211 protein-coding genes, 6 tRNA genes and 8 pseudogenes (1 of these 225 running past the window's edge) are annotated in these 224558 nt (G+C 62.6%); 127 read left to right on the top strand and 98 right to left on the bottom strand.

Translation table 11 applies throughout. The annotated features are described in order from the left end of the window. The 3 genes from ACVILI_RS22425 to ACVILI_RS22415 all read right to left on the bottom strand — a co-directional run. Window positions 1-417, bottom strand: partial view of an alpha/beta hydrolase gene (locus tag ACVILI_RS22425; protein ID WP_038647390.1) — the 5' portion only. The gene continues 537 nt to the left of window position 1, outside the view; the window shows 417 of its 954 coding nt (coding positions 1-417); its start codon is at window positions 415-417; its stop codon lies off the left edge, out of view. Window positions 418-651: 234 nt separating this feature from the next. Next, window positions 652-837 (bottom strand): hypothetical protein, encoded by a 186-nt coding sequence (locus ACVILI_RS22420; protein WP_027046953.1) that lies wholly within the window; start codon window positions 835-837, stop codon window positions 652-654. Window positions 838-1026: 189 nt separating this feature from the next. Next, on the bottom strand, window positions 1027-3096 hold the full coding sequence (locus ACVILI_RS22415; protein WP_010910017.1) for an ASKHA domain-containing protein: 2070 nt from the start codon (window positions 3094-3096) through the stop codon (window positions 1027-1029). Window positions 3097-3185: 89 nt separating this feature from the next. Here ACVILI_RS22415 and ACVILI_RS22410 point away from each other — a divergent pair, with 89 nt between their 5' ends. Then, window positions 3186-3428 (top strand): hypothetical protein, encoded by a 243-nt coding sequence (locus tag ACVILI_RS22410; RefSeq protein WP_236952029.1) that lies wholly within the window; start codon window positions 3186-3188, stop codon window positions 3426-3428. A gap of 79 nt (window positions 3429-3507) precedes the next feature. On the opposite strand, the gene ACVILI_RS22405 is transcribed toward ACVILI_RS22410, so the two are convergent. From ACVILI_RS22405 to ACVILI_RS22380, 6 genes are all read right to left on the bottom strand, one after another. After that, window positions 3508-4482 carry a methyltetrahydrofolate cobalamin methyltransferase gene (locus tag ACVILI_RS22405; protein WP_019858705.1) on the bottom strand — a complete coding sequence of 325 codons (975 nt, stop codon included), beginning with the start codon at window positions 4480-4482 and terminating at the stop codon, window positions 3508-3510. 81 nt (window positions 4483-4563) lie between these two features. Continuing rightward, the gene (locus tag ACVILI_RS22400; RefSeq protein ID WP_010910014.1) at window positions 4564-5655 is read right to left on the bottom strand and encodes a methylenetetrahydrofolate reductase; all 1092 of its coding nucleotides are present in this window, start codon (window positions 5653-5655) and stop codon (window positions 4564-4566) included. Then, on the bottom strand, window positions 5652-6266 hold the full coding sequence (locus ACVILI_RS22395; RefSeq protein WP_038647388.1) for a methylenetetrahydrofolate reductase C-terminal domain-containing protein: 615 nt from the start codon (window positions 6264-6266) through the stop codon (window positions 5652-5654). The genes ACVILI_RS22400 and ACVILI_RS22395 overlap by 4 nt, the downstream gene beginning before the upstream one ends. Beyond that, a complete protein-coding gene (locus tag ACVILI_RS22390; RefSeq protein ID WP_038647387.1) occupies window positions 6259-6561 on the bottom strand; it encodes a virulence factor in 303 nt (100 codons plus the stop codon). Before ACVILI_RS22390 ends, ACVILI_RS22395 begins: the two co-directional genes overlap by 8 nt. A gap of 201 nt (window positions 6562-6762) precedes the next feature. Next, window positions 6763-7545 (bottom strand): formyl transferase, encoded by a 783-nt coding sequence (locus ACVILI_RS22385; RefSeq protein ID WP_027046952.1) that lies wholly within the window; start codon window positions 7543-7545, stop codon window positions 6763-6765. A gap of 86 nt (window positions 7546-7631) precedes the next feature. Further along, entirely contained in the window at window positions 7632-8207 is a 576-nt protein-coding gene (locus ACVILI_RS22380; RefSeq protein WP_019858700.1) for a DUF4893 domain-containing protein, read from the bottom strand. Window positions 8208-8360: 153 nt separating this feature from the next. On the opposite strand from ACVILI_RS22380, the gene ACVILI_RS22375 reads away from it, so the two are divergent. Further along, window positions 8361-9284 (top strand): NAD-dependent epimerase/dehydratase family protein, encoded by a 924-nt coding sequence (locus ACVILI_RS22375; RefSeq protein ID WP_051726921.1) that lies wholly within the window; start codon window positions 8361-8363, stop codon window positions 9282-9284. Between the two features lie 11 nt (window positions 9285-9295). Here the strand turns inward: ACVILI_RS22375 and ACVILI_RS22370 are convergent, their stop codons facing one another. Continuing rightward, window positions 9296-9925, bottom strand: a complete 630-nt coding sequence (locus ACVILI_RS22370) for a DUF1638 domain-containing protein (RefSeq protein WP_038647385.1) — start codon at window positions 9923-9925, stop codon at window positions 9296-9298. 53 nt (window positions 9926-9978) lie between these two features. Here ACVILI_RS22370 and ACVILI_RS22365 point away from each other — a divergent pair, with 53 nt between their 5' ends. Then, the gene (locus ACVILI_RS22365) at window positions 9979-10116 is read left to right on the top strand and encodes an entericidin A/B family lipoprotein (RefSeq protein ID WP_081296086.1); all 138 of its coding nucleotides are present in this window, start codon (window positions 9979-9981) and stop codon (window positions 10114-10116) included. A gap of 85 nt (window positions 10117-10201) precedes the next feature. Here the strand turns inward: ACVILI_RS22365 and ACVILI_RS22360 are convergent, their stop codons facing one another. Further along, window positions 10202-10900: a corrinoid protein gene (locus ACVILI_RS22360; protein WP_027046950.1), complete on the bottom strand. Its 699-nt coding sequence runs from the start codon at window positions 10898-10900 to the stop codon at window positions 10202-10204. A 289-nt stretch (window positions 10901-11189) separates the two neighbouring features. Here ACVILI_RS22360 and ACVILI_RS22355 point away from each other — a divergent pair, with 289 nt between their 5' ends. The 6 genes from ACVILI_RS22355 (at window position 11190) to ACVILI_RS22330 (ending at window position 17806) form a co-directional block, all read left to right on the top strand. Then, on the top strand, window positions 11190-12764 hold the full coding sequence (locus tag ACVILI_RS22355; protein ID WP_019858696.1) for a trimethylamine methyltransferase family protein: 1575 nt from the start codon (window positions 11190-11192) through the stop codon (window positions 12762-12764). Window positions 12765-12861: 97 nt separating this feature from the next. Next, window positions 12862-13542: a 4Fe-4S dicluster domain-containing protein gene (locus ACVILI_RS22350; protein ID WP_038647382.1), complete on the top strand. Its 681-nt coding sequence runs from the start codon at window positions 12862-12864 to the stop codon at window positions 13540-13542. Window positions 13543-13647: 105 nt separating this feature from the next. Further along, complete coding sequence (locus ACVILI_RS22345; protein WP_084791770.1) at window positions 13648-14385, top strand: dienelactone hydrolase family protein; 738 nt, start codon at window positions 13648-13650, stop codon at window positions 14383-14385. Between the two features lie 118 nt (window positions 14386-14503). Then, window positions 14504-15064: an RNA polymerase sigma factor gene (locus ACVILI_RS22340; RefSeq protein WP_027046948.1), complete on the top strand. Its 561-nt coding sequence runs from the start codon at window positions 14504-14506 to the stop codon at window positions 15062-15064. 2 nt (window positions 15065-15066) lie between these two features. Then, the gene (locus ACVILI_RS22335; protein WP_038647378.1) at window positions 15067-17172 is read left to right on the top strand and encodes a vWA domain-containing protein; all 2106 of its coding nucleotides are present in this window, start codon (window positions 15067-15069) and stop codon (window positions 17170-17172) included. 364 nt (window positions 17173-17536) lie between these two features. After that, window positions 17537-17806, top strand: a complete 270-nt coding sequence (locus ACVILI_RS22330; protein ID WP_027046947.1) for a hypothetical protein — start codon at window positions 17537-17539, stop codon at window positions 17804-17806. Window positions 17807-17815: 9 nt separating this feature from the next. Here the strand turns inward: ACVILI_RS22330 and bmt are convergent, their stop codons facing one another. Together bmt and ACVILI_RS22320 are read right to left on the bottom strand one after the other, a co-directional pair. Then, complete coding sequence (gene bmt / locus ACVILI_RS22325; RefSeq protein ID WP_019858688.1) at window positions 17816-18838, bottom strand: betaine--homocysteine S-methyltransferase; 1023 nt, start codon at window positions 18836-18838, stop codon at window positions 17816-17818. 148 nt (window positions 18839-18986) lie between these two features. Beyond that, on the bottom strand, window positions 18987-19844 hold the full coding sequence (locus ACVILI_RS22320) for a helix-turn-helix domain-containing protein (RefSeq protein ID WP_027046946.1): 858 nt from the start codon (window positions 19842-19844) through the stop codon (window positions 18987-18989). A gap of 230 nt (window positions 19845-20074) precedes the next feature. Between ACVILI_RS22320 and ACVILI_RS22315 the strand changes: the two genes are divergently transcribed. Together ACVILI_RS22315 and ACVILI_RS22310 are read left to right on the top strand one after the other, a co-directional pair. Then, window positions 20075-21085 (top strand): fatty acid desaturase, encoded by a 1011-nt coding sequence (locus ACVILI_RS22315; RefSeq protein WP_027046945.1) that lies wholly within the window; start codon window positions 20075-20077, stop codon window positions 21083-21085. An 86-nt stretch (window positions 21086-21171) separates the two neighbouring features. Then, window positions 21172-21999: a phosphate/phosphite/phosphonate ABC transporter substrate-binding protein gene (locus ACVILI_RS22310; RefSeq protein WP_038647376.1), complete on the top strand. Its 828-nt coding sequence runs from the start codon at window positions 21172-21174 to the stop codon at window positions 21997-21999. On the opposite strand, the gene ACVILI_RS22305 is transcribed toward ACVILI_RS22310, so the two are convergent. The 3 genes and pseudogenes from ACVILI_RS22305 to ACVILI_RS22295 all read right to left on the bottom strand — a co-directional run bounded on the left by ACVILI_RS22305 (window position 21964) and on the right by ACVILI_RS22295 (window position 27553). Beyond that, window positions 21964-23319, bottom strand: a complete 1356-nt coding sequence (locus tag ACVILI_RS22305; RefSeq protein ID WP_019858679.1) for a M24 family metallopeptidase — start codon at window positions 23317-23319, stop codon at window positions 21964-21966. The two genes, ACVILI_RS22310 and ACVILI_RS22305, sit on opposite strands and share 36 nt — an antisense overlap. 9 nt (window positions 23320-23328) lie before the next feature. Continuing rightward, window positions 23329-25899: a GcvT family protein gene (locus ACVILI_RS22300; protein WP_038647375.1), complete on the bottom strand. Its 2571-nt coding sequence runs from the start codon at window positions 25897-25899 to the stop codon at window positions 23329-23331. 75 nt (window positions 25900-25974) lie between these two features. Then, window positions 25975-27553 (bottom strand): annotated as a pseudogene (locus tag ACVILI_RS22295) (trimethylamine methyltransferase family protein). Window positions 27554-27809: 256 nt separating this feature from the next. On the opposite strand from ACVILI_RS22295, the gene ACVILI_RS22290 reads away from it, so the two are divergent. From ACVILI_RS22290 to ACVILI_RS22260, 7 genes are all read left to right on the top strand, one after another. Beyond that, window positions 27810-28985, top strand: a complete 1176-nt coding sequence (locus tag ACVILI_RS22290; protein WP_038647373.1) for an MFS transporter — start codon at window positions 27810-27812, stop codon at window positions 28983-28985. A gap of 92 nt (window positions 28986-29077) precedes the next feature. Then, entirely contained in the window at window positions 29078-30238 is a 1161-nt protein-coding gene (locus tag ACVILI_RS22285) for an MFS transporter (RefSeq protein WP_038647371.1), read from the top strand. A 78-nt stretch (window positions 30239-30316) separates the two neighbouring features. Next, a complete protein-coding gene (locus tag ACVILI_RS22280) occupies window positions 30317-32380 on the top strand; it encodes a prolyl oligopeptidase family serine peptidase (RefSeq protein ID WP_240564647.1) in 2064 nt (687 codons plus the stop codon). Window positions 32381-32532: 152 nt separating this feature from the next. Next, window positions 32533-32658, top strand: coding sequence for a capsid protein (locus ACVILI_RS22275; RefSeq protein ID WP_080643747.1), 126 nt, complete (start codon window positions 32533-32535; stop codon window positions 32656-32658). 50 nt (window positions 32659-32708) lie between these two features. After that, window positions 32709-34088, top strand: coding sequence for an aspartate aminotransferase family protein (locus ACVILI_RS22270; RefSeq protein WP_038647369.1), 1380 nt, complete (start codon window positions 32709-32711; stop codon window positions 34086-34088). Between the two features lie 138 nt (window positions 34089-34226). Next, window positions 34227-34592, top strand: a complete 366-nt coding sequence (locus ACVILI_RS22265) for a hypothetical protein (RefSeq protein WP_027046943.1) — start codon at window positions 34227-34229, stop codon at window positions 34590-34592. Window positions 34593-34676: 84 nt separating this feature from the next. Continuing rightward, on the top strand, window positions 34677-35321 hold the full coding sequence (locus ACVILI_RS22260; RefSeq protein ID WP_038652878.1) for a cytochrome c oxidase assembly factor Coa1 family protein: 645 nt from the start codon (window positions 34677-34679) through the stop codon (window positions 35319-35321). Between the two features lie 282 nt (window positions 35322-35603). On the opposite strand, the gene mmsB is transcribed toward ACVILI_RS22260, so the two are convergent. Together mmsB and ACVILI_RS22250 are read right to left on the bottom strand one after the other, a co-directional pair. Then, window positions 35604-36488, bottom strand: a complete 885-nt coding sequence (mmsB, locus tag ACVILI_RS22255) for a 3-hydroxyisobutyrate dehydrogenase (protein WP_038647367.1) — start codon at window positions 36486-36488, stop codon at window positions 35604-35606. A gap of 26 nt (window positions 36489-36514) precedes the next feature. After that, entirely contained in the window at window positions 36515-37681 is a 1167-nt protein-coding gene (locus ACVILI_RS22250; RefSeq protein WP_019858667.1) for an isobutyryl-CoA dehydrogenase, read from the bottom strand. A 142-nt stretch (window positions 37682-37823) separates the two neighbouring features. Here ACVILI_RS22250 and ACVILI_RS22245 point away from each other — a divergent pair, with 142 nt between their 5' ends. Beyond that, window positions 37824-38438 (top strand): dimethylsulfonioproprionate lyase family protein, encoded by a 615-nt coding sequence (locus ACVILI_RS22245; RefSeq protein WP_019858666.1) that lies wholly within the window; start codon window positions 37824-37826, stop codon window positions 38436-38438. Continuing rightward, on the top strand, window positions 38438-39913 hold the full coding sequence (locus ACVILI_RS22240; protein WP_038647365.1) for a cobyric acid synthase: 1476 nt from the start codon (window positions 38438-38440) through the stop codon (window positions 39911-39913). Before ACVILI_RS22245 ends, ACVILI_RS22240 begins: the two co-directional genes overlap by 1 nt. A gap of 150 nt (window positions 39914-40063) precedes the next feature. Here ACVILI_RS22240 and ACVILI_RS22235 read toward each other — a convergent pair whose 3' ends face one another. The 4 genes from ACVILI_RS22235 to ACVILI_RS22220 all read right to left on the bottom strand — a co-directional run bounded on the left by ACVILI_RS22235 (window position 40064) and on the right by ACVILI_RS22220 (window position 42495). After that, entirely contained in the window at window positions 40064-40483 is a 420-nt protein-coding gene (locus ACVILI_RS22235) for a VOC family protein (RefSeq protein WP_027046941.1), read from the bottom strand. A 72-nt stretch (window positions 40484-40555) separates the two neighbouring features. After that, entirely contained in the window at window positions 40556-41386 is an 831-nt protein-coding gene (locus ACVILI_RS22230; RefSeq protein WP_019858663.1) for a helix-turn-helix domain-containing protein, read from the bottom strand. A 101-nt stretch (window positions 41387-41487) separates the two neighbouring features. Then, window positions 41488-41658, bottom strand: coding sequence for a hypothetical protein (locus ACVILI_RS22225; RefSeq protein WP_457102616.1), 171 nt, complete (start codon window positions 41656-41658; stop codon window positions 41488-41490). Between the two features lie 51 nt (window positions 41659-41709). Continuing rightward, window positions 41710-42495: a TSUP family transporter gene (locus tag ACVILI_RS22220; protein WP_038647361.1), complete on the bottom strand. Its 786-nt coding sequence runs from the start codon at window positions 42493-42495 to the stop codon at window positions 41710-41712. A gap of 136 nt (window positions 42496-42631) precedes the next feature. Here ACVILI_RS22220 and ACVILI_RS22215 point away from each other — a divergent pair, with 136 nt between their 5' ends. Both ACVILI_RS22215 and ACVILI_RS22210 read left to right on the top strand, forming a co-directional pair. Continuing rightward, on the top strand, window positions 42632-43063 hold the full coding sequence (locus ACVILI_RS22215) for a TerB family tellurite resistance protein (protein WP_027046940.1): 432 nt from the start codon (window positions 42632-42634) through the stop codon (window positions 43061-43063). A 34-nt stretch (window positions 43064-43097) separates the two neighbouring features. Then, window positions 43098-43583, top strand: coding sequence for an NUDIX domain-containing protein (locus tag ACVILI_RS22210; protein WP_019858659.1), 486 nt, complete (start codon window positions 43098-43100; stop codon window positions 43581-43583). Window positions 43584-43587: 4 nt separating this feature from the next. Here the strand turns inward: ACVILI_RS22210 and ACVILI_RS22205 are convergent, their stop codons facing one another. The 5 genes from ACVILI_RS22205 to ACVILI_RS22185 form a co-directional block, all read right to left on the bottom strand. After that, window positions 43588-45210 carry an ABC transporter ATP-binding protein gene (locus ACVILI_RS22205; RefSeq protein WP_038647359.1) on the bottom strand — a complete coding sequence of 541 codons (1623 nt, stop codon included), beginning with the start codon at window positions 45208-45210 and terminating at the stop codon, window positions 43588-43590. Beyond that, window positions 45207-46076 (bottom strand): ABC transporter permease, encoded by an 870-nt coding sequence (locus ACVILI_RS22200; protein ID WP_202359783.1) that lies wholly within the window; start codon window positions 46074-46076, stop codon window positions 45207-45209. The genes ACVILI_RS22205 and ACVILI_RS22200 overlap by 4 nt, the downstream gene beginning before the upstream one ends. Next, window positions 46073-47020, bottom strand: coding sequence for an ABC transporter permease (locus ACVILI_RS22195; RefSeq protein ID WP_038647355.1), 948 nt, complete (start codon window positions 47018-47020; stop codon window positions 46073-46075). The genes ACVILI_RS22200 and ACVILI_RS22195 overlap by 4 nt, the downstream gene beginning before the upstream one ends. A gap of 252 nt (window positions 47021-47272) precedes the next feature. Further along, on the bottom strand, window positions 47273-48751 hold the full coding sequence (locus tag ACVILI_RS22190; RefSeq protein ID WP_027046939.1) for an ABC transporter substrate-binding protein: 1479 nt from the start codon (window positions 48749-48751) through the stop codon (window positions 47273-47275). A gap of 124 nt (window positions 48752-48875) precedes the next feature. Beyond that, window positions 48876-50153 carry an acetylornithine deacetylase/succinyl-diaminopimelate desuccinylase family protein gene (locus tag ACVILI_RS22185; protein WP_038647353.1) on the bottom strand — a complete coding sequence of 426 codons (1278 nt, stop codon included), beginning with the start codon at window positions 50151-50153 and terminating at the stop codon, window positions 48876-48878. Window positions 50154-50373: 220 nt separating this feature from the next. Between ACVILI_RS22185 and ACVILI_RS22180 the strand changes: the two genes are divergently transcribed. From ACVILI_RS22180 to ACVILI_RS22165, 4 genes are all read left to right on the top strand, one after another. Continuing rightward, a complete protein-coding gene (locus ACVILI_RS22180) occupies window positions 50374-50802 on the top strand; it encodes a L,D-transpeptidase (RefSeq protein ID WP_038647351.1) in 429 nt (142 codons plus the stop codon). Window positions 50803-51075: 273 nt separating this feature from the next. Further along, window positions 51076-52341 carry a carboxylate--amine ligase gene (locus ACVILI_RS22175; protein WP_240564648.1) on the top strand — a complete coding sequence of 422 codons (1266 nt, stop codon included), beginning with the start codon at window positions 51076-51078 and terminating at the stop codon, window positions 52339-52341. Window position 52342: 1 nt separating this feature from the next. Beyond that, complete coding sequence (locus ACVILI_RS22170; protein WP_457102615.1) at window positions 52343-53257, top strand: NAD(P)-binding domain-containing protein; 915 nt, start codon at window positions 52343-52345, stop codon at window positions 53255-53257. 97 nt (window positions 53258-53354) lie between these two features. Beyond that, window positions 53355-53561, top strand: a complete 207-nt coding sequence (locus ACVILI_RS22165; RefSeq protein WP_457102614.1) for a hypothetical protein — start codon at window positions 53355-53357, stop codon at window positions 53559-53561. On the opposite strand, the gene ACVILI_RS22160 is transcribed toward ACVILI_RS22165, so the two are convergent. The 11 genes from ACVILI_RS22160 to ACVILI_RS22110 form a co-directional block, all read right to left on the bottom strand. Further along, window positions 53546-54379 (bottom strand): class I SAM-dependent methyltransferase, encoded by an 834-nt coding sequence (locus tag ACVILI_RS22160; RefSeq protein ID WP_051726920.1) that lies wholly within the window; start codon window positions 54377-54379, stop codon window positions 53546-53548. The two genes, ACVILI_RS22165 and ACVILI_RS22160, sit on opposite strands and share 16 nt — an antisense overlap. Before the next feature lie 149 nt (window positions 54380-54528). After that, window positions 54529-55515 (bottom strand): lipid A biosynthesis lauroyl acyltransferase, encoded by a 987-nt coding sequence (locus tag ACVILI_RS22155; protein WP_032921115.1) that lies wholly within the window; start codon window positions 55513-55515, stop codon window positions 54529-54531. A gap of 13 nt (window positions 55516-55528) precedes the next feature. After that, complete coding sequence (locus ACVILI_RS22150) at window positions 55529-56557, bottom strand: zinc-binding dehydrogenase (RefSeq protein WP_038647345.1); 1029 nt, start codon at window positions 56555-56557, stop codon at window positions 55529-55531. 37 nt (window positions 56558-56594) lie between these two features. Further along, entirely contained in the window at window positions 56595-57866 is a 1272-nt protein-coding gene (locus ACVILI_RS22145) for a beta-ketoacyl-ACP synthase (RefSeq protein WP_038647343.1), read from the bottom strand. 47 nt (window positions 57867-57913) lie between these two features. Next, complete coding sequence (locus tag ACVILI_RS22140; protein ID WP_038647341.1) at window positions 57914-59104, bottom strand: beta-ketoacyl-ACP synthase; 1191 nt, start codon at window positions 59102-59104, stop codon at window positions 57914-57916. A 56-nt stretch (window positions 59105-59160) separates the two neighbouring features. Beyond that, on the bottom strand, window positions 59161-59442 hold the full coding sequence (locus ACVILI_RS22135) for an acyl carrier protein (protein ID WP_010909964.1): 282 nt from the start codon (window positions 59440-59442) through the stop codon (window positions 59161-59163). Between the two features lie 233 nt (window positions 59443-59675). Further along, window positions 59676-60818, bottom strand: a complete 1143-nt coding sequence (locus ACVILI_RS22130; RefSeq protein WP_038647339.1) for a slipin family protein — start codon at window positions 60816-60818, stop codon at window positions 59676-59678. Between the two features lie 361 nt (window positions 60819-61179). Beyond that, window positions 61180-61247: transfer RNA gene (locus ACVILI_RS22125), tRNA-Asn, on the bottom strand. A gap of 1 nt (window position 61248) precedes the next feature. Then, window positions 61249-61324: transfer RNA gene (locus ACVILI_RS22120), tRNA-OTHER, on the bottom strand. A 229-nt stretch (window positions 61325-61553) separates the two neighbouring features. After that, complete coding sequence (locus ACVILI_RS22115; protein WP_038647338.1) at window positions 61554-62102, bottom strand: histidine phosphatase family protein; 549 nt, start codon at window positions 62100-62102, stop codon at window positions 61554-61556. Window positions 62103-62200: 98 nt separating this feature from the next. Then, on the bottom strand, window positions 62201-65221 hold the full coding sequence (locus ACVILI_RS22110; protein ID WP_038647336.1) for a caspase family protein: 3021 nt from the start codon (window positions 65219-65221) through the stop codon (window positions 62201-62203). A 111-nt stretch (window positions 65222-65332) separates the two neighbouring features. Here ACVILI_RS22110 and ACVILI_RS22105 point away from each other — a divergent pair, with 111 nt between their 5' ends. The 3 genes from ACVILI_RS22105 to ACVILI_RS22095 all read left to right on the top strand — a co-directional run bounded on the left by ACVILI_RS22105 (window position 65333) and on the right by ACVILI_RS22095 (window position 69055). After that, a complete protein-coding gene (locus ACVILI_RS22105; RefSeq protein WP_240564650.1) occupies window positions 65333-66283 on the top strand; it encodes an AEC family transporter in 951 nt (316 codons plus the stop codon). A gap of 201 nt (window positions 66284-66484) precedes the next feature. Continuing rightward, entirely contained in the window at window positions 66485-67942 is a 1458-nt protein-coding gene (locus ACVILI_RS22100) for an NAD-dependent succinate-semialdehyde dehydrogenase (protein WP_038647332.1), read from the top strand. A gap of 90 nt (window positions 67943-68032) precedes the next feature. Then, window positions 68033-69055 carry an aldose epimerase family protein gene (locus ACVILI_RS22095; protein ID WP_019858637.1) on the top strand — a complete coding sequence of 341 codons (1023 nt, stop codon included), beginning with the start codon at window positions 68033-68035 and terminating at the stop codon, window positions 69053-69055. A 12-nt stretch (window positions 69056-69067) separates the two neighbouring features. Here ACVILI_RS22095 and ACVILI_RS22090 read toward each other — a convergent pair whose 3' ends face one another. Beyond that, on the bottom strand, window positions 69068-69988 hold the full coding sequence (locus ACVILI_RS22090) for a sugar kinase (RefSeq protein ID WP_038647330.1): 921 nt from the start codon (window positions 69986-69988) through the stop codon (window positions 69068-69070). A 151-nt stretch (window positions 69989-70139) separates the two neighbouring features. Here ACVILI_RS22090 and ACVILI_RS22085 point away from each other — a divergent pair, with 151 nt between their 5' ends. Beyond that, window positions 70140-70589 carry a FixH family protein gene (locus ACVILI_RS22085; RefSeq protein WP_027046936.1) on the top strand — a complete coding sequence of 150 codons (450 nt, stop codon included), beginning with the start codon at window positions 70140-70142 and terminating at the stop codon, window positions 70587-70589. 7 nt (window positions 70590-70596) lie between these two features. Beyond that, window positions 70597-71796 carry a cytochrome-c peroxidase gene (locus tag ACVILI_RS22080; RefSeq protein WP_038647328.1) on the top strand — a complete coding sequence of 400 codons (1200 nt, stop codon included), beginning with the start codon at window positions 70597-70599 and terminating at the stop codon, window positions 71794-71796. Between the two features lie 57 nt (window positions 71797-71853). Here ACVILI_RS22080 and ACVILI_RS22075 read toward each other — a convergent pair whose 3' ends face one another. Beyond that, a complete protein-coding gene (locus ACVILI_RS22075) occupies window positions 71854-72306 on the bottom strand; it encodes an Lrp/AsnC family transcriptional regulator (protein WP_027046935.1) in 453 nt (150 codons plus the stop codon). Window positions 72307-72469: 163 nt separating this feature from the next. Here ACVILI_RS22075 and putA point away from each other — a divergent pair, with 163 nt between their 5' ends. Beyond that, window positions 72470-76078 (top strand): bifunctional proline dehydrogenase/L-glutamate gamma-semialdehyde dehydrogenase PutA, encoded by a 3609-nt coding sequence (gene putA / locus ACVILI_RS22070; RefSeq protein ID WP_240564651.1) that lies wholly within the window; start codon window positions 72470-72472, stop codon window positions 76076-76078. A gap of 12 nt (window positions 76079-76090) precedes the next feature. On the opposite strand, the gene ACVILI_RS22065 is transcribed toward putA, so the two are convergent. The 4 genes and pseudogenes from ACVILI_RS22065 to ACVILI_RS22050 all read right to left on the bottom strand — a co-directional run bounded on the left by ACVILI_RS22065 (window position 76091) and on the right by ACVILI_RS22050 (window position 80232). Further along, window positions 76091-76405: an antibiotic biosynthesis monooxygenase family protein gene (locus tag ACVILI_RS22065; RefSeq protein WP_019858631.1), complete on the bottom strand. Its 315-nt coding sequence runs from the start codon at window positions 76403-76405 to the stop codon at window positions 76091-76093. Between the two features lie 57 nt (window positions 76406-76462). Further along, a complete protein-coding gene (locus ACVILI_RS22060; RefSeq protein WP_457102743.1) occupies window positions 76463-76906 on the bottom strand; it encodes an energy transducer TonB family protein in 444 nt (147 codons plus the stop codon). Window positions 76907-77592: 686 nt separating this feature from the next. After that, window positions 77593-78038, bottom strand: a pseudogene (locus tag ACVILI_RS22055) (hypothetical protein). Between the two features lie 4 nt (window positions 78039-78042). Beyond that, window positions 78043-80232, bottom strand: coding sequence for a TonB-dependent hemoglobin/transferrin/lactoferrin family receptor (locus ACVILI_RS22050; protein ID WP_084791564.1), 2190 nt, complete (start codon window positions 80230-80232; stop codon window positions 78043-78045). A gap of 200 nt (window positions 80233-80432) precedes the next feature. On the opposite strand from ACVILI_RS22050, the gene hemP reads away from it, so the two are divergent. Genes hemP through ACVILI_RS22025 form a run of 5 tightly spaced genes read left to right on the top strand, consistent with a single transcriptional unit; the run spans window position 80433 to window position 84567 of the window. Next, window positions 80433-80639 (top strand): hemin uptake protein HemP, encoded by a 207-nt coding sequence (gene hemP / locus ACVILI_RS22045; protein WP_038647321.1) that lies wholly within the window; start codon window positions 80433-80435, stop codon window positions 80637-80639. Window positions 80640-80661: 22 nt separating this feature from the next. Continuing rightward, the gene (locus ACVILI_RS22040; RefSeq protein ID WP_038647319.1) at window positions 80662-81723 is read left to right on the top strand and encodes a hemin-degrading factor; all 1062 of its coding nucleotides are present in this window, start codon (window positions 80662-80664) and stop codon (window positions 81721-81723) included. An 11-nt stretch (window positions 81724-81734) separates the two neighbouring features. Continuing rightward, window positions 81735-82637 carry a heme/hemin ABC transporter substrate-binding protein gene (locus ACVILI_RS22035; RefSeq protein ID WP_038647317.1) on the top strand — a complete coding sequence of 301 codons (903 nt, stop codon included), beginning with the start codon at window positions 81735-81737 and terminating at the stop codon, window positions 82635-82637. A gap of 11 nt (window positions 82638-82648) precedes the next feature. Then, window positions 82649-83752, top strand: coding sequence for a FecCD family ABC transporter permease (locus ACVILI_RS22030; protein WP_038647315.1), 1104 nt, complete (start codon window positions 82649-82651; stop codon window positions 83750-83752). Window positions 83753-83775: 23 nt separating this feature from the next. Beyond that, entirely contained in the window at window positions 83776-84567 is a 792-nt protein-coding gene (locus tag ACVILI_RS22025) for a heme ABC transporter ATP-binding protein (RefSeq protein WP_457102613.1), read from the top strand. Between the two features lie 154 nt (window positions 84568-84721). On the opposite strand, the gene rirA is transcribed toward ACVILI_RS22025, so the two are convergent. Continuing rightward, window positions 84722-85183 (bottom strand): iron-responsive transcriptional regulator RirA, encoded by a 462-nt coding sequence (gene rirA, locus ACVILI_RS22020; RefSeq protein WP_019858621.1) that lies wholly within the window; start codon window positions 85181-85183, stop codon window positions 84722-84724. Window positions 85184-85504: 321 nt separating this feature from the next. On the opposite strand from rirA, the gene ACVILI_RS22015 reads away from it, so the two are divergent. From ACVILI_RS22015 to ACVILI_RS22005, 3 genes are all read left to right on the top strand, one after another. Further along, window positions 85505-86800 carry a DUF445 domain-containing protein gene (locus ACVILI_RS22015; RefSeq protein WP_019858620.1) on the top strand — a complete coding sequence of 432 codons (1296 nt, stop codon included), beginning with the start codon at window positions 85505-85507 and terminating at the stop codon, window positions 86798-86800. 100 nt (window positions 86801-86900) lie between these two features. Then, a complete protein-coding gene (locus tag ACVILI_RS22010; protein ID WP_027046931.1) occupies window positions 86901-87329 on the top strand; it encodes a phasin family protein in 429 nt (142 codons plus the stop codon). A gap of 258 nt (window positions 87330-87587) precedes the next feature. Further along, complete coding sequence (locus ACVILI_RS22005; protein WP_019858617.1) at window positions 87588-88085, top strand: MaoC family dehydratase; 498 nt, start codon at window positions 87588-87590, stop codon at window positions 88083-88085. Window positions 88086-88277: 192 nt separating this feature from the next. Here the strand turns inward: ACVILI_RS22005 and ACVILI_RS22000 are convergent, their stop codons facing one another. Beyond that, entirely contained in the window at window positions 88278-89738 is a 1461-nt protein-coding gene (locus tag ACVILI_RS22000; protein ID WP_240564652.1) for an MFS transporter, read from the bottom strand. Between the two features lie 128 nt (window positions 89739-89866). On the opposite strand from ACVILI_RS22000, the gene ACVILI_RS21995 reads away from it, so the two are divergent. Continuing rightward, window positions 89867-90757, top strand: a complete 891-nt coding sequence (locus tag ACVILI_RS21995) for a LysR family transcriptional regulator (RefSeq protein WP_038647309.1) — start codon at window positions 89867-89869, stop codon at window positions 90755-90757. Between the two features lie 2 nt (window positions 90758-90759). Here the strand turns inward: ACVILI_RS21995 and ACVILI_RS21990 are convergent, their stop codons facing one another. Further along, window positions 90760-92178, bottom strand: a complete 1419-nt coding sequence (locus ACVILI_RS21990; RefSeq protein WP_069092342.1) for an aminotransferase-like domain-containing protein — start codon at window positions 92176-92178, stop codon at window positions 90760-90762. 106 nt (window positions 92179-92284) lie between these two features. Between ACVILI_RS21990 and ACVILI_RS21985 the strand changes: the two genes are divergently transcribed. After that, entirely contained in the window at window positions 92285-93148 is an 864-nt protein-coding gene (locus ACVILI_RS21985; RefSeq protein ID WP_038647307.1) for a DMT family transporter, read from the top strand. 21 nt (window positions 93149-93169) lie between these two features. Here the strand turns inward: ACVILI_RS21985 and ACVILI_RS21980 are convergent, their stop codons facing one another. Then, window positions 93170-94210: a zinc-dependent alcohol dehydrogenase family protein gene (locus ACVILI_RS21980; RefSeq protein ID WP_069092341.1), complete on the bottom strand. Its 1041-nt coding sequence runs from the start codon at window positions 94208-94210 to the stop codon at window positions 93170-93172. Between the two features lie 110 nt (window positions 94211-94320). After that, window positions 94321-94782 (bottom strand): winged helix-turn-helix transcriptional regulator, encoded by a 462-nt coding sequence (locus ACVILI_RS21975; protein WP_019858610.1) that lies wholly within the window; start codon window positions 94780-94782, stop codon window positions 94321-94323. 99 nt (window positions 94783-94881) lie between these two features. Here ACVILI_RS21975 and ACVILI_RS21970 point away from each other — a divergent pair, with 99 nt between their 5' ends. Further along, window positions 94882-96126: an MFS transporter gene (locus ACVILI_RS21970; protein ID WP_084791563.1), complete on the top strand. Its 1245-nt coding sequence runs from the start codon at window positions 94882-94884 to the stop codon at window positions 96124-96126. A 3-nt stretch (window positions 96127-96129) separates the two neighbouring features. Here ACVILI_RS21970 and maiA read toward each other — a convergent pair whose 3' ends face one another. Both maiA and ACVILI_RS21960 read right to left on the bottom strand, forming a co-directional pair. Then, window positions 96130-96780, bottom strand: coding sequence for a maleylacetoacetate isomerase (gene maiA / locus ACVILI_RS21965; protein WP_038652864.1), 651 nt, complete (start codon window positions 96778-96780; stop codon window positions 96130-96132). Between the two features lie 11 nt (window positions 96781-96791). Next, the gene (locus ACVILI_RS21960; protein WP_027046926.1) at window positions 96792-97490 is read right to left on the bottom strand and encodes a fumarylacetoacetate hydrolase family protein; all 699 of its coding nucleotides are present in this window, start codon (window positions 97488-97490) and stop codon (window positions 96792-96794) included. Window positions 97491-97716: 226 nt separating this feature from the next. Between ACVILI_RS21960 and ACVILI_RS21955 the strand changes: the two are divergent. Further along, window positions 97717-98402 (top strand): annotated as a pseudogene (locus ACVILI_RS21955) (response regulator). A 35-nt stretch (window positions 98403-98437) separates the two neighbouring features. Here ACVILI_RS21955 and ACVILI_RS21950 read toward each other — a convergent pair. Beyond that, on the bottom strand, window positions 98438-99778 hold the full coding sequence (locus ACVILI_RS21950) for a hybrid sensor histidine kinase/response regulator (protein WP_038647303.1): 1341 nt from the start codon (window positions 99776-99778) through the stop codon (window positions 98438-98440). Between the two features lie 18 nt (window positions 99779-99796). After that, window positions 99797-100934 (bottom strand): annotated as a pseudogene (locus ACVILI_RS21945) (FIST N-terminal domain-containing protein). 314 nt (window positions 100935-101248) lie between these two features. Between ACVILI_RS21945 and ACVILI_RS21940 the strand changes: the two are divergent. The 4 genes and pseudogenes from ACVILI_RS21940 to ACVILI_RS21925 all read left to right on the top strand — a co-directional run. Next, the gene (locus ACVILI_RS21940) at window positions 101249-101749 is read left to right on the top strand and encodes a (2Fe-2S)-binding protein (RefSeq protein WP_038647301.1); all 501 of its coding nucleotides are present in this window, start codon (window positions 101249-101251) and stop codon (window positions 101747-101749) included. Between the two features lie 113 nt (window positions 101750-101862). After that, window positions 101863-104212, top strand: a pseudogene (locus ACVILI_RS21935) (xanthine dehydrogenase family protein molybdopterin-binding subunit). A gap of 12 nt (window positions 104213-104224) precedes the next feature. After that, the gene (locus ACVILI_RS21930) at window positions 104225-105022 is read left to right on the top strand and encodes an FAD binding domain-containing protein (RefSeq protein ID WP_019858600.1); all 798 of its coding nucleotides are present in this window, start codon (window positions 104225-104227) and stop codon (window positions 105020-105022) included. A gap of 193 nt (window positions 105023-105215) precedes the next feature. Next, window positions 105216-106253 (top strand): annotated as a pseudogene (locus tag ACVILI_RS21925) (acyltransferase family protein); the annotation flags it as partial. A gap of 60 nt (window positions 106254-106313) precedes the next feature. Here the strand turns inward: ACVILI_RS21925 and ACVILI_RS21920 are convergent. From ACVILI_RS21920 to ACVILI_RS21910, 3 genes are all read right to left on the bottom strand, one after another. Next, entirely contained in the window at window positions 106314-106811 is a 498-nt protein-coding gene (locus tag ACVILI_RS21920; protein WP_038647299.1) for an SRPBCC family protein, read from the bottom strand. Between the two features lie 62 nt (window positions 106812-106873). Continuing rightward, on the bottom strand, window positions 106874-107362 hold the full coding sequence (locus ACVILI_RS21915; protein WP_038647297.1) for a GNAT family N-acetyltransferase: 489 nt from the start codon (window positions 107360-107362) through the stop codon (window positions 106874-106876). After that, window positions 107359-108117: a copper homeostasis protein CutC gene (locus tag ACVILI_RS21910; protein ID WP_038647295.1), complete on the bottom strand. Its 759-nt coding sequence runs from the start codon at window positions 108115-108117 to the stop codon at window positions 107359-107361. The genes ACVILI_RS21915 and ACVILI_RS21910 overlap by 4 nt, the downstream gene beginning before the upstream one ends. A gap of 273 nt (window positions 108118-108390) precedes the next feature. Between ACVILI_RS21910 and ACVILI_RS21905 the strand changes: the two genes are divergently transcribed. After that, window positions 108391-108846 carry a carboxymuconolactone decarboxylase family protein gene (locus ACVILI_RS21905; protein ID WP_019858596.1) on the top strand — a complete coding sequence of 152 codons (456 nt, stop codon included), beginning with the start codon at window positions 108391-108393 and terminating at the stop codon, window positions 108844-108846. A 98-nt stretch (window positions 108847-108944) separates the two neighbouring features. On the opposite strand, the pseudogene ACVILI_RS21900 reads toward ACVILI_RS21905, so the two are convergent. Then, window positions 108945-109377, bottom strand: a pseudogene (locus ACVILI_RS21900) (cupin domain-containing protein). Window positions 109378-109605: 228 nt separating this feature from the next. Between ACVILI_RS21900 and ACVILI_RS21895 the strand changes: the two are divergent. Continuing rightward, window positions 109606-109965, top strand: a complete 360-nt coding sequence (locus ACVILI_RS21895; RefSeq protein ID WP_147377452.1) for a hypothetical protein — start codon at window positions 109606-109608, stop codon at window positions 109963-109965. Between the two features lie 202 nt (window positions 109966-110167). Here the strand turns inward: ACVILI_RS21895 and ACVILI_RS21890 are convergent, their stop codons facing one another. From ACVILI_RS21890 to ACVILI_RS21875, 4 genes are all read right to left on the bottom strand, one after another. Further along, window positions 110168-110476, bottom strand: a complete 309-nt coding sequence (locus ACVILI_RS21890) for a hypothetical protein (RefSeq protein WP_171880381.1) — start codon at window positions 110474-110476, stop codon at window positions 110168-110170. Between the two features lie 1332 nt (window positions 110477-111808). Next, window positions 111809-112033: a hypothetical protein gene (locus ACVILI_RS21885; protein ID WP_038647287.1), complete on the bottom strand. Its 225-nt coding sequence runs from the start codon at window positions 112031-112033 to the stop codon at window positions 111809-111811. 283 nt (window positions 112034-112316) lie between these two features. Beyond that, on the bottom strand, window positions 112317-112514 hold the full coding sequence (locus ACVILI_RS21880; protein WP_148307390.1) for a hypothetical protein: 198 nt from the start codon (window positions 112512-112514) through the stop codon (window positions 112317-112319). A 173-nt stretch (window positions 112515-112687) separates the two neighbouring features. After that, window positions 112688-112762: transfer RNA gene (locus ACVILI_RS21875), tRNA-Asn, on the bottom strand. Window positions 112763-112984: 222 nt separating this feature from the next. On the opposite strand from ACVILI_RS21875, the gene ACVILI_RS21870 reads away from it, so the two are divergent. The 6 genes from ACVILI_RS21870 (at window position 112985) to ACVILI_RS21845 (ending at window position 117300) form a co-directional block, all read left to right on the top strand. Next, complete coding sequence (locus ACVILI_RS21870) at window positions 112985-113272, top strand: hypothetical protein (RefSeq protein ID WP_019858587.1); 288 nt, start codon at window positions 112985-112987, stop codon at window positions 113270-113272. After that, window positions 113241-113609, top strand: coding sequence for a hypothetical protein (locus ACVILI_RS21865; protein ID WP_148307384.1), 369 nt, complete (start codon window positions 113241-113243; stop codon window positions 113607-113609). The genes ACVILI_RS21870 and ACVILI_RS21865 overlap by 32 nt, the downstream gene beginning before the upstream one ends. Before the next feature lie 155 nt (window positions 113610-113764). Continuing rightward, window positions 113765-113838: transfer RNA gene (locus tag ACVILI_RS21860), tRNA-Cys, on the top strand. A gap of 91 nt (window positions 113839-113929) precedes the next feature. Further along, window positions 113930-114598 carry a protein-L-isoaspartate O-methyltransferase family protein gene (locus tag ACVILI_RS21855; RefSeq protein WP_038647265.1) on the top strand — a complete coding sequence of 223 codons (669 nt, stop codon included), beginning with the start codon at window positions 113930-113932 and terminating at the stop codon, window positions 114596-114598. A 179-nt stretch (window positions 114599-114777) separates the two neighbouring features. Beyond that, window positions 114778-116163 (top strand): TolC family outer membrane protein, encoded by a 1386-nt coding sequence (locus tag ACVILI_RS21850; protein WP_027046920.1) that lies wholly within the window; start codon window positions 114778-114780, stop codon window positions 116161-116163. A 303-nt stretch (window positions 116164-116466) separates the two neighbouring features. Continuing rightward, on the top strand, window positions 116467-117300 hold the full coding sequence (locus ACVILI_RS21845) for a PopZ family protein (protein ID WP_064984130.1): 834 nt from the start codon (window positions 116467-116469) through the stop codon (window positions 117298-117300). A gap of 59 nt (window positions 117301-117359) precedes the next feature. Here ACVILI_RS21845 and ACVILI_RS21840 read toward each other — a convergent pair whose 3' ends face one another. Continuing rightward, window positions 117360-117992 carry a bleomycin resistance protein gene (locus ACVILI_RS21840; RefSeq protein ID WP_069092312.1) on the bottom strand — a complete coding sequence of 211 codons (633 nt, stop codon included), beginning with the start codon at window positions 117990-117992 and terminating at the stop codon, window positions 117360-117362. Between the two features lie 265 nt (window positions 117993-118257). Between ACVILI_RS21840 and ACVILI_RS21835 the strand changes: the two genes are divergently transcribed. The 5 genes from ACVILI_RS21835 (at window position 118258) to ACVILI_RS21815 (ending at window position 127084) form a co-directional block, all read left to right on the top strand. Next, window positions 118258-121041: a valine--tRNA ligase gene (locus tag ACVILI_RS21835; RefSeq protein WP_038647259.1), complete on the top strand. Its 2784-nt coding sequence runs from the start codon at window positions 118258-118260 to the stop codon at window positions 121039-121041. A gap of 359 nt (window positions 121042-121400) precedes the next feature. Next, window positions 121401-122567, top strand: a complete 1167-nt coding sequence (locus ACVILI_RS21830) for an outer membrane protein transport protein (protein ID WP_019858578.1) — start codon at window positions 121401-121403, stop codon at window positions 122565-122567. Window positions 122568-122959: 392 nt separating this feature from the next. Beyond that, on the top strand, window positions 122960-124252 hold the full coding sequence (locus tag ACVILI_RS21825; RefSeq protein WP_069092311.1) for an OmpP1/FadL family transporter: 1293 nt from the start codon (window positions 122960-122962) through the stop codon (window positions 124250-124252). A gap of 290 nt (window positions 124253-124542) precedes the next feature. After that, on the top strand, window positions 124543-126267 hold the full coding sequence (gene ilvD, locus ACVILI_RS21820) for a dihydroxy-acid dehydratase (RefSeq protein ID WP_038647257.1): 1725 nt from the start codon (window positions 124543-124545) through the stop codon (window positions 126265-126267). Beyond that, on the top strand, window positions 126254-127084 hold the full coding sequence (locus ACVILI_RS21815; RefSeq protein WP_019858575.1) for a tetratricopeptide repeat protein: 831 nt from the start codon (window positions 126254-126256) through the stop codon (window positions 127082-127084). The genes ilvD and ACVILI_RS21815 overlap by 14 nt, the downstream gene beginning before the upstream one ends. A gap of 50 nt (window positions 127085-127134) precedes the next feature. Here ACVILI_RS21815 and ACVILI_RS21810 read toward each other — a convergent pair whose 3' ends face one another. From ACVILI_RS21810 to erpA, 4 genes are all read right to left on the bottom strand, one after another. Continuing rightward, window positions 127135-127452, bottom strand: a complete 318-nt coding sequence (locus ACVILI_RS21810; protein ID WP_038647255.1) for a hypothetical protein — start codon at window positions 127450-127452, stop codon at window positions 127135-127137. Window positions 127453-127524: 72 nt separating this feature from the next. After that, window positions 127525-128319: an exodeoxyribonuclease III gene (gene xth / locus ACVILI_RS21805; protein ID WP_019858572.1), complete on the bottom strand. Its 795-nt coding sequence runs from the start codon at window positions 128317-128319 to the stop codon at window positions 127525-127527. 7 nt (window positions 128320-128326) lie between these two features. Next, window positions 128327-128719 (bottom strand): VOC family protein, encoded by a 393-nt coding sequence (locus tag ACVILI_RS21800; RefSeq protein ID WP_019858571.1) that lies wholly within the window; start codon window positions 128717-128719, stop codon window positions 128327-128329. 4 nt (window positions 128720-128723) lie between these two features. Then, window positions 128724-129071 carry an iron-sulfur cluster insertion protein ErpA gene (gene erpA, locus ACVILI_RS21795; RefSeq protein WP_038647252.1) on the bottom strand — a complete coding sequence of 116 codons (348 nt, stop codon included), beginning with the start codon at window positions 129069-129071 and terminating at the stop codon, window positions 128724-128726. A gap of 76 nt (window positions 129072-129147) precedes the next feature. Here erpA and ACVILI_RS21790 point away from each other — a divergent pair, with 76 nt between their 5' ends. The 13 genes from ACVILI_RS21790 to ACVILI_RS21730 all read left to right on the top strand — a co-directional run bounded on the left by ACVILI_RS21790 (window position 129148) and on the right by ACVILI_RS21730 (window position 145219). Further along, window positions 129148-130362 (top strand): deoxyguanosinetriphosphate triphosphohydrolase, encoded by a 1215-nt coding sequence (locus tag ACVILI_RS21790; protein WP_019858568.1) that lies wholly within the window; start codon window positions 129148-129150, stop codon window positions 130360-130362. 61 nt (window positions 130363-130423) lie between these two features. Further along, window positions 130424-132181 (top strand): arginine--tRNA ligase, encoded by a 1758-nt coding sequence (gene argS / locus ACVILI_RS21785; RefSeq protein ID WP_038647249.1) that lies wholly within the window; start codon window positions 130424-130426, stop codon window positions 132179-132181. A gap of 103 nt (window positions 132182-132284) precedes the next feature. Continuing rightward, on the top strand, window positions 132285-135731 hold the full coding sequence (locus ACVILI_RS21780; protein ID WP_240565157.1) for an SPOR domain-containing protein: 3447 nt from the start codon (window positions 132285-132287) through the stop codon (window positions 135729-135731). 151 nt (window positions 135732-135882) lie between these two features. Further along, on the top strand, window positions 135883-136902 hold the full coding sequence (gene nagZ / locus ACVILI_RS21775; RefSeq protein WP_019858565.1) for a beta-N-acetylhexosaminidase: 1020 nt from the start codon (window positions 135883-135885) through the stop codon (window positions 136900-136902). Window positions 136903-136965: 63 nt separating this feature from the next. Continuing rightward, on the top strand, window positions 136966-137769 hold the full coding sequence (locus ACVILI_RS21770) for a segregation and condensation protein A (RefSeq protein ID WP_027046916.1): 804 nt from the start codon (window positions 136966-136968) through the stop codon (window positions 137767-137769). Next, complete coding sequence (scpB, locus tag ACVILI_RS21765; RefSeq protein WP_019858563.1) at window positions 137766-138530, top strand: SMC-Scp complex subunit ScpB; 765 nt, start codon at window positions 137766-137768, stop codon at window positions 138528-138530. The genes ACVILI_RS21770 and scpB overlap by 4 nt, the downstream gene beginning before the upstream one ends. A 180-nt stretch (window positions 138531-138710) precedes the next feature. Then, window positions 138711-138932, top strand: coding sequence for a twin-arginine translocase TatA/TatE family subunit (locus tag ACVILI_RS21760; RefSeq protein WP_015317533.1), 222 nt, complete (start codon window positions 138711-138713; stop codon window positions 138930-138932). Between the two features lie 30 nt (window positions 138933-138962). Beyond that, window positions 138963-139724, top strand: a complete 762-nt coding sequence (gene tatB / locus ACVILI_RS21755) for a Sec-independent protein translocase protein TatB (protein WP_038647244.1) — start codon at window positions 138963-138965, stop codon at window positions 139722-139724. Continuing rightward, on the top strand, window positions 139721-140596 hold the full coding sequence (gene tatC / locus ACVILI_RS21750) for a twin-arginine translocase subunit TatC (protein WP_019858559.1): 876 nt from the start codon (window positions 139721-139723) through the stop codon (window positions 140594-140596). The genes tatB and tatC overlap by 4 nt, the downstream gene beginning before the upstream one ends. A 104-nt stretch (window positions 140597-140700) precedes the next feature. Next, window positions 140701-142005 carry a serine--tRNA ligase gene (gene serS / locus ACVILI_RS21745; protein ID WP_038647242.1) on the top strand — a complete coding sequence of 435 codons (1305 nt, stop codon included), beginning with the start codon at window positions 140701-140703 and terminating at the stop codon, window positions 142003-142005. Then, window positions 142005-142763, top strand: coding sequence for a 5'/3'-nucleotidase SurE (gene surE, locus ACVILI_RS21740; protein WP_019858557.1), 759 nt, complete (start codon window positions 142005-142007; stop codon window positions 142761-142763). Before serS ends, surE begins: the two co-directional genes overlap by 1 nt. Further along, window positions 142760-143413, top strand: a complete 654-nt coding sequence (locus ACVILI_RS21735) for a protein-L-isoaspartate(D-aspartate) O-methyltransferase (RefSeq protein WP_019858556.1) — start codon at window positions 142760-142762, stop codon at window positions 143411-143413. The genes surE and ACVILI_RS21735 overlap by 4 nt, the downstream gene beginning before the upstream one ends. Before the next feature lie 258 nt (window positions 143414-143671). Beyond that, window positions 143672-145219 (top strand): peptidoglycan DD-metalloendopeptidase family protein, encoded by a 1548-nt coding sequence (locus tag ACVILI_RS21730; protein ID WP_019858555.1) that lies wholly within the window; start codon window positions 143672-143674, stop codon window positions 145217-145219. 128 nt (window positions 145220-145347) lie between these two features. Here the strand turns inward: ACVILI_RS21730 and ACVILI_RS21725 are convergent, their stop codons facing one another. After that, complete coding sequence (locus tag ACVILI_RS21725; protein ID WP_064984146.1) at window positions 145348-146238, bottom strand: NAD-dependent epimerase/dehydratase family protein; 891 nt, start codon at window positions 146236-146238, stop codon at window positions 145348-145350. A gap of 96 nt (window positions 146239-146334) precedes the next feature. Between ACVILI_RS21725 and ACVILI_RS21720 the strand changes: the two genes are divergently transcribed. Then, window positions 146335-147174, top strand: a complete 840-nt coding sequence (locus tag ACVILI_RS21720) for a helix-turn-helix domain-containing protein (RefSeq protein WP_019858553.1) — start codon at window positions 146335-146337, stop codon at window positions 147172-147174. On the opposite strand, the gene ACVILI_RS21715 is transcribed toward ACVILI_RS21720, so the two are convergent. Then, window positions 147164-148039, bottom strand: coding sequence for an ATP-binding protein (locus ACVILI_RS21715; RefSeq protein WP_240565028.1), 876 nt, complete (start codon window positions 148037-148039; stop codon window positions 147164-147166). The two genes, ACVILI_RS21720 and ACVILI_RS21715, sit on opposite strands and share 11 nt — an antisense overlap. Window positions 148040-148327: 288 nt before the next feature. Here ACVILI_RS21715 and yajC point away from each other — a divergent pair, with 288 nt between their 5' ends. The 4 genes from yajC to ACVILI_RS21695 are packed head-to-tail and all read left to right on the top strand — an operon-like array spanning window position 148328 to window position 152545. Further along, complete coding sequence (gene yajC, locus ACVILI_RS21710; protein ID WP_010909882.1) at window positions 148328-148669, top strand: preprotein translocase subunit YajC; 342 nt, start codon at window positions 148328-148330, stop codon at window positions 148667-148669. A 51-nt stretch (window positions 148670-148720) separates the two neighbouring features. Next, window positions 148721-151270, top strand: coding sequence for a protein translocase subunit SecDF (gene secDF, locus ACVILI_RS21705; RefSeq protein ID WP_038647236.1), 2550 nt, complete (start codon window positions 148721-148723; stop codon window positions 151268-151270). Between the two features lie 26 nt (window positions 151271-151296). Next, window positions 151297-151692, top strand: coding sequence for an Mth938-like domain-containing protein (locus ACVILI_RS21700; protein ID WP_019858550.1), 396 nt, complete (start codon window positions 151297-151299; stop codon window positions 151690-151692). A gap of 1 nt (window position 151693) precedes the next feature. Next, window positions 151694-152545: a phytoene/squalene synthase family protein gene (locus ACVILI_RS21695; protein WP_038647234.1), complete on the top strand. Its 852-nt coding sequence runs from the start codon at window positions 151694-151696 to the stop codon at window positions 152543-152545. A 498-nt stretch (window positions 152546-153043) separates the two neighbouring features. Here the strand turns inward: ACVILI_RS21695 and ACVILI_RS21690 are convergent, their stop codons facing one another. After that, complete coding sequence (locus ACVILI_RS21690; protein ID WP_038649879.1) at window positions 153044-154267, bottom strand: IS256 family transposase; 1224 nt, start codon at window positions 154265-154267, stop codon at window positions 153044-153046. Between the two features lie 115 nt (window positions 154268-154382). On the opposite strand from ACVILI_RS21690, the gene ACVILI_RS21685 reads away from it, so the two are divergent. Further along, complete coding sequence (locus tag ACVILI_RS21685) at window positions 154383-155333, top strand: sterol desaturase family protein (RefSeq protein ID WP_240565027.1); 951 nt, start codon at window positions 154383-154385, stop codon at window positions 155331-155333. Window positions 155334-155343: 10 nt separating this feature from the next. Here the strand turns inward: ACVILI_RS21685 and ACVILI_RS21680 are convergent, their stop codons facing one another. From ACVILI_RS21680 to ACVILI_RS21665, 4 genes are all read right to left on the bottom strand, one after another. Then, a complete protein-coding gene (locus tag ACVILI_RS21680) occupies window positions 155344-155826 on the bottom strand; it encodes a T6SS immunity protein Tdi1 domain-containing protein (protein ID WP_240565026.1) in 483 nt (160 codons plus the stop codon). A gap of 393 nt (window positions 155827-156219) precedes the next feature. Continuing rightward, window positions 156220-157629 (bottom strand): methylenetetrahydrofolate--tRNA-(uracil(54)-C(5))-methyltransferase (FADH(2)-oxidizing) TrmFO, encoded by a 1410-nt coding sequence (trmFO, locus tag ACVILI_RS21675; RefSeq protein ID WP_038647226.1) that lies wholly within the window; start codon window positions 157627-157629, stop codon window positions 156220-156222. A gap of 565 nt (window positions 157630-158194) precedes the next feature. Further along, a complete protein-coding gene (locus ACVILI_RS21670) occupies window positions 158195-158335 on the bottom strand; it encodes a DUF1127 domain-containing protein (RefSeq protein ID WP_019858543.1) in 141 nt (46 codons plus the stop codon). Between the two features lie 49 nt (window positions 158336-158384). Further along, the gene (locus ACVILI_RS21665; protein ID WP_013531315.1) at window positions 158385-158525 is read right to left on the bottom strand and encodes a DUF1127 domain-containing protein; all 141 of its coding nucleotides are present in this window, start codon (window positions 158523-158525) and stop codon (window positions 158385-158387) included. 235 nt (window positions 158526-158760) lie between these two features. Here ACVILI_RS21665 and ACVILI_RS21660 point away from each other — a divergent pair, with 235 nt between their 5' ends. Beyond that, complete coding sequence (locus tag ACVILI_RS21660; RefSeq protein WP_038652836.1) at window positions 158761-159879, top strand: DUF2157 domain-containing protein; 1119 nt, start codon at window positions 158761-158763, stop codon at window positions 159877-159879. Next, on the top strand, window positions 159876-160460 hold the full coding sequence (locus ACVILI_RS21655; RefSeq protein ID WP_020628892.1) for a GDYXXLXY domain-containing protein: 585 nt from the start codon (window positions 159876-159878) through the stop codon (window positions 160458-160460). The genes ACVILI_RS21660 and ACVILI_RS21655 overlap by 4 nt, the downstream gene beginning before the upstream one ends. A 198-nt stretch (window positions 160461-160658) precedes the next feature. Here ACVILI_RS21655 and ACVILI_RS21650 read toward each other — a convergent pair whose 3' ends face one another. Further along, window positions 160659-161582 (bottom strand): COG3904 family protein, encoded by a 924-nt coding sequence (locus tag ACVILI_RS21650; protein ID WP_019858539.1) that lies wholly within the window; start codon window positions 161580-161582, stop codon window positions 160659-160661. Between the two features lie 230 nt (window positions 161583-161812). Beyond that, window positions 161813-161897, bottom strand: a tRNA-Leu gene (locus tag ACVILI_RS21645). A gap of 357 nt (window positions 161898-162254) precedes the next feature. Between ACVILI_RS21645 and tig the strand changes: the two genes are divergently transcribed. The 5 genes from tig to ACVILI_RS21620 all read left to right on the top strand — a co-directional run bounded on the left by tig (window position 162255) and on the right by ACVILI_RS21620 (window position 167204). Beyond that, window positions 162255-163730, top strand: a complete 1476-nt coding sequence (gene tig / locus ACVILI_RS21640) for a trigger factor (protein WP_038647224.1) — start codon at window positions 162255-162257, stop codon at window positions 163728-163730. 164 nt (window positions 163731-163894) lie between these two features. Continuing rightward, window positions 163895-164419: a hypothetical protein gene (locus tag ACVILI_RS21635; protein WP_038647222.1), complete on the top strand. Its 525-nt coding sequence runs from the start codon at window positions 163895-163897 to the stop codon at window positions 164417-164419. A gap of 152 nt (window positions 164420-164571) precedes the next feature. Continuing rightward, window positions 164572-164952, top strand: coding sequence for a c-type cytochrome (locus ACVILI_RS21630; protein ID WP_038647221.1), 381 nt, complete (start codon window positions 164572-164574; stop codon window positions 164950-164952). Window positions 164953-164988: 36 nt separating this feature from the next. Beyond that, window positions 164989-165924, top strand: coding sequence for a heme o synthase (locus ACVILI_RS21625; RefSeq protein WP_038647219.1), 936 nt, complete (start codon window positions 164989-164991; stop codon window positions 165922-165924). Window positions 165925-166391: 467 nt separating this feature from the next. After that, entirely contained in the window at window positions 166392-167204 is an 813-nt protein-coding gene (locus ACVILI_RS21620) for a DUF2189 domain-containing protein (RefSeq protein WP_038647217.1), read from the top strand. Between the two features lie 181 nt (window positions 167205-167385). Here ACVILI_RS21620 and ACVILI_RS21615 read toward each other — a convergent pair whose 3' ends face one another. From ACVILI_RS21615 to ACVILI_RS21585, 7 genes are all read right to left on the bottom strand, one after another. Next, window positions 167386-167859: an aminoacyl-tRNA deacylase gene (locus ACVILI_RS21615; protein ID WP_038647215.1), complete on the bottom strand. Its 474-nt coding sequence runs from the start codon at window positions 167857-167859 to the stop codon at window positions 167386-167388. Between the two features lie 139 nt (window positions 167860-167998). Beyond that, window positions 167999-168400 carry a cytochrome C oxidase subunit IV family protein gene (locus ACVILI_RS21610; protein ID WP_019858531.1) on the bottom strand — a complete coding sequence of 134 codons (402 nt, stop codon included), beginning with the start codon at window positions 168398-168400 and terminating at the stop codon, window positions 167999-168001. A gap of 9 nt (window positions 168401-168409) precedes the next feature. Continuing rightward, a complete protein-coding gene (locus ACVILI_RS21605; protein ID WP_038647213.1) occupies window positions 168410-169129 on the bottom strand; it encodes a heme-copper oxidase subunit III family protein in 720 nt (239 codons plus the stop codon). A 13-nt stretch (window positions 169130-169142) separates the two neighbouring features. Beyond that, complete coding sequence (locus ACVILI_RS21600) at window positions 169143-169847, bottom strand: cytochrome c oxidase subunit 3 (RefSeq protein WP_064984166.1); 705 nt, start codon at window positions 169845-169847, stop codon at window positions 169143-169145. Beyond that, on the bottom strand, window positions 169844-171613 hold the full coding sequence (gene ctaD / locus ACVILI_RS21595) for a cytochrome c oxidase subunit I (protein WP_064984168.1): 1770 nt from the start codon (window positions 171611-171613) through the stop codon (window positions 169844-169846). Before ctaD ends, ACVILI_RS21600 begins: the two co-directional genes overlap by 4 nt. 21 nt (window positions 171614-171634) lie before the next feature. Beyond that, window positions 171635-172519 carry a cytochrome c oxidase subunit II gene (locus ACVILI_RS21590; protein WP_032921106.1) on the bottom strand — a complete coding sequence of 295 codons (885 nt, stop codon included), beginning with the start codon at window positions 172517-172519 and terminating at the stop codon, window positions 171635-171637. 134 nt (window positions 172520-172653) lie between these two features. Next, window positions 172654-173334, bottom strand: a complete 681-nt coding sequence (locus ACVILI_RS21585) for a GntR family transcriptional regulator (protein ID WP_019858525.1) — start codon at window positions 173332-173334, stop codon at window positions 172654-172656. A gap of 218 nt (window positions 173335-173552) precedes the next feature. On the opposite strand from ACVILI_RS21585, the gene ACVILI_RS21580 reads away from it, so the two are divergent. From ACVILI_RS21580 to ACVILI_RS21550, 7 genes are all read left to right on the top strand, one after another. Further along, the gene (locus tag ACVILI_RS21580; protein WP_038647209.1) at window positions 173553-174680 is read left to right on the top strand and encodes a sugar ABC transporter substrate-binding protein; all 1128 of its coding nucleotides are present in this window, start codon (window positions 173553-173555) and stop codon (window positions 174678-174680) included. A gap of 101 nt (window positions 174681-174781) precedes the next feature. Continuing rightward, the gene (locus ACVILI_RS21575; RefSeq protein WP_038647208.1) at window positions 174782-176314 is read left to right on the top strand and encodes a sugar ABC transporter ATP-binding protein; all 1533 of its coding nucleotides are present in this window, start codon (window positions 174782-174784) and stop codon (window positions 176312-176314) included. Then, the gene (locus ACVILI_RS21570) at window positions 176311-178392 is read left to right on the top strand and encodes an ABC transporter permease subunit (RefSeq protein ID WP_064984172.1); all 2082 of its coding nucleotides are present in this window, start codon (window positions 176311-176313) and stop codon (window positions 178390-178392) included. The genes ACVILI_RS21575 and ACVILI_RS21570 overlap by 4 nt, the downstream gene beginning before the upstream one ends. Window positions 178393-178405: 13 nt before the next feature. Then, window positions 178406-179212, top strand: coding sequence for an SDR family oxidoreductase (locus ACVILI_RS21565; RefSeq protein WP_019858521.1), 807 nt, complete (start codon window positions 178406-178408; stop codon window positions 179210-179212). A gap of 10 nt (window positions 179213-179222) precedes the next feature. Further along, window positions 179223-180170: a 3-hydroxyacyl-CoA dehydrogenase gene (locus ACVILI_RS21560; protein ID WP_038647204.1), complete on the top strand. Its 948-nt coding sequence runs from the start codon at window positions 179223-179225 to the stop codon at window positions 180168-180170. After that, window positions 180167-181129: a BKACE family enzyme gene (locus tag ACVILI_RS21555; RefSeq protein ID WP_019858519.1), complete on the top strand. Its 963-nt coding sequence runs from the start codon at window positions 180167-180169 to the stop codon at window positions 181127-181129. The genes ACVILI_RS21560 and ACVILI_RS21555 overlap by 4 nt, the downstream gene beginning before the upstream one ends. Before the next feature lie 39 nt (window positions 181130-181168). After that, window positions 181169-182047, top strand: coding sequence for an SMP-30/gluconolactonase/LRE family protein (locus ACVILI_RS21550; RefSeq protein ID WP_019858518.1), 879 nt, complete (start codon window positions 181169-181171; stop codon window positions 182045-182047). Between the two features lie 201 nt (window positions 182048-182248). Here ACVILI_RS21550 and ACVILI_RS21545 read toward each other — a convergent pair whose 3' ends face one another. The 3 genes from ACVILI_RS21545 to map form a co-directional block, all read right to left on the bottom strand. Then, the gene (locus ACVILI_RS21545; RefSeq protein ID WP_019858517.1) at window positions 182249-183025 is read right to left on the bottom strand and encodes a hypothetical protein; all 777 of its coding nucleotides are present in this window, start codon (window positions 183023-183025) and stop codon (window positions 182249-182251) included. A 362-nt stretch (window positions 183026-183387) separates the two neighbouring features. Then, on the bottom strand, window positions 183388-184149 hold the full coding sequence (radC, locus tag ACVILI_RS21540; protein ID WP_038647200.1) for a RadC family protein: 762 nt from the start codon (window positions 184147-184149) through the stop codon (window positions 183388-183390). A gap of 56 nt (window positions 184150-184205) precedes the next feature. Next, the gene (gene map, locus ACVILI_RS21535) at window positions 184206-185033 is read right to left on the bottom strand and encodes a type I methionyl aminopeptidase (protein ID WP_019858485.1); all 828 of its coding nucleotides are present in this window, start codon (window positions 185031-185033) and stop codon (window positions 184206-184208) included. A 285-nt stretch (window positions 185034-185318) separates the two neighbouring features. Between map and ACVILI_RS21530 the strand changes: the two genes are divergently transcribed. The 7 genes from ACVILI_RS21530 to ACVILI_RS21500 all read left to right on the top strand — a co-directional run bounded on the left by ACVILI_RS21530 (window position 185319) and on the right by ACVILI_RS21500 (window position 189739). Next, window positions 185319-185648, top strand: a complete 330-nt coding sequence (locus tag ACVILI_RS21530; protein ID WP_147377455.1) for a hypothetical protein — start codon at window positions 185319-185321, stop codon at window positions 185646-185648. Between the two features lie 74 nt (window positions 185649-185722). Beyond that, on the top strand, window positions 185723-185998 hold the full coding sequence (locus ACVILI_RS21525; protein ID WP_051726818.1) for a hypothetical protein: 276 nt from the start codon (window positions 185723-185725) through the stop codon (window positions 185996-185998). Window positions 185999-186182: 184 nt separating this feature from the next. Beyond that, window positions 186183-186479: a DUF982 domain-containing protein gene (locus ACVILI_RS21520; RefSeq protein ID WP_038647195.1), complete on the top strand. Its 297-nt coding sequence runs from the start codon at window positions 186183-186185 to the stop codon at window positions 186477-186479. 210 nt (window positions 186480-186689) lie between these two features. Next, window positions 186690-186953, top strand: coding sequence for a DUF6074 family protein (locus ACVILI_RS21515; protein ID WP_038647194.1), 264 nt, complete (start codon window positions 186690-186692; stop codon window positions 186951-186953). Window positions 186954-187545: 592 nt separating this feature from the next. After that, complete coding sequence (locus ACVILI_RS21510; protein ID WP_202359847.1) at window positions 187546-188772, top strand: pilus assembly protein TadG-related protein; 1227 nt, start codon at window positions 187546-187548, stop codon at window positions 188770-188772. Between the two features lie 6 nt (window positions 188773-188778). Continuing rightward, window positions 188779-189219 (top strand): TadE/TadG family type IV pilus assembly protein, encoded by a 441-nt coding sequence (locus ACVILI_RS21505; protein ID WP_038647190.1) that lies wholly within the window; start codon window positions 188779-188781, stop codon window positions 189217-189219. A gap of 166 nt (window positions 189220-189385) precedes the next feature. Then, a complete protein-coding gene (locus ACVILI_RS21500) occupies window positions 189386-189739 on the top strand; it encodes a TadE family protein (protein WP_223217723.1) in 354 nt (117 codons plus the stop codon). Window positions 189740-189770: 31 nt separating this feature from the next. Here the strand turns inward: ACVILI_RS21500 and ACVILI_RS21495 are convergent, their stop codons facing one another. After that, the gene (locus tag ACVILI_RS21495; protein ID WP_019858477.1) at window positions 189771-190307 is read right to left on the bottom strand and encodes a DnaJ domain-containing protein; all 537 of its coding nucleotides are present in this window, start codon (window positions 190305-190307) and stop codon (window positions 189771-189773) included. Between the two features lie 44 nt (window positions 190308-190351). Between ACVILI_RS21495 and ACVILI_RS21490 the strand changes: the two genes are divergently transcribed. The 9 genes from ACVILI_RS21490 (at window position 190352) to ACVILI_RS21450 (ending at window position 196080) form a co-directional block, all read left to right on the top strand. Beyond that, window positions 190352-190480, top strand: a complete 129-nt coding sequence (locus tag ACVILI_RS21490; protein WP_276315475.1) for a hypothetical protein — start codon at window positions 190352-190354, stop codon at window positions 190478-190480. Window positions 190481-191633: 1153 nt separating this feature from the next. Then, the gene (locus ACVILI_RS21485) at window positions 191634-191891 is read left to right on the top strand and encodes a YybH family protein (protein ID WP_240565024.1); all 258 of its coding nucleotides are present in this window, start codon (window positions 191634-191636) and stop codon (window positions 191889-191891) included. Window positions 191892-192620: 729 nt separating this feature from the next. Further along, window positions 192621-193820: a tyrosine-type recombinase/integrase gene (locus tag ACVILI_RS21480; protein ID WP_457102612.1), complete on the top strand. Its 1200-nt coding sequence runs from the start codon at window positions 192621-192623 to the stop codon at window positions 193818-193820. A 160-nt stretch (window positions 193821-193980) separates the two neighbouring features. Beyond that, entirely contained in the window at window positions 193981-194181 is a 201-nt protein-coding gene (locus ACVILI_RS21475; RefSeq protein ID WP_457102611.1) for a hypothetical protein, read from the top strand. Then, complete coding sequence (locus tag ACVILI_RS21470) at window positions 194178-194384, top strand: hypothetical protein (protein ID WP_457102610.1); 207 nt, start codon at window positions 194178-194180, stop codon at window positions 194382-194384. Before ACVILI_RS21475 ends, ACVILI_RS21470 begins: the two co-directional genes overlap by 4 nt. Then, window positions 194381-194596, top strand: coding sequence for a hypothetical protein (locus tag ACVILI_RS21465; RefSeq protein ID WP_457102609.1), 216 nt, complete (start codon window positions 194381-194383; stop codon window positions 194594-194596). The genes ACVILI_RS21470 and ACVILI_RS21465 overlap by 4 nt, the downstream gene beginning before the upstream one ends. Beyond that, the gene (locus tag ACVILI_RS21460; protein WP_457102608.1) at window positions 194593-195051 is read left to right on the top strand and encodes a hypothetical protein; all 459 of its coding nucleotides are present in this window, start codon (window positions 194593-194595) and stop codon (window positions 195049-195051) included. Before ACVILI_RS21465 ends, ACVILI_RS21460 begins: the two co-directional genes overlap by 4 nt. A gap of 110 nt (window positions 195052-195161) precedes the next feature. Further along, window positions 195162-195461 (top strand): DUF6074 family protein, encoded by a 300-nt coding sequence (locus tag ACVILI_RS21455; RefSeq protein ID WP_457102607.1) that lies wholly within the window; start codon window positions 195162-195164, stop codon window positions 195459-195461. Between the two features lie 301 nt (window positions 195462-195762). Continuing rightward, the gene (locus tag ACVILI_RS21450) at window positions 195763-196080 is read left to right on the top strand and encodes a spike base protein, RCAP_Rcc01079 family (RefSeq protein WP_457102606.1); all 318 of its coding nucleotides are present in this window, start codon (window positions 195763-195765) and stop codon (window positions 196078-196080) included. Between the two features lie 339 nt (window positions 196081-196419). Here the strand turns inward: ACVILI_RS21450 and ACVILI_RS21445 are convergent, their stop codons facing one another. After that, on the bottom strand, window positions 196420-197280 hold the full coding sequence (locus ACVILI_RS21445; RefSeq protein WP_457102605.1) for a DUF6602 domain-containing protein: 861 nt from the start codon (window positions 197278-197280) through the stop codon (window positions 196420-196422). A gap of 98 nt (window positions 197281-197378) precedes the next feature. Then, the gene (locus ACVILI_RS21440) at window positions 197379-197849 is read right to left on the bottom strand and encodes a hypothetical protein (protein ID WP_457102604.1); all 471 of its coding nucleotides are present in this window, start codon (window positions 197847-197849) and stop codon (window positions 197379-197381) included. 389 nt (window positions 197850-198238) lie between these two features. Here ACVILI_RS21440 and ACVILI_RS21435 point away from each other — a divergent pair, with 389 nt between their 5' ends. The 8 genes from ACVILI_RS21435 to dgt all read left to right on the top strand — a co-directional run bounded on the left by ACVILI_RS21435 (window position 198239) and on the right by dgt (window position 207313). Continuing rightward, window positions 198239-199897 carry a terminase large subunit gene (locus ACVILI_RS21435; RefSeq protein WP_457102603.1) on the top strand — a complete coding sequence of 553 codons (1659 nt, stop codon included), beginning with the start codon at window positions 198239-198241 and terminating at the stop codon, window positions 199895-199897. Further along, window positions 199898-201142: a phage portal protein gene (locus ACVILI_RS21430; protein ID WP_457102602.1), complete on the top strand. Its 1245-nt coding sequence runs from the start codon at window positions 199898-199900 to the stop codon at window positions 201140-201142. Then, the gene (locus tag ACVILI_RS21425) at window positions 201139-201810 is read left to right on the top strand and encodes an HK97 family phage prohead protease (protein ID WP_457102601.1); all 672 of its coding nucleotides are present in this window, start codon (window positions 201139-201141) and stop codon (window positions 201808-201810) included. Before ACVILI_RS21430 ends, ACVILI_RS21425 begins: the two co-directional genes overlap by 4 nt. A 10-nt stretch (window positions 201811-201820) precedes the next feature. After that, window positions 201821-203074 (top strand): phage major capsid protein, encoded by a 1254-nt coding sequence (locus ACVILI_RS21420; RefSeq protein WP_457102600.1) that lies wholly within the window; start codon window positions 201821-201823, stop codon window positions 203072-203074. Between the two features lie 65 nt (window positions 203075-203139). Then, the gene (locus ACVILI_RS21415) at window positions 203140-203733 is read left to right on the top strand and encodes a head-tail connector protein (RefSeq protein ID WP_457102599.1); all 594 of its coding nucleotides are present in this window, start codon (window positions 203140-203142) and stop codon (window positions 203731-203733) included. 3 nt (window positions 203734-203736) lie between these two features. Beyond that, window positions 203737-204060 (top strand): phage head closure protein, encoded by a 324-nt coding sequence (locus tag ACVILI_RS21410; RefSeq protein WP_457102598.1) that lies wholly within the window; start codon window positions 203737-203739, stop codon window positions 204058-204060. A 608-nt stretch (window positions 204061-204668) separates the two neighbouring features. Further along, window positions 204669-204896: a hypothetical protein gene (locus ACVILI_RS21405; RefSeq protein ID WP_457102597.1), complete on the top strand. Its 228-nt coding sequence runs from the start codon at window positions 204669-204671 to the stop codon at window positions 204894-204896. Between the two features lie 938 nt (window positions 204897-205834). Beyond that, on the top strand, window positions 205835-207313 hold the full coding sequence (gene dgt / locus ACVILI_RS21400) for a dGTP triphosphohydrolase (RefSeq protein WP_457102596.1): 1479 nt from the start codon (window positions 205835-205837) through the stop codon (window positions 207311-207313). A gap of 192 nt (window positions 207314-207505) precedes the next feature. Here dgt and ACVILI_RS21395 read toward each other — a convergent pair whose 3' ends face one another. The 6 genes from ACVILI_RS21395 to ACVILI_RS21370 all read right to left on the bottom strand — a co-directional run bounded on the left by ACVILI_RS21395 (window position 207506) and on the right by ACVILI_RS21370 (window position 213377). Then, entirely contained in the window at window positions 207506-207997 is a 492-nt protein-coding gene (locus tag ACVILI_RS21395; RefSeq protein WP_457102595.1) for a hypothetical protein, read from the bottom strand. 61 nt (window positions 207998-208058) lie between these two features. Beyond that, entirely contained in the window at window positions 208059-208649 is a 591-nt protein-coding gene (locus tag ACVILI_RS21390; protein WP_457102594.1) for a DUF4145 domain-containing protein, read from the bottom strand. Window positions 208650-209261: 612 nt separating this feature from the next. Continuing rightward, window positions 209262-209507, bottom strand: coding sequence for a hypothetical protein (locus ACVILI_RS21385; RefSeq protein ID WP_457102593.1), 246 nt, complete (start codon window positions 209505-209507; stop codon window positions 209262-209264). Window positions 209508-209670: 163 nt separating this feature from the next. Further along, window positions 209671-209745, bottom strand: a tRNA-Glu gene (locus tag ACVILI_RS21380). Window positions 209746-210068: 323 nt separating this feature from the next. Beyond that, window positions 210069-211325, bottom strand: coding sequence for a YcbK family protein (locus ACVILI_RS21375; RefSeq protein WP_038647186.1), 1257 nt, complete (start codon window positions 211323-211325; stop codon window positions 210069-210071). 216 nt (window positions 211326-211541) lie between these two features. Beyond that, window positions 211542-213377 carry a PHA/PHB synthase family protein gene (locus ACVILI_RS21370; RefSeq protein WP_038647185.1) on the bottom strand — a complete coding sequence of 612 codons (1836 nt, stop codon included), beginning with the start codon at window positions 213375-213377 and terminating at the stop codon, window positions 211542-211544. Here ACVILI_RS21370 and ACVILI_RS21365 point away from each other — a divergent pair. The 8 genes from ACVILI_RS21365 to recJ all read left to right on the top strand — a co-directional run bounded on the left by ACVILI_RS21365 (window position 213365) and on the right by recJ (window position 220665). After that, on the top strand, window positions 213365-213871 hold the full coding sequence (locus tag ACVILI_RS21365) for a hypothetical protein (protein ID WP_038652827.1): 507 nt from the start codon (window positions 213365-213367) through the stop codon (window positions 213869-213871). The genes ACVILI_RS21370 and ACVILI_RS21365 overlap by 13 nt on opposite strands. Window positions 213872-213917: 46 nt before the next feature. Continuing rightward, window positions 213918-215135: an LL-diaminopimelate aminotransferase gene (locus ACVILI_RS21360; protein ID WP_019858471.1), complete on the top strand. Its 1218-nt coding sequence runs from the start codon at window positions 213918-213920 to the stop codon at window positions 215133-215135. Between the two features lie 38 nt (window positions 215136-215173). Beyond that, window positions 215174-216487, top strand: coding sequence for a homoserine dehydrogenase (locus tag ACVILI_RS21355; RefSeq protein WP_038647182.1), 1314 nt, complete (start codon window positions 215174-215176; stop codon window positions 216485-216487). A 123-nt stretch (window positions 216488-216610) separates the two neighbouring features. Further along, window positions 216611-216970 carry a hypothetical protein gene (locus tag ACVILI_RS21350; RefSeq protein ID WP_038652824.1) on the top strand — a complete coding sequence of 120 codons (360 nt, stop codon included), beginning with the start codon at window positions 216611-216613 and terminating at the stop codon, window positions 216968-216970. Window positions 216971-217040: 70 nt separating this feature from the next. Next, entirely contained in the window at window positions 217041-217208 is a 168-nt protein-coding gene (locus tag ACVILI_RS21345) for a Thivi_2564 family membrane protein (RefSeq protein WP_080643948.1), read from the top strand. A 203-nt stretch (window positions 217209-217411) separates the two neighbouring features. After that, window positions 217412-218395, top strand: a complete 984-nt coding sequence (gene glpX, locus ACVILI_RS21340; RefSeq protein ID WP_019858467.1) for a class II fructose-bisphosphatase — start codon at window positions 217412-217414, stop codon at window positions 218393-218395. 73 nt (window positions 218396-218468) lie between these two features. Then, window positions 218469-218693: a DUF6434 domain-containing protein gene (locus ACVILI_RS21335; RefSeq protein WP_457102592.1), complete on the top strand. Its 225-nt coding sequence runs from the start codon at window positions 218469-218471 to the stop codon at window positions 218691-218693. Window positions 218694-218886: 193 nt separating this feature from the next. Next, window positions 218887-220665 (top strand): single-stranded-DNA-specific exonuclease RecJ, encoded by a 1779-nt coding sequence (gene recJ, locus ACVILI_RS21330; protein WP_276315474.1) that lies wholly within the window; start codon window positions 218887-218889, stop codon window positions 220663-220665. A gap of 171 nt (window positions 220666-220836) precedes the next feature. Here recJ and ACVILI_RS21325 read toward each other — a convergent pair. The 4 genes and pseudogenes from ACVILI_RS21325 to folE all read right to left on the bottom strand — a co-directional run. Next, window positions 220837-221226: pseudogene (locus ACVILI_RS21325) on the bottom strand (dihydrofolate reductase family protein); the annotation flags it as partial. Window positions 221227-221402: 176 nt separating this feature from the next. Next, a complete protein-coding gene (locus tag ACVILI_RS21320) occupies window positions 221403-222374 on the bottom strand; it encodes a patatin family protein (RefSeq protein ID WP_027046896.1) in 972 nt (323 codons plus the stop codon). A gap of 85 nt (window positions 222375-222459) precedes the next feature. Further along, window positions 222460-222918 carry a phosphoribosyl-AMP cyclohydrolase gene (gene hisI / locus ACVILI_RS21315; protein ID WP_038652821.1) on the bottom strand — a complete coding sequence of 153 codons (459 nt, stop codon included), beginning with the start codon at window positions 222916-222918 and terminating at the stop codon, window positions 222460-222462. A gap of 111 nt (window positions 222919-223029) precedes the next feature. Beyond that, window positions 223030-223665, bottom strand: a complete 636-nt coding sequence (gene folE / locus ACVILI_RS21310) for a GTP cyclohydrolase I FolE (RefSeq protein WP_019858459.1) — start codon at window positions 223663-223665, stop codon at window positions 223030-223032. 240 nt (window positions 223666-223905) lie between these two features. Here folE and ACVILI_RS21305 point away from each other — a divergent pair, with 240 nt between their 5' ends. Continuing rightward, window positions 223906-224352 carry an iron-sulfur cluster assembly scaffold protein gene (locus ACVILI_RS21305; protein ID WP_019858458.1) on the top strand — a complete coding sequence of 149 codons (447 nt, stop codon included), beginning with the start codon at window positions 223906-223908 and terminating at the stop codon, window positions 224350-224352. The last annotated feature ends 206 nt before the right edge of the window (window positions 224353-224558 follow it).

Raw genomic sequence — 224558 nt, 5'->3', positions numbered from 1 at the left:
CGCCTCGGCCTCGTCGAGCATCTGGCGATAGACGTCGCGGACCATGCCGAACATGGCGTGGAAATCGTGCTCCGGGGCGATGGGATAGATCGGCACCGTGATGCCGTAGCCCAGCCGGTCGGCCATTTCGGCAATCAGGTGCCAGTGATAGGGCGTGATTTCAAAGACATAGGCGCCGCCATGCAGGTAGAGAATCCGCTTTTGCTCGCCTGCTCTTGGTGCGACTTCGTAGACCGGAAATCCGTCGATGGTACGTGTCTGGATGTGAAAACGCTGATGCAGCGAGGCCGGCGGACGGTGATCCTCGGTCTTGCGCGCGGCCGCTATCCAGCGCTGCAGGTTTTCCGGGCTGGCAAACGCCTTCTTGCGGCTGTACCTGAGCACGAAGGACACGACGTGGCTTTTGAAACTTGGCATGCGGATACACGAACTTCGGCTGCAGCCGACTAAGAGAAACCTCCACTAGCTCCGAAGATCGTACGCTCACCCGAAATGTCAAGTTTTGCGCTCTGTCCACACGGCGGTGTGATCGGCGCCGCCGACGTCAGCGGCGCGGCAAAAAGGCCGCGCGCAGCCGGTTGCTGGTGGCAGCCAGGGATTTCCGAGATCCCCGGCGCCTGCCGAGCAATTTGCATTTGTCGGCAAAGGTCATCAGCGCGCCGTGCCCAGAAGCAGCGACGTGAGCGCGGCCTGCGGATCGCTGGGCGGCGATGCCGGCCAGCCAATGTCCTTCTGGACATGCGCCGGTAGGCTGTTCAGCGCGCGGATCGCCTTGTTCCTGGCGTGGTTCTGCCTGATGGTCACACCGAAGCGGCCGAGATTTTCGAACATCGACATTTTCATCTCCCTTGAAGAACGGCGGGGGTCGAGGATTGTCCTCGGCCGCCGTTCGATGCGGGGTAAATGCGCCTGCCATGTATCGGATGGATTTCGCGAAAACAGCGGTTTGGTTTCCAGATCGGTTCGATCCGGAAACATTTGCATGCAAATGAGTTTGAGGTTCGAGATGGCCTGTGAAGGTCGCGTCTATTCGCGGCTACGCCTTGCCGCGTGGCCTTCGCGCGAGCGTCGGCGCGGCGTGGCGTCGCCGGCGATGCCGTCCTCGCTCACCGTCTTGCGCGGCGGCAGTTTCACCGCCGCCGACAGTTTCGGGAACGGGTCGACCTTGTTGGGCAGCGCCATGGCGTAGACGAAATGCTCCTGGAATTTCGGTTCCAGTGCGGTCTCGATCTTCTCGATCTGGCTCACCGTCTCCTCGATCTCGCGGCGATAGCCACGGTTCAGGAGCGCCATGCGCGCACCAGCACCCGCGGCGTTGCCGACGGCGGAAACCTTGTCGAGGTCGCAATCGGGGATCAGGCCCAGCACCATGGCGTATTTCGGATCGATGAAGGAGCCGAAGGCGCCGGCGAAATGGATGCGGTCGACATGCTCGGTATTCTGCTTTTCCATCAAAAGCTTGGTGCCGGCATAGAGGGCTGCCTTGGCGAGCTGGATGGCGCGCACATCGGTCTGGGTGATGGTGATCTTCGGTTCGCCTTCCTTCAGCACATAGGAGAAGGTGCGACCATTGGCGGTGACGCGCGGAGAGCGCGCGGCAAGCGATCCGTCGACAACGCCATCCTCCGAGATGATGCCGGCGAGATACATCTCCGCCACGATCTCGATGATGCCGGAGCCGCAGATGCCGGTGACGCCGGTCGCCTGCACGCTGTCGAGGAAGCCGGGCTCATCGGACCACAGTTCCGAGCCGATGACGCGGTATTTTGGTTCCAGCGTGTCGGGATCGATGCGCACGCGCTCGATGGCGCCGGGCGCGGCACGCTGGCCGCCGGAGATTTCGGCGCCCTCGAAAGCCGGACCGGTCGGAGAGGAGGCCGCCACGACCCGCGCACGGTTGCCGAGCACGATCTCGGCATTGGTGCCGACGTCGACGATCAGCATCATCTCGTCCTGGCGATGCGGGCCTTCCGACAGCGTCACCGCCGCCGCGTCGGCGCCGACATGGCCGGCGATGCAGGGCAGCATATAGAGGCGCGCACCCTGGTTGAGCTTAAGGCCGATGTCGGAGGCCTTGATACGCACCGCACCCGAGACGGCGAGTGCGAAGGGGGCGCCGCCGAGTTCGGTCGGATCGATGCCGAGGAACAGATGGTGCATGATCGGATTGCCGACGAAGACGGAATCCAGAATGTCGTTGCGCTGGACATTGCCCTCCGCGCAGACCTTGTCGACGAGGCTGGAGATCGCCTCGCGCACGGCCACCGTCATGCCTTCGCGGCCGTCCGGGTTCATCATCACATAAGAGACACGGCTCATCAGATCCTCGCCGAAGCGGATCTGCGGGTTCGAGGTGCCGGACGAAGCCGCGACGCGGCCCGACAGCAGCGACACCAGATGCATGGCGATGGTGGTCGAGCCGATATCGCAAGCCAGGCCATAGGCCTCGTTCTTGAGGCCCGGCCACAGCGCGATGACGCGCGCTATATCGCTGTCGGCGTCCTTGTGGATGGCGGCGGTCGCGGTCCAGTTGCCCTTGCGCAATATGCCTTGCACCTGCGGCAGCAGGTAGAAGTCGAATTCGAGGTTTTTGAAGCCCCAATCCTTCATCAGCGCGATCTTCAGCCGGTCAAGGTCGCCGAGCGGCTTGTGCATGTCGGGCTCTTCGATCTCGACATAGCACATGCGGATCGCCGTATCGCGGGCGATCACCCTGGTGTCGGCATCCTTGCGGATGGTCTGCGCGTTGATGACCGTGTCCTGCGGCACGTCGATGACGAGGTCGCCGAGGATCTGCGCCGAGCAGGAGAGGCGACGCCGCTCAGGCAGGCCGCGCACGCGCTCGTAGCGCTCTTCCTTGGGTCCCTTGGGTGAGATGTGGTCGTTGGAGGAGACGATCTTGTGCTTGGCGAAATTGCCTTCCTGCACCTCGATCTGGCAGCGCCCGCACGTGGCGCGGCCGCCGCACACGCTCTCGACATAGACGCCAAGCTGACGCGCGGCATCGAGCACCGGCGTGCCGACGGGAAACCGCCCGCGCTTGCCCGACGGCATGAACAGCACGAGTGGATCGGTAATGTTGGCAGGCGAGTTCATGCGTACACGTGTCTCGGAAGGGATTGTCGATACCGTTTAACGGATCGTTTCACTATTGGGCGGACTGTCTGATGGTCCAGAGGCCAATCATGTCCGATCTCCTGCTGTCCAGCATATTCACCGCTTTTACCATGGTGCGGGTGCTGAAGGGGCCGTGGCTGCGCAATCCGCAATATCTGGCCACCGGAATTCTCGGTGCGATTGTCGCGGTGCTGCTGCTCAACGGGCTGTGGCCCGCCTATGACGATGACTTCGTCATAGGCGGCGTGACCGGCATATTCGGATCGTGGGCGGGAATGGCGTTGTTCGACGCCATATTGGGCGTCGCCTGACCGCAAAGCAGACGCGTCCGACCGCATCGATGATGCGATCGGTCCAGCGTGGTTTGCAGTCCGGTTCACGATTGCGCGCTTACCCCCGACCCATGCGGGCTTCACGGCCGCCGCGGCGGCGACCGCCATTGCCGCCGCCTTCGCCGGGGGCGTTGACTGCCGTTGGCGCCGCGACCGCATGGCCGCCTTCGGCCGGCTTGTAGTCCTTGTAGGTCCTGATCCAGTTGGTGCAGTTCTCGTCGGTGCCGTTGAGCACATTGGCGCCGCGCACGGCTTCCATTTCCTGCGGACGCACCGGGTTCATGATGGCGCTGGTCATGCCGGCGCCGATCACCATCGGGATGAAGGCGGCGTTGATGCCATGACGATGCGGCAAGCCGAAGGAGATGTTGGACAGGCCGCAGGTGGTGTTGACCTTGAGCTCTTCGCGCAGGCGGCGCAGCAGAGCGAACACCTGGCGGCCAGCGTCACCCAGCGCGCCGATCGGCATGACCAGAGGGTCGACGACGACGTCGTGCGCGGGAATGCCGAAATCGGCGCAGCGCTGCACGATCTTCTTGGCGACGGCGAAGCGCACGTCCGGATCCATCGAAATGCCGGTCTCGTCATTGGAGATGGCGACGACCGGGACGTTGTATTTCTTGATCAGCGGCAGGATGGCTTCGAGCTTTTCTTCCTCGCCGGTGACGGAATTGACCAGCGGGCGGCCCTTGGCGACCTTGAGTGCCGCCTCGATCGCGGCGGTGACCGAACTGTCGATCGACAGCGGCAGGTCGACGAGGCCCTGGACGATCTCCAGTGTCTGCACCAGCAGCGCCGGCTCCGTGGCGTTGGGGTCGACCGCGGTGACGCCGGCATTGACGTCGAGCATGGTGGCGCCGCAGGCGGCCTGTTCCAGCGCGTCCTTGATGACGGTCTCGAAATTGCCGGCGACCATCTCGGCGGCGAGCTTTTTGCGGCCGGTCGGGTTGATGCGCTCGCCAATCACGCAGAAGGGCTGGTCGAAGCCGATGATGATTTCTCGTGTCGCCGAGGCAACGATGGTCCGGGTCATGAAATCTCTCCGTCGTGATATAAAGAGTTCTTTATATCGTTATCTCTTTTCGATCAAGCGAATGGTGATCCTCCGCGCGGATCAATGCGCGGTTTTCACCATATCCACCTGGGTTTCGGTAATCTCGTCGTGCAGGATGTGGTCGAGCCGGTCGGCAACCATCTGGTCGTCGCGACGGATTTCGCGCTTCCAAGGCTGGCGGCCCTTCAGCACGCCCGATTCATCGACGATCTCGGCGACATATTCCTCCTGGCGGTAGGCCATCACATGGACGCCCGAGATCCCAGGGATTTCCTTCACCTCGTTGATGATGTCGATGCAGAGCTGCTTGCCTTCCTTCTTCTGATCCTGCGCGCCTTCCAGCCGCTTGATGACGGCATCCGGGATGTGGATACCAGGCACGTTGGAGCGGATCCACTTGGCGGTCTTGGCCGAGGCAAGGGGACCGACGCCGCACAGGACGAACACTTTTTCGGTATGGCCGAGATCGCGCGCCTTCTGCATGAAGGTCCTAAACATCGGCACGTCGAAACAATACTGCGTCTGCACGAACTGCGCGCCGGCGGCGATCTTCTTGCCGAGATGGATCGGGCGGAAGTCGAAGGGCGGCGCGAACGGGTTGACGGCAGCGCCTAGGAAGACCTGTGGCGGCGTCGTCAGCTTGCGGCCGGACAGGAACTTGCCGTTGTCGCGCATGATGCGGATGGTCTCGAGCAGCGACATGGAATCGAGGTCGAACACCGGCTTGGCGCCGGGCTGGTCGCCGGCCTGCACGCCATCGCCGGTCAGGCACAGCATGTTGGCGACACCCATGGCGGCACCGCCCAGCACGTCGCCCTGGATGGCGATCCGGTTCTTGTCGCGGCAGGCGATCTGCATGATCGGGGCATAGCCCATGCGGGTCAAAAGCGCGCAGATACCGACCGAGGACATGTGGCAATTGGCGCCGGAGGCATCGACGGCGTTGATGGCGTCGACCCAGCCGTCGAAGATCTTGGCCCGGTTGTAGACGTCCTCGGGATCGGCGCTGTCGGGTGGATTGAGTTCGGTCGTCACGGCGAATTCACCGCGCCGCAGCACACGCTCCAGCCGGCCGCGGGACGAATGGCCGGGCAGGGGATCGAGCGGCAGGTGAATGCCGGCCGGGTTCTCGTCGCGCTGACGGGCGCTCATGCGGCGGCTCCGGTCTTTGGTGCGGCGGCGGCTTCACGGGCGGCAGCCGCCTGCGCGGTGACCCGCAGCCAGGCGGAGGTTTCACGCAACGACTGGTCGACCGGCTTCTGCACGGCCAGGATCTTGTCGGAGTTGACCATGTTCTGCGAGCCTTCCCAGGCCTTGACCCAGACGCAGGGCATATCGGGCTCGACCTCGCAATTGCCATTGGCACGCACGCCACCGCAGGGGCCGTTGCGCAGCTGCTTGGGGCAATTCATCGGGCACGACATGCCGGTCGACGACAGGATGCACTGGCCGCACATGCGGCAGTCGAACATGAACCCCTTGACGCGCTTCTCGACGAATTTGATCGGAGCCTCGACGCGGCCGTAGCCGATGCCTCTCCACAGAGGATGGAGGAGCAGAAACATGTCGGCGAAGCGGGAATAAAACCATTCGAGCAGACGCGAATGCCGGATCGACCATAATCTCACCGCGAAGGAGCGCTGCACGCGCCGCTGCGGCGACACGTCGGCCGGCTTGTAGTCGGATTTCGGCGCAGCCTTCTTGACCAGGGTGGCCTGGGTAACCGTCGGCCCATCGTTTTTGACAGGAGTGGTCTCAGACATTTTCTTTGCCGCCCGCCTTGACCAGAGCGACCAATCTTTCACGGTCATATTTCGTGTCGAGGTCCTGGAAAGCCTTTTCGACCTCGACTTCGAGATCGTCGCCGACCGGAACCGGATCGGCCTTGCGCCATTCGGCCAGATAGTCGTCGGTACCGCCGGCGCCGGTGCGCATGGCGCACATGTCGATGGCTTCGGTGAAGCGCAGCGGCAGCTCGCGCTTGGCATTTTGCCGGCCCTTCTTGACGATGACCTGGGCAGGGATGTCGCGCCAGTAGACGACGATAAGATCGGCCATGAATTCTCGCTCCTCGATCTCAGAGCATTGCCGGATGCGCAATGGACCCGCTTGTTATGGGACGACGCGCGCGCATTCAAAAGCGACGCATTTCAATGTCGTAAAATGAAAGGCGTGTTTATTCGTTCGCGGAGCGCACCGGCGGCAGGGTCGGCGTGCCGAAAAGCCGTCTGGCCCTGTGCGGCTCCGGGCTGATGAGACCTACCAGATTCCGGTTCTGAGGCCGGTCCAGAGGTAGAACCAGATCGTCGGATGATACCATTGTTTGGAAGGCAGGCCGGGATCGATCGTTGTGAGTTTTCCGGCCAGTGCATCGCTGACGGCCTCGATGCAGATATCGCGCGAGAACGCCGCCTGGCGGAGCGCGTGACTGGAGATGGTGTCGCCTTTTTCCGGTCTGCCGCGTGCCTGCTTCAGCACGCCGCCAGTGTCGACGCCAGCGTCGACGAGGTGGATGGTCGTGCCGAAATTCTGCGCGTCACCGGATGCCAGGGCCCAATAGCCGCCATTCATGCCGCGATATTTCGGCGTGATGCCCGCATGGTAGTTGAGCACCGGGCAGGGCATTTTGCGCAGCATCTCGGCCGAGATCAGTCGGCAACCGTTGAGCAGCACGACGCCTGGCTGGATCTTCTGGATCGCCTGCAGGCACTCAGGCCCATTGGCCGAGGCTACGTGGATAATCTCCTGGCCTGGTCGTGGCTCAACCTCCAGTCTCTCCTCGGCAATCAATCGCGCGCTATGGCCGGCCCGCAGCCGCTTGCCCAACCTGCTCAGCACCATCGTGCCGAGCTGGCCCATGGCCGAGACCCAGCCTTGGCGGCGAGCCCGACCACGCAGCAATTGCTTTTTGGATTCAGGGGTTTCGAGGATGACGCTGACAGGACCAACGCGATCGGCGATCGCGTTGATCATGGCCCAGACATGCTGGCCGCCGCCGGTCACGACGACGATCGACGCGCTGGTTGCTACCGGTGAAGACATGGCCCGCTTTCCTGCCTTGCACGCGGCCAGCTGCCGCATGCTGGCCGGATTTGTGCCGGAACGGGGTTAAATCTTGATGACCACGCTCAGCGCTTGAACTCGATGATGTCGAGCTTCGATTCGTAGTAGGGCGCGGGAAGTTCGACGCGCCATTCGCTGGCACCGGTGCGGAAGGCATAGCCGACCTGGTCGGTTTGCGGACCGCTGCCATAAGGTTTTGCCCGATCGTTGTTGACGGAGCCGGAGCCGAGATAGATGGCGCGCTTCTCGCCATCGTCGAAAAAGCGGCCCTGGGTTCGCTGCGAACCGCTGATCTTTTCCAGCCGCCAGCCGGAACCGTCGTCGGTCACCTTGCACTTGAACCAGCCATAGATGACGAGTGGGCTCAAACCGCCTGCCTTGATGGTGCGGCACTTCCAGTTGCCGGTCAGGTCCTTGTCGGAGAACGACACCAGCGGCTTGGCCAGCAAGGCATCAAGTTGTTTGACCTCGGCCGGGCTGCCCGCTTTCGCCTCGGCGAGCGCCGCCTTGCGCGTCTCGCCATATTTGTCGAGGCGGACCTTGTCGGCAGGCGTGATCAGCTTCTGTACCTGGCCGTCGGCAAGGGCGGGCAGGGTGCAGCAGAGCAGGCCGATGGCGGCAAAAAGGGGACGAAGGATCATCTGGAACTCCCTGAGTCTCTAAAATGGCAGTCTAAAAAATGGCAGTTGATGTCTGGAGCGGCGCCGTTGCCGGCCGATGACTGACCATATCGGGTCGCTCGCGCCTGTCATCCGTGCTTAACAGCGTAGCCGTCAAAAATCATGGTGCGACGCATGCGAATCTTGCTCACGGGATCGTCGGGTTGGCTGGGCAGCGCGCTGGCGCCGCGCCTGCGCGCGCTTAGTCATGAGGTGATTGGCCTCGATCCTGTTCCTTCGGTGGAAACGCAGGTGATCGGCTCGATCGCCGATCGCGATCTGGTCATGCGGGCGGTCGGGGATAATCGAATCGAAGCCATCATTCACAGCGGCGCGCTGCACAAGCCCAATATAGAGAGCCGCGCCAACAGCGATTTCGTCGCCACCAACGTGCAGGGCACGCTGAACCTTCTCGACGCCGCGGTGGCGAGCGGCGCGCAGCGCTTCGTCTTCACCTCGACCACCTCGCTGATGATCTCGCAGGCGATACGCGACGGCTTCAAGGGCGGTGCGCGCAAGGCCGCCTGGCTGACCGAGGCGATGTCGCCCGAGCCGCGCAACATCTATGGCGTGACCAAGCTTTCAGCCGAACATCTCTGCCGCCTCTATCATCTGCAGCATGGCCTGCCGGTGGTCGTGCTGCGCACGGCCCGCTTCTTTCCCGAAGCCGACGATATGGCGCATGCGATTGAACAATCAGATGCCAACACCAAGGCGAACGAATTGCTGTTCCGCCGGCTGACAGTGGAAGACGCGGCGGAAGCCCATGTCGCGGCATTGGAGAAAGCGCCGAAGCTTGGCTTCGACATTTCTATCGTCTGTGCGCCGACACCGTTCCGGCCTGATGATTGCGCCGAACTGATCGCCGATGCGCCGTCGGTGGTCGCGCGCTATTTCCCGGACTTTCCGGCGCTCTACGCGCAAAAAGGCTGGACGATGTTTGCCTCCATCGACCGCGTCTATGATGCCTCGCGGTTGCGGGAGAGGCTCGGCTTTGTCTGTAAGACGAGCTTTGCCGATGTGCTGGTGGCGCTAAGGGCGGAGAATGGGCCAGGCTAGCGCAATCGCGATCAGGCGACCTTCGCTGCCTGCGCCATTTCGACCGTCAGGTCGCCATAGCCGGTCGCGCGCCGCTCATAGGCAAGGCCGAGCAGGGCGGCGGCCTTTTCCGCGACCTTGTCGAGTTCCGGGTCGTCGGTCTGGGCCAGATAGACCAGCTTTTCGTAATTGCCGAAATAGTCCTTGATCAGTTCCGGGTGCTTGTCGAGGCCGAGCGGCTTCATGAAGAATGCATCGAACTGGCGGCACAGGAAATCCGTCATGTAGAAGGACATCATGTCGTCGTCGGCGATCTTCGCGTAGGCTTCCATGCCTTGATAGAAGGCGAAGCAGTGCGGGCCGGCCATGCGCTCGACGCCATGCTTCTCGATGACGCGGTCGAGCAGGCCACCGGTGCCGCAATCGGCATAGCCGACGAAGATGTGCTCGTAACCCTCCGTCTTGGCCTTCTCGATCGCTCTGTCCATGGCGGGCGCGATGCGGTCGGGATAGAAATGAAACTCGGCCGGCAGGCAGGTCAGTTCCAGGTGATCCAGCCCGAGCTGTTCCTTGACGGCTAATACCTCACGCGCAATCATCCCACAGGCGATGACAAGCAACCTGTCTGTTTGATTCGGTTTCGTTTTTTGCGTCTTGACCAAGTCGAGCGGCTTTCGCTGCGGGGCTAATTTACCTGTCGAGGGAGACACCACCCATGAAACTGCTACGTATCGCGCCGATGGCTATCCTTGCCTGCGCACTTGCACTCACCGCCTGCGCCAACACCATTCGGGGTGTCGGCAAGGATGTCAAATCGACGGCAAGGGCGGTCAAAGACACTGTCGCCAACTGATCGGCAGCCTCTCCCATCATCTGGGAACAGAAAAGCCGCGCTGCAAGGCGCGGCTTTTTCTTGTCGGTCATCCTGATGCCTTGGGTCAGGCCGAAGCGCGGACATTGTGCTTGCGCTTCATGAAGTCCTTGGCGGTCTCGACCGCCACCGCGGCATCGCGGCAATAGGCGTCGGCGCCGACGGCCTTGCCGAATTCCTCGTTGAGCGGCGCGCCGCCGACCAGCACGACGTAGTCGTCGCGGATGCCCTTTTCCTTCATCGTGTCGATGACGACCTTCATGTAGGGCATGGTGGTGGTCAAAAGCGCCGACATGCCGATGATGTCGGGCTGATGCTGCTCGATCGCATCGAGATATTTCTCGACCGCATTGTTGATGCCGAGGTCGATGACGTCGAAGCCTGCGCCTTCCATCATCATGCCGACGAGGTTCTTGCCGATGTCATGGATGTCGCCCTTGACGGTGCCGATCACCATCTTGCCCTGCTTCGGCGCTCCGGTGGCGGCGAGCAGCGGGCGCAGGATGAACATGCCGGCCTTCATGGCGTTGGCGGACAACAGCACTTCGGGAACGAACAGGATGCCGTCGCGAAAATCCTCGCCGACAATACGCATGCCTTCGACCAGCGCCTCGGTGAGCACCTTGTAGGGTACCCAGCCACGCTCCAGCAGGATGCGCGTGCCTTCCTCGATCTCTTCCTTCAACCCGTCATAGAGATCGTCGTGCATCTGCTGCACCAACTCGTCGTCGGAAAGTTCAGAAAGGATGATCTCGTCGTCGGACATTTTTATCCAGCTCCTCACGGCATCGCGACTGTGTCGCAAGGCACAAAATATTAGCGTTCATACCTAACCCGCAACGGGCGGCTATCCATAGCTGATTTGCGACTTCCCGCAAAAGGAAAGCGACTGGAAAATCTATTGGTTTTCTTGTCGATTTTGCGACAGGCGTTGGCGCGGACGGGCCGTTTCGAATAGGGTGCATGGCTACGATCCGGCGAAAGCCGCGCCATGCGGCCACAACGGCTACGGACCAGCCATCGTCAGGCCAGGCCATATTCAGGGAAGAGCGATCATGAGCGAACACGCGGCAGTCGACCAGGAAGCGTCAAACGCGCGGCGTGGGCGAGGCGCGAGCGGCGGAGCGGCGGCAAGGCGCGCCGCGCGTTCCGGCGGCGGACCCGGTACCCAACTCACCTACATCAAGCGCAAGATCAACATCTATGAGGTGCTCGACGAGGAAGGCCTCGCCCTGATCGAGAAAAACACTGACACGGTGCTCGAAGAGATCGGCATCATTTTTCGCGACGACGCCGAAGCGCTGCAGCTTTGGAAAGAGGCCGGCGCCGACGTCAAGGGCGAGCGCGTGCATTTCCCGAAGGGTCTTTGCCGTTCGCTGCTGAAGACCGCGCCGTCCGTCTATACCCAGCATGCCCGCAATTCCGAGCGCTCGGTGCAGATCGGCGGCAATGCTACTGTCTTTGCGCCGGTCTATGGCCCGCCCTTCGTGCGCGACCTTAACGGTGTCAGGCGCTACGCGACGATCGAGGATTTCCAGAATTTCGTGAAGCTCGCCTATATGGCACCGTCGATCCACCATTCGGGCGGCACGGTGTGCGAGCCGGTCGACGTGCCGGTCAACAAGCGCCACCTCGACATGATCTATTCGCACATAAAATACTCGGACAAGCCGTTCATGGGCTCCGTGACCGCGCCGGAACGCGCCGAAGACACCGTTGCCATGGCCAAGCTCGTGTTCGGCGACGATTTCGTCGAGAACAACACGGTGCTGACCAGCCTGATCAACGCCAACTCGCCGATGGTGTTCGACGAAACCATGCTGGGCGCGCTGAAGGTTTATTCGCGCCACAACCAGGCCTGTATCGTCACGCCGTTCATCCTTGCCGGCGCGATGAGCCCGGTGACGGTCGCCGGCACGCTGACGCAGGTTCTGGCCGAAGTGCTGGCCGGCGCATCGTTCACGCAGCTCATCCGGCCTGGCGCGCCGGTGCTGTTCGGCACCTTTGCCTCGTCGATCTCGATGCAGTCGGGCGCGCCGACCTTCGGCACGCCGGAGCCGTCGCTGGTGTCTTATGGCGCTGCCCAGCTCGCACGCCGCCTCGGACTGCCGTTCCGCACCGGCGGTTCGCTCTGCGCGTCCAAGGTTCCGGATGCGCAGGCGGCCTATGAAAGCGCCAACACGCTGAACTCGACGATCCTCGCCGGCACCAACTTCGTCCTCCACTCGGCCGGCTGGCTCGAGGGCGGGCTGGCGTCCTGCTACGAAAAATTCATGATGGACATCGACCAGCTCGGCATGCAGCAGAAATTCTCCGAAGGCGTCGACCTGTCGGAGAACGGCCAGGCGATGGACGCGATCCGCCAGGTCGGCCCGGGCAGCCACTATCTCGGCTGCGACCACACCCAGGCCAATTTCCAGACGGCCTTCTACCGCTCCAGCATCGCCGACAACAATTCCTACGAACAGTGGCTGGCCGAAGGCGAGAAGACCGCGCCGCAGCGTGCCAATGAGCTCGCCCGCCGCTGGCTGGAAAGCTACGAGGCGCCGCATCTCGATGCGAGCATCGACGAAGCCCTGAAGGAATTCATCGCCAAGAAGAAGGGGTCGATGCCCGACGCCTTCACTTGAAAGGAGCCCGAGTCAGGCGGGGCTAAAGTCGCCAACATCATCCACAAGGAAGTCTGGCGGAGCGCCTTCTCCGACCCGGACAAGAAGGGATGATTCTGTGCGCGGCATGATCGAAGAGATCACGGCCGCGCTCGGCGCCAATGGCCTCATCCTGCGTGGCGGCTTTGTTTTCTCTGACGGCGAGGACGCCCCTCACGGCGCCTCGGGCGCGCCGGCGAAATCCGTGCTGCTGGTGGGGCAGGCGGGTGCTACACCCTGGCCGCATTTCCTGCGCTGGCGCGAACAGCAGCCGTCGACAATCGCCAATCCGCTCGACAGCTGGTCGCGGCAGGTCATTGGCGATGTGGCGGAGGCATTTGGCGCGCGCTCTGTTTCTCCCTCCGACAAGCCCTATCTGCCGTTCCAGCAATGGGCTGTTCGGGCAGAGGGGCTAAAACCGTCGCCGCTCGGCATCCTCATGCATCCGCAATACGGGCTTTGGCATGCCTATCGCGGCGCGTTGCTTTTCGAGGACGAGATAGCGCTTCCGGAGCAGGGCGAGGCAACTCATCTTTGCGACGCCTGTGTCGCGAAACCCTGTCTGAAATCCTGTCCGGTCGATGCCTATTCCACGGAAGGCTTCGCCTACCGGGCCTGCCTGGCGCATGTGCGGGGAGGGAATGGCGAACCGTGCCGGAGCGGCGGCTGCCTCGACCGCAACGCTTGTCCCTATGGCACGGAATATCGCTATCCGTCTGATATCCAGGCCTTCCATATGGCGGCATTCGCCGGCCTGTGATCGTCACGCGATGCTGCACGAAATGTTGACGGATACTTCTAGGGAATGCCTTGCCGTGGAAGGTCGCGTGGATATGTATCGCGCATCTGACAAATGGAGCAGGCAATGACGAAGCATGACCTCAGGATCAAGACCCGTGACGGGGTGGCGAAGGCGGGCCTGTTCCGCTCGGCCAAGACGTCCCCTGCCAAGGCCGGCGTCATTCTCTACCAGGATGCCTTCGGCCCGCGTCCGGCGCTCGACGGCATGGCCGAGCGGCTGGCGGGCGAAGGCTATGCGGTGCTGGTGCCGGACCTGTTCCATCGCAATGCGCCCTATGGTCCGTTCGACGCCAAGACCGCCTTCACCGAGGAAGACAGCAAGGCAGCGCTGATGGCGCTGGTCGCTGGCACGACACAGCAGATGACCATCAGCGACGGCGACGCCTTTCTCGATGCGCTCGCCGGCGAAGGCATCACGGGTCCGATCGGGACCGTCGGTTATTGCATGGGCGGCGCACGGGCGCTCAACGCGGCCGCGGCCTACCCGGACAGGATCAGGGCCGCCGCCAGTTTCCATGGCGGCAATCTCGCCAGCGATGCCGCCGACAGCCCGCACCGCAAGGCGGCATCCATCAAGGCGAGGGTCTATGTCGGCATGGCCGGCGTCGACCGGAGTTTCCCACCGGAGCAGTCGACACGGCTGGAGGAGGCGCTGCGCAATGCCGAAGTCGACCACGCCATCGAGAACTATGTCGGCATGGCGCATGGCTGGTGCGTGCCCGACCACAGCGTCTACAACGAAGCCGGCGCCGAACGGCATTGGCGAAGGCTGATCACGCTGTTTGCCGAAACACTCGGGTGAAGCTTCCGCCTGCCTGGCACCTTTTCCCGGTAGAACGGGGAGGAGGAAGAGGCGGTGCGTAAAAAATCTTTGCATCACCCCAAGGATTAGCCATTAGCCTTCGTCCAACAGGCAAATGATGGCGATGATGCTGGATGAGAGCGAAGCCTCCGACGCCGAACTGATCGGGCGGGCGAAGGGCGGAGACAGGGGTGCCTTCGGCAAATTGCTGGAGCGCCACTACGACTTCGTCTATCGCGCCGCCTATCGCTGGTGCGGCAAGAAGGCGGATGCCGAAGACATCGCCCAGGAAGTCTGCGTCCGGCTCGGCAAGGCGATCCGCGACTATCGCGGCGGCGGCGCCTTCACGACATGGCTCTATTCCGTGACGATGAATGCGGCGCGCGACATGATGCGCAAGACCGCGCGCGAGACCGTGAAGACCGAGGCCTATGGCGTCCATGCGCTGATTTCGGGCGAGGCCCCGGCCGAGAGCGAGGATCCGGCCGAGGCGCTGTGGACCGCGGTGCGGCAGCTTCCGGACAAGCAGCGCGACGCCGTACTGCTGGTCTATGGCGAGGGCTTGAGCCATGCGGCCGCCGCCGAGGCGATGGCGATCTCGGAGACGACGGTTTCCTGGCACATCCATGAAGCGAAGAAACGGCTGAAGGCGCTGATGCGTTCAGCCGGGGAAGTGTGACCATGGTCGACGACAACGAACTCAACAGACTGCGCGATATCGCGGCACCGGCGCCGGGTGAGAGCGCGAAGGCGCGCGCCTTCGAAGCCGCCCTGCGTGCCTATGATGAGGAAAATATTTCTGCCGTCACCCAAGGATCGGTCGGCGGCCTTCGTCTCACAGAGCGAGCACAAAAGCTCTGGAGCGAGATCATGCAAAAGAAACTCATCGCCACGCCGGCTCTTGCCGGGCTCGTCGCCCTGCCGATCGCCGGATACGCCACCTTCCATCTGCTGAGGGAACAGCCGGCCAAATTCGGCGGCGACGAAAAGATCACCGAGACGCTGGCCGACAAGCCGGCGACGTTGAAGCCGGCCGAGCCGAAGCAGGCTCCAACCGAACTGGCGAAGGACAAGAAGGCCGACGCGGATGTCGAAAGCCGCGACGCGACCGGCGTGCTTGTGGCGCCGGCGTCGCCGCCGAAATCCGAAGCCGCCCAGGCCGGCGGCACAGCTCAGCAGACTGCCAATGAACGCGCGGTGTTGGCCGAGCCGGCACCACCGGCGCCAACGGGTGAATTCGCGCTGAATAGCGCCGCGCCGAGCACGTCGCGGCTCGCCCGCGCGCCGGCTGCCGAGTCCAAGCTGATGGCGCCGCAGCCGACCATCGCGCCGGCGGATCAGATCGCGCCGCAGGAGGAAAACCGCAACCGCGTCCAGGATTTCAAGACCAATCCGGTGCATGCGGCGCTGGAAGATCCGGTCTCGACTTTCTCGATCGATGTCGACACGGCCTCCTATTCCTTCGTGCGCCGCTCGCTGAAGGAAGGTGCGGTGCCGCAGGCCGACACGGTCCGTGTCGAGGAGATGATCAACTACTTCCCCTATGACTGGAAGGGACCGGATTCGGCGTCGACGCCGTTCAACTCGACCGTCAGCGTCATGCCGACGCCGTGGAACGGGCACACCAAGCTGATGCATGTCGCCATCAAGGGCTTCGACATCAAGCCGACCGAGCAGCCCAAGGCCAATCTGGTCTTCCTGATCGACGTTTCGGGCTCGATGGACGAGCCGGACAAGCTGCCGCTGCTCAAGTCGGCATTCCGGCTGCTGGTCAGCAAGCTCAGGGCCGACGACACGATCTCGATCGTCACCTATGCCGGTGAAGCCGGCACCGTGCTGATGCCGACCAGGGCTGCCGAGAAGGACAAGATCCTCAATGCCATCGACAATCTGCAGCCGGGCGGTTCGACGGCCGGTGAGGCCGGCATCAAAGAAGCCTACAAGCTTGCCCAGCAATCCTTCGTCAAGGACGGCGTCAACCGGGTGATGCTGGCCACCGATGGCGACTTCAATGTCGGACAGAGCGACGATGATGATCTCAAGCGCCTGATCGAGCAGGAGCGCAAGAGCGGTGTCTTCCTGTCGGTGTTCGGCTTCGGACACGACAATCTGAACGACCAGATGATGCAGACCATAGCCCAGAACGGCAACGGCACCGCCGCCTATATCGACACGCTGGCCGAGGCGGAAAAGGTGCTGGTCGAGGATGCCTCTTCGACGCTGTTCCCGATCGCCAAGGACGTGAAGATCCAGGTCGAGTTCAACCCCAACAAGGTCTCGGAATACCGCCTGATCGGCTACGAGACCCGGGCGCTCAACCGCGAGGACTTCAACAATGACCGCGTCGATGCCGGCGATATCGGCTCGGGTCATTCGGTCACCGCGATCTACGAGATCACGCCGAAGGGCAGCGGCGGCGAGCAGATCGATCCGCTGCGCTATGGCCAGGCCACGGTCAACAATGGCGGCGTCGCCAATGCGGACGAATATGCCTTCGTCAAGATCCGCTACAAGCTGCCGAACGAGGATGTCTCGAAGCTGATCACCACGCCGGTGACCTCGGCCAACGAGGTGGCGTCCTTCGACCAGGCCAGCACCGACCAGCGTTTCTCCGTCGCGGTGGCTGCCTTCGGCCAGAAGCTGCGCGACGAGGATGCGACCGCGAAGTTCGGCTACGACAAGATCATGGAGATTGCCACTGCCGCCCGAGGAGCCGACCCGTTTGGATACAGGTCCGAGTTCCTCTCGCTTGTGCGCCTTGCCTCGGCGCTGGGTGGTAACCGGTAGTGGCGATGACGGCCGGTTTCCTTCGGATGGGATCGTTCTGACAGGGGAAACCGGCCCACGGGCGGGTGAGGCAGGCCGGCGAGGGGTCATTCCCTTGCCGGCCTTTTTTTGGATCCGTCGATATTCAGGTGAGGCCGGCCTGCAAACGATGGTTTCCTGCGCTTCCGGTGCTCACGTACCCAAAAGTACGCTCCGCTCCGGTTCTCGGAACCCATCGTTTTCGACTCGACCTGACCTGAATCTCAACGGATCCCTGGCGCAGCGTTAACCGGCATGATCGTTAAATTGCGCGAGATTTCCGGTACCGGATCGCAATTTCCTGTTGCTACACCGGACTTGTTTACAGGGCTTGAGGGAGCCGGAATTGCAGATCAGGACTATCGCCAACTCGCCGCCGCCGGTGCGGGACGCTTCGACGGTTTCATCAGCCCCATCGGCCGAATCCAGACGCATCAGCGACGATGTCGCGCAGGCGCGTCACACTGCAATGTCGGCGCTGACCAACGACCGCTTCCGCGCCATGCTGGAACAGATCACCGATCCAGCTTCTTCCGGCGCGCTGATGACGATGCGCGGCGACAATGTCGTCGATTTCAGGTCGGCGCAATCGAGCTACGCCGACAACAGCGAATAATCGAAATCCTCAGGCCCGGCTGCGGCGGCGCTCGCGGCGGGCCTCGCTGGTCTCGGCGGTGTTTTCCGTCGCCACCTTGTTGCGCATCGGACCGATGCGCTCGACGATCGTCTCGACCGTCGGACGACCCGCCTTGGTGTGGGCGTCGAGTGCCTTGCGCATGGCGGCAAGGTGCTGGAACGAAGTGCCGCAGCAACCACCGACAATCTTGGCGCCGGCATCGACGGCGAGGCGAACATAGTCGGCCATCAGTTCCGGCGTGCCGGAATAATGGATCTCAGTACCGCGGAATTCCGGAATGCCGCAATTGCCCTTGACGATCACCGTCGCCTGCGGCTTCGCCTCGGTCATGTCGAGCAGCGAGGCCAGGATGTCTGAAGCGCCGACGCCGCAATTGGCGCCAACGCCGAGCGGTGCTTCGGACAGCCCGTCAACGACGCCATGGATGTCTTTCGGCAGCAGGCCCATCATGGTGCGGCCGGCTGTGTCGAAGGAGCCGGTATAGGTGTACGGGAGGCCGACGCGGATGGCGGCTTCGGCGGCGGCGCGAATCTCGTCGGGCGCCGACATGGTCTCGATCCAGGCGACTTCGGCGCCGCCTTGCTTGAGGCCCTCGATCTGCTCGGCAAAGGCGTCGACAGCTTCGTCATAGGTCATGGCGCCAAGCGGCACCAGCAATTCGCCGGTCGGGCCGACGGAGCCGGCAACGATCACCTTGCGGCCGGCCTTGTCGGCGACGGCGCGGGCAATCTCGGCGGCGCGCTTGTTGAGCGCTTGCACGCGATCCTGCGCATGGTGGAGTTTCAGCCGGTGGCGGGTGCCGCCGAAGGAATTGGTCAGGATGATGTCGGCGCCGGCATCGACGAAATTCTGGTGCAGGCTGGTGATGGTGTCGGGCGCCGTCTCGTTCAGCAATTCCGGCGCCTCGCCGGCCTCCAGGCCCATCGCGAACAGATTGGTGCCGGTGGCGCCATCGGCCAGCAGCACGCCCTTTTCAGCCAGCAGGGCATCGATCGGATTGGTGGTGGTCATCGGATTGGCTTTCGTGTTTCAAATTCGAATAAGGATATAAAGAAGTCTTTATGTCTAGTCAATGATTTGTGGCGGCCTCGGCAATGCGAATGGCGTGGCCCTCAACCATGTCGGGGTCCAGCAATCGAATGACCATGATTGCCGTCGATCAGACATAGCCTGACGGGAACGACATGCCGGCCAGATTGCGGGCGAAGGCGGCGGCCTCGTGCGGATTGACGTCGGCGGCGCGGATCAGATTGTCGAAATGCTGGGTCAGCGCCTGGACCGGCTGGGTGGCGTTCAGCACGACATACATGTCGCCGACATAGATGGCGGCGCGATAGGGGCCGAAGATGGTGAGCGGGATCGAATAGCGCATGCGGCCGTCATAGAGAAACAGCCGGAAGGTCGGGTAGAGATCTTCGAGCAATGTCGCCATATGGGCGAGCTGCTGCCGGCGGTCGGCCTCGGGAAAACGATCCCACACACCGAGGCCGCGCGCGAAAATCTCCAGCGTGTGGCGCGGCATGCAGACTTCCATGTCGGTTTCCGGGCGTCGGTTGTATTCGATGCGGTATTGCGTCTCGCTGGCCTGTGCCAGGCGGCTCCTGTTGGTGATGTTGGCCTCGTAGTCGACCAGCGCGCGGGTCCGCAGCAGATCGGGAATGCCTGCGGGCACGTAGCGGATCTTGGTGCCGGCTGCCTCGGCGAACCATTTGGCGAGCAGCGTGCGGTCGAAACCGTCGGGCGCCTCCTCGATCTCCAGGCTTTCGCGAATTTCGCCGGTGACGCCTTCGTCCTGGCTGAGGCCGAGCAGCCAGTCCAGCGACACTTTGAATTCGGCGGCGATGTTGAGCAGCGTTTCGGCGCGCGGCAAGCGCGTCGAGGCGCCCGACATCAGCTGCGACAACGCCGAGCGGTCGATGCCGACTGCTGACGCGAAGGCCGACTGATTGAGGTCGGATCGTGTCAGGAGCAGCTTCAGACGCTCCCGGAAAATTGCTGACAGATCGCGTTTGTCCATCGTCCGCTTCTCCGAATCTTGAGGAAAAATTTGCACCGAAACCGTCCACGGAGGTGCCTCAGGCGTAAATGAATCCCTAAGCATGTTTACAATGTGTAACATGTGCAGTCAAAAATGCGCAATCGCAACAGTTTGTATACTTTGTCGCGTTGAGTGGAATCGCTTCTCCTGACACTATGCTGTCAGGAACCAGTTGGGGTTCCGACGACTGAGGGGCAGTGGTCGATAGCATGACAGGCAAGAGCATCAAGCGACGCAACACACCGGCCATCGAGTGGCCGACCGCGGTTCTCGCTTTCTTCTGTTACGGAACGTGGCTTGCCACCGGTTTCCTGCTCTGGCCTTCCCATCCCATCGTGGCCCTCGCTCTCCTTGGCTTCATTCTCGCACTGCAGTCGTCGATCATGCACGAAGTGCTGCATGGCCATCCGACGCGCAGCGCGCTGATCAACGAGGCCTTCGTCTTCCTGCCGATCGGCCTGGTCTGGCCGTACCGCCGCTTCAAGACGCTGCACCTGCGCCACCATGCCGACGAGCGGCTGACCGATCCGCTCGACGATCCCGAAAGCTACTATCAGGCGCTGTGGCAGCACGACGATTTGCCGCCGACGATGAAGTTCCTGCTCAAGATCAACAACACCATGGCCGGCCGTTTCTTCCTTGGCCCGTGGCTGTCTTGCATCGGCTTCTTCATTGACGATTTCAAGCAGATGATGGCCGGCGACAAGGCGATCCGCAAGGCTTGGCTGCTGCATGCGATCGGCCTCGCCATCGTGGCGCCGATCGTGCAGTTCGGCTTCGGCATTCCGCTGTGGCTCTACATTCTGGCGCCGGTCTGGCTCGGCCAGTCGCTGATCGCGATCCGCACCTTTGCCGAGCATCAGTGGTCCGAGCATCCGGAAGGCCGCACGGTGATCATCGAGCGCTCGCCGCTGTCGTTCCTGTTCCTCAACAACAATCTTCACTTCGTCCATCACAAGACGCCTACGGTGGCCTGGTACAAGCTGCCGAGACTGTTTCGCGAGCGTCGTGACGAGTGGCTGCGGATGAACAATGGCTATGCCTATCCGAACTATTTCGCGCTGATCAAAGCCTATGCCTTCAAGGCTAAGGAGCCGATCGTGCATCCGGTGCTGCGGCGTGCGCCTGAGCACGGCCGGGCGTTCAAGCCGCGCATCCGGGCACGCAACATCAATGGGCTCGGCACGGCGCCGGTGCCCGCCGAGCCGCCCAAGGAATAATTCGCGGCATCCCTCGTGTCGGCCAATTCTGATTGGACGCCGCGTTTTTGTGGTCCTTTTTACAGACGTGATGATTTGATATCGGCATGAGCGAACTGGTTGCGGCATTGCCCATGTATGACTGGCCCGAAGTGCGCGGCGAGGTCGACGCGCAATGGGGGCAATTGCGCGATGCCTTCCGGCAAAAGGGCATCGACGCGCCGCAAGCCATCGCGCGCAGCAATGGCGATCTGCCGCCGGTGCCGGGCGGCATCCATGATGCCCAAGGGGCGCTGATCGCGCCGGATCCTTCGACATTGCCGCCGGGCGAACTCGATTATCACAAGCTCTGGCTGCATCCGGCGCTGCTGTTCGCGCAGACCTGCTGGGGGCCGATGGAACTCGGTCTGTCCAGCCATGTGCAAGTGATCGGCCAGCCAAGCTATGACGCCTATGAGGGCGGGCAGGGCGAACTCTATTCCAGCGCGCTGGTGATGCGGACGGGCGAGGGGCCGGAAGCTCGCTCGCCCGCGGACGGCAAGGCCTTGCTGCCGCTCGACCTGTTCCGTGGCAAGCGCTTCACCTTCAACAGCCTGGATTCCATGTCGGGCATGATCGGGCTGACGCGTGATCTGCAGGCGGCCGGCGAAAGCCTCGATATCTTTTCCTCGCGCAGCGAAAGCGGCGGTCATCGCGCTTCGATCGTTACTGTTGCCGAGGGCAGGGCAGATGTCGCAGCAATCGACTGCGAAAGCTGGGCGCTGGCGCAGCGTTTCGAACCGGCGGCACGCAAAGTCGTGATCGTCGGCTGGACGGCGCGGCGCAAGGGCTTACCCTTCATCACCGCCAGGACGACGCCGGAAAAGACAGTCCGGGCAATGCGCGAAGCCCTTGCCAGCCTAAGCGAGCAGCCTCGCATCCAACGGGTAGGTTGAAAGCTGCTCATTGCCGGTCTCGGTGATCAGGATCTGCTCCTCGATCTTGACGCCTTCGCGCCCGCCAAGCCTGCCGATATAGCTTTCCACGCACAGCACCATGCCGGGTTCGATCACGCCGTCCGGCGTATCCGGCGTCCAGTCGCTGGCATGCGGCAGCGTGGGGTATTCGTCAGCCAGGCCGACGCCGTGGTAGAGCACGCCGTAGCGGGTCGAGAAGCAGTCTCCCGGCGGCACCGCCGAGCGCTCGACAAGGTCGCGAAACGAGATGCCCGGCTGCATCAACTGCGTGTTGTGCTCGATCTGGTCGGCGGCGATGCGGAACAGGTCGCGCTGCTCATTGCTCGGCTTGGCATCGCCGCACAGCCAGGTGCGCGACAGGTCTGCGCAGAAGCCGTATGGGCCGATCAGGTCGGTGTCAAAGGCAACGAGGTCGCCGGCCTCGATGATGCGCGACGAGCACTCCTGGAACCACGGATTGGTGCGCGGGCCGGACGTCAGTAGCCGCGTTTCGATCCATTCGCCGCCGCGCGCAATGTTGCCGCGGTGCAGCTCGGCCCACAGTTCGTTCTCGGAAATGCCGGGCTGCAGAGCCTGTTCCATCTCGCCCATCGCCGCCTCGCAGGCGACAATGGTGCGGCGCATGGCGAGGATTTCGTCCGGTGATTTGATCAGCCGGGCATTCTCCATCACCGCTTCGCCATTGCCGATGGAGATGCCGAGACGGGCGAGTTCCTCGACGCCTTCTGGATTGATGTGATCGACCGCGATGCGGCTGTTGCCGCCGCCATGTTCCCTCACCAGATCGGCAATGCCGGCGGCCCAGCGGCGGACCTTTTGCTCCGTGAGTTCGCCGCTGTAGAGATACATCCACGAGACAGCCGGGCGCACTTCGTCGACGACGCCGGAATGGTCAGACAGATGCTCGCAGGAGAAATAGTCGAACAGCACCACAGGGCCTTCGGTGGCGACGAAGCAATGCCGCGTCGGATTGTGCGCCACCCACAGCTGCATGTTGGTCGAGTCGGTGGCGTAACGGATGTTGACGGGGTCGTAGAGCAGGGCGCCGGCATAGCCGCGCCGCTTCAGCTCGGCGCGGATGCGCTCCAGCCGGTATTTGCGCATCGCCGGAAGATCGGGGGCGGCAATGCCTGCCGCCGCCCATTCTGCTTCAGCCTGCGCGCCATAGCCCAGCACATGCTGGTTGAGCGACGCCGCCTTCTGGCGGGAGCCTTCACGCAATTCCTCGATCGAGCCAGGCTCGAACGGCATGATCTTGCGATGGCGGCCGAAGCCGCCTTTTGGCGCCGCGCCGTCCATGGCTGAACCTCAGGTCCGCATCTTCTCGCCGCTCGGGTCGAAAGGCGCCTCGACATTGATGCGCGCCGGGCGACGGTGTCCGAGGATCTCGATCTCGAACAGGCCGGCACTTTCGTCCTCAGCGAGTGCCGCAGGAACGTAGCCCTGCGCCATCGACTTCTGGACATAGTGGGCATAGCCGCCCGACGTCACCCAGCCGACCACGCGCCAGTCGCCATCGACGATGCCGCGCACGGCAGAAGCGCCTTCGGCAGCCTTGGAGCCACGCACTTCCTCGCCCTTGTCGTCGAAGCGCGGCGCGCCATAGCCATGCGGCTTTTCCACCGTGCCAAAATCCTTGCTGACCTTGGCCCAGATCGGCTCGTCGCCCATGACGTCGGCATCGGCGGCGTCGACGATGAAGGAGACGCGGCGCAGTTTCGGGCCTTCCGCCTGTTCCTTGGCAGCGGCTTCGCGGCCGATGAAATCGTTCTTCTCGAGCTTGATGAAGCGGTCCATCGAGCCTTCGAATGGTCCGTAGATCGGCCGCAGCTCGCGGAACCAGGTCGGGAAGTTCTTTTCCAGGCGCATTGAGAGCAGGGCGCGCATGCCGAAATCGACCAGGCCGAATTCCTCGCCGGCATCCTTGATCGCCTTATAGACCAGGCGCTGGTAGGCCGGCGCCATCCAGATCTCGTAGCCGAGATCGCCGGTGTAGGTGATGCGGTTGACCATGCAGGGGGCGCCGCCGACTGCCATCTCGCGGAAATCCATGAAGCGGAAGGCTTTGGTCGAGATGTCCGTATCCACGAGCTTTTGCAGCAGATCACGTGACTTTGGTCCGGCGATCGACAGGCCGACCAGCGTCTGGTCGAAGCGATGGATGCGCACCGAACCGTCTTTCGGCAGGTGCTTCTCGAACCAGCGCATGTGGTATTTCTGCGCGGCCGAAGAGCCCCAGATCATGAAGCGGTCTTCGCCGGCCTTGGCGATGGTGAAGTCGCCGATCAGCTTGCCGAATTCGTTGATCATCGGGGTTAGCACGATGCGGCCGGTCTTCGGCATGCGGTTGGTCATCAGCCGGTTGAGGAACTCTTCCGCGCCCGGCCCCGACACTTCGTATTTGGCGAAGTTGGCGATTTCGGTGACGCCGACGCGCTCGCGCGTGGCGCGCACTTCCTCGCCGATCGGGCCGAAATCGTTGGAGCGGTGGAACGAGACGATATCCCTGGGCTCCTTGCCCTTCGGCGCGAACCAGAGCGGGGTTTCAAGGCCCCACGAGTCGCCCATGACGGCGTTGTTGGCGAGCATGGTGTCGTAGAGTGGGGTCGTCTGCGCCGGGCGTGCGGCCGGCAGTTCCTCATTGGGGAAGCGGATCGAGAAGCGGCGCGAATAGTTTTCGCGCACCTTGGCGTTGGTGTAGCGCAGACCGGCCCATTCGCCGAAGCGGGCGACATCCATGCCCCAGACGTCGAAGCCGGGATCGCCATGCACCATCCAGTTCGACAGAGCGAGGCCGACGCCGCCGCCCTGGCTGAAGCCGGCCATGACGGCGCAGGCGCACCAGAAATTGGTCAGGCCCTGCACCGGACCGACCAGGGGGTTGCCGTCGAGCGCGAAGGTGAAGGGGCCGTTGATGATCTGCTTGATGCCGGCCTTCTCGATGCCGGGGAAGTGCTTGAAGCCGATTTCCAGCGACGGCGCGATGCGGTCGAGATCGGGCGGCAGCAGTTCATGGCCGAAATCCCAGGGTGTGTTGACCGGCGACCATGGCTTGCAGGCTTTCTCATAGGTGCCGAGCAGGATGCCGTTGCGCTCCTGGCGGGTGTAGATCTCACCCTTGAAGTCGAGCACGCCGATCATCTCGCGGCCGGTCGACTTGTTGAACTCCTCGACCTCCGGCATCGGCTCGGTCAGGAGATACATGTGCTCCATGGCCAGCACAGGCAGTTCGACGCCGACCATGCGGCCGATCTCACGCGCCCACAGGCCGCCGCAATTGACGACATGCTCGGCGTGGACCGTGCCCTGTTCGGTGACGACGTTCCAGGTGCCGTCGGGCTGCTGCGTGAGATCGACGACGCGGTTGCGCAGCACGATCTCGGCACCGAGTTTCTTCGCCGCCTTGGAATAGGCGATGGTGGTGCCGGACGGGTCGAGATGGCCTTCGACTGGATCCCACATGGCGCCGACGAAGTTCTTCTCATCCATCAGCGGGAACATCGCCTTGGCTTCGGACGGTGTGATCAGCTCGGTGTCCATGCCGAGATAGCGGCCCTTGGCGTGGGCCAGCCGCAGGAAGTCCATGCGCTCCGGCGTATCGGCCATCATCACGCCGCCGGTCAGGTGCAGCGAGCAGGACTGGCCCGAGATTTCCTCGATCTCCTTGTAGAGCTGCACGGTGTAGGCCTGCAGCTTGGCGACGTTGGGGTCGCCGTTCAGCGTGTGGAAACCGCCGGCCGCGTGCCAGGACGAGCCGGAGGTCAGCTCCGAACGCTCGATCAGCATGATGTCGGTCCAGCCGGCCTTGGCCAGGTGATAGAGCACCGAGCAGCCGACGACACCGCCGCCGATGACAACCGCTTTTACATGGGATTTCATGAAGATAGGTCCGTTTTTGCGTAAATTGAATCAGAGGTTTCGGTCGCTGGCGGTCACGACGCCCGCCATGCACGATCAAAAATCGGTCGGCGCGCCGCCTTCGGCCGTGCGCTTCTGGACGAAGTCGTTGAGTTCCTCGCGGATCGCCGGATCCATGTAGGGCTCTTCATAGGATGCCAGCCGTTCCTTCCAGACCTTGTTGGCCTTCTCCATCGCCGTTGGCGAGCCAGCTTCCGCCCAGGTCTCGAAATTGCGCCAATCGGAAATGATCGGCGAATAGAAGGCGGTCTTGTAGCGGTCCTGCGTATGCTGGGTGCCGAAGAAATGGCCGCCGGGGCCAACCGACTGGATGGCGTCGAAGCCGAGCGCCTCCTCTGACAGGTCGAGCGGGGTGAGGAATTCGGCCACCATCTGCAACAGGTCGATGTCGAGAATGGTTTTCTCGTAGGAGCAGCGCAGGCCGCCCTCGAGCCAGCCGGCGGCATGCATCATCAGATTGCCGCCGCCCTGGATGGCGCCCCACAGCGAGAACACGCTCTCATAGGCCGCCTGCGCGTCGACCGTGTTGGCGGCGCAGGTGTTGGAGGTGCGGTAGGGGATGTTATAGCGGCGGGCAAGCTGGCCGCCGACAAGCTGCGCCTTCATATATTCGGGCGTGCCGAAGGCCGGTGAGCCGGACTTCATGTCGACATTGGAAGTGAAGCCGCCATAGCCGACAGGCGCGCCCCTGCGCACCATCTGGGCAAAGGCGATGCCGGACAGCGCCTCGGCATTCTGCTGCACCAGCGCGCCAGCGATGGTGACCGGCGCCATGGCGCCCGACAGGGTGAAGGGCGTGACGACAACGACCTGGCCCTTGCTCGACATCTGGATGATACCTTCCATCATCGGCACGTCGAGCTTGAGCGGCGAATTGGTGTTGATGATGGTGAAGACGGACGGCTCCTCGAGCAGTTGCTCGTGGCTGATGCCGCGCGCGATCCTGGCGATCTCGATGCCGTCGACATTGCGCTCCTTGCCGAGCGAATAGATGTGAAACACCTTGTCGGTCAGCGTGGCGAGGTCGCGGATGCATTCGAGGTGGCGCACCGACGGATGGATATCGGTCGGCTCGACCGGATAGCCGCCGGTGCAGTTCAGGATGTTGTGCATCTGCGCCAGGCGCAGGAAATTGCGGTAGTCGGCCTGGTTGCCGGGTCGGCGGCCTCGATCGATGTCGGAGCAGTTCGGCGCCGACGCCATCATCGAGATGATCAGATTGTCGCCGCCAAAGCGCACATTATGCGCAGGGTTGCGGGCATGGATGGTGAATTTCCGACGGGCAGTGCGAGATGAGTTCGAGGATCATGTCGCTGTCGAAGCGTACGCGCTCCGAGCCTTCGCGCACATCGGCGCCATGCGCCTTCATGATGCGGCGGGCTTCGTCGTGCAGGACGTCGACGCCGATTTCCCTGAGCACGCGCAAGGAGGCGAGGTGGATCGATTCCAGCTCGTCTTCCGACACCAGCCTGGTCGGCGCCAGCGGGTTTTTCAGCTGGCGGAAAGCCGGTTGCTCGAACGCGGCCGAGCCTCCGGCGCGCTTTCCGGCGCGGCCGCCACGGCGGGCACGGTCGGGTGCCAGGGCCGGTTCTAAGGGGTTTACGGCGGCGGTCATGATGGTCCTCGTAGGATGCGAATAGCGGGCGGCATAATGGACCGGCGGCCCGCCGGCCATTGCGGAGGCGGCGACCACTAGGGCGAGGGAAGCGACATGCCGGAACGGCAGCTGTGTGGCCGCGGCATCGCCTGATCACCGCGCTGTTGGCGCAAGCGGATTTAGCTTACCGGCCCTTTCTTTCCCCGAATTGAACCCGTAGCTGGTGGGCCTTGCCGGCAGGGAGGTCAGCCGGCACCTCACATGGAATGATGGAATGGTCGCAACCAGCTCGAGCGAAGGCGAAGCGGGGACGCAGTGGGCAGCGCTCGCCGGCGTCACCGCGGCACTTGCCATGTTCGGCGCCGCGCAAGGGCTGAGCTCACCGCTGTTCACGCTTTTGATGCAGAAGCAAGGCATGTCGCCCGGGCTGATCGGCCTGTCGGCGGCGATGATGCCGCTCGGCCTGATCCTGTCGGCCTCGTTCGTGCCAGCGGCGGTGCGGCTGGTCGGTGCGCGCAACCTGGCGGTCGGCTGCTCGCTGATCGGCGTGCTGTGTTTCCTCGGCATCGGCTATCTGCAGAACTGGATGGCCTGGTACATCATCCGCTTCATCATCGGGGTCGTCATCAATCCGCTCTATATCCTCGGCGAGGTCTGGGCGCTGTCGCTAGCGCCGCCTTCGCGGCGCGGCCGGGTGATGGGCGTGTTCAACACGCTGATGGGCGCCGGTTATGCGGCGGGGCCCTTCACCCTGACCTTCGTCGGCACGTCGGGCTGGGCACCCTTCAGCGTCGGCATCGGTGGCTTCGTGCTTTGCGCGGTCATCCTGCGCCTTGTCTCCTCGAAGCTTACCGGGTTCGAGGATGACGGGCAGCCAGCCGGCAGCTTTGTCGGCTTCGCCCGGCTGGCGCCGGCGCTGCTGCTGGCCGTGCTGGTCTCGGCCGCCGTCCAGCAGAGCACCTATGCGCTGGTCCCGGTCTTCGGCACCGGCTATGGCCTGCCGGAAGCCGTGCTCGCCGCGCTGGTGATGGCACTGTCGCTCGGCAACATCCTGCTGCAGATCCCGCTCGGCCTGCTGGCGGAACGGTTCGGTGGCCGCCCGATGATCGTAGCCTGCGCGGTGGCGACGGCAATCTGCGCGGCGCTGCTGCCGCTGCTGATCACCACGCCGCTGATCTGGGGCGTGCTGCTGGTGATGGGCGCGGTGGGCTACGGCGTCTATACGATGGCATTGGTCGAACTCGGCAGCCGCTTCAAGGGCACGCTGCTCGTCACCGGCAATGCGGCCTTCGCCCTGCTGTGGGGCGTTGGCGGCATTGTCGGCCCGCCGGGCGCCGGCCTGCTGATGCAAGGCATCGGCCCGCTGGGCCTGCCCGTGGTGATCTTCGGTCTCGATGCGGCTCTGGTCGCCTTCGCCTTGTTCCGCTCCTCGCAACGCCGAGCCACCTGACATGGATCTGGCTGGAGCAAGCGCTTTCCGCCGGCGGGGCTTACCGCTGTTTGGCCGAGCCGGTAATCCTGCCGGGCACCAACGGTAGGACCATGGCCGCGGCGGATTCGAAAACTGGCGAAGGAATGCAATGGGCGGCGATCACCGGCGTGATCGCGACCGTCTCGGTGTTCGCCATCGCGCAGGGGCTGTCCTATCCGCTGCTGAGCTTCATCCTGCAGCGCCAGGGCGTCTCGCCGGCGATGATCGGCCTGTCGGCGGCCATGACGCCGATCGGCTTCATCGTCTCGTCGCTGGTGATCCCGGGGCTGGCGCGGCGGTTCGGGGCGGGGCGCACGGCGCTTACTTGCGCCGCGCTCTCGGCCGTCGTGCTGGCGCTGATCGGCTGGACGCAGAATGTCTATCTGTGGCTTCCGCTGCGCTTCCTGATCGGCGTGGTGACCAACCCGCTATATGTCTTGAGCGAGATCTGGGTGATTGCCCTTGCGCCGCCGGCCAGGCGCGGGCGCATCATGGGCGTCTATTCGACGATCATTTCGGCCGGCTTCGCGGCCGGCCCGCTCTGCCTGCTCGCCGTCGGTACGCAGGGATGGCCGCCCTTCCTCGTCGGTATTTGTGCCTTCGTGCTATGCGGCATGTGCCTGGCGTCGGTGCTGCCGCGCCTGCCGAAGGTGGACGAGGCCGGGCATCGGGTTTCCGTTCTGGGCTTCGTACCGATGGCGTGGCTGCTTCTGTTGGCGGTCATCGTGGCCGCGGGTTTCGAACAGGGGGCGCTGGCCTTGCTGCCGGTCTATGGCAACCACTATGGTATCGCGGAAGCCCGCATGTCGGCGCTGCTGTCGATGATGATCGCCGGCAACATTGCCATGCAGGTGCCGCTCGGCCTGCTGGCGGAGAGGCTGACCGCACGCCTGGTGCGGCTCGCCTGTGTTTCCTTGACCGTGCTCGGATGCGTGTTGCTGCCGCTTCTCATCGAAACGCCGCTGATCTGGCCGATGATCTTCGTCTGGGGAGCGGTCTCCTACGGCATCTACACGATGTCGATCATCGAGCTGGGCGAGCGTTTCACCGGCTCGACCCTGGTCGCCGGCAACGCCGCCTTCTCGCTGATGTGGGGCGTCGGCGGCATAGCCGTGCCGCCGCTGGCCGGCAGCGCCATGGATATACTGGGTGCGAGAGGCCTGCCGATCACGCTTTGCCTCATGTGCCTGGCCCTGACGGTCGCGAGCCTCGCTGGTCGCGCGAAGGCCTAAATCCTTGGCTGCAACTCTTGAATATCGGACGCGGCATGTCGATGTTGCATGCCCAAGCATTGCCTATTTGGAGATTCCATGACCAAGCCCATCGCCAAGCCAGAAGCCGATACCGCGGACCCCTTCCTCTGGCTGGAGGACAGGACCAGCAAACAGTCGCTCGACTGGGTGCATGGCCAGAACGAGATCGCGGTTGGCGAATTGCAGGGCGATCCTTCGTATCAGGCGTCGTTCCAGACGGCACTCGACCTGATGACGGCCGAGGACAACATCGCCGTCGGCGCGGCTGTAGCCGGCCACGTCTATAATTTCTGGCAGGACAAGACCAATGCGCTCGGCCTGTGGCGCCGCACGACGGTCGCTTCCTACAAGACCGAGCAGCCGGTCTGGGAAACGATCATCGACTTCGACGAGCTTGCGGCGAAGGAGGGGATAAAATGGGTGTTCAGCGGTGCCAGCCGGCTCTATCCGGACTTCAGCCGCTGCCTGCTGTCGATGTCGCCGGACGGCGGCGACGCCAGCGAGATGCGCGAATTCGACATCGAAACCAGATTGTTCATCGAGGGCGGGTTCCGTGCGCCGGCTTCCAAGTCGGGTTTCGGCTGGCTGGACAAGGACACGGTCATCGTCTCGGCGGCGTTCGAGGAATCCGACAAGACCGAGTCCGGCTACCCGCGTGTGATCAAGCTCTGGAAACGCGGCACGGCGCTGGAAGAGGCGACGCCGATCTTCGAGGCGCAGAAAGACGATCTCGCCGCAGGAGCCGGCGTCGAGTTCGACGGCGAGAAGCGTCACGTGTTCCTGGCGCGGGCTATCAATTTCTTCGCGTCGCACAGTTTCCTGCATCTCCCATCTGGCGAAAACAGGCGCATTCCGCTGCCCGACGACGCCACCGACACATCGCTTTTCAAGGACCAGCTGGTGTTCGGGGTGCGCACGCCATGGATGGCACCGGATGGCACGGTGTGCAAACCGGACGGGCTCTATTCGCTCGATTTCGCGCACTGGATCGAAAGCGGCGGTTTCGGCGCCATCGAAACCTTGCTGGCGCCGGCGCATCGCGTGTCCATCGCCGGGCTCGCCAGAACGCAGGACCGGCTGTTCGTCAGCCTGATGGACAACGTGCGCGGCAAGGTTCTCGTCTGCGAGCGCAAGAATGGCGCCTGGTCGCTGAAGCCGGTCGCGTTGCCTGAGAACGGCACTGTCGGCATCAGCCATGCCGAGCGCTTCGGCTCCAGCGTGTCCTTCTCCTTCACGGATTTCCTGACGCCGAGCTCGATCATCTGGTCGGATGACGACGGCGAGACGCTTGCCACGGTGAAGTCGCAGCCGGCGCGCTTCGATGCCGCGCCGCTGATCTCGGAACAGTTCGAGGCGCGCTCGAAGGACGGCACGATGATCCCATACTTCGTCGTCCGGCGCCGTGACCAGAAAGGGCCGGTGCCTACGCTGCTCTACGGTTATGGCGGCTTCGAAGTGCCGCTCTTGCCGGGCTATGCCGGCGTGCGCGGCAGGCTGTGGCTGGAGAAGGGCAATGCCTATGTGCAGGCCTGCATTCGCGGTGGCGGCGAGTTCGGGCCCGCCTGGCACCAGGCGGCGCTGAAAGGCAATCGCCAGAACGGTTTTGACGATTTCGCCGCGGTGGCCGAGGACGTCGTCAGGCGCGGCATCGCGACGGCTGCCTCGCTCGGTATCCAGGGCGGCTCGAATGGCGGCCTGCTGACCGGCGTTTCGCTGACGCAGCGCCCGGAACTCTTCGGCGCCGTCATCATCGAGGTGCCGCTGCTCGACATGCTGCGCTACACCGAATTGCCGCCCGGCGCCTCATGGATCGCCGAGTATGGCGATCCGTCGAAGCCGGAAGACGCCAGGTGGCTGTCCGCTTATTCGCCCTACCAGCATGTCAGGGCGGGTGCCGCCTATCCGCCGGTGCTGCTGACGACCTCGACCGCCGATGACCGCGTCCATCCCGGCCATGCGCGCAAGATGGCGGCTCGCCTGCAGGAGGCCGGCCACGCCAGGACACTGTTCTTCGAGGAGACCGAAGGCGGCCACGGCGGACGGGGCGACCGCCGGCCGCAGGCGGCGCAGACGGCGATGAAATATGTGTTCCTACAGCGGGCACTGAGAGCCAAGGTATAAGGCGCGTCGCGACGCGCTTTATGCCTTTGTTTTCGTGCATGTCGTTCTCCTAAGACCGGGACCACCTTTGGGCGACATGCATAGAAGTATTCCGTCATGGGCCAAGCAAAGGGTGGTTCACCTCGGCCAGCCTTTGCTCTAAGGTGCCGGGCATGGCTCCTGCTATGATCTTTGTCTGCACGTTCGGGGTCGCGGTGACACCGTCGCCGCGCACGCTGCGCGCGGAGCTTTTGCGACTGTGCGCCCGCATCGGTTATTCGCCGCCCGCCAGCCTCTGATGCATTCGCCCCGGCGCCAGCCGGACTGAATCCAGAGGAAAGAATCAGACATGACCTATCAGAATTATTCGCTGAAGCAGCTTCAGCAGATCGACGCCGCGCACCATCTCCATCCCTTCACCGACCACAAGGAATTGCGTGAAGCGGGTTCGCGCATCATCACCCACGCCAATGGCCCGTTCATCTACGATTCCGAAGGGTTGGAATTGCTCGACGGCATGGCCGGCCTGTGGTGCGTCAACATCGGCTATGGCCGCGACGAACTCGCCGAGGCCGCCTACGCCCAGATGAAGGAACTGCCTTACTACAATTCCTTCTTCAAATGCTCGACGCCGACGCCGGTGCTGTTGTCCAAGAAGCTGGCCGAGATCGCGCCGAAGAACGTCAACCAGGTGTTCTACGGCTCCTCCGGCTCGGAAGCCAACGACACCGCCTTGCGTCTTGTACGCCACTACTGGGTGATCGAGGGCAAGCCGGAGAAGAACCGCATCATCTCGCGCAAAATGGCCTATCACGGCTCGACCATCGCCGCCACGTCGCTCGGCGGCATGGATGCCATGCACAAGCAGCTCAACGGGCCTGTGCCCAACATCGTGCATGTGATGATGCCCTATGCCTATGAGCTGGCGCTGCCGGGCGAGAGCGATCATGATTTCGGCCTGCGCGCGGCCAAATCGGTCGAGGACGCTATCCTCGAGGCCGGCGCCGACAAGGTCGCGGCCTTTATCGGCGAGCCGGTGATGGGCGCGGGCGGCGTCAAGATCCCGCCGGCGAGCTACTGGCCCGAAGTGCAGCGCATCTGCCGCAAATATGATGTGCTTTTGATGCTGGACGAGGTCATCACCGGCTATGGTCGCACCGGCGAGTGGTTCGCGGCCCAGACCTTCGGCATCGAACCGGACACCATCACCACGGCCAAGGCGCTGACCTCGGGCTATCAGCCGCTGTCGGCGCTGCTGGTCGGCGACCGCATCACCTCGACGCTGGTCGAGAAGGGCGGCGAGTTCAACCACGGCTACACCTATTCCGGGCATCCGGTGGCCTGCGCCGTGGCCTTGAAAAACCTCGAGATCATCGAGCAGGAAGGCCTGGTCGAGCGCGTCAGGAACGACACCGGGCCTTATTTCGCCAAGGCCTTGCAGGAGCGCATCGCCGGGCATGACCTTGTCGGCGAGGTGCGTTCGATCGGCCTGATGGGCGCGATCGAGATCGTCAAGGACAAGGCGACCAAGGAGCGGTTCCTGCCGTCGGGAAGTGCCGCGGTGACGGTGCGTGACCATGCCATCGCCAATGGCATGATGCTGCGCGCCACTGGCGACACCATGATCCTGTCGCCGCCGCTGATCTGGACCCGCGACACGATCGACATGGCCTGCGAGCGGATCGGCAAGGCGCTGGATCTGGCGCAGGCCGATCTGCGCAAGCGGTAAGGCGAACCTCGACCGGGCGTTTCTTCAGGGGAACGCCCACCCTCGAGAAACATACTGCCTCCATGGGGAACAAACTTCACCCTCCGCGCGTAGTGTGTGGGGCGGCAGCCATCCGGCTGTAGCAAGGGGTTCATTTCCATGAGAAAAACCGGCAAGAGCCGACGCGCGCAAGAAGCGGCCAGCATCGGCGCTGACCTGATGTTGGCGCCGATGGTGGCGATGATGCGCCTGCCGTTGATGGCGATGGACGCCGGCAGCAGCCAGCCCTGGGGCACCGAAAGCGCGCGTGCGGTGAACGAGAAGACCGCGGCAATCGCCGAGGGCGCGTTCGCGGCGCAAATGTCCTTCCTGCAGTCGGCATCGCGATTCTGGCCGGAACTCCTTTCCGGTCGCACGCCGTCGCTGTTCAACGGCGTCGCGGCCGAACTGTCGATCAGCGCCGCGCTCAAGCCCGCCAGCCGCGCGGTGAAGGCGAATTTTCGCCGGCTGTCGTCAAAGGCTTGAAATAGACCCTGCCGAACTTTGATTTTGCGCATTGTCGAAATCATGGTCTAGAACCAATCGGCATACGCACCGATGGGGGACATCATGGCCGGACAACCGCTCAACCAGCCGGCTGAAATCCCGGCCGAGCTCGACCGTTGGAACTGGGGTGCCTTCTTCCTCAACTGGATCTGGGGCATCGGCAACAGCACTTTCATCGCGCTGCTGGCACTGATCCCGGTCGTCAATCTCGTCATGATCTTCGTGCTCGGCGCACGCGGCAGCCGCTGGGCCTGGCAGAACCGGGCCTGGCGCGACGCGGAGCAGTTCCGCAAGACGCAGCGCAACTGGGCAATCGCCGGCCTTGCTATCTGGGTGCTCAGTATCGGGGGCTGTGCGACGGCGGTCGGCAGCATCCCCTTCATGTTCAAAGGCAGTGACGCCTACCACATGACCATGGACGCCGTGCGTGCCGATACCCGGGTCAAGGCGGCCATTGGCGACGACGTAACCGACAATTTCTGGGTCGGCGGCCATCTCAACGTCAGTGCGAATGGAACGGGCGACGCCCAGTTCAGCATTCCCGTCCACGGCGCCAAGGGCAAAGCCACCGTGTTTTCCCATATGGTCCGCAATGCCGGCACGTGGAGCATCCGCCTGCTCGTGGTCAGGGTTGATGGAGTGGACGCGCCGATCGTGCTGACCAACGAAGATCATGTGCCAATCCCGAATGCGGCGATTGGAATATAGACATGAGCCTTGAGTGAGCGCGGCAGAAATGCAAAAACCGCGCTCCATCGGGAACGCGGCTTTGCCAGATACGCATGGCGTTTCGCTACGCAAACACTTGGCGAAACTTACGGGCTCCGGTACGCGAGACCTGATCCGGAGCGCCGGGCGGATGCGATATGTCCGCCTCGCAGTCCGTTTTATAGCGACATCGTTACCGCAGAGTTATCGAGAGCTTAAGCAAATCTAAATTTGCGGTTCTTCTGGCGGGATGATCCGGAAAAAACCCATCAAATCCGTTGGTTACGCTGGGTTACCCCTGAGAAAATTAATTATGCCGGAGAAATCGGCGCCGCCATGCCCCTGGGCGTTGAACAGGGCGTAGAGCTGTGCCGCTTCGGCGCCAAGCGGGGTCACCGCGCCCGCGCTCTGTGCGGCTTCCTGCGACAATTTCAGGTCTTTCAGCATAAGGGCAGCGGCAAAGCCCGGTCTGTAATCCCTGTTGGCGGGCGAGGTCGGCACCGGGCCGGGCACCGGACAATAGGTGGTCAAGGACCAGCATTGGCCCGAAGAGGTCGAGGCGACCTCGAACAGCGCCTGATGCGACAGGCCGAGCTTTTCAGCCAGCACGAAGGCCTCGGCGACGCCGATCATCGAAATGCCGAGGATCATGTTGTTGCAGATCTTCGCCGCCTGGCCGGCGCCGTCGCCGCCGCAATGAACGATGCGCCCGGCCATCGGCTTCAGGGCCGGCTCGGCGGCGGCGAAGGCGTCTTGCGAGCCGCCGGCCATGAAAGTCAGCGCGCCGGCCGCCGCCCCGCCGGTGCCGCCCGAAACGGGCGCGTCGATGGAGAGCAGGCCGTGTCTGGCGGCAATCGCATGCGCCTTGCGCGCCGACTCGACGTCGATCGTCGAGGAATCGATGAACAGCGCACCTTTTTTGGCCCCCGGCGCGATGTCCTCGTAGACCGACAGCACGTGCTTGCCGGCAGGGAGCATGGTGATGACCACATCAGCGTCCTTCACCGCCGCCAAGGCATTGGCCATGATCGTCACGCCATGTTCTTTTGCCACTGTCAGGTTTTCCGGCACTAGGTCGAAACCGTTTACCGCATGCCCAGCCTTGACAAGGTTGGCGGCCATCGGGTTGCCCATGTTGCCAAGACCGATGAAGGCGATCGTCGTCATTGTCTCACTCCCGGAGTTTGCTGGCTTCAGCGACCAATCAAGGCACGCGCGATGATGACGCGCATGATCTCGTTGGTGCCTTCGAGGATCTGGTGCACCCTGAGGTCGCGCACCAGCTTCTCGATGCCGTAGTCGTGCAGATAGCCGTAGCCGCCGAGCAGCTGCAGTGCATTGTTGGCGACGTTGAAGCCGGTGTCGGTGACGAAGCGCTTGGCCATGGCCGACCATTTACCGGCATCCGGCGCCTTGCGGTCGAGCTTGGAGGCGGCGGCATAGAGGAAGATGCGCGCTGCCTGCAGCTCGGTCTCCATGTCCGCCAGCCTGAACTGCAGCGCCTGGAATTGATTGATCTTCGAGCCGAATGCCTTGCGCTCGGCGGTGTAGGACAGCGCCTTGTCGAGCGCAGACTGGGCGCCGCCCAGCGAACAGGCGGCGATGTTCAGCCGGCCGCCATCGAGCCCGGCCATGGCGATGCCGAATCCCGCGCCTTCACCCGACAGGAGGTTTTCCGCCGGCACCTTGCAGTCCTCGAAGATGACCTGGCGGGTCGACTGCATGTGCCAGCCCATCTTGTGCTCGTTGGCGCCGAAGGAGAGGCCGGGCGCATCTTTCGGCACCACGATGGTGGAAATGCCTTTCGGCCCGTCGGCGCCGGTGCGCACCATGACGGCATAGACGTCGCTGTCGCCAGCGCCCGAGATGAATTGTTTGGCGCCGTTGAGGACATAGTCGCCGCCGCTCTTCGCCGCGCGTGTCTTCAGCGCCGCGGCGTCCGATCCGGAGCCCGGCTCGGTCAGGCAGTAGCTGGCCAGCCATTCCATCGAGGTGAGCTTCGGCAGGAAGCGCTGGCGCTGCTCGTCGTTGCCGAAGCGGTCGATCATCGAGGCCACCATATTGTGGATCGAGATGAAGGACGAAAAGCCCGGATCGGCATGCGACAGCGCCTCGAAGATCAGCACAGCGTCGAGGCGGCCGAGCGCCGAGCCGCCGACATCGTCCCTGACATAGATGCCACCGAGGCCGAGCGGCCCGGTCTCGCGGATCACATCGGCCGGGAAATGCTTCCTGCGATCCCAGTCGAGCGCATTCGGCGCGACGCGGTCGGCGGCGAAGGCCTGCGCCATCTCCTGGATGGCGCGCTGTTCCTCGTTGAGTTCGAACTGGCTGGTGCTCGCATCGACCGCGGCGTCCATGGCGTTCTCTCCCTATATGCCAGCTAGCCCGCTGGCCTGTCGTTTTTGGCTTTGCGCGCGCATCAATCTAGACCAATGATGCCGCCGCGCAACCCGACCCGCTGCGGAGCGGCTGTGCACCAATGCATGCCCGGAGCGAGATGTGACGACAAAATTCGATGAGCTGCTTCGGCAATTCCACGCCTATCTCGCTTGCGTGGACAATGCCCTGGTGCGCGACGCCGTGGCCAGCATCGGCTGGGATATGCCGGCCAGCGCGCTGGAGCCGCATAGGATCAGCTGCGTGCGCCATCTCGACCGTGCCGCCGAGCTGGCGCCACCTGCTGCGAAAGCGTTGGTGCAATGGCTGGTGGAGCATCGCAACGGATTGCACTGGGGGCAGACGTACACCGAGACGGATTTCGGCAAGGCCTTCATCGACAATTATGGCTGGCTGGAAGTGTTCGGCACGCGCGGCCATTTTGCCAATGACGAAGTGGCCGCCGGCCTGCTGATCCTTGGGCCGGAGATCGTCTACCCCGACCATCATCACGTCGCCGAGGAGATCTACATTCCGCTGACGGGCGGTACGGAATGGCGCATGGGCGAGGGCGGTTTTCGCGTGCGGGAGGCGGGCGAGGTCGTCCACCACGCCTCGAATGTCAACCACGCGATGCGAACCGGCAAAGAGCCGCTTCTGGCGCTCTACATCTGGCGCGGCGGGCCGCTGGCGCAGAAATCCACGATCACCGGAACCGCCACGCAGGGCCGAAGCTGATGGCCAGGGCGATCATGCTGCAAGGCACGGGTTCGGATGTCGGCAAGACGGTGCTGGTCGCCGGCCTGTGCCGCGCCGCGAAGAAGCGCGGGCTCAAGGTGCGGCCGTTCAAGCCGCAGAACATGTCGAACAACGCCGCGGTCGCCGACATTCCCGGCGACAACAGCAAAAGCGGCGGCGAGATCGGCCGCGCGCAGTGGCTGCAGGCGATCGCTTGCGGCGTTGCGCCATCGGTGCACATGAATCCGGTTCTGCTCAAGCCGCAGACCGATATCGGCGCGCAGGTCATCGTGCAAGGCAAGGTGTTCGGCGAGGCGCGCGCGCGCGATTACCAGGCGCTGAAGGCCCGATTGATGGACGCCGTGCTGGACTCCTGGGGCAAGGTCGGCGAGGGCGCCGATCTGGTCATCGTCGAGGGCGCCGGTTCGCCGGCCGAAATCAACCTCAGAAGCCGCGACATCGCCAATATGGGCTTTGCCACGCGTGCCGATGTGCCGGTTGTGCTGGTCGGCGACATCGATCGCGGCGGCGTCATCGCCTCGGTCGCGGGCACGCATCTGATCCTGCCGGAAGAAGACCGCCGCATGATCGTCGGCTACCTCATCAACAAGTTCCGCGGCGATGTCTCGCTGTTCGATGACGGCCTCAAGGCGATCGAGAGATTCACCGGCTGGCGCTGCTTTGGCGTCGTGCCGTGGCTCAAGGCGGCGGCGCGGCTGCCTTCGGAGGATTCGGTGGTGCTGGAGCGGCTGGCATCCGGCGAGGCGCGGGCGCTGAAGGTGGCGGTGCCGATGCTTGGCCGCATCGCCAATTTCGACGATCTCGATCCGCTCAAGGCCGAACCGCAGGTCGAGGTGGTGTTCGTGCCGCCGGGAAAGCCGCTGCCGGCCGACGCCGGGCTGGTGGTCATTCCCGGCTCCAAATCGACGATCGGCGATCTCATAAGATTCCGCGAGAATGGCTGGGACCGGGATCTTGCCGCGCATCGCAAGCGCGGCGGCCATGTCGTCGGCATTTGCGGCGGCTTTCAGATGCTTGGTCGCAGGGTGCGCGATCCCGACGGCATCGAAGGCAGTGTCACCGAGGCCGAAGGGCTTGGCCTGCTCGATATCGAAACGGTGATGGAGCCGGAGAAGACGGTGCGCAATGTCAGCGCCCGCTCGGTCCAATTCGACCTGCCGCTCGAAGGCTACGAAATCCATCTCGGCCGCACCTCCGGCCCGGACACGATGCGGCCGTCGGCGATCATCAACGGCGTTGCAGACGGTGCGATCTCCGCTGATGGCAAGGTGTCAGGCACCTATATGCACGGCCTGTTCGGCGCCGACGCTTTTCGCGGAAAATTCCTCGAAAGCCTCGGCATAAAGGGCGCCGGCATCGACTACCGCGCTGACGTCGAACGGGCGCTAGACGACGTCGCGGCCGAGCTGGAGAGCCACCTCGACTGCGACGCGATCTTCGGCCTGGCTCGGTGAGGCGTGCCGATACTCAGGTGAGGCCGGCCTGCAAATGCCGGTTTCCTGTGCTTCCGGTGCTCACCTACTTGAGTACGCTCCGCTCCGGTTCTCGGTATCAGTCATTTTTCGGCTCGGCCTGACCTGAATCTCGGCACGCCTCAGGCCAGCTCACGCCTTCTCCCCCGCCTTCGGCCAGTAGGTGCCGAACGACCAGACGCTGCCTTCCGGATCGCGGCAGATGAACTCGCGGCTGCCATAGTCGCGGTCGGTCAGTTCCTGGACGATCGTGGCGCCGGCGTTCCTGGCCTTGGCATAGGCGGCATCGGCGTCGTCGACGGCGACATAGATCGACTTGCCGCCGCCGGTGCCGGGTTCGCCGACCATCTTGCCGTAATCGTCGTCGCGTGCGCTGCCCAGCATGATCATCGAGGCACCAAAGACCAGTTCGGCATGGTGCACGACATCGCCTTCGCCATAGCGGGCACGGACGCTGAAGCCGAAGGCCTCGCAGAGCCAGTCAATCATTTTTGCCGCGTTTTTGTAGCGCAGGGCAGGGTAAAGGCGCGGGGCTTCGGTGGTGATGGGCATGGGAACCTCCTTGATCTGGGTCGGTCGATAACCCACTCTGTTCGAAGGCCGCTCCAGCGTCTTGAAGAAATGTTACCTGACCGAGAGCGCCGTCGGCGTCTCGCCGGCAAGGTCGCGGAACTCGCGCACCAGATGCGCCTGGTCGGCATAGCCGCAATCGGCGGCGATATCGGCCCAATCGGCGGTCTGCTGCCGTGACAGGCCAAGCGCCCGGTTGAAGCGGACGATGCGCGACAATGTCTTCGGGCCGATGCCGATCGCATTGGAAAAGCTGCCGGCGAGATGCTTTCGGCTCCAGCCCAGTTTTTCGGCGATGGCGGAAATGCGGGCCCGGCCGCCGGAGGCGATGATGCGGTCATAGGCCCAGGCGATTTCCAGTGGCGTTTCGGCGGCGCGCTCAAGCCGGGCGGTGACGAATGCTTCCGCAAGGTCGAAACGCGACGCCCAGTCCGGCGCATTGCCGAGCTGTTCACGCAGCGCCATGCCCTCGGCGCCCAGCACGTCGTCGAGGACGACCATGCTGTCGGTCAGTTCGCTCATCGGCAAGCGGAAGAAACGGCGCGCCCCAAGCGGCGTAAAGTTGACCTGTATGCAGCAGGCGGTGCCGAAGGATTCGATCATCACCGGTCCGGCAAAAAGCCCGGCTGCGAAACTGGCGAAGCGGTCATTGTCGTCGGGCGCCTTGCCGAGGCCGATGGCAAAGGGCTCGGCGAAACTGAACACCAAAGGCACGGTGAGCGAAGCGTATTCGACGTTGCGGAAGTGGCCTGCCGCTGTTTCGCGATAGCCACAAATATCTGACACAATGCCGTCAAGTGCAGGATCAGGAAGGCGCCGGCGCATCTCGAAGCGCCCCGCGATGGAGCAATCCTGTTCCTTCCGTTGCTGCATCTCGATCGGCATCGGCCATCCTTCCGCCGGACAAATCTATCAGCCGTTGGTCAGAATCAAAAGCGCCCGGCTTTTGGCCGGGCGCTCTCTGTCCCCACTTCAAGGGAAACTTGTCAGGCGCCGCGTATCAGGCAGCCGGCGGCGAGCACGATGTAGGCAATGAGAACGATCCACACCGATGCGAGCGGGATAAATGCAAGAACGCCAAGGGCGGCAAGAATGCCGATGATGGCGATGACCAGGGAAATTATGAAAACGATCTGGGTAGGCGCGCTGAGATTCATGTGTGGCTCCTCCAACATGATTCGAACAGCGCCATAGTAACAGGCGCGTGATCACACACCAATCATGACACGCAGCGGGTTGGCCGGATCGGCCAGCAGCTTTACGGCCAGCGCCAGGCAGACGACCACCAGCAGCGGCTTGATCAGTCTGGCGCCGATGCGCATGGCGAGGCTTGCACCGAAGCGGGCACCGAGGAACTGGGCAACGCCCATCATCAGGCCGATTTTCCAGGAGATGACACCGACAGCGGCGAAGACGATGAAGCCGCCGATGTTGGAGGCGAAGTTGAGCAGCTTGGTGTGCGCCGTCGCCTTAAGCACGCCGTAGCCGGCAAGGGCGACGAAGGCCAGCATATAGAAGGAGCCGGCGCCGGGGCCGAACAAGCCGTCATAGAAGCCGATTGCCGGAACCAGGGTCAGCCCGAACAGGAAGGGCGACAGGCGCTCGGCCCGGTCGACATCGTTCATGTTGGGCTTGAGGGCGAAATAGAGCGCAATGGCGATCAGCACCAGCGGCAGCAGGGCGCGCAGAAGATCGCCCGGAACGATGGTGGCCAGCAAGGCGCCAATGACACCGCCTGCAGCCGCCAGCAGCGCCGACGGCAACTGCCGACGCAGGTCGACATGGCCCTTGGAGGCATAGTGGATGGTGGCCGAGCCGGAGCCGAACATGCCTTGCAGCTTGTTGGTTCCAAGCGCTTCGACCGGCGAGAAGCCGGCAAGCAAAAGTGCCGGAATGGTGATCAGCCCACCGCCGCCGGCAATCGAATCGACAAAGCCCGCCGCGAAGGCGGCGAAGGCGAGCATGATGATTGTCTGGGTGGTGAGGTCGATCATCTGATGTACGGAGACGTCCAGTCGGCGGGATAACGGCGTTCGACCACGACAGCCCTGTTTGCGCAAGGCCGATTCCGCGCTACCTCTATCCAAGCGCAATGCGCTTGGATTTGGTTAACCCGGAAAGAGGCCCCTGATGGCATTCGCATTGCTGGACCAGATACGCTCCATCTTCGACGGCGACCCGGGCGTGCGCAAGGTCGCCGACGATCCTGTCCTGTCGGCCGAACTGCTGATGCTGTTCCGCATGATCCTGGCCGACGGGACGGTCAGCGAGAGCGAGATGGTTGCCTTCCGGCGCATCTGCAAGGACGCCTTCGGCATTCAGGAAACCAGTATCGACGCCGTCATCGAATATCTCAACGAGTTCGGCTACGAGACCAACGGCTCGCAGGCGATCGCGCTGTTTCGCGATCTCGACGTGGAACGGCGCAAGCAATTGGCCCAGCATATGGCAGAGATCGCCAAGGCGGATTCGCAGCTGGCCGAGAGCGAGGTGCGCCTCTTGCGCCGCACGCTCGACCTGCTCGACATCAGCCCTGTCGATGTGGTGAAGCCGGAAGAGTAGGGCGCAGTTCGCTGGCGTCGAGGAGCGCATTTGAATGGCCTTTGCCGACAGCTATCTGGGACAGTTGCGAGAGTTGATCGGGAATCGCCTGGTGCTGATGCCGGGCGCGCGCGTCGTCATCGAGCGCGACGACGGCCGAATCCTGTTGCAGAAACGGACTGATTTCGGCTTGTGGGGCTTGCCTGGCGGTAATGCCGAGGAAGGCGAGGGTCTGGAAGCGGTGGCGGCCAGGGAGGTGGTCGAGGAAACTGGCCTGATCGTCAGGGGCATCGAGCCGTTCGGGTTCGGCTGCGACCCGCAGTATGAAACCTTCCAGTTTCCGAATGGCGACCGCACCCAGTTCTTCGCGCTGATGTTCTATGCGCGCTCCTTTGAAGGCGAGCCGGCCGTCATGGACGACGAGAGTAGTGCCGTTGGCTGGTTCTCTGTCGATAAACTGCCTGAAATGCTGCCCAATATGGTGCGCAGCATCGAAGCCTACCTTCGATTCAGGGCTACCGGAAAATTCCAGATGATCTGAGAGTTCAACCCTGTTCTTGCATCCGCCGAGCAATTGCCCGGTGCAGGTCTGGCGCGGCCGCGACCAGCGCCCTTGCGGCCTCGGATTGCGGATGATCGAGCACTTCGCTCGTCTTGCCGCGCTCGACGATCCTGCCGTCATGCATGACCAGCACCTCGTCCGTGATGGCCCGCGCAACGGTCAGGTCATGGGTGATGAAGAGGTAGGCGATGCCGAGCTTCTGGTTGAGTTCGGCGAACAGGTCGAGAATCTGGGCGCGAATCGAAACGTCGAGCGCCGAGACCGGCTCGTCGGCGACGACCAGCTTGGGGCGGGTGATGATGGCGCGGGCGATCGACAGGCGCTGCCGCTGGCCGCCCGAAAATTCGTGCGGGTATTTGTCCATGTCGCGCTGATCGAGGCCGACCTCGTGCAGTGCGTGCGCCACCATCTCGCGGCGCTCGGCCCGCGTCGGCTTCTTGTCCAGCACATGCAAGGGCTCCGCGACCAGTTTCTCGACCTTCTGGCGCGGATCGAAGGAGCCGTACGGGTCCTGGAAGACAACCTGCATGTCGCGCCGGGCGGGTTTCAACTCGGCCTCGCTCTTGCCGGTGACGGCCTCGCCGCGAAACCGGATCGTGCCCGAACTAGGCTTGTCCAGTGCCAGGATCATGCGGGCGAGCGTTGACTTACCGCAGCCGGAGCGGCCGACCAGTGCCACCGACTGGCCCGGCTGCATCGACAGGGAGACATTGTCGACGGCGCGAATAGAGGCAGCCCGTTTGAACAGGGAGGTGCGCCGCCCGCGATAATCGCGGGTCACGCTTTCGACCTGGAGCAGAGGCTTGCTTTGGCTTGCGTCATGCGTTCTGGCGCGTGCTGGCACATGCATCGAGGCCTGCGCCAGCTGGCGCGTGTAGGGATGGAGCTGTTCGGACAGCGTGCGGGCGGTGTCGCCGGCTTCCATCACCTCGCCGCGGCGTAGGATGGTGATGCGGTCGGCCATCTCGGTCACCACCGCGAGATCGTGCGAGATCAGGAGCAGTCCCATGCGGCTCTCGGCGACGAGGTCGCGCAGGAGGTCGAGGATCTGCGCCTGCAGCACCACGTCGAGCGCCGTTGTCGGCTCGTCGGCGATCAAGAGCTTCGGCTTTAGCGCGCAGGCGATGGCGATGACGACGCGCTGGCGCTGGCCGCCCGACAGTTCGTGCGGGTAGCGCGACATCGGGAATTTTGCTTGCGGCAGGCCAACGCGGTCGAGCATTTTTCGCGCCCGCTCTTCAGCCGCGGCGCGTGTGGCCTTGGTGTGCCAGCGTATGCCTTCGGCGACCTGCTCGCCGATGGTCTTGACGGGGTTGAGCGCCGTCATCGGCTCCTGGAACACCATGCCGATGTCGTCACCGCGCAGCGCGCACATCTGATCCTCGGTTGCTGCGAGGATGTCGATGCCGTCGAATGTCAGGCGCCCGGTGGCGCGCGCGGCATGGGGCAAAAGCCGCATCACCGTCAGCGCCGTCATCGATTTGCCGGAGCCGGATTCGCCGACCAGCCCCATCACTTCACCGGGGGCGACGGAAAGCTCCATGTCTTTCAGGATTTGCGTGTCGCCGATGGTGAGCGACAGGTTGTCGATTTCCAGCAGGCTCATCGCTGCCGCCGCGATCTCGGGTCGAGAATGTCGGCGATGCCGTCGCCCAGGAGATTGAGCCCGAGCACGGTGATGACGATCGCCATGCCGGGAAAGATCGCCATCCATGGCGCCACCACCATGCGGGTCTGGGCGTCGAACAGCATGCGGCCCCAACTCGGCATTGGCGGCTGCGCGCCGAGGCCGAGATAGGAAAGCCCGGCTTCGGCGAGGATGCCCAGCGCGAACTGGATGGTGCCTTGCACCAGGAGCAGCGTGGCGATGTTGGGCAGCACATGTTCGATCGATATCTGCGTGCTGCTTTTTCCTGCGGCGCGCGCGGCCAGGATGAATTCGCGCGGCCAGATGGCCAGCGCTCCGGCGCGGGCGACGCGGGCAAAGACCGGGATGTTGAAGATGCCGATGGCGATGATGGCGTTGACGGCGCCCGGCCCGAAGATGGCGGTAATCATGATGGCCGACAGCAGCGCGGGGAAAGCAAAGACGAGGTCGTTGACGCGCATCAGCGCCTCGTCGACGAGGCCGCCGCGCGCGGCCGCAAAAGCGCCGAGCGGCACGCCGACGCCCATGCCGATGCCGACCGCGACCAGCGCCACGGCGATCGAATTGCGGGCGCCGACCATGATCATCGACAGGATGTCGCGGCCGAAGTGGTCGGTGCCGAACCAATGTGCCAGCGAGGGGCCTTGCGTCTTATCGGCTATGACCAACTTCGTCACATCGTAGGGCGTCCAGACATAGGAGATGACAGCCATCGCCAGGATCAGCACGGTGATGACGAAGCCGGTGACGAAAGCCGTGTTCCGGAACGCCTTGGCCAGAATGCCACTGAGTGTCTCTTCAGGGATGTCGATGTGCAGGGTCATTGCCGGCCTCTCAGGCGGGGATCGACCACCGCATAGGAAAGGTCGACGACGAGGTTGACGGCTATGACGGCGGCGACCAGCAGCATGACGACGCTTTCGACGACGATCAGGTCGCGTTGGGTGATGGCCTGGAACACCAGTCGGCCGAGGCCGGGGAGATAAAAAACATTCTCGATGATGATGGTGCCGGCGAGCAGGAAGGCGAATTGGAGGCCAAGAATGGTCAGGACCGGGATCATGGCGTTGCGCAGCGCGTGCCGCCAGAGAACGGCGCGGTAGGGCAGGCCCTTGGCGCGTGCGGTGCGGATATAGTCCTCGTTCAGCACCTCGATCAGTGCCGAGCGGGTGACGCGCGCCAGGATGGCCGCCTGCGGCAAGGCAAGCGCCACCGCCGGCAGCAGCAGCGATTTCAGCGCCGGCCATATGCCGGCGCTCCAGCCGGGAAAGCCGCCGGCCGGCACCAGCCGCAGCCAGACGGCGAAGACATAGATCAGCATCAGCGCGAACCAGAAATTGGGCACGGCGACGCCAAGCTGGGCCGCGCCCATGGAAATCGTATCGCCGGCCCGGCCGCGCCGGCTGGCGGAAAACAGGCCGACCGGAATGGCGATGATCGTGGAGAGCGCAAGCGCGATCAGCGCCAGCGGCAGCGAGACGGCAAGCCGTTCACGCACGAGATCGATGACCGGCACCGAATAAGTATAAGAGCGGCCGAAATCGAGGCTGAGCAGGCCGCCGGCCCAGTGCAGGTAACGCAACAGGAGAGGCGCATCCAGGCCCATCTGGTTGCGCAAGAGTTCGACCTGGTCGGCGCTGGCGTTCATGCCGAGCATCAGCCGCGCCGGGTCGCCCGGCAGGATTTCCAGCACGGCGAACACCACGATGGAGGCCAGCACCAGCGTGGCAAGGGAGATGGCGAGGCGCTTGAGGAGGTAGGCGGTCATGGACACGGGACGACAGAGGTGTCGTCATCCTGGAGCGAAGCAGGAGCGAAGCTCCGTCGCGTAGACCCCAGGATCCATTTGGTGACAGAGGTCGAAGAGCGCGACGGTCCAGAACCAGCCTCGCGCCTCCCTGTTTCCACTGCCACGTCTCCCAGATTCTGCACCGCGGGGGTGCTCGTAAGTCACGGAATGGATCCTAGGGTCTGCGCAGTCGCTGCGCGCCTGCTTCGCCCTAGGATGACGAAACGAACCTCACTCGCTCCACTTCACCTTGGTCAGGTCGTTGGCGGGGATCGGTGCGCTTTCCCACAACCCTTGCAGCTTGGCGTCCCAGACTCCGACCTTGGGCAGTTCGTAGAGGAAACCGACCACGGCATCGTCGGCCAGGATCTTCTGCGCCTGGGCATACAGTTCCTTGCGTTTGGCCTCGTCGGACGTCAGTTCCAGATCAGCGATCACCTTGTTGAAGGCAGGGTTGGCGTAATTGAAGTAGTAGTCCTTGCGCGAATAGATATCGATGTCATTCGGCTCGGTATGGGACACGATGGTCAGGTCGTAGTCCTTCTTGGTGAACACCTGGTCCAGCCACTGCGCCCACTCGACGGGGATGATCTCGAGGTTGATGCCGACATCGCGGAGCTGCGAGGCGATGATCTCGCCGCCGAGCCGCGCATAGGTCGTCGGCGGCAGCTTCAACGTGGCCTTGAAGCCGTTCTCCAGTCCCGCTTCCTTCAGCAGTTCCTTGGCCTTGGCCACGTCGTGCGGATAGCGGCCGGTGAGGTCGACATAGTATTTGTTGGCCGGCGACATATGCGAGCCGATCGGCAGGCCGAGCCCGGCCGATGCGCCGTCGATGATCGCCTTGCGGTCGAGCGCATAGGAAATCGCCTGCCTGACCTGCAATTTGTCGAAGGGCGGCTTCTTGTTGTTGATCGACAGGATAGTCTCGCCTTCGGTCGCGCCGACCACCACCTTGAAGCGCGGATCATCCTTGACCTGGGAGACGCTGTCGGGATCGAAGAAGGGGAAGGCCTGGATGTCGCCGGAAAGCAGGGCCGGCACTGCCGCCGCGGCATCGGGAACGATGCGGAACTCGACCTTTTCGAGGAAGACAGGGGCGCCCCAGTAGTGATCCGATTTGAGCAGGGTGATCGATGAACCCTTGGCCCAGTTGCCGAACTTGAAGGGGCCGGTGCCAACAGGTTTTTCCTTGTTGGTGTCGGCGGATTTCGGCGACACGATCACCGCGTCGCCCCAGCCCATATTGTAGAGGAACGAGCCTTGCGGGTGGGTCAGCGTCACCTTCACGGTGGCGGGGTCGACCACGTCGACCTTGTCGATGGCGGCAAAGAGCTGCTTTTGCGCGTTGACGGAGTTTTCCGCGCGGGCACGGTCGAGCGAGAACTTCACGTCTTCGGCGCTGAAATCGGCGCCGTCGTGGAATTTCACGCCGCTGTGCAGCTTGAAGGTATAAACCTTGCCGTCATCGGAAATGGTCCAGCTTTCGGCGAGATCCGGCAAGACTTCGCCATTGGGGCCGATCCGGGTCAGGCCCTCGAACACGTTGGCGTAGGTAACCTCCCTGATTGCCGCGGCCGCTCCCGCCGTCGGGTCGAGATGCGGGGGTTCAAGCGGAATGCCGATGACGAGATCGGTTCGGGCGGCAAACGCCGAAGTGGCGGTTGCGACCGCCAGCACGGCAGCGGCCAGAAGGGTCTTCCAAAGTTTCATCGCTGAACTCCCCATGTGCTCAAATGCTCAAGCCCGGGGATAGAAGCGTGATTTCGCGCGGGAGTAAATTGCGTTTCGTGCTGTCGCGCCGCGCCAGGAGAAATGTTTTTGCGCCGCGGGCCGGTCATCCGGTCGTGCCGCGCAGCAGCACGTTGAGGCCGATCGCCATCACCTTGGCCGATTCCACCATGTCCTCTATGCCGACCCACTCGTCCGGCCGGTGGGCGAGATCGAGAATGCCGGGCCCATAGGCGATGCAGTCGTAGATATGGCCGATGCGGGCAATGTGCTTCTGGTCGTAGGTGCCGGGCGAAATGACGTAGTCGGGCTCGCGGTCGAAGATCGCATGAATGCCTTGCGCCACCGCCTGTACCACCGGCGCGTCGCGCTCGGTCATCAGCGGCAGCACTTCCATCAGGTCGCGGATCTCGTAGTCGAACTTTTTGCGCTCGCGCTTCAGCCGCTCGAGAATACCGGTCACTTCGCCTTTGACCGTGGCGAGGTCTTCCTCGAGCAGGAAGCGGCGGTCGATGGTCAGCCGGCAGGAATCGGGCACGTTGGGCGAGGGCAGGCCAGGCCGGAAATCCTCGGTCTGGCCGCCATGGATGGAATTGATGTTCATGGTCGAGCGCCTGGCGCCTTCGGGCACCACCGGCATGCGCGTCATCTTGCGGTCGAGCGCCGGGAACAGTTCGTCCTCGAAAGCTTGCAGCACAGCGCCCATATGGCGCACCGCATTGTCGCCGAGAAACGGCATCGAGCCATGCGCGATCTCGCCCTTGGTCTCGATCTCGGCCCACCAGACGCCGCGATGGCCAAGGCAGATGCGGTCCTTGTTCAGCGGCTCGGGGATGATGACGTGGTCGACCCTGGGTTTGGAGAAATAGCCGAGCCTGGCCAGATGCGCGACACCGCCAAAGCCGCCGGACTCCTCGTCGACCGTGCCGGATACCTCGATGGCGCCGGGAAAGTCGGGATAGACCTCCATGAAGGCTTCGGCGGCGATGATCGACGCGGCCAGGCCGCCCTTCATGTCGCAGGCGCCGCGTCCATAGACCCTGCCGTCCCTGACGACGCCGGCAAAGGGATCGACTGTCCAGCCGTCGCCGGCCTCCACGACGTCGATATGCGAGTTGAAGTGGACGCAGGCGCCGGGTGACCGGCCATCGAAGCGGGCCACGACATTGACGCGTGGGTAGCGATCGGTGTCGCCGGGCGTGCCTTCGGCGCGGATGAATTCGGTTTCAAAACCACGCTTCTTCAGCCGCGTGCCGATAAATTCCGCACATGGCCGGTAGGCTTCGCCGGGCGGATTGATGGTCGGAAACCGGATCAGGTCAGCGGTCAGCGCGACGACATCGTCGCGCCTGTCGTCGATTGCTTGAAGGAGTCGCTCGTTCATCAGGAGAGTTGAGCAACGAACGACGTTGCATTGCAAGCCCGCCGGCAATCAAGCCGGGGCGGCGTGTCGTGGTGGCAACTATCGCGGGAAATCGTTCAAATTCGCTGCTTTGGATTGGCAAATTGATCAAGGAGTGTGTGCTATCCGTTCACCGCCATTAAAAAGGTGAAAAACAACGTGATGGCAAGACGGCAAGGGGCAATCAAAGGGGTTTGATCGCATGAAGAAGTTCTTTCTCGTAGCAGCGGCGATGTTGGCAACCGCGCTTGGTACGCCGTCCGCAAGTTACGCGGCGATGTTGGAAGCAAATATCGACGTGTCGTCACAGACGATGACGGTGCGGTATGGGTCGGAGGTTTATCGCTGGGTCGTATCGACTGCCCGTCCGGGCTATTTCACGCCGCGTGGCACCTATCGGCCGCAGCGGACCGCACGCATGTGGTATTCGCGCAAATACGAGATGTCGCCGATGCCTTATTCGGTGTTCTTCCATGGCGGCTATGCCATCCATGGGACAGGCGCCGTCAGGCAACTCGGCCGTCCGGCCTCGCATGGCTGCGTGCGGCTGCATACGGCCAATGCCGCGACCTTCTATTCCATGGTGCGGGAAGTGGGCTTCGGCAACACGCGCATCGTCGTGACGAACTAACCGCACGCCCAAATCTTGTTGCCGGGCGGAGCCCGGCGCGAGACTTTTTACTGACGGCATCAACAATCGGCCAAGGTTTACCCAAGGACGGCTATTGCCGAGGGATAAGGGGTGTGCTTTCCATGCCAATGTCTGGCTGAGGACAATCGGCAGTATCGGGCGGTTTGAATTATTATGGGTAGCTTAAATATTGCCGGCTGATCAATCGGTTCGCCGGGAAAGCTGCCATTGCGTGCCGTTTGCTGGAATTGACAGATGCATCCCCAGTCACAGATGGACGATCGTCTTCCCAGCCGGCCCGCCGGGGCGCTCATTCTTGGCGGGGCGCACGGGACGCTGGCGCTGGCCAGAAGCTTCGGCGCTCAAAAAGTGCCTGTCTGGCTGGTGAGCAACGACACGCCGTTGCCCAGCTTTTCGCGATATGCCCAGCGGACAATGACGTGGCCCGGCCCCGACGACGGTGGTGCCGTTGCCTTCCTGCTCGATCTGGCCAAGGTTCATGGGCTGGGCGGTTTTCTGCTGATCGCCGGCGGCGATCCAGAAGTTCGCTTCGTATCGCAGTCGATCGACCAGTTGTCCGCCTCGTTCGACGTTGTGCTGCCGCCTTGGCAGCAATTGAAATGGGTCTGCGAAAAGCCGCTGCTGTATCGCCGGGCGGGCGAACTGGGGCTTGCCGTTCCGCTGACCTATGAGATCAATTCGCTCGATCAGGCAGAGGCAGCCGAACTTCGCTTTCCCGTGATCCTGAAGCCGAACATGGGCGGGCGCAGCCGTTTTGCGCGTGCCAAGGCCGTTCTCGCCAATGACAAAGCAGCGTTTTTGACAGCCTATATCTGGGCTGCCGACGAGATCGGCAGCGAGAACGTCGTCATTCAGGAAATGATACCGGGCGGAGGCGAGGGCCAGTTCTCTTACGCAGCGCTCTGGAACGAGGGCGCGCCGGTGGCGGAATTCACCGCCCGCCGCACGCGGCAATATCCGGTCGATTTCGGCTACACCAGCACCTTCGTGGAGGTAGTCGACGAACCGCAATTGATCGACGCCGCGCGCCGGCTGCTTGGATCGATCGCGCATCACGGACTGGTGGAGGTCGAATTCAAGCGCGATGCGCGCGATGGCTCGATGAAGGTGCTCGACGTCAATCCACGGCCGTGGACATGGTTTGGGCTGGGCGCCGCCGCCGGCGTCGACCTCGGCGCCATGCTTTGGGCGATCAAATCGGGCCAGACGGTAAAGACAGCTTCAGCGCGGCCCGCCACGTCGTGGATGTATCTGGTTCGGGATATTGTGGCGGCCGGCAAGCTGATCTCGAGCGGCCGGTTGGCAAAACGCGCCTATTTCAGCTCATTCACAGAAGTACGGGCATGGGCGACATTCCAGGAGAATGACCCGATGCCGGGCCTGATCGACGTGCCGTTGACTGGCTGGAGAGTGATGACGCGACGGATACTTTCCGCAATCTTAACCGGGAAATGTTTAGGACGGCGGCGTGACGGAGTGAGTTCCACGGCTGCAGAACCAGACAGGCGAGACCGCTGACATGACCGTTTTTACGCCCAGGACGGACTGCGAGGTGGCCGTGATCGGTGCCGGCCCATTCGGGCTGGCCGTCGCTTCCGCCCTCAAGGGAGCAGGTGTCGATACGCTCACGCTTGGCGGCGCGATGTCCTTCTGGCGCGACCATATGCCGAGAGGCATGAGGCTGCGCTCGCCCTGGCACGCGACCTATATCGGCCACACCAAAGGTCCGCTCTCGCTCGATTCATATGCAAAGGTCCTCGGAATCTCGCCCCGCGAACCGCTGCTGCTCGAAAACTTCGTCGACTATGGATTGTGGATCCAGGCCCAGACGGTTCCGGATCTGGATACCCGCAGAGTAAGTCGCGTCGAAACGACGACCGGAGGATTTCGTCTGGCGCTAGCCGAGGGCACTGCCGTCAAGGCGCGCCGCGTCGTCGTTGCCACCGGCCTGATGAACCAGCAACTGATCCCCGCTGTCTTCAACGGCATCCCAAAAGAACTGGTCAGCCATGCCAGTGAACATACTGGTTATGAGGCCTTCCGCGGCAAGCGCGTTGCCGTCATCGGACGTGGGCAAAGCGCCTGCGAATCCGCCGTTCTGCTCAAACGAAACGGGGCCGATGTCGAACTCATCTGCCATGGCGACGTCCATTGGCTGGGCTATCGGGCGCTGTCGGGAAAGCAGAACTGGAGCCTGCGCGACTTCCTGTCGGAGCGGCTCGCATCGCCGTCCAGGGTCGGCCCGTTCCCGATTTCCTGGCTGGTCGAGGTCCCAGGTTTCGTGCATCGGTTCCCGGAGCCAGCCCGTGCCGGGCTCAACAGGCGCAGCCTCGGCGCCGGCGCGACGGGCTGGCTGAAGCCGGATTTCGACCGGATAGAGATCAGGGCCTGGCAGCAGGATCATCAGTGCGTCCGCCAAGGACAATGGCATTGAACTGCGTTTCGAGAAGGATGCCGCCACCTTCGATCACGTCCTGCTCGGCACGGGTTACCGGATCGATATTGCCAAGCTCCGTCTGTTCGCGCCCGCCATGCTTGCCGCGATTGCCCGCCGGGACGGGTTGCCGCTGCTTTCCGCCGGGTTCGAATCCAGCATCCCAGGCCTGCATTTCGTCGGCGCGAGCGCGGTCGGCAGTTTCGGCCCGCTGATGCGGTTCACCGCCGGCACGCCGTTTGCCGCGCGCACCGTCGCGCGGTTCATTCAGAGAACCAAAGACAGACGTTACGCTGCTGCCTGAACCTGGAAGACCGCATAGTCGATGGTGCGGACCGCATCGAGGAAGCTGGGCATGGCCGGCACGGACAATTCCCGGAAATTACCGGTTTCGCGGATGGTGGGCCTTGCCCAGTCGATCGCGCGATGGCTCGAGCTGCCATAGACGATGAAGCAATCTCGCGGGTGGCGTTCGAGCGACGACACGAGATTCTTCAGGACGATATCGAGGACGTCCTTCGAGAAGGGATTGTAGAAATAGACCACCAGGGGCACTTCCGGAAAATCGTAGGTCGCCGCATCCGCCTCGACGACGCTGAGCGCCCGGCATTTCTGCGTCGGGTCGCTTAAGCGCTCGATGTTACTGCGGGCGATCTCCACCAGTTCGCGTGCGAACTCCACGCCGATGATCTCGGCGAACGGATATCGCGAGGCCAGCAGCAGGGTTCGCGACTTTCCGGAGCCGATGTCGATGAACGTATGGTTGTGGAGATCGCGGGGCAGCGACTTCATGATGAAGTCGAAGGTTCTGGGCGATGTGCAGACGGCTTCATTGCCCATGGCGCGGTGCGGGCCGACGATATTGAGGGCGCGGAGCTGGATCGAGCCGGCCGTATCGACGCCGTGCCGGCGATCCCATTTCCGGGCGAGACGGTCGGCGAGCATATGCCTGATGTTGCGCTGGACAAAGCCAAGGCTTGTGCCGAGCCCATGCCGGCGGATGAGCCTTATCGGCTCCAGCAGGCCATGCCGACGGAGATGGGACCACGCCCGGCCAAGACGGCCGAAGGAGCGATCCTCGAGGCCATCCCGATCCAGGCGCGGCATTTCGATATTCGTCATGCCACGGGTTCCATCCCAGTCGATGAACATCTCCTGGGGTATGTGCGCCCTGGTCGTTTAAGATTCCCTGACCAGTAACGTTACGAATGTCTGGATCGCAGGCCCAAGAGTGCCGGAAATGGAAGCGGCAAACACTGCAGCGGAAGAGATCAACTGTTCGCGGCCGGGGCCTTTGCCTGCGGCTGCTTTTTACGCCGCGAGTTGCTGATCTCCCACCTTTTGTGGAACCACATCCATTGGCCGGGATCCTCGCGCACCCAGCGCTCGACCACGTCGTTCAGCATCTGGGTGGTGGCGTGGACGTCGACGCTGCCATCGGCGGTGCGCGGCAAGACCAGTCTGTCCTCGATCTCGAGGCGGAAGCGGTTGCCGGGCAATCTGATGCAACGCGCCGGGTAGACGTCGCAGTCATAGTGACGGGCAAGCGTGCCCAGCACACGGTTGCTCTGGCAGGGGCGGCCGAAGAATGTCGTGTCCAGGCCGTTGGAGAATTTCTGGTCGACGAGGACGCCGATATTGCCGCCGTTTTCCAGCACTCCGGCCAATGCGAATGAGGCGCCGGCCATCGACGGCAGCAGCGCCCCCATGGTCGAGCGCCGCGTCGAAAGGATGTAGTCGGCAAGGTAGGGGTTATTCGGCGGACGAAACAGCGCCGTGATGTTCATGCCGAAGGTCGCCGCCGCCACCGGCAGCAGCTCGAAATTGCCGAGATGGCCGGTGAAGACGATGTGCGGCTGCTTCTCCGCGGCGATCTCGACGAAGTGCTCTATTCCCTTGACCTCGACGCGGCCGGGCTTGCTGGCGGCCGGGTCGTAGTCGAACAGGGCGTCGAGGAAGATGTATTCGGCGGCAAGGCGGGCCATGTTGCCCCACATATCGGAGGCGATGGCCTGGATTTCGTCCTCGCTCTTTTCAGGATAGGCCTTGCGCAGATTGTCGATGGCGACCTGGTGGCGTCCGACCCTGGGACCAATGAACCGCGCGACGCGGTCGGCGAAATTCAGCGCGCTGTCGACCGGCAGCAGGCGCAGCACCGAAATGATGATCATCGCCGCGCGGGCAACCAGCCAGTAGTTCAGCTGGCGCAGCTGCCTGCCATAGCGAAATCTGAGATCGCGGCGAAACTTCTTGAGCACCGAAGTCAACGCCTCAGGCGACGCGCAGGATGATCTTGCCGAAAACATCGCGGCCTTCCATGCGCTTCAGCGCTGCGTCGATATCGTCGAAGCCGACTTCGGTGTCGATGACCGGCGCGACCTGTCCCGCCGCCATTTTCTGCATGGCGTTGGCCATGTTCTCCATGCGGCAGCCGAAGGAGCCGAGCAGCTTCAATTGCTGCTGGAAGAGCTGCATCAGGTTGATCTGCGTCGACACGCCCGAGGTCGAGCCGCAGGTCACCAGGCGGCCGCCGCGCTTCAGGCACAGCATCGAGCCGGCAAAAGTGTCGGCGCCGACATGTTCGAAGACGACATCGACGCCCTTCTTCTTGGTCAGCTTGCGCACGACGCCTTCGAAGCGGTCTTCGCGGTAGTTAATGACGTGGTCGGCGCCGAGCGCCTTGGCCTTGTCGATCTTGTCGTTGGAACCGACCGTGGTGATGATGGTGCAGCCCATCCGCTTCGCCAGCTGGATGGCCGCCGAACCAATGCCGGAGCCGCCGGCATGGACGAGGATGGTTTCGCCGGGCTGCAGTCTCGCATTGTCGAACAGCATGTGCTCGACCGTGCCGAAGGTGACGGGGGCCACCGCGGCGCCGATGTCGCTCACGCCGGGCGGGGCGGGGACCAGCAGGCGCGCCGGCAGGTTGATCTTCTCCTGGGCAAAACCGTCGAGATGGAAGCCGTGGACGCCGGAAACATGTTCACAGAGATTGTCGCGGCCTTCGCGGCAGGCGCGGCAAAGGCCGCAGGTGCGCGCGCCGTAGATCGACACCAATTGTCCGGGCAGCAGGCTGGACACGCCGGGACCGACCGCCTCGACCTCGCCGGAGGCTTCGGCGCCGATGACCAACGGCAGCTTGCGCTTGGCGAAGGCCATGCCGCGCCAGCCCCAGACGTCGATATGGTTCAGCGCCACCGCCTTGATGCGCAGCGTGACTTCGCCGAGTGCGGGTGGCGGGGGAGGCGGCAGGTCCACCGTCTCAAGACGGCGGTCCTCGATAAGTTGCAGTGCGCGCATAAGGCCTGTCGGTTCTGTTCGAGCGGAAGTGGCTCGCTTAGACCGGTTCCCGCGCCATGACAAGGCAAGTGTTCTGGCCGCCGAAGCCGAAGGAGTTCGACAGAACGCTGCGAACCTCGGCGTTGCGCTTCTTGTTCGGCACCACGTCGAGCACGATCGCTGGGTCGGGATTGTCGTAGTTGATGGTCGGCGGAATGACGCTTTCGCGCATCGTCATCAGCGAGAACGCCGCCTCGACGGCGCCCGCCGCGGACAGCGTGTGGCCGATCATCGACTTGTTCGACGAGACCGGCATCGAGCCGATGCGCTCGCCGAACACGGTCGACAGCGACAGATGCTCCATCTTGTCGTTTTCCGGCGTCGAGGTGCCATGGGCGTTGACGTAGTCGATCTCGTCCTTGCTCAGGCCCGCATCCGCAAGGGCGGCGCGAACCGCCGCGATTGCCGGCGAACCGTCAGGCTTGGAGCGGGTGCGGTGGAAATCGTCGGCCTTTTCGCCGCAGCCGCGCAGGATGCCAAGAACGGTGGCGCCACGGGCAAGGGCTGCCTCCAGTGATTCCAGCACCAGCGCGCCCGAACCTTCGGCGAGGACAAAACCATCGCGGTCCTTGGAAAACGGTTTTGACGCCTTTTCCGGGATGTCGTTGTGGGTCGACAGCGCCGACAGCAGCGAGAAGCGGATCAGCGCCTCCGCGGTCGCCGAGCCGTCGGCGCCGATCGACAGCGCCCGGTCACATTCGCCGCGGCGGATCGCCTCGACGCCGAGCTGGATGGCGGTGGCGCCCGAGGCGCAGGCGGTCGACAGCGTGATCGGCAGACCACGCGTGCCGAACCGGTCGGCGAGCCTGTCGGCGATCGAGCCGAACTGGGTGGTCTCGAAGATGTCGAGTTCCTTCAATCCGCGCGCCACCCGCAGCAGCCTTTCGGCGCCGGCGTCCTGTTTGTCGGAATTGTAGAGCGAGAAGCGTTCGTGCCAGTCGAGCTCGACGGGCGGCGAGGCGAGGAAGAGGGGACCGCCGAAATCACTGGAATCGAGGCCGGATTCGGCCACGGCTTCATGCGCGGCGGTTTCGGCCAGCTCGTAGGTGAGGGGGCTGGCGCCCTTCGCGCTTGAGTCCAGGAAGTCGACCATACCGGAAATGCGGGTGTTGAGGTGGTCGACCGGAAAGCGGGTGATCGGGTGGATGCCCGACTTGCCCGAGGTCAGCGCCGCCCAATTGTCAGCCTTGCCGACGCCAAGCGAAGTCACCACGCCGATGCCGGTGACGGCGACGATGGGTCTGCCCATGTGATCTCTGAAATTGGTCATCGGGAAGCCCTCGAGCGGTTCATCTCTGCAACATGGCTGGCGCCGCCTTACGCCGACTTGACCAGCGCCATGCCCTCGAATTGGTGATAGCCGATCGCCGTTGCAAGGACGCTTGCGGGAATGCCTTCGAACGGCTTCTCGGCTGCGGCGTCAAAGACGGGGTAGGCGGCCTTGCGGTCGACGGCGAGTGCGGCAAGCGCCACGGCGAACGGAAACTGCGCTTCCTTCATGTGTCCGGTCAGCGTCGAGAAGCCGCGTGCGGCAATTGTCCCGTCGGCATCGAGCGCTGTTTTCTCGGCTGATGTTGCCGCATGCGCGCCCGAGGCACCCGAAAGCGCCAGCAGCTTGCCGTTCGGCAGCGCCGCCTGGCTCAGCAAGCCGGCGATTTCGGCGTCGAGTTCTCCACGCGACCGCCTGGCCCGGCCGGAGACGACCGGTCCGAGCTCGGCATAGATTTTGCGCCCACGGCTTTCCGCGTGTTCACGCTGTTCCAGCACCAGGAAGGCGCCGCCGGAGCCGGAGACCACGCCGCCACCCTCGGCACCCTGCCTTTGCCAGACAGGCTTCCAGGGGCCGCGATGCAGATAGCCGGCAAGCTCGTAGCCGAGCAGCATGTCGGAATGTTCGGTCTGGAACGCGCCGCCGACCAGGACATGTGTGGACTGGCCCGAGCGGATGCGGGCAGCGGCCGTCTCGACGGCGGAAACACCTGCGCCTTCCTCGCCCATGAAGGTGCGCGAGGAGCCCGTCACCTTATGGACGATGGAGATGTTGCCGGCGAGCAGGTTGGAAAGCTGCGCCAGGAACAAGGTCGGCCGCAATTCGGTGGTCAGCTTCTCGTTGAGCAACACGTCGCGGTCGTTGCGGCTTTCCGAAGCGGCAAGGATGGCGGCATCGACCGCCTCGTCGCGCTCGCCGCCACCGGCGGCCACCACCATGTCCATGGTCGCGCAGAGCTCGTCATTGCCCTTGATACCGGCGTCATCGAGCGCAAGGCCGGCGGCATAGGTGCCGAGCCGTTGCCATGTCTCCATCTGCCGCTGGTCGCCGCGCTTGGCGATCTGCAGGTTCCAGTCGATCTCCGGCAGCGGATGAACGGTATAGGGCGCGAAGCGCGCGGCTTCGAGCACCGGCTGCAGGCCCGGTTGCGCGAGCTTCTGCCAGTGGGCGTCAGGGCCTTCTCCCAGCGAGGAGACAAGGCCGATACCAGTGATGACGACGTCGCGGGGGCTACTCATGGGCGGCTTTGTGGGTCAGGCGGCAAAGCGCGTCAAGGTTGCGCGCTCAACTGATGTCAGGCGGTCTTGGCGGCGACCAGCGCGTCGATCTTGGCGCACAGGTTCTTCATGACGAAGTAGTCGTCCGTCGAAGCCTTGCCGTCATTGACTTCCTGGGTCCACTTTTCCAACGGCACCTTGATGCCGAATTCCTTGTCGATGGCAAAGACGATGTCGAGGAAATCGAGGCTGTCGATGCCGAGATCGTCGATCGTGTGGCTCTCGGGCGTGATGGTGTCGATATCGATCTCGCTGGTGTCGGCAATGATCTTGGCGACTTTGTCGAACGTGGTGGACAAGGGCTTTTCCTTCTTTGCGGGCGGAATCTGTCCGCATCCTGTTTGGGCGCTGTCTAATCGGTTTTTCCCGGCAGGAAAAGGCCTGATAGTCCGGGCGCAGATGGGAAGCGTGCCCAAGAAACCCAAGAAGGGCCGCCGGTCAACCCGGCGGCCCTTCCCATTACGTCAGGTTAGTCTCGGTTTCGATGCATGTCGTTTTCCCAAAACCGGAAACCACTTTTGGGCGACATGCATCAGCTGTCACGGAGCTTGACCAGGTCGTTCAGCAGCCCGCCCGTTCCGTTGTGGACGGTCAGCCGCTCGACCTTGCCGGCGATGGTTTCCAGAGCCTCGAGCTCCTTCAGCCGCAGCATCACCGGGTTCTCCGCCATCACCCTGGCCGTGTTGAGGAGGGAACGCGTGGCGTTCGTCTCCTCGCGGCGGCGGATAACGTTGGCCTCGGCCTGCTTCTCGGCCGAAACCACCTGGTTGAGGATCTCGCGCATCTCGCCCGGCAGGATCACATCCTTGAGCGCGATATCGCTGACCTCGACGCCGATCTCGGCCATGTCGGCACGGACCTTGGCCGCGGCTTCCTCGTCGACCGTCACCTTCTTTTCAAGGATCTGGTCGAGCGTCAGCGCGCCCAGCGTCTTGCGGAAGGCGTATTGCAGGGCGCGATAAAGGGCCTCGGAGAAGTCCTTCACGGCGCTCACCGCCTTGACCGGGTCAACGACCCGGTATTCGGCGGCGATGTTGACGCGGATCGTCACGCGATCCTTGGTCAGCACTTCCTGCCCGGCGACATCGAGCGACTGGCGCTTGAGGTCGACGACCTTCACCTGCACCATGCGTCCGACGTTCCAGAAGCCATGCACGCCTGCGGCAAGCGTCCGCACCAGGACACCGTCGACGAACAGCAGCCCCGCCTGGCCATCGACGACCGGATGGACCGACATCAACTCCGCCTTCCGGGCCTGGCCGAGCCGGCGCATGACCGCCGGATCGATGGCGAGATCGGCCGACGCGTCGATCACGGCCACCGTCCACGGCCCGGCATCCGTCCACAGCACCAGCTTGCGGTCCGGCGCCAGCACGGCATGCAGATTGCCGTCACGCTCGATGATGGCGACATCCGTGCGCCCGGTGCGAACGACGGTGAAATGACGCGCGGCCACATCCGGGAGCTTGTCGAACAACGCCTTCTCGTATGCCGAAACGAATTCCGGGTTCTTCAGATCGTGCCTTGACACTTCCAGGCTCCCGCGCCGGTTGGCGAGCCAGTGCTCGCCCGGCATCAGGACGGCCTTGATCTCACCCTTGTGGAGGGTGAGGGCACGTTCGTTTTCCCTTACGAGGACGCGCTCGCGTCCAAGAACCTTGTCGAGAACAGTCATTGTATTACTCCTGTCGGGCATGGCCCCATGCGAGGCGTCAACTCATGCGTCGATCTTCCCTTCGTTTCTCGTTTCACATCGTCTTCCGGCACGAATGATCCGGGGACCGGTGGCATCGATCCGTGGCGGGCCCTCGGGAGCGGATCGCGGGGCAGCGAAGCGGGCGCCGGAGGCCGAAGCCTCCCTTGCCGGCGACGATGCGCCTTGACCATCACCGCGGACCTGGCCGCGAGCCGATGGCGTCGGACCTTTCGAAACGGCCTTGGCCCGAAGGCTTCGGCCGTCCGTCAGGTCTTCAGCATTCCGGTCCCCGGACCGTTTTCTGGATAACACCACCCAAAGGTGTCGGCTTATCAGGCCGTTGGAGAAGGAATCGAACCTTCGACAGTCAGATTAACAATCTGATGCTCTAACCAAACTGAGCTATCCGTGGTGCAGACAGCAGGATTCGAACCTGCGACCTCCGGATCCAAATCCGGCGCTCTCCCAGACTGAGCTACATCCGCGATCCCAATCCCCAAAGCGGCGCCGTATACAGGGCGGCAATGCCGCCTGCACGGGCGGAGACGAAAGCTCCAACCGTTGTGCTCACTTCGGTTCACGTGACCGGGAGCGCGGCTATAGAGCCTGCGACGGGTTGTCGCAAGCGGCATTGTCGCGGCCAATTCGTGGCTTCGTTCAGCAGTGGTATTTCGGCAACACTCGCATCCAACGTTGGAGGCGCGGATCGGTTCGTTAGAAGGTGACGCGGCCGAGCACGCGCAGACCGTCGCCTTGCGGCTCGACCACCACGGCTTCGCCTTCGCGCGGGGAAACACCGGTCAGCGCCACGATGTCTTCCAGATGGGTGACCATGACCAGATTGTCGGAGCCGGAATAGGCGCGGATTTCCTTCATGATGGCGGCGATCTGTGCTGCCTTCTGCGCATCGTCGCCCTTCAGGAGATCGAGCGGGGCGAACAGTTCCGGTTCGGCCTCGAAGGCGATACGCGCGGTGTCGAGGCAGCGGCAGTAGCGGCTGGACAGCACGCGTTCGATCGGCGCGGCGCGGGCGGCAAACAAGGCGCCGATCTTGCTCGCCTGCTGCTTGCCGCGCGCCGACAGATTGATCTGGGCGGCGCAGCTGTCGATGTCGAAATTGGCGGGGTCGGAGGTGCCGGTGACCATGGCATGACGCAGCAGCACGACATGGCCGCCATCGCGCAGCAGCGCCCAGCCGGCATCCGTGGCATGGGCCGCGACGGGAACGACGAACAGCAACAGGGCCAGGGCAAATCGGATCATCGCAGTCCTTCAGGAGCCCGTCATCGGGTTCCGGTCATTCGCATATAGGGATCGGAACCCCGGCACAAAGACAAGCGGGCGTTGCAGACGTCCCAGCCTCACTTTTTGGCGATCTGCTTTTTCACCAGATCGATCTTCTGGTCGGTAAGCGGGATGGGGACGGTGTAGCCGGCTTCGGTAAAGCCCTGCTTGGCATTCTCGAAGAACGCGATAGCCCTGAGATACTCGGCCTTGCCGCCGCCATAGCTGGCGCGGTTCCAGTGGATGTCGCCGAGATTGTTCTGCTCGAAGGCCCACTGCAGGGGCTGGCTTTCCCTGGTGAAGACCTTCAGCGTTGCCGTGAAAGCCGCCTCGGCCTCGTCGAGATATTTTCCGGTCCGTTCGATATTGCCGAGATTGAGCAGGCTCATGCCGATGCCGTTCTGGGCGTTGGCCCAGTCGACGGGTGCGGTCTCGATGGTCAGCACTTCGAGTGCTGCCCGCCGCGCGGCGATCGAATCCCGCAGGATTTTGGGATCGGCATTGCTCATGCTGAGCCAGTGCAGCGTCGAGCCGAGGCCGGCCTGGGCCAGCGCCCATTGCCGCGGGTTTGTCTCGCGCTTGTACTCGCGCAACGCATTGCTGTAGGCGTCGACTGCCTCCCTGTAGTGCTCGGGCTTGTCCGTCACGCCGCCAAGCAATTGCAGCGTGTTGCCGAGATTGTAGTAGCTCATGGCCCAATCCTGCGGGAATTTCCGCCTGACATAGACCTGCCGCGCCGCCTGGAATGCTGCCACCGACTGTTCGAGCCTGGCCGCGTCGCGGGTCCGCTGGCCAAGCGTCTGGTAGATCGAGCCGAGATTGTTCTGCGCCGACGCCCAGTCCATCGGGAAGCGCTGCCGGGTAAACACCGTCAACGCATCGTCATAGGCCGCGGCGGCATCTTCGAGCGTGTCGGCGCCCATGTCGAAGCGGGCGACGCCGCTCAGCGCGTTGCCGAGGTTGAGCCGGCTGGTCGCCCAGGAGACCGGGAAGGTCTCACGGGTTCGCACCTTCAGCGCGGCGCGGAAGGCATCGGCCGCCTCGTTGATCTTGGCCTTGTCGTTGAGCTGGATGCCAAGCGTCACCAGCGTGTTGCCGAGATTGTTCTCGACCATCGCCCATTCCACGGGGGCTTTCTCGCGCGTGTACTCTTCAAGCGCCAGCCGGTAGGCGGCTTCGGCGTCCTTCAGATGCTCGCCGGCGGGTTCGCGCTGGGAGAGCGCATAGAGCGCGAGGCCGAGATTGTTCTGCGAAGCGGCCCAGTCGAGCGGCAGCTTGTCGCGCGGGCGCTTTTCCAACGTGGCGCGCATCGCCGCCACTGCCTCATTGAGCCGCTTCGGGTCGCTCTCGCGTTCGCCGATCTTCAAGAGGACATTGGCGAGGTTGTTTTGCGCCGCCGCCCAGTTGGGGTCGTCCTTCTCGTGCTCGAAGACGACGAGCGAATCGCGGAAGATCTGCGCGGCTTCTTCCAAATGCTCGGTCTCGGTCTCGCGCTCGCCGATGGTCTGCAGCACCACCGCCATGTTGTTGCGGGTGATGGCCCAATCCTTGTTCTGCTCGCCATTGGGAATGAAGTTCAGGATAACGTGATAGGCTTCGATCGCGTGCTGCAGTGCATCGAGATCGCCGGTGGCGGAACCGTGGGCGTTGAGTGCCTCGGCTTCCTGATTCTTGTAGTTCCAGCGCAGCTTGTCGTCCCATTTCTCGACCAGCGAGAAGGCCTTGGCATAGTCGTTGGCGGCGGATTTGTAGTCGAAGACCAGCGCTGCGGCGTCGGCGCGCTTGGCATAGATGGCGGCGTCGGCGATGCGCTTCTGCCTGACCAGTTCCTCGGCCTCGTCGACCGCACCGCTGTTCTGCTCGACCCTGCCGACCGCATCGTCGAGGAATTTGCGCGCCGTCACCATCGCTCCCTGGCCGATGGCCTTATCGGCCGAGGCAACCAGCCGCTTGATCTCGGGATCGTCGGTGCGCAGTGCCGCGCGCTCGGACATCATCTTCTTCAGGCGCTCGGCCTGGGCGTCGAGCACCTTCTGCAGGTCGGTCGGATCCTCGGGGATCTTGTCCGTACCCAGCGCCCTCAGTACGCCATAGAGCGCGTCGAGCGGCACGCCGTCCTGCAGCGAGGCCAGTTCCACCTGCGCCCGCTTCGGGTCGGGCAGGTCGGAGATGGTCAAGAGTAGCTGCCGCCTTTCGCCGGTGATCAGCCCGTCGTCACCGGTCGGCTCCGGCGGCGCGATGCCGAAATAAAGCAGCCGGCGCAGGCTTTCGTTGACCCAGGGGCGCTGCTTGGCCTTGGTGTCGAGATAGACTTCCTCGGTCACCATGCGCATGACGGAGCCGAACTCCGTGCCTTTCATCGCCGCGAGGTGGCGCAGCAGGGCGGCGGCATAGGGGCTGGTTTCGCCGGCCGCTCCGTCCAGCGCCGGGCGACCCGGTTCGGCGGCAAAGCCGACCACCGTGCCCAGGCTCGCATCCTGCGCCGACGCATTGGCAAGCGCCTTGGCGCCGCGCACCGGTTCCAGCCCGCCAGCGCCGATCGGCTCGGCGGAAGCGGTCGGCGCCCGGCGCACCAAAGCGTCCGCCGGAAACGGATTGGTGCGGCAGGCATCGAGCAGCATGATCGTCACCGGCACGGTCTTTTTCAACTCGTCCATGACGGCGGAAATCGGCACCAGCGCGTTATCGGCATCCTTCAGCGACGAGATGTCGGCATCGACCGGAACCAGATAATTCTCGCCGCCGGCCTCGATGCCGTGGCCGGAGTAATAGATGAAGGCGACGTCGGCTCCCTCGGCATCCTCGACGAAACGTTCGAGGTCGCGCTTCAGCTTGGCGGCATCGCGATCGGTGACGTTGCGGGCGTCGAAGCCGAGGTCGGTCAGCATCTTGGCCATGTCGCGGGCGTCATTGGCCGGGTTGGGCAGGGCGGCGATGTGCAGGTAATTCGACTGGCCGACGATCAGCGCCACGCCCTTGAGGCTTTTCGTCTCGGCCAATGCAAACGCCGTCGCGGCAACACAAAATAGCGCGGCGACGAAAGCCGTCAGCCACACACGCGCAAGAAGGTTGCGTCCTGAGGTTTCGACAAAGGTCATTTGTCGTTCGTGCCCGCCCTGATACTCCAAACCCTCTATAACGCTGCCAGCCTACCATGATCAAATTCGGGCGCGATTGCGCCGCGCGCGTGGCTCGCCTATCCCTGCAAAATGTCTCCGCTTACAGAAACCGTGCTTTTCGTCTTCAGCCTGGTCGCGCTCGGCTATCTCGCCGGGTTGACCGGCTATCTCAGACCGGCGAGCGGCGAGGGGATATCGGATTTCGCGGTCTCGGTGGCGATGCCGCTGCTTCTGTTCCAGACCATGGTGAAGGCCGATTTCCACGGCGTCGCGCCGTGGCCGTTGTGGGGCGCTTATTTCACGGCGGCGGCCATCACCTGGGCCGCCGGCCATCTCGTCACCACGCGGATATTCGGGCGCGACGCGCGCGCCGGTGTCGTCGGCGGCGTGTCGTCGGCCTATTCCAATGTCGTGCTGCTGGGCGCTCCGTTCATCCTTGGCATATTCGGCCCGAGCGGCTTCGAAGTGCTGTCGCTGCTGGTCTCGGTGCACCTGCCGGTCATGATGATGGCCTCGATCGTGCTGTTCGAGATCTTCGGCCGGGGCGGTGGCGAACATGTGCATCCGCAGCGGGTGCTGCGCAGCTTCTTGCGGCGGATGTTCATCAATCCGCTGATCATCGGTATCCTGCTCGGCCTGGCATGGCGGCTGAGCGGCGTGCCGATGCCTAGCCTCGTCATGCGGCTGGTCGATGCGCTGGCCAACACGGCAGGGCCGGTGGCGCTGTTTGCCATGGGGCTCAGCCTGCGCCGCTTCGGCATCTCCGGTAATGTCCGGCCGGCGCTGGCGCTTTCGGCGCTGAAATTGTTCCTGATGCCGGCGCTGGTTCTCGCCTTCGTCTGGCTGCTCGGCCTGCCGCCCCTGACCGCCAAGGTGGCGGTCGTGGTGGCGGCGCTGCCGTCGGGCATCAACTCCTATCTCATCGCGGTACAGTTCAACACGGGCCAGGCGCTGGCATCGAACCAGATGACCATCGCCACCGCCTCTGCTGCCGTCACCACGGCTTTCTGGCTGACGATTGTCCTGCATGTCTTCGGCTAGACCATGCGCAAATCGAGGCGAGGCGGCAAAGCTTGCTCTCGTCCCGGGCTGGCCCAACCCCTATATGCCATCTTGCGATTGCTTGCGGGCCTTGCCCTAGGTAAAGAGCAGTGGCTCCGGCGTGCCGGCTTCAATTCATGGCGCACGCTCACCGAAGATTTCACAGACCGGCCCGTCAGTGCGCCGAACGGAGGATAGACCATGCTTCAGAAAACCAGCCATTTCATGCGGCAGGCCAATCTCATCAACGGCGAATGGGTGCAGGCCGACAGCGGCCAGACGGTCGACGTCAACAACCCCGCCACCGGCCTCAAGATCGGCACCGTGCCGAAGTCGGGCAAGGCCGAGACCCGCCGCGCCATCGAGGCCGCGGACGCCGCCTTCAAGACCTGGCGCAAGACGACCGCGCTCGAGCGTTCGAAGCTCTTGCGCAAGCTGCACGACGCGATGATGGACAATCAGGACGTGCTCGCCGAGCTCTTGACCATCGAGCAGGGCAAGTCACTGTTCGAATCGAAGGGCGAGATCGGTTCGGCCGCGGCCTACATTCTGTGGTTCGCCGAGGAAGGCCGCCGCACCTATGGCGACGTCGTGCCCTCGCCATGGGCGGACCGCCGCATCCTGGTGACCAAGGAACCGGTCGGCGTCATCGCCGCCATCACGCCGTGGAATTTCCCGTCCTCGATGCTGGCCCGCAAGCTCGGTCCCGCGCTCGCCGCCGGCTGCACCGCCGTGGTGAAGCCCGCCTCGCAGACACCTTACTCGGGCCTCGCCTGGGGCGCGCTTGCCGAGGAAGTCGGCTTCCCCAAGGGCGTCGTCAACATCCTGACCGGTTCGGCCAGCGAGATCGGCGACGAGATCTGCGCCAATCCGCTGGTGTCGAAGATCACTTTCACCGGGTCGACCGAAGTCGGCAAGCTTCTCATCCAGAAGTCGTCGGTCACCGTGAAGAAGGTGTCGATGGAGCTTGGCGGCAACGCGCCGTTCATCGTCTTCGACGACGCCGATATCGACCGTGCCGTCGCCGGCGCCATCACCGCCAAGTACCGCAATTCGGGCCAGACCTGCGTCTGCACCAACCGCTTCCTCGTCCAGGCCGGCGTCTATGACAGGTTCGTCGAGAAGCTGGCTGCGGCCAGCAACGGGCTGAAGGTCGGTTCCGGCCTCGAGGAAGGCGTGCAGCAGGGACCGCTGATCGACGAGAAGGCGGTCGAGAAGGTGGAAGAGCTGATCGCCGACGCCACTGCCAAGGGCGGCAAGATCGTCGCCGGCGGCAAGCGTCATGCGCTCGGCGGTTCGTTCTTCCAGCCGACGGTGATCGCCAATGCGACGCCCAAGATGCGCTTCATGAAGGAAGAGATCTTTGGCCCGGTCGCCCCGGTGTTCAAGTTCGAGACCGAAGCGGAAGCCATCGCGCTCGCCAACGACACCGAATTCGGCCTTGCCTGCTATTTCTACACCGGCGATCTCGGCCGCGCCTTCCGCGTCATGGAGGGGCTGAAATACGGCATGGTCGGTGTCAATGAAGGCCTGATCACCACGCCGGAGGCGCCGTTCGGCGGCGTCAAGGAATCGGGCCTCGGCAAAGAAGGCGGACATCAGGGCATCGAGGATTACCTCGATACCAAATATGTCTGTATCGGCGGCCTCGGCCTCTGATACCTTATCCCCGAGGTCGACGGGCCTAGCCCGCCGACCTTGGGTTGAGAAACCTGCCGAAATCCTTTGGATCAACTGACGTTTGCGGGCATGGCAATGAAGGACGGCGAGGTTTTCGGCACGACGCAGGCAGGCGAGCCGGTGCGCCGCTTCACCATCAGGGGCGGTGGCCTCACCGCCAACATCATCGGGCTCGGCGCCATCATCCAGGATTTGCGCCTGACCGGCCATGATGCGCCGCTAGTGCTCGGCTACGACACGCTGGAAGCCTACGAGGCCGACAACGCCTTCTTCGGCGCGGTGGTCGGCCGCTATGCCAACCGCATCCGCGACGGCCGCTTCACCATTAACGGCACCCGCTACCAGACCGAGCAAAATTTCCTCGGCAAGCATACGCTCCATGGCGGCTCGCAGGGCTATTCGCACCGGCCGTGGGCGGTTTCGCTGCATGGCCGGGACTTCGTTACGCTGACGCTACACGATCCCGACGGCGCGATGGGCTTTCCCGGCGCCCTCGACGTCACCTGCACCTACCGGCTGAAAATCCCCGGCACGCTGAGCGTCGAGTTGACGGCGACCTGCGAGGAGCCGACGCCGTGCAATCTCACCCAACATTCCTATTTCAACCTGGATGATGGCGGCGCCGGCGACATTCTCGACCACAGGATGATGCTGAACGCCGGCGCCTATCTGCCGGTCGACAGCGACATGATCCCGACCGGCGTGGTCAAGCCGGTTGACGGTACGCCCTTCGATTTCCGCCAGGCGCGGCCGCTGCGCATGGAAACCGAGGGCGAGCAACTGCCTTACGACCAGAACTTCTGCCTCGCCGCGGCGCGCGGGCCGCTGCGGCAAGCGGCATGGACGCAAGGGGCGAGTTCCGGCGTCGAGATGGAGGTCTGGACCACGGAGCCTGGCGTTCAGCTCTATACCGGCCAGTATGTGACGCCGCGCAAGGGGCTCGAAGGCCGCGACTACAAGGCTTTTTCCGCCTTCTGCCTGGAACCGCAAATATGGCCGGATGCGCCGAACCGGCCGTATTTCCCGCAGGCGACGCTATGGCCGGGCGCGATCTATCACCATGTGACGGAATATCGTTTCCGCCTTCCATAGGTCTCCAGGCGGCTAGTTTTCGAACGCCGCCCGCAGCGTCTCGAATGGCGCCAGGGCGCCGCGGACCTGCACCACGGCAGCGGCAACGCGATGTGCCCGACTTGCCGCTTCGCGCGGGCCATGGCCGGCAAGTCGCGCCGCGAGATAGCCGCCATTGAAGGAATCGCCGGCGCCGGTGGTGTCGACGGCGGCCGCGACATGGATCGCCGGCACGTCGTGAAGAGTACCGTTTTCAGTAATGAGCGCCGGCTGTTCGCCATTCTTGATGACGACTTCACCGACCCGTTGCCGGAGCCGCTCGGCGGTCGCTTGCGGCGTCGCATCCTCAAACAACATCTGCTCGTCGGGGAAGGTTGGCAGCGCGATGTCGGTGACGCCGAGCGCTTCGACGATAGCCGCCTGCGCGTCCTCGCGAGTTCGCCAGAGCCGTGGCCGGTAATTGGGGTCGAAGGCGATCAGCGAGCCAGCGGCACGCGCCTTGGCCACGGCGGCCAGCAGTGTTTTGCGCGCGGCATCGTCCAGAATTGCCAAAGTGATTCCGGAAAAATACACAAGCGCCTGATTTTCAAGGTTTTTCGACAGTGCTGCGGGATCCGAGGCAAGCTGCCGGGCGGCGGCGTCGCCGCGCCAGTAGGTGAAGGAGCGCTCGGCACCGGTCAAGGTGATCGCATAGAGGCCGGGCCGCGCACCCAGTATCACCGGGCTGGAGCCGATGCCGATGCCGTTTTCGGCGAAGAAGCCGATCTGGCCTTGCGAAAAGGGGTCGTCGCCGAAGGCCGAGACATAGGTCGCCGGCCGGTCTGCGCTCAGCGCATGCAGCGCCCACAGCGTGTTGAACGTGTCGCCGGCAAAACCCATGCGCCAGTTCGGGCCGGTCTGGCCCGACAGTTCGAGCATGCATTCGCCGATCGAGGCGACGCCGTTTCCCGCCATCTGCAATCCTCCAGTGATTTCGGTGCTGTAGCTTTTTGCCGGCGGCAGCGCCATGCTTGGCAAGCAGGCTTTTTTGCGCCACAGCGTTTTCCCACAGGCTGGCGGGACGCGATCCACCCGGCCGAGCGTTATCCGCAGAAGAGGAACCGGTTTGGCATCGATATGGCGTTATCTCTTGGCGGGTCTTGGTCTGGCTGCTCTGCTGGTCGGCGTTCTTGCGGTCGTCTATCTGACCGCGCCGCAATCGGCGCAGATGGTCGGCCCGGATGTCTCGCGGACGAAGAAAACCGACAACGGGCTGTACATGGCGAGCTTCGTACCGGAACGGGGCGTGGTGCGGCAGGGCGAACTGGAATCCTGGCTGCTGACGCTGAAAACAAAGACGGGGGCTTCGGTGGAGCGCGCCGCGATCGCCATCTCCGGCGGCATGCCGCAACACAATCACGGCCTGCCGACCAGCCCGCAGGTGACCGACTATCTCGGCGATGGCCGCTACCGCATCGAGGGGCTGAAATTCACGATGAGCGGCTGGTGGCAACTTCGGTTCGCCATCTCGTCGGGCGCCGGCTCCGATACGGTGCTGTTCAACGTGGTGCTGTGAGCGATCGATGAAGCGCCTTTTCAGCTTTCTGGCGCTGATGGTCGCCGTCATCCTCGTCGGCTGCGGCAAGCCGGATTTTTCCGACTCGGAGAAGAAGACCATAGCCTCGCTGGCGTTGAACACGCTGCCGTCGCTGAAGCCCGACACCACCAATCGCTTCGCCGACGTGCCGGCCGCCGCCGCCCTTGGCTCGACGCTGTTCTTCGATCTTGGGATGAGCCGCGACGGCACGGTGTCGTGCTCGACCTGCCACAAGATAGACCGCCAGTTCCAGGACGACCTGCCGCAAGCGGTCGGCGTCGGCCATACCAACCGGCGCACCATGCCACTGGCCGGCGTGGCGCGCGATCCGTGGTTCTTCTGGGACGGCCGCCGCGACAGCCTGTGGGCACAAGCGCTGACGCCGCTGGAAAACCCGCTGGAGCAGGCAGGAAACCGTACTGCCTACGCGCACTACATCAAGGCACGCTTCGGCGAGCGCTATGAGCGCATTTTCGGGCCGCTGCCCGATTTTGCCGGCATTCCGCTGAAAGCCAGCCCGCTTGGCGACGATGCCGAAAGGGCTGCCTGGAACGCGATGAGCGATGCGCAGCGCGACGCCATAAACCGCGTTTACGCCAATATCGGCAAGGCGATCGCGGCCTTCGAACGCTCGATCGAGCCGGCGCAGACGCGCTTCGATCGCTTTGCCCTGGACCTTGCCACCGGCGCCGAGCCGAAGAGCGATGCCGTCTTCACGCGGGAAGAAATCCTCGGGCTGAAACTGTTCATCGGCAAAGCCAATTGCGTGACCTGCCACAATGGCCCGCGCTTCACCGACAACGGTTTTCACAACACTGGCGTGCCACCCGTCACGGACCTGCCGCCGGACCGGGGGCGCGTCGATGCGGTGGCTCAGGTCGAAGCCGATCCGTTCAACTGTTTTGGCGCCTATCGCGACGGCGACGTCAGCGCCTGCGGGGAACTGCGCTTCATGGTCAAGGATGGGCCGCAGCTGATCCGGGCTTACAAGACACCGTCGCTGCGCGGCGTGGCCACGCGGCCGCCCTATATGCATGCAGGGCAGTTTTCGTCGCTCGACGAGGTGGTGGCGCACTACGCCAAGGCGGCGCCGAGCGTGGAGGGGACAACCGAGATCCACCCGCTGCAGCTGTCGGACCGCGAACGCGCAGCGCTGGTGGCGTTTTTGAAGACGCTGTCGGAGTAGGCTCTTGTTTGACCATGATCTTGTCCGAAAACCGGCATCCACTTTTCGGGATCACGGTCAGCGATCCTTCACGGTCTCCATCGCCACAAAGGTCGAGGTCTGGGCGACATGGGGGAGCGCCGAGATGCGCTCGCCGAGCACGCGGCGGTAGGCAGCGATGTCGCGGGTGCGGACCTTGAGCAGGTAGTCGAAGCTCGACGCCATCATGTGACATTGCTCGATCTCCGGCACGGCCTGCACCGATCGGTTGAAAGCGTCGAGCGCGGCGGAACGGGTGTCGGACAGTTTCACCTGGACGAAGGCGACATGGCCTTCGCCCATGCGCTCACGGTCGATGATCGCCTGATAGCCCCTGATGTATCCGTCCTTCTCCAGCCGCTTGACCCGCGCCTGCACCGGCGTCTTCGAAAGACCGACCTTGGCGGCGAGTTCCGACATGGAAAGCCGGCCATTGCCCGCCAGCGCCGACAGGATGTTTCGGTCGATGCGGTCCAATTGGTCTTCTGTCATCAAAATCACAGTACAATCTCTGAGGAACTGGCACAATGATAGATCGATCGGACTATCTCGTCGATTTCTTTGGACCGACTGAAATCCGCGCCTGTGCTAGCTTGCGCCATTCGGTCCGGTGACCGCCGGCCCGCTCCCTGATGCTCGTTCCACGGGACCCGCCATGCCGCTCGACACCATCCGCCAGCAGATCCGCGCCAACTATCTTCCCGACGAAGACGAGGCCGTGAAGCGGCTGGCCGAGGCGACAGGGCTTTCGGCTGGGGATCGCGATGCGATCTCAGCGCGAGCCGCCGATCTGGTGCGGGCGGTGCGCGGCTCGTCCGATCCCCGGCTGATGGAGGTTTTCCTCTCGGCCTACGGCCTCTCCACCAAGGAGGGCGTGGCGCTGATGTGCCTGGCCGAGGCGTTGCTGCGCGTGCCCGACACCGAGACGATGGACGATCTGATCGCCGACAAGATCGCGCCGCATGACTGGTCGGCGCATTCCGGCGGATCGAGCTCGATCTTCGTCAACGCCTCGACCTGGGCGCTGATGCTGACCGGCCGTGTCCTTGACGAGGGCGAGGGCGGTATCGAAGGCACGCTGCGCTCCATGGTGCGCAGGCTGGGCGAGCCGGTCATCCGCAAGGCGGTGGCCGCCGCCATGCGCGAGATGGGCGAACAGTTCGTGCTCGGCCGCACCATCGCGGAAGCCGTCAAGCGCGGCCGGCCGATGACGCAGAAGGGCTACCTCTATTCCTTCGACATGCTGGGCGAGGCGGCCCGCACCGAGGCCGACGCGCTGCGCTACCACAAGGCCTATGCCGACGCGATTTCCTCGCTCGATGCCGGCTCCAACGGTCCCGACATCAGGCAGAACCACGGCATCTCGGTGAAGCTCTCGGCGCTGCATCCGCGCTACGAGGTGGCGCAGAAGGAAGAGATGCTGCCGGTCATGGCCGAGCGGCTGTTGTCGCTGGCACTCGCAGCCAGGCATTCGCGCATGGGTCTCAACATCGACGCAGAAGAGGCCGACCGCCTCGATTTGTCGCTGGATGTCATCGAGCGCGTGCTGGCCGAGCCGGAACTCGCTGGCTGGAACGGCTTTGGTGTGGTGGTGCAAGCGTACGGGCCACGCGCGGCCTTCGTCATCGACTGGCTCTACGCGCTGGCGAAGAAATACGACCGCACAATCATGGTGCGGCTGGTTAAGGGCGCCTACTGGGACACCGAGATCAAGCGAGCGCAGACGCTCGGACTTTCCGGCTATCCCGTCTTCACCCGCAAGGCCAACACCGACGTTTCCTACATGGCTTGCGCGAAGAAACTGCTTGGCATGACCGACCGCATCTACCCGCAATTCGCCACCCACAACGCCCACACCGTCGCCGCCATCCTGTCGATGGCCACGAACCGCGATTCCTTCGAATTCCAGCGCCTGCATGGCATGGGCGAGGCGCTGCACGAGACCGTGCGCCAGGCCGAAGGCACGCGCTGCCGCATCTATGCACCGGTCGGCGCGCATTCCGATCTTCTGGCCTATCTGGTGCGCCGCCTGCTGGAAAATGGCGCCAACTCCTCCTTCGTGCACCAGCTGACTGACGAGGATGTCGAGCCGGAAGACATCGCGCGCGATCCGCTCGAGACGGTGGAAAGCCAGGGTCCTGCTGCCAATCCGGCGATTGCCCGGCCTTCTCAGATTTTTGGCGTCGGTCGCCGCAATTCGAAAGGTTTTGACATCACCGACACGGTGACGCTGGCGGCCATCGACAAGGCCAGGGCGGCGTTCGCCGGGCCGGACCGCTGGCACGCCAAGCCGATCACCCGGGCTGCCGGCTATGGCAAGCCACGCCCGGTCGTCAATCCGGCCAAGCCCGATGAAGTGGTCGGAACGGTTCACGAGGCCGCCGCCAAGCAGGTTACGATTGCCGTGCGCATCGCTGTGGAAGCGCAACCGGCCTGGGCAAAGCGTCCCGTTGCCGAACGCGCCGCCATCCTCAACCGCGCAGCCGATCTCTACGAAGCCAATGCGGTCGAGTTCTTCGCGCTCGCCACCCGCGAGGCCGGCAAATCGCTGGCCGACGGGGTGGCGGAAGTGCGCGAGGCGGTCGACTTCCTGCGCTACTACGCCGCCGAGGCGGCCAATGCCGAGACCGGCACGCAGGCGCGCGGCGCGATCGTCTGCATTTCGCCGTGGAATTTTCCGCTCGCCATCTTCACCGGCCAGATCGCGGCAGCACTCGTTACCGGCAATTCGGTCATCGCCAAGCCGGCCGAACAGACACCGCTGATCGCCTTCCGCGCCGTCGAATTGCTGCGCGAGGCCGGCGTGCCGGAAGACATCATCCAGCTGCTGCCCGGCGATGGCCTGTCGGTGGGCGCTCCGCTGACCGCCGACCCACGCATTGCCGGCGTCTGCTTCACCGGCTCGACCGAGGTCGCCAAGCTGATCGAGAAGCAGCTGGCCGAGACCGCGGCACCCGACGCCATGCTGATCGCCGAGACCGGCGGTTTGAACGCCATGATCGTCGATTCCACCGCGCTGCCCGAGCAGGCGGTGCGCGACATCCTCGCCTCTGCCTTCCAGAGTGCCGGCCAGCGCTGTTCGGCGCTGCGTGTGCTCTACGTGCAGAAGGACGTCGAGAAGAAGATGCTGGAGATGCTGAAAGGCGCCATGGAAGCGCTCAACATCGGTGATCCCTGGCGGATTTCGACCGATGTCGGTCCGGTCATCGACGATGACGCGCAGTCCTCTATCCGTGACTATTGCACCAAGAAGGGTCTCGAGGGCCGGCTGATCGCCAAGCTCGAGGCGCCGAAGGACGGGCGCTTCGTCGCGCCGCATGTCTTCCGAGTCAAAGGCATAGAGGAGATGGAGCGCGAAGTCTTCGGGCCGGTACTGCATGTCGCCAGCTTCGACGCCGATGAGATCGACGCGGTGATCGCCGCCATCAACCGCAAGGGCTATGGCCTGACGTTCGGCCTGCATACCCGCATCGAAGGCCGCGTCCAGCATTTCGTCGACGGCATCCATGCCGGCAACATCTACGTCAACCGCAACCAGATCGGCGCCGTCGTCGGCTCGCAGCCCTTTGGCGGCGAGGGGCTGTCCGGCACCGGGCCGAAGGCCGGCGGCCCGCACTATCTGCGCCGTTTCCGCAAGGGGCCGGAAGCCGGTACGGAAGTTGGCGATGGCCACAAGGTGACGGCGACCGAACTGGGCGACAATCTGCCCGATCCGGCCCTCGGCGGCTGGTCGACGCGCCCGGACCGGATCGCCATCCTGAGGAAGCATTTGCGCGGCAAGGGCGCGGCTGCCATTGGCGCCGCTGCTGGCATCGATTTCGGTCAGGTCGACCTGCCCGGGCCAACCGGCGAGGCCAACACGCTCTCGCTGTCGCCGCGCGGCCGCGTGTTGTGCCTGGGGCCGGATGCCGAGACGCTGCTTGCCCAGACGATCCAGGCGCTCGCCGCCGGCAATGCGGTGCTGGCGGTTGCCCCAGGGGCGCCGGCCGCATTGTCGGCGCTGACCGGCAAGGGCTTGCCGCTAGCCGCTATCGATGGGCGTCCCGATCCGGTCGAGGCGCGCTCGCTGCGCGTCGATGTCGTCGCCTTTTCGGGCACGCCGGAGGCCGCGCGCATCGTGCGCAAGGTCATCGCCGACAGGACTGGCCCGATCGTGCCGCTGGTCAGCGAGGTGCTCAACCCGGCCGCCTATGCGCATGAGCGCGCGGTCTGCGTCGACACCACGGCCGCGGGCGGCAATGCCAGCCTGCTTGCCGCGGCCTAGTTCAGCCTATTCTCAGGCGCCCTCGACGACCGAAAAGCCCTCGAATTGCGGGTGGCCGAGATAGTGCACCTTCGTCGTGCCGACATTCCTGTGCGCGGCGCGGAAATTCTCCGACTTGGTCCAGGCGACGAAATCGTCCTGGCTCGCCCACACCGTGTGCGAGGCAAACAGTGTGTAGCCTTCGGTCTCGTTGACCGGGCCGCGCAGCAGATGGAATTCCCGAAAACCCTTCATCTCGGCAAGGCTGGAATCGCGGTTCTTCCACACGGCCTCGAAATCGGCTTCCGAGCCGTTCTGCACCTTGAAGCGGTTCATGGCGATGTACATGGGGTTCCTTTCTGAATTGGTGGACTGCTGCGATTGAAGGATGCGGGTTAGCCGCTCTCAGAACGGACCGATCGCACCGGTGAATTCCAGACTGTTGCCGACCTTTGGCGGGATCGGAGGGAAAGGGGCCGCCTTGCGAACGAAACCAAGCACGATCTGGTCGAAAGTTGCCGAGCCCGAGCTTTCGACGACACGCAGCTCATCGATGTTGCCCTGCCGGCCGATGACGAAGGTGACAACGGTGTTGCTGCGCGCCGTCGCTTGCAACGAAGGCGGCACTGCTCGATAGACGCGGCCAAGTTTGCTGATGACGTCGCTTCGGTAGCTGGACTCAGTCGCGGCCCCCGCCTCGTTCTGCCTTCTGCCCTTGCTGGCTGCCTGCGCCAGCCGATCCTGCCCATCTGCCGTGCCGCGCTTCTCGTCCGCTGCTTTTGCAGGGGCGGCGGCCGGAGTTGGCCTAGCGTTGGGGATCGGCGGTTGGTCCGGAACGGCGACAGGCATCTCAGCGGTCTCGGCCTGGACGCTCGGCTGTGCCGGTGTTTCGGCCCTGGCAGCCACACTCTGGTCATCAGGGTGCGGGGTCGCCGCCACCAGTATGTCCGGTGTTGCCGCAGGCTGTTTGACAGCTTCCGGCAAAGGTTTGGGCGGCGGCTTGGCTGCTTCCGGGATGGGTTGGGGAGTTTGCTTTGCAGCTTCCCGCTCGGGCTGCGAGGGTTTTGTCGGCGGCACCGGTCTGGCCGCCGGCTCCGGTTTGGTCGGCTGCGGTTTTGGCTCCAGCGTGACATTGATCGCTGCTGGATCCTTGTCCAAAGCGGTGCCGGCCACCTTGTCGCCTGCGCGATCGCTGCCTTCCGGTTGCTCCGCATTCCTGGAATCGAATGTGCCGGCGGGCGAGATCAGAAAGAATGCCGCCATGGCGGCGTGAAGCAGGCCGGAGACGACGAAGGCAATCGGCCATCGGGCCGCCGGCCGCGCGGCTGCAAGCGGCTCGGCCGGCGCTATCGCCAGCTCGCTGCCAGCGTCGGGGAGGGGACTGATTTCCTGCATGTCGCGGGCCGGAAATTGCAGCGGCCAGCGGGCAAAAGTCAAATCAAGATCGTTTGCCCCTGGCGTCAGCGATCCGTGGCCGGCCAGCGGCCAGGCAACGGTATTTGCTGAGAATGCGGGGTGCAGTCCCAAAGCCGTTCTCAGACGCCGAAGGCGATGCCGGTCTTGGTGTCCGTCTTCAGCCTGCGCATGCAGGCGGCCGGTTCGACGCCGGCGCCTGCGCATTCGGTCGCGCTGTTGATCAGCACGCGGCTGACCCTTGGTGCAATCGGTGCCGGCGAGATCAAAGCGGGTCACCTTGGTCTTGCCTGCCGTCAGGTCCTTGAAATCGAGCACGATCAGCCGGTCGACAACGCCAGCCTGGTTGAACAGGGCGATCTCGAAAGCCGCCTTGGAGAGGTCGGCACCGAGATTGTTGTTGACCAGGAAGGTCAGCCGGCAGCCCTTGTCGGAGGGTTGCGCGGCATTGAGCTCCAGGGTCAGCGCGGGGGCCGGCGCGGACCCCTTCAGCCCACGCCGGAACCATCGCAAGCGACATCGCCAACGTCGAGGGCAGCAGACGAAGGGATGTCGTCAAGCTCGCCATGCCATCAGCCTCCAAATCGCATTGTTGCCGCCAGTTTCAGCGTTATGCCCGGCTCATAGACCGCGACTGTCGTGCTGCCGTTCAGCGGGTTGGCGTATTTGACGTCGAACAGATTGTCGGCGCGGAAATCGACCTTCAGATTGTCTGTCGCCTGGTAGCTGGCGAAGGCATTGACCAGCGTGTAGTCCTCGGCCACCGCATTGCCCTTTGGTTTGCCATTGTACTGCACCTCACCACCAACGGTCAGCTTGTCCTCGAGGAAGCGCAGCCCGAGCTGGGCGGTGACCTGGGAGGAAGGGATGGTGGCGAGATCGGCTTCCACACCCTTGTAGGAAATGGTGTGGCCATTGGTGATCGAGGCCGAAAGCCCGGCATAGCCCCATCCGGCGTCGTAGACGCCTTCCAGCTCAAAGCCGTCGATCTTGGCCTGGGCGAAATTCTGATACTGGAAGCAGATCGGAATGCCGGGTCCGAACGGGCAGCCGCTGCCTGGAGCGAACGGCGACAGGGTCACGCCATCGATATAGTCATCGACATTGTTGTGGAAGTAGGCCGCCTTGACGCGAAGCGCGTCGCCGGGTTCGAAGATGTCGTTCTGGCTGTAGTTGATGCCGAATTCCGTCGTCTTGCCGGTCTCAGGCCGCAGATTGGGATTGGGCAGGAACGGGAAGGTGACGCCCGCCGGGTGGTTGCCGCTGATCAGCGTTTCCGTCAGCGACGGCGACCGATAGCCTTCGGCGTAGGTGCCGTAGAATTGCAGGCCGGCAAGGCCGGCGCTTTCGAACGGCGAGACGCCGACGGTGATGCGCGGCGACAGCCGGTCGCCCGAGGTCTCACGCGTGCTGTCCTTCAGGCTGTAATTGTCGTAGCGCAGTCCGGCGATGACTTCGAGCCAGTCCCAGGTGAGCTTGTCCTGGACATAGGCGCCGGACACGTTGCGCTTGCCCGAAGGCGTGTAGAAACTGTCGCCGCCGGCCGTACCGCCCGTCTTCACATCGTCGCCGACCCAGTCGCCGCCATAGGTCAATTCGTGGGCGATGCCACCTGTTTCGAAGCGCGATGTGTTCCAGATGTCGATACCCGTGGTGCCGACGTCGAAAGTCGATTGCGACCCCGCCGGCAGGACAGTGGGAAGACCCGTTATGGGGTCAAACCGTTTTTGCGGGACAAGGCTGGTCAGGTCGAGATTGGTCTTGTTGTACGAGGTGTTGATGTGGAGATCGAGCCAGCTCTTGTCCTCGTCCGTGATGTTGTAACGGGCGGTGAACGTGTTCGACTTCAGGTCGACGTCGTTGACCGGCACGCCGCCGCTGGTTTCGTCCCAGCCGTCGCTTGAGCCGACCCAGCCCAGCTTCAACTCGCTGTTTTCGGTCGGCCGGATGCTGGTCTTGAGCAGGCCGCTCAGCACGTCGAAGCCGGTGCCGTTGACGGTGTCGCCGCCGCCATCCTTGTAGTTGTCGTAGTTGCGGTAGACGATGTTGCCGAGTGTGTCCCAGTTCTCGTTGAAACGGTAGGCGCCGGTGGCGCTGGTGGTCCAGCCCTTGCCGTTGCTCTCATAGCGTCCGGTTACCGAAGCCCCCCATGTTTCCTCCGGCTTGAGGAAGTCCGCGGCGTCCTTGGTGTCGAAGAAGATGACGCCGCCGATGGCGCCCGAACCATAGGTGTTGGCGACCGGACCACGGATCACATCGACGGATTTGACGAGTTCGGGGTCGATGTAGAAGGTCGACTGGGTGCCATGGTCCGAACGCTGGAAATCCTGGCGTGCGCCATCGACGATGACCGCGACGCGGCCGAAATCCTGGAGGCCGCGAATGTTGATACTGGTGCTGACGCGTCTGGCGTCGGCCTGTGTCGCGACACCGGGCACACCCAGCAGCATCTCGTTCGGCGTCGTCGCCATGCGGCGGGCGAGTTGCTCCTGGTCGACATGGCTGGCCGAGGCCAGTGATTCGATCGCCGTTTCGCCGGTGCGGCTGATAACCAAAATCTTGTCGAGCAGCGTTGCGCCCGCAGGGGCAGCTTTTTCCTGGTCAGCCTGCTGCGACTGATCCGTCTGCTTGCCCGCCGGCTGCGTTGCCTGTTGTGCATGCGCCGATGGTGCCGATAGGGCGATCGCCGCCACGCTCGCCAACAAGGCCGCCACACCGTTCGCCGCCGACCGGCCGCGCAGTTCCCAGTTCAAAAACCCCATGCCCCAACTCCAGATTCCAGGTTTCGTGCTGGCTGGCCTGGGGCTCGCTGGCATTTTTCATCGTGTCCGGCGTCTTAAATGTTGACTCGTTTACTCCGGTATTGCACTGACTAGTAAACATGATTATTCAAGTCAAGAAATGAATCGGCAATTTCGCAACGCCTAGCCAGGTGCCCGGCACAGGAAAGGGATCGACCCAGATGAACACGCACAATCCCAACGATTTTCGCTATCGCGTCCGCCGTTCCGATGATGCCTCCAGCCGCTTCGATCGGATCCCGCTGGCGGTGCGAACGCTCTCCAGCAACACGCTGTTCCAGGGCGAGCACGAGATCGGCATCGAGCATCATGGCGCACTCTACCGGCTGAAGATCACCCGGCAGGGCAAGCTCATTCTCAACAAGTAAGGCAAGGCAGTAGGGGTAAGACATGGACCAGCGCGTAAAACCCGCCCCGCATGAAATCCGGCGGGCACGGACAGAAGATCCGAAATCGCGGGAGCGTGACCTGGCCGCCCAACTCGGCATTTCGGAAGCCGAGTTGGTCGCCGCGCATTGCGGCGACGGCGTCGTTCGCATCGAACCGCGCGTCAACGACCTCTTGACCGGGCTCGAGGCGGTCGGCGAGGTGATGGCGCTGACCCGCAACGAAAGCGCCGTTCACGAAAAGATTGGCGTCTACGACAAGGTCGTTGCCGGCAACCACAATGCCATGGTGCTTGGCGAGAATATCGACCTGCGCATCTTCCCGAAGGTCTGGGCGCATGGCTTTGCCGTGGAGAAGCGCGACGGCGACGAGATCCGCCGCAGCCTGCAGTTCTTCGACGGGACGGGCGAGGCGGTGCACAAGGTGCATCTGCGGCCGGCCTCCAGCCTCTATGCCTACCAGAAGCTGGTCGCTTCGCTGGAATCGTCCAACCAGGAACCGACGATCGCCATCTCCGGGCATGCCCCCGATAATGAGGGCGAGGCCACGGCGACGACCGCCAACCTTGACGATCTGCGCGACCGCTGGAGCCGGCTGACCGACGTGCACCAGTTCTTCGGCATGCTGAAAACGCTCAAGCTCAGCCGCCGTCAGGCGGTGCGCATGATCGGAACGGACTATGCCTGGCTGCTCGACAATGACGCGGTCCGCGCCATGTTTCATCACGCCGCCGAAGGCGAGCTGCCGATCATGTGCTTCGTCGGCAACCGCGGCTGCATCCAGATCCATTCCGGACCGGTCAAGTCGATCAAGCCGATGGGGCCGTGGATCAATGTGCTGGATGAAACCTTCCACCTGCATTTGCGCACCGACCACATCCATGAAGTCTGGGCGGTGCGCAAGCCGACCAAGGATGGCCATGTCACATCGCTCGAGGTCTTTGGCGCCGAAGGCGAGATGATCATCCAGTTCTTCGGCAAGCGCCATGAAGGCGAAAGCGAGCGCGACGATTGGCGGTTCCTGGCCGAGAACCTGCCGCGTATTCCGAGCCCGACGGCAGCGTGAGGAACAGTGTGATGCGGTTTTTCCCGACCCTGCTGGTGATGCGCCTATCGATGCTTGCGCCGATCGTCGGCCTTTCCGTTGCCGCGCTGCAGCCGGCCGGCGCCGTCGAGGGCGTCTCGGTCTTCTCCGATCCGTCGAAGATCGCCGCCATAGGCGGTTCGATCACCGAAATCGTCTATGCGCTTGGCGAGGAGAAACATCTGGTGGCGCGCGATTCCACCAGCAATTATCCGAAAGCGGCGCTCGCCTTGCCCGATGTCGGCTATATGCGCGCGCTGTCGCCGGAAGGCGTGCTGTCGGTCAATCCGACCGGCATCCTGGCGCTGCACGGCAGTGGCCCCAAGGAAGCCGTCGACGTGCTGAAGAAGGCCAGCATCCCCTTCATCGAGGTGCCTGAACATTATAGCCACGACGGCATCCTCGAGAAGGTCCGCATCGTCGGCAAGGCGCTTGGCGTCGATGCCAAGGCCGAGGTGCTGGCCAAGGAACTCGATGCCAAGCTGATATCAGCCGAAAAGCAGACGGCGTCGATCAAGGAGCGCAAGCGCATTCTGTTCGTGCTGTCGGTACAGGGCGGCAAGATCCTGGCGGCCGGCAGCGAAACCGCGGCCGACGGCATGGTCAAGCTGGCGGGCGGAGTCAACGCCGTCGACGGTTTCTCCGGCTACAAGCAGATGTCCGACGAGGCAATCATCACCGCCAGGCCCGACGTGATCCTGATGATGAGCAATGCCGGGCCGCCAGTGTCGGACGACGAATTGTTCGGCAACCCGTCTGTTGCCTCGACGCCGGCAGGGGTCGCGCGCAAGCTGATCCGCATCGATGGCGGCTATCTGCTCGGCTTCGGGCCGCGCACCGCCGACGCCATTCACGACCTCGCCGTCTCGCTCTATGGCGCTGAAGTCACGGACTGAGCGGGCGGATCATGGTCGATCAATCGATCGCCGGCCCGGTGAAGGTGATGGCGAATGCATCCGAAGGCGACCGCTCGGGCCGCGCCCGCATCGTCATCCTGTTGCTGTGCCTCGGGCTCGCGGCCGCCATATCTTTGTCGCTCACGTCGGGGGCATCAGATGCTTCGGCCGTCAGCGTCCTCGGGGACTGGCTGCTTGGGGCCATTCCGAGCGATGCGGCGCTGAGCACCCGTGACAGCCTGATCATCTACGGCATCCGTTTGCCGCGCATCATCCTCGGCATGCTGGTCGGTGCGGCGCTCGCGGTCTCGGGCGCCGTCATGCAGGGGCTGTTTCGCAATCCGCTGGCCGATCCCGGCCTGATCGGCGTTTCCGCCGGCTCCAGCCTCGGCGCGGTGGCCATCATCGTGCTCGGCATCACGGTGCCGGCGCCGGTGACGGCCTTGCTCGGCACGCTTGCGCTGCCGCTGGCGGCCTTCTTCGGTGGCCTTGCCTCGACTCTGGTGCTTTATCAGGTCGCGACGCGACGTGGCCAAACCTCGGTCGCCACCATGCTGCTCGCCGGCATCGCGCTGGCAGCCCTTGCCATGGCGTTGACGGGCATCCTCATCTTCATGGCCGACGATCGCCAGCTGCGCGACCTGACATTCTGGTCACTCGGATCGCTGGGCGGCGCGACATGGGCGAAGATCGGTTCAGTCGGGCCGATCATTATACTGGCGCTAGGGGCGATGCCTTTCCTGGCGCGCGGCCTCAATGCGCTGGCGCTGGGCGAGGCGACCGCCGGCCATCTCGGCATACCGGTGCAGCGGCTGAAATACACGGCGATCATCGGTGTCTCGGCGGCGGTCGGCGCCTCCGTCGCGGTCAGCGGCGGCATCGGCTTCGTCGGCATCGTCGTGCCGCATCTGCTGCGCCTGCTGATCGGTCCGGACAATCGCTATCTCTTGCCGGCTTCCGCGCTGTTCGGCGCGACGCTGCTGCTGCTCGCCGATGCCGTGGCACGCATCGTCGTGGCGCCGGCCGAATTGCCGATCGGCATCGTCACCGCGATCGTGGGTGCGCCGTTCTTCCTGTGGATACTGCTGCGCAAGCGCGTCGTGGTCGATCTCTAAGACCTGGAACCTGTGAGGCTTTGATGATCGAGGCAAGGGACGTTTCCGTCGATATCGCCGGCAAGCGCATCGTCGGTGGTGTCGATTTCGATGCGCGGCCTGGCGAAATAGCGGCCATCGTCGGTCCCAACGGTTCGGGCAAGACGACCTTCCTGAAGGCGTTGTCGGGCGAGCTCGCCTCTACCGGGCGCGTCGCGCTCAACGGCCGAAGTCTTTCGTCGATGAAACCGGCCGAGATGGCGGTGCATCGCGCGGTGCTGCCGCAGGCGACGACGCTTTCCTTCCCGTTCACGGTGCGCGAGGTGGTCAGGCTCGGCCTTGTCGGCGGGCGCTCGGGCACCTTGCCGGGCGAGGATGCTCGGCTGCCGGTACGGGCGCTGGCGCGCGTTGACCTCGACGGTTTTGCCGGACGTTTCTACCAGGAGCTTTCGGGCGGCGAGCAGCAGCGCGTCCAGCTTGCGCGCGTGCTGTGCCAGGTCTGGGCGCCGGTGCTCGACGGCAAGCCGCGCTACCTGTTCCTCGACGAGCCGGTTTCCAGCCTCGACATCAAGCATCAGCTGATCATCATGAACATCGCCCGTGATTTTGCCAAAAGGGGCGGGGGCGTGGTCGCCATCCTGCACGACCTCAATCTGACGGCCATGTATGCCGACCGGATCTTCGTCATGCATCGCGGCCGGCTCGTGGCCACCGGTTCACCACAGGACGTGCTGAGCGATGAGCTGATCGAAAAAGTGTTCGATTGCCGGCTCAGGGTCGGCGTGCTGCCGGTCGGCAACATGCCGTTCGTGTTGCCTCAATCAGCGGTCTATTGATATTCAGGTGAGGCCGGCCTGCGAATGGCGGTTTCGTGCACTTCCGGTACTCACGTCCCCAAAAGTAAGCTCCGTTACGGTTCTCGGAACCCGCCGTTCTCGACTCGGCCTGACATGAATCTCAACAGACCTACCCAGACGCGGGGAGACTTGCTCACGCGGCCGGGGCGCGGCGCTCCAGCATGTCGATGCCTAGCAGGTTGCGCACGTTCGGCCTTGCCGCCACCATGTCGGCGATCGTGTAGCGGGCGAGCACGGCGAAGAAGGCGTTGAGGGCCTCGCGCAGCGCCGAATTCAGCGCGCAGCTGTCGACCAGCGGGCATTCGGCGGCATCGTTCTCGAAGCATTCGGCCATGGCGAAGCTTTCCTCGGTAACGCGCACGACGTCGAAGAGGCTGATCGCCTCAGCCGCGCGGCCAAGCCTGACGCCGCCATTCCGGCCGCGCACCGTCTCGACCAGCCCATTCTCGACCAGCGGCTGCAGGATCTTGAACAGGAACAGTTCCGACACCGAATAGGCGGCCGCGATTTCGGGAATGCGGCTTAACCGGTCATTGTTGGCGGCACAGTACATCAGGATGCGCATGGCATAATTGGTCTGGCGTGTAAGCCGCATTTCGTCCTCACTACGCGCCGGCGCGGTGCAACCACGCCGGATTCCTGAACTTCGCCGCCGCGGCTCTGATCCCGGAGTTTCGGATTCGCCGCGCTGGCCCCGATCCGAATATGGCCTATACCTTGGAACAATTCCAGACTAGCCGGGCATCATAGATGAATATTCTCGTCAACTTTATGTGCGCAGCCCGGCAAAACGCTGGGAAAACCGGCCACAACGGGCATTCCGGCTGATGAAACCCTAGATAGGCCCAGGGTCGACCTGAGGTCGACCTGAGATCGACGAGAGGTCGACCAGAGATCGACGAGGAGCAGTTCATCCATGTCACAATCGGCTCCGTCCCTGGCGCCTGTCCGTTTCGATGCTGACGCGGCCGTCAAGCTCTCGGCGTTGCGCCGCACCAAATTCATCGCCACGGCGGCGCTGGGGCTTTGCGTGCTGGTGTTCGCCTTGGCCAAGTCGTTCCAAAGCACCTATCCGTGGCTGGGGTTCGTCGCCGCCTTCGCCGAGGCGGCGACCATTGGCGGTCTTGCCGACTGGTACGCGGTGGTGGCGTTGTTCAGGCGCCCGCTCGGGCTGCCGATCCCGCATACCGCCATCATCCCGGAAAACCAGAATCGTATCGCCGACAATCTCGGCCGCTTCATCGAGGCCAATTTCCTGGCGCCTGAGCCGGTGCGGGAAAAGCTTGCCGAGGTCGATTTTGCGGCACTCGTCGCCGATTGGCTGACCGATGCCGAACGCGCCGCCGGCCTGTCGCGCTTCGTCGTTCGGCTGGTGCCGCAGACACTTGCCGCGGTCGAGCAGTCCGGCCTGCGCGGCTTCGTCACCAGCCGCATGCTCGAGCAGATCGAAAAGGTGCCGCTGGCGCCGCTGGCGGCGGAACTGCTGTCGGCGCTTACCGATGACCGCCGTCATCAAAAACTGTTCGACGAGTTCATCAAGGTGGTCGGCCGCTTCCTCAACGACGAACAGGCGCTGGCGACGATGCGCGAGAAGATCCGCGAGGAGCTGCCGTCGCTGTTCAACCTGTTCAGGGCCGATGCCTATCTCCTGAAGAAGATCGTCGCCTCGGCGGGTTCCTTGCTCGACGAGGTGCGCGCCGATCCCGACCACCCGATGCGCGCCGAGTTCGATCGTTTTGCGCAAGGCTTCGTCGAGCGACTGCGGACGTCCAGGCAATATGCAAAGCGTGCCGAGAAGATGAAGCATGATTTCCTCGCCCGACCTGAAGTCAGGGCGCTGGCCGGCGACATGTGGCAGAGCCTCAGCCTGTTCATCGAGCAGGATGCCAAGGCGCCGAATTCGGTGATCCGGGCGCATCTCGCCAACATGTTCGTCGAGGTCGGCCGCCATCTCGCCGGCGATGCGCAGATCCGGGCCGACATGAACCAGGGGTTCGTCGTGGCGCTGGCCTCCTTCGTCGAAAGCCAGAAGAGCGGTGTGTCGAAATTCATCGCCGATCAGGTCAAACGCTGGGACCTGGCGCAACTGACGCGGCTGATCGAGATGAACATCGGCCGGGACCTGCAATATATCCGCTTCAACGGCATGATCATCGGCGGGCTGGCGGGTATCGTCCTCTACACGATCGAGCTGCTGCTCCCGGTCAATTGATGCGCATTGATCGTCAGGCCCGTCTTCGAAATGGACACACGGCAGCCGAGTGCTATGCTCTCGGCGAGGGTATCCGCATTTGCGGCTAAGGGGAGACATCATGGCAAAACAACCGGAATCCGATTCCTTCATGGACATGTTCGGCAGGTTCGGCCGCGACCTGAAGGTGCCCAATGTCGATGTCGAGGCGATCCTTGCCCATCACCGCAAGAACCTCGAAGCGTTGGAGAAATCGGCGCGAGCCGGCGCCGCCGGCGCGACCTCGCTGTTGTCGAGGCAGCGTGAACTGCTGCAGGACACACTGCGCGAAATCGCCGACATGGCGCAGAGCTACCGCGCGCCGGGCAATCCGCAGGAACTGATGACCAAGCAGACGGAGTTTGCCCGGAAATCGTTCGAGGCGGCGCTTAAGAATGCCGGTGAAGTGGCTGAACTGGCTCGCAAATCCGGAACCGAATCGATCGAAATCCTGCGTGCACGCATCAAGGAGGCGATGGAGGAAATCCGCGCCGGCTACGGGCAGAAATAGGCTTCCGCGGCCTGTCGTTTCGTCTTCGGCGGGACATGCCGGTTTGCAGTTTCGCAACCCTGCGCATAGTTGCATTCGCGCCACGTTATAAGCGTCGGCGCCCCTGGAAGGTGCGAAAATCCGAATTCGGCCTGCCATTGCGCGGCAAGGCATGGCACGGTTCAGCCGGAGTTCGACGGAACCGATTCACAAGGGGTGAATTGACAGGGGCCATCCGTTCGTGGTCCGGAGGCACGGCAAGCGATCGGGAAAGCAGGAATGAACGAAATACGGCCTAAAACGCCGCCGACCTATGAGCAGTTGAGAACGATGTCCGGGCAGGAGCTCGGCGTCTCGGAATGGACCACGGTCGATCAGGACCGTATCAACCAGTTCGCCGAATGCACCGGCGACCACCAATGGATCCATGTCGACCCTGAACGCGCGCGGCGACAAAGCCCGTTCCGCACCACGATCGCGCATGGCTATCTGACGCTGTCGATCATCGGCGCGCTGGCGCTCGGCATGGGCATCGTGCCGGAAAACACCCAGGCCGCCTTCAACTATGGCTTCGACAAGGTGCGTTTCCTGGCGCCCGTGAGGGTCGGCGCCCGCATCAGGCTGCGTACGGTCCTGCTTTCCATGGAAGACAGGGGGCCCGGCCAATATCTGATGAAGGCAGCCAATACCGTCGAAATCGAAGGCGAGGAAAAGCCGGCGCTGACGGCGGAAACGCTGGTCATGCTCTATGAGCGCCGCAAACGGGCAGGGGCCTGAGAGCCTGCTTGGAAATTCTACTCTGGCGGCCATCTGATGGCGTTTTCTGCGCTTCCGGTGCTCACGGACCAAAAGTCCGCTGCGCTCCGGTTCTCGAAACCACCACCATATGACTCGCCAGAGCGAATTTCGAAACAGTCTCTGCGCGGCATCTGACGGACATTACGCTTCCATCGCCAAGCAGATCGTGCCTCATGAAACTACGGACTCCACGCGACCTGCGACACGGGCCGAGAGCAGCGCGAGCAGCAATGCCACCAGCGCCAGCGCCGTTGCCGTCTCGAAGGTGACCTGCATGCCACGGGCGGCTGCGGCGGAACTCAGAACATCCTGTCCTGTTCCTTGTCGGGCACCGGCCGATGCAACCGCGAATATGGCGCCCATCACCGATGCGCCGGTGACGAGGCCGAGATTGCGCGACAAATTGAGCAGGCCTGATATGACGCCGCGTTCGCCGGCGCCGATACCGCTCATGACGGCCGCATTGTTGGAAGTCTGGAACAGGGCGTAACCGAAACAGGTGACGGTGATGGGAACGGCATAGCTGGCAATGCCGAGTCCGGTCAGCGCAAGCGACAGGAGGAATGTGCCCGTGGCGAGGCTGAGCAAGCCTGCGACCATCATCCTGTGGGCTCCAAAGCGATCGGAGAGCCGCCCGGCCAGCAGCGCCGACAGGGCCGAGACAAGCGGCCCGGTCGAAAGCACCAAGCCGACCATCGCGGCATCGAGTTCCAACCCACGCGATAGATAGAACGGAGCGACCACCAGGGTCGCCATCATCACCGTGGCGACGATCAGGCTCATGACCAGGCTGGCGCTGAGCCGCTGATCCCGGAAGCTGGCGAGTTGGACCAATGGGTTCTTCACCCGTTTCTGGGCGACGGCGAACAGACCGATGCCGAGAGCGGTAGCGGCCAGCAGGCCGATGTTGAGCGCACCGAAATGGCCCCGGCCAAGCGTCATGGCCAATGCATAGGCGGCCAGCGTCAGCGCCAACAGGACAGTGCCCATCGCATCGAACTTGCCTTGAGCGGCCTGCGCGTTCTTGTTACCGGCTGGCAAGGCACGCCAGGCGAGGGCGAAGGTCAGCAGGCCCAGCGGGACATTGACCAGGAAAATCGCGCGCCAGCCGAGGCCGGCGATCAGCAGGCCGCCGAGCGAAGGGCCGAGCGTCGTGCCGATCGCCGACATGGCGCCGAGCAGACCCATGGCGCTGCCGGTCCGTTCTTTGCTCACCGTCTCCGCGACAAAGGCCAGCGTCAGCGCCATCATCAGCGCCGCGCCCAGCCCCTGCACGGCCCGTGCAGCGATCAGCAGCCAAAGCGTCGGCGCCAGGCCGCAGAGCACCGATGCCGATGTGAACAGCGCGATGCCGCCGAGCAGCAACGGCCGGCGCCCGAACATGTCAGCCAGCCGCCCGGCGCTGACGATCAACGTGGTGATGGCGAGGAGATAGGCCAGAACCACCCATTGCACGGCCTGGAACGACGCTCCGAACGTCTGCATCAGCGAGGGCAGCCCGACGCTGGCAATGCTGGTTCCCAGCGACGACAGCAGCGTGGCGAGCGACAGGCTTGCCAGCGCCCAGGCGGTCGATTGATTCTGTTGCGGAGCGGACACCAGTCCAACCTGATTTTGCGCGGCGACTGCCATGCGATCTCCTTTCCGTTCGCTCCGAAAGCGGAGCCAATGGTGATCTAGTCTCGCAGCTGATATGGCGGAAGGCGCAGCATTTGCATCATATCAGTGCATAAGACGCCATATCACGCTAGGATCCGCAAATGACGACGCCCGATCTCAATCTGCTCTTTGCTCTCGACGTGCTGCTGGCGGAAGGCAGCGTGGCCCGCGCAGCACGCCGTCTGCGGCTCAGCCCCTCGGCGATGAGCCGGACGCTGGCGCGGCTGCGCCAGGCAACGGGCGATCCTCTGCTGGTGCGAGCCGGGCGCGGCCTGGTGGCGACGCCGCGCGCGGAGGAGTTGCGCCGCCAAGTCGGTCCTGTCGTCCAGGACGCGGAGGCGCTGCTGCGCCCAGCCGAATTGCTTGATCTTTCAAGCCTGGACAGGGTGTTCACGCTGCGCACCAACGACGGGTTCGTCGAGGAGTTCGGGCCTCGCCTTGTCGCCCGCATCGGGGCCGAAGCGCCAGAGGTGCGGCTGCGTTTCGCGCCGAAGTCCGACAAGGATGTGATGTCGCTGCGCGAGGCGGCGATCGACCTGGAAATCGGCGTCGCCGGCGAAACCGGACCCGAAGTGCGCATCCAGGCGCTGTTTCGCGACCGCTTCATCGGCGCTGTCCGATCAGGCCATCCGCTGATTGAGGGCATTGTGACGCCCGAGCGCTATGCGGCGGGCCGGCACATCAGTGTTTCGCGGCGCGGCCGCGAGAAGGGACCGATCGACGAGGCGCTGGGCGGGCTTGGCCTGCAGCGGACGGTGGTGTGCATGGTCTCGGGTTTCTCGGCCGCGCTCGCCATGGCGCGCGCTTCGGAACTGATCGCCAGCGTGCCCGAGCGGCACACGGCCGGCGCGCGCGCCGGCATGCACAGTTTTCCGCTGCCGGTCACTACGGTGGAAGTCACCATTTCGATGCTCTGGCATCCGCGCCTCGATGCCGACCCGGCGCAACGTTGGTTGCGTGACTGCGTGCGGGAGGTCTGTGCAAGTCGCTGAGATCAGCGCGCCATTGCCGCCTCGAGCACCTTGAAGATCCGCTGATCTTCGCACTGGGCGACGTTGAAGCGCAGGAAACGGCTGGCCGTCCGCGACAGGCTGAACGCGTTGCCGGGCGCCAGCACGACATTGTCGCTGAGCGCCCGGCGTGCGACTTCGGCCGCGTCAACGCCGTCGGGCAGGCCGCACCACAGGAACAGACCGGCCGGCTGGTCGATCCACGGCGTGATGCCGATCGCCCTCAGCCGGGCGACGGTCTCGGCCATGGCGCGCGCGAGCCTGGCGCGCAGCAGATCCATGTGCTTGCGGTAGCTGCCATCCTTCAGCAGCATCAGGACCAGTTCGGCGGCCAGCCGTCCGCCGCCGAAGGTCGTGGCGATTTTGAGGTCGGTCAGGCCCTCGATCCAGTCGCGGGGCGCTGCGATGAAGCCGCAGCGCACCGACGCCGACAGCGTCTTGGTAAAACTGCCGATCTGGACGACGCGGTTCAGGCCATCGAAGGCCGCCAGCCTCGGGGCAGGGGCATGTTCGAAATCGGCGAAGATGTCGTCCTCGACAATGGTCAGGTCCGACTGGTCGGCGAGCTTCAGCAAGCGGTGCGCGGTGACCGGCGACAGGATCGCCCCGGTCGGGTTGTGGATCGCGGCGTTGGTGATGTAGAGGCGCGGCCGATGCTCGGCGAGCGCATGCGCGAACAGTTCGATATCTGGCCCAGACGGTGTGTAGGGAACGCTGACCACCTTGGCGCGGTGGGCGCGCAGCAAAGCGTGGAAATTGAAATAGCAGGGGTCGTCGACCAGCACCGTGTCGCCGGGCTCGATCAGGAGCCGGCACAACAGGTCGATGGCCTGCGTGCCCGAGTCCGTCAGCATGATCTGTTCAGGCGAGACTTCGATGCCATGCCCGGCCATGCGCCGCGCCAAGAGTTGCCGCAGCGGCGGCAGGCCAAGCGGCGTGCCGTAATCGGCAAGCGCGGCATCGTCGGCGCGCGCTGCCGTGCGCAGTGCCCGCCGCAGCGCGGCCTGCGGCATCCAGGAGGCCGGCAGCCAGCCGCAGCCGGGTTTCAACACCTCGTCGCCGGCATCCAGCGACTGGCGCGATACCCAGAGCGGATCGACGGCACGGTCGAGCCGGGGACCGATCTCGGCCAGCGACAGCGGCGCCAGCGAGCCGGCGGCATAGAAACCCGAGCCCCGCCGGGAGCGGATCGTGCCCTCGGCGACGAGCCGCTCATAGGCTTCGACCACGGTGGATTTGGACACCTGCATGGATTGGGCGAAGGCGCGGATCGACGGCAACCGGGCTCCCGGTGTCAGGCTGCGCGCGGCAATCCGCTGGCGAATGGTCGCCATGACGCTTTCGACCAGAGTGGGGGTACCCAGGGTTCGCGCGCCATCAGTTTCCAAGGCGAGGCCAGTCATCTGTACTGCTCAATATGCCATTACAGTTTCGTGAAATTGTACCGCATTGTCTCTAGCCGCGCCATGGGCATCCGCCCGATAGAGGGCGAAAGCAATGGAGCGTGCAATGGACAAGACCGCGAGCGGCTGGGTGAACGGATTTATCGGCGTGCTGATCTTCTCGGGCTCGCTGCCGGCGACGCGTGTGGCGGTCATGGATTTCGATCCGACCTTCGTGACATCAGCCCGGGCCGCGATTGCCGGAATGCTTGGGCTGGCGATGCTGCTGCTGTTTCGGGAGAAACGTCCGCAGCGCGGCGATCTCGTGTCGCTGGTGATCGTGGCGCTAGGCGTGGTCGTCGGCTTTCCCTTGTTGACCGCCTTGGCGCTCAAGCACATCACCTCGGCCCATTCCATCATCTTCATCGGCCTGCTGCCGCTGGCGACCGCGATCTTCGGCGTCCTGCGTGGCGGCGATCGCCCCCGTCCGGCGTTCTGGCTGTTTTCGTGCATCGGCAGCGCGCTGGTCGCGGGCTTCGCGCTGACGCAGGGCGTGACCGCCTCGCCGGTCGGCGACGGCCTGATGCTCGCCGCCGTCGTCGTTTGCGGCCTGGGCTATGCCGAGGGCGCCGCGCTGTCGCGAAGGCTCGGCGGCTGGCAAGTGATCTGCTGGGCGCTGACGTTGTCGCTGCCGATCATGCTGGTGCTGAGTTTCGCGACCCTGCCGCAATCCTTTGCCGCCGTCGGCTCCCACGCCTGGATCGGGCTCGCCTATGTCTCGCTGTTCAGCATGCTGATCGGCTTCGTCTTTTGGTACCGCGGCCTGGCGCAAGGCGGCATCGCGGCGGTCGGCCAGTTGCAGTTGTTGCAGCCCTTCTTCGGCCTGGCGCTTGCGGCGAGCCTGCTGCACGAGCAGGTCAGCCCGCTGATGGTGGTCGTCACACTCGGCGTGGTAGCCTGCGTGTTCGGGGCGAAGAAGTTCGCGCGTTAGTTCGGGAAGCGAGCCCCGCGCCTAGAACTTCGTCACCACCCCGATGCCAATGCCCTCGAAGCCACCCATCGCCATCAGCGCTGCGGGCGCCTCGTCGAGGCTGATCTTCTTGCCGACCAGCAGTTCGGGCTTGAGCTTGCCGTTGCGGATCATCTCCATCATCGCCTGGTAGCGGTAGGCCTGCATGCCGTGGCTGCCGAGGATTTCGAGCTCGAAGGCGATGATCTTGTCCATCGGCACTTGCGGGCGGGCGTGCTCGCCCAGCATCAGGCCGACCTGCACATGGCGGCCGCGCCGGCGCAGATTGGCGATCGAGTTGAACGAGGTGGTGGGGTGGCCGAGCGCGTCCATCGACATATGCGCGCCGCCATTGGTGATTTGCTTGACCGCCTTGACCACATTCGGCGTCGTCGACGCATTGATCGTCGCTACGGCGCCGATCTTTTTGGCGAACTCCAGCTTCTCGTCGGTGAGGTCGATGGCGATCACATTGGCGCCCATCGAACTGGCGATCATGATTGCCGACAGGCCGACGCCGCCACAACCATGCACCGCCACCCATTCGCCGGGCTTGACCCGCCCCTGGTCGACGGTGGCGCGAAACGAGGTGACGAAGCGGCAGCCGAGGCTGGCGGCGGTGGCGTATTCCATCTCCTCGGGCAGGCGCACGAGGTTGGTGTCGGCATGTTCGATGCCGACATATTCGGCGAACGAGCCCCAGCCCGTGAAGCCGGGCTGCGTCTGGTGCTCGCAGACCTGATGATTGCCCGACGTGCATTCGAAACAGCGGCCGCAGCCGACGGCGAACGGCACCGTCACGCGGTCGCCGGCCTTCCAGCGGCTGACCTGCTTGCCGGCGGCGACGACGACGCCCGCCAGTTCATGTCCAGGCACATGCGGCAAGGTGATGCCGTCATCATGGCCCATCCAGCCATGCCAGTCGCTGCGGCACAGCCCCGTCGCCTCGACCTTGATGACGACGCCATCGGCAGCCGGCTTCGGATCGGGGACGGTCTGGATCGTCGGCGCTTCGCCGAATTTCTCGAAGACGACGGCTTTCATCGGTCACTCCACCCTGTGCATTGTCCGGGGAAACGATAGCCGATTCCCCAGCCGGTCAAGCGGAAATCGATTCCGCCAGCTTGGCCAGTCCGCCGAACCGGCCAGGGCGCTCAGCTGTTTTCCCGGTTGCGGAAATCGGCGAGCCTCGTGTCGCCGGGGACCAGCCGCCGCCCGTCCTCGGCGTGCACCTCCAGGCGCCTGATCGGCCGACCGCTCTGCGTATCGACCATGAAAGTGTAGGGCTCGCCCGGTCCGGAGAAATAGGTCTCGCCCCATTGCCGCAAGGCGACCAGGACATAGAACAGGCCGCGCCCTTTTTGCGTCAGCACATATTCGTGGTGCGCGCTGCCGTCGGGCGCGGGAACCGTTTCCAGTATGTCGTGTGCGACCAGATTGCGCAGCCGCGCCGACAGGATGTTCTTGGCGACGCCGAGGCTCTTCTGGAACTCGCCGAAGCGGCGCAAGCCGTCAAAGGCATCGCGCACGATGAGCAGCGACCACCAGTCGCCGATCGCGTCCAGCGGCCGCGCGATCAGGCAATCCGCTTCGCGGTGGCTCGTTCGTTTCACCATGGCAATCGTTGGTCCAGATAGATCATTCTGGTTGCAAGATAAAACTGTTCTGCCTATCCAGCAAGTGGTTTCAAGTTGAAACCTATTGTGGAGAGCGACATGAATCAGCAGGTGGTGAACGGCGTGGCAGCAGGAGCGGAGCGGTCCGACAGGCTGCTGCAGGCAACACCAGCGTCACCACTGGGACTGTCCGGCATGACGGCGCTGGTCTTCGCCATTGCCTGTGGCCTGAGTGTTGCCAACGTCTATTTCGCTCATCCGCTGCTCGATGCCATCGCCCATGATTTCGCCACCGCGCCCGCCTCGGTCGGCATCGTGGTGACGGTCACGCAGATCGGCTATGCGCTCGGCCTGTTCTTCATCGTGCCGCTGGGCGACCTGTTCGATCGTCGCAAGCTGATCGCCGTTCAGGCAGTCCTGTCCGCCGTCGCGCTGAGTGCTGTCGGGATTGCACCGAGCGCTGCAATGCTGCTGACAGGCCTTGCTGTCGTCGGACTGCTTGCCGTTGTGGTTCAGGTGCTGGTGGCCTACGCCGCCGACCTCGCCGTGCCGTCCGAGCGGGGGCGGGCGGTCGGCACCGTCACCAGCGGCGTCATCCTTGGCATCCTGCTTGCCCGCTTCGTTGCCGGCGTCGTCGCCGACTTCGCTGGCTGGCGCTGGGTCTATCTGGTCTCGGCGGCGCTGACGCTCATCATGGCGCTGGTACTCTACCTCATCCTGCCGCGCCACGAGGCGGAGCGGCCACGCACGCCCTATCCGCGCCTGCTCGGCTCGGTGGTACTGCTGTTTGTGCAGGAGCCGCTGCTGCGTGTGCGCGCGGTGCTCGCCATGCTGATCTTCGCCAGCTTCAACGTGCTGTGGGCGCCACTGGTGCTGCCGCTGAGTGCCGCGCCATTTTCACTCTCGCATACCGAGATCGGGCTGTTCGGCCTTGCCGGGGTCGCCGGCGCTCTCGGTGCTCGCTGGACAGGCGGCCTCGTCGATCGCGGGCGCGGCCAGCTAGTCACCGGTCTCAGCCTGCTTTTGATGATGGGGGCCTGGCTGCCGATCGCCTTCATGGGCGTGTCGCTGTGGCTGCTTGTCGCCGGCATCGTCATGCTGGATCTGGCGATCCAGGCCGTCCACGTCACCAATCAGAGCCTGATTTTTTCGCGCCGGCCTCATGCACGCAGCCGCCTGGTGGGCGGCTACATGATCTTTTATTCGCTCGGCAGCGCGCTCGGCTCCATCGCCTCGACCATGACCTATGGCGCCATGGGCTGGAGCGGCGTCTGTGTGCTGGGCGCCAGCATCGGCCTGCTGGCGTTGCTGGTCTGGGCACTGACGCTGCGCGTTGGCCAGTAGGCCTTACTCCGCATCGATCTGGTTCTGCGGCGCGGCCTTCTGGAAGGCCGGCAGCGCCATGCAGGCGGCGTTGATGCGGGTGATCGTCGGGTAGGGCGTCAGGTCGACGCCGAAACGGGCGTTGCTGGTGATCTGTGCCGCCAGGCAGATATCGGCGAGCCCCGGCGCCTCGCCGTGGCAGAATGTTCCGGTCTGAGGTGAGGACGCTAGGTTCTTTTCAAGCGGCTGAAAGCCTTCGTTCACCCAGTGGCGGAACCAGTTGGTGATGTCCTGGTCGCCGGCGCCGAACAAGGTGCGCAGCGAGGTCAGCACCCGCAGATTGTTCACCGGGTGGATGTCGCAGGCGATCATCTGCGCCAGCATTCTCACGCGCGCCCGGCCAAGCGAGTCCTTCGGCAGCAGCGGCGGCGTGGGCTGGACCTCGTCGAGATATTCGATGATCGCCAGCGACTGCGTCAAAAGCGTGCCGTCGTCGAGCACCAATGCCGGCACCAGCCCCTGCGGGTTGACCGCGAGATAGGCCGGTTCCAGATGCTCGCCATGGCGCAGATGGTGCGGGACGTAGTCATAGCTCAGCCCCTTCATCTCCAGCGCGATCCGCACTCTGTAGGAGGTGGAGGAACGGTAATAATTGTGCAGGACGATGTCGCTCATGGCTTTGTCGTTCACGACCGTGGTTGGCCGATCGTCACTTCGATCGTGCCGATGCCGTCGACGCCGCCGGTCATCGTCTCACCGGGCTTGACCGCGCCGACGCCGGCTGGCGTGCCGGTGAAGATCAGGTCGCCGGCCTGCAATTCTACGCCCTCGCTGCAGATCGAGACAATGTCGGCGATTGGCCAGATCAGCTCGGCGAGATCGGCGTCCTGCCGCACCTTGCCGTCGACAGCAAGCCAGATACGCCCCTTCGTCGGGTGCCCCGATTTCTGCGCAGGCACCAGTGGGCCGCATGGGGCGGAACGATCGAACGCCTTAGACCAGTCCCAGGGCCGCGCCGCCTTCTTGGCCTCATCCTGGAGGTCGCGGCGGGTGAGGTCGATGCCGACGCCATAACCCCAGACGTGGTCCAGCGCCCGCTCACGCGCAATGCGGAAGCCTGTTTTTCCGATCGCGGCCACCAGCTCGATTTCGTGGTGCAGATTGGCCGTCAGCGGCGGGTAGGGGAACACGGTGCCGGAATCGACCACGGCGTCGGATGGCTTGGTGAAGAAGAAGGGCGGATCGCGCTCGTCATTGCCGAACTCGCGCGCATGCGCCGCATAGTTGCGGCCGACGCAGAAAATCCGCCGCACGGCAAAGCGCTCGGCCGACCCGCTGATGGCGACTGAAGGCGTTGGCGGCACGGGAAGGACAAAGGCGGTCATGGGGGTCTCTGCGTTGGCTATCGGGATGATGGCGGCACCTTCGGCCGATTTCGGGAACCGGGCAAGGCGTCGCTCTTCATAAAGCATTGGCTTTGTCGGGGCCGTATAAGTAATTCAGGGTTCCCATCACCTTTGCAGCGGCCTATCAACCGGCGATAGACTATTTGCTAATAATCCGACCAAGGTCGCGGGGCTATGGTGTGGCAGGTAAACCGGAACGAGCCACATGACAGTACCCAACGATCGCGCCCGGTTCCTGATCATCGACGACCATCCGCTGTTTCGCGAGGCGCTGCACAGCGCCGTGCAGATGGCCTATCCGGAGGTCGACACGGTCGAGGCGCGCTCGATCGCCGAGGCGCTCGATCTGCTGGCCGACGCTAAGCCTTTCGACCTTGCGCTGCTGGACCTCAGCATGCCCGACGTGCACGGCTTCGACGGGCTGCTGCAACTCAGGACCCGCTATCCGCGCCTGCCGGTGGTGATCGTGTCGGGATATGAGGAGCCGCGGATCATTTCCGAGGCGCTGTCCTATGGCGCCGCCGGCTTCATCCCGAAATCGGCGCGCAAGAGCGATCTGGCCGCCGCCATCCGCTCGGTGATGGACGGCGCGATCTATGTGCCGGAAACCTATGAAGGCCAGCCGGCCGACGCCGACAGCATCGACCGCGCCGACATGGTCCAGCGTCTGTCCAAACTGACGCCGCAGCAGTTGCGGGTGTGCTGCAGATGCTGCGCCAAGGCCTGCTCAACAAGCAGATCGCCTATGAACTGCAGGTGGGCGAGACCACGGTCAAGGCGCATGTCTCGGAGATATTGCGCAAGCTCAATGTCTACAGCCGCACGCAAGCGGTGATCGAGGTCTCGAAGCTGGACAATGCGGAGCTTTTCAGGGATCAGGCGGGGTTTTGAGCTTTTACCCTCCCCCTCGTGGGGAGGGTATGGAGCTAAGCCAGCAAATGCGCCAGCAGCGCGCGCAGTTGCGCCGGCTTCAGTGGTTTGCGCATCAGTTCGATGCCGTCGGCGCGCGCTGCCTTGGCGACGGCTTCGGAATTGTCGGCGGTGACGATCAGCGCTGGCACTGCGCGGCCGAGATAGTCGCGGACCTCCGATATGGTGGCGGTGCCGAGGTCGCCGCCGTCGAGATGCTGGTCGGCAATGATGATGTCGGGCACCCAGTCGGTGTCGCCGAGCAGGTCAAGCGCGTCGTCGGTCGAGGTCGCGGCCCGCACCAGGCACTGCCAGCGCTCGAGCAGGAAGGTCATCGCCTCCAGCACCTCCGCGTCGTTTTCGACCAGCAGCACCTTGGTGCCGAACAGGCCGTAGCCGCGTGACCGCTCCAGGGCGGTGGCGCTGGCGATCGCGTCGGCGGGGGCACCGATGCCGACGGGGACATCGATATGGAAGATCGTGCCGCGCCCCACCTTCGACGAGAAGGTCACGGGGTGGCCGAGCGCGCCGGCCATGCGGCGCACGATGGCAAGCCCGAGCCCAAGGCCGCCGCTGTCGAGCCCGGCATTGGCGGGCAAGGTGCCGCGATGGAATTCCTCGAACACCGCCTCGCGCTGGTCCTCGGGGATGCCGCAGCCGGTATCGGCGACATCGATGCGGATCGTATCGCCGCGATGCCTGGTGCCGACGAGCACGCCGCCCGAGCGTGTATAGCCCAGCGCGTTGGAGAGGATGTTCTGCAGGATGCGGCGCAGCAGGGTGCGGTCGGAGCGGACCACGGCGTTGACCGGTCGGAACTTCAGCGACAGGCGTTTCATTTCCGCGACCGGCTGGAAATCCGAGCGCAGCGACGAGAACAGCGCCTCCAGGCTGACGTCGCCGATGTCGGGGTGCACCACGCCGGCATCGAGCTTGGAAATGTCGAGCAGGGTGCGCAGCAGGTCCTCCATCGTCTCCAGCGAGCGCTCGACCTGCCGCACCAGTTTCCTGCCTTCGTCGCTGGTCTGCACCTCGGCGAGCGCCGAGACGGACAGGTGAGCCGCGTTCAGTGGCTGCAGCACGTCATGGCTGGCGGCGGCAAGGAACCTCGTCTTGGACAGGTTCGCGAACTCGGCGTTTTCCTTGGCGGCGCTGAGGTCGATGTTGGACTGTTCCAGCCGCCGCAAGGTCGAGTGCAACTCCTCGGTGCGCATGCGCACCCGGTTCTCGAGCGAGATGGCGGTCTGGAAAAGCGAGAAGGCGTTGCCTTGCTGGTCCATCGAGCGCTCGACGCGGCTGACCAGGGCGGCGTTGATCTTCTTCAGCTTTTCGAGGTCGTTTATATCCTTGAGCGGCATCTTGTTACTCTGCGGCCCCTATTCCGCCGCTTGCCGTTCGCCAAAGGCAATGCCGGTGAAGGTCTGGTTCAAATGCATCGACCGGTACTGTTCGCCATACGTGCCGAAGCCGACGACATTGTTGACCCGGTAGAGTTCCGAAATGTCACGAAAAACTTGCCGGTTGCGCGCATCGAGCCGGCGTAGCACGCAGTCGAAGCCGAGGATCAGGTCGATGCCGCCAAGCCTCTCCTCGACCTCGCGCAAGGCCGCGCGTGTCGATTCCACCATGTCCTTGGGCTGGGCGATCGACAATACGACGCCGTCGTCTATGGCGCAGAAGAACGACAGCGAGCCGTCGGCGTGCATCCTCTGGATCGAGCGGCAGTAATATTCACCGCCCACCTTCACCACCACCGGGTGCGAGGCGAAGCTCAGCGGCGTTAGGGTGTGCGGGGACGATACCGACGGAAGCGGCATATTCTTCCGCCGCATTGGTGGCGTTAAACTCGCGTACGATGCGGTGATCGGCATCGGACGCCGTGACCACCAGTTTTTCGTCGGTCGGAACGAAATTATCGGTCTTGAAGACGTGGAACGGAATTTCCGTGGCGATCAGCACGATGATGGCGCTGTCCGAGGTGACCCTGCCATTCGAGATCAGGCGCGTCGTCTCGAATTTCAGGTCGTCGCCGGCCGAACCGCCGAGCAGCGGAATGTCGTCAAGACCCCAGTGGATGGCCGAGCTGACCGCTTCCTCGGCATAGGACAGCCCATCGATGAAGCAGAGCGCGAAGGTGTTGCTAGTCTGCTCGCCGCCCATCCGGACGCGCAGGGCGCGCCGCAAGGCCTCGACCTCGCCGGTGATCCTGTCCATGCCCGACGAGGATAGATTGTCGACCATGGCGCTGACCGCGGTGAACGCCGCCGAGGGAAGCAGCATCGCCAGCATGTGGCCTTCCTCGAGCCCCTGCGGCGTGATCTCGCCGGCGGTGGAGCAGCCGGCATGGTGGAGCCCCGGCGCGTGCGCCGAGAGCGCCCGCGACAGGGCGCCGGCCTCGACGAGGCTCTGGGAGAAGAACACGAGGGCAAAGCCGGCGTCGATTGCCGCGGCCTCGCTGGCCACCGCGCGAGCGAAAGCATCCAGGTCGGGCTCGTCCGTGGTCAGCGCCGACAAGCCGCAGGCGTAGCGCGTCCGTGAACTGGTCAGCGGCGTTCTCCCGCATTTCCTCCGACGCTGTTTTTATACGCGGCTGTTTTTACAGGCTTCTGGCGCGCGGGCGTCGAAGGATATTGTTGCTTCCAATCGGCGTTTTGGCAATGGGGCGAGGGGACTGCGCCTTCGGCCTTGGCCATGACCGAAAGTACAATGATCCGCCTTTTCCGTCGCGCTGTTTTTTGTGCGTTGTGCAGTGTACGAATAACGCATGGCCGAAGTGCCAGCGGCGCGTCGGCAGCGTGATGACCAAGGTTGATACCCAGGGAGGATTCATGTCGGACGTTTCGTTGATGGTGAACGGCAGGCGGGTCAGCGGGGCCGCCGAGGACCGAACGCTGCTGGTTCACTTCCTGCGCGAGAATCTCGGCCTGACCGGAACGCATGTCGGCTGCGACACCTCGCAATGCGGGGCCTGCGTCGTCCATGTCGACGGCAAGGCGGTGAAGTCCTGCACCATGCTCGCGGTACAGGCGTCCGGCTCGAGCATTGTAACGATCGAAGGTCTCGCCAATGGCGCCGACCTGCATCCCGTGCAGGCCGCCTTCAAGGAACATCACGGCCTGCAATGCGGTTTCTGCACGCCTGGCATGATCATGGCGGCAACCGACATGATCAACCGTCATCCCGAAGGCCTCGACGAGGCGACGGTGCGAGCCGAACTGGAAGGCAATATTTGCCGCTGCACCGGCTACCACAACATCGTCAAGGCGATCCTCGCCGCATCGAAGACGATGGCAAAAGGGGCCAAGGCCAAGGCGAAACAAGCTGCGTGAACGAGGCGGTAGGGCAGTAAGGCAGTAAGGTAGTAGGGAACTGGAATCAGTTTTTTCGTACTGCCGTACTGCCCTACTCACCTACTCCCCTGCAATCTCGGGAGGAATTTCTGATGGGCATTGAAGGTGTCGGCGCTCGGGTCGCGCGCAAGGAAGACAAAAGATTCATCACCGGCGCCGGCCGCTATGTCGACGACATGGTGGTTCCCGGCATGAAGCATGCCGCCTTCGTGCGCAGCCCGCACGCGCATGCGCAGATCAAGAAGATCGACGTCAAGCGAGCGCAAGCCATGCCCGGCGTCATCGGCGTGCTGACCGGCAAGGAGCTCAAGGCCGATGGCATCGGCAACCTCATCTGCGGCTGGATGATCCATTCCAAGGACGGTTCGCCGATGAAGATGGGCGCCTGGTCGCCGTTGGCCGTCGACAAGGTGCGCTATGTCGGTGACGCCGTCGTCGTCGTCGTGGCCGAGACCAAGGGGCAGGCCCGTGATGCGGCAGAGGCGGTCGAGATCACCTACAAGGAATTGAAGGCCGTCGTCGAAGCCACCAAGGCGCTCGAAAAGGGCGCGCCGCAGATCCATGCCGAGGCCGAGAACAATCTGATATTCGACTGGGAGATCGGCGATGCCAAGGCGACCGACGCGGCGATCAAGGCAGCGGCGCATGTCACCCGCATGAAGATCGTCAACAACCGGCTGGTGCCGAATGCCATGGAGCCACGCGCGGCTCTCGGCCACTACGACAAGGCCGAGGACCATTACACCTGCTGGACGACCTCGCAGAACCCGCATGTCGCGCGGCTGGTGATGAGCGCCTTCTACAATGTCGCGCCGGAAAACAAGCTGCGCGTCATCGCGCCGGATGTCGGCGGCGGCTTCGGCTCCAAGATCTACATCTATCCCGAAGAGATCGTCTGCCTGTGGGCTTCCAAGAAAACCGGCGTGCCGGTCAAATGGGTCGCGCGACCGCACCGAGAGTTTTCTCTCCGACGCGCATGGCCGCGACCATGTCTCGACGGTGGAAATGGCTTTCGACAAGAACAACAGGATCACCGGGCTGAAGGTCGACACGATCGCCAATCTCGGCGCCTATATGTCGCTGTTCTCGTCCTGCGTGCCGACCTATCTCTACGCGACGCTGCTTTCGGGCCAGTACGACATTCCGGCCATCCACGCCAATGTGCGCACGGTCTATACCAACACGGCGCCTGTCGATGCCTATCGCGGGGCAGGGCGGCCGGAAGCCACCTATCTCCTGGAACGCACGATGGAAGCGGCCGCGCGCGAGCTTGGCGTGTCGCCTGCCGAATTGCGGCGCAAGAACTTCATCACCTCCTTCCCGCACCAGACACCGGTGATCATGAACTATGACGCCGGCGACTACGGCGCCTCGCTCGACGCGGCCATGAAAGCTTCGGACTATGCCGGCTTTGCCAAACGCAAGGCGGCGGCCGCCAAGAAGGGCCTGCTGCGCGGCATCGGCATGAGCTGTTACATCGAGGCCTGCGGCATCGCGCCGTCGGCGGCGGTCGGCTCGCTCGGCGCCGGTGTCGGCCTTTGGGAATCGGCCGAAGTGCGCGTCAACGCCGTCGGCACGATCGAGGTGCTGACCGGCTCGCACAGCCATGGCCAGGGCCACGAGACGACCTTCGCGCAACTGGTCAACCAGCGTTTCGGCGTGCCGATTGATTCGGTTTCGATCGTCCATGGCGACACCGACAAGGTGCAGATGGGCATGGGCACTTACGGTTCGCGCTCGGGCGCGGTCGGCATGTCGGCGATATCAAAGGCACTCGACAAGGTCGAGGCCAAGGCCAAGAAGATCGCCGCCCACTTGCTCGAAGCCGACGAGGGCGACATCGTCATCGAGAACGGTGCGCTGAAGGTTGCCGGTACCGACAAGAACGTGCCGTGGTTCCAGGTGGCGCTGGCCGCCTATACCGCCCACAATCTGCCGGCAGGGATGGAGCCCGGATTGAAGGAAACGGCCTTCTACGATCCGTCGAACTTCACCTTCCCGGCGGGCTGCTACATCTGCGAGGTCGAGATCGAACCGGAGACCGGAACGACAGAGATCGTCCAGTTCGTGGCCGCCGATGATTTCGGCAACATCATCAATCCGATGATCGTCGAGGGCCAGGTGCATGGCGGCATCGCGCAAGGGATTGGCCAGGCGCTGCTGGAAGGCGCCCATTACGATGCCAGCGGACAGCTGCTGACCGCGAGCTATATGGATTACACCATGCCGCGCGCGGGCGACCTGCCGTCGTTCAAGGTCTCGACCTCGAACACGCCATGCCCGGGCAATCCGCTCGGCATCAAGGGTTGCGGCGAGGCCGGCGCCATCGGCTCGCCGCCGGCGGTAATCAACGCCATCACCGATGCCATCGGCATCGCCGATATCGCCATGCCCGCCTCGCCGCCCACCGTGTGGGCCGCGATCCGCGCCGCGAAGCACTGAGGAGGAACAGCCATGTATTCGGTCAACTACCATCGCGCCGCCTCGGTCGCGGATGCCGCCAAGCTGGTGAAGAGCGGCGACGCCAAACTGCTGTCCGGCGGCATGACGCTGATACCTGCCATGAAGACGCGGCTGGCGGCTCCTTCCGATCTCGTCGATCTGTCGCGCATCAAGGAGATGCAGGGCGTCAAGGTGTCGGGAAAGACGGTCACCATCGGCGCGGCCACCACGCATTTCGACGTCTCCAACGACGAGAAGCTTAAGAAGGCCTGCCCGGCAATTGCCCATCTGGCGTCGCTGATCGGTGACCCGGCGGTGCGCTACAAGGGCACGATCGGCGGTTCGATCGCCAACAACGATCCGGCGGCCGACTATCCGGCGGCCCTTCTGGCATTGGGCGCCACCATCGTCACCAACAAGCGCGAGATATCGGCCGACAAGTTCTTCAAAGGGCTGTTCGAAACGGCCTTGAAGGATGGCGAGATCATCACGGCGGTCTCCTTCACCGCGCCGGCCAAGGCGGCTTATGAAAAGTTCCGCAACCCGGCTTCTCGCTATGCAATCGTCGGCGTGTTCGTGGCCAAGGGCAAGGACGGCGTCAGCGTTGCGGTGACCGGCGCCGGTGACGACGGCGTGTTCCGCTCGAAGGAGATCGAGGCAGCCCTTGCGAAGAACTTCGACGCCGCGTCTCTCGCCGGCGTGAAAGTGCCGGCGAAGAACCTGATGAGCGACATCCACGCTTCCGCCGACTACCGCGCCAATTTGATCGCGGTCATGGCCAAGCGCGCGGTGGCGGCAGCCAACGCCTGACAGCATCGGTTGCCGACATCAAAGGGGCCATCTTGGCCCCTTTTTCGTACGCGATGGTGTGTAGCCGTGCGGCTCGTGAAGGAATTTCGCCACGCTACTGGTCTTTTGCTCGAAGCATTTCCGGCAGTTTGCTGCCCAAGGAACCGCATCGCCGCCAATCTCGCACTTGCACAAACTTATATTGCACTGCAGTATGGGTCGGGGCGGGAATGCGAGCCGGGTTCGGATGTGTACCGCCGTGCCCTTTCGCATGCCAATGCGAAGGATCGGCATGTCCGAAATTACCGCCACCCAGATGGTTCCGTCCCGATCCGCCGTCGACCGATCGGCTAGGACTAGACTGGCCTATCTCGACGGCTGGCGCGGCCTGTCGATCGCCCTGGTGCTGATCGGCCATTTTTTCCCGGTGCCCGGAATCAATCTGGGCGTGCTTGGCGTCGAATTCTTCTTCGTGCTCAGCGGCCGGCTGATGGCCGAGATCCTGTTCATCGAGCGCTACCCGCTGAAGAAGTTCTTCAAGCGCCGCTTCTCGCGCATCTACCCGGCGCTTCTGGTCTTCGTCATCATCGCCATGATCGCGCTCTCCGGCACGTTCATCGCCTTCAAATGGAAGGCCGCGCTGACGGCGCTGACATTCACCTACAATTACGCCGGAATTCTCGTCACCCGCGCCGGAGCGCTCGACCATATCTGGTCGCTTTGTGTCGAGGAGCATGCCTACATCATCCTGGCGTTGATCAGCGCGCTCGTCTCCAGCCGCAATCGCGTCATTCCTTTGCTGGTGACGCTCGCCTTGCTCGCAATGGCCAATGGCGCGGTGTCGTACTGGGTGTTCAGGCTGGACTACGAGGCCACTTACTGGCGCACCGATGTGCACATCGCTTCGATCCTGCTTTCGGCTTCGATCTGCCTGCTTAAGGCCGAAGGCCGCCTGCCGGCGGTGCTGAAGGGGCCTTATGTCGCCCTGGCAGCGGCGGCGGTCGCGGTTTTGCTATTCATGGACCCGGTGCCGACGCCGATCCACTATCTCCTTGCGGTGCCGCTGCTGGCGCTGGCTGTCAATGCGCTCGATTTCAGCACGCCAATCTTTTCCAAATTGCTCTCGTCCTGGCCCATGGCGACGTTGGGCCTGTGGTCATACTCACTCTATCTGTGGCAGCAGCCCTTCTACAAATTCGTCTATGAACAAGGCATCAGCCCGTGGCCGATGCTGGCCGGGGTCTTTGCCTGCGCGCTCTGCAGCTATTACCTCATCGAGCGGCCGGCGCGTGAATGGTTGAACCGCAATTGGTCAGGTGTCATCGCGCCGAGGCACTGTTGTTGCGAGCCTGAGATAGCGCCGCAGGCCGGCTTCGCCACGCGGCGTTGTCCAGCGATGGTTCCAGGCGAAGGCCGGCCGCAGCAGGGGTGCCAGGAATTTGAGGATCGGCCTCTCGACCGTGACCTGCCAGGTCAGTTGGATATGGGTGCCGCTGCCCGACGGCCACAGTTCGGCCCGCCATAGCCCGTCGAAGTCGCCAAAGGTTTTCACGACGACCAGCCTGCCAGGCTCGAGTTCGGCGGCCTCGATGATGAAGTTCAGCTCATAGGGCAGGGCGCCGCGCGCCCGTGCCCTTGCCCGCGAGCCGACTGATGCCTTGCCCTTGCGGTCGAGCGGAACCACTTCCTTGTAGACCTCGCCCCACCAGAGCGGGAGCAATTCGGCGTCGGAGAGCACGTCCCACACTTGCTGCGGCGTGCCTTCGGGAATGTCCCAGCTTTCGTCGAAGCGGAAGACGTTGCTAGGCATCGCGGTTCCTCCATTTTGGCGGAACGCTTATATTAGGAGAATCTTCTTTATTCGGCCAGCAATCAGGTGACGATCTGCTTGACGTAATAACGCACCGCTTTCTTGCCACCGTGGATCACCGCTTCGCCGACCTCGGTAAAGCCCAGCGCGGCGTGGAAGGCATCCGAGACGGGGTTGGGCGGATCGGCGTTGACCTCGCAGGTGACCAGCGTGTGGCCGGCGCGTTCGGCATGTTCGAACAGGTCCTCATAGAGCCGGCGCGCATGGCCGCGGCCCCTTGCATGCGCCGCCACGACGACGCGGTCGACATAGATGAAGCGTTCGTAGCGTTCGCGGAACCAGATGAAGTTCGGGCTGTCGTAGTTGGCTTCCTGGTCGAAGGTCATGATGAAGGCTTCGAGATCGCCGATGCGCCGTGCGTAGAACGCCTCGCCGAGCAGGAACGACAGCCGCTCGGCTTCGAGCCAGGACAGTTCGGCGGCATGCTCGTTGTTGAGCGCCAGTACGTCCGCTTCGTCGCCTTGCGCTATGCGGGCTATCGGGGCGGTCATGCCTTGGCCGCCGCGATCGTCGCCGCCACCTGCGGTGTGTCGGTCACTGTGTTGCGGTATTCGCGATCGAGATCGGAGCCGCCCATGCCAACCTTGGGATTGCGGTAGTGCATCGCGCTTGGCACGTCCTTCAGCGCTGCAAAGTGCATTTCGGCCAGTCCGGTCCTTTGGCGCACCTCGGCGATGTTGCCGAGATCGAGCCCCCCGCAACCGAGGATGATGATGCGGTCGCCGGCCTGCCGCACGAGATCCGCCAGTAACGACAAGCCTTCTATCGCGGTGTCGCGTTGGCCGCTGGTCAGCACGCGGCCGACCTTGCAGCGGATCAGCGCTTCCAGCGCCTCGGCCGGATCGCGTGTCATGTCGAAGGCACGATGGCAGGTGACGTTCAGGGAGCCGGCGGCCTCGGTCAATTCGCTCATGCGCTCTTCGTCGATGGTGCCGTCGGCGTTCAGGCAGCCGAACACCACGCCCGGCACGCCGAGATCGCGCAGCGCCGCGACATCGGCGAGCATCGAGCGGTATTCGGTCTCGCTGTAGAGAAAATCGCCGCCGCGCGGCCGCACCATGACGTGAAACGGCACGGTCGCCTGGTCGAGAGCCGCGCGCACCGTGCCGAGGCTTGGCGTGATGCCGCCCTCGACCAGGCTGGCGCACAGTTCGACCCGGTCGGCGCCGGCGGCCTGCGCGGCGAGCAGGCCATCGATGCCTTCGACACATATTTCGATCAGCGGTGGGTGTGTTTCCGTGGTCAAGGGGCGATCCAGTCCATGATGTTGCGCAAAGCCCTAGCACCCGGGCGGCTGGCGCGAAAGCGTGAACGGCGCACCGCCATTTGGACCAGCCGCACATTTCCCCGCTTGACAGTCTTATAACTGTGTAGTTATGAATAACCCATAGCTATACAGTTATGGATTGACCGTTGGCCGTGCGGCGGCAGCCGAAATTCCATCTGCTGAAATCCCGGATGCGCTGTTTCCGGGCTCGGCAAAACACGTCCTGACGAAACGCCTAAAAAGGAGAAGACCATGCAAGCCAGACTCAAGAATCCCGTGATGCTCATCCCAGGCGCCCTGCAGGCGCTGCTGGCGTTGGACAAGTCGACCGAGGCGGCCGACATACCCTATGTGACGCGCAAGCTCATTCATCTGCGCGCCAGCCAGATCAATGCCTGCAGCCTCTGCGTCGACATGCACGCGCGCGAACTGAAGAAGGCCGGCGAGAAGGACGAGCGCATTTTTGCGCTGGCGGCATGGCGCGAGACGCCCTACTTCACCGACGCCGAACGGGCGGCCCTGGCGCTGGCCGAGGCCGGCACGAGGCTCGCCGACCGGCCCGACGCCGTGCCGGACGATGTCTGGGACGAAGCCGCCCGCCACTATGATGAAAAGGCGCTTGCCGCGCTGGTTGTCCAGATCGCCCTGATCAACGCCTTCAACCGGCTGAATGCGACGACACGACAGATGGTCGGCAGCTGGGGCTGAGCACTGGTCCTGCGCTGGGGGCAGGATGGTTATCCGATACGGAGCGAGGCGGGCGGCGTGTTGCCTCTCGCCTTTCGGCACATGAGCATGACGCTTGGCTACTGCCGCAATTCCGTGTTCTTGGCGCCTTGCTCGACCTGGTCGATCACCAGGAGCTTGACCGGGCCATCGCCGATGTTCGTGGCCTGATGCCACTGGCCGATCATCTCGATGATGAAATCGCCTGTTTTGTAGGTGTTGCTGTTGCCGGACTCGACATTGGTGACCTTCAGCGTTCCGGCCTCGACATAGGCATAGCGCGGGAAGGGGTGCCGGTGCACCGGCAAGGTCGCGCCCGGCGCGATGTCATAGGTCGACACCAGCACCTGCCACGTTCTTCTGCGGCAGCGTGATCGGCTGGCCGGAAGCGGTGGTCGTGCGTGATGCGAGCGGGGTGACGACGACAGGCGTGCTGCTGCTGTCCAGTGCCAGAGCGCAATTCGCGTAAAGCGCAACCGCGGCCAGCAGAACCGAAACCAGGATTTTGCGCATGATGCCTCCCTGAACCGAGGCATCTATCGCGCGGCGGACAACCGCGCGCAAGCGGGAGCGGGGCGACATTGCGATGAATTGGCTCCTTCAACCCACCAGCCGAAGTCCTCCCTCAAGCTCTGCGGAGGCAATGCCGGTTTTCGACGTTGCCGAAATTTGACGCAGAACAATGTGCCACCGGATCGCCGGCCCTACAGAATTGCGTTCAGTCGTAGGAGTTCGGGCTTGATGTTTGATGCAATGACAAGACGCACGGTGGTAGGCACGATGGTCTCCTTTCCGCGTATAGGGGCCGCTGCACCGGAAGAGATTTTTGCCGCAAACTCGAACGAAAGTCCCATCCTGGCGGGTTTTCGGCGCTGGGAGGCAATGATGAATTCGATCTCCCTGGACATTTCCGACCGCGATCTGAAACGCGTCTATCAAGACATATCGGAGATTGCGAAGGCCATGCTCGCCAAACCGGCCACAAATACGCGCGAGTTCGCGGCGCAGTTCCTGGTTGTTTGCAGCGGCGACGCGATCGAATACCGGCGGGCTGCCCAACATCTCCATGCCCATGCGCAGAGCATTGTCGGTATGGCGTGAGGGGGCACCGTGGGATGGCTCCGCAGGCTTCGACAACTTCAACGCAAAGATTGACCTCGCTGTTAGGCCCCCACGTGATCCATCGCAAGCTCCTTAGGAAGCAATGGTGAAACATCGATTTTTATAGCGCTCGCCCCGGGCTGCCCTCTCGTCTCCGCCGGCTTTGATCTACCTTTAGCGCGCGATCGAAGACGGGTCCGCTTCATTTGATTGATGGATGAAGGCTAATATGAGCAAGTGCTAATAGACGCTCACGTCCTATGTTTTGCAGAGGCTCGCTGGTGGGTGGCCCAATATGACCAAGACGACACTCATTGCTATCGCTGTCCTTGCCATCAGCATCGGCTATGCGGATGCCAAGGACAAGGACCGGCCGGCTTGCACCGCGTCGAGCCCACTCTTCAAAGTTCTCGGTAACAAATGTTTTCTCGTCAAGGGTTCGATGATCTATGGCGACATTGCCGAGCTTTCCCAGATAGTTCGCTTGGGCTGGTAGCCAGGCCAGCGGCATGTTTCGCCATCCTCTTTGCCCTTAAGGTCGAGCATCGTTCGACCACAAACTCAACCTTGCTCACTTTCGGAAGTGGTTGACGATTTGAGATGATGGCGCCGGCGAACTCGCCTTGTTGGAAACGTCTGATTGCCAGTTTGATCTGACGCGGCCTCTTTGCGCGTCATTCGCAGGAGCTTGTCAAAGCGAGCATGGTTTTCCACCGTTAACTCTTTGGATCGAGTTTTCTTGCTGGCGCTTCGGTGACTCGTTTATTAGAGACTCCTTATGGAGAGACGGCACGCAATCCGAAGAATCAGCGATGGGCTCTGGGAGGTCTACGACATAGACAACAACAAGGTTGTACGCGTGGGTGGAGTGCCCTTGACAAACTTGTTGGATGAAGACGCGCTCGACGCGTTGGACCTGATAAGGGATGGCTTCCTGAACCCGGGCCAGTCCAGGAGGACAAAGGCCTAAGCAAGGTGCCAGTTCAGGGCGACTAGTCAGGCGGCGGAAGTTGCAATCCCAAATGCAAACGCTGATTCACAGCGAAAGCGACGGCATCGGACTCACGTTCGAAGGCTCTGGAATAGGTGTTGCCGTCCGTTGTTACGATCCTAACAACCCACTCGCCTAGGGATTGGCTGATTTCCACAGTTGGGGGCGACGGTTTGGTGTCGGCCATGCTCCTGCTTCAAAAACTGATGGTTTCGGAATGTCTCACGAAGTCGGTCGCCCCTCATATTAGCGTTAATAAATACAATGCCATAGATGGCTGGGATTCTCCAAATCGTGCGCAAGCCGGCTTCCATCGTCACCGAGATCAGAAACATGATCCTCCGGTTGCCGCGCCCCCCAAGGGAGATCGCCGTGCCTCTCGAGACTCTCGCCCATACACTTGCCGCACGCGAAAGCGTCTACGTCGACTGCAGCCATTCCATGTGCTGCCGATCGGCCAAACTCGATATACAAGCGCTCACAGGCCGCCTTGAACCCGGCCACCGCTCAATGCATCAGGATCTTGTCGGGCTGTTCGTCTGCTCGCACTGCAAGGCCGCGGGCCGCGATCGGCGCCCGGTGTTCTTGCATTCCTGACTACGAGGGACAGCAACGGGAGCGGAGCCGCGACTGGAAACCGACTTTCGAGCGACGATGAAAGGGGGCCGACGCCTCGTTGGGCGGGGGGCGTTGGGGTAAAAGGCGCCGGCCAGGCGGAAACATGTCCGCCACAAGGACATGCTAATATGCGGTTGCCGCCGGCGCCTATGGTGCGATCGCGGAACGCGCAGGCCGGCAACAAACAGCACCAACGGGGCCTTCTGCGATTGCGGGTTTCCAATCAAGAAGACCTCATGGCTTCCTGATCCTCACCCCAGCGCCGCCGCCATTTTCGGTGGTGAACTCGACGCCGGCCGATTCGAGGGCGCCCTGAGCAGCTTTGATCACGGCCTTGCGGCTGTTACCGTGTTTTAGGATCAACTCCCAGACCAGGTCCGCAGTCAAACCGTTCTCTGAAGCGAAACTTTCGACCTGATGGTCGTGAATAATATCATGCCAGGCCTTATAGCCGCCCATTTGGGTCTCCGCTCTAGGCGCCGCATGGCAAGTATATGCCGCAATGCTAATATAGGAGAAACATGCGAACGAAGGACGTAATCAGGCCCATGGCGCGTTCTAGGAGGCTGTTCAGACGCTTCTCGACTGACTGGCGCCATCGGGCGGGTTCATCCGCGCCGCCATACCGAAAGGTCCCAACGTTCTGACGTGAGCGGTCATTGGGCGATCTCCCGCTTTGCTTGGTCTATGACGCGGTCCCCTGCGGCGCCTAGAACGTTCGCGATCCGGAGCAGTCGAACGGCTAGGCGAATTTTCGGCCTGGCAGGGAAGTGTCCTTGTTTTCTCCTGCCAAAATCGAAAGCTCGACTTTGACCATCTCGATGTCGAGCTCTCGGTTTTTGTCGAGGTATCCGAAAGCACCGGTGGTGACGGTCCCGCCAATCCCGACGACGCCCCCAACTGCCGCAGACGCAACAGCGTTCCAAACCTTGGACGGCATCGCGCTAGCCCCTTTCATTGAAAGTTGGATAGTCGCGCAGGAACGCGTGCGAAAGCAACATCACGACCGGAAGGGATGGGGAAATTGGCGATTGTAGCCCAGACGTAGCCCCATAAGGCAAAAGCGCAATTTCGCGCTCAGGCAGGCATCATTCCTAAGTGTTTGAAAATGTTTGGCTCCCCGGGCCGGATTCGAACCAGCGACCAACCGGTTAACAGCCGGTTGCTCTACCACTGAGCTACCGGGGAACGGATGCTCTTCAGCAAGTGGCGCAGCCTATAGCAAACACCTTTCGCCTTTGCAAAGAAGCATTTCGCTTTTTTCCGAGACTTTTTCGCGCGGCGGGTTTCTCGCAATCGGCCGCGTCCGCCCTCATATTAGCCGTCTTGGCGATGGGCGCGGAACCGAAACGGCGGTCGCGGCTTTCGTAAACAGGCTTTTTCGAGCGACCAGATGGACAGCCATTGGCGATGACCGCAGCAGACGAAAACCGGATACCGGCACGAAAGATCTCGATTTTCGGCCGCGAATTCACCATGCCGCAATCGCGCGGCCTCAGAATCACGATCGGCATTCTCTTGACCATCGGCGGCATTCTTGGCTTTCTGCCGATCCTTGGCTTCTGGATGGTTCCGATCGGATTGCTGGTGCTTTCCTATGAATTCGCCATGGTGCGGCGCCACCGGCGTCGCTTCGTCGTCTGGTGGGAGCGGCGGCGTCGGCCGGATGGAACGACGGGCACCAAACCGGGCGTTTGACCATGCCGTTCTTCCGCTGCGTTATGCCCTTGTTCGGGTTTCGGATTTTGGCGAATCCGCTTTTCGGTTCGCACCTCTTCCCAAATCCTCGCGGATTTCCCTGAGAACGGCGGCAGCCGAGGCCAGGCGCGCGCGGTCCCGCGGCGAAAGCCTGGCGGTGCCATCTATCGCCAGGCAGTCGATGGCATGGCGCAGCAACGCCTCGCATGCTGATCGCGACAAGCCGTCCCAGGCGTTCGTTCCGGTGTTGGGCGTTGCCGGCCGCATGGCGAAGTCCTCCTCGTTTCTCAACGGTGGCGGGGGCGTGGAGTTTCTCGTGATCTCCTGGTATACTTAATGATCGTCTAATATGCGTCGTGACCCATTGTGACCACGGCGATCGATGTGGAGGGTCGGATTCTTGCAGAGGAAACCGCGCCGAATGCGTGGTGGCCGCTTGACGCCATTTTCGCCGCAACCTATTGGAACCGGGTGGAACGCCGGGAGCAACGAGGCCTCGTGGCGGAGTGGTTACGCAGAGGACTGCAAATCCTTGCACCCCGGTTCGATTCCGGGCGAGGCCTCCAATACCCGGGCTCCCGCGCGCTCAGCGCCGGAGCCTGACGTTCTCATCGAAATGAACCGCGGTTCTGGCGCGGCAAGCGGATTGGTTGGAACATGAGCGCTGATTTCTCCGAGCTTCGCGTCAAGATGGTCGACGGTCAGGTTCGCACCACCGACGTGACCAGCGCCCCGCTGCTGGAGGCCATGCTTACCGTGCCGCGCGAGGTCTTCGTCGCCGACCGCCAGCGCGATCTCGCCTATATCGACGAGGACATCCGCATTGCCGACGGCGCCGATGGTGCGCGCTATCTGATGGAAGCATCGCCGCTGGCCAAGCTGATGCAGCTGGCCGAGATCAATGCGACCGATTCGGCGCTCGACGTCGGCTGTGGCACCGGATACGCCTCAGCCATCCTGTCGCGGCTGGCGAGGTCGGTCGTGGCGCTCGAAAGCGATTCGACGCTGGCGCAAACCGCGGCATCGACGCTTTCCGGCCTTGGCTGCGGCAATGTGACCGTGGTCCAGGGCGCGCTGGCGCAGGGTCATGCGGCCAAGGCACCCTATGACGTCATCTTCATCGGCGGCAGCGTCGAGAAAGTGCCGGCGCCGTTGCTCGATCAGCTCGCCGAAGGCGGCCGACTCGTCGCGGTCGAAGGGCGGGGCAATTCCGGCGTTGCGCGACTTTTTTTCAAGGCCGGGGGGGTTGTAACCGGGAGAAGGGCATTTAATGCGGCAATTAAGCCACTACCTGGATTCGAACGTGAGCATGCTTTTGAATTCTGAATGATTTTGCCTTGCAGCAGAGGCTTTGTCATGGTCGCTTGCATTTGAACAATCGTTGCGATCCCAGACTGGGGGCACTTTGGGACCGAGCGACAGGGAATGAAACACGCCACTCCGGCTGCTCTAACGAGAAGCTGGAGCGGCGTAGTTCCCATGGGAAACGAATGAGGGATATACCCGTGCCGTCTGTATCCAAGAGCTTTTTTGCCGCCGTCCTCGTCTCCGCGACCGCGCTGTCCCCACTAACCGCTTCGGCGGAAACCATCACAGGCGCGCTCGCCAAGGCTTATCAATACAATTCCACGCTGAATTCATCCCGCGCCGGTGTACGCGTCACCGACGAAGGCGTGGCGATTGCCAAATCAGGCTGGCGCCCAACGATTACTGGATCGGCTTCCATCGACTATACAAACACGCGCCAGGCAAATGGCGGCGGTAATTCGAAGCTGACGAGTGGCGGTTACGGCATTCAGATCAACCAGTCGCTGTTTGACGGCTTTCAGACGAAAAACAACGTGGCGGCGGCTGAAGCCCAGGTAAAGGCATCGGTCGAGAGCCTGCGCAATACCGAAGAGAACACGCTGTTCAGCGCAGCCACGGCCTATATGGACGTGATCCGGGATCGGCAGATCGCGGTGCTGACGGAGCAGAACCTGCAGTTCCTGACCGAGCAGGCGCGTGCCGCGCGCTCGCGTTTCGAGGTTGGTGAGGGCACGCGCACCGATGTCGCGCAGGCCGATGCGTCGCGTGCCTCGGCGGTGGCCTCGCTGAGTGCCGCCCGCGCGCAGGCGCTGGCCAGTGCCGCGACCTACCACCAGGTCGTCGGCGACGAGCCGGGCAAGCTCAAGCCCGCTTCGCCTTTGGGCAGGCTGCTGCCGTCGAGCCTCGATGCGGCGATTGCGATCGGGGCTAATGAACACCCGGCCATTCTCGCTACGCAGCATCTGGTCGACGCGGCGGCGTTCTCGGTGAAGTCAGCGGAGGGCGCGCTGTTGCCACAGCTGTCCGCGTCGGCCGGCATTTCGGAAAACTACCGCAACGCCATCCCCGACCTTTCCGGTTCCAACGGCAATTCGACCTCGGCCAATATCGGTGCGACGCTGACCATTCCGATCTATTCGGGCGGTCGGACCTCGGCGGTCGTGCGGCAGAACAAGGAATCGCTTGGCCAGGCCCGCATCCAGGTCGACGTCAGCCGCGACCAGGTTCGCCAGGCCGTTGCCACCGCATGGTCGCAATACACCGCCGCGCAGCAGAGCGTCTCGGCCAACAAGCAAGTGATCGACGCCGCGCAACTGGCGCTGAACGGCGTCATCGAAGAGCGCAATGTCGGCCAGAGGACCACGCTCGACGTCCTCAACGCGCAGGCCGCCGTCATCACCGCCAAGATCAACCAGGCCAATTCCGAACACGATGTGGTGGTGGCGAGCTATGCCATCCTGTCGGCGATGGGTCGCCTGTCGGTCGACCGGCTTGCCTTGCAGGTTACCAAGTACAAGCCCGAAGAGCACTACAACGCTGTCAAGGACAAGTGGATCGGCGTGCGTACGCCGGACGGCCGCTAAACGCCTGAGGCTCGACTTGTGTCGGGCCCGTCTGAGCGGAACCTGGCTTGAAACCGGTTCCGCTCTGGTTTCCTGCTCTATTCCTTTGCATTGACGCAATTCCCGAGGGAAAGCGCTATGCGCTTTCCCGGGAAAGCCGTTTTCACACTTTTCCCGGAATTGCTTCTAATCTGTTGAAATCCCACATGTCCCCAGATTGGGGATTCTCGTGCAGCGATCCGTCGGCTACGCTGTCGCCATGATTCGAATCCGGCTTCTGCCGGAGCGGAAGACTAACAGGTCACAAGGGCGGCGGATGTGACGATGGCAACGGCAAGCAGCGCACAGCGCGAACCTTCCATGGAAGAGATACTGGCTTCCATCAGGAGGATCATCGAGGACAGCGACAACGGTCGCAAGCAGCCGGGCGAGACCGAAGAGCTGCGGCAGGATCTTGAGCCGTCGCCGGGCGAGGCTCCCGCCGCCGATGTCGATGCTTTTCGCGCCGAGTTGCATGCTGCCCCCGAAACCAGGAAGCCGGTCGCGCTCGCGGAAGTCCAGGCGCCGTCGCCCGAGCCGGTGATTGCGCGCATGGAATCGCAGACGCGCGCCGATCCCGTGCCGCTCAAGCCGTCGATGACGCTTGCCGAGGTCAGCGCCAGGATCGCCGCGGAGCCGGCGCCCGTCACAGCGACCGAAGCGCCGGCCGCCCCGCAGGCCAGCGCGACAAGCGATGCCATCGTTGCCGATTGGCGGCGCGAGATCGCGGCGGTCGGAGAGCAGGCGAAAGCGATACCGGGCATCCGCAAGCCGGTCGCCCAGCCCGAAGCGCCGGCGAGTGAACCGGTGGTGGAGGCTGCGTTCGAACGGCCGTCTTCAAACGAGGCTCCGGCAGACGACGCCCAGGCGCGCGCGGGGGCAAATGAGGCGCCCGCGGCGCGCCCGGCAATCCTCTCCGAACACACGGGCCGGCAGGTCGCGGCGGCCTTCGGCGAGTTGTCCGATGCCTTTGCCAGCCGCAGCAAGAAGACATTCGACGAGATGGCCGAGGAGATGCTGCGGCCGATGCTGCAGGACTGGTTGGACAACAATCTGCCGACGCTGGTTGAGCGCCTGGTGCGCGAGGAGATCGAGCGCGTGGCGCGCGGCGCGCAGTAATCTCCTCCAACGATCACTCCCGAAACGCCGCCCGTGAGGCGGCGTTTTTGTCGATGAGGTCAGCCCGCGCTGGTCGCGAAGCAGATGAGGTTGCTGTCGAGGTCCTTGACGATGAACGTGCGAGCGCCCCAGGGTTCGGTCCGCAATGTCTGGTGAAACGGGGCCGTGGCCGCCTGACACTCCAGAAACAGGGCCTTGATGTTGTCGACGACGATCGTCGCCGCCAGTAGGTCATCGGTCGAATTGGCGGCGAGTGGAGGCTTGTCGACATGGCGCAGGTTGAGCCGTGCGCCATCGCGGATGATTTGGGCGTAGAAGGGCGGCTCGCCATAGGTGAAGCGCGTCTCGAAGCCGAGCTTTTGCCGATAGAAATTACAGGCCGCTACGATGTCGCTGACAAAGAGCTGTGGCTCGGCAAAGGCGAGATGCGGTTTCGCGGCGTCTGTTGCTGCATGATCGGTCACGGTTTGAAGGCCTTCCTTCAGCGCCTGCCAGCTCTCGAAACCTGACTTTCTGGCGACGAGTTCCTGGGCATCGGCAAGCTTGAAGCCGTGATCGAGGATTTGGCTGTCGCTGAGATCGTGAAAACGCGGCAAGAGCCATCCAATCACAGCGGCGACGGGATAGTACCGCTCGCGGTGCCATTTGAGATAGAGCTTGGCCTGTTTCTTGTGGTGTTCGAGGGTCGGCATGGGCGCATTGCGGGGTTGAGGTGGCGTAGGCGGGCAATGCCCCTCCGGCCGGAAGCCGATGCGCCCTACTGCAGCGTCCGCACGGTATGGCTACGACGCCCGGCGGTCAAGCTGCGAGTGCCGAGCGCCACGACCCTCCGTTGAAATGTGGGCGGGAGCGACTATTTGCTTCTGGTGAACCGAGGCGGCCCTTGCGGTTGACTTGGCCAAGACCTTCCGATTTACACCGAACCAGCAAAATCCCGACAGCGCGGACCGTTTCCCCATGCTTGAAAAGACCTACGACGCAAAGACCGTCGAGCCGAAGATCGCCAAAGTGTGGGAAGAGGCGGACGCCTTCCGCGCCGGCGCCGGGGCGGAAGAGGGGGCCGAAGCCTTCACCATCGTCATTCCGCCGCCCAACGTCACCGGCTCGCTGCATATGGGCCATGCGCTCAACAACACGCTGCAGGACATTCTGGTGCGCTTCGAGCGCATGCGCGGCAAGAACGTGTTGTGGCAGCCGGGCATGGACCATGCCGGCATCGCCACGCAGATGGTGGTCGAGCGGCAGCTGATGGAGAAGCAGATTCACCGCCGCGACCTGACGCGCGAGCAGTTCATCGAGAAAGTGTGGGAGTGGAAGGCCGAATCCGGCGGCACCATCTTCAACCAGCTGAAGCGGCTCGGCGCCTCGGCCGACTGGTCGCGCGAGCGCTTCACCATGGATGAAGGCCTGTCCAAGGCCGTGCTCGAAGTCTTCGTCACCCTCTACAAGGAAGGGCTGATCTACAAGGACAAGCGCCTTGTGAACTGGGACCCGAGACTTTTGACCGCGATCTCCGACCTCGAGGTCGAGCAGCACGAGGTCAACGGCAATCTCTGGCACTTCCGCTATCCCTTGGAGGGCGAGACCTTCGATCCGGAAAATCCGAAAACCTTCATCACGGTCGCGACCACGCGCCCGGAAACGATGCTGGGCGATACGGCGGTGGCGGTGCATCCGGATGACGAGCGGTACCGGCATCTGGTCGGCAAGAACGTCGTGCTGCCGATCGTCGGCAGAAAAATCCCAGTGGTCGCGGACGAGTATTCCGACCCCGAAAAGGGCTCGGGCGCGGTCAAGATCACGCCGGCGCATGATTTCAACGACTTCGAGGTCGGCAAGCGCCACAAGCTCCCGGCGATCAACATCCTGACCATCGAAGCCGCCATCAAGTTGAAGGACAATGAAGACTTCCTCGCCGGTCTCGATGCGACGCCGGAGCGCCAGGCCGTCTGGGACGAGCTTGACGGGCTCGACCGTTTCGTCGCGCGCAAGAAGATCGTTGATCTGATGGAAGAAGGCGGCTTCCTGGAAAAGGTCGAGCCACATCGCCATGCCGTGCCGCATGGCGACCGCGGCGGCGTGCCGATCGAGCCGTTCCTGACCGAGCAGTGGTACGCCAACGCGGCGGAACTGGCCAAGCCGGCGATCGCCTCCGTGCGCGAAGGCCGCACCAACTTCGTGCCGAAGAATTGGGAAAAGACCTATTTCGACTGGATGGAGAACATCCAGCCCTGGTGCATCTCGCGCCAGCTGTGGTGGGGCCATCAGATTCCGGCCTGGTACGGGCCGGATGGGCGCGTCTTCGTCGAGAAGACCGAGGAAGAGGCGCTGAGCGCGGCGATCGAATATTACCTGGCGCTCGAAGGCCCGTGGAAGGCCTGGGTCGAGGACAAGCTGGAAAACTTCCAGCCGGGCGAGATCCTGAACCGCGACGAGGATGTGCTCGACACCTGGTTCTCCTCGGCGCTGTGGCCATTCTCGACTTTGGGCTGGCCGGACCAGACGCCGGAGCTGAAGACCTATTACCAGACCGACGTGCTGGTGACCGGCTTCGACATCATCTTCTTCTGGGTTGCCCGCATGATGATGATGGGCTTGCATTTCATGGACGAGGAGCCGTTCCACACCGTCTATGTTCACGCGTTGGTGCGCGACAAGAACGGTGCCAAGATGTCGAAGTCGAAAGGCAACGTCATCGATCCGCTCGACCTCATCGATGAATATGGCGCCGATGCGTTGCGCTTCACCTTGACCGTGATGGCGGCACAAGGGCGCGACGTGAAGCTCGACCCGGCGCGCATCGCCGGCTACCGCAATTTCGGCACCAAGCTGTGGAACGCGACGCGCTTCGCCGAGATGAACGAAGTCGCGCGCAACGACGATTTCTGGCTGAATGATGCCAAGCTTGCGGTCAACCGCTGGATCCTGACCGAGTTGACGCGGGCCGCGCGCGAGATCACCGACGGCATCACTTCATACCGCTTCAACGAAGCGGCAGGATCTGCCTACCGCTTCGTCTGGAACCTGTTCTGCGACTGGTATCTGGAACTCTTGAAGCCGGTGTTCATGGGCACGGACGAGGCGGCCAAGGCCGAGAGCCGCGCCTGCGTCGCCTTCGTGCTCGACGAAATCTACAAGCTCCTGCATCCGATGATGCCGTTCATGACGGAAGAGCTGTGGGCGCAGACGGCGGGCGAGGGCAAGGAGCGCGATTCGCTGTTGTGTCACGCCGCCTGGCCGTCGCCCGACTTCGAGGACGCGGATGCCGCCGCCGACATCAACTGGCTGGTCGACCTGGTCTCCGGCATCCGCTCGGTGCGTTCCGAGATGAACGTGCCGCCGGCGGCGATCGCGCCGCTGGTCGTGGTCGGCGCCAATGATGTGACGCGCGAGCGGCTGGTTCGCGAGGACTCGGCGATCAAGCGGCTGGCCCGTGTCGGCGACATCTCGTTGGCCGACACGGCTCCCAAGGGCGCGGCGCAGATCGTCCTCAACGAGGCGACAATCTGCCTGCCGCTCGGCAGCCTGATCGATCTCTCCGCCGAGGCTGCCCGGCTGCAGAAGGAACTGGCCAAGGTGACCGAGGAGATCGCGCGCCTGCACAAGAAGCTGTCGAATGAAAGATTCGTCGCCAGCGCCCCGGCCGAGATCGTCGACGCCGAGCGCGAAAAGCTCGCCGAATATCGCGACGCGCAGGACAAGCTCTCGGTGGCGTTGACCAGGGTTCGCGATGCCGGTTGAGGATAGATTCGCTGGACCTTAGTCATCTCTAAAATGACAATCCTTTTGCCTCGAAAGTAGGCATTCCGTTGCGTTAATTTTGACGTAAACGGAAGTTTTAGCCCCATTGTTGCCATAATGTAACAATGGGGCCGAAAGCCCCTGAAAATGGCTATTTTTGAGCCTTTTGAAACGAATCTTCCTCATTTTTCGGTCGGATAAGCACGCGCAGGACCGTTTTTCGGCCTTGCGATACCTAACTGCATTTTGTCGAAAATGCCTTTGGCGAGCATGTACATGTACGCCCCGCGAATTCGTTATTGCACCGTTAACCTGAATTGGCTCTAGCTTGACGCACTAGTTATTCGGGGAGGACATCCATGAACAATTTGCGTCTGAAAGCACTGCTGGGGGCAGGGTGCTTTTCGCTGACTTTGATGGGCTCGGCGCACGCTGGCGGTTTTTCGCGCGGCACCGCCGATACCGATATTCTTTTTGAAGACGGCAATTTCAATATGCGCACCAGCGTGACCTATGTCGCGCCGACCCGGAAATATTCGGTGAACCCGATGAATCCCTATCTGGTCGGGGAGAACTACGCGGACAGTTACGCCATTCCATCGGCCGCCGTTAAGTTCAAGCTGTCAGACAGTCTCTCCTGTGCCGGCACTCTCACGCAATCATATGGCGGTAACGCGACGTGGTCGCGTTCGAGCGGCACGCTCGGCAAGCTGAATGAAGACTTCACCATGTATGAATATGGTGCGACTTGCGGGTTGAAGTTCGATCTCAGCAAAGGCCGTATCTGGCTTATTGGTGGCGTCTACAACGAAGTCACCGACTACCGGCTCGTTGCCGGTGCTCCTTTGGGGACAAGCATACCCGTCCTTGGCGTCAGCCTGCATGACAGCAATATCGGTTGGCGTGCCGGCATTGCTTATGAAATTCCGGAAATCGCGCTCCGCACCCAATTGATGTACCGCTCTGGCGTCGACATCAATGCCTCCGGTACGGCAAGCTTTCTGGGAGGGGCTCTTCCCGGCGGAGCAACGGGGGAAGCCAACTTTCCCCAATCAGTCGAATTCAAGGCGCAAACTGGTATCGCTCCGGGCTGGCTCGCCTACGGTAGCGTGAAGTGGACGGATTGGTCTGTTACGGAAACGCTGATGCTGAACGTGCCGGCGTTGGCGTTGAACAGCGGCAATCTGTATTTCTGGCGTGACGGTTGGACGGTCACCGGCGGCATCGGTCATAAGTTCAACGATCAGATCTCAGGGACTGTTTTTGCATCCTATGACCGCGGCGTTAGCACTGGTTGGGACCTGACTGGCGACAGCTATACGATCGGCACGGGTGTTTCGATGAAGGACAAGTTGGGTGGCGAATTGCGCCTGGGTGTAGCGGCAGTCTATCTGGCCTCCGTTTCCGAGACCCAATACAACAACAGTTATGTTCCTGGCAGCCCCGACCCGCGAAATGGCTTCAACCGTTCCGTGGACGGTGATTGGGGCTATGCACTCTCGGCTGGTTACAGCATCAAGTGGTAACGCCTTTGATCTGTTGAGCAAAAGGCCGGGCATTGCCCGGCCTTTTCTTTTCGGCCTCCGACTCCCATGGATGCGCCGTCGCTCCAAAAGCAGTTGCTTAACTAAGGTGATCTTGACGTAAACGGAAGCTTTTTTGGCACGATGTTGCCATAATGCTACAGCGCCCAAATTGGCCTTCAGGACACCTTTTTGCGCGGTTTTGGCTGAGTTTCTCCGGATTTTTATGGGGATGCACTCGAAAATCGGCAATTTTACTTGGTTCATGCCGCCCGACACCGCGACGCAGAACGCAATCGCTGAATACGTACGTGTACGCCTCTTGAAATCGTTGTTGTGTTAGCCGTGCAAGTGGTTTTGCTTGAGGTCGTGCTCGAATTCGGGGGAGGCGATTCATGTACAATCTGCATCTGAAAGCACTGCTGGGGGCGGGGTGCTTTTCGCTTGCTTTGATCGGCACGACGATAAACGGGGCGCATGCCGGCGGCATTGAACGAGGTGGCTACGACATCGATCTGCTGTTCGATCCGGCGCCGTTTACCGTGAACACTGACGCGACCTATGTTTCACCACACCGCAAACTAAAGAACGCGGTCGACACGTCGGGAAACCCGGCCCCGCTTAGCGGCAATAGCTCGACGCGCAACACGGGCGACTATTGGGTGCCTTACTTTGGCGTAAAGGCGTCACTCGGCCACGGCGTGGACTGCCTGCTTGATTACTCGCAGCCATGGGGGGCGAGTTCGAGCCCGGGTATTTGGAACGGCTCGTATTCCAACATCGAAACCAACATCAAGAGCAACAATTACGCTGGCACCTGCTCTTACAAGATGGATGTCGGCAAGGGCCAGCTTCGCTTCATCGGCGGCGCGTTCTATCAAGAAGTCTACGGCTTCAAGACAAGCTATATTGGCGGTGTTCCTGACCTGTCAGGCGTCTTCCCTGTCCCCGCCAATTTCGTCGGTCGTGTCGATCTGAAGGCAGACGGCTGGGGATGGCGAGCCGGTATCGCCTACGAAATTCCCGACATCGCTTTGCGTGCCAGTCTCGTTTACAATTCGCAGGTCAAACTCGACAACATTTCGGGCACGCTCGATACCACATCCTTGGCTCCGATCGCGGCTTTCCTGCCTCCTGGTTCTTCGGCTGTGACAGACATTTACGGTTCGGCGAAGATGCCGGATTCCGTGGAATTAAAGCTTCAATCAGGCATCGCTCCTGGCTGGCTCGCTTTCGGTTCGATCAAGTGGGTCAATTGGAGCGTGCTGCAAAGTATTCCGATCTGCTCAACGGCAAGCAAAGGTATCGCACCCTGTACGTCAGTTTCCCCCAGCCCTGTCAGGCTAACCTCGCTCGACTTGATGTACCGTGATGGCTGGACGGTCACCGGCGGCATTGGTCATCAGTTCAATGAGCAATGGAGCGGCGCCGTGCAGATTTCATGGGACCGGGGTACGTCGCATGGTTACGGTGATCAGAGCGATACCTGGACGTTGGGCGGCGGGGTGGCCTACACGCCGCGACCGAACATCGAACTTCGCCTGGCAGGCGCGATAGGTGTGCTGACCAGCGGCCATTCCGGGGTGCTCACGGATGAGAACGGTTATCCGGCCGGCACCGACGTCAGCTATGACTTCGGCAACGATCTGGTCACGGCGATTTCCGGGGGTCTCAAGATCAAGTTCTAAGATATTGAAAATCCTTTTAAAAGGCCGGGCATTGCCCGGCCTTTTTCGTCTGGGCCGGCATCGTCGGTGATTCCGGTATCCAAGCTGCGTTGCATATAAGCCGCACCGGGACCGCCTCGTGCGATTGTGACGTTTTGGCAACACTTTCTGAACAACCCCTGCGCTAGAAGTCAGGCCGGGGAGATTGCCTATTTCCCGCCATAAACCCGGCGCACCTCGAACTTGTCTCGGGACACGCGCCAAAAGGCTCGGCGATGGGGCAGGCCGCACCGCCCGCGGCAAGGATGAGAATGGACGCCAAGGTCATTTCAAAGGCTAAGCTCCCTAGCCGCTATGTGACTGTCGGTCCGGCGCGTGCGCCGCACCGGTCCTATCTCTATGCCATGGGGCTTTCCGCCGCCGAGATCGCGCAGCCGCTGGTCGGCGTTGCCTCCTGCTGGAACGAAGCCGCCCCCTGCAACATCTCGTTGATGCGCCAGGCGCAAGTGGTCAAGAAGGGCGTCGCCGCCGCCAATGGAACGCCGCGCGAATTCTGCACCATCACCGTCACCGACGGCATTGCCATGGGCCACCAGGGCATGAAGTCGTCGCTGGTGTCGCGCGAGGTCATCGCCGATTCGGTCGAACTCACCATGCGCGGCCATTGCTACGATGCGCTGGTCGGCCTCGCCGGCTGCGACAAGTCGCTGCCCGGCATGATGATGGCCATGGTGCGGCTCAACGTGCCGTCGATCTTCATCTATGGCGGTTCGATCCTGCCCGGCAGCTATCGCGGCCGCCAGATCACCGTGCAGGATGTGTTCGAGGCGGTCGGCCAGCATTCGGTCGGCACGATCGGCGATGCCGAACTGCTCGAGATCGAGCAGGCCGCCTGTCCGTCGGCCGGTTCCTGCGGCGCCCAGTTCACCGCCAACACCATGGCGACCGTCGCCGAGGCGATCGGCCTGGCGCTGCCATATTCCTGCGGCGCGCCGGCGCCTTACGAAATGCGCGACCGCTTCAATTTCGCCTCCGGCGAAAAGATCATGGAGCTGATTGCCAAAAACATCCGGCCGCGCGACATCGTCACGCTGAAGGCGCTGGAGAACGCGGCGACCGTGGTTTCCGCCACCGGCGGCTCGACCAATGCTGCCCTGCATCTGCCGGCGATCGCACATGAGGCAGGCATCAAATTCGATCTCTTCGATGTCGCGAAGATTTTCGAGAAGACGCCCTACATTGCCGACCTCAAGCCTGGCGGCAAATATGTCGCCAAGGACATGTTCGAGGCCGGCGGCATTCCGCTGTTGATGAAGACGTTGCTCGACCACGGCTATCTGCACGGCGATTGCCTGACGGTCACTGGCCGCACTTTGGCCGAAAACATGGAGCACGTTGCCTGGAATGAACACCAGGATGTGGTCCGCCCGGCCAACAGACCAATTACCCAAACCGGCGGCGTCGTTGGCTTGAAGGGAAACCTTGCCCCCGAAGGCGCGATCGTGAAGGTCGCGGGCATGGCGGAGTTGAAATTCTCCGGCCCGGCGCGCTGCTTCGATTCGGAAGAGGAATGTTTCGAGGCGGTGACGCATCGCAACTACAGGGAAGGCGAGGTTCTGGTCATTCGCTACGAAGGGCCGCGCGGCGGTCCCGGCATGCGCGAGATGCTGTCGACGACGGCAGCGCTCTACGGCCAGGGCATGGGCGGCAAGGTGGCGCTGATCACCGACGGCCGCTTCTCGGGCGCGACGCGCGGCTTCTGCATCGGTCATGTCGGACCGGAAGCGGCGGTGGGCGGCCCGATCGGCCTGATCCGGGATGGTGACGTGATTTCGATCGACGCCGTGAACGGCACGATCGAAGTGGCGCTGTCGGATAGCGAACTGGCGGCGCGGGCCAAGACATGGAAGGCACGCACGACTGACTACCAGTCGGGCGCGATATGGAAATACGCACAGACGGTCGGGTCGGCCAGAGATGGCGCGGTCACCCATCCGGGCGGTGCGAAAGAAACACACTGCTATGCGGATATCTGAGTTGTTGAGGTCATCTGTCCTTCCGGCACTGGTCGCTGCGGCGATCTTTGGCGCCGTGGGCCAGGCTGTGGCCTTTGACGACAAGGTGTTCGACGACAAGACCGGCGTGAAGCCGCAGTCCAGCCCCTGGGCGGTGTTCCAGTTCGGCTTCTCCGCCTACAAGAACGGCCACAAGGAACAGGCCGCCGAAGCCTATAAATACGCCGCCGAAAACGGCCAGATCGGCGCCACCTGGAAACTTGCCCGCATGTATGCAGAGGGCGACGGCGTGGCGCGCGACGACTATGAGGCGTTCAAGTTCTTCTCCGAGATCGTCGACCAGGATGTCGAGCCCGGTTCGCCGGAAGAGAGCTACGTCTCCGACGCGCTGGTGGCGCTCGGCGATTATCTGCGCAAGGGCATTCCGGGCAGCCCGGTCACCGAGAACGAGGTGGCGGCACAGGAATATTACATGCGCGCCGCCGCCAACTACCGCAACCCGAACGCCCAGTTCGAGATGGGGCAGATGTTCCTGAAGGGCGAGGGCGGCGTGAAGGCCAGCGTCAAGCAGGCCGGGCGCTGGTTCCAGCTCGCCGCCGAAAAGGGCCATGCCGGCGCGCAGGCGACGCTTGGCCATCTCTTGTTCCAGAGCGGCAAGATCGTTCGCGGCCTGGCGATGATGACCGCCGCACTCGAGCGCGCGTCCCCTGCCGATCAGCCCTGGATCCGTGGCATGCAGGAAGAGGCTTTTGCTGCCGCCGGCGAGGCCGACCGGCGCACGGCGATTTCGCTGGCCGATGACATCCTGACCAAGGGCACCACCAACGCAGACCAATAAGGTCGTCTGCCGTTCTCCTCCAACAGGGGGGAGATCAGTCCGTCAGAAAATCAATTCTCGGTTGGCTCCGTCGGCACCATGCTGGGCGCGGGCGTCGAGATCGGCGTTACGTGCAGGTGCGGCGCCATCGTGTTTCCGGGGCAGCTGTCGCCGATCTTCGTCCAGGATGTGTTGTTGAGCACCATCTCGCAGCGCGCCAGATGGCTCTGGTCGGCAACCGTCAGGCAGGCGACCTGGCCGACCGGATAGGACTTTCCATTGGCAAGACATTCCGGGGCGGCGAAAGCAGGCACCATGGCGGCCGTGGCAAATGCCAAGCCGATCGGACAAGCAACAAATCGAATGGTCATGGGAACCCCAGCCGCCATGATGATTGTCCATCATGCGCCAGATTTGTGGCGATACAACGTCCAGACAAATCGACGGCAGAAGGACCCCGGTCAGGCCGGCTGCAGGGCGAGATCGATCGCCACCGGCACGTGATCGGACGGTTTTTCCCAGGCGCGCACATGCTTTTCGATCGAGGCCGACGAGAAGCGGTTGGCGGCTTCCGGCGACAGCAGCAGATGGTCGATGCGGATGCCGTTGTTCTTCTGCCAGGCGCCGGCCTGATAGTCCCAGAAGGTGTAGGTGTCGGGTGCATCGGTGACCGCGCGCACCGCTTCGGTGAAACCGAGATTGAGCAGCCGGCGGAAGGCCTGCCGCGTCTGCGGCTGGAACAGCGCGTCGCCCAGCCAGTTTTCCGGAAAGCGCGCGTCGATCGGCTCGGGAATGACGTTGTAGTCGCCGGCCAGCACAAGCGCCTCTTCCAGCCTCAGCCGCTCTTCGGCCCAGCGCTCCAGCCGCTCCATCCAGTTCAGCTTGTAGGGGAATTTTTTGTCGTCATCGATCGGATTGCCGTTCGGCAGATAGAGCGAGGCGACGCGCAACGCGCCCTTGTCGGTCGAGAACACACCTTCGATGAAGCGCGCCTGTTCGTCGGCCTCGTCGCCCGGCAGGCCTCTGGTGACCTCGTCAAAGCGCAGTTTCGATAGCAGCGCCACGCCGTTGAAACCTTTCTGGCCATGGGTTTCGACGTTGTAGCCAAGCGCCTCGATCTCGGCGCGCGGGAACTGCTCGTCGACCGTCTTGATCTCCTGCAAGCAGACGATGTCGGGCGCGCTCTCGGTCAGCCAATGAGTGAGATTGCCGATGCGGGCGCGAACGCCGTTGATGTTCCAGGTGACGATTTTCATGGCGGCCTTATTCTTCCTGCGACGGGTGGCGTTCGACCAGGCCGATCGTATTGCCTGCCGGGTCCTTTAGGAAGGCCATCCACTCGCTTTCCCCCGGCGGTCCGAAGGTGCCTTCGGTATCGCGATGCACGAGCGCCGGTGGCGCGGTGAAGGGGACGCCCGCGGCTTTCGCCTTGGCGTGGAAGGCTTCGAGGCCCCTAATGTCGAGATAGACTATGCCGGCCGGAACGCCGTCGGTGAACAGCAGCCTCACATTGCCGGCCATGATGAAGGCAATGCCCGGCGGATCGTAGCGGGCATGAACGCCCATGCCGAGCACGTCACGCCAGAAGGCCAGCGTCGAATCAAGATCGCGTCCGGCTGACAGCGCGACCTGACGGACCGCGCCGATGGCAGGCATGCCGTTAGACGGAGAAGCTCGTGCCGCAGCCGCAGGAGGCGACAGCGTTCGGATTGCGGATCTGGAAGGACTGGCCCATCAGATCGTCGACGAAATCGATCACCGAGCCGCCCATATAGACCAGCGACAAATCGTCGATCAGCACGGTCGCGCCGTCCTTCTCGACGGCGACATCGTCGTCGTTGCGCGTGTCGACCAGATCGAATTTGTAGGAAAATCCGGAGCAGCCGCCGCCTTCGACGGAAACGCGCAACGCCGTCTTGCCGGCCTCGCCAGAGACAATCTTGGCGATCCGCCTGGCGGCGGCCTCGGTCATGTCGACTTTCATCGCGGTCTTGGCATCAGCGCCCATGGGCGTCACCTTGCTTTCGGTTTCAGATGATAGGTATGAAGCGCGAGGGGCCAAGTCAACTGCGGCAGCATCAGCCATGACCAATGAGTTGGGCGACATCGGGTTCGGTTATCGGCCTCGCGCGGCCTATGCCACAGATCCGGCGAAGTCGCGCGGACGGCTGTTCGACGAGGTCGAGAGCCCGACCCGCACGCCGTTCCAGCGCGACCGCGACCGCATCATCCACTCCACGGCGTTCCGGCGGCTCAAGCACAAGACGCAAGTCTTCATCGCCCATGAAGGCGACCATTACCGCACAAGGCTGACCCATTCGATCGAAGTGGCGCAGATCGCGCGTGCGCTGGCGCGGGCACTGCGCGGCGACGAGGATCTCGCCGAGGCGGTGGCGCTGGTGCATGATTTCGGCCACACGCCCTTCGGTCATACGGGCGAGGACGCGCTGAACGACAAGATGGCGGCCTGGGGCGGTTTTGATCACAACGCCCAGTCGCTGCGCATCGTGACGAGGCTGGAGGCGCGCTACGCCGAATTCGACGGGCTGAACCTGACCTGGGAGACGCTGGAGGGCCTAGTCAAGCACAATGGCCCGCTGATGGACAGCACTGGCAAAAGCCTGAAAGGGCCGGTGCCGCAAGCGATCCGCGATTATTCGCAGCTGCAGGATCTCGAACTCGACCGGTTCGCCGGCATCGAGGCGCAGTGCGCGGCGATCGCCGACGACATCGCCTACAACACGCATGACATCGATGACGGGCTACGGGCAGGGCTGCTGACACTGGACATGCTGAAAACCGTCTCACTGCCGGGGAAGATCCTCGAGGGCGTGCGCCAACGCTATCCCAGGCTCGATGACGTGCGCACCGGTCACGAACTGATGCGGCGGCAGATCACCGCCATGGTCGAGGATGTCATCGTTGCCGCGACGGCAAATCTGGAACGCGTCGGGCCGCGCAGCGCCGACGCGGTGAGGGCGGCGGGCGAGACGATGGTGAGCTTTTCCGCTGGGATGGCCGCGGCCGAGAAGGAACTGAAGGCGTTTCTCTACAAGCACCTCTACCGGCACGAGGAGGTGATGCGGGTGCGCGCCGGTGCCGAGCAGATCGTCAGGGATCTGTTCGACGTCTATTTCGCCGACCCGCGCGCCATGCCGGACGGCTGGCGCGAGGGGCTGGACCGGGCCGAGGATCGCATCAAGGCGCGCAGCGTCGCCGATTTCCTGGCAGGGATGACCGACACCTATGCGCTCAAGGAACACAGGCGTTTGTTTGACCGCACCCCGGATTTGAGCTAGGGCGAGCGCGATTTTGCCGGCCAGCGAGCCGGATTCGCCTAAAACCGCCAGAGCAGTACCCATGAACATCTTCGCCGATTTCACCGCGCGAGTCACAAAGGCTGTCGAAGCGCTTGATCTGAAAGACAAGGACGGCGTTTCGCCCGACCTGTCGCGCATTGCCGTCGAACCGCCGCGCGACGCCAGCCATGGCGATCTCGCGACCAATGCGGCGATGGTGCTGGCCAAGCCCACCGGCCAGAACCCGCGCGCTCTGGCTGAAAGGCTGGCGTTGGCGTTGCGCGATGACAAGGATGTCGCCGCCGCCGAGGTTGCCGGCCCCGGCTTTGTCAATCTGCGGCTCAAGGACGGCTTCTGGCAGGCGCATCTGTCGGCGCTTCTGGGCGAGGGGCGCAATTACGGCCGCTCGACGATCGGCGCCGGCCGGAAAACCAATGTCGAATATGTCTCGGCCAACCCGACTGGGCCGATGCATGTCGGCCATTGCCGGGGCGCGGTTGTCGGCGATGCGCTGGCCAATCTGATGGCGTTCGCCGGTTACGACGTGACCAAGGAATATGTCATCAACGATGCCGGCGGACAGATCGACGTGCTCGGCCGGTCGGTCATCCTGCGGTACCGTGAGGCGCTCGGCGACGACATCGGCGAGATTCCGCCCGGCCTTTATCCCGGCGATTATCTGGTTCCTCTCGGCCAGGCGCTGGCGAGAGAGTTCGGCCGCGGCCTGCTCCAGATGCCGGAGGATGAGGCGCTCGCCATCGTCAAGGACCGCGCGATCGACGCGATGATGGCGATGATCCGCGATGACCTGGCGCTGCTCAACGTGCATCACGACGTGTTCTTCTCCGAACGCACGCTGCACGCTGACAATGCCAGGAAGATCCGTTCGGCGATCAACGACCTGACGCTGAAGGGACATATCTACAAGGGCAAGCTGCCGCCGCCCAAAGGCGAGAAGCCGGACGATTGGGAAGATCGCGAGCAGACGCTGTTCCGCTCGACGGCGGTCGGCGACGACATGGACCGGGCGCTGGTCAAGTCGGACGGGTCGTTCACCTATTTCGCCGCCGACGTGGCGTATCTGAAGGACAAGGTCGATCGCGGCTTCGTCGACCTGATCTACGTGCTTGGCGCCGACCATGGCGGCTACGTCAAGCGGCTGGAGGCCTTGGCGCGGGCGATTACCGGCGACAAGGTGAAGCTCACGGTCCTGCTTTGCAATCTGGTCAAGCTGTTTCGCGACGGCGAGCCGGTGCGAATGGGAAAAAGGGCTGGGAATTTCGTCACGGCGCGGGAAGTCATTGAAGAGGTGGGCCGTGACGCGGTGCGGTTCATGATGCTGTTCCGCAAGAATGACGCGCCGCTGGATTTCGATTTCGCCAAAGTCACCGAACAGTCCAAGGACAATCCGGTGTTTTACGTGCAGTACGCTTCGGCGCGCTGCCATTCGGTGTTCCGGCAGGCAAGCGAGCAACTGGGCGAGGCGAATTTCGATCGCAAAAGCCTGGCTGCCGCGGCGGCTTCGCTGACCGACGAGGGCGAGATCGGCCTGATCCGCAAGCTCGCCGAATATCCACGCCTGATCGAATCCGCGGCTCTTGCGCTGGAGCCGCATAGGCTGGCATTTTACCTTTATGATCTGGCTTCCAGTTTCCACGGACACTGGAACCGGGGTACGGATAATCCGGACTTACGTTTTGTTAAGGTTAACGACCGACAATTGACGCATGCCAGACTAGGGCTGGTGCAGGCTGTTTCGGACGTTCTGACGTCCGGCCTGACGTTGATCGGAGCCGCTGCGCCCACCGAAATGCGTTAGGTTTGACTAAAAAACCTGTCACCTTTTGCCCACATTGCGCTGGTAAGGGCCAACCCTGCGCGACGTCCATGGCGTCCGAATGAGTGCGAGTTCGGGAACAATAATGGCAGACAGAACCCAGCTGAGAGTAGCCGACAACAACGACATCGCTGACGATGATCCGTTCGCGGAACTGACCAGGATCATGGGATTCGACCCACGCCAGCCAGTCAAGCAGCAGGCGCGGGTCGAGCCGCAGGCCGCTGCCGCCAGTCAGCCCGTGCAAGAGGACGATTTCGACATCGACCTCGAAAAGGAATTGATGGGCGAGTTCGACGCTGGCGACAGCGTCGCCGCTCCGGTTGTCGAGGCTCATGAGCCGGCATTCGAAACGGCCCCCACACACGCGGCCGACGACGAACTTGCGCTGTCGCTCGACGACGATTTCCATCTGGACCTCACGGGTGCCGACGAGCATGGGCCCGTCGCCAGCCATGCCCACCCCGGCGATGCCGAAGCCGCGCCGTCCGTCGAGCCTGCCTTCGACGCCGATTTCGACAATGCCGTTGCCAGTTCGCTCGAAGACGTTTCGCCCTTCGAGGACGACCTGCCGATGGAAGACGAGCTTGCCGCGTCGCTTGACCAGGATTTCCACGTCGAGGACCATGCCGCTGAGATCGAGGACGAAGCCGTCGAGCCCCAGCATGCGGTTGCGGAAATGCCGGTGGCTGTCGAGCCGGCCGGCGCGCACGAATTCGACGACGCGGTGGCGATTTCGCTCGAAGACGAGCTGATGCTTGACGACCATTCGGCGGATCAGCCCCATGCGGCTGCGGCCGCGGTCGACTATCCGGAGCCGGTGCTGGCCGTCGCGAATGAAGCTCCCGCGATTGCCGACGAGGATTTCGAGGGGCATTTCGACGACGCCATGGCGGATGTCGACACGGATTTTGACGTCCAGGCGGACGAGCCCGTGGCCTTTGACGCGGCGGAAGCGCTCGAAGTGCCCTCTTATGCCTTGGATGCGAGGGACGAGTTCTCGGGCTCCGAAGCCGTTTCGGAAGATGATTTCGATCGGAACATGGACAACGCGTTCGCCGAGCCTGCCGAAGAGCCGGTCGCCGAGGTTGCCGCTGCCGCGGTCCAGCCGGTAGCTCCGGCAGCTCCGGCAACCATCATGGCTGAGCCGGCACCGGCCCCCGTGGCGGACGAACGTAGCCTCGAAGACGAGTTGAACGCGCTTCTGGGCGCCATGACGGCGCGCACGCTGCCGTCGGTCAAGGAGCCCGAGCCCGTCGCCGCTCAACCCGTTGCGGCTCAGCCGGCCGCTGCTCCCGTTCGGTCGTATGTTCCCGCGCCGGCAAAGGCCGCCGAGGAGCCTGCCGATCTCGACTGGGATCTCGACGAACATGCGACCGAGGATACGCATGCCTCCAGCGCGGCTCACGCCGCCGATGCCGATCTCGACGATCCGCTGGTCGATGAGCTTCAGGGTCACGAGCTGGGCGCGGACGCTGCCGATCATGGCGACATCGATTTCGACGATGATGCGTTCGACGCGGCCCTGGCCGAGAATCTCGATCCGCGCGACGAGGCAGCTTGGCGGCAGGATCAGGCCGATTCCGTCGATTGGCTGGCCGATCGCTCCGCGCCGACCGAGCCGACCCGTTCGTGGAGCCGTGTGACACCGGTTCCCCAGCAGCCTGCATTCGCCGCGCAGCCGGCCGCTTCCATGACGGCAAGGACGACCGCGCCTGAAATGGCCCCGGCGGCGGCTGTGGTGCCGCCCTATCGCGCGCCCGAGCCGGTTGCGGCCGCGCCCTATGCGGCGCCCGTATCGGCGCCGCAGCCGCGACCGTCCTCGCACTACGAAGAAGAGATGCCCGATGTCGAAACGGTGGATGTGCCGGAGCGCGTCGTGGCGCTGGCGGACGATCTCGACATCCCGGAACTGCATTTCGAGGAAGATGAACCGGCCGCATCTGGCTATGACGATCTCGACGCAGAGTTCGCCAGCCTGCTGACGGAAATGAATTCGGTGGAGGTCGCGCCAGCTCCAGCCGCGCCCGCAAGCAGCGCTGCCTATGCCGATGAATCCTTTGATGGCGGATTCAAATCGGCCTATCAGGCGCCGGCATATGAAGAACCCAAACCGGGTTATGACGGGGTCAAACCGGGTTATGGCGGGGTCAAACCGGCCCTTCAGCCGGAAGCGCGGACCTATGCGGCGCGGCCGGCGGAAATGCCCGCCCGTGCTGCAGCGAACACAGGCTATGCAGACGCCGCCGACGGCTTCGACCTCGACAGTCTGCCCGGCAGCCAGCCGGTCTCGCAGGCGGACGATTTCACCGTCGATGAGCTCGACTATGATCCTGAACTGGACGAGGCAATGTCCGTTCCGGGTCTCGGCGAGCGGGAAGCGGCCAGGTCGTCTGGCCGCCGTGGCCTGTTCATCGCGGCAATCGTCGGTGCCGTGGCGGTCGCAGGCGGTCTTGGCGCCTTTGCGCTGTCTTTCGGCGGCAAGGGCGGCAGCGACGCGCCTGTCATCGTCAAGGCCGACAATTCGCCGATCAAGGTCAAGCCGGAAAATCCGGGCGGCACCGTGGTGCCGAACCAGGACAACAAGGTCTACGACGCGGTGGTCAAGGGCGCGAAGCCGGCCGAGCCGGTGCAGCAGAAGCTTGTCACCAACACGGAGGTACCCGTGGATGTGCAGGCCAAGGATCCGAACCGTGCCGTCGATCTTTCTGCCGGGCAGGGTGCTGCCGTCGGCGGAGCCGATGACGGCAATGCGGCGCCAACCGCCAATGCCGCGCCGGCCGCCAATGCTGCGCCGACCGCCAGTGCTGCGCCGGCTGGCAATCTTGCTCCGGCCGACAATGCGGCGCCCGCGCCCAAGTCAGAGGATCGCATCGCGCAGGTGCTGCAGGATACCGACAAGGGCAACAACACCGATGTCGTCGCCGTCGCACCACGCAAGGTGAGGACGATGGTGGTCAAATCGGACGGCTCGCTGGTGCCGCGCGAGGATCCGGCGCCGGCCGCGCCGCAGGTGGCGGCCGCTGAGCCGAGCGATCCGGCGCCGCAGCATGTCGCGCCGTCCGCCGATGCCGACCAGACCGGCACCGTGGCGCCCGCCGCGGCCCAGTCGGGCGACGAGCCGGCCCTCAAGCCGGTGGCCAAACCGGCCAAGGCGCAGTCGGCCAATACTCCGGCCAAGGTTGCGATCGCGCCGCAGCGTCCGTCCGACCAGCCCGTCGACGTCGTCGGCGAGGTCAAGCCCGATCAGGTCGCATCCATCGACCCGGCAACGACGGCGACCGGTAGCGGTTCGTGGTCGATGCAGGTTGCTTCGCAGCCGACGGTGGAAAGCGCCCAGTCGACCTACCAGGACCTGCAGCGCCGCTATGGCAGCGTGCTTGCCGGCCGCACCGCCAACATCGTCAAGGCCGAGATTGCCGGCAAGGGCACGTTCTACCGCGTCCGCGTCGTGGCCCAGTCACGCAACGATGCCATCAATTTGTGCACCAGCTACAAGGCCGCCGGCGGCAACTGCTTCGTCTCGCGCTAGGAGCGTTCAACCCATCAAAGCCGGCGCGGCCCAAGGTCGCGCCGGCTTTTTCATGCGCCCAGCGCTTTTTCATGTGGAAGCATTTCCGGCGTTGGACCGCATGTATTTCCAGACGATTCCCTTTGGCCGCGTGAAGCCCTAGACTCCTGATATGACCGAATCAAAATCCATGATCCTCGGCTGTGCCGGGAAATCGCTCACCCGCGAAGAAATCAATTTCTATCGCAATGAATGCCCATGGGCCTTCATCCTGTTTGCCCGCAACATCGGCGAGACCGAACAGATCCGCGATCTCGTCGCCGAGATGCGCGATTGTATCGGGCGCCCGGACGCGCTGGTTTTCATCGACCAGGAAGGCGGCAGGGTACAACGCTTGCGGCCGCCGCTGGCGCCGAACTATCCGGCGGGCGGCGCGCTCGGCGCGCTGTGGCGCGACGATCATGACGCCGGTGCCCGCGCTGCCTGGCTGATGGCGCGCCTGCATGCCTTCGACCTGCTGCGCTACGGCATCACCGCGGATTGCCTGCCGGTGCTCGACGTGCCGATCGAAGGCGCCAGCGACGTCATCGGCGCGCGCGCCTATGGCAAGGAGCCGCGCGCGGTCATCGAACTCGGCCGTGCCGCCGCCGAAGGCCTGATGTCGGGCGGCGTGCTGCCCGTGATGAAACACATTCCGGGGCATGGACGGGCCTTTGCCGACACGCATTTCGAGCTGCCTGTTGTCGACGCCTCGCTCAGCGATTTGCAGCGGCATGACTTTGCCCCGTTCCGGGAGCTCAACGACCTGCCGATGGCGATGACGGCGCATGTGGTCTACAGCGCCATCGATCCCAAGAACCCGGCGACGACATCCGGCAAGGTCATCGACGAGATCATCCGACGCGACATCGGCTTTGACGGGCTCCTGATGAGCGACGACACCTCGATGAAGGCACTTTCTGGGGATTTCCCGACAAAGGCGGCGTCGATCCTTGCGGCGGGCTGCGATCTGGTCCTTCACTGCAACGGCGTTTTCGAGGAGATGGCAGGCATTGCGTCGCGCACCACGGGGCTTGAAGGCAAGTCGCTGGAGCGTGCAAAGCGGGCGCTGACCTATATAAGGAAACGCGACGCGGCCGAGGAAACCGAGATACGGGCCGAATTCGCCACCTATTTCGATGCGGTGGCCTAACCAAGGGAAGTGACAAAGGCAGTGGCGGAAACATTGGAAAGCAAGGCCGCGAAGGCCGCACCGATGGACCGCCTGTGGGCCGAGAATGACGATTCACGCGTCACCGGCGACCCGTCGTTGGTCGTCGACGTGGCCGGCTTCGAAGGCCCGCTCGATCTTCTGCTGCATCTTGCCCGCACCCAGAAGGTCGACCTGGCGCGCATCTCGATCCTGGCACTGGTCGAGCAGTATCTGGCCTTTGTCGAGACGGCGAGGGCGCTGCGGCTCGAACTTGCGGCGGACTATCTGGTGATGGCGGCATGGCTCGCCTTCCTCAAGTCGAAGTTGTTGATCCCCAAGCAGCCGGGCGAAGAGGGCGAGAGCGGCGAGGAACTGGCGGCCGTGCTGCAGTTCCGATTGAAGCGGCTGGAAGCCATGCGTGACGCGGCGGCGCGCCTGGTCAATCGCAACCGGCTCGGCCGCGACGTGTTCGCGCGCGGCATGCCCGAAATGGTCATCATCGAGAAGCGCAACGCCTATTCGGCGTCGCTCTACGATCTGCTGACCGCCTATGCCCAGCAGCGGCAGAAGCAGGCGATCACCAATGTGACGATCGCTAGGCGGGGCGTTTGGTCGCTCAAGGACGCGCGCGACATCCTGACCCGGCTGATCGGCTCGCTGCGGGACTGGACGGCACTAGACAGCTTCCTCATCCAATACATGACCAGCCCGGAAGAGCGGCGCACGGCGATCGCCAGCTCGTTCGCGGCGACACTGGAACTGGTGCGCGAGCGCAAGATGGATCTGCGACAGGACGAGGTGTTCGCGCCGATCTATCTGCGCGATCACCGCGCACCGGCAATCAAGGCAGTCGAGGTGGCATCATGAGCGAACGCGCCAACGCTTCGGTTATCCCCTTCAAGGTGGACGATGAACTGGAAGGCGAGATCGACCAGACTTCGGCCGAGAACCCGGTGCAAAACCCGGCCGAGCGCCTGCATATTGCGGAGGCCATGCGTATGGCGGAGGCAATCGTGTTCGCCAGTGCCGAACCCGTCAGCGAAAAGCAGCTTGCCGCGCGCTTGCCCGACGGCATCAACGTCGCCCTTGCCATGGCCGAGCTGCAGCAGGTCTACGCCCGGCGCGGCGTCAATCTGGTGCGGGTCGGCGACGCGTGGGCATTCCGCACCGCCGGCGATCTCGCCTTCCTGATGAGCCGCGACACGGTGCAGCAGCGCAAGCTGTCGCGTGCGGCGCTCGAAGTGCTGGCGATCATCGCCTATCACCAGCCGGTGACGCGCGCCGAGATCGAGGATATCCGCGGCGTAGAGACGTCGAAGGGCACGCTGGACACGCTGCTCGAGACGGAATGGGTGCGCATGCGCGGCCGCCGCAAGACGCCTGGCCGTCCCGTCACCTATGGCACCACCGAAACCTTCCTCGACCATTTCGCGCTCGAGGAAATCCGCGATCTTCCCGGCATGGAAGAACTGAAGGGGGCGGGCCTGCTCTCGGGCCGCATGCCGTCGAATTTCTCCATCCCGCAGCCGCCGGCCGACCCCGATGTGCTGACCGAGGACGAGGATCCGCTGACCGATATCGATCTCGAGGAACTCGGCCTGCTGACGCCGCGCGTCACGGAAGATTGACCTGTCGGCCTCTGTCCAAGCGCGCCGATAGGTCGTAGATGCGCCGATTGGTAGCGGGCCAGCGAGTCGAAAAAGCGTGACATCCGTCACCCTTTCATAAACTCTGTCGCTGTTGTGTTTGAATCCCAACGCGAAAACGCATAGATCATCGCCAGGGAAAACATTCGAGAGAGATTTGCTATGGGTTCATTTTCGATTTGGCACTGGATGATCGTGCTGGTGATCGTGCTGCTGGTGTTCGGCCGCGGCAAGATTCCCGAGCTGATGGGCGACATGGCCAAAGGCATCAAGAGCTTCAAGAAGGGCATGGCGGACGACGACGTTGCCGACGACAAGCGCACCGTCGAACACCGTGCCGACGAGACCGTTTCGGCCGCGAAGGAAAAAGCCAGCAAGAGCTGAGCCAAAAAGTTCTAGTCGGAACAGAGTGCCATGTTTGAAGTCGGCTGGACCGAAATGCTGGTGATCGCGATCGTCATGATCGTGGTCGTCGGGCCGAAGGATTTGCCCAATATGCTGCGCACCTTTGGCCGCACGACGGCGAAGCTGCGCTCTATGGCCGCCGACTTCCAGAAACAGTTCAACGAAGCGCTGAAGGAAGCCGAGCTCGACGACGTCAAGAAGTCGGTCGACGAGCTCAGGGGCCTCAGCCCCGTGGCCGAGATCCGCAAGCAACTCAATCCGTTCGAGCAGGCCGCGGCCGATGTGCGCGCCGGCGTCGACGCCGCGATGAAGCCGAAGCCCGCCGCCGATCCGGCAACGCCCGCCGCTTCGACACCGCAGGCGGCCGAGCCGCTGAAGAACGGCGCAACGGAAATGCCTGGCGTCAGCGCCGCGGGAGCCGCGCCGCCAACGTCGATTTTCCCGGCCATGACCGATGAATCGGTGGTTGCGGCATCCACGGAACCTGCCGCTGCGCCGAAGGCATCCGCGGCCAAGAAAGCCGCCAAGTCCGCACCGCCGGCAAAGGCGCAGCCCAAGGCCTCGACATCCGCGAAGTCGGCGACAGCAAAAGCCGCACCTGTGGTGATGGCAAAAGCTACACCGGCGCCCAAGGCGTCGACAAAGGCCGTGACAGCAGCAAAGCCTGCCGCTGCCAAGGCGACTGCGGCAAAGACCGCGGCGAAAGCCGAACCGAAACCTGCGCCAGCGAAGAAGCCGGCGGCCAAGAAGACGGCGGGAGCCGCCAAGTGAGCGTTTCGGACAAGGAAAAGGACGAGATCGAAAAATCGTCGGCGCCGCTGATCGAGCATCTCATCGAGTTGCGCCGCCGGCTGATCTGGTCGCTCGGCGGCTTCTTCGTCGCCTTCCTGGTGTGCTTCTTCTTCGCCAAGAAGCTGTTCAACCTTCTGGTCGTTCCGTTCAAATGGGCGACGAAGTGGGCGGGGCTCGACCCGCACAAGGTCGAGTTGATCTACACCGCGCCGCAGGAATTCTTCTTCACGCAGGTCAAGCTCGCCATGTTCGGCGGCATGGTCATCGCCTTTCCGCTGATCGCCACGCAGATCTACAAATTCATCGCGCCCGGCCTCTACAAGAACGAGCGCAACGCCTTCCTGCCGTTCCTGATCGCGTCGCCCATCCTGTTCCTGATGGGCGCCTCGCTGGTCTATTTCTTCTTCACGCCGATGGTGATGTGGTTCTTCCTTGCCATGCAACAGGCCGGCACCGACGAGCAGGTGCAGATTTCGCTGCTGCCGAAAGTGTCGGAATATCTCAGCCTGATCATGACGCTGATCTTCTCCTTCGGCCTGGTGTTCCAGCTACCGGTGGTGACCAGTCTGATGACGCGTGTCGGCATGCTGTCGTCCAAGGCGCTGGCCGAGAAGCGCAAGTGGGCGATCGTCATCGCTTTCGTCGTCGCGGCCGTGCTGACCCCTCCGGATCCGATGAGCCAGATCGGTTTGGCCATCCCGACCATCCTGCTCTACGAGGTCGCCATCTGGTCGGCCCGGCTGATCGAGCGCAGCCAGGAGCGCGAGCGCCTGGCGCGCGAGAAGCAGGAAGCCGGGGAGACCGTGGCCGACAAGGCACCGGACGAGCCTCCGGCGCCGGCTGCTTCGTAAGCCGTCAGCAGCGGCGGAAAACGACAACCGCCGCCCAGCCTCATCTTGCATCGGTCAAGGATGCGGTTTACGCCCTCGGAGCTTAGCTCAGGAGCGTTCAAACTATGCTTGACATCAAATGGATTCGCGACAACCCGAAGGCCCTTGTCGAGGCGCTGGCCAAGCGCTCGTGGTCGGCGGCAGAGGCGCAGTCCACGGTCGATGATTTGATCGCCAGGGACGAGGCGCGGCGCGAACACGTCACCGAGCTGCAGACCAAGCAGGAGCGCCGCAACGCCGCCTCGAAGGAAATCGGCAACGCCATGCGTTCGGGTGACGCCGCTCTTGCCGAAAAACTCAAGGCCGAAGTCGGCGATATCAAAACCTTCATCCAGAATGGCGAGGCGCGCGAACGCGAGCTCGACAAGGCGCTGAACGACGCGCTGGCGGTGCTGCCCAATGTGCCTCTCGACGATGTGCCGGTCGGCAAGGACGAACACGACAATGTCGTCAAACACATTGTCGGCAAGGTGCCGACGCGGCCGAACTGGGTGAAGGAGCATTTCGAGGTCGGCGAAGCGCTCGGCATGATGGATTTCGAGCGGGCGGCCAAGCTGTCGGGTTCGCGCTTCACCGTGCTGAAGAGCGGCCTGGCACGGATGGAACGCGCGATCGGCCAGTTCATGCTCGACCTGCACACGACCTCGCACGGCTATGAGGAAGTGATCCCGCCGCTGATGGTGCGCGACGAGGTGCTTTTCGGCACCAACCAGCTGCCGAAATTCGAGGAGGACCTGTTCTTCACGCCGCACGGCGAGGGCAGGCTTGGCCTGATCCCGACCGCCGAGGTGCCGCTTACGAACCTCGTGCGCGAGGAAATCACCGCGCATGAAAAACTGCCCCTGCGCTTCACCGCGCTGACGCCGTGTTTCCGCTCGGAAGCAGGCTCGGCCGGGCGCGACACGCGCGGCATGCTGCGGCAGCACCAGTTCTACAAGGTCGAGCTGGTGTCGATCACCGACCAGGAATCCTCGCTCGCCGAGCATGAACGGATGACGCAATGCGCCGAGGAAGTGCTGAAGCGGCTTGAGCTGCCGTTCCGCACCATGACGCTGTGCACCGGCGACATGGGCTTTGGCGCGCGCAAGACCTATGACATCGAGGTCTGGCTGCCCGGCCAGAACGCCTATCGCGAGATCTCGTCCTGTTCGGTCTGCGGCGACTTCCAGGCGCGCCGCATGGATGCCCGCTACAAGGACAAGGACGGCAAGGGCAATCGCTTCGTCCATACGCTAAACGGTTCGGGCACCGCTGTCGGCCGCGCGCTGATTGCCGTCATCGAAAACTACCAGAACGAGGATGGCAGCGTAACCATTCCTGAAGTGCTGCGGCCTTACATGGGCGGTCTGGCAAAGATCGAAGCGAAGTAATGCGCATTCTTCTGACCAATGACGACGGCATTCACGCCGAGGGCCTGGCGTCGCTCGAACGCGTCGCGCGCACACTCTCCGACGATGTATGGGTGGTGGCGCCGGAGCAGGACCAGTCCGGCTATGCGCATTCGCTGTCGATCTCGGAGCCGCTGCGGCTGCGCAAGATCGGCGAGAAGCATTTCGCCGTGCGCGGCACGCCGACCGATTGCGTCATCATGGGCGTGAAGAAGATCCTGCCCGGCGCGCCCGACCTGATCCTTTCCGGCATCAATTCGGGCGCCAACATCGCCGACGACGTGACCTATTCGGGAACCGTCGCCGGCGCCATGGAGGGCGCGCTGCTCGGCATCCGATCGATCGCCCTCAGCCAGGGCTATTCCTATGTCGGCGAGGATCGCACCGTTCCCTACGAAACCACCGAGGCGCTGGCGCCGGCACTGCTGAAGAAGCTCGTCGCGACGCCGCTGCCGGACGGCGTTCTGCTCAACGTCAATTTTCCCAACTGCCTTCCCGAAGAAGTCGTTGGCACGGTGGTCACCACACAAGGCAAACTCGTACACAGCCTGTGGGTCGACGAGCGCCGTGACGGGCGCGGCCTGCCTTACTATTGGCTGCGCTTCGGCCGCGAGCCGGTCGAGGGCAAGCAAGGCACCGACCTCCACGCGCTGCGCAACAGATTGGTGTCGGTGACGCCGTTGCAGCTCGACCTCACCGCGCATGAGATCCGTGACCAGCTGAGCAAGGCGCTTGCATGAATTTGCCAATCGATGACCGCGAAGGATTTGCCGCTTTCCTGTTGCGCCTGCGCGGCAGGGGAACCGTGCCGAAGGCGCTGATCGCGGCTTTCGAGGCTACACCACGGCGCGGCTTTCTGGCGCCTCACTTCCACCAGATCGCCTGGTCCGACCGCATGCTGCCGATCGAATGCGGCGAGGCGATCGAAGGCGCCGACATGCAGGCGGCGGTGATCGCGGCTCTTGCCATAGAAGCGGGAAACCGCGTTCTCGAGATCGGCACCGGCACCGGCTATTCGGCGGCGGTGATGTCGCGGCTGGCGGCGCGCATCGTCACCATCGACCGCTACAAGACCCTTGTCGAGCAGGCCAGGCAGCGTTTCGAGGCGCTCGGCATCGGCAATGTAGTCGTGCGCCAGGCTGACGGCTCCGGCGGCCTGCCTGCAGAAGGCCCGTTCGACCGCATTGTCGCCTGGGCGGCCTTCGACAGCCTGCCGCGCTTCCTGCTCGACCAATTGTCGAGTGGCGGCATCGTCATTGCGCCGATCGGGCCGGAGGAGGGCGAGCAGGTGCTGGCCAAGCTGACCAAGGTTGGCAGCCGTTTCGAGCGCGAGGATATCGGCCTCGTGCGGCTGCAGCCGATCCTACGCAGCGTCGCGGCGATTATCTAGGCGCATTGATATTCAGGTGAGGCCGGCCTGCAAATGGCTGATACCTGCGCTCCGGTGCTCACGTACGAAAAGTGCGTTCCGCTCCGGTTCTCGGTATCAACCATTTTCGACTCGGCCTGACCTGAATCTCAACGCGCCTCCACGCACTCGAAAATGTTTTAAGAAAATTTTCGTCGGATTCTAATGGGTTAACCGACCAGTAACATTAACGCGCTTTAATCCGATCCAGTTGGTGCAGAGTTTGTGCGGGTTAGTGCGATGCAACTCAGTGTTTTGAAGACAAACGGTCGCAATCTGGCGCGGGGCTGCGCTGTTCTCATGATTGCAGGCGCGGCGGCCGGGTGCAGTTCCCAGGCCTCGCGGTTCAACAGCGTCGACGACGTCTTCACTTCCTCGACGAACAATCAGCGCGCCATCATCAACAAGCAGGACGCCGTGCAGCCCTATCCGGGCGATGTCTCGGCCGCGCCGCTCGACGGCAGCCACACGCAGTCGGTCAGCCGCTCCAGCCTCGAACCGGTTTCGAGCCGGCCGTTGCCGCCGCCCGTTTCAGCTCAGGCGCAACCCGCGCCGGCGCTCGCGCCTGCCGCCAATCCGGTGCGTGTCGCATCGGCGCCGGCCATGGTTCGGCCCGCTCCCCACGTCGACAGGACGACAACCGGCACTGTCGAGCCGGCCGCCAAGCCGTTCAAGAATGCCCAGCCCGACGCGCCGAAGGTGGCCGAGGCGGGCAGGCCGCACGCGACCGAAATCGTCGTCAGGGACGGCGAGACCATTTCCGGCCTGGCCGCGCATTACAAAGTGCCGGCCGATGTCATCATGAAGGTGAACGGCCTGAGCCCGACCAAGGGGCTGAAGACCGGTCAGAAGATCGTCATCCCGGCCTATGCCTATTCGAGCAAGGCCGAGCCGAAGGTCGCCGATGCAAAGCAGTTGAAGGACGGGCCTGCAAAGGATGGCAAGCACGACCTGCCTGCGACCGCGCCGGACAAGGTCGCCGTCTTGCCGCAGCAGCCTAAGCTCAAGGAAGGCAAGTCCGCCGCGCAGGTCGATGCTTCGGCCGCCGCGAGCCAGCCCAAGGAACCCAAGCCCGCGCAGGTCGCCAAGGCAACAGGCGCCGCCGGTACCTATACGGTCCAGTCGGGTGACACGATGTCCTCGATCGCCAGGAAGACCGGCGTCGGCGTCGTTGCGCTGAAGCAGGCCAACGGCATGAAGGACGGTTTGCTCAAGATCGGCCAGACCCTGAAGGTACCAGCCGGCGGAACCGCGACGGTCGCCAGCGCCAAGCCGGCAAAAGTCGATCCGGTGACCACGGCAACCACGCAGCCCCCGGCAAAGACCACGCCGTCGGAAACGCTGGCATCCTATACGCCGCCGAAGAAGGACGCGAAGGTCATCCAGCAGGCCGAGGACGACGAAGCGGTAGCGCCGGACGCCACGGGTATCGGCAAGATGCGCTGGCCGGTGCGCGGCCGGGTGATCTCCGGTTTCGGATCCGGCAAGGACGGCGTCGACATCGCGGTGCCCTCGGGCACGCCGATCAAGGCGGCCGAGAACGGCGTCGTCATCTACGCCGGCGACGGGCTCAAGGAATTCGGCAACACGGTGCTGGTGCGCCACGAGAACGGCCTGGTCACCGTCTATGGCCATGCCAGCTCGATCGAGGTGCAGCGCGGCCAGAAGGTCAAGCGCGGCCAGGAGATCGCTTTGTCGGGCATGAGCGGCACGACGGACTCGCCGAAGCTGCACTTCGAAGTGCGCAAGAATTCCGCCCCGGTCGACCCCTCTGGTTACCTCGAATAGTCCGGCTGTCTCGAATAGAAGAAGAAAGCGATTTTTGCGGGCCGTCTGACCTCCAGTCCGGCCCGCCGGCTCAGCCCGTTCCGCAAGGAGCGGGCTTTTTCAGTTGCTGCAAAGCCCGCCCGCGCGGGTCACAGTTGATCACGGAGCGTGTCGGCGATCATCTCCTCGATGCTGCTGGCCTTTACGCCCAGAAGCGCCTCAGTCTCGGAGGCATCAACCAGCAGAGGTCTCTCGAAGAGGTAACTCATCTCGATGGCCTCATGCATGCCCAGGGATTCGATCTCAGGGACGGAATAGGAACGTGTCCCTGAAACCTCTCGTGCGAGCATCGCCGCGGTTTTCTGGATGAGCTCCCTGGGTGAGGCGTATTGCGAGGGAACGTGAAACGCGCGTCCCCATTCGCCCTTGTAGCGGGCCGCCGCGACCAGCGTCCTCGCGACGTCCCTGGTGAAGGTCCAGGCATGGGTTGCGTCGAGGTCTCCGATGAAGGCGACAGGCTTGCCCTCGATGATGGCGGGCAGCGCAATCAGTGAGAAGTAGCTGATCGCGCCATGTCCGAGATAGTCGCTGGAGCGTATTTCGATCGCCGGTACATCGGCACGGACCGCCCGCTGCCACATGATCGCCCTGGCGGTTCCCTTCCTCGACGTCGGATCCAGGGGCAGGTCGGAGCGAAGCGGGCTATCGGCATTTTCCCCATAGCCATAGAGGTTTCCGAGCACGATGAGCTTGGCGCCGACCGCTTCGGCCGCGCGCACGGTGCCGTCGATGATGGGGAAAAAGTCGGTCGGCCACCGATGATATGCGGCCATGGCACACATGAAGATGGCATCGGCGCCTCGGCAGATACGTGACAGTTCAGAGGCATCGGTGGCGTCGGCCTGTATGGTCCGCACGTTCGGCAACGCGTTCGAGCCGACGCTTCGGCTTGTGAGAACGACATCATGCCCTTCCTCACCAAGAAGGCGCGCGGTCTCGCGTCCAACCGGGCCTGCGCCGACAACAACATAGAAACTCATGGCAACCTCTCTTCCGAGTTTGATGGAGAGGCGTGCGTACAGGGTCGCGGCATTGAAAATCGCGCGGGAATTGCCAAATCTTGAACAGGTTTCGCCATGAATCGAGAGTGCATGCGTCCACAATTTGCTTCGGCCCGATCCCCATCCGACGTAGCAATGATCGCCCGGCACATCGAGGCAGGTGTCCATCGTCTGCCGCGGGCGCCGCACCATCGCGTCATGGTGCATGCAAGCGCGGCGACACGCTCCTACTGCAATCAAGTTGGGCGCTATTTCGTCAGGCGCGCCGGCGATATCGACCTGGTGCCGGCTGGCGAGGAGGGTGGTTTCGAGGCTGAAACCGCGTTCGACACGATCGAGATTGTCTTGCAGCCAGCCCTGATGGAAAGGGTGGCGGCGGAACTTGGCGGCAGGGCGCTGGTATCGCGGCTCGACACACGCCATCTGCTTCGCGACCAGCGCATCGAGCATCTCGCTCGCGCGCTCCGGAGCGATCTCGATGCGGGTGCACCAAGCGGCTCCCTGTTTGCCGACAGCATTGGCGCCGCGCTGGCGGTCAGGCTGCTTGGTGTCGACGATATTGACGTCGAACGGACGAACCGCTTGTCGGATACCCAGCTCAAGCGCGTCCTGGAGCACATTGAGGCGGCTCTCCACGAGCCGCTCTCGGTCCATCGACTCGCCCGGGTAGCCGGCGCGAGCAGCTCGCATCTGCGGACATGGTTCAAGGTGGCGACGGGCGTCACCCTGCATCGCTACGTGTTGCGACGCCGGGTCGAACGCGCTCGTGCCCTGCTGCAGCAGGGCGATCTCAGCACCAGCGAGGTCGCGGAATTGGCGGGCTTCGCACACCAGTCACATCTGGCGCATTGGATGCGCCGCGAGATTGGCCAAACGCCGCGCGACGTGCGACGGGCGCGACGCCTCAATCCTTGAGCGGCTTGCCGAGCCGGCCGGCCAGATCCTGCGTGAACTGCCAGGCGACGCGGCCCGAGCGGCTGCCGCGCGTCGTCGCCCATTCCAGCGCTTCCGCGCGCAGCTGCTCTGGGTCGATGTCGAGGCCATGATGGCTGGCATAGCCATTGATCATCTCGAGATACTCGTCCTGCGAGCATTTGTGGAAGCCGAGCCAAAGCCCGAACCGGTCGGAGAGCGAGACCTTCTCTTCGACCGCCTCGGACGGATTGATGGCGGTCGAGCGCTCATTGTCAATCATGTCGCGCGGCAACAAATGGCGGCGGTTCGAGGTGGCGTAGAAGATGACATTGGCCGGACGGCCCTCGACGCCGCCTTCGAGTGCCGCCTTCAAAGACTTGTAGGACGTGTCGTCATGATCGAAGGACAGGTCGTCGCAAAACAGGATGACGCGGAAGGGCGAGGCCTTCAGCAGACCCATCAGCTTGGGCAGCGTATCGATATCCTCGCGGTGGATCTCGATCAGCTTGAGCGGCAGGTCGGATTTGGCCTTGGCGTTGATCTCGGCATGCACGGCCTTGACCAGCGACGATTTGCCCATGCCGCGCGCGCCCCACAACAGGACGTTGTTGGCGGCAAAGCCGGCGGCGAAGCGCTCGGTGTTGTCGACAAGGATGTCGCGGACACGGTCGACGCCGCGGATCAGCCCAATGTCGACGCGGTTGACCTTGCGCACCGGCTCCAGATAGCCGGGGTCGGCCTGCCAGACGAAACAGTCGGCCTCGCCGAGGTCGGTTTCAGGCACCGGCGGCGGGGCGAGGCGGCCGACAGCCTCGATCAGGCGGTCAAGTTTCTTGTTGAGGGCGTCGATGGTGCTGTCGGTCATTTCAGGTCTTTTGGCTCGTTTCCTGGGGCGGGCAGGTCGGACACGTTCGAATCCGTCGGGTTCGAAACCGGTCCCAACCTTTTGTTCGAGCGTGATCTTTTCGGTAAACCGGCTCTCGCATTTCGCGATCATGCTCTAACACGGGCGAACAGGCCGGAAAAGCAGCCGATTTGGTCGGTCGCGCAGTTGCATTGACAACTTTACCGACTATATTCCGGCCAAATTTCAAGGGGTCGCCAAACTCCGCAGGACGGTTGGCGGCTGTTTTCAAAATTCAGGAGTACCTCGATGTTCGTGACACCGGCATACGCCCAAGGCATTGGCGGCGCCTCTCCCGATATGTTCATCAGCATTTTGCCGTTTGTCCTGATTTTTGTGATCATGTATTTTCTGATCATCCGCCCGCAGCGCACGCAGCTGAAGAAGCGCGGCGAGATGCTGGCGGCGGTCCGCCGCGGCGACACGGTCGTCACCGGCGGTGGTTTCGTCGGCAAGGTGACGAAGGTGATCGACGACAACGAGCTCGAGATCGACCTTGGTGGTGGCACCAAGGTGACGGCGCTGCGCTCGACGATCGCCGATGTGCGCGTCAAGGGCGAACCGGTGGCCAACCAGAACGCCAAGAAATAACCCAATTCAAGGCGGAGCGATCCGCGGACACGCTCTGACGGACGACGCCATATGCTGTATTTTTCGCGCTTCAAGATGATCCTGATCTGGGTGGCCGTCGCCATCACAGTGATCCTCGCCGCGCCCAATCTGTTCCCCGCCAGCACGTTGGCCCAGCTGCCGAGCTGGGTGCCGAAGCGGCAGATGACGCTCGGCCTCGACCTGCAGGGCGGTTCGCACATCCTGCTGGAGATGAACCAGAACGATCTGATCAAGGATCGGCTGGAGACGACGCGCGACGAAATCCGCACGCTGCTGCGTGACGCCAAGATCGGCTATACCGGCCTTGCCGGCACCGGGCGGACCTTGCAGGTCCGCATCACGGACCCGGCCCAGCTCGACGCCGCGAAGAAGGCGTTGAAGACCTTGACCGATCCTGTCGCCGCCGGCCTGTTCAGTGGCGGCTCCATCCAGGAAATGTCGCTGGATGATTCCGAGCCGGGCCTGCTCAAATTCACCGTCACCGATGCCGGTATCAAATACCGCACATCGACTGCATTGGCGCAGTCGATCGAAGTGGTCGAGCGCCGCGTCAACGAACTCGGCACCACCGAGCCTATCGTGCAGCGGCAAGGCGACGACCGCATCCTTGTCCAGGTACCGGGCCTGCAGGATCCGCAGCGGCTGAAGGAAATCCTCGGCCAGACCGCGAAGCTGACTTTCCAGATGGTCGACCAATCGATGCCGGTGCAGGACGCGCTCAAGGGGCGCCCGCCCGCCGGTTCCACGGTGCTCTATTCCCAGGACGACCCGCCGGTTCCGTATCTGATCGAAAACCGCGTCATCGTTTCGGGCGAAAACCTCGTCGACGCGCAGGCGACCTACAATTCGCAGAACAACGAGCCGGTGGTCTCGTTCCGCTTCGATTCGAAGGGCGCTGCCCGCTTCGGCCAGGCGACCTCGCAGAATGTCGGCAAGCTCTTCGCCATCATCCTCGACAACCAGGTGATCTCGGCGCCGCAGATTCGTGAACCGATCCTCGGCGGGACCGGCCAGATATCAGGCAATTTCACCGCCCAGAGCGCCAACGATCTCGCCGTGCTTTTGCGAGCGGGTGCGCTGCCGGCCACATTGACGGTCATCGAGGAACGCACTGTCGGCCCAGGCCTTGGCCAGGATTCGATCCATGCCGGCAAGGTCGCCGGTATCATCGGTTCGATCCTCGTCGTCGCCTTCATGTTCGTCGCCTATGGCTTCCTCGGTTTCCTCGCCAACATCGCGCTGGCGGTGCACGTGGCGATGATCGTTGGGCTGCTGTCGCTGCTTGGGGCGACGCTGACCTTGCCCGGTATTGCCGGTATCGTGCTGACCATCGGCATGGCGGTCGATTCCAACGTGCTGATCTACGAACGCATCCGTGAAGAACGACGGGCCGGCCGCTCGGTGATCCAGGCGATCGACACCGGCTTCTCGAAGGCGCTGGCGACCATCGTCGATTCCAACGTCACCTCGCTGATCGCCACCGTGGTGCTGTTCTATCTCGGCACCGGTCCGGTGAAGGGCTTTGCCATCACCTACGCCATCGGTATCCTGACCACGGTCTTCACCGCTTTCACCTTCACGCGCCTGCTGGTGTCGATCTGGCTACGCCGCGCCCGTCCGAAGGAATTGCCGAAGGCCCCGGTGACCTTCATTCCGCCGGGCACCAAGATCCCCTTCATGGGTATCCGCCGCTGGACGTTCGCACTATCGAGCTTCCTGTCGGTGCTGTCCGTGGTGCTGTTCATGACGGTCGATATCAATTACGGCATCGACTTCAAGGGCGGCTCGATGATCGAGGTGAAGTCCAAGAGCGGCGATGCCAATCTCGGCGATATCCGCGCCAGGCTGATGGAGCTCAATATCGGCGAAGTGCAGGTGCAGCAGTTCGGCGCGCCGAATGACGTGCTGATCCGTGTCGGCACGCAGGATGGCGGCGAGAATGCCGAGCAGACGGTCATCGACAAGGTGCGCGGCGAGCTTCAGGACCAGTATGATTTCCGCCGCGTCGAAGTGGTGGGACCGACGGTTTCCGGTGAACTGGCCAAGCAAGGCACCATCGCCATGCTGGTCGCGCTGGTCGGCATCCTGGTCTATGTGTGGTTCCGTTTCGAGTGGCAATTCGCGGTCGGCGCCATCGTGGCGACTGTGCACGATGTGGTCATGACGCTCGGTTTCTTCGTCATCACCGGGCTCGAATTCAACCAGTCGTCGCTGGCGGCGATCCTGACCATCATCGGCTATTCGCTGAACGACACGATCGTGGTCTATGACCGCGTCCGAGAAGATCTGCGAAAATACAAGCGAATGCCGCTGCCGCAGCTGTTGAACAACGCCATCAACGAGACGCTGTCGCGAACGACGCTGACCTCGGTGACGACGATCCTGGCATTGCTGGCGCTGGTGTTGTTCGGCGGCGAAGTCATCCGCTCCTTCACCATGGCGATGCTGTTCGGCGTCGTGTTCGGCACCTATTCGTCGATCTTCATCGCCGCACCGCTGCTGATCCTGTTCAAGCTGCGCCCGCAGGCCTCGGCCGACGAGGAGAAGCCGGTCAACGGCGGCAAGGCGGTCGCGACCTGACGCGCGGCCCCGAAGGGGTAACAACAGTGGTGACCGGCAAAGGCATCGTCATCCGCGAGGCGCATTTCCCCGGCCGCGCGCCGATCGAGGCTTATGGCAATGGCGGGTTCCGCTTTGCCGACATGTCGCATCGCGGCTCGCTGCTGTGCCTGCCATCCGGCATCCATGGTTGGGAGCCGGCGGACGCTTCAGCGCTGGCGGTGGCGGATTTCGAAAAACTGCTGGCCGAAGCCGATAAGGTCGAGATCCTGCTGGTCGGCATGGGCAAGGATTTGAGGCCATTGCCGGCGGCGCTGCGAGCGGCGCTGAAAGAGGCGGGCATTGCGTCCGACCCGATGTCGACCGGGGCTGCGGTGCGGACCTACAATGTCCTTCTGGCGGAAGACCGCGCCGTGGCCGCAGCGCTCATCGCCGTCGATTGATATGTCCCAAAATGCCAAAATCGTCATGGACGCGGTGCGCGCCGCCGACCATGACCGCTATTTGACGGCACTCTACGCGCCGGCCGAAAAGCGCGACGCGCTGTTTTCGCTTTACGCTTTCAATGCCGAAATCGCCGGCATCCGTGATCGCATCCATGAAGCGTTGCCGGGCGAGGTGCGGCTGCAATGGTGGCGTGACCTCATCGCCGTCGACAATGATGATGCAGCCATCGGCCATCCCGTCGCCGACGCGCTGAAGGCGACAATTTCCGCCCACCGCCTCCCCAAGCTGGCATTCGACAACATGCTCGAAGCGCGCATCTTCGATCTTTATGACGACCCGATGCCGTCGCGCACCGACCTGGAAGGCTATTGCGGCGAGACGGCGGCCGCGCTCATCCAGCTTGCGGCGATGGTGCTCGATCCCGTCGAGGCGCCCCGCTTCGCCGAATTGGCGGGCAGGGCGGGCTGCGCGCAGGCCATGACCGGCCTCCTGCTTCTGTTGCCGCTGCACCGCAAGCGCGGGCAGTGTTTTGTCCCGGCCGACATTCTGGCGGCGGCGGGATCGACGTCGGAAGAGTTTGTTGCCGGCGATGGCGGGCCTGGGGCGCGGCGCGCCGTGGCGGCGATGATAGCGTTGGCGCGCGAACACCTTTCGGCTTTCGAGGGGGGCGCCGCAGCCCTGCCGGTGGCCTTGCATCCGGCATTCCTGCCGCTGGCACTGTCGCGTGCCTATCTCGACAAGATGGAAGGCTCGCGCCAATCGCCGCTCGACGGCGTCGCGCGGCTGTCCGCCTTGCGCCGGCATTGGCTGCTGTTGCGGCGAGCGAGCAAGGGCTGGCCGGCACTTTGACGTAAACGTCAATCGTGCTAAGGATTCGGCAGCGCCGGGAACTGTCGCCGGAGATGACAGGCCGGCCCGGAGGAAATCCATGAGCTTGCCCGTTCTGGTCGCGATCGTCGTCCTTGGCATTGCGCTGTCGGTCGCCGCGGTGCATTTCACCGGCGGCAGCAAGACTGCCACGCTGACCGACCCCGATCAGGCGTTGCACCGTTTCGCCGAGGATTTTCCCGACGAGATGGTTGCAACAGTTCGCCTCACGGCGGACGCCAAAACGGCATTTCTGGACCTTGGACGAGGGCGCACCGGCATCGTCCACAGCATTGGCGACTGCTTTTTGACGCGTATCGTCATGGCTGCGGACGTCTCGGTGTCCAGGTCCGAGGAGACGAACACAATTCAATTGCGGTTGACGGACTTCACCTGGAAGGGCGGCCGTTTCCGCTTCGCCAATGCCGGCGATGCGCAGGGGACTGTCAGGAATTCCGTGTGCGGGCGGGCTGTTGAACATTATGCAGCCATTGCCCTGATGAAGCGCTCGCCGAAGATGACAGCGAATTGGGCCTTGGCCATGGTCCACTCACGTGGCGGCATTTTCCACTCTTTCTCGGATCGGTTCAAGATCAGATAGAGCAGCTTGGTCGCCGCGTCGTCGCTGGGGAAATGGCCCCTGGCCCTGACAGCCCGTCGAAGTTTCGAGTTCAACGCCTCTATTGAGTTCGTCGTGTAAATGATCCGGCGGACGTCGTCAGGGAACGCGAAGAATGGAATGACCTCGGCCCAGGCGCGCCGCCAGCTCTGGCCGATGGCGGGATAGCGCAGGCCCCAGGGGCCGGCCTCGAACGCCGCCAGCGCCTTTTCGGCGGCATCGGCATCGACGGCGCGGTAGATTTCCTTGAGTGCGCCGGCGAGGCTCTTGCGATCTTTCCAGGACACGAAGTCCATCGAGTTGCGCAGCAGATGGACTATGCACGTCTGGACGATCGCCTCCGGGAACACAGCGGTGATCGCGTCCGGGAAGCCTTTCAGGCCATCGACGACGGCCAGAAGGATATCCTCCGTGCCGCGGTTCTTGAGCTCGTTCATCACCCGCAGCCAGAACTTGGCGCCTTCATTCTGCTCGAGCCACAGGCCCAGCACCTCCTTTGCACCATCGGCGCGCACGCCCAGTGCGATGTGGATGGCCTTGTTGCGGACCATCCCTTCATCGCGGATCTTGACCCGGATCGCATCGAAGAAGACCAGCGGGTAAATCGGATCGAGCGGCCTTTGCTGCCAGGTGGCGACTTCGTCGAGCACGGCGTCCGTCACCGTTGAGATCAGGTCCGCAGACACATCGATGCCGTACAGATCGCGCAGGTGCCCGGTGATCTCCCGGGTGCTCATGCCACGCGCGTACATCGACACGATCTTGTCATCAAAGCCGGGAAAACGGCGCTGGTACTTGGCGATCAGTTGCGGATCGAAACTCGACTGGCGGTCACGCGGAACATCGATCTCCAGCTTGCCGGTCTCGGTCGTCACCGTCTTGCGGCCATAACCGTTGCGCGTGTTGCCAGCGTCTTCGCCGCTCGCCAGATGATGGTCCATCTCCGCGTTCAGCGCGCGCTCGGTCAGAGCCTTCTTGAGCGTATCCAGCAGGCCGCCCTGTTCGAAGGCAGCACTGGCTGCCCCGCCTGCCAGAAGCTGGTCGAGAAGATCATTCGGTATCGCAGGTTCTTTGCGTCGGGTCATAGTGGGAATCCTTTTTACCCATTATGCCCGCCCGCACACGGAATTCCTGACAGTCCCATGCGCAGGCCTTGCTAAAGGCTCTTGAAGCACGCCATGCCGCCAGGGAGGCCGCGTGATGGACAGCTATGATTTTCCGCAGGTCACCCAGCTGGCCATTCCGTTCTTCGTCGCTGCCATCCTGATCGAGCTCTGGCTGGTGCGCACCGGCCGCGCGAAGGGCTCGTTCGAGACGCGCGACACGCTGACCAGCCTGATGATGGGCACCGGCAATGTCGTCGCCGGGCTGCTGCTTGGCGTCGTCTCCTACTGGGCCCTGCTATGGCTGTGGCAGTTCCGCATCTTCAATCTCGGCCTGTCGGTCTGGGTGTTCCTGGCCGCCTTCCTGCTCGATGATCTGCGCTACTATGTCTATCACCGCATCGCGCACCGGGTGCGCTGGGTGTGGGCCGAGCACGTCAACCATCACTCAAGCCAGCACTACAATCTGTCGACGGCGCTCAGGCAGAGCTGGACGGGTCTGTTCACCTTCATGTTCGTGCTGCAGGCGCCGCTGGTGCTGCTCGGCTTTCACCCAGCGGTGATTGCCTTCACCTTCGGCTTCAACCTCGTCTGGCAGTTCTGGATCCACACCGAGACCATCGGCAAGATGTGGGGCTGGTTCGAATTCATCTTCAACACGCCCTCGCACCACCGCGTCCACCACGCCACCAATCCGCGCTATCTCGACGCCAACTATGCCGGCACGCTGATCATTTGGGATCGCATGTTCGGCACCTTCGTCGAGGAGCTGGAAGAAGACCGGCCGCGCTACGGCATCGTCAGGAATCTCGGTACCTTCAACCCGCTGAAAGTGGCGTTCCACGAATGGATCAGCATGTTCAGGGATGCCTTCGCGCCGGGGCTCTCGCTCGGCGATCGTATCAACTACCTGATCAAGCCGCCCGGCTGGAGCCATGACGGCTCGCGCGAAACCTCGAAGAGCCTGAAGGCCGCCTATGTCAGGCGAAATCCCAGCGAAGCGGGCAAGCCAGGGCTGCCTATGGCAGGTGCCGGGCCGGCGGAATAGCGTTACGCGCCTAATCGACCACCTTGAGCCGTACCCTTGAGCCGTCGGACAATTCGCTCAACCGGCGATGAATATCGGCCATCCCTACGAACTGCTCACGCACGGGAACCACAAACATGTTCTCGACATCGAATTTGCCCTCGGCAAAGGCGGGCAAGATGGTGAAGCCGTAGCATTCTCCTAACGTCGGCTTCTTGCCCGCAGCGTGAAGGCGTTCGACAAGCGGCGGAAGGAACCACTCATCAACCAGATCAGGAGCTGTCCTGATCATCTCCTCAAAGTCCCTCCTGCTGTTGGCTACCTGCTCGGCCAAGCCCGTCGCCGTGTCTAGGCAATGAACCGCGTTGTTCGGTCGCTCGACAAACATGCCTCCCACCATTGAGCAGACAAGTGGGGTCCACGGCTCTGGTAAAAGCCATGACCACGCTCTTGCTGCCGCCTGCGCGATATCCGGTTCAAGTTGGAACGCGATCTCCCGCCACCTGATCGCCATTGGAGCCTCCGCCATGAAGATAGAGCCCAGTGTTGGTTTTCGCTAAGGGCGACGAGCTTGGGTGGCCCACAAGGATGACAGCGAATAGAGCGTCTTCATGAAATCGAGGAGGAACTGATCATTGTAGGGACCTTCAGGGCCCAGCAAGGCAACGATCCTCTTGAGGCTTCGGACGCGGTTCTCATTGTAATTTTCATTTTCGTAAGCCAACATTCGCCGCCATGGGGTTGGCCGATCAGCGCCTCAAACGCCGGTATGTGAACCGCGCGTAGCTGTTGCCGGTTGTTGCATCTGATGTAGATGCTCCAGATAACCTCATAGTCGCAGATGAAAGCTTCATCGCTTTTCGGCAAATCCGGCGGTAAGACCCTGGGGCAGCCTGTCAGCCATAAATTATTCCGCTGCCTCGGCCCGCGCCGGCAGCCCCAGCCATTGCCGGCAATCGCCCAGCGCCCGCGAGGTGATGGCATGGCGCTTGGCGACCGTCTTGTCCTTGCCGCGCAGGCGCTTGCCTTCGATCTTCACCGCTTCCACCGGCGGGAACAGGCCGAAATTGACGTTCATCGGTTGGAAGGAGCGCTTGCCCGGCTCGTCGTCGGAAACGATGTGGCCGCCGGTGATGTGGTTGAGCAGCGCGCCGAAGGCCGTGGTGAGCGGCGGCAGCGAATGTGCGTGGCCGAGCCGCTCGGCGGCGGCGAAGCGGCCGGCGAGCAGGCCGATGGCGGCGCTTTCGACATAGCCTTCGCAGCCGGTGATCTGGCCGGCGAAGCGCAGGCCCGGGCGCGATTTCAGCTGCAGCGAGGCGTCGAGCAAGGTCGGCGAATTGATGTAGGTGTTGCGGTGCAGGCCCCCGAGGCGGGCGAAGTCGGCGTTCTCCAGGCCCGGAATGGTGCGGAAGACGCGGACCTGCTCGGCATGCTTCAGCTTGGTCTGGAAACCGACCATGTTGTAGAGTGTGCCCAGCGCATTGTCCTGCCGCAGCTGGACGACGGCATAGGCCTTGACTGTGGGGTTGTGCGCGTTGGTCAGGCCCATCGGCTTCATAGGCCCGTAGCGCAGCGTCTCGACGCCGCGTTCGGCCATGATCTCGATCGGCAGGCAGCCGTCGAAATAGGGCGTGCCTTCCCATTGCTTGAATTCGGTCTTCTGGCCGTCGACCAGCGCCTGCACGAAGGCAAGGTACTGCTCCTTGTCCATCGGACAGTTGATGTAGTCCTTGCCGGTGCCGCCGGGGCCGACCTTGTCGTAGCGCGACTGGAACCAGCAGGTGTCCATGTCGATCGTGTCGAAATGGATGATCGGCGCGATGGCGTCGAAGAAGGCGAGCGCATCGGCGCCGGTCGCTTCGGCGATCGACTGGGCAAGCGATGGCGCGGTCAGCGGTCCCGTGGCGACGATTGCCTGGTCCCAATCTGCAGGCGGCAGGCCAGGCACTTCCTCGCGCTGGATGGTGATCAGCGGGTGCGCCTCGAGCTTTTTCGTCACGGCCTCGGAGAAACCGTCGCGGTCGACAGCCAGAGCGCCGCCGGCCGGCACCTGGTTTGCGTCACCCGCGCTCATGATCAGCGAGCCGGCCAGCCGCATTTCGGCATGCAGCAGGCCGACCGCGTTGTTCTCGGCGTCATCGGAGCGGAAGGAATTGGAACAGACGAGTTCGGCCAGGCCATCGGTCTTGTGCGCGTCCGTGCCGCGAACCGGGCGCATTTCATGCAGCACGACGGAAACACCGGCCTGCGCGGCTTGCCATGCGGCTTCGGAACCGGCGAGACCGCCGCCGATGATGTGTATGGGATTTTTGCTCATGAGCGCCGGAATAATCGCTTGGGGCGGCGAATGCAATTGCCGTGCTTGGTGCGGGCAAACCGCAGATGGTGAACCAGGCGCTGGAAACAACAACACCCGCCGGGGGAGGAGGTCCGGCGGGTGTCGTTTTGGGGGTCGATCCTCGGGAGGAGGTGAAGATCGACCATATTCGTCATCGCCGGGGAGGAGGTCGGCTTTGACGAAATCTCTTTCGCGTCTTGAAAAGGGGCGAAACCCTTTGGAGCAAAATTCATTTTGCCCCGGAGAAACAACGCCCGCCGCGGGAGGAGGTGCGGCGGGCGCCGTTTGGTTGGCCAACCCTCGGGAGGAGGTGAAGGTTGGACCTATTCGTCATTGCCGGGGAGGAGGTCGGCTTTGACGAAATCTCTTTCGCGTTTTGAAAAGGGGCGAAACCCTTTGGAGCAAAATTCATTTGCCCCGGGAACAGCGCCCGCCGCGGGAGGAGGTGCGACGGGCGCCGTTTTGGTGGTCAACCCTCGGGAGGAGGATAAGGGCTGACCGTTCGCTGGAGGTCGGGGAGGAGGTCGACCCCAGCGAAATTCCCCTAGATCGCCCGACGGGCGATGATCTTGATTTCGTCGCGGACGATACCGAGATCATGCAGCTGGCGGTTCGAAAGGCGACCCAGCTCGGTAACCGTCTCGCGATATACGCGCCAGTTACGATAGTTGCGGATCAGGTTCATTGTCGTTCTCTTTTCGGAAACTTGTTCGGACCATTTGCGGTCCGAAGAATTAGACCGCCTTGCGAGCGACGTAAGGAATGTCGCTGCGGCTGATGCCGAGGTCGGTCAGTTCGCGGTTGCTCAGGCGGCTCAGCTCGGACACGGTGTCCCGGTAGCGGCGCCAGTTGCGATAGTTGCGGATCAGGTTCATGGTAGTTCTCGTTTCGTCTTTCTTGCGGATCATTCCGTTTGTGTACGAACTATAAGTAGGCGGGCTCATATCGATTTAAAAGCGCTATGGCTGCATGGCAGCAATGCAAATTGTGCAATGCAACATTAACGCGCCTTCACGGACCTGACACAAAGAAGCCAGAATCGGAAAGTGCCGTGACGTCAACGGTTTGGCTGGTTCGGCTAAAAAAACGACCTTGTGGGGGATGCAGGACATGGCGGGCTATTCGACACGGGTCAGATCCGACATTGCGCGGTGGCTCCAGGCAGGCCTGATCGACGCCGCGACGGCCGATGCCCTGACGCGTGACATCGAGGCGACTACGCGCAAAGCACTGAGCTTCGGTTCGATCCTGGCCATGATGGCGGCCCTGCTGTTCGGCGCGGCCATCCTGATCTTCGTCGCTGCCAACTGGGATGCCATTCCGCGGCTAGCGCGGGTCGCGGCGCTGTTTGCCATCATCCTTGGCGGTTATGTCGGCGGCGCGGTGCTGAAGACGCGCGACCACGCGGCGATCGGCGAAGCGCTGTGGATCGTGGCTGCCGCTGCATTCGGCGGTTCGATCGCGCTGATCGGCCAGATGTACCATCTGTCTGGCGACGAGGCTTCCGCGCTCGTCACCTGGGGCGCCGGTACGGCGTTGGCGGCGATCGCGCTCCGGTCGAACCCGCTGACCGTCGCTTCGGTCGGCATCGCCGACGCCTGGCTGTTCCTGAAGGGGTTCGATTATTACAGCCGCAGCGCGTTTCCACATGCCTTCGTCGTCATGGCGATCGTGCTGTTCGCCGTCTCGTTCTGGACCCGCAGCCAGGCCGCACGGCATCTGATCATCCTGTCGCTGCTCTTCTATCTCGTGCTGCTGGCCGGGAATCACGCGACGCTGCCGGTGGCGATCCCCCTGGTCATTGCGTCCGCCGTGCTCTTTGCGGCTGCTGTCTTTGCACCGGAACCTGTCGACAGGATCGTTCAGCTCGGCGGCCGGTTGCCCCTGCACGCGCTGCTCGGCTTCCTTACCGGGCTGGCCATCATCCAGTTCGAACTCGCCGACGAAAGCACCTACAATAGCGGTTTCGGCATTGCCTCGGTCGTCGCGCTGGCCGGCATCGTCGCCGCCATCGTGCTGGCTGGACGGGAGAGCCGGGGCCTGCGCTGGCTTGCCTATCTCGGCTTCGCCTTCGAGCTAGCCATCATCTATGTCGTTACCTTGCAGTCGATGCTCGACACGGCCGGCTTCTTCCTTGCTGCCGCGGTGCTGCTCGGCATCCTGGCGATCATCATCATCCGCGTCGAAAAACGCATGAAGGGCCCGGCAACGGGGGGAGCCACGGCATGATGACCGGAAAGAGGCTTGTTATCTCGGCGCTGGTGCTGGCGCTCGTCCAGATCGGGTTCCTGAGCTGGATCATCGCCGGCCGGGCGGCGATCCTGCGCAACGGCAAGGAAGTGCTCTTGAAGATCGAACCTGTCGATCCGCGCGATCTGCTGCGCGGCGACTATATCATCCTCGGCTATGACATTTCGCGCATACCAGTGAAGATGATCGCCAACATTCCCGCCGGCAAGTTCTCCAGCGACGACACTTCGATCGTCGTGCGCCTGAAAAAGGGCGCCGACGGTTATTGGACACCGACCACCGCCTGGTTCGGCAAGGCGCCGACGCCGGCCGCGGCCGACGAGGCCGATATTGCAGGCCATGTCGCCGAAGGCTGGGATCTGCGCAGCGAGGGCATGACTATCGCGCCGGACTACGGCATCGAGCGGTTCTACCTGCCGGAAGGCGAGGGGATGGCGATCCAGGATGACATGCGGGTGCGCCCGTTCGGGATAAGGCTTGCCCTTGCCAGCGACGGCACCGCGCAGATCAAGGCGCTGGTGGACGGCGACAAGACGCTGTTCGAGGAGCCGCTATATTAATAACGATGGATCCCGGTCATCGGTGCGAATCGAGAGACCAGAACCCCCTAAATCAAGTGTAAGGTCTTTGCCGTACAGGCGTTGCGGCAGCGCGGCAGTCGTACCCCACTGGGGAGCCCGTGTGTGCCATTATACGAAATAGCCAAACAGATTTTTCGCAAGAAAGTTCATTGACTCAGGGATGGAGAACTCCACTGATCAACTCCGGACCTTACTCGTCTCGGCGACGATTTTGGGATAGGGACCAGTCGATATTGTGTAACTAAAGTCTGCTACGCCTTTTTCCTGCTTGTGTATCGAGGGGCTGCGCACAACCCAGTCATACGCGCCAGACACCATGCAGCGATCGTTTGCACAGGTGACCGCAATGCTGTCATTGCGGACGTTGTATATGCGTTCAGGCCATCGCCGGTAATAGTTCCTCTTGTCCTGAAGGATCGAACTCAGGTTCGTCAACTTGCCATAATAGTCGACTGTGCGAGCGTAGGACGCCTGAACTTGAGCAAGAGCGAAATCGTCGTTGTCGCCATGATGCTCGATCAGATCCTTGACGAAAGCGACCGCAGCGCTCTCCGCCTGTTGCCTTGCGTCGGGCGCAGGCAGCGGCACGGGCGCAGGATCTGGCCTCGTCGACACCTGCAATGTATCCGCGGGCGATTGGTTCGCTGCGACATTGGTCACACGCAACTCTGCCATTTCGCTGGCCGATAGGTATCTTATGTCATGCTTGTCAAAGCTCGAAGCCAATTCAATCAGTTCGGGGTCCACTCCCATCTCGACTACATAGGATGTGATTGCGGCCGTTCCGAGCTGGACACGGGCCTTGGCTTCTTCTCTGGACATCCCGTCAGTCCATTTCAACCAAGCCCGATGAATGCCGATAGAATCTGGTTCGGCAACACGGTGGACGCCACCCAAGAAGGCCAGTGAGCAGGCTGAGGCGCACTGCAGTTGGCGAAGCTGAAGCGTATCCAACCCTGCCGCGCGGATCATACGCCCCAACCGAAGCGCGCTGCCGACGTTGCCGCCGGGGGAGTTGAATACGATCCTCCGGGCGCCGCTGCTCACAACCGCGTTGCTAAAGGCGTTCAGGGGTTCATTGTCTTTGAACTCGCCGGACACAACAAGAAACGGCTGCTGCCCTGGAGACGAAACAGCCGTGTACTCTAGGGCCTCAACCTTACATGTTGCTGCCGCGACAATTGACCCTACCGCCAGAACTAGAGAAACTACGCGCACAGCTCGACAGAGCCCCAACCTGCCCGCTGCAAGTAAGAACCTGTCAACGAACTATTTCAAGGGTCTTCCTTGAAAGTTGGATTTCATTCGGAGCAGTCATTGGCCGAAAAAATTGGTGCGGATGAAGGGACTCGAACCCCCACGCCTTTCGGCACTGGAACCTAAATCCAGGGCGTCTACCAGTTCCGCCACATCCGCATCGTCCGGCAATCCCATGTAGCCATCATTCTGTCAATGTCAGAGACGAGATGTCGGCCAGGGCCGAAACGTTGGTTATTCGCCTAAGCGCGAAGACTGTTGAAAATTAGGCTCGCCTGTGACAAAAGGCGTGTCAAATGTGACGGGACGCGACGATCCGCTTCTACAGAATGTGATAAGAAGTAGGAAAAACAAGAACTTATTCACATTTTGGAACGCAGTTTGGGGGAGTTTGAGCCGTAATTTCGGTCAAATCGCCAGGTTCCGTACCAAAAGCCATTCCCGGCAAGAATATACCGGCAGGCTGTAAACGGCAGAGGCCGTGGCAGTCTCATTGGTGAAAACAAAGGTTTTACGATGCAGGTCACCGAAACGCTTAATTCCGGTCTCAAGCGCGAGATCAAGATCACCGTGCCGGCCGGTGACATGGAAGCCAAGCTGATGGCGAGGCTCTCGGACGCGCGCAACAAGGTTCGCATCAACGGCTTCCGGCCGGGCAAGGTGCCGGTGCAGCACCTGCGCAAGGTCTATGGCAAGTCGTTCATGGCCGAAGTGGTCAACGAGATCCTCAACGACTCCACCCGTTCGATCATTACGGGCCGCGGCGAAAAGGCCGCCATGCAGCCCGAAGTCATCATGACCGAGGACGAGAAGGAAGCCGAGAAGATCCTGGCCGGCGGTACCGACTTCGAGTTCCGCCTCAACTATGAGGTCATCCCGGCGATCGAGATCAAGGATTTCTCCGACATCAAGGTGACGCGTCAGGTGTTCGACGTGCCTGAGGCCGAGATCGACGACCAGGTCAAGCGCGTTGCCGAATCGGCACGCAGCTATGAGCCGAAGACCGGCAAGGCCGCCGAAGGCGACCGTGTCAGCATCGATTATGTCGGCAAGATCGACGGCGAGGCCTTTGCCGGCGGCGCCGGCACCGACCAGCCGTTGGTACTGGGCTCCAAGGAATTCATTCCTGGCTTCGAGGATCAGCTTATCGGCACCAAGGCCGGTGACGAAAAGCAGGTCACCGTGACCTTCCCGGAAAACTACCAGGCGGCACATCTGGCCGGCAAGGAAGCCACGTTCGACGTCACCGTCAAGGAAGTGTCGAAGCCGGGCGAGCTGGAAATCAACGACGAGACCGCCAAGAACCTTGGCCTGGAATCGCTGGAGCGCCTGCGTGAGATCGTGCGCGGCCAGATCGAGAACCAGTTCGGCTCGATGACACGCCAGAAGGTCAAGCGCCAGCTGCTCGACCAGCTCGATGCCGCCTATTCGTTCGAGGCGCCATCGAAGCTCATCGAGGCCGAGTTCAACAACATCTGGGCTCAGGTCACCCGCGACCTGGAAGCCGCCGGCCGCACCTTCGCCGACGAAGAGACGACCGAAGAAGAAGCCCGCGCCGAATATCTGCGTCTTGCCGAACGCCGTGTGCGTCTCGGCCTGGTGCTGGCGGAGATCGGCGAGAAGGCCGGTGTCACCGTATCGGACGAGGAATTGCAGCGTGGCCTGTTCGAGCAGGTTCGCCGCTTCCCGGCCAACCAGCAGCAGGAAGCTTTCGAGTTCTACCGCAGCAACCCCGAGGCGCTGAACGCGCTGCGCGCACCAATGTTCGAGGAGAAGGTGGTTGACCACCTGCTCGGCCAGATCTCGGTCACCGACGTCAAGGTCAGCAAGGAAGAGCTGATGGCCGACGACGAGGACGCGGAAACCACGACCAAGGCCAAGCCGGCGAAAAAGGCCGCGGCCAAGAAGGCTGAAGCCAGGGCGGGCGACGAGGCGGAAGAGCCGAAGAAGAAGGCCGCGCCGAAGAAAAAAGCCGCCAAGGACGCCGAATAAGTTCCCGCATTTGATGGAATCGACGAAGGCCGCCCTTGAGGCGGCCTTTTTCGTTGCGAAACTGCAACAGCCGATTCGCTTTGCGGGAAATGGCACTTGGCGATACCTGGCGTTGATCATTATCTGCGCTGCTGTTGCAAACCGTGTGGTTCCTGGAGGGGGCGTTGAGCCTATTCTTCGAAAAGGTGCGTCCCGTCGCCCTGGCGCTCGTTCTGGCCTTCGCCTGCGATGTTGCCCAGGCCGGCGCGCTTGCCGGCGAGTGGCGCTTCGGTACGGACGACGATGGCCTTGTCACCGCTTCGCTTCATGGCACCAACAAGCTGATCACGGGTGGCGGTGCCTTGAGTTACAGCCCGGTGTTGACCATTGCCTGCCGGGCAGACGGCGAACCGCGCTGGACCGAATGGCTGCAGTTGAATGACGGGGTTTCGGCCAGCCGCAAGATCACCATGTCGGTCGCCGTCGACGGCGGCGGCAAGTTCGACGAGAGTTGGTCGGTCGGGTCGCGCGGCCGAATGCTGGTGCGCGACGGTGCCGACGGCATCAAGCGCCTTTTTCCCGCAAGCCGGCTGTCGCTTTCCTGGCGGTTCGGCTTGTTGTCAGGCCGCGGCCAGGCGGATTTCGACCTTGCTGGGCTCGAAGAGGCGGTCGAGCAGATCGCCGGAAGCTGCCGGACCAAGCCGCCTTGAGCGCGGCCGGGTTCTAAACCTTCGCAATGCTTGGCTTTTTCTACCCGCCGCCTGAATTCCATGGTATGTTGGTACCGCAATTCCACTGGGGAGAGATATTCTGCCCAGGCGCGATCGTCCGAGGCATAAATGGCGATCAGGGAGGAAATGCCATGCGTGCTATAGCGTTTTTCGCTGGGGTGTCCGTTACGATCTTCATCGCGCATCCGTCGCAGGCACAGGATGCCGCGGCTGGCGAGAAGGTCTTCACCAAATGCCAAGTCTGCCACATCGCAAACGAGGACAAGAACAAGATCGGTCCATCGCTGCACGGCGTCATCGGCCGCACGGCCGGTACGCATCCGGATTTTAAATACTCCGATGCCATGGTTGCTGCCGGCAAATCCGGCGTCAAATGGGACGAGCCAACGCTGACGACCTACCTTCATGATCCCAAGGCCATGGTCAAAGGCACCAAAATGACGTTTCCCGGACTCAAGAACGATGCGGACGTGGCCAACGTCATTGCCTATCTGAAAACGTTCTCCAAGTGACCTGGCTCCCTCGCCATCCATCGGTGGTCGTCCGAGATGTCGACTAGGGAAAGCCGCCTCAAGGATACCTCCATCCGCCTCTCGGAAGCGACGGCGGCCGATTTCTTCGCGCTTTTGAAGCCGCGGGTCATGGCGCTTGCCGTATTCACCGCTTTCGTCGGCCTGATGGTGGCGCCCGGCGCGATGAATCCGGTCATCGCCTTGATCGCAATCGGTGCGATTGCGATCGGAGCAGGAGCGGCGGGGGCCCTGAACATGTGGTACGACGCGGACATCGACGCGCTGATGTCACGCACGTCAAAACGGCCGGTTCCGTCGGGCCGCGTCACGCCGGGCGAAGCTCTCGGCTTCGGCCTTGTGCTTTCCGCGCTTTCGGTCATGACACTCGGCGTACTGGTAGGCTGGCTTGCCGCATCGCTGCTGGCCTTCACCATCTTCTTCTACATCGTCATCTACACGATGTGGCTGAAGCGCTCGACGCCGCAGAACATCGTCATCGGCGGCGCGGCTGGTGCCCTTCCTCCTGTCATTGGCTGGGCGGCCGCAACTGGCGCCATCGGCATCGAAAGCCTCATCCTGTTTCTGATCATCTTTCTGTGGACGCCGCCGCATTTCTGGGCGCTGGCGCTGTTCAAGGTTGGCGACTACGCCGCTGCCGGCATTCCGATGATGCCGAATGTGGCCGGCCCTGCTTCGACGCGTAGGCAAATCCTCGCCTATGCCTTGCTTCTGGCGCCGGTCGGCGTGCTGCCTTGGTTCTTCGGATTCGCCAGCGGCTACTACGGAATCGCTTCGGTCGCATTGGGCGCCGGTTTCATCTGGCATTCCTGGAAGGTTCTGGCGGCTTCTGAAACGGAGTTGAAACCCGCCAAGGCGCTGTTTGCCTATTCGATCCTCTATCTTTTCGCGATCTTCGCCGCGCTGCTTGCCGACACCATTGCCATGCGCGTGCTGATCTCAGCCGGGGCCTGAGCGCAGATCGCCATCCGCGAACCGCTCTGGCCGGTCGGCGAGTGCTTTGCCGAAGACCCAGCAGTGCTGTCACGATGGCAGCGCACAGAATCCCAGCAACAGCAGAATGATTATGCCAAGGCCGAGTATGAGAAGCGTCCTTGCGTCCATGACCTTCGCATTCGACCCAGTGCATGGTCCTGAACATCGGGATCGACTCTGCTGCGCCGATCTCCGGTTCGCAAAGGATCATGCGCCAATCCAAGTGCTCCAGCGTGTTTACGTGTCCAAAAAAGAGACACGCGGCGCAGCGTGCGCATATCGAAGAAGGGTTTCCAGAGCCAGCCGTGCAGCCCAACAACGGGCGACAAGTCCCTCACAAGAGAGTATATTGGTGGCGGTGCAGGTCGCGGTTTTGCGTGGCCAGTCACGCAGACGGCAGCACCGCTAAATCGCGACCTTTCCGGACCCAGTCTGGAGGAACGGTCATGGCAAGTTTTCATGTGATAGCAGGCGCCAGCGAGACGCTGGAACATACCAAAATTCGAAAAATCGCTGTTTCCGACCTTTTTGACGCGCTCAGGCGGGGCGTCGATGATTTCATGGTTAAACCGTCGCATATCGTCTTTCTCTGCCTGATCTATCCGCTCGTGGGCGTCGTGCTCGCCGCATGGACTTCGGGCGCCAATGCTTTGCCGTTGTTGTTTCCGCTGGTTTCTGGCTTTGCGCTGGTTGGCCCCTTCGCGGCGATAGGCCTCTATGAAATCAGCCGTAGACGGGAAGCCGGGCTCGACACCTCCTGGAGGCACGCTTTCGAGGTCAGGAATTCTCCGGCGCTGCCGGCCATCGCGGCGGTCGGGATCATGCTGTTTGCAATCTTCATCACGTGGCTTTTGACGGCGAAGATATTCTACGAATATCTTTTCGGCCCGGCTCCGCCGGAATCGATATCCAGCTTCATCAACGCGATATTTGCCACCGGACGTGGCTGGACGCTGATCATATTGGGGCACGCCATCGGCTTTGTCTTTGCCGTGGTGGTGTTGTGCACGACGGTCGTCGCCTTCCCATTGTTGCTCGACCGCGATGTCGGCGCCTATGAAGCGATCCACACCTCGGTTCGCGTGGTCCTGGCGAACCCGATCGTGATGGCTGTCTGGGGACTGATCGTCGCCGTCGGCCTGATCATCGGCTCGCTGCCGGTGTTCGTCGGGCTCGCCGTCGTGTTGCCGATCCTCGGCCACGCCACCTGGCATGTCTACCGCAAGGTTGTGGAATCGCCCGCCAGACCGACGAGTTGAGGACGTTTTTGCTTCACCGCACCGGCCAGAGCGTTTTACCGTTTCACGGAAACGGTAAAACGCTCTATCCGTTTGTTTTAACGCAATTCCCACGGGAAAGCGCTACGCGCTTTCCCGGGGAAAACCGATCACACTTTTCCTGGAATTGCTCGGCATGCCGGTGCGAGCTTGATCGAAGCCGTCAGTAGGCCCGGTGACTGAAGCGGGCGCGGTATGCGCCCATGGTCAAGTTGCGGAAATCCTCGCCGCTGACATGCACCAGCGTTCTGTGGTCGCCGCCTTCGAAGTAGATGTCGGCGGCATCGCCGAGGCTGTCATCGACAATCACTGGCACATCGTAAGGTGCGCCGATCGGCGGAACGGCGCCGGTGTCGCAATCAGCGAAGAGCGAAGTCACCTCGTCTTCGGAGGCTAGTCCGAGACGCTTGTCCATGACGTCCTGCAATGTGCCGAGCTCGATCCTGTGCGTGCTTGGAACCACGGCCAGCGCATAGCCGAGCTCGTGGTGAACAACAACCGATTTGGCCACTATGCTGCCGGGTATATGCGCCGCGATGGCGGACTGTCTGCTGGTGGACGTGCGATGGTGGGCGACTGTGTCGTATGAGATTCCCTTCCTGTCGATAAAGTCCTTCAGTCTGGTTGCGATCGTCATCTTGGCCTCCCTTTGCCGGAGTTCGCGACGCGTGCGGAAACGAGGGCAGTCATTCTCCTTATGTCGTTTCCGGTACTAAAATAGACCAGCGGCTGATGGTTTCGAGGCGCGGTGGCAAGATCGGAATGCGGTTCGTGCTTCAGGGTCCGGCTCCGAAAAATGCCAGCCGGGTGAAAAGCGTGTAGTCGGCTTCGAAGACCATCATTGTCACGAACACCAGCACCAGTATCGGCGGCAGGATGATCGCATAAGCCAGCGCCAGCCGTTCCCAGGCCATGTGCATGAAGACAGCGACGATCAGCCCTGCCTTGAGGATCATGAAGATCAGGATCAGCGACCATCTGAGATAGCCGTGAAGGCCGAAATAATCGACCAGGTAGGAGCAGGTGCTGAGGATGAACAGCCACGCCCAGACCACCAGATAGAGCTTGATCGGATGTTCCTGATGCACGTCGGCATGGGTGACGGCCGCCGGCGCTTCATGTGCATGACCCGCATGAAGTGCGTGTTGTCCGAGGCCGTTTGCGGTTGCTTCTGCCATGTCTGCCTCTCACCAAAGATAGAAGAATGCGAAGATGAACACCCAGACCAGATCGACGAAGTGCCAGTACAGTCCCATGATCTCGACGTTCTCGTAGCGACCCGTGCGGCTGGTGAAGAAGCCGCGCTGTCCGGTGTCGAAATCTCCGCGCCAGACCTTGCGCGCCACGATGATCAGGAAAATCACACCGATCGTCACATGGGTGCCGTGGAAACCGGTGATCATGAAGAAGCACGAACCGAATTGTGCGGCACCCCAGGGATTGCCCCAGGGCCGCACCCCTTCAGTGATCAGCTTGGTCCATTCGAAGGCTTGCATGCCGACAAAGGTCGCGCCGAGCGCCGCGGTCAGAAGCATGAGGATGGCCGTCTTGCGGCGGTCCCGGCGATAGCCGAAATTGACCGCCATGGCCATCGTTCCGCTGCTGGAGATCAGCACGAACGTCATGATGGCAATTAGGATCAGCGGGATATCCGAGCCGCCGATGCGAAGCGCGAAGACCTCGCTGGGATTGGGCCACGGCACGCGTGTCGAAATGCGCGCGGTCATGTAGGAGAGCAGGAAGCAGCCGAAGATGAAGGTGTCGCTGAGCAGGAATATCCACATCATGGCCTTGCCCCAGGACACGTTCTTGAACGCGCGCTGATCCGAGGACCAATCGGCGGCAATGCCTCGCCAACCTGTGGGCCGTGGCTCCGTCTGGCCGATATGTGTCAGTGTTTCTGCCATCCGCTTGATCCCCTTAGGTCAGCATCTGCCGGCAAATGTCGATGAACGTCGCGGCCCAGCCGGCCAGCAGCGCGAAGATGGCAAGCCAGACGAAAAGCAGGAAATGCCAGTACATGGCGCATAGTTCCACGCCGAGGCGAAGTCGTTCCGGCCGCGTTCCAGCCCAGGCGCTCGTGGTGGTCCTGCCCAGTGCCACCAGCCCTCCCAACACGTGCAGGCCATGCATGCCGGTTATCAGGTAAAAGAAACTGTTGGCCGGATTGGAGGCCAGAAAATAGCCGTCGGCGGTCAACTGCCGCCATGCCATGAGCTGTCCGACCAGGAAGGCGAGCGTCGTGAGCCCGGCCGTGGCAAGGCCGAGCCGTACGGTGTCGATCTGCCCCCTGCGCGCCGCCACCGAAGTGCAGTGCAGGGCCACGCTGCTCAGGACCAGCACGCCGGTGTTGAGCCAGAGCAGGCGCGGCAGCGGCAGCGGCTGCCAGTCCGACACCGCCATCCGCATGAAATAGGCACTGGTGAAGAGCGCGAACAGGCAGCCGACGACAGCAAGGAAAACGCCGAGGCCGATCTTGGCTGTTGGCAGGGCCGACCGGTCGAGGCCGACAAAATCACTGGCCAGACCTTGCTCGAGCCATGGCTTGGCCATCAGCCTCTGGTGCGAAAGCCACCATCCGGCAAAACCGGCAATGACGAGCAGGAAGACCAGGATGACGCTCATGCCGGCTCCCTTGAGGGGCCGAAGGAGCCCGGCATGTTCTGCGGGATGAAGTCTTCCTTGGCACCCGGTACGCTGTAATCATAAGCCCAGCGATAGACGATCGGCAGGTCCTTGCCGAAATTGCCGTGGGCCGGCGGTGTTTGCGGCGTCTGCCATTCGAGGGTCGTGGCCCGCCACGGATTGCCGCCGGCCTCGCGGCCATGGCGGATGCTCCAGATCAGGTTGAACAGGAACACCATCTGGGCGAAGCCGACGATGAAGGCCATGATGCTGATGAACGAGTTCAGGTGATGAGCCGACTCCGTCATGATCGTCATGTCGGTCAGTTCGGCATAGCGCCGCGGCACGCCCATCAGGCCGAGGTAGTGCATGGGGAAGAAAATCAGGTAGGCGCCGAGGAAGGTGACCCAGAAATGGAACCGGCCCAGCGTTTCGTCGAGCATCCGGCCGGTGACCTTCGGATACCAATGGTAGATCGCGCCGAAAACCACGAGGATCGGGGCGACACCCATGACCATATGGAAATGGGCGACGACGAACATCGTGTCGGATAGCGGAACATCGACGACGACATTGCCAAGAAACAGGCCGGTCAGCCCGCCATTGACGAAGGTGACGATAAAGGCCAGGGCAAACAGCATTGGTATGGTGAGATGGATGTCGCCGCGCCATAGGGTCAGCACCCAATTGTAGACCTTGATGGCGGTCGGAATGGCGATGATCAGCGTCGTGGTGGCGAAGAAGAAGCCGAAATAGGGGTGCATGCCGCTGACATACATGTGGTGCGCCCAGACCACGAAGCTCAGCGCGCCAATGCCGACGATGGCCCAGACCATCATCCGGTAGCCGAAGATGTTCTTGCGCGCATGGGTGCTGATCAGGTCGGATACGATGCCGAAGGCCGGCAGCGCCACGATGTAGACCTCGGGATGGCCGAAGAACCAGAACAGGTGCTGGAACAGGATCGGGCTGCCGCCATTGTGCTGCAACTGCTCACCCATCTCGGAAATCGCCGGCATGAAGAAGCTGGTGCCCAGCACTCGGTCAAGCAGCATCATGACGCTGGCGACGAACAGCGCCGGAAAGGCGAGCAGCGCCATGACGGTCGCGGTGAAGATGCCCCAGACGGTCAACGGCAGGCGCATCATTGTCATGCCGCGCGTGCGGCCCTGCAGCACGGTCACCACATAGTTGAGGCCGCCCATCGTGAAGCCGATGATGAACAGGATCAGCGAGGAGAGCATCAGGATGATGCCCCAGTCCTGGCCGCCTGGCGTCCCGCTCATGATGGCCTGCGGCGGGTAGAGCGTCCAGCCGGCGCCCGTCGGTCCGCCGGGCGCGAAGAAGCTCGACACGAGAACCAGCACGGCGAGCAGGTAGATCCAGTAGCTCAGCATGTTGACATAGGGAAAGACCATGTCGCGCGCGCCGACCATCAGGGGGATCAGATAGTTGCCAAAGCCGCCGAGAAAGAGGGCGGTGAGCAGGTAGATCACCATGATCATGCCGTGCATGGTGATGAACTGGTAGTAGGCTTCCGGGGTGATGAAGTCGAACGTGCCGGGAAAGCCGAGTTGCAGCCGCATCAGCCAGGACAGCACCAGGGCGACCAGGCCGATTGCCGTTGCCGTCGCCGAATACTGGACGGCGATGACCTTGGCGTCCTGCGAGAAGACGTATTTGGTCCACCAACCGTGCGGATGGTAGAGTTCGACTTCCGCGACCTCGGCCGGCGGGATGCCATCTGCAGGCGTGATGTCGACCATAGGAACACCTCCGTGTCCTTTTCAGCGAGACCCGACCGTTTCGAGCCTTGCTGCAATTTCGGGACCCAGCGCCGCCGTCTGTCCCGTCGTCTCGTCCGCCGACCCCGTCTGCTTGGGCGCCGACAATTGTGCAAAAGTCTGCTGCTGGCCAAGCCAGGCCATGTAGTCTTGCTGTGTGTCGACCATGACCACGCCATGCATCATCGGATGTCCCTGGCCGCAAAGTTCGGCGCACAGGACCTGGAAGGTGCCGGTCCTGGTCGGGGTGAACCAGAAATAGGTCACCGAGCCCGGGATCATGTCCATCTTGGCGCGGAATTCCGGCACATAGAAATCATGCAGCACATCGATAGAGCGCAGCAGCATCTTGACCGGTTTGCCGACCGGCAGATGCAGATCGGCCGCTTCGACCACGACATCGTCCTGGCCATTAGGATCCTTGGGGATCACGCCCAGCGGATTGTCGGCGGTGACGTCGCGGGTGTCGGATGTTCCAAGCTTGCCGTCCCTGCCGGGCAGGCGGAAACTCCACTGCCATTGCTGGCCAACGACTTCAACCTCGGTCGCGTCGCTCGGGACGTTGACAAATCGGCTCCAGACGAACAGGCCGGGAACCAGCAACGCCGTGACCCCTACCGCGGTGACGATCGTCAGCCACGATTCGAGCCGCTTGTTCTCCGGTTCGTAGGCGGCGCGGTTTCCCTCCCGATGACGGAAGCGGAACACGCAATAGGCCATGAAAAGCACGACGGCGGCGAAGACGACGCCGGTGATCCAGAAGGTAATGATGATGGTGTTGTCGATATAGGCCCAGTTCGAGGCAATCGGCGTCCACCACCATGGGCTCAGGAGGTGAAACAACACTGAGCCCACGACGATCAAAACGAGTACAAGCGCTACGGCCATGTCCCGTTCCTCCGGCATTCGAGGGGGGAGCGAAGCCGCCGCCAAGAAATACCAAGCGCATCATAGCTTAATTTGGGGTCAATTCCAGAGGCGACTATCCTGACGGGAAAAATCCCGTCTTTTGCCGCCGCGACCTATTTGAGCAGGTCGACCAGAACGTCGAAAGCGGCGTCGATATCGGCGCGGATCGCCTGGCGGACGGCCTCGGCGTCGCGGTTGCACAGCGCCGCGTACATCGCCTGGTGGTGTTCGTTGGCGGTCGAATAGTTTCCGGAATCATGCAGCATGTTGAAATAGGGGCTGATCTGCAGCCACAGATTCTCGATGATGTTGAGGATATTTTCCGAGCCGGCCGCCCGGTAGATGGAGAAATGGAAGGCATAGTTTGCGCGCAGATAGGATTTGACGTCTCCCGCCGCATTGGCCTGTTCGAGGGCGGCCAAGTGCTGGCCGAGTTGCGCGATGCCCCGATCGTCGATGCGCTCGGCAGCCCAGGCGGCGGCAATCGCCTCGATCTCGAAGCGGACATTCCTGAGATCGACGAGGCGCGCGCGGCTGAGTGCGGGAATGCCGATCGAGCGGCCTGAAACGACCATCAAGGCATTGGCCGCGGTCAGCCGCCGCAACGCCTCCCTGACCGGCATCGGGCTGACTCCGAAAGCGTCGGCGAGGCTCTGCACCGTCACCATTTCGCCGGGCACGATGCTGCCGTCGAGGATCAACTCGGTGACATGGCGATAGACCCTGTCCTGCAGGGTCTCCCTGGACAAGGGCACGATCTCGACACCAGGCTTCCTGAACGCCGCTCCGGCCATTTCCCATCAACCTTTCGGCGCAAAGGCCGCGCCATAACCGTTCCCGGAATGCAGCGTTCCGGCTGCCGCGTCAAGCGTTGGCGACCGTAGCCTTGACGTAAGGATATTTCATCATTGATCTTTGATCAAATCATGATACGGTCTCCGACATCGAATGACGAGGGCTACGGTTCGTGCCCTCGGGAGGCATTCGGTCGTTCGTATCGGGAGGAATTCACATGGGTATCGGATTGAAAGTCCGGCGGCTCGCGCTGCTGGCCGGCATGGCCGTATGCGCCTCTGGGCTGTCGGCTGCTGAAGCCGCCGAAAAGCACAAGATCTTTCTCAGCATGAGCTATATCGGCAATGACTGGCAGGCCGAGGCGGCAAACATGGTCAAGGCCATGGCCGCTCACAAGAGCCTTGCCGACAAGGTCGACCTGCAGGTCCAGGTCGCCGGACCCAACGCACAACGCCAGATCCAGCAGATCAACGCCATGGTGCAGAGCGGTGCCGAGGCGATCGTCGTCTATCCGATCTCGCCGACCGCGCTCAACCAGGTCGTGAAGAATGCCTGCGACAAGGGGGTGAAGGTCTTCGCCTATGACGCCGAGATCACCGAGCCCTGTGCCTACAATGTTCATATCGACCAGTTGGAAGCGGGCAGGGTGACCGCCGAATGGCTGGTGAAGAAGCTCAATGGCAAGGGCAACATCATCGCCATTACGGGTGTTCCCGGAACATCCGTCGACGATCAGCGGACAAAGGCCGCCAAGGAGGTCTTTGCCAAGTACCCCGATATCAAGATTGTCGGCGAGGCTGTCGGCATGTGGAGCCAGGCGGTTGCCCGCACCGAGCTCTCCAAGATCCTCGCCACGCGCAGCTGGAACGACATCAACGGGCTGTGGATGCAGGTTGGCTGCTTCACCGCGAACTCCATGCAACTCGAGGCCGGCAAGAAGGCCAGCGAACTCCTGCCTTGCGCCGGTGAGGGCTCCAATGGCGGCCGCATCCAGATGCTGCCTGCGAGCACCGAAGTAGAAGGAGCAGCTCCGCCCTATGCACCGGCTGGTGCACAACGCATTTCCTATGCCTCACCGCCTTATTCCGGCGCGCTGGCGCTGAAACTCGCCGTCGAGGCGATCGAAGGCAAGGACGTGCCGAAGACCACGATCCTGCCGCTGCCGGTCGTCACCAACGAGACGATCAAGCTGTGCGACGAAGGCACCTGGGCGGAGATGAAGGCCGGCTGCAACGTCTTCAAGCCGTCGCTGGTCTCCAATCCCGGCTGGTTCGCTTCGATCTTTTCGGACCAGACGCCCGAGATCGGCCTCAACGCCGCGCTTGTCGGGCAGCCGGAGAACTGAGCCTCCCAAGGCAATCGCGACGATGCACGGAACCTTCTCCGCGCATCGTCGATCCGCGCCAATGCGCGACGTCCAAAAGTGCGCAGCCTGCGATCGAGGATATGACAGAACATTCCGCGCTCCCCGCCATCGAGATCGACGGCATCGGCAAGGCCTTCGGCCCGACCGTCGCGCTGGACGGCGTGTCGTTCCGCATCGCGCCCGGCAGCGTCCACGCGCTGCTGGGTGAGAATGGCGCCGGCAAGTCGACGCTGGTCAAACTGCTGTCGGGACTGGTGCGACCGAGTGCCGGTCATATCAGGGTCTTCGGCAAGGAGATCGGCTACGGTGCGCCGCGCGTGGCACATACGCTCGGCGTGCAGACGGCGTTCCAGGAGATGACCCTGGTGCGCGATCTGTCCGTCCTCGACAACATGCTTTTGCCCTACGCACCCGTTGGCATCTCCGGGCTGATCAGGCGCGGCGCCGCGCGCAAGGCCGTCCGCCGCCACATCGACGAACTCGGTTTTTCCGTCGATCTCGATGCCGAGGTCGGCGAGCTCGAGCTTTCGGTGCGCCAGAAGATCGAGATCGCGCGGGCCGTCTACCGCAAGCCGCGCATCCTTTTGCTCGACGAGCCGACCTCGACGCTCGCCGGCCGCGACGTCGACTGGCTGGGCGACATCGTCGCCAGGCTGAAGGCGACGGGCACCACCATCGTCTTCATCACCCATCGCATGCGCGAGGTGCGCGCCTTTTGCGACACGCTGACGATCCTGAGGAACGGCCGCCACATCGTCACCGCGCCGGTAGCCGATGTTTCCGACGCCGATGTCATCGAAAAGATCGTCGGTCGCTCCATTGAGCAGACCTTTCCGCCAAAGCCGGACGGCGCCCAGGCTTTTGGCCCGCCGGTGCTGGGCGTGCGCGACCTGAAGGTCGGGCGCAAGCTCGACGGCGCGAGCTTCGACCTGCGCAGGGGCGAGATCCTCGGCATTGCCGGACTGCAAGGCATGGGCCAGCAGGATTTGTTCCTGGCCTGCTTCGGCATGGCTGAAATCACCCGGGGCGACGTCCTTGTCGATGGCCGCAAGGTCTGGCTCGGCTCGCCGGCGGATGCCTTGCGGCCCAACATGGCCATTGGCCTGGTGCCGGAAGACCGCAAATCCGAAGGCCTGTTCCTGAAACTGTCGGGCAGCCAGAACGCCACGCTGCCCGTCGTCTCGCGCTTCACGCGCTTCGGCCTTGTCGATGCCGCGGCCGAGATCCGCTCCGTCGAGGCGGCATTTGCCACTGTCGAAGTCGACCGCCGCGCCCTGTGGACGCGGGCCGGGGCGTTTTCGGGCGGCAACCAGCAGAAGATCGCCATCGCCAAATGGCTGGTGGCGCAGAGCCGCATCCTGCTTCTGTTCGATCCCACGCGCGGCATCGATGTCGGCACCAAGCATGAGCTCTATGTGATGATGCGAAACTACGTCGCCGCCGGCGGCTCGATCCTGCTGCACTCGACGGAAATTCCCGAACTGGTCCACCAATGCGACCGGGTCCTGGTTCTCTATGACGGGCGCATCGCGGCCGAGCTCGAAGGTAACGCCATCACCGAGCCTGCCATCATGCGGCCTGCGCTCGGCCATGCCGGGGACGTCGCCGCATGAGCAGCGCAGCAGTCCCATCTCCTGTTTCGGCTGGTTTCGGCCTGCGCCGTGCGCTGATGCGCCATCGCGGCGCGCTGATCGCCGCGGCCGTGCTTGCGATCCTGCTTTTCATCGTCGACTGGATCAGTGCCGGGCCACTGACCTATTTCGACGTGTCGTTCCTGTCGAGCGGCGGCGCGACCTCGGCGCTGGCGGCGGTCGGCCAGACCATCGTCATCTTGTCGGGTGGGTTCGACCTGTCCGCCGGCGCGGTGATCTCGCTGGTCAATGTCGTGCTGGCATCGAGCATGGATCCGATGGCCCCAGGCGCCAGCATCCTGTTGTGGACGGCGGTCGGCATCGGCGTCGGCATGGCGGTGGGCGCCTTCAACGGCTTTTTCATCGCGGTGCTGCGCATGCAACCCATCGTGGTGACGCTGTCCACCATGTTCATCCTGCAAGGCGTGACGCTGCTGGTGATGGATAAGCCCGGCGGCTTCGTGTCGCCCGATCTCGGAACCTTCTATCTGGGCGACGCGATCACCGGCTGGCTGCCAATGCCGCTGGTGGTGATCGGCGTGGTCCTGCTCGCCTGGTTCTGGCTGAAGGGAACCCGTTTCGGCACGGCACTCTATGCCGTCGGCAGCGATCCGGATTCGGCCGCCGCCGTCGGCATCAATGTCGTGCTGGTGCGCTTTGCCGTCTACGTCATCGCCGGCGGCTGCTACGGTCTTGCCGGCGTGTTCATCAGCGCGCAGACCGGCAGCGCCGACCCGCTGGTCGGCAATCCGCTGCTTCTGTCGATGTTCGCGGCTGTCGTCGTCGGCGGCACGCGCCTTGGCGGCGGGCAGGGCGGTCCGGTGGGCACTGTCTTCGGCGCCTATATCCTGATGATGGTGGTGAACATCCTGCTGGTGCTCAACGTATCGGCTTACTATTCGACCATTGCGGAAGGCACCATTCTGGTGCTGGCGGCCCTTGCCGGATCCCTGTCCCACGCATCGGTGCTTGCCGTGCAACTGCGCGCGGCCCGCGCCCGGCTCGCCGCCTGGCGCGCCGGCATATTGCCCTCGCAGCTCGAGCCGATCGACCGACGGCTCAAGCTCACTGGACCTTCGCAAGGCCAGCGCGGTCCAGCATCGCCGCGCCCGGCTTTCCGCCTGCGCAACGCCGAGACGCTGCGCTATGCGCTGCCCGCCTATGTCTGCCTGCTCATCATCGTCATCGTCACCCAGGTCTGGCTCGGCCACGCCATCCTCAACCCGGGGTATTGGAACTCGCTGCTGGTGCTGTCGTCCTTCCTTGCAGTTCTCGCGCTGGGGCAGGGGACGGTCATCCTGACTGGCGGCCTCGATCTTTCCGTGCCGTGGACGATCGGCATTTCCGGCATCATCCTGGCCGGCATGGTCAATGGCTCCGACGCCGCACTCCTCTACGCCCTCCCGGTCGTGCTGGTGATGGCCTGCGCCGTCGGATTCGCCAATGGCTTCGGCATCGCCTATCTCGGCATCTCGCCGATCGTCATGACGCTGGCCACCAACGGCATCCTCCAGGGCTTCGCGCTTGTCTATTCGCAGGGAACGCCGGCAGGGTTTTCCTCGCCGATGCTGCGCTGGTTCATGACGGCCAGGCTCGGTTTCGTGACGCCTGTCGTGCTGCTGATGGTAGTCTTTGTGGCCGGCGCGGTGCTGCTGCTTGGACGCACGCCGTTCGGGCGTCGGGTCTACGGCATCGGCAACGGGCTGCGCGCGGCGCGCCTGTCCGGCATCGGCGTCGAGCGCACGCTGATCCTGGTCTACATGCTATCGGCCGTTTGCGCCGCTGTTGTCGGCATCATGCTGACCGGCTTTTCCGGCCAGGCAAGCCTCGGCATGGGTGACGACTATCTCTTGCCGTCGATCGCAGTCGTGGTGGTCGGTGGCGCGCTGATCACCGGCGGGCGCGGCCACTATCTCGGCATGCTCGGCGGCGTGCTGCTTCTGACGGCGCTGCAGATGCTGCTGGCCGGCACCACGCTGCCCTACGCCACCAGGGCAATTCTCTACGGGCTGGTCGTTCTCAGCGCCGTCATGGCGCTGCGCGAACGGCGGCTGCAATGAAAAGGACAGGACGATGAGCGCAAAGGCACCCGCATCGGCGGACGAATTTCTGGCCGGGCTGAAAGGGCAGCGCGTGCTGGTGACGGCGGGCGCCGGTGGCATCGGCTTCGCCATCGCCGACACGCTGTCGCGGCTCGGCGCACGCATCGTCGTCTGCGATATCTCCGACGTGGCGCTGGCTGCGGCTCCGGCCAAGATCGACCTGGTCGCGGCGGTCAAGGCCGATGTCTCGCGCGACGAGGACGTCGACCGGCTGTTCGAGACGGTCAAGGAAAAGCTCGGCGGGCTAGACGCGCTGATCAACAATGCCGGCATTGCCGGGCCGACCGGCGGTGTGGACGAGATCGAACCGGATGACTGGCGGCGCTGCATCGACATCTGCCTGACCGGCCAGTTCCTCTGCGCCCGGCGCGCCGTGCCACTGATCAAGGCAGCCGGCGGCGGCTCTATCGTGTCGATGTCGTCGGCGGCCGGCCGCCATGGCTACGCGTTCCGCACGCCCTATTCGGCCGCCAAATTCGGCGTCATCGGTTTCACCCAGAGCCTCGCCAAGGAGCTTGGGCCACACGGCATCAGGGTCAATGCCATCCTGCCCGGCATCATCGAGGGGCCACGCATCGAAGGCGTCATCGCGGCACGCGCCAAACAGGTCGGCATCAGCCACGAGGAGATGACCGGGCGCTATCTGCAGAACATCTCGCTGCGCCGCATGACCAGCCCCTATGACGTCGCCTCGATGGTGGCGTTCCTGCTCTCCGACGCGGGCATCAATATTTCCGGCCAGTCGCTTGGCGTCGACGGCAACGTCGAAACACTTTGAGGATCGATCCATGGCCAATGTCGCGATTGTCGGAAGCGGGTTCATCGGGCGCGCGTGGGCGATCAGCTTCGCCCGCGCCGGCCATGATGTGCGCATGTGGGATCAGTCGCCTGCCGCGACGGGCGGCGCACGCGGCTACATAGAGGGTGTGCTCGGCGATCTCGCCACGAATGACCTTTTGCGCGGGCAGGCGGTCGACACCGTGCTTGCCCGCATCGCCATCGTTGCCGAACTGGCGGAGGCGCTGGCCGGCGCAACCCATGTCCAGGAAAACACGCCTGAAAATCTCGATGTGAAGCGGGAGGTGTTCTCACTGATCGATCGGCTTGCCGGGCCGCAAACGATCGTCGCCAGTTCCACCTCGGCGCTGTTGCCGTCGAAATTCACCGACCATCTGCAAGGGCGGCACCGCTGCCTGGTCGTGCATCCGATCAACCCGCCCTATCTCATCCCGGCGGCAGAGGTGGTGCCGGCGCCGTGGACTTCCGCCGAGACGCTGGAGAAGACGCGCGCCTTCCTCATCGATGCCGGCCACGCGCCGCTGGTGATGAAGCGCGAGCTCGAGGGCTTCATCATGAACCGCCTGCAAGGCGCCTTGCTGGAGGAGGCTTTCCGGCTTGTCGCGGACGGCTACGCCAGTGTCGAGGATGTCGATATCGGTATCCGTGACGGCTTGGCGCTGCGCTGGTCCTTCATGGGGCCGTTCGAGACCATCGACCTCAACGCGCCCGGCGGCGTGCGTGACTATGTCGATCGGTACCAGGGCATTTATTCCAACATCTTCCCGCAGATGCTGCGCCGCGTCGACTGGGCGGGCGATGTCATGAAAACGGTCGAGGCCGAGCGCAGCAAGCGCCTGCCGAGGGAAAATCTGGGTGACCGGCAGGTCTGGCGGGATCGCCGGTTGATGGCACTGGCGGCACACAAGAAGAAATCGGATCAGGAGTTCGGACAATGAAAGAGACCAGCCGCAAATCAGGCGCATCGGCGGCCAAAGGCAAGGTCATCATCACCTGTGCGGTGACGGGCGCGATCCACACGCCGACCATGTCGCCCTATCTGCCGATTACGCCGGATCAGATCGCCTCCGAGGCGATCGCCGCGGCGGAAGCCGGTGCCGCGATCCTGCATCTGCATGCGCGAGACCCGGAAACCGGCAAGCCCGACCAGACGCCGGAGGCGTTCGCCCGCTTCCTGCCGCGCGTCAAGCAAGGGACCAATGCCGCCATCAACATCACCACAGGCGGTAGCCCCTACATGAAGGTCGAGGAGCGCGTACGCCCGGCCGCCCAGTTCAAGCCGGAAGTGGCCTCGCTCAATATGGGCTCGATCAATTTCGGGCTCTATCACCTCGCCGACAAATACGAGACCTTCAAGTTCGACTGGGAAAAGCCGCATCTGGAGGCGACGCGCGACCTCGTTTTCCGCAACTCGTTCAAGGACATCGAATACATTCTGGCGACTTGCTACGACAATGGCACGCGCTTCGAGTTCGAGTGCTACGACATCGCCCATCTCTACAACCTCGCCCACTTCGCCGACCGCGGGCTGGTGAAGCCGCCATTCTTCGTGCAGTCGGTTTTTGGCCTGCTCGGCGGGATCGGCACCCATCCGGAAGATGTCGCCCATATGAAGCGAACCGCCGACCGGCTGTTCGGCGACCAGTTCCGCTGGTCGGTGCTGGGCGCCGGCGCCAGCCAGCTGCGCATCGCCGCGCAGTCGGCAGCACTCGGCGGCAACATCCGCGTCGGGCTGGAGGACAGCCTGTGGGCCGGCAAGGGCAAGCTCGCCAAGTCGAACGCCGAACAGGTCTTGCTGGCGCGCAAGATCATCGAAGGGCTTGGCATGGAGGTGGCGACGCCTGACGAGGCACGCGAGATCCTGTCCCTGAAGGGCGGCGACAAGGTCGCCTTCTGACGCGGCCAAGCGCTGCACACCGATACACAGGAGGATGGCATGAAGATCGAAGTCGTGGTGGATGTGAAGACGACGTTGGGCGAGGGCCCGCTGTGGGACGTCGAACAGGAGCGCCTTTACTGGATCGACAGTTTCGACGGCCGCGTGTTCCGCGCTACCGCCGATGGGCGCGAGATCCGCTCCTGGGACGTGCCGATGAAGATAGGCTCCATGGCGCTGCGCAAGGACGGTGGCGGCGCGGTCGTCTCGCTGCAGCGCGGCTTCCACCTGCTCGATTTCGCCACCGGCGAGGTGACGCTGATCCATGATCCGGAGCCGGACAGGCCGATGAACCGCCTTAATGACGGCAAAGTCGACCGGCGCGGCCGCTTCTTCGCCGGCTCGATGGATACGATGGAGGAGGGGCCTTCAGGCGGGCTGTACCGGCTGGATCCGGATTTCTCCGTCACCAGGATCGATTCCGGCATCATCTGCTCCAACGGCCCATGCTGGAGCCCGGACGACCGCACCTTCTACTTCGCCGATACCTGGACAGGCGAAATCTGGGCCTACGACTACGACATTGCTACCGGCGCTGCCACCAACCGCCGTACCTTCGTGCGCGTCGACACAAGCAAGGGTGGCGCGGCCGACGGCTCGACCGTCGATGCGCAGGGGTATCTTTGGAATGCCCTGGTCTATGACGGCCGTCTGGTGCGCTACGCGCCGGACGGCACCGTCGATCGCATCATCGACATGCCGGTGAAGAAGATCACCAGCGTGATGTTCGGCGGGCCGAAGCTCGATACGCTCTATGTCACCTCGATGGCCAAGCCGCCGCTGCCGCGCTTTCCCGGCGACGGTGTCCTGCGCGGCAGCCTGTTCGCCATCACCGGCTTGGGCGTGACGGGCGTTCCAGAGCCGCGATTTGGCGGCTGACGGGCTGGGTCGTTCCCCAGGGCCGAAATTGACGGTCGGCATGTTGCCAAGGCCGGTCGGCAGGCCAATGTCGCTACGCGCGACAATCTGCATTTCGTGTCTGACAGGACCGAGGGTGCGAGTTTTTTCTCTATGCTCAAGAAATAGCAAGGCCGCCGGGCGGAGCTCGGCGGCCTTGGCTAATGCCGTTCTGGTCGATGCCTAAGGCGTCGTCTGCGCTTCGATCTTGGTGGCCATCTGGTCGATCTTGTCAGCAAGGACGCCTTGGGCCCAGGCCGTGACCTCGTCATCGACGGGCTTGTTGGCCATGTCCGTCAGCGCTGCATCGAGCGATGCCTGGTCGGTGCCGACAGTCGCCGTAGCCGCCGCCGCCTCTGCATCGTCGGCCGCTGCGTTGTCGGCGTCGACAACGGCCTTCTGGGCGGTGATCTGATCTTTCACAGCCTGGATCTGCGCAGCCGTGGCGTTCGGATCAGTCTGCAGCGCGGTCAGCTGCGCATTCAGCTTATCCAGTTGGGCCTGCGCGGCGGCGGCCGTGGCGGCTGCCGCTTCAGCCGCGGCCTGGGCAACCTTGGCTTTCGCGGACTGTGTCACGAAGGCCTGGATGGCAGCGAACTTCTTGCTCTTGGAATTCATATAGGCGTTGATGTTGCGCTGCAGCGAATTCAGCCGGCCGAGTTTGGCATGGATGTTTTTCTCCTTCGGCACGGATGCGACCTGGGTGGTCGTGTCGACTGTGGTGTCGGTCGTTGCGTCAGCGTCTACCTTGCCAACACGTCCTGGGGCCGACGCAGACTTGCCACGCGAGGCACCGCTGTTGCCTTTGCCATTGCCATTGCCGCCAGCATTGCCGCCGCCATTGCCATGGCCGCCACCATTGCCGCCACCGTGCCCGTTGCCGCCGGCCCCGGCCAGCGCCGGCGACGCCAGAAGCGCCAATGCGGCAAGCGCCGCGAACAGAGTTTTTCGGTTTGTCATGGTGTCTCCTCGGGGAATCGCCACCTCCGCCCAACCGCGCTAGATCAGCGTAATATGAGAATCCACTAATCGTACGGAGTAAACTTTAGACAAATGCGGTCGCACTGCTCGAGTCCGGCAATGGCCTGTGGATTAACTTGTTGATATTTCATGCAAATAGATGCCGCGAGGTCGCTGTGCTACTGAAGTCCCATACCAGCTAGGACCATGGTCCTGGCTGTTAGCCAATGTCGCCGAGCGGTCAGTCGGAAACGCGTTGGAATACAGGAAGTCGATGACGAAGGCCTGGCCGAATGCGTCACGCGGGGACGCCATGGCTTGCTCTCTGCGAAGGCGACGTGGTCGCCATAGTGGTCGCCGCCCTAAATCAGCAGCAGGCCCTTCATGCTGGCGTATCCTTTACGCCCGATGATGATGTGGTCGTGCACGCCGATGCCCAGCCGTTTGCCCGCTTCGACGATCTCTTTCGTCATCTCGATATCGGCGCGCGATGGGGTCGGATCGCCCGACGGGTGGTTGTGCACTAGGATGATCGCGGTGGCCGACAGTTCGAGCGCGCGCTTGACCACTTCCCTGGGATAGACGGGCGTGTGGTCGACTGTGCCGGTCTGCTGCACCTCGTCGGCGATCAATGCGTTCTTCTTGTCGAGGAATAGGATACGGAACTGCTCGCGCGCCTCGAAGGCCATGGCCGAGCGGCAATAGGCGAGAAGCTGCGTCCAGGACGAAAGGACTTCGCGGCCATGCACTTCGCCATGCGCCATGCGTTGCGCCGTCGCAGCGACAACCTTCAGGTCGAACGCCACCGCCGGGCCGATGCCCTTGACCTCCTGAAGCAGGTTGACGGGCGCGCCAAGCACTTCGGCCAGCGTGCCGAAGCGCGCCAGCAATGCCTTGGCGGCCGGTTTGGTGTCGGCGCGCGGGATCAGCCGGAAGAGCAAGAGCTCCAGAAGTTCATAATCGGGCAAGGCGTCTGGACCCGCCGAGGCAAAGCGCTCGCGCAAACGGTCGCGGTGGCCAAGATATCCAGGCTTTTCAGCTGGAGCGGGCTTCGCCGTCGCGGCGGGCCGAACCGGCACTTCGGAGAAGAAACTCCGCTCGTCGTCGTCGCTGGCCTTCCCCATCAGCCCCCGCATCCAGCCAATCAGTCGGGCAAGGCGGCCGCCCGACGTATTAAATATCAGGCCGGCAGGCCGGGCCGGTCGAGGTTGTTGGGCGAGAGCGTGAAAATCTCGCAGCCCGTGTCGGTCACACCGATCGTGTGCTCATACTGTGCCGACAGCGAACGGTCCCGCGTCACCGCCGTCCAGCCATCCGACAGCACCTTCACATGCGGCCGGCCGAGATTGATCATTGGCTCGATGGTGAAGATCATGCCGGGCCGCATCTCGACGCCTTCATTGGCGCTGCCATAGTGCAGGATGTTGGGGGCGTCGTGGAAGAGCTGGCCGACGCCATGGCCGCAGAAGTCTCGCACCACCGAGCAGCGCTCCGCCTCGGCAAAAGTCTGGATGGCGGCGCCGATGGCGCCGGTGCGGGCACCCGGCCTGACGGCGGCGATCCCGCGCATCAGGCATTCATGGGTGACCTCGAGCAGGCGTTCGGCCGCGCGCTTGATGGTGCCGACCGGATACATGCGCGAGGAATCACCATGCCAGCCATCGAGAATGTAGGTGACGTCGATGTTGACGATGTCGCCATCCTTCAGCGGCTTGTTGTCGGGAATGCCGTGACAGACGACGTGGTTGATCGAGGTGCAGGACGATTTCGTGTAGCCGCGATAGTTGAGCGTCGCCGGCAGCGCGCCGTGATCCATGCCGAACTCGAAGACGAAACGGTCGATGGCGTCCGTGGTGACGCCGGGCGCGACCATCGGCACCAGCGCGTCCAGGCAACGGGCGGTGAGGTCACATGCCTTGCGCATGCCGGCAAAACCCTCCTCGCCATAGAGGCGGATCTGGCCGGTGTTTCTGAGAGGGGCCGTGGCGGCGTCGAGATAGGTGACCATTTTGTCCGTATAGAAAGGTGGGCGCTGCAGGAGTGCTGGCGTGAATATCCCGCCAGATTTGGCACTTGAGGGCAAAAGGTTCAAGGAAGAACTGGCTGATGCGGCCTTGGCCGGCGGGATATTCGTCTCGTTGGTGCAATTTCTATCGGTTTTGCACGGTTGCTTTCCTTTCCGGCCATCCTGCGCTAGGGCGGATATATGTTTTGGAGATCGCGTCCATTACCCAAGCGTGCCAGATCGCTTGAAGCCTCGCTGACGGCAGCCTGCTCATGTCTGATGGGCTTGGTGCTGCTGACGATGCTGTGCCTCGGCAGGCCCGATGTTCCCACTTTCGCGGACCCGGCCCAGACCGGCGCCAGCGTTGGCCTGGAACGGTCGGGCGAGGTCGCGGCGCTGCTGCGTGTCACCAACAAGGCGCAGGCGCTGGAGGTTCGCACAGCCCGGCCGGTGCTGGCCAAGTTCGCCGGCTTCCATCCGACCTTGCCGGCTCCGCAAGCTGTTTTCCTTTATTTGGACCGGATTTCCCCGGCCGCACCCGTTGCCGGATCCGGCATGGTGTCCGCGCTCTGCGCGAGCACCAATCAGCCGCGTGCGCCGCCCTCCACGCAGGCTTGAGCGGTCCAGGACCGCACGTTCATTCCATTCCAAGCCATTCGCGTCGCGACCCGTGCGGCGGCCTTCAGCCGCGCATGGGTGGCGTGGCGCGCCATTTCCGGATCATTGCAATGCAACAACGTATCAAGACATTCAAAAGCCTGACACGTGCGGCCTCGGCTGCTTCCTTTCTGTCCGTTCAGGCCTTCATTTGTATCGGAACCGTCTATTGGGCGGTCGCCGAGACGCTCTATCTGTCAGGAACCGGGGCGCTCATCCTTGGTGCCCTGTTCGCCTTGCCGTCGGCCTATGCTCTCTTGACGGTGGTGCGCATGGCTTTCGATGCAGAGACCGACCCGGCCAATCAATAGCGGCGCCGTCGAGTGGAAAGTTCTGCCGGACCGGCTGGTGCCCGGCAGGACTTTCCTCGGCCTGTCTGCAAGCAAAAAACGGCCGTTTCCGCAGTCACGACACATTTGCGTGGCACTGAGCGGGCAAAGCAACTTTTGACGACGAACGGCGTTGCCTGGGCGACGCCAGTTCGGGAGATTGCGGATGGATAGATTGCAATTCGAGGTGCCGGTGCGCATTGCGCAAGGCCCCGGCTTGCCCGTCGAGGAGATTTACAGCGTCGAGCAGGCGCTGGATTTCCTCCAGGACTGGCCGGCGCGCCGGCAGGGACCGGTGTATCAGAAAGCCTTCAATGCCTGCTTCGGCGCCACGGTGGACGTGGTCAAGACAGAGGATGCCTGCCGGGCGTTCATGGCGTTCTGCCGTGTCACCGGACTGATGGCCAGCGACATGATGGCGCCGCGCAAGCGTGGCGGCGAGGCAAGTCTGCTGCGGGCCTGAGGCGTGCTTCGCCTGTTCCGATCGACCAACTCCGTTTTCTCGACCAAGTTGGCTTGAGTGTGCGTGGTGATCTCGTGCCTGGATCATCATTTGCATTTCCTCGCACGGTGATGCATCGACAGCGGCGTTAAGCTTCCGTTTCCACCTTGGCGGCTACGCCATTGCTTGTTCAGCAATGGTTGATTCGTTGCGTCAGTTTAGGTTTGGAAGATGTCCCCAGAAAAAGTCCGTGCATTCCCGATCGACCGTCAGCTGTTCTTGATCAGGGAAGTTGCAGCCAAGCTAGACAATCTGCATGGCGAGCCTGCAGCCTCGTTCTGGAGGGCTAAAGCAGCCGAGTTGCTCGACCTGGTTGTCGGGTCGGGCAGGGACAGAGCAACCGCCAGTGATGAAGTGCGGAGGTTTTTCCTGGCCGTACAGAGAGAGCTTTCGGCTGGACTAGCGACTGAGTCGGCTCCAGTTCTTTCCGCCTAAAAGAAGATATTTCCTTCCAGGCAGCACCTGCCTACGCCTTCGTTGTCCAGGGGGCAGGGGTGGCTGAGGGCGCGGTCACCGTCAACGGGCGGAGATGGTGTTCGATGAGGCTGACATCGAAGCGACATTTGCGTGACCTCGATACATCAAAGTTAAATGCGGAGGATTCGCTTCGTTGCTAATAATAAGGTGGCGGGGGCTGCTCGGGAGGAGCGCCCATGGAAATACGAGACCTCGTTGCCAAGATTTCAGCCGGGCTGCTGAAGCGCCGTGGCAATGCACTATCGCTATCCATCAAGCCGATTCGCGCATCCTTGGCGGATATTCCCCTTAAATCGCGGCAAAAGCCCGCGCATCGCCCACCGCCTCCGATTCGTCCTGCCAGCAACATGTAGTTCGAAGGCTTTTGCCCAGGCGGAAGGTGCCGCACGGTGCTGACGTTCCAGCGCCGCGTGAGTTTCTTGCGTATCGCGACCTCTGCGTGCACCGATCAGCCGACGGCCCACTGTCTGAAGTCAATCGAAGCCCTCATCAAAAATGAACCGAACTTTTTAGCCGTTCCTTCATATATGCATGTTTTCTAATTTAAGTTATGACTTTCAATTGCTTCGCCCGAATTCGGATCATGGCGACCGGTATAGGCCGGAGCACACGGGCGAATGTTGCCACCATCTTCGCCCTCACCCTGCCGATCGTCGTCGGCGCGGCCGGCTTTGGCGTGGAGACCTCCTACTGGTACTACAACAGCCTGAGACTACAGGCGACGGCCGATGCCGCGGCCTATGCCGGCGCGCTTGAACAGATCTCGGGTTCCGACAAGCCGACGATCATCGCGGCCGCGACGCAATCGGCAGCGACAAACGGGCTGGGCTCGGGCACGGTCGTGGTCAATACGCCGCCGGCGTCCGGGCCGAATACGGCGAAGAAGGCGGTCGAGGTCATCGTCGCTCAGAACCTCAACCGGATGTTCACCTCGATCTTCACACAAGGTCAGGTGCCCGAGCAGGCGAGGGCGGTGGCCCTCATCACCGACGCCTCGAAGTCCTGCATGACCGCGCTCGATGCGACCGCCTCGCAGGCTGTGCTGTTTTCCGGCAATACCAGCGTGAAGGTCACCGGCTGCGTAGTGATGTCCAACTCGAACGCTTCGGACGCCATCAAGCTCCAGGGCTCGGCAGCACTGCAGGTCGATTGCCTGATATCGGCGGGCGGCGTTTCTCTCAGCAATCCGGTTACGACCGTCTGCCCGGCCCCGATCACCCAGGCGCTGCCTGTCGCCGATCCATTCGCCGACCTGCCGACCCCGGCCGCCTCAAACCCTTGCCAGAATGCCAACAAGTCGACATTGAAGCCCGGCACCTACTGCAGCGGACTCAGCCTTAGCGGTAGCGTTACCCTCCAGCCGGGCGTCTATGTCGTTCAGGGCAATCTCAAGATAAACGCCAACGCTTCCGTCACCGGCAGCGGGGTGACTATCTTCATGTCAGGCAGCTCGACGGTCAGCATGAATGGCAACGCCTCCGTGCAGCTCAGTGCGCCGACTTCGGGCGCCTATTCAGGCGTTCTGTTTTATGGCGACAGGGCCGGCAGCAGTGCATCCAGCACGTTCAACGGTACAGCCGACTCGCTGCTGACTGGGGCCATCTACTTCCCAAGACAGCAGATCAGCTATCTCGGCAATTTCTCGGGCAACGGCGGCTGCACCCAAGTCGTTGCCGATACGATACAATGGTCAGGCAGTTCAACCATCAATCAGGATTGCACCAGCCTCGGAATGCGCGACATTCCGGCCGCGCAGTCCGTGGCACTGGTCGAGTAGCCTCCCGTGGAACGCCGATCAAAGCCGATCCTTGGCGACCGTTCTGGCGTTGCCGCGGTCGAGTTCGCCATGGTCCTGCCCTTCCTGTGCGCGGCGCTGCTCGGTATCATCGACGGCTGGTCCTATGTGACGAGCTCGCTGTCGATGCGTGCCGGCGTCAAGACCGCCGCGAACCTGATCATGGAAGGGTCGACGAATGATACGGCGACGCAAGCCGTTGCCATTTCGAGCTGGGAGAAACGGCCGGCGGACGGCCAGGTCACGCTAAGCCGGATCTATATGTGCGGGACGACCGTGGTCGACGCCTCCACGCTGTGCAGCGGACCAAAGGTGCCGTCGGTCTATGTTCAGATCCAGGCATCGGCCACCTGGACGCCGCCCTTCACCTTCGGCGTCTTTTCCGCTTCCAGCGTCATCGGCCATCTGGAGGTGATCCGTGTTCGCTAGGGCGTCTCACCGCTTCGCGGAAATGGCGAAACGCCCTAGCTCTTTGTTTTGTCGCGATTCCTTGGGGACAGCGCTGCGCGCTTTTCCCGGGACAACCGGCTCACACTTTTCCTGGAATTGCGCCAGGCAAAGCGCCTTCCGGCGAGATCGATCAGGCGGATCCGGGTTGGAGTTCGCGCTGATCGCACCGTTCCTCATCATATTGCTGTTCGGGATCTTCGCCCTGGGCTGGTCGATGCATTCGGTGTCCAGCGTTCGCTATACGCTGGAGACATCATCGCGCTCGCTGCAGCTTCAGAACACGCTGACCCAGGCCGACATCCAATCGATCGCCACGCAGAAATTGCAGGCCTTGGGTTTGAAGGATGTGAACGTGACGATCGCCATCGACCCGGCAAGCGGCGGTTTCCGCATGGCGCATCTGACCGCCACCTATGCCTTCGTCGTCGATTTTCCTTACCTCGACACCTTTCCGATCAACTACGCCACCACTGTTACCGTGCCGCTGGTCGGCGGTTAGTCAATACGGCGCTGACGCGAGCTTCCGCGTTTCAGCCGGCATGGTCCAGCAGTCTTATGGTGGTGTCACGGCGATGTTCGGAATTGGCGCGATCGATGCCTTCCACGGTGATCGCGAAGGTTCCGTTCTCGATCCTTCCAATCCAGCCCTTGGCTTTCAGGTACCAGAGATGAAACTCAAGATGTTCTCGTGGACAGCCTGACAAACGTTCGATTTCTGTATCGCCAATGCCGGGATTGTTTACGTCTTGTCGGCGTTTGACGTAGAGCAGGGAGAGCAATTTTGCCTGAATGGCCACATCACGTTCGATGGTTGTGTTGTTGCTGGCTTCCCCAATCAACTCCGTTCGCAGATTCAAATGGTCCTTGTGCTGAATGTCATACCGCGCGCGCTTGACAGGGTCTTTGAGAACATTGTGGGCTTCCAGGATTTCGCTGAACCGTGATTCATCGCCGGTGTCCTGATTGTCAGGATGGTAGCGCATGGCAAAATAGCGGAATACCCGTTCTATCGTTTCCGAGTTGGCGTTCGGGCTGATTTCCAGGAGTTCGTAGTAGTCAACGAACAAGATGGCGCCCCCACAACATCGCTATTGCGCACACCGTCGAGAGCATGACCGCTGAAGCCAAGAAACAACGGTCCTCAACTTGCGGCTTCGATTGGCGCGAACTGAAGCCGATCCGCAACGTCGAAGGCGGCCAGAATGATGAAAACAGCCGTGAGGTTAAGGAAGGCGGGTGATGCAAAAATGCTCCCGCTCGGATCATAGCTGCTCAGTTCCATGGCGCTCTACCCCTTCAGCGACCCGATGGTTTGAATAATGATCCGGCTTTATGAGGAACACAAGCGCATGCTAATAAGATGGTTGATGCGGTTACTCTGGGACTCAGCAAGGGCGCCTCGAGCGTGAGCGGGAGCAGGAGGCGGCAGTGCTGCGCTACCGCCTCGCCGCGGAGGAGCGCGCATTGACCACTCTGGCGCGCAGCGGGAGGCGTCCGAGCGGGCCGGACGATGCGGCCGCGTAACTTGCGGCGACCGGTCCTTCTTCTGTCCCGTAATGGATCAATTTGTCGCTGGCACAACAATTGCATTGTCAGCATAGCCGGCTGTTGGGACCGGCAATTGGGGCGAGGTTGGGGCAGGCCTCGCCGCTTCGCAAATGGAGCGGCGAGGTTTCTGCGTTCAAGCAGATTGCAGGTGCAACCGGAGACACAGCGACTGGCCATAGGCGGGCGCCAGGACGCGCGGGAAGCCTCTGCCGCGTAGGACAGCGCCAGCGGGAAACGCGCGCTCGTGACGCCAACTAGGCGGCTTAACGCCTCACCTAAGGATAAAGTACAGCGGAACGAGTATCGAGAATGCCGCGACAGCGGTCAGAAAAATGTCTGTAGTCATGAGCCCCCGCTCGGAATTTCATGACCATCTCACATTCAATTAGCTAAAATGCAAATGAACTCGCGGCCGGCCATTCGAATCTTGCGCGCTCGATCCTGTCGAGGAACATAATCTATCGTTGCGGCGACCCCTCAAAACGGAGATCGCCAATGGCCAGAACCATCCCCTCCAAGCAGCTATCGCAGGCTGAAGTCGAGCGCTTTCTGATGGCAGCGGAAGGCACTCCGCAAGAGCATCATGAAGCCGCTGATATCGCCCAAGCAGCGAGCACTTCCGAGCGCTCCAAAGGACACACGATGCGCCTTCGGCTGTGTAGGCCAACAGGCGCCCAGGGTTCCACGGCAGTGCGGCCCGGCACCCTATAGATTGGGATGTGAATAGGACGCCGGGCCTGACCGACGGGCTGTTTTGTGAGCAACAGCGACGCCGGCTGGTCAATATATGTGCTAATGCTAATATAATTGCAGCGTACGAATGAAGGAACAGCCGGGAGGAGATGATGTCGATCCGCGACGAACTGCAGGAGCTTTGGGATATCTACGTTGCGGCCTATCGAGATCGGGATGCTGCCGGTTGCGCAGCGGTATTCACACCTGATGCGGAATTGCATTCTCCCTATGCGCCGCCGGCTCGCGGCCGCGCGGCGATAGAGGCGCTGCATGGCGTCTGGACTCAACACGCCACCCCCGACAAAACACTAGCCATAATGGAGGCGGGGACTTCCGGGCACCTAGCATGGTCTCTGGCGGCCTATTAGGAGGGTGAGGCCACCGGAAATGGAACTTCACTCAGCGTCTTTGAGCGACACGCTGATGGCGGAGGCTGGTTGATCCGCATGTGCAGTCTCAACAGCACCGATCCCGGCCAATGACCGACAAGCCGGCCTAGATCGCCAGCGTCTTCGACAGGGCGCACTGGTGCACTATCCTGACCACATAGGATGAAGATGAAGCCCAGGCGCTGGAGCAGGCGATGCTTCAGGATGGCGCGGGGCGCGGGTCGAGGAGTTCACCCCGAAGGCGAAGAAGCGCTAAAGGGCTCGGCGCAGACGGCGATAAATGGCGAGTCTCTGAAAGTCCGCCGCATTCACGCATGCCGGATTCGGCGTGGGTGGCGTCCACCCTGCATGCGAAATTGTTTGCTTTGCCATTTTGACCGATTCCTTGGAATCGGCCGGCTCCGGGCGATATTGGCCAAAAATTGGACAGTAAGGACGGGGAGGTCGCCAAGTGTTTGAAAAGTCTGGTACGCCCAAGGGGAATCGAACCCCTGTTACCGCCGTGAAAGTCGCGCCTTTTGCTCTTTCCTGATTGTCCACGAACGTGTATAACATATTGAAAGGTATATGTTTATTTCACGCTCATTCATTCCTGTTCATAGGCGTTCACGTCACGCTTATTAGGGAAAACTTGGGGGACGTTCTGAAGTGGCTCGCACAGTTAGGGATGCTCGACTTGACACCAGGGCGGCACGAATTGCGCTGCCGATGCAAGACAAACCTCATTGGCGGATGATCGAAGAGGGCTTTCACGTCGGCTATCGGAAAGGCCCGCGCGGCGGCAAATGGCAGGCGAGGGTTTTTGTCGACGGAAAGTACGTTGAGAAGTCCATAGGGATAGCTGACGATACGGCGGACGCCGACGGCGCCATCATCCTTTCTTGGTCCCATGCCCAGTCAGCCGGTCGAGCGTGGCGAGAGAAGGCGCTGAGAGAGGCGAGGGGGCACGGGCGAGGGAAGGCAACCTACACGGTGTCAGACGCGCTTGCGGACTATCTGGCGGACTGCGAGCAACGCGGCAAGAAGGACATGCGCGGCGTCAGGCAAACGATAAAGGCGAGAATCGAACCGGAACTTGGCTCGATCGAGGTCGAGAGGCTTACGACCAAAAAAATCAAGGAATGGCAGACTGCCCTATGGCAGAGGCCAGCGAAGAACCGTGGCGGAAAGGAAATCGAAGGGGATGGCGACCCGAGGGCGCGGAAAGTCACGGCTAACCGGATCCTGACAACCTTGAAAGCTGCGCTGAATCTCGCGTTCGCCGAAGAGCTTGTTGATAGCGATCTGGCTTGGCGAAAAGTTAAGCCATTCAAGAATGTCGAGGTCGCGAGAATTCGCTACCTGTCCGTTGATGAGCAGCGGCGGCTGGTCAACGCTTGTGAGCCCGAGTTTCGGGCACTGGTCCGCGGCGCCCTCTTTACCGGCTGTAGGGTATCCGAGCTTGCCCGACTTAGGGTCAGCGACATCAATCTGGATGCGAACACTGTCCACGTCCTCATTTCAAAATCGGGAAAACCTCGCCACGTCGTCTTAGGCGACGAAGGCGTCGAGTTCTTTAGGTCGGCCGTTGCCGGCAAAGCCGGAGACGCGATCGTCTTTCCATTCGGCGGCCGCGAGTGGCAGAAGTCGGAACACTTTCGGCCGATGGTCGACGCGTCGAATGCAGCGAAGATTACGCCGCGAGCTCGCTTTCATGACTTGCGCCATACCCATGCCAGCGCGCTAGCAATGGCTGGGGTGCCCATGGGTGTCATTGCAACGCAACTCGGTCATTCTGACACCCGCGTTACAGAACGCCATTATGCGCACTTGGCGCCATCCTACGTTGCCGACACTATCAGGGCCCATTTCCCGAAATTGGGCATCGGCGAAAAGAGCAACGTGACGGCAATAGCGGCGGCGCGGTGACACTGCCGTTCATTTCACCTTGCCTGATTCATTGCCTCGCCATATATCCCTTTCCACGCGCTGATTCGCTGCGCTAATAGGGTTCGCAACCTAGCGAACGGGCATCCAACCCAGAAAATCAAATCGCCGTGGCAACACACGGCCTTTCTGGGAGATCACCGTGACGCGAAAACCAGCTTACACAATCGAAGAGCTTTTACAGATTCACCCCGGCGGGCGGACGCGCCTGTACGACGCAATCAAAGCCGGTCAACTTGTTGCTCGGAAGATCGGTCGCCAAACCATCGTCCTTGACGATGAGTATACGGCCTATCTGCAGGCGTTGCCGAAAATTGAGCCAAAGCGTGAGTCGGTGTCATGACCGGCGCCGACGAACTGGCCCGCCTCAGGGATCAGGCGATGAACGCGCGCTTACGTTTGGAGAACCTACTGCAGCAACGTGAGGCCGGGCAGGAAGGCGGCGGCTTAGTTCCGGCCCCTTCCGAGGTCGACCGCGCGCGCGACCGTGTCGAGGCCGCTGAGGCGCTGTTGCGGGCGCATGAGCGAATGGCGGTGCGAGCATGAGCAAAAACATCGTCGCGGCCATTAGCCTGGCCCGCTGGTTGCTTGACGCGCAGGATCCGAAAGCGACCTTCTACGCAATGCTTTCCGCAGTTCGGGACCAAACGTCAGCCGAAATTGCGGACGGCGATTTGTACGAATTGGCCATGGCATTCGCCGGATTTGGCGCGTTCGTCCGGGGCGACATCAAGGACGTTCCAGTAAGGCAGGCATGATCGACCCTGATACACGATCGTCGGGTGCCTTCCGGCCTTCAACCGATGACCAAGATTTTTTTGATGGCTTAGGCGCGCGAAAGCAGCCTCTTCAAGCCCGTTCGACGATGGCCTTTTGGCCGCGCACTCGAGAGCATCAGGAACAATTGTTCTGGTCGTGGCATGCGGTTGTGATGCAGCTTTGTCGACGTCACGGCTATAGCCTGCGGGTGCCTGCGGTCATAAAGAAATTCGTCTTCTGGCAAGATGGCCGCGTTCGCGCGACCAATGAAATGATAGCCGCTGCGGCCACGCGTTGCAGTGAGAAAACGATATCGCGCGATCTTCAGCTTTTGGAGGGGATCGGCGTCATCAAAGCGACAATGGTCTTTGACCCGGAGACGAAAAAAACGAGCCGCGTTATCGACCTGACATTCCCGAAGGAGGTCGAAAATGTCGTTCTCCCTGACGAATAGAGCGCATGGACCACATATGGTCCAGGCGATCCCCGTTCAAAACCCCTTTGTTTGCGGTCGAGCGCATGGACCACATATGGTCCAGCATCTTCTGTATAGGAGCGGCTGAGATGTCTCAGCTTGATCTTTTCACCGACTATCTGCCATCACTGCACAAGGATGCGCCTGTGCTGATCGCGTTCCCGCTTTCCCGCCGCAGGGATCTGATTGCTGAGACCGCTCGCGGCCTTGCTACTCGCAATCAATCTGAAGGCAGAAAGTTTTGGAACCGGCAGGTCAAAGCAATCCGCCGCGACATGAAAGCCAAGGGAATCCCCAAGGCTGAAATTGACCGACATATTTCGGAGTTCATCCGTGTGATCAACATCGAATTGGACTATCGCGCCGGCCATTGGTCATCCGGCAAGTGACGGCCTGGCTACTAACCCCCCTTGAAAAATGCGACTGCTGCGAACTTGGCGCCAACGTAGGTGACGGCCATTCCCGCAGGGAAAGGCGGGGGTCCGGGGGCGATCATCGTCCCCGGTCTTTCTTGTCTTTTAGAGGAAAAACGGCGAAAGCCCTTGGCGCCGTTATGGTTTCGATAGGTACAAAATATAGTGTTAACAAAAATCTTTTCGCTAGGGGTGGTGTAATCGACCATTGCGAGTCATGTATCGCTGACGACGATGAATTGAATCACAAGCCGAATCAACCCGCCTGCCAACTGGCATGGGCGGGTTTTTCTTTGCCCTTCGCGAAAGGTTTTCAGCAATGGCAGATGATCCATATTCCGACACGGCTCCAGGTCCACAAAGCGGCGGCCGCCGTGGCCGTGTCGTCACGCCCTCGGACACTGAAGACTTGCCGACGATCCCGAAGGCGGTCGTTCTGTTAAGCGCCGGCAACGTGGCCATTCTGCCAGTCAACAACGATGACGACGAGCCGCTTGCGTTCGTCGGCGTGCACGCGGGTTGCCCCATCGTGTTCCAAGTGCGCCGTGTGCTGGCGACGGGGACTACAGCGACCGTCGCCACTATCGAGGATTGAGTGTCTTCGCCTTGGTATCGGACCAAGCAGTGGTTTGCCCTTCGAGCTCGCCAGTTGAGGCGGGAGCCGTATTGCGCGTTCTGCGCTCGGGCTGGCGTAAGGACGCCGGCTACCGTCGCCGACCACGTTGAGCGTCATCGAGGCGATAGGTTCCGATTCTTCAACGGGCGGCTACAGAGCTTGTGCGCGGCCTGCCACAACAGCACGAAGCAAAAGGCAGAACTTCACGGCTATAGCAGCGAAGTCGGCGCCGATGGCCTGCCGCTGGATCCTCGACACCCGTTCAATCGAAGGAAGTGACTGAAATAGGGCTGCAGCCCGGTCAGAGAGCTTCAGGAGCTAAAGAGTTTGCCTAAGTCGTATCGAAAATCGATCCGCGACTTCCTGATTGTCTCGGAGGTATCTTTGAAAGCTGGAGGTCGGCACGGTCCTACCTTGTCGGCTGTGCCAAGTCAGACGCTGCACTAAGTGGCCGAAGCCTCGATCGCCTGCGGCCACAAGCACGGCCTCATCGGCGGGAGAATCGCTCAGAGACGCGCCGCTAGAACGCATAAGAAACCCGGACGATAACGTCAGGATGACGCTTGGAGACAGTTCAGTGTTTTCCTTCCAAAGCAAAGCGGCTCTCGAAAGGGCGGATTCTTCGGAGATTCCGAGGGTCCCGAACAAGGCAAAGCCGTATATCTGGTCCAAGTGCTTCTGCTGATCAAAGCTCTCATCCGGCGTTCCGGTGACAGCTTGCACGCCACCGTAGTGGCGAAATGAGGCCGATGGCGGGCATAGCGCATCTGGGTCCAGCACACTGTGGCGCCTCAACCGCTTGACGGATCGGACCTTGGCAAACGCGTCGGTCAATGTTGTGGTGTTGAGGGAACTCTTTATCTCGCCAACTGCGATCACACCTTCCGCCGGGTAGTAAGTGGCCTCAGGACTCCCGTTGATGTCGAAGACGGGACAGATGTTCCGTTCGAAAATGACGACATCTTGCTGCTGGCTCATGCCGCCATAGCTGTCGATCACGATACCGCTCCCGACTCCCACATATCCGGGGAGAATACGTTCGAGTTGTGCTCGGGCTGGATGTTCACGGGCAGAGCCAATGAGCGATGGCGTGCCAGCGACGCTAGCGTCATCAAACTCAGCGACAAGACGTCGGGCGATGCGTCGGAGGAAGTCCGAGGGAGTAAATCGCTCCACCATCGGAACAACCTCCTGAAAACAATGATATTGGCATGTGAGAGCAATAGGCCAATCGGCCAGCTATCAGCAAGCGTCCTCCCCCGCCAGTTCTTTCACTTCTAGACAATGCGGAAGGCGTTCCTGTGGTCCTCATGCATTTGGACGTGCTTCGGCGGATAGAGGCCTTTCGACCGCAAAGAGACGACGTGCATACGGTGGCGCGCGGCGCGCGCGTCGTCGTAGAGGATTTCCTCATCAGGACAAGCGTCGATCCAGCCGATGAAGGACTTGGCCGCCTCCCTCCCATGCGCGGCCGCAAGGCCAATGGCGACATGACCAGCAATCTCATTGATGGCTCTCCGTTCTATACTGCCGCCGCGCGCAACGCATTGATCAGATGACAGCCGGCGCAGCCGGACGAACGCCGCGCGGATGGCAATCGTCGCCTCCGTCTCGGCAAAGTTCATGCCGTCGGCTCGGCACTGGTGGCGGAACTTGAGCGCTGCGTCTTCTGCGCTCTCAGGGATGAGGTCGATCACCACCACAATGGCAATCACTGCGAGCAAGATCATCGGGCCATATTCGAGCATCGGGTTTCGCCCCTGGTTCAAGTCAACTCGGAGCAGAGTACGTCCGAACCTTGGCCTCGTCAACAAATAACATATTGAAAATCAAAGAGAAATCAGCTTCGCCGGCGGCGTCGTTTCGCTCGCCCAAGGGCGGGGGCGGGTCAAAAGTCGGCAGCTTTTTTGCTGCTTAGACCGGCGTGCCTCTTTTGCGCAGAGTTAGTTTCCCATCGATAGTTTTTCACCATTGGAGCGCCACTCCTTAGAGGCCTCTTCGATCAGGCCGTCAGCGGAAGTCGACCTCCCCGGCGCTCCATGCCCACACGCGGGTTCGGTGGGGTCAAGGTCGACGCGATCGAGGCGGGCGGTCACGGCGCGTGATCGCCCGCCGTTAGCATCAGTGAGGTTTCGGCATGGGCTTGCGCGGACCGGGCGCGGCTCGCCAGCGCCTTGCGAAGGAACAGGCGGCAGAAACCAAGCGGCGCCTGCCTTGGAAGAGGAAGGGGCTCTCACGCGCTCAACGCGTGATCAAATTTTTGGAGTGGTTGCCCGTCTCGAAAGGCATTCGCCGCGGCAAGAAAATGAAACTCCTGCCATCACAGCGGGAGTTTATCGAGAACGTATTTGCCACAGACAGAGCCGGCAGGCGCAAGACCTCGCTCGCAATTTTGAGCCAGCCGAAAGGCAACGGCAAGACTGGCTTGATTGCCGGGATCTGCCTGGCGGCGCTCCTTGGTCCGGAGTCCGAAGAGCGTGGCGCCGTGTTTTCGGCATCGATCGATCGCGGCAAGGCTGGCCTGATTTTCGATGAAATGAAGGCGACGATTCTTCGCGTTCCGGAATTCGCGGCGCGGACAAACATCACCGACTTTCACAAAAAGATTTCCGTGCTCGAGGGCGACGGGGTCGATTCAGTGTACGAGGCCTTGTCTGCGGACGCTCGCCGCTCACAGGGCCTTTCCCCGACGCTGTGGGCCTATGACGAGCTCGGCGAGGCACCAGACGGCGCATTGCTGTCCGTCCTGATGGAAAGCGAAGGCAAGCGAGACGAAACGCTTGGCATCGTCCTTTCTACCCAAAACGAAAGCGATGACCATCCGCTCAGTCGACTGATCGACGACGCTTTGACCGGCGCGGAGCCTTCCACCTATCTCCAGCTTCACGCCGCGCCGGATGACGCTGATCCGTTCAGTGACGAGACACTGAAGGCCTGCAATCCTGCCTACGGCCATTTTCTCGACCTCAAGGCGCTTCAGAAGTCCCGCGACCGCGCCCGGCGCATGCCGGCGTTCGAAAGCTCGTACAGGCGCCTTCGGCTCAACCAGCGCGCCGATGCCAATCCGGAAAGCCGGATCGTGACATTGACCGTCTGGAAACAGAACGCCGGCCCGGTCGATCGGGCAGCATTGAAGGGCCGCGCCTGTTTCGGTGGGCTCGACTTGAGCGGCAAGAATGATCTCACCGCCCTGGTGCTGGTTTTCCCGTCGGACGATCCGGATCCGACATTCGATGTTCTGCCGCTCTTCTGGACGCCTGAGGGCCAACTTGAGGCTCGCCGCCCCGCCGAACAGGAGCGATTCCGCCGATGGATTGGTGAAGGTCACATGCTCGCCACGCCTGGCCCGACGATCCGTTACAGCTTCGTCGCCGCCGAACTGGCGAAACTCGCCAAGGAATTCGACATCAAATCGATCGGCTTCGACACCTACCGGTGCGACGATTTGAAAGTCGACCTGGCTGACATCGCCTGTGAACTGCCGCTGGAACCGTTCCGGCAGGGCTTCGTGAGTATGGGGCCGGCCGTAGAGCGTTTTGCGGAACTCGCTTTATCGCAGAAACTACGACACGCAGGACACCCTGTCTTAACCGCCGCTGTAGCCGGGGCAGTCACGGTCAGTGACGCCGCCGGCAATCTCAAAATCGATAAAGAAAAAAGCAATGGCCGAGGCCCCGTGCGCGTCGACGGCGCCGTGGCGCTCGCCATGGCGCTGCAGGTCGCCAATCGCTTCGAACCTCCGCCCAAAAAGCCGTCTCTGAGCGGCTTCTTAAGGGCGCCAGTCATGGTGGTATAGATGAATTTCAAGTCATGGATTGGCCGGACTTTCGGCCTTACTGACACGGCGCCCTGGTCCTACTTCTACGGCGGCGCCAGCGCTGCCGGGAAGGCCGTCACCGACAACACAGCTATGCAACTCGCAACTGTGTGGTCGTGTGTTCGCCTCAACTCTGAAGCTGCCTCCTGCCTGCCGCTGCAGGTCTTTGAAAAGGACGGTCGCGGCGGCCGCAATGCCGTCGATCACCCTTTGGCGGAGATCATCGGCGATAGTCCGAACGCCGATCAGACCGCATTTGAGTTTTGGGGCGCCATGGTCGCTTGGCTGATGGTGCGCGGCAACGCCTATGCCGAGATCGTCAAGCTTGGGGATCGCGTGACGGCGCTGAATCTGCTTCCGGCCGACCAGGTGAATGTGACCCGAGAGACGGGCGAGCTCCGCTATAAATTCACCGATCGCGGCAAGCCCGTCGATCTTCCGGCTGAATCAGTCCTCCACATTCGAGGCTTTGGATTTGGCGGCGATCTTGGCCTTTCGCCGATCAGGTTCGGCGTTCAGACATTCGGCAGCGCTATCGCTGCGGACGAAGCGGCCGGCAAGATCTTTGGCAATGGAATGATGCCGTCGGGCCTACTCTCCACTGAAGCCGAAATTTCAGAGGAACAACGTCCGCAGCTTGAATCGATCATGGCGAAGTACGCCGGCTCGACCAATGCCGGTAAGATTATGATCTTGGAAGCGGGGTTGAAGTTCGAACAACTCAGCCTCAATCCCGAAGATATGCAGATGTTGGAGACTCGCCGCTTTAATGTCGAGGAGATTTGCCGCTGGTTCGGCGTGCCGCCCGTGGTGATCGGCCATGCAGCGCAGGGCGTGACCGCTTGGGGAACAGGTATCGAGCAACTGCTTTTGCAGTGGCTGACGACCGGACTGAACCCGGTGCTCACGCGCATCGAAAAGCGGATTGCCAAACAACTGATCGGCTCTGGCGAGCGCCGGCGCATTTACCCAGAGTTCAACCGCGAGGCCTTGCTGCAAGCCGATAGCGTGGCAAAGGCGTCGTTCTTGTCGACGATGACGCAAAACGGCCTCATGACCCGAAACGAAGGACGCGCAAAGCTCAATCTGCCCCACGCCGGCACGGCCGCCGATGCCCTGACGGCGCAAACCAATCTGGCGCCACTCGACAAGCTTGGTGGCTCCGCCGACGCCGCGGTGAAGCAGGCATTCAAATCCTGGCTCGGGCTGGAGGAACCGCAATGAGCATCAAGATTCGAGACTTCGACCTATCCATTAAAGCCGTCAAAGAGGACGGCTTTTTTTCTGGCTATGGATCGGTTTTTGGTGTGGTGGACTCCTACAACGAGATCATCGCGGCAGGTGCATTCGGAGCCTCGTTGGCCGATCGCAAGGCCAAAGGCCGCAAGTTCCCCATTCTTTGGCAGCACCGGACGGATCAACCGCTAGGCACCTATTCCCGCGTCGAAGAGGATGAGAAAGGGCTGTACGTCGAAGGCCAACTCCTGACCAAAGACGTGACCAAGGCGCGGGAAGCCGCCAGCCTTATGCGCAGTGGCGCAATCGACGGTCTATCTGTCGGCTTCTGGACCCGAGAATCTTCTTTGGATGAAAAGACCGGGATTCGGACCCTGACGAGGGTAGACCTGGCAGAAGTCAGCATCGTGACTGTCCCGGCAAACGATGACGCAAGAATCGATGCCATCCGGATGAAATTCGCGCACGGCGACCTGCCGTCGCTTTCGGAATTCGAGAAGTTTCTGAGGGATTCAGGCGCTTCTCGCCAGCAGGCCGCCGTGATCGCCACGCGGGGCCTTAAGCATCTCCTGACGGACGTCGGAGACCAGGCGAATCCAACAGCCGCCAGCGGCCTATTGCAGGCGCTCAGCGGCTTCAATCTTCCCAAACTCTGAGGATATCAACATGACAATTCATTCCCGCGAATTCAGGCGGAAGGCCGCCGGTGATCGCCTTGACGACCAAAACGAACTGAAAAGCGTCATGGACGCTCTCAAAGCCCGCGACACCGAAATCCAGACCTTTGCCACCAAGGCGAGCGAAGAGATCAAGACGCACGGCAAGGTTCTGGACGAAACCAAGTCGGCGCTCACCAAGCTCTCGACCGACGGCGCCAGCCTTCAGGATCGTCTCCTTCAGGTCGAACAGAAATTGTCCCGTCGCAGCTTCGGCGATCTGCCGGCGAAGTCCATCGGTGAACAACTGACCGATTCCGACGACTTCAAGGCGCTCCAGAGCAAGGGCCGTGGCACCGCGCGCCTGAACCTCAAGGCGGCGACGATCACCTCAGCAACGGCCGATGCCGCCGGCTCTGCCGGTGACCTCATCCGGCCGGACCGTGCGCCTGGCATCATCACGCCGGCCGTGCGCGAACTGACCATCCGAGACCTTCTCCTGCCCGGCCGCACGTCTTCCAACGCGATCGAATTTATGCAGGAAACGGGATTCACAAACAACGCGGCGCCGGTGGCGGAAGGGGCAACCAAGCCGCAGTCGGATCTGAAGTTCGAGCTCATCACGACTAACGTCCGCACGATCGCGCATTGGTTTGCGGCCTCGAAGCAGGTCCTGAGCGACGTTCCGATGCTCATGTCTTACATCAACGGCCGCGCAACGTTCGGCCTGAAGTACGTGGAAGAAAATCAGCTTCTCGCCGGCGACGGCACGGGGCAGAACCTTCACGGCATCATTCCGCAGGCGACGGCGTTCTCTCAGTCGACGCTCAGCACTCCGTCCACTGACACGCGGATTGACACGATCCGCCGCGCCAGCCTTCAGGTCCGCAATGCGGAATATCGTCCGACGTTCGTGGTGCTCAATCCGAACGACTGGGCGGCGATCGAACTTACCAAGGACCAAGACAGCCGCTACATCTGGATCCAGGTCCAGACAGGCGGCACGATGCAGCTTTGGCGCCTTGCGGTTGTCGAGACGACCGCAATCACCAACGGCGAATTCCTCGTCGGCGCGACCATGGGCGCCCAGGTATTCGACCGCGAAGACGCCGCGGTGGAAGTCTCCACCGATCATGACGACTTCTTCGTCCGGAACCTCGTGGCAATCCGCGCCGAAGAGCGGCTCGCCCTTGCGGTGAACCGGCCGGAATCCTTCGTTCACGGTTACTTCGATTTGGGCGCTTCGCCCCCGCTCAACGCCTAATCAGGCGCACCATTGACCTCAGAGGGCGGCTTCAGGGCCGCCCTGTCCAATTTGCGAGAGACGCCATGAATCTTGTGCTGGAATCCCCGCCGGAGCCGCTCGGCGATCTGATTTTGCGTCAGGTTTGCGATCACCTGCGCGTCGAATTTGGCGGTTCTCTACCGACCGACAAGGCCTATATTCTGTCTTGCATCGGCGCCGCTGTCTCGCGTTTGGACGGTAAACACGGGCGGCTTGGCCGGTGCCTGCTGACTCAAGAGTGGACCCTGTATCTCGACAGCTTTCCTACATGCATCGAGCTCCCGCTTCCGCCACTGCAGGAAGTCATTCACGTCAAATATCTCGACAATGACGGCGTTCTGCAAACACTGGATCCGTCGGCATATCGCGTCTCTGGCGCCGGTTCCTGGCGGCCTGAAATCGCCCCCGCCTATGGTGAGAAATGGCCACATGCCCGCTACATCGCGGACGCCGTGCAGGTGCGCTTTCGCGCCGGCTATGGCGCCGATGAAGAAAGCGTTCCGCCGCCAATCCTGCAGGCAATTAAGGTCACGGCCGCTCAATATTATGTCGAGCGCCAGCCGGTGACATTCACCACGCCGCACGAAATCCCGCTCCTGGCCTGCGATCTGATCGCGCCATTCAAGATCTACCGGTGAAGCATGCGCATCGGAAACATGAACAGGCGCCTTGTCATTCTTCGACGGGTGCAGACCGGCACTGATGACCTGAACGCGCCCGTCTTTGAGTGGCAAACTCTGCGCACCGTTTGGGCTGAAAAAATCGCAAAAAGAGAGAATGAGCAGTTTTCACCAGACGTGCATCAACGCTACGCGATCCGCGTTGTCACCTTCCGGATCCGCTATTTTGCCGACATTTCCGAAGTGGACCTCCTCGAATGCGAGGGCGTCACCTACGACATCAAAGGATTGCGCGAGCTCGGTTTCCGAGAGGGAACTGAGATCACGGCGGAATCACAGTCCTAGCTCCCCATGGCGCAGGACATGCTCTCTGCCATCACGCTCAGTTTTCGGACGCCCAAGAAGCTCGCAAATCACCCGATTTTAGGGACCGACAAACGAAAGCACGTCGTCAACCAGATGATGGACGTGATATCGGACTGGCGGCTCAGTCCCTTCGAGTTCGAGGGCGCCTGCCGTGCCGGACTTCGTTCCGCATTGTGCCTAGAGGGCTATTCTTGGCAAAGGGCGGATGATGAAGCCGCCGGGATCATCGAAACATGCCTGAGAGGCCACAGGCGTCCGACCTGGCTGCAAGGGCAACCGGAAGGCGCCGATCGGGAGAACTGTCTCGGCTGCGGGCAGTTGCTCGACACGTCAGACCGGCAGATGCGCCGCGTGTCATGGTGCTCCGACCTCTGCCGGCTGGCCACCAAAATCAGGCAAGAACAGGCGGACGAATACCGGGGCAAGGAAGTCTCACAGCGCGCCTTTTATCTCGCCCAAAAGCAACGGCTTCGGAAGCGACATTGCGAGTTCTGCAGGACGTCGTTTAGGCCTTCTGTCCAAGAATCTCGGTTTTGCTCGTCACCGTGCGCGCGGCGTGCCCGCGGTGACATGCTCGAGCAAAGAGAGTGCTCGACATGCAGGAAGACATTCCGGCCGCTCAGCCGCAGCAAAGCCGGCCTCTATTGCTCACCGGTGTGCGCATCGACGGGCCGGACGACGAAGCCGGAACGGCCGTGCGCCAATTGCCAGAGCATGTTCAAGCCGCACCGTCATTCGCAGCTTTGGTGCTCACCGAAATGCAGAGCGGCAGGGATGAAAGATACCTTGGCGCCGCGCATTTGCGATCACTGTAGCGAGACGTTCCAGCCCGCCAGACCTAAGGCCAAGTTCTGTTCCTCGAAGTGTCGGAATAGAGCGGCCTACGAGCGCAAAGCCCCCTGACCGTCATTGCAAGCCGCTGCCTTCGGGCGGCGACTTTTTCATTTCTGAAGAGGGGAGCTAATGCAAAGACCTCGTTGGGTCCAGACCCCGATTGCGCCGCGCGTCATGGCGCGGGGCGACATGGTTTACACCGAATATAAGATCCCGGCACTGTTCCCGGCTAAATCTCGCTTCAGAGACACATCACGGACATTCTCATCGAGTGGCTTTCAGCATGAGTGCATCATTCGTGGATCAGTCAACGATCCAGGCCCCACAGCAGACAACTCGTACGTGCGGAAAATCACGCTCTATCCGGTCAAGCTACCTGCCGATCTGCCTGTGCTCACTGCATGATCGGTTGGCTGGCCTTCAGGCTCGCCGTTGGCACGCCATACGGGGAATGAGGCAGGGGTGAACAGGTGGCAAGAAACTTGCGAATTCGTCCGCGTTGTGTGCTTTATGTGGAGCTTGGCGTAACGGCGAGTCTAGCTAACCCCAGTGACGTAGAACTTCTGAGAGACTGCATTGGTTTTCGGTTCCCTGAATCTTAGGGGGGTGATCGCCGAATGTAGCACTGGGCTTTAACCCTTCCCGCCCTAAAATCATGATGCCAAGAGCAACGATTCGTGGCTCGTATAGAAGAGGGAGAGATCAACATGGGATTGATTGACAAGAGTCAGCGTATTCCACCCAGTCCCGATTTCGCCGCAGCTCGAGACGCCGTGTGGCGAGGCCTGGAAGTGGTTCGACAGGCCGCTACCGGGCACAAAGACAAGCCAAGCGAGCCAAAAGTATCGAGACGCACGGCTGCCGAAAAAGACGCGTCAGAGCGTTCCGAGCGGAAATAGTCGGTCCACACATGGGGGGGATGTATAGGGACGCGGACCGCGATCGGATAGGTGTGATCGGAAAATCTACTCCGGACGAGCCGTTTCGTTCGGAGTGGCGTCGGGATACAGCTAGGCTTATCCACTCTCCCGCCTTTCGACGCCTACAAGGCAAGCCGCAAGTTTTTCCAGGGGGCGATTCCGACTTCTTTCGGAACCGCCTTACCCATTCGCTTGAAGTCGCCCAGATAGCAAAATCGATCGCGATCAGGCTTAACTACCAATCAGATCTCTTCAAAGACGACGCGCTGAAAATCGAACCCGACATTGTCGAGTTTGCAGGGCTCGCGCATGACCTTGGGCATCCGCCGTTCGGGCACAACGGTGAAGAGGCGCTCGATACCGAAATGGCGGACCACGGCGGCTTTGAGGGCAACGCCCAGACCTTGCACATTTTGGCTCGCGTCGAGAAAAAAGAATACACGAACGCGGTGACGGCGGGGCTTCGCGGGCCGATCGACAGCAGGGGGGAAGATTTTCGCGCCGGGTTGAATTTGACTTACCGATCGCTGGCCTCGATTCTGAAGTACGATAACCAAATTCCGGCTAGAGCGGCAGAACGACGAGAGGGTGGTGACGATCACAAGGGCTACTATCAGGAAGAATCTCAGCTGGTAGCCGATATCAAAAAATCAGTCTTGGGCGAGATTTATACTGAGCCGTTCAAGACCATAGAATGCTCGATAATGGACATATCAGATGACATTGCGTATTCGACGTACGATATAGAGGATTGCTTCAAAGCCGGGATTCTTAGCCCCATTAGTATGTTTTCGTTGGACGACGCGATATATGATAACGCGATGAATACTCTCAACAAACGAATGAAAAAGTACTATAGCGACATCCCTAATATCGATAATATGATGGTTAGCAAACAGGAAATTCAGAATATACTATTTGATCTTTTTGCTGAGTTGTTTGTAATTTCTGCTGATGAGCGCGAATTTTTGGGGAACAGGACGGCGTCTAGAGAGCGCAAAAAGCAAGCGTCCGCGCTCCTGGTCCAGCGATTTTCAGCCAAATTGGCCTCTGACGGCTATGAGCGAATAAAGCTGACGTCAAAATTGGTACAAATATTTATGGATGGCGTTGAAGTCATCGCTCACAAAAAATATCCACAACTGCATCGCGCCAGACTGAAGATTGATACCTTCAAAAAGGTCGAGGTGCTTAAGAATATTACTTATGAATACGTAATAATGTCGCCGTCGATGCAAACAATTGAGTATCGCGGCAAGGATATAGTTTCCGAGATATTCAGGGCGATCGACACAGATCCGAAAAAGGGCAAACTTCTCCTGCCAGAGGACTGTCGAGCCCTTTATGAAGCCACCCGCGGGCCGACCCAGAAGCGGGTTCTGGCCGATTTTATTGCCGGCATGACAGACAGATATGCATGGGAATTCTACAATCGAATCTACGGAACCAATGCCGCCTCGGTTTTTCGGAAGGTATGAGCATCGGCTGGCACGGGCCCGCACCGTGCCGAGACCGACAACCAGGCCAATGCGACTGGCGCTTCACTTCAGGGCATCGGCGACAAGGTGCGGATCGAGGAGATCACGGATTAAAGGCGCCACGACTCTCCTACGTCCGCTCAATCATGCTCTATCCGGCGAAAGACCCAGCAAACGCTCACCGAATGAGGTTTATAGCTCTTCCTCCGGTAAGAAGTTAGGCCACATGTCATTCACTACTCGGCTCAAAGCATCAGTGAGCGATACCGTGTCACCCTTGAGACGCTTCACCATGACGTCGCCCAACGGCCTACTGTTGTCCGCCCATTGGGACTCCATCTCGATTTCTGTGCCGGGTACCGAGACGCCAAACAACGCGCCTGGCGAGCCAACCTCGTAGTGGCCGCCTCGGACGTAGAGATGTTTGTAGACATTGGCGACGCTCTGTACCGTCAAGTAGCACGGTTCAATCGACGCCAAATGGATATGGAGGTCCTTCACAGACTTCCATGGAGCGATGATGGACGGCTGCTCACGCCTATAAAAAGCATGGAATATGTCCGCCAGTTGGAAGGCCGACACGGCTGCATTGAAGCCCAGCCGAGAGTCAGAGGGCTCCCGAAGGTAGTCCTCCAAGTTCGGCAAAACGAACACGCGATAAAAGGACAGCGGTGTTGTCTGCATCGTTCACCCCTTCCGGCGGCGGCGCGTCGCTATTGCTATCAATCTTTTCCATCGAAGCCCCTTAGCCCTTGGAGGACGGTTTACCGGCCGCTGCAAGCTTAGCGTCCAATGCGGCCTTGCGTGCTGCAGCATGGGCAGGTCGGACGTAGAAATGGTCAAAGCATTCCTCCAAAACCTCGAGACACCATTCTGCCTCTTCCGGCTCAACATCAATGATCTGAAGGGTTGTGACATCTGTAATTGGATGCGCTGAGAAATTTCCAAAATTCCGTATACCGTCAACGGCCGTGCGAAGGGTGATAGGAATTGCCTTTGTCGCGTCGGTCTCAGCAAGGAGCATGTCTATCTCTTTGGCAAGGTCTTTTGCAGCGTAGCCGTGGGCCCGAAGCATCGCCTGGAGGCATCGTCTGGCGAGCGCCGCCGAAGCCTTTGGACTTATACTCAGCACCCTACAAGCTTCGGTGTAGTCGGCTGCGATGGTGCGTGGGACTTCCTTCGGAACTGGCCCTCTGTTTGCTCCGTCAATTGGCTCGATCAGAATGGTGCTGTGATCACCGTCCGCCGTCGTAATGGTGTAGAGGGCGGTGACTCCAACGCATTTAGGGCAAACAGTTGTTTGGATGGATCGATGAGGCGGCTTGCCAACGACCACTACTCGGCTCTCAGCCCAAGTTTCAAAAAAATGAACAGAGCAGTGTGGACATTTCATTAACTTGACCCCGATTCCCAAATTACCACGATGCCACGAAGCCGCCGTTTGTGGAAATATAAGTTTCCCATATCGTTGCCGAACGGCAAGTCATTGAAAGCACTATAAACGGCCGTGAAAAAAGAACTCGTCAGCGAGGCGAAACCCATATCGCTTTCGGGCTAGCCTGTGCTTCGTGAACTGAAACACAGGAGCGCCAAAATGGCCAAGAATGCTGAAATCGTCCGCCAGATCAAAGAGCACTACAGGGACCGCCCTGTCGAAGAAATCCTCGAGCTCTTAGCCTGGATGACGGCCACGTTTCCCCAACTGCGACCATGACCCGGCAGGGCCGGCAATAGTGGCGCGCTTTGGTCCGTCTCGTCAGACGTGAGCTACGTCGATCCCGACGTCGAGCACTATAAACGGCCGTGAAAAAAGAACCCGGCAGAGCACTACAGGGACCGCCCTGTCGAAGAAATCCTCGAGCTCTTAGCCTGGATGACGGCCACGTTTCCCCAACTGCGACCATGACCCGGCAGGGCCGGCAATAGTGGCGCGCTTTGGTCCGTCTCGTCAGACGTGAGCTACGTCGATCCCGACGTCGAGATCCTCGAGCAACTTTTCAATCTCTATAGCGTGTCTCGCCCACTCATTGAGGGTGCCAGCTACAGAAATGCGGATAGTGGGACGATAGGGCTCGTATCCCCACTTTGCAGCGCTAAAGTTTATCCGTGTCACAATGCCTTCGTCTTGGAGCGGCTTCATGCGTTCTTCGACAATCGGCAACGCGGCTGCGATCTTGGCGAGCCAGTCAGACATTTGTTTATCTCCCGCGTTTTCAGTTGGTCACTATGCGGGGCAGGGCGCAGAAGGGCAAACGATTCGCCCAAATGAACGGCAATGAATAACGGCGAATATTAGGGAAAACTTAGGGGAAATTGGCTGAAGAAGGTCAGGAAGGCCACTAAGTGGTTGAAATTGCTGGTACGCCCAAGGGGAATCGAACCCCTGTTACCGCCGTGAAAGGGCGGTGTCCTAACCGCTAGACGATGGGCGCGCTCAGACGAAGCGGCTTATACTGACGTTGTGCGCAACCGGCAACCCGTCAGGTGCCGGCTTGGACAACTTTTTTCCAGTCCTTGGAAACGATGGGGTTTCGCCATGGCTGCACGGCTTGCCGGCCAGGGGAAACGCCCATCGTTTCGTCATTCTGGGCCGAGCAAGGAGCGCAGCGACGCGGCACAGACCCCAGAACCCATGCCCCGACTCAGGGGCGCTGCAGCGGTGCAGTGGCGCTTTGGCCAATCTCGAAAGTTTTGAGAATTGTCCAATGGACCGATGTTGTCTGCCCGCAGGCTCCGGCCCGTCAAATCGCGCCGTTCAGCCGTCGTCACCGCCGCTGCGCCGGCGGCAGCGCCAGTTCCAGTCGCGCTCGGGCCCGACATCGACGTGTACCGATTCGGTGTGGCAATAGGTGCCGACGCCACCGCGGCCGGGCATGGTCCTGATGTAGTTCGCCAGTTCCCATTTGGAGACGCCGGGAACCTGGATGTCGGCGGCGGCGCAGTACATGTGCAGCGAGTTCTTGGCACCGTTGGCGCGGCGGTTGCGGGCGGGGTCGCGGTAGCCAGACGTGACCACCATCTTGCGGCCGTAATGGCCTTCGATCGTCTTCAGCACGCGCACCAGCGAGGGCTTCAGGCAGGCGACATCGACGCTTTCGTTCTGCTTCAGCAGGCCGTTGGGCGCGAGCCGGGCCATGCCGGCGGCGGACGCAACCTGATAGCTGCCGCCGATTGGACCCTCGTCCTCATTGAGGTCGACGTCGCTTTCGTCGTCGAGGCCGGATTTGCGCTTGATCTCGAACAGGGCGGTCTGGCGCACGCCAGGCAAGGCATCGCTGCCAGTGATATGACCGGCGTCGTCACCGGTCGAGGCCAACTGTATCGGCTTTGCCGTGGAGTCGGCCGAGGCCAAAGTGATGATCGGCTTTGCCGCCGCGGCGGGCGCGGGCTTGGCCTGTGCGGTCGGCTGTTCGCCCGATCGCGTGTTGATGAGCGGAGCCGGTGTGGCCGAAGCGGGCGTGGCGCCGAACATCGAGGCCAGGAAGCCCCGTTTCTTCGGCGCCTCGGCTTGTGGCGCCTCACCCGCGGTCACATAGACCGGATTGTTCATCACCGGCGCCGCGGCTGGCTTCGGCGTTGTCACCGCGGCATCGGCGGCAGCGATCTTCTGGGCGACCGCGTCGGTCTGCTGCGCCGTCTGGGCCGGCTGCTGCAAGGCCTGCGGCGTTTGTCCCGCGATCGTTTCAGCGCCGGCCGGCGTTATCAGCGGAAAGGCTGCTTGGGGCTTGGCCATCGGTACGTAAGCGACTTTTTCGGGGAGTGCGGTGTCGCCTTCGCTCATCACGGTCGTTTGCATGGCCGTTGTCTGCGATGTCGAATCGGCGGTGGCGACGGACTTGCCGGTGGCGGCCGCATTGATGTCAGAGGCTGAGGCATTGTAGCCGGGCATTCCGACCGACATTGTCGGGTCGCCGGCCGATGTGCAGGAGGCCAGGAGCACAGAGCAGAGCGCTGCCAAGATGGCGCTGCGTTCTACCTTTGCGAGGCTCCATCCTGCTGATTTCAAAGTCAAATTCCCCCTCGATGTCCGGTCGGTACGTCCTTGGCTCAGCACTGGAAGTCGCTGTCCAAGGTGACCTTTGTCTCCGATCCGGAAACGAGACCTGTGTCAAATCCGCAAGCCTGGAAGTATTTTTGCAGTGATTGCCGAATTATGGCTGCTTGACGGTTGACGACACCATTTCGCCCGCTTTTGCCGGGCCGTCAACTCACCACACATTACAGTCCGTTACACACGCACCTTCACATAGCTGCCGGGAGCATCGCCCAAGGTTTTCATGTGCTTGCCGGGTTTGCGGGCAGGCACGCGGGTGTTGTCCTTGGCCTCGATCCAGCCTTGCCAGTGCGGCCACCACGACCCGGGATGCTCTACGGCCTTGGCAATCCATTGGCCGAAATCGCCTTCCGGTTTGCCGCCGGTCCAATACTGGTACTTGCCGGAGGCGGGCGGATTGACGACACCGGCTATGTGGCCCGATCCCGCCATCACGTAGTCGACCTGGCCGCCGAAATATTTCGAGCCGAGGAAGACGGACAGCGCCGGCGCGATGTGATCTTCCCGCGAGGCGAGGTTGTAGATCGGAATGGTGATATCGCCGAGCGAGACCGTATGCCCGGCCAGCTCCATCGTGCCGCGCGAGAGGTTGTTCTCGAGATAGCAATTGCGCAGGTAGAAGGAATGGTTGGCTGCCGCCATGCGGGTCGAATCGGCATTCCAGTAGAGCAGGTCGAAGGGCAGGGGGTCCTTGCCGCGCATGTAGTTGTTGACGACATAGGGCCAGATCAGGTCGCCGGAGCGCAGCATGTTGAAGGCGGTCGCCATCTTGGTGCCGTCGAGATAGCCCTTCTCGTTCATCGATTTCTCCACCGCCGCGACCTGTTCCTCGTCGACGAAGACCTTGAGGTCACCGGCATAGGTGAAGTCGACCTGCGTGGTGAAGAAAGTGGCTGACTTGATGCGGTCGTCGCCTTCCCTGGCCATCAGAGCCAGCGCCGCCGCCAGCAGCGTGCCGCCGACGCAGTAGCCGATCGCGTTGACATCCCGCTCGCCGGTCGCCTCCGCGATCGTGTCGAGGGCGTATTGCAGGCCTTCCCTGATATAGGCTTCCCACCCCTTCGCGCCGTGGCGCTCGTCCGGATTGATCCAGGAGATCACGAAGACGGTGTGGCCCTGCTCGATGGCCCAGCGGATGAAGGATTTCTGCGGGTTGAGGTCGAGTATGTAGAACTTGTTGATCCAGGGCGGGCAGATCAGCAGCGGGCGCTTCAGCACCGTCTCGGTCGCCGGATCATACTGGATGATCTCGGCGACATCGCTGCGGCCGACCACCTTGCCGGGTGTGGTGGCGATGTTCCTGCCGATCTCGAAAGGCGAATAGTCGGCCTGGCGCAGTTTCAGGTCGCCCTTGCCGGCGGCGATGTCCTCGGCCAGCATCTTCATGCCGCGCACCAGGTTCTCGCCGTTGGAAGCGACGGTCTCGCGGAAAAGCTCGGGGTTGGTCAGGATGAAATTCGACGGCGAGATGGCATTGGACACCTGCTTGACGTAGAAGCTCGCCTTGTGGCGGGTGTGCTCGTCGAGACCTTCGGCGTGCTCGACCAGTTCGGACGCCCAGCGCGAGGTGACGAGATAGGCCTGCTTGAGGAAATCGAAGAAGGCGTTGCGGCCCCATTCCGGATCCTGGAAACGCTTGTCACCGCGCTCCGGCTTGATGGCGTCGTCTGGACCTTCGGCGTTGGGGCTGACGCGCTGGATGGCGTTGGCCCACACGGTCATGTAGCCGGCGAACAGCCGCGTCTGCGCTTCGAGCGCGCGCTGCGGGTCGGCGAGCCAGTATTCGCTCAGCTTGGAAAACGTCTTGACCATGTCGACGACTGGTTCGGCGACGTGGTCGCGCACTTCGCCGCGCTCGCGCGGTTCGGCCCAGGCGGACGCCGCCTTGCCGGCCTGCTCGATCATGCGCGCCATGTTCAACGCGAAGCGCTCCGGATCCTTCACCAGATATTGCTCGACGGTCGAAGGCTCGTCATCTTCCGTTTTGCCCGAATCGGGTGTTTTGGACATGGTTCGCGGGGTTCCTCCCGAAGCGTTTTCTTGACATATTAACATGGGACATCCGACAGGGTCCAATCTCGCTCTACCTCGGCTGCCAAGGAAACAATATGACGATTAATATTGGCGAGACTGTTTTTTTTGATGCCGCACGCTTTTGCCGCATCGGCGCGGCGATCGTCCTTTTGGGGATCGCCGGGTGTTCGAGCACGAATACCGGCGCTCCGGTGCCGATGGCCGAGAATGCAGGTCCAAAGGATACCGGCACCTTTCCGAACCTCAACATCCCGCCCAAAGTGGCGAACAAGCAGCTCACGCCAGCCGAGACGAACGCCAAGCTCGCCGAACTCAAGGCTGACGGCGCCGCGCAGGGCGCCAAAAGCAGCGGCGGCGCTGCGGTCGCCAATCAGGCGGCACTGGCGGACCTGGCCGCGAAACATGGTCCCCAGGCGCTGAAGCAGATCGAAGGCAAATGCGATCCCGCCCTCGACCCTACCTGCAAATGAGTATATAGCGCGCGCCCAATAGCCCCCTTTGCTGTCTGGAACTGCCATGGAAGAGTTTCACAAGGTCCGCCGGCTTCCGCCTTACGTGTTCGAGCAGGTCAACCGGCTCAAGGCCAGCGCCCGTTCGCGCGGCGCCGACATCATCGACCTCGGCATGGGCAATCCGGACCTGCCGACGCCCAAGGCCATCGTCGACAAATTGTGCGAAGTGGTGCGCGATCCGCGCACGCATCGCTATTCCTCCTCGCGCGGCATTCCCGGCCTGCGCCGCGCCCAGGCCGCCTACTATCAGCGCCGCTTCGGCGTGAAGCTCAACCCAGACACGCAGGTGGTGGCCACGCTCGGCTCGAAGGAAGGCTTCGCCAACATGGCGCAGGCGATCACCGCGCCTGGCGACGTCATCCTGTGCCCGAACCCGACCTATCCGATCCATGCCTTCGGCTTCATCATGTCGGGCGGCGTCATCCGTTCGCTGCAGGTCGAGCCGGACGATGGTTTCATTCCAGCGCTGGAGCGCGGCGTTCGCCACTCGATCCCGAAGCCGCTGGCGCTGATCCTGAACTATCCGTCGAACCCGACGGCGCTGGTCGCTTCGCTGGACTTCTACAAGGACGTGGTGGCGTTCGCGAAGAAGAACGACATCATCATCCTGTCCGACCTTGCCTATTCGGAGATCTATTTCGACGGCAACCCGCCGCCTTCGGTGCTGCAGGTGCCGGGCGCCATCGATGTCTGCGTCGAATTCACCTCGATGTCTAAGACGTTCTCCATGCCCGGCTGGCGCATGGGTTTTGCCGTCGGCAATGAGCGGCTGATCTCGGCGTTGACCAGGGTGAAGTCCTATCTCGACTACGGCGCCTTCACGCCGATCCAGGTGGCGGCGGCCCATGCGCTCAACGGCGACGGCGCCGATATCGCCGAGGTGCGCGAGGTCTACCACAAGCGCCGCGACGTGATGGTCGATTCCTTCGGGCGCGCCGGCTGGAACATTCCAGCTCCCGCCGCCTCGATGTTCGCCTGGGCGCCGATCCCCGAACCGTTCAAGCATCTGGGCTCGCTCGAATTCTCCAAGCTGCTCATCGAGCACGCCGATGTGGCGGTGGCGCCCGGTGTCGGCTTCGGCGAACATGGCGACGATTTCGTGCGCCTGGCGCTGGTCGAGAACGAGCACCGGATCCGCCAGGCGGCGCGCAACATCAAACGCTTCCTGTCGACCAGCGCCAAGCAGCCCAACAATGTGGTGCCGCTGTCCGCCCACCGGTAAGCAAAAATTCGATCTGATTTTGAGGGACGTCGCCTTCCATGGCTGAAGCTCTGCGTGTTGGAATTGCCGGACTTGGCACGGTCGGTGCTTCGGTGGCGCGGGTGCTGCGCGACAAGGCGGCCGAGCTGACCCGGCAATGCGGGCGCGACATCGTCGTGTCGGCGGTTTCGGCGCGCGACCCGGAACGCGACCGTGGCGTCGATGTCAGCGCCGCAAAATGGTTCGACGATCCGGTCAAGATGGCGCAGACGGCCGAGATCGACGTGTTCATCGAACTGATCGGCGGCGACGAGGGGCCGGCGCGCCTGTCGGTGAAGGCCGCGCTCGAAGCCGGCCGCCACGTCGTCACCGCCAACAAGGCGCTGCTCGCCAAGCATGGCGTGGCGCTGGCCGAGATCGCCGAGAAGAAGGGCGTGCTGCTCAACTACGAGGCGGCGGTGGCGGGCGGCATTCCCGTCATCAAAACGATGCGCGAGGCGATGGCCGGCAATTCGGTCAATCGCGTGTTCGGCATTCTCAACGGCACCTGCAACTACATCCTGACCCGCATGGAGGCCGAAGGCATCTCGTTCGATGCCTGCCTGAAGGACGCGCAGCGACTGGGTTACGCCGAGGCCGATCCGACCTTCGACATCGAGGGTCACGACACCGCGCACAAGCTGTCGATCCTGACCAGCCTTGCCTTCGGCACCAAGATCGCCGCCAACGACATCTATATGGAAGGCATTTCCAACATCACCCAGGCCGACATCCGCGCGGCCGGCGATCTCGGCTACCGGATCAAGCTGCTCGGCGTTGCTCAGCGCACCGAAAGCGGCATCGAGCAGCGCGTGCATCCGACCATGGTGCCGACCGCTTCCGTCATCGCGCAGGTGCATGGCGTCACCAATGCGGTGGCGATCGAGACCGACATTCTCGGCGAATTGTTGCTTTCAGGCCCCGGCGCCGGCGGCAACGCCACTGCCTCGGCCGTCATCGGCGACATCGCCGACATTGCCAAGAGCCGGCCCGGCTTCCAGCATGGTCCGGTCTTCGGCCTGCCGGCGAAGGAGCTCAGGCCCTACAAGAAGGCTCAGATGCGCAGCCATGCCGGCGGCTACTTCATCCGGCTGACGGTGCATGATCGCATCGGCGTCTTCGCCGCGATCGCCAAGCGCATGGCCGACAACGATATTTCGCTGGAATCGATCGTCCAGCATGCTGTCAGCGGCGAGGCGGCGGCGCAGAAGACGGTGATCCTCGTCACCCACGAGACCACCGAGGCCGCCGTGCGCAAGGCCGTCGACGGCATCACCAAGGACGGTCACCTGACCGACAAGCCGCAGGTCATCCGCATCGAGCGGGCAGGGTAGCTTCGTCCCGGGGTAACAATCCCCGCCGGCCTTTCGGTCGACCCGATGGCGATCAGCCCCAACTGGGCGGAACGAATTCGTTGCGGCGCCGTTCTCTTGGTCAGCAACCAAGGGAGCCGCTTCATGGCCGATACCAACAAGTCCGACACCCCAGCCATCGACGATATCCAGAAAACGCTGGAAAAGCAGATCGCTGAACTGCGCAAGGAGATCACCAAGATCAACAAGAGCATTTCGGCAAGGGGCGCGGAAATGCTCGATGATGCCAGCGAACAGGCTTCGGATTTTTATGAGACGGCTTCGGCACGCGCGTCGCGCACAGCGCAGCAGTTGCGCAGTCAGGCCCAGGCGGTTTCGGAAGTTGCGCGAGAAAACCCGGGCACGACGACCGCCGTGATCGGCGTGATCGGCCTGCTCGGCTTTCTGGCCGGGATTGCCGTCGGCCAGTCGATGAGCAACGACACGTCGCGCCGCTGGTATTGAGTGCGCCGGCCTTGAGCCGGGTTTGCCGGCTCGTCTTCCCGTTTCAGGAAATCATTTGAAGGAGGGCGTCGTGGCTTCATCCGTGTTGATCGGCATCCTGATCACATTCCTTGTCATTATTCTCGTTCTCTATCTCGTGCAGCGCCTGCCGCTCGACGCCAGGATGCGGCAGATCGTGCAGGTCATCGTCATCATCATCGGCATCATTTCGCTGCTCAGATATCTCGCGGTTTTCTAGATCGCGAGAGCCACCTTTTTTGCTTCTTCAAGGCGGCCCGGTCGTTTCCGACCGGGCCGCGATCGTGTCGGAAATGCGGTTCAATCGATTGATATTGCTGGCCTTTCGATAAAACGTTCGGCAGGTCTTGCCGTTGTCATGCTCGTTTGACAAAACAGGCCCGCCTCCGGCGGGAGGCGTATGCCAACGAGGATTTGCCGAACATGAATGTGGCCCAGAACATCGTCGCCGGCCTTGACCGGATACTCACCATGGAACTGGTGCGCGTCACCGAAAGGGCCGCCGTGGCCGCCGCCAGGCTGCGCGGCCGTGGCGATGAAAAGGCTGCCGACCAGGTCGCTGTCGACGCCATGCGCCAGGAGCTCAACCGCCTTGCCATCAAGGGTACGGTGGTGATCGGCGAGGGCGAACGCGACGAGGCACCCATGCTTTATATCGGCGAGGAGGTCGGCACCGGCAAAGGACCGGCAGTCGACATAGCGCTCGATCCGCTCGAAGGCACGACGATCTGCGCCAAGAACCTGCCCAACGCGCTTGCCGTCATCGCCATCGCCGAAAAGGGCAGTCTGCTGTTCGCGCCAGACGTCTATATGGACAAGATCGCCATCGGTCCGGGCTATGCCGAAGGCGTCATCGACATCGACGCGTCGCCGGCCGAGAACATCGCGAGTCTGGCGCGAGCCAAGGGCGTTGCGGTTTCCGACATCACCACCTGCATCCTCGACCGGCCGCGCCATGCCAAGCTGATCGATGCCGTGCGCGCCACGGGAGCGGCGATCCGGCTGATCGGCGACGGCGATGTCGCCGGCGTCATCCACACCACCGACCCGGAGGAAACCGGCATCGACCTATATCTCGGCACCGGCGGTGCGCCGGAAGGCGTGCTGGCCGCGGCCGCATTGCGCTGCACCGGCGGCCAGATGCAGGGACGGCTGATCCTCGATACGCCGGAGAAGGTCGCGCGCGCCGCCAAGATGGGCATTTCCGATCCGAAGCGGGTCTACCATGCGGAAGACATGGCGCGCGGCGACGTGCTGTTCGCGGCCACCGGCGTCACCGACGGCAATATGCTGGCCGGCGTCAAGTTCGGCCGCACCTATATCACCACCCACACCATCGTGCTGCGCTCGTCGTCACGGACCGTCCGCGAGATCAAGGCGCGGCACCAGGATCTGGATAAGTTCTAGGCCTCCTTGCGAAGCCGCACCGCAGTTGCTAGCCCTTGGCTGCATCTGAACCCTGGCGGCGCAAGGATTGACGATGAATGCGTTCGACTGGCACGCGGATCCGATTTCGCGTGCCACGCCCATCACGAAATCCTATCGCAACACCCAGAATGTGCGCCGCTTTTTCACGCGCGAATGCGGCGATACGTTCAGGTTCGATCGGACTTTCATGGCCTGGCTCAAGGACGGCCGGGAAAAGACGATGGGGGACGCGGCCGACGAATGGATCCGGTGCCAGGCTGAAAAGCGGAAAGCGTAGTTTTCTTGAACTCTCCTGCGACGCCACCCGCCGCGAACCGCCTGGTTCTGCCTGTCTTTGGCCCTAAAGCGCGTCGCGTTCACGCGCAGCACGTTAGGCTGTTGTTCGCGCATGTCGTTAAGCCCAAAACCGCTGCCCATTTTTGGGCGACATGCTCTATCCTGCAGCCAACCATGAATTGGCAAAGCGCATAATGGGCGAAAGGCGCCTATTCCTCGATGTCAGGCAGTCGGCGACCGGTCTCTCCTGGGAGCACCGGCTGACCGAACGGCAGGACATGGTCGCGCTTGCCATCGCGCAAGGTCATGGTGTGCCCGACATCGTCGCGCGCGTTCTGGCCGGACGCGGCGTTACCGCCGACGAGACCGAGCGGTTCCTCGATCCGACGATCCGCGACCTGTTGCCCAATCCGGCGTCGCTGACCGACATGGACAAGGCCGCCACCCGCATCGCGGCGGCGGTGATGGCGAGGGAAAAGGTAGCGATCTTTGGCGACTACGATGTCGACGGCGCCGCCTCGTCGGCCTTGCTGAAGCGGTTTCTGGCGCATTTCTCCATACCGTCGGAAATCTATATTCCGGACCGTATCTTCGAGGGCTACGGCCCCAATCCCGATGCCATGCGAGAACTCGTCTCGCGCGGCGCCACGCTAATTGTCACCGTCGATTGCGGCACCAACAGCGCCGTGTCCGTCGATGCCGCCAACGAAGCTGGCGCCGATGTCGTGGTGCTCGACCACCATCAGGTCGGCGGCGCGTTGCCGGCGGCGATTGCGGTGGTAAATCCAAACCGTGACGACGATCTTTCCGGGCAGGGGCATCTGTGCGCTGCCGGTGTCGTCTTCCTCGCCCTGGTGCAGACCGCGAGAATCCTGCGTGGCCTGAGCGATGTCGCACCGCCCGATCTGCTGTCGCTGCTCGATCTCGTTGCGTTGGCGACCGTTTGCGACGTGGTGCCACTCACCGGCGTCAACCGTGCCTTCGTCGTCAAAGGGCTGCAAATGGCGCGCCAGCAGAAGAATGAAGGCTTGGCCGCATTGGCCCGGGTATCGCGCATTGGCGAGCCGATCAGCACCTTCCATCTCGCCTATCTGATCGGGCCGCGCATCAATGCCGGCGGGCGCATCGGCGATGCAGCACTTGGCAGCCGGCTGCTCGCGACGGACGATCCGGTCGAGGCGCGGACCATCGCTGAGACGCTCGACCGGCTGAACCAGGAGCGGCAGTTGATGGAACAGGAGATGCTGGCCGCGGCGCGTGCCGAAGCCGATGCCGAGCTTGCCGGCGGCAACGGCCCGGCGATCGTCGTCACCGCCAGCAACAACTGGCATCCCGGCATTGTCGGCCTGCTCGCCTCGAGGCTGAAGGATCATGCGCGCCGGCCGGCTTTCGCCATCGCCTTCAACGCTGTGGGCATCGGTACTGGTTCGGGCCGTTCAGTGTCGGGCTTCGACCTCGGCCGGCTGGTGCGCGAAGCCGCCGATGTCGGGCTGATCGTCAAGGGCGGCGGTCATGGCATGGCGGCCGGCATCACGGTGGAGCGCGCCAGGCTGGGCGAACTCAGGGCGTTCTTCGAGGAACGGGCGGCTGCCGACGTGTTTCGGCTGCAGGACGAGGAGAGCCTGGCGATCGACGGCGCGCTGGCAGCCGAAGGCGCGACGCTCAGCCTGCTCGACGCGCTGGAAAAGGCCGGCCCTTTCGGCGCCGGCCACGTCGCGCCGGTTTTCGTGCTGCCGCGCCATAAGCTCGCCGACGCCCGGCCGGTCGGCACCAACCATATACGCTGCGAATTGCAGTCGGACAGCGGCGGCCGCATCCAGGCGATCGCCTTTCGAGCCGTTGATACGGTGCTTGGTGAATTCCTGTTCAAGAACCGGGGCAAGAGCGTGCATGTCGCCGGCTCGCTGTCGGGCAATTACTGGAACGGCAACCGCACGGTGCAATTCCGGATTGTCGATGCGGCGCGGGCGTAGCTGCGCCCCCGGGGCCACAGCATTCAGCTGGCCGGAGCGTAACGCATTAGCGTCACGTCCTGGGGCAGGCTTTCCGTGCCAAGCGGTTTCAGCGTCAGCGACAGGCCGGACTGGAAGTACGGCTTGCCGCCCCCCCAGCACGACCGGGTGCATGTACAGCCGGTATTCATCGATAAGCCCTGCTCGTGCCAGACCAGCGGCAAGGTCTGCGCCGCCGAGGATGACGAGGCCATCCGTCTCTGACTTGAGCGATCTCACCGCGGTCTCGGCATCGCCATTCACCAGCCGGGCATTGGGCCCGACCTGCCGAAGCGTGGTCGAGAAGACGATCTTCGGTGTCTCTCGCCAGGCGCGGGCAAAGTCCCGCTCGACCTCGGTCGCACCGGTCTCGCGGTCTGGGCTGTCCCAGAAGCGCATCGTCTCGTACATCCGCCGCCCAGCAAGTACGACTGAGGCCCGCCGCATCATGTCATTGAAATGCTGATGCAATTCTGTCTCAGGCACCGGCAGTGCGATGTCCTCGTCCGATCGGGCGATATAGCCGTCCAAAGAGGTGAGCATGGAATAGACGATTTTGGCCATCGGTGTGCCTCCGTATAGTAGGCACAGACCAGCATAACCAATTGCGTTTTGAAATCGGTTATGCTGGTCATGGCGGATCGCCGCCGCGCTTCAAAGAGCGGCATCGCTCCGTCGATGGGACGCAATGCACGGTGTTTTTCAGAGGGTAGCTGGCCTCAGGCGAGAACGGTCTGCAGCCGGGTCAGTTCGCCGATCTGGGCCATCGTCGCCTGATAGCCGAGTTGGATTGCCTCGTCGGCGCGATGGAATTCGGTGAGGCCGATATGGCTGAGCTTGGGCTGCAGCGACATGTCGGGCGGATCGCCGGCCAGCCTGGCGCGCGAAATGCGGTCCTGGATGATGTTGAAGGCCTCGACCATGACACCGGTGATGCCGAGGCGGGTCTGATGCGACTGGTGCTCGGCGTCGACACGGCCGGCGCGCGGCGCGTCCTTTTCGACAACCAGTTCGCCGGCGCTGTGTTTGATCACGGCGGCGCGGCCGAACAGGTCGTAGTGAAGGTTGACCGCCACGACGAGCGGCTGCTCGTAGGCGCGGCAGACCGATACCGGCACCGGATTGACCAGCGCGCCGTCGACCAGCATGCGGCCGTTGCAATTCACCGGCTCGAACACGCCAGGCAATGCGTAGGACGCGCGCATTGCCGTGATCAGCGAGCCGTGCGACAGCCAGATCTCGTGACCGGTGCGGATTTCCGATGCGACGCTGACGAAGGGTTTTGGCAGGTCCTCGAACCGGACGCCCGCCACATGCTCGCGCAGACGGGCATCAAGCTTCATGCCGCCGAACAGGCCGCTGCCGCGCAGATTGAGATCGAGCAGGCCGAAAATGCGCCGCTTGGTCAGGCTGCGGGCGAACTCTTCCAGCTCATCCAGTTTGCCGGCGAGATAACAGCCGCCGACCAGCGCGCCGATAGAGGTGCCGGCGATCATCGAGACTTCGATGCCGGCTTCATCGAGCGCGCGCAGCACGCCGATATGAGCCCAGCCTCTGGCGCAACCGCCGCCCAAAGCGAGCGAAATGCCTGTTTTCTTGGGAGATTTCGTTTCGGACGCGCCGCCGGAAGAGGTCAGGCCGTTGGCCTCCCTGACATCTGGTCTGCTACGCAATGACGCCCACTCGAGCATCATGATCTCCCTTGTCCCAACATCATTCATATCAGAAGGATGTTTGAGAATAGTGAACATGTGTGGTTTGTGAATATGGAATGGTTCACAGAGGCTTCCGATACGTGACTTCCGCATCGAACAGCGGCTTGCTGCCGTCGTCAACAAGCGTTCCCTTGCCGTCGACAATCCCCACCGTCCGATAAAAGCATGAACGCCGGCCGGTGTGACAGGTTGCGTCGTGGCCCAACACTTTGACGCGCAGCCACAATGCATCCTGATCGCAGTCGGTGCGCATCTCGACGACATGTTGGAAATTGCCGGAGGTTTCGCCCTTCTTCCAAAGCGCGTTGCGCGAGCGCGACCAGTAGTGGGCGATGCCGGTTTCCAGTGTCAGCGCCAAGGCCTGCGCATTCATATGCGCGACCATCAGCAGCATGCCGTCTTCGGCATCGGTGACGACGACGGTGACAAGGCCGGCGGCGTCGAAGCGCGGCGAGAACACCGCGCCTTCCTCCAAGGCCCTCTTGTCTGATGGAGTTCTGGGAAATTCCAGTGCCGACATCGCCGGTGTATCTTCCTGTTTGACCATAATCTCTGGACAAACGTTTTCGTTTGTCCGCGAAAACCGATCCGCGTTTGTCGGGATCATGGCCTAGCGATATCGGCCTAGACGTTATGCCCCGCCGCCGCGAACCATGGTGACGAAACGAACCTGCTCCTCGGGCGTGTCCTTGAAAACGCCGGTGAAGGTGGAGGTGAGGGTGGTGGAGCCCTGCTTGCGGATGCCGCGCATGGCCATGCACATGTGCTCGGCCTCGATCATGACGGCGACGCCGCGAGGGTTGAGTACATCCTGGATGACGCCGGCGATCTGCGCGGTCAGTGCTTCCTGCGTCTGCAGGCGATGGGCGAAGATATCGACGACGCGCGCGATCTTGGACAGGCCGACGACCTTGCCATCCGGCAGGTAGCCGACATGTGCCTTACCGATGATCGGCACCATGTGGTGCTCGCAATGCGAATGGAACTGGATGTCCTTGACGATGACGAGATCGTCATAGCCGGCGACCTCCTCGAAGGTGCGGCCGAGTTCCTCTGCCGGGCACATGTCGTAGCCGCCGAACATCTCGCGGTAGGCCTTGGCCACGCGCTTGGGTGTGTCGATCAGCCCCTCGCGGTCCGGATTGTCGCCGGTCCAGCGCAGCAATGTGCGCACGGCGGCCTCGACCTCGGCTTCGCTCGGCCGGTCGGTGACCGGCTTTTCCATGTAGGCGGCCTGGGGCATGAGTTTCTTGATGACGGCATCCATAAAAGGCGTCTCCCGTAGTTCCTCTCCAAGGAGGAACGAGTTGAACGGACCACGACCTTTCGGTGTCGGAAACTCGCCCCGTTTCCAGCCCCGTAAGCGGCGTGAACTTCCCGGCCAGGACAGTGGCGCTCATCGCCTTGTCGTTACCGGACTGCCAGCATTATATAAGGTCGTAGCGAGCGAAAGGAAGACGCAGCAGCGGCAATCGCTGTTCGCTTGGCGGCGACGGATTGGAAAATAATGATCAACGATGTCTACAACGCGAAAATTCTCGGTTTTGCCGGAAACATCGCCCGCATCGGCCGGCTCGATCATCCGGACGCGACCGCCAAGGCGCATTCCAAGCTGTGCGGTTCGACCGTTACCGTCGATCTCAAGATGGCGGACGGGGTGGTCACCGACTTTGCCCATGACGTGAAGGCCTGCGCGCTCGGCCAGGCGTCATCCTCGATCATGGCGCAGCATGTCGTTGGCGCGAGCGCCGAGGAATTGCGCATGGTGCGCGACACCATGCTGAAGATGCTGAAAGAGAATGGCGCGCCGCCGGAAGGGCGCTTCGCCGACCTCAAATATTTGGAGCCGGTGCGCGACTACAAGGCACGGCATGCCTCGACCATGCTGACCTTTGACGCCGTGGTAGACGCCATCAGCCAGATCGAGAAGAAGCGCGCCGAACAAGCGGCCTGATCTTGCCATTTTCCGTTCTCGCGATGCGCGGACTTCGCGGCAGCCCGCGACACCGACCCTTCCGTGGCGTGGTGTTCGTCTGGTGCCTTGCCGGCGCACTCATGTCGGGCTGCGGCGCGAGCCGGGCCGACGTGGCAGTCGCGCGGGATATCAACGACTATCTCATGAAGGCCATCCAGCCCTGTTGGGCCACCCGGCACAGGACA

The sequence above is a fragment of the Mesorhizobium sp. USDA 4775 genome (assembly GCF_054062655.1).
The sequence above is the reverse complement of the archived record's forward strand: the minus strand, read 5'-3'. Positions and strand labels throughout refer to the sequence as shown.

Coding starts and splice junctions, on each gene's coding strand:
- ACVILI_RS22205 (WP_038647359.1), bottom strand. CDS start 45,210: ATGAGCCTGCTGGAAATCGACAACCTGTCGCTCACCATCGGCGACACG.
- ACVILI_RS21930 (WP_019858600.1), top strand. CDS start 104,225: ATGTATTCGGTCAACTACCATCGCGCCGCCTCGGTCGCGGATGCCGCC.
- glpX (WP_019858467.1), top strand. CDS start 217,412: ATGAATGTGGCCCAGAACATCGTCGCCGGCCTTGACCGGATACTCACC.
- ACVILI_RS21545 (WP_019858517.1), bottom strand. CDS start 183,025: ATGACAAACCGAAAAACTCTGTTCGCGGCGCTTGCCGCATTGGCGCTT.
- ACVILI_RS22415 (WP_010910017.1), bottom strand. CDS start 3,096: ATGAACTCGCCTGCCAACATTACCGATCCACTCGTGCTGTTCATGCCG.
- hemP (WP_038647321.1), top strand. CDS start 80,433: ATGAACACGCACAATCCCAACGATTTTCGCTATCGCGTCCGCCGTTCC.
- ACVILI_RS22230 (WP_019858663.1), bottom strand. CDS start 41,386: ATGCCGATCGAGATGCAGCAACGGAAGGAACAGGATTGCTCCATCGCG.
- ACVILI_RS21870 (WP_019858587.1), top strand. CDS start 112,985: ATGACCGCAGCAGACGAAAACCGGATACCGGCACGAAAGATCTCGATT.
- ACVILI_RS22145 (WP_038647343.1), bottom strand. CDS start 57,866: ATGACCAATTTCAGAGATCACATGGGCAGACCCATCGTCGCCGTCACC.
- mmsB (WP_038647367.1), bottom strand. CDS start 36,488: ATGACGACGATCGCCTTCATCGGTCTTGGCAACATGGGCAACCCGATG.
- ACVILI_RS21410 (WP_457102598.1), top strand. CDS start 203,737: ATGCGCATCGGAAACATGAACAGGCGCCTTGTCATTCTTCGACGGGTG.
- ACVILI_RS21490 (WP_276315475.1), top strand. CDS start 190,352: ATGACCGCTGAAGCCAAGAAACAACGGTCCTCAACTTGCGGCTTCGAT.
- ACVILI_RS22190 (WP_027046939.1), bottom strand. CDS start 48,751: ATGAAACTTTGGAAGACCCTTCTGGCCGCTGCCGTGCTGGCGGTCGCA.
- ACVILI_RS21780 (WP_240565157.1), top strand. CDS start 132,285: ATGGCAGACAGAACCCAGCTGAGAGTAGCCGACAACAACGACATCGCT.
- ACVILI_RS22030 (WP_038647315.1), top strand. CDS start 82,649: ATGGTCGATCAATCGATCGCCGGCCCGGTGAAGGTGATGGCGAATGCA.
- ACVILI_RS21370 (WP_038647185.1), bottom strand. CDS start 213,377: ATGTCCAAAACACCCGATTCGGGCAAAACGGAAGATGACGAGCCTTCG.
- ACVILI_RS21995 (WP_038647309.1), top strand. CDS start 89,867: ATGACGACGCCCGATCTCAATCTGCTCTTTGCTCTCGACGTGCTGCTG.
- ACVILI_RS21660 (WP_038652836.1), top strand. CDS start 158,761: ATGGCGGGCTATTCGACACGGGTCAGATCCGACATTGCGCGGTGGCTC.
- ACVILI_RS21890 (WP_171880381.1), bottom strand. CDS start 110,476: ATGCCGCTGGCCTGGCTACCAGCCCAAGCGAACTATCTGGGAAAGCTC.
- argS (WP_038647249.1), top strand. CDS start 130,424: ATGAACATCTTCGCCGATTTCACCGCGCGAGTCACAAAGGCTGTCGAA.
- ACVILI_RS22185 (WP_038647353.1), bottom strand. CDS start 50,153: ATGAACGAGCGACTCCTTCAAGCAATCGACGACAGGCGCGACGATGTC.
- ACVILI_RS22010 (WP_027046931.1), top strand. CDS start 86,901: ATGGCAAAACAACCGGAATCCGATTCCTTCATGGACATGTTCGGCAGG.
- ACVILI_RS22250 (WP_019858667.1), bottom strand. CDS start 37,681: ATGGACGCCGCGGTCGATGCGAGCACCAGCCAGTTCGAACTCAACGAG.
- ACVILI_RS22110 (WP_038647336.1), bottom strand. CDS start 65,221: ATGACCTTTGTCGAAACCTCAGGACGCAACCTTCTTGCGCGTGTGTGG.
- maiA (WP_038652864.1), bottom strand. CDS start 96,780: ATGAGCGACATCGTCCTGCACAATTATTACCGTTCCTCCACCTCCTAC.
- ACVILI_RS21570 (WP_064984172.1), top strand. CDS start 176,311: ATGAGCAGCGCAGCAGTCCCATCTCCTGTTTCGGCTGGTTTCGGCCTG.
- ACVILI_RS21385 (WP_457102593.1), bottom strand. CDS start 209,507: ATGTCTGACTGGCTCGCCAAGATCGCAGCCGCGTTGCCGATTGTCGAA.
- ACVILI_RS22235 (WP_027046941.1), bottom strand. CDS start 40,483: ATGCCCATCACCACCGAAGCCCCGCGCCTTTACCCTGCCCTGCGCTAC.
- ACVILI_RS21465 (WP_457102609.1), top strand. CDS start 194,381: ATGAGCAAAAACATCGTCGCGGCCATTAGCCTGGCCCGCTGGTTGCTT.
- ACVILI_RS22005 (WP_019858617.1), top strand. CDS start 87,588: ATGAACGAAATACGGCCTAAAACGCCGCCGACCTATGAGCAGTTGAGA.
- ACVILI_RS21360 (WP_019858471.1), top strand. CDS start 213,918: ATGGAAGAGTTTCACAAGGTCCGCCGGCTTCCGCCTTACGTGTTCGAG.
- ACVILI_RS21625 (WP_038647219.1), top strand. CDS start 164,989: ATGTCGACTAGGGAAAGCCGCCTCAAGGATACCTCCATCCGCCTCTCG.
- ACVILI_RS22150 (WP_038647345.1), bottom strand. CDS start 56,557: ATGCGCGCACTGCAACTTATCGAGGACCGCCGTCTTGAGACGGTGGAC.
- ACVILI_RS21985 (WP_038647307.1), top strand. CDS start 92,285: ATGGACAAGACCGCGAGCGGCTGGGTGAACGGATTTATCGGCGTGCTG.
- ACVILI_RS21600 (WP_064984166.1), bottom strand. CDS start 169,847: ATGAGCGTCATCCTGGTCTTCCTGCTCGTCATTGCCGGTTTTGCCGGA.
- ACVILI_RS21350 (WP_038652824.1), top strand. CDS start 216,611: ATGGCCGATACCAACAAGTCCGACACCCCAGCCATCGACGATATCCAG.
- ACVILI_RS21590 (WP_032921106.1), bottom strand. CDS start 172,519: ATGGCCGTAGCGCTTGTACTCGTTTTGATCGTCGTGGGCTCAGTGTTG.
- ACVILI_RS22025 (WP_457102613.1), top strand. CDS start 83,776: ATGATCGAGGCAAGGGACGTTTCCGTCGATATCGCCGGCAAGCGCATC.
- radC (WP_038647200.1), bottom strand. CDS start 184,149: ATGGGGAAGGCCAGCGACGACGACGAGCGGAGTTTCTTCTCCGAAGTG.
- ACVILI_RS22210 (WP_019858659.1), top strand. CDS start 43,098: ATGGCCTTTGCCGACAGCTATCTGGGACAGTTGCGAGAGTTGATCGGG.
- ACVILI_RS22200 (WP_202359783.1), bottom strand. CDS start 46,076: ATGACCCTGCACATCGACATCCCTGAAGAGACACTCAGTGGCATTCTG.
- ACVILI_RS21845 (WP_064984130.1), top strand. CDS start 116,467: ATGGCAACGGCAAGCAGCGCACAGCGCGAACCTTCCATGGAAGAGATA.
- ACVILI_RS21605 (WP_038647213.1), bottom strand. CDS start 169,129: ATGGCAGAAACACTGACACATATCGGCCAGACGGAGCCACGGCCCACA.
- ACVILI_RS21735 (WP_019858556.1), top strand. CDS start 142,760: ATGAATTTGCCAATCGATGACCGCGAAGGATTTGCCGCTTTCCTGTTG.
- ACVILI_RS22345 (WP_084791770.1), top strand. CDS start 13,648: ATGACGAAGCATGACCTCAGGATCAAGACCCGTGACGGGGTGGCGAAG.
- erpA (WP_038647252.1), bottom strand. CDS start 129,071: ATGGGCGCTGATGCCAAGACCGCGATGAAAGTCGACATGACCGAGGCC.
- tatB (WP_038647244.1), top strand. CDS start 138,963: ATGTTTGAAGTCGGCTGGACCGAAATGCTGGTGATCGCGATCGTCATG.
- ACVILI_RS21420 (WP_457102600.1), top strand. CDS start 201,821: ATGACAATTCATTCCCGCGAATTCAGGCGGAAGGCCGCCGGTGATCGC.
- ACVILI_RS22050 (WP_084791564.1), bottom strand. CDS start 80,232: ATGGGGTTTTTGAACTGGGAACTGCGCGGCCGGTCGGCGGCGAACGGT.
- ACVILI_RS21580 (WP_038647209.1), top strand. CDS start 173,553: ATGGGTATCGGATTGAAAGTCCGGCGGCTCGCGCTGCTGGCCGGCATG.
- dgt (WP_457102596.1), top strand. CDS start 205,835: ATGTATAGGGACGCGGACCGCGATCGGATAGGTGTGATCGGAAAATCT.
- ilvD (WP_038647257.1), top strand. CDS start 124,543: ATGGACGCCAAGGTCATTTCAAAGGCTAAGCTCCCTAGCCGCTATGTG.
- ACVILI_RS22180 (WP_038647351.1), top strand. CDS start 50,374: ATGAAGAAGTTCTTTCTCGTAGCAGCGGCGATGTTGGCAACCGCGCTT.
- ACVILI_RS21680 (WP_240565026.1), bottom strand. CDS start 155,826: ATGGCGATCAGGTGGCGGGAGATCGCGTTCCAACTTGAACCGGATATC.
- serS (WP_038647242.1), top strand. CDS start 140,701: ATGCTTGACATCAAATGGATTCGCGACAACCCGAAGGCCCTTGTCGAG.
- hisI (WP_038652821.1), bottom strand. CDS start 222,918: ATGTCGGCACTGGAATTTCCCAGAACTCCATCAGACAAGAGGGCCTTG.
- ACVILI_RS21725 (WP_064984146.1), bottom strand. CDS start 146,238: ATGAGTTTCTATGTTGTTGTCGGCGCAGGCCCGGTTGGACGCGAGACC.
- surE (WP_019858557.1), top strand. CDS start 142,005: ATGCGCATTCTTCTGACCAATGACGACGGCATTCACGCCGAGGGCCTG.
- ACVILI_RS22335 (WP_038647378.1), top strand. CDS start 15,067: ATGGTCGACGACAACGAACTCAACAGACTGCGCGATATCGCGGCACCG.
- ACVILI_RS22260 (WP_038652878.1), top strand. CDS start 34,677: ATGGCCGGACAACCGCTCAACCAGCCGGCTGAAATCCCGGCCGAGCTC.
- ACVILI_RS22380 (WP_019858700.1), bottom strand. CDS start 8,207: ATGATCCTTCGTCCCCTTTTTGCCGCCATCGGCCTGCTCTGCTGCACC.
- ACVILI_RS21760 (WP_015317533.1), top strand. CDS start 138,711: ATGGGTTCATTTTCGATTTGGCACTGGATGATCGTGCTGGTGATCGTG.
- ACVILI_RS22315 (WP_027046945.1), top strand. CDS start 20,075: ATGACAGGCAAGAGCATCAAGCGACGCAACACACCGGCCATCGAGTGG.
- ACVILI_RS21815 (WP_019858575.1), top strand. CDS start 126,254: ATGCGGATATCTGAGTTGTTGAGGTCATCTGTCCTTCCGGCACTGGTC.
- nagZ (WP_019858565.1), top strand. CDS start 135,883: ATGACCGAATCAAAATCCATGATCCTCGGCTGTGCCGGGAAATCGCTC.
- bmt (WP_019858688.1), bottom strand. CDS start 18,838: ATGACCACCACCAATCCGATCGATGCCCTGCTGGCTGAAAAGGGCGTG.
- ACVILI_RS22215 (WP_027046940.1), top strand. CDS start 42,632: ATGGCATTCGCATTGCTGGACCAGATACGCTCCATCTTCGACGGCGAC.
- ACVILI_RS21555 (WP_019858519.1), top strand. CDS start 180,167: ATGAAAGAGACCAGCCGCAAATCAGGCGCATCGGCGGCCAAAGGCAAG.
- ACVILI_RS22040 (WP_038647319.1), top strand. CDS start 80,662: ATGGACCAGCGCGTAAAACCCGCCCCGCATGAAATCCGGCGGGCACGG.
- ACVILI_RS22375 (WP_051726921.1), top strand. CDS start 8,361: ATGCGAATCTTGCTCACGGGATCGTCGGGTTGGCTGGGCAGCGCGCTG.
- ACVILI_RS21940 (WP_038647301.1), top strand. CDS start 101,249: ATGTCGGACGTTTCGTTGATGGTGAACGGCAGGCGGGTCAGCGGGGCC.
- ACVILI_RS21840 (WP_069092312.1), bottom strand. CDS start 117,992: ATGCCGACCCTCGAACACCACAAGAAACAGGCCAAGCTCTATCTCAAA.
- ACVILI_RS21630 (WP_038647221.1), top strand. CDS start 164,572: ATGCGTGCTATAGCGTTTTTCGCTGGGGTGTCCGTTACGATCTTCATC.
- yajC (WP_010909882.1), top strand. CDS start 148,328: ATGTTCGTGACACCGGCATACGCCCAAGGCATTGGCGGCGCCTCTCCC.
- ACVILI_RS21510 (WP_202359847.1), top strand. CDS start 187,546: ATGACTTTCAATTGCTTCGCCCGAATTCGGATCATGGCGACCGGTATA.
- ACVILI_RS21950 (WP_038647303.1), bottom strand. CDS start 99,778: ATGCCGCTCAAGGATATAAACGACCTCGAAAAGCTGAAGAAGATCAAC.
- ACVILI_RS21415 (WP_457102599.1), top strand. CDS start 203,140: ATGAATCTTGTGCTGGAATCCCCGCCGGAGCCGCTCGGCGATCTGATT.
- ACVILI_RS21395 (WP_457102595.1), bottom strand. CDS start 207,997: ATGCAGACAACACCGCTGTCCTTTTATCGCGTGTTCGTTTTGCCGAAC.
- ACVILI_RS21485 (WP_240565024.1), top strand. CDS start 191,634: ATGTCGATCCGCGACGAACTGCAGGAGCTTTGGGATATCTACGTTGCG.
- ACVILI_RS21320 (WP_027046896.1), bottom strand. CDS start 222,374: ATGCTCGAGTGGGCGTCATTGCGTAGCAGACCAGATGTCAGGGAGGCC.
- ACVILI_RS21610 (WP_019858531.1), bottom strand. CDS start 168,400: ATGGCAGAAGCAACCGCAAACGGCCTCGGACAACACGCACTTCATGCG.
- ACVILI_RS22400 (WP_010910014.1), bottom strand. CDS start 5,655: ATGAGCGCCCGTCAGCGCGACGAGAACCCGGCCGGCATTCACCTGCCG.
- ACVILI_RS21480 (WP_457102612.1), top strand. CDS start 192,621: ATGCAAGACAAACCTCATTGGCGGATGATCGAAGAGGGCTTTCACGTC.
- ACVILI_RS21525 (WP_051726818.1), top strand. CDS start 185,723: ATGGGTGGCGTGGCGCGCCATTTCCGGATCATTGCAATGCAACAACGT.
- rirA (WP_019858621.1), bottom strand. CDS start 85,183: ATGCGGCTTACACGCCAGACCAATTATGCCATGCGCATCCTGATGTAC.
- ACVILI_RS22100 (WP_038647332.1), top strand. CDS start 66,485: ATGCTTCAGAAAACCAGCCATTTCATGCGGCAGGCCAATCTCATCAAC.
- scpB (WP_019858563.1), top strand. CDS start 137,766: ATGAGCGAACGCGCCAACGCTTCGGTTATCCCCTTCAAGGTGGACGAT.
- ACVILI_RS22170 (WP_457102615.1), top strand. CDS start 52,343: ATGACCGTTTTTACGCCCAGGACGGACTGCGAGGTGGCCGTGATCGGT.
- ACVILI_RS21455 (WP_457102607.1), top strand. CDS start 195,162: ATGTCTCAGCTTGATCTTTTCACCGACTATCTGCCATCACTGCACAAG.
- ACVILI_RS21960 (WP_027046926.1), bottom strand. CDS start 97,490: ATGACCGCCTTTGTCCTTCCCGTGCCGCCAACGCCTTCAGTCGCCATC.
- ACVILI_RS22420 (WP_027046953.1), bottom strand. CDS start 837: ATGTCGATGTTCGAAAATCTCGGCCGCTTCGGTGTGACCATCAGGCAG.
- recJ (WP_276315474.1), top strand. CDS start 218,887: ATGGGCGAAAGGCGCCTATTCCTCGATGTCAGGCAGTCGGCGACCGGT.
- ACVILI_RS21920 (WP_038647299.1), bottom strand. CDS start 106,811: ATGCCTAGCAACGTCTTCCGCTTCGACGAAAGCTGGGACATTCCCGAA.
- ACVILI_RS21435 (WP_457102603.1), top strand. CDS start 198,239: ATGGGCTTGCGCGGACCGGGCGCGGCTCGCCAGCGCCTTGCGAAGGAA.
- ACVILI_RS21550 (WP_019858518.1), top strand. CDS start 181,169: ATGAAGATCGAAGTCGTGGTGGATGTGAAGACGACGTTGGGCGAGGGC.
- ACVILI_RS21865 (WP_148307384.1), top strand. CDS start 113,241: ATGGAACGACGGGCACCAAACCGGGCGTTTGACCATGCCGTTCTTCCG.
- ACVILI_RS22130 (WP_038647339.1), bottom strand. CDS start 60,818: ATGACTGTTCTCGACAAGGTTCTTGGACGCGAGCGCGTCCTCGTAAGG.
- ACVILI_RS21690 (WP_038649879.1), bottom strand. CDS start 154,267: ATGACCCGACGCAAAGAACCTGCGATACCGAATGATCTTCTCGACCAG.
- ACVILI_RS21515 (WP_038647194.1), top strand. CDS start 186,690: ATGTCCCCAGAAAAAGTCCGTGCATTCCCGATCGACCGTCAGCTGTTC.
- ACVILI_RS22320 (WP_027046946.1), bottom strand. CDS start 19,844: ATGGACAAACGCGATCTGTCAGCAATTTTCCGGGAGCGTCTGAAGCTG.
- ACVILI_RS21335 (WP_457102592.1), top strand. CDS start 218,469: ATGAATGCGTTCGACTGGCACGCGGATCCGATTTCGCGTGCCACGCCC.
- trmFO (WP_038647226.1), bottom strand. CDS start 157,629: ATGAGCAAAAATCCCATACACATCATCGGCGGCGGTCTCGCCGGTTCC.
- tig (WP_038647224.1), top strand. CDS start 162,255: ATGCAGGTCACCGAAACGCTTAATTCCGGTCTCAAGCGCGAGATCAAG.
- ACVILI_RS21615 (WP_038647215.1), bottom strand. CDS start 167,859: ATGACGATCGCAACCAGACTGAAGGACTTTATCGACAGGAAGGGAATC.
- ACVILI_RS22355 (WP_019858696.1), top strand. CDS start 11,190: ATGAGCGAACACGCGGCAGTCGACCAGGAAGCGTCAAACGCGCGGCGT.
- ACVILI_RS21620 (WP_038647217.1), top strand. CDS start 166,392: ATGGCAAGTTTTCATGTGATAGCAGGCGCCAGCGAGACGCTGGAACAT.
- ACVILI_RS22115 (WP_038647338.1), bottom strand. CDS start 62,102: ATGATCCGATTTGCCCTGGCCCTGTTGCTGTTCGTCGTTCCCGTCGCG.
- ACVILI_RS21565 (WP_019858521.1), top strand. CDS start 178,406: ATGAGCGCAAAGGCACCCGCATCGGCGGACGAATTTCTGGCCGGGCTG.
- ACVILI_RS21975 (WP_019858610.1), bottom strand. CDS start 94,782: ATGGTGAAACGAACGAGCCACCGCGAAGCGGATTGCCTGATCGCGCGG.
- ACVILI_RS21470 (WP_457102610.1), top strand. CDS start 194,178: ATGACCGGCGCCGACGAACTGGCCCGCCTCAGGGATCAGGCGATGAAC.
- ACVILI_RS22075 (WP_027046935.1), bottom strand. CDS start 72,306: ATGACAGAAGACCAATTGGACCGCATCGACCGAAACATCCTGTCGGCG.
- ACVILI_RS22095 (WP_019858637.1), top strand. CDS start 68,033: ATGGCAATGAAGGACGGCGAGGTTTTCGGCACGACGCAGGCAGGCGAG.
- ACVILI_RS21715 (WP_240565028.1), bottom strand. CDS start 148,039: ATGACCGACAGCACCATCGACGCCCTCAACAAGAAACTTGACCGCCTG.
- ACVILI_RS21770 (WP_027046916.1), top strand. CDS start 136,966: ATGGACCGCCTGTGGGCCGAGAATGACGATTCACGCGTCACCGGCGAC.
- ACVILI_RS21915 (WP_038647297.1), bottom strand. CDS start 107,362: ATGACCGCCCCGATAGCCCGCATAGCGCAAGGCGACGAAGCGGACGTA.
- secDF (WP_038647236.1), top strand. CDS start 148,721: ATGCTGTATTTTTCGCGCTTCAAGATGATCCTGATCTGGGTGGCCGTC.
- ACVILI_RS21810 (WP_038647255.1), bottom strand. CDS start 127,452: ATGGCGGCTGGGGTTCCCATGACCATTCGATTTGTTGCTTGTCCGATC.
- ACVILI_RS21905 (WP_019858596.1), top strand. CDS start 108,391: ATGCAAGCCAGACTCAAGAATCCCGTGATGCTCATCCCAGGCGCCCTG.
- ACVILI_RS22405 (WP_019858705.1), bottom strand. CDS start 4,482: ATGACCCGGACCATCGTTGCCTCGGCGACACGAGAAATCATCATCGGC.
- ACVILI_RS22310 (WP_038647376.1), top strand. CDS start 21,172: ATGAGCGAACTGGTTGCGGCATTGCCCATGTATGACTGGCCCGAAGTG.
- ACVILI_RS22280 (WP_240564647.1), top strand. CDS start 30,317: ATGACCAAGCCCATCGCCAAGCCAGAAGCCGATACCGCGGACCCCTTC.
- ACVILI_RS21885 (WP_038647287.1), bottom strand. CDS start 112,033: ATGGGCGGCTATAAGGCCTGGCATGATATTATTCACGACCATCAGGTC.
- ACVILI_RS21980 (WP_069092341.1), bottom strand. CDS start 94,210: ATGAAAGCCGTCGTCTTCGAGAAATTCGGCGAAGCGCCGACGATCCAG.
- ACVILI_RS22105 (WP_240564650.1), top strand. CDS start 65,333: ATGTCTCCGCTTACAGAAACCGTGCTTTTCGTCTTCAGCCTGGTCGCG.
- ACVILI_RS21430 (WP_457102602.1), top strand. CDS start 199,898: ATGAATTTCAAGTCATGGATTGGCCGGACTTTCGGCCTTACTGACACG.
- ACVILI_RS22395 (WP_038647388.1), bottom strand. CDS start 6,266: ATGTCTGAGACCACTCCTGTCAAAAACGATGGGCCGACGGTTACCCAG.
- ACVILI_RS22290 (WP_038647373.1), top strand. CDS start 27,810: ATGGTCGCAACCAGCTCGAGCGAAGGCGAAGCGGGGACGCAGTGGGCA.
- ACVILI_RS21355 (WP_038647182.1), top strand. CDS start 215,174: ATGGCTGAAGCTCTGCGTGTTGGAATTGCCGGACTTGGCACGGTCGGT.
- folE (WP_019858459.1), bottom strand. CDS start 223,665: ATGGATGCCGTCATCAAGAAACTCATGCCCCAGGCCGCCTACATGGAA.
- ACVILI_RS22240 (WP_038647365.1), top strand. CDS start 38,438: ATGGCCAGGGCGATCATGCTGCAAGGCACGGGTTCGGATGTCGGCAAG.
- ACVILI_RS21425 (WP_457102601.1), top strand. CDS start 201,139: ATGAGCATCAAGATTCGAGACTTCGACCTATCCATTAAAGCCGTCAAA.
- ACVILI_RS22285 (WP_038647371.1), top strand. CDS start 29,078: ATGGCCGCGGCGGATTCGAAAACTGGCGAAGGAATGCAATGGGCGGCG.
- ACVILI_RS21790 (WP_019858568.1), top strand. CDS start 129,148: ATGACCAATGAGTTGGGCGACATCGGGTTCGGTTATCGGCCTCGCGCG.
- xth (WP_019858572.1), bottom strand. CDS start 128,319: ATGAAAATCGTCACCTGGAACATCAACGGCGTTCGCGCCCGCATCGGC.
- ACVILI_RS21990 (WP_069092342.1), bottom strand. CDS start 92,178: ATGACTGGCCTCGCCTTGGAAACTGATGGCGCGCGAACCCTGGGTACC.
- ACVILI_RS21655 (WP_020628892.1), top strand. CDS start 159,876: ATGATGACCGGAAAGAGGCTTGTTATCTCGGCGCTGGTGCTGGCGCTC.
- ACVILI_RS21520 (WP_038647195.1), top strand. CDS start 186,183: ATGGATAGATTGCAATTCGAGGTGCCGGTGCGCATTGCGCAAGGCCCC.
- ACVILI_RS21825 (WP_069092311.1), top strand. CDS start 122,960: ATGTACAATCTGCATCTGAAAGCACTGCTGGGGGCGGGGTGCTTTTCG.
- ACVILI_RS22410 (WP_236952029.1), top strand. CDS start 3,186: ATGTCCGATCTCCTGCTGTCCAGCATATTCACCGCTTTTACCATGGTG.
- ACVILI_RS22300 (WP_038647375.1), bottom strand. CDS start 25,899: ATGAAATCCCATGTAAAAGCGGTTGTCATCGGCGGCGGTGTCGTCGGC.
- ACVILI_RS22365 (WP_081296086.1), top strand. CDS start 9,979: ATGAAACTGCTACGTATCGCGCCGATGGCTATCCTTGCCTGCGCACTT.
- ACVILI_RS22360 (WP_027046950.1), bottom strand. CDS start 10,900: ATGTCCGACGACGAGATCATCCTTTCTGAACTTTCCGACGACGAGTTG.
- ACVILI_RS22340 (WP_027046948.1), top strand. CDS start 14,504: ATGGCGATGATGCTGGATGAGAGCGAAGCCTCCGACGCCGAACTGATC.
- ACVILI_RS21895 (WP_147377452.1), top strand. CDS start 109,606: ATGTTTGATGCAATGACAAGACGCACGGTGGTAGGCACGATGGTCTCC.
- ACVILI_RS22175 (WP_240564648.1), top strand. CDS start 51,076: ATGGACGATCGTCTTCCCAGCCGGCCCGCCGGGGCGCTCATTCTTGGC.
- map (WP_019858485.1), bottom strand. CDS start 185,033: ATGGTCACCTATCTCGACGCCGCCACGGCCCCTCTCAGAAACACCGGC.
- ACVILI_RS21440 (WP_457102604.1), bottom strand. CDS start 197,849: ATGCTCGAATATGGCCCGATGATCTTGCTCGCAGTGATTGCCATTGTG.
- ACVILI_RS22305 (WP_019858679.1), bottom strand. CDS start 23,319: ATGGACGGCGCGGCGCCAAAAGGCGGCTTCGGCCGCCATCGCAAGATC.
- ACVILI_RS21575 (WP_038647208.1), top strand. CDS start 174,782: ATGACAGAACATTCCGCGCTCCCCGCCATCGAGATCGACGGCATCGGC.
- ACVILI_RS22225 (WP_457102616.1), bottom strand. CDS start 41,658: ATGAATCTCAGCGCGCCTACCCAGATCGTTTTCATAATTTCCCTGGTC.
- ACVILI_RS22065 (WP_019858631.1), bottom strand. CDS start 76,405: ATGTACATCGCCATGAACCGCTTCAAGGTGCAGAACGGCTCGGAAGCC.
- ACVILI_RS22195 (WP_038647355.1), bottom strand. CDS start 47,020: ATGACCGCCTACCTCCTCAAGCGCCTCGCCATCTCCCTTGCCACGCTG.
- ctaD (WP_064984168.1), bottom strand. CDS start 171,613: ATGGTCGACATCACGCCTGCAGATGGCATCCCGCCGGCCGAGGTCGCG.
- ACVILI_RS21665 (WP_013531315.1), bottom strand. CDS start 158,525: ATGAACCTGATCCGCAACTATCGCAACTGGCGCCGCTACCGGGACACC.
- ACVILI_RS21720 (WP_019858553.1), top strand. CDS start 146,335: ATGAATCGAGAGTGCATGCGTCCACAATTTGCTTCGGCCCGATCCCCA.
- ACVILI_RS21460 (WP_457102608.1), top strand. CDS start 194,593: ATGATCGACCCTGATACACGATCGTCGGGTGCCTTCCGGCCTTCAACC.
- ACVILI_RS21560 (WP_038647204.1), top strand. CDS start 179,223: ATGGCCAATGTCGCGATTGTCGGAAGCGGGTTCATCGGGCGCGCGTGG.
- ACVILI_RS21880 (WP_148307390.1), bottom strand. CDS start 112,514: ATGCCGTCCAAGGTTTGGAACGCTGTTGCGTCTGCGGCAGTTGGGGGC.
- ACVILI_RS22060 (WP_457102743.1), bottom strand. CDS start 76,906: ATGCCTGTCGCCGTTCCGGACCAACCGCCGATCCCCAACGCTAGGCCA.
- ACVILI_RS21730 (WP_019858555.1), top strand. CDS start 143,672: ATGCAACTCAGTGTTTTGAAGACAAACGGTCGCAATCTGGCGCGGGGC.
- ACVILI_RS21585 (WP_019858525.1), bottom strand. CDS start 173,334: ATGGCCGGAGCGGCGTTCAGGAAGCCTGGTGTCGAGATCGTGCCCTTG.
- ACVILI_RS22140 (WP_038647341.1), bottom strand. CDS start 59,104: ATGAGTAGCCCCCGCGACGTCGTCATCACTGGTATCGGCCTTGTCTCC.
- ACVILI_RS21305 (WP_019858458.1), top strand. CDS start 223,906: ATGATCAACGATGTCTACAACGCGAAAATTCTCGGTTTTGCCGGAAAC.
- ACVILI_RS21670 (WP_019858543.1), bottom strand. CDS start 158,335: ATGAACCTGATCCGCAACTATCGTAACTGGCGCGTATATCGCGAGACG.
- ACVILI_RS22160 (WP_051726920.1), bottom strand. CDS start 54,379: ATGACGAATATCGAAATGCCGCGCCTGGATCGGGATGGCCTCGAGGAT.
- ACVILI_RS22275 (WP_080643747.1), top strand. CDS start 32,533: ATGGCTCCTGCTATGATCTTTGTCTGCACGTTCGGGGTCGCGGTGACA.
- putA (WP_240564651.1), top strand. CDS start 72,470: ATGCCGCTCGACACCATCCGCCAGCAGATCCGCGCCAACTATCTTCCC.
- ACVILI_RS22390 (WP_038647387.1), bottom strand. CDS start 6,561: ATGGCCGATCTTATCGTCGTCTACTGGCGCGACATCCCTGCCCAGGTC.
- ACVILI_RS21970 (WP_084791563.1), top strand. CDS start 94,882: ATGAATCAGCAGGTGGTGAACGGCGTGGCAGCAGGAGCGGAGCGGTCC.
- ACVILI_RS22265 (WP_027046943.1), top strand. CDS start 34,227: ATGAGAAAAACCGGCAAGAGCCGACGCGCGCAAGAAGCGGCCAGCATC.
- ACVILI_RS22270 (WP_038647369.1), top strand. CDS start 32,709: ATGACCTATCAGAATTATTCGCTGAAGCAGCTTCAGCAGATCGACGCC.
- ACVILI_RS22000 (WP_240564652.1), bottom strand. CDS start 89,738: ATGGCAGTCGCCGCGCAAAATCAGGTTGGACTGGTGTCCGCTCCGCAA.
- ACVILI_RS21835 (WP_038647259.1), top strand. CDS start 118,258: ATGCTTGAAAAGACCTACGACGCAAAGACCGTCGAGCCGAAGATCGCC.
- ACVILI_RS22385 (WP_027046952.1), bottom strand. CDS start 7,545: ATGTCTTCACCGGTAGCAACCAGCGCGTCGATCGTCGTCGTGACCGGC.
- ACVILI_RS21450 (WP_457102606.1), top strand. CDS start 195,763: ATGGGCGGGTTTTTCTTTGCCCTTCGCGAAAGGTTTTCAGCAATGGCA.
- ACVILI_RS21800 (WP_019858571.1), bottom strand. CDS start 128,719: ATGCCTGCCATCGGCGCGGTCCGTCAGGTCGCGCTGTCAGCCGGACGC.
- ACVILI_RS22080 (WP_038647328.1), top strand. CDS start 70,597: ATGAAGCGCCTTTTCAGCTTTCTGGCGCTGATGGTCGCCGTCATCCTC.
- ACVILI_RS21855 (WP_038647265.1), top strand. CDS start 113,930: ATGAGCGCTGATTTCTCCGAGCTTCGCGTCAAGATGGTCGACGGTCAG.
- ACVILI_RS22015 (WP_019858620.1), top strand. CDS start 85,505: ATGTCACAATCGGCTCCGTCCCTGGCGCCTGTCCGTTTCGATGCTGAC.
- ACVILI_RS22220 (WP_038647361.1), bottom strand. CDS start 42,495: ATGATCGACCTCACCACCCAGACAATCATCATGCTCGCCTTCGCCGCC.
- ACVILI_RS21695 (WP_038647234.1), top strand. CDS start 151,694: ATGTCCCAAAATGCCAAAATCGTCATGGACGCGGTGCGCGCCGCCGAC.
- ACVILI_RS21685 (WP_240565027.1), top strand. CDS start 154,383: ATGGACAGCTATGATTTTCCGCAGGTCACCCAGCTGGCCATTCCGTTC.
- ACVILI_RS21830 (WP_019858578.1), top strand. CDS start 121,401: ATGAACAATTTGCGTCTGAAAGCACTGCTGGGGGCAGGGTGCTTTTCG.
- ACVILI_RS22090 (WP_038647330.1), bottom strand. CDS start 69,988: ATGGCGGGAAACGGCGTCGCCTCGATCGGCGAATGCATGCTCGAACTG.
- ACVILI_RS21445 (WP_457102605.1), bottom strand. CDS start 197,280: ATGGTGGAGCGATTTACTCCCTCGGACTTCCTCCGACGCATCGCCCGA.
- ACVILI_RS22035 (WP_038647317.1), top strand. CDS start 81,735: ATGCGGTTTTTCCCGACCCTGCTGGTGATGCGCCTATCGATGCTTGCG.
- ACVILI_RS22165 (WP_457102614.1), top strand. CDS start 53,355: ATGCTTGCCGCGATTGCCCGCCGGGACGGGTTGCCGCTGCTTTCCGCC.